Here is a 227,488-nt window from a genome sequence, read left to right as displayed (position 1 = left end):
GACCCCAACCACAACGGACGCCCCTCAGACCGACCCTGACCATACGTAGCCAACAACGCCTGCGCCTCAATCGGATCACCCAGCGCCGTACCCGTCCCATGCGCCTCCACCGCATCCACATCACCCGCCACCAACCCCGCACCCGCCAACGCCCGCCGAATCACCCGCTGCTGCGACGGACCATTCGGCGCCGTCAAACCATTCGACGCACCATCCTGATTCACCGCACTACCCCGCACCACCGCCAACACCCGATGACCGTTCCGCTCCGCATCCGACAACCGCTCCAAAACCACCACACCCACACCCTCGGCCCACCCCGTACCATCCGCCGACGCCGCGAACGACTTACACCGCCCGTCGGGGGCGAGCCCACGCTGACGGGAAAACTCCACGAAGGCATCCGGCCCGGCCATCACCGTCACCCCACCGGCCAGCGCCATCGAGCACTCCCCCGCCCGCAACGCCTGACCCGCAAGATGCAACGCCACCAACGACGACGAACACGCCGTATCCACCGTCACCGCAGGACCCTCGAACCCCAGCACATACGACACCCGACCCGACACCACGCTCGCCGAGGTGCCGGTCATCAGGTGGCCTTCCAGACCGGCAGGGGCATCTACTCCAGCGGTGGAGCCGACTCCGTAGTCCTGATGCATCATCCCAACGAAAACGCCCACGTCCTGGCCCCGTAGCGACACCGGATCGATCCCGGCCCGCTCCAACGCCTCCCATGACGTCTCCAGCAGCAACCGCTGCTGCGGATCCATCGCCAACGCCTCACGCGGCGAGATCCCGAAGAAACCGGCGTCGAACTCCCCCGCGTCATAGAGAAACCCACCCCGCCGCGCATAGCTCGTCCCCGCGTGATCCGGATCCGGATCGAAGAGGTGCTCCAGATCCCACCCCCGATCCGCGGGGAACTCCCCGATACCCTCACCACCTGCCAGAACCAGCTCCCACAACTCCTCCGGCGAGCCGACCCCACCCGGCAACCGGCACGCCATCCCCACGATCGCGATCGGGTCGTCGACCAGACCCGCCCCCGCCCCCGCGGCCACGGCCGAGGCCGGACCCCGGGCCGAATCCGGGGCCAAGACCGGTACGGTCGGCACTCCCGTACCGCCGAGCAGTTCCCGCCGCAGCAGGCTCCCCAACGCCAGCGGTGTGGGGTGGTCGAAGGCGGAGGTGGCGGGCAGGCGGAGCCCGGTGGCCTCGCTCAGCCGGTTGCGCAGCTCCACCACCGTGACCGAGGTCAGGCCCAGGTCGGTGAAGGCCCGCTCGGGCTCGACGGCCTGCTTGCCGGCCAGGCCCAGCAGGTCGGCCAGGTGTTCGCGGACGAGATCGGTGAGCAGCCGGTCCCGGTCGGCCTCGTACGTGTCCATCAGCCGCTCCCGCAGGGCGACCGTGACGGCCTCGTCCACGGTGGCGGTACGGGCCGGGACGTCGATCAGATCCTGGAGCAGCGGGGAGGTCGTCCCGGTCGGTACGGCGGTCGGGTCGAGCTTCGTGGCGACGAGTTGAGCCTCGTCCACGGCCAGGGCGGCGTCCAGCGCGGCGAGCGCCTCCCGAGAGCTCAGAGCACCGGCCGTCTCGTCGGTCTCCCCCTCCCACGGCCCCCACGCGATGGACTGAGCAGGTACCCCTCGTACACGCAGATGCTGGGCATAGGCATCGAGGAAGGCAGCGGAGGCGGCCTCGGTGGTTTCCCCTGCCGCGCCCAGCAACCCCTTGGTCGAGGAGGACAGCACGAACGCGGTGAGGTCGGCGTTCCGGATGAGCTCGTACAGCGTCCTGGCCTCGGCGGCCACGCGCCCGTCCGACGGCTCGTCCACGGCCTCCCAGGCGTGGACGACCACGCTCAAGGGGCTGGTGGCCTTCGCCAGCACCCGCCTGAGTTTGGTGCGGTTGTCCAGGTCGCATTCGACCAGTCGGACATCGGCTCCGGCATCGGTGAGCCGGGTACAGAGCTCGTTGGCCCGGCCGCCCTGCCCCGGTGGAGCGATCAGCAGCAGTTGGCGGACGCCGTAACCGGTCACCAGATGCCGGGCGATCGCGGCACCGCGCCGGGTGTCCACTCCGGTGACGACCGCGGTGCCATGGGGGTCGAAGGCCACGGACGCATCCCGCTCGGAATCCGGACCCGTGCCCAGACCCACATCGAGGGCCACGCGTTCAAGCCGTGGCAGCAGCACGACGCCCGAGCGCACCGCGCTCTGGGGCTCGCCCGACGCCACCGCCGCCAACAGCGCACCGACACACCCCTCGTCATCGGGCTCGTCGAGGTCGACGATGGCGATACGGCCGGGATGAGCGGCCTGCAGGGACCGCACCAGCCCCCACAGCGCGGCCTGTTCCGGGTTCGGCACATCCTCGCCCGCGGTCGTCGCCACGGCGCTTTGCGTGGCCAACACCAGTACCGCGTCGGACAGCTCCGCGGAGGCCAGCCACGTCTCGACGTCCCTCAGGACACCCTCGGTGGTGTCCGCTGGGACCGAAAGCAGAGCCACGGCGGGCGGGGGGCTTCCGGCGGCCACCGCCGCTCTCAGATCGGCCGTGTCAATGCGCTCGCCCAACTCGGTACCATCCGGGGCACGCAGTAGGTCGACGAACCCGGGGGCATGCCGTCCGAGCAGGACCCAGCGGTCGCGCCGAGGCCGTGAGGCAGACAGCTGAGGGTCAGACAGCAGAGAGGCCGACGGCTGCGGGGCGGCCGACGGCTGCGAGGCCGTCAGCTGTGGGGCAGATGGCTGTGGGACCCACCTCGTACGGAAGAGCGCGTCATGGTAGGCGTTGCCCACCGCACGCAGCCGTGCCGGGCCGTCCAGCAGCCGGTGCCGGGTGACCTTGCCGGTCGCGGTGCGCGGGATCCGCTCGATCTCGTACAGCTCCTCAGGCACCTTGAAGTACGAGAGCCGCTCCCGGCACAGGGCGAGTGCCTGGGCCGGGTCGAAGCCGCCGGGTGCGGGGACGACGAAGGCCACCGGGACTTCGCCGAAGACGTCGTGCGGTTTGCCGACCACGGCGGCGTCGGCCACGCCGGGCGCCATCCGCAGGACGTCCTCCACCTCGACGGGGTGGATGTTCTCCCCGGCGCGGATGATGAGTTCCTTGAGCCGCCCGGTGACCGTCAGATAGCCGTCCCGGTCGCGGCGGGCGAGGTCGCCGGTGTGGAACCAGCCGTCTCGCAGCGCCTCGGCGGTGGCTTCGGGCTGGTTGTGGTAGCCCGCCATGATGTTCGGGCCGCGGACCCACACCTCGCCCTCGGTCCCGTCGGGCACGTCCAGGCCGGTGCGATGGTCGACCACCCGCAGGGCGAGGCCGGGGACGGGGAGTCCGCAGGAGCCCTCGACCCTGGCCCCGGTCGGCCAGTTGATGGCGATCGAACCGGAGGTCTCGGTGCTGCCGTACGCGTCGATGAGCGGGGCCCCGAAGGCGTCCTCGACCGAGCGTCGCAGCGCCGCCGTGGTCACGGCGCCGCCGACCAGGCCCACCCGCAGGTCAGGCGCGGTGAACCCGGGGGCCTTGGAGGCGCGGACGAGGTAGTGGTACAGGGTCGGGACTCCGGCGATGACCGTGGAGCGCTCCTGGCCCCACTGCTCCAGCACGTCCTCGGCGGAGTGTCCGTCGGTGATCCGGGCGGTCGCTCCGACGGCGGTCACGGCCAGCACGCACACGATGTGGGAGAGGCTGTGGAACAGGGGCAGCGGCCAGAGCACGCGGTCCTCGGCGGTGAGGCCGAGCGCGGGTACGTACGACGCGGCGACCGACCAGAGGCAGTTGCGCTGGGTGGCGAGCACACCCTTGGGCTTACTGGTGGTGCCGGAGGTGAAGAGCATCCAGGCGATGTCGTCGAGCTCGTGTTCGTCGCGGGCCGGTGTGTCCGGCTCGGTGGTGGCGAACCGCTCGTAGGACAGGCAGCTCGTGGGGACCGGGTCCTCCCCCACCACCAGCACGGTCAGCGGACTCGCTCCGGGGTCGAGGCGGCGCAGCAGCGGCAGGTGGGCGGAGTCCGTGATGACGACCTGACTGCCGCTGGCGGTGAGCAGATGCTCCAGTTCGGCCTGGGAGACATGCGGATTGACCGGGACGCCGATCCCCCCGGCGCGGACGACGGCGAAGTAGCTCTCCACCATCTCCACGCGGTTACCGAGGTACATGGCCACGCGGTCGCCCGGCAGCAGGCTCAGCCCGGCCAGATGGCCGGCGAGCCGACGGGTGCGCGCCTCCAGCTCGGCGTAGCTGATGGCGCGCCGGGCGTCGGCGTAAGCGGTCTTGGCCCCAAAGCGGCGGCTCTGTTCGGTGAGGAGGTCCTGGATCGGGCGGATCAGTTCGGTGCGCAGCATGCCACCTCTACCCTCCCTGCGGTCAGGGTTTCCAGGTGATGCGTCAGCGGCTTCACCCACTCCAGCTTCACACCGGAAAACTAGGAGAATCCCCTGATTCACCCCCCTCATCCCCCCTTACTTCGTGATCGTCAAGCCCCCTTTGTCCCAGTCCGTTCGGCCTCCGCTGATAGCTTCGCGGCACCGGAGGAGGGAGGAGCGGATGTGCTCTGCGGGCTCTGGCAGGGGGCCGGAAACGCCGGAAGCGGATGTGCTCATCGTCGGCTACGGACCCATCGGTCAGGTGCTGTCCATCCTGCTGGCCACCCGGGGGTGGCGGGTGCTGGTCGTGGAGCGGTGGGAAGACCCGTACACACTGCCGCGGGCGACCAGCTTCGACGGTGAGACGGCCAGGACCCTGGCGTCGCTGGGGGTGGCCGGTTCGTATCCGGAGATCGGTCTGCCGGCCGACGCCTACGACTGGCGCAACGCCGAGGGCAGGTCCCTGCTACGGGTCGAGCTCGCCGAGCGCGGTGTGCACGGCTGGCCGGAGACGACCACGATGCACCAGCCCGCGCTGGAGGCGGTGCTGTGCGCCCGCGCCGAGCGGCTGCCCAATCTGCGGGTACTGCGCGGTTGTGCCGCGACGGACCTGGTGGACGACGGCACCGGGGTGGAGCTCACGGCGGTGGACACGGCGGGCGAGCGGCTGCGGTGCGGCGCCTCGTGGGTGGTCGGGTGCGACGGGGCGAACAGCTTCGTCCGCGACCACATCGGGGTGCGCCGGACGGATCTCGGCTTCTCCTTCGACTGGCTGCTGTGCGATGTGGTGCTCCACGAACCGCGGGTGTTCTCTCCGCTCAATGTGCAGCACTGCGATCCGGCCCGGCCGACGACGGCGGTGGGCAGCGGACCGGGGCGCAGGCGCTGGGAGTTCATGCGGCTGCCCGGGGAGAGCGTGGCCGAGCTGAACCGGGCGGAGACGGCCTGGCGGCTGCTGGAGCGCTTCGATGTCAGCCCGGAGAACGCCACCCTGCACCGGCACACCGTCTACAGCTTCCAGGCCGCCTGGGCGGATGAGTGGCGGCGGGGGCGGGTGCTGCTGGCCGGGGACGCGGCCCATCTGATGCCGCCGTTCACCGGTCAGGGCATGTGCGCGGGCATCCGGGATGTGCTCAATCTGTCCTGGAAGCTGGATCTGGTGCTGCGGGGTGCCGCCGGTGAGGGGCTGCTGGACACCTATCCGCTGGAGCGCGTCGGCCATGTGCGGGAGGCCATCGACACGGCGGTACGGCTGGGCAGAGTGCTGTGTGTGACCGACGCCGCCACCGCCGCGAGCCGGGACGCCTCGCTGCTCGCGGGCGGCGCCGACACCGGCCGGGGCGGGCAGCACGGCGCCGCGGGCCCGCCGCTGCGGACCGGCCTGCTGTACACCGGCATCGGCACGGCGCCGGTGCCACCGGCCGGGGAGGTGATGCCCCAGGGCCGGGTGCGACACGAGGGCGTGACCGGGCTGTTCGACGAGGTGGTGGGCACCGGTCCGGTGCTGCTGGGTTCGGCGGATCCGGCCGTGGCGTTGGAGGAGTCCCAGCTCACCTTCCTCACCGGGCTCGGTACGCGTGTGGTGCACATGGTGGCGGAGGGCGCCGAGACGGCGCCGGGCGCCGTCATCGACGTCGACGAGGTGTATCTGCCGTTTCTGCGAGCGGTACGGGCACGGTTCCTGCTGGTGCGCCCGGATCACCACGTCTACGGCGCGGCCCGCACCTCACGTGAACTCACCGAGCTGGCGAATCAGTTCAGGTCCGCGCTGTTGGAGTGACCGGAGTGAGAAGGAGGCTAGAGGAAGTGCGGCAGATCCTGCCGCCGCTTGACGTTGACTTTACGGAACACCCGGGTGAGGTGCTGCTCGACCGTGCTGGCGGTGATGTAGAGCTTGGCGGCGATCTCGCGGTTGGTGTAGCCCTTGGCCGCCAGTAGCGCGATCCTCCGCTCCTGTGTGGTGAGCGCGGACAGCCCGTCCTGGCGCTGATGCGCGGACATCGCGGCCTCGGGGTCGATGGGGTCGAGCGCGGCCTCCCGGCACAGGTGCTCGGCCCCGGTCTGCTTCGCCAGGTGCCAGGCGCGATGGGCCACCCGGCGGGCGTTGCGCTGGTCCCCGGTGTCCTTGAAGGCGGTGCTGAGGTCGATCAGCGCACGGGCCAGTTCGTAGTCGTCGCCGCTGTCCTTGAGCATGTCGACGGCTTCGGTGAGCAGTTGCGGGCGGCGGGTGACCCGGCTGACCGCCGCCAGGGTGCGCAGAGACAACCCGCGGGCCCGGGACGGGCCCGGGAGCAGCCGGGCCATCTGCTCCCGTACCAGACGTTTGGCCTGGTCCTGGTCGTCCTGTGCCAGCCATGCCTCGGCCGCGCTGGTGCGCCACGGGACCATGTCGGCGCCGGGCGTCTGCCAGGTCTCGGCGAATCTGCCGCAGGCCAGGAAGTCCGCGAGCGCGGCCTGCGGGTGGTGGGTGGCCAGCCGGTAGTGGCCCCGGGCATGCAGATAGTGCACGCCGTGGCGGCTGTACAGGGCCTGCTCGGGGATCGGCTGCGCCACATGCTTCTCCGCCTGCTCCAGCCTGCCGGAGCGGGTGGCGGCCAGGATGGCGCAGCCCAGCACCCCCGCCAGGCCGACACCCCAGCCCTGGGGCGGTACGAGGGCCATGGCGCGGGCCGCCAGGTCGTGGGCGGAGATCAGGTGCCCCTGCCGCAGATGGGCCTCGGCGCGGATGGCGAGGAACTTCCCCTGCCAGGCGACGGCCTGGTGGGCGGCGGCCTCGGCCTCGAGCTTTTCGCACCAGGCAACGACCTCGTCCAGGCGGCCCGCGTGGAGCAGCGCGCGCAGGGCGAGCGCTCCGGACTCGGCGTTCCACAGCGAGCCGTGGTCGAGGTGGAAGGTGCGCAGCAGCAGTTCGGCGCGGTGCGTCAGCTGGTCGTCGCGTCCGCGGACCAGATCGTCGGCCAGGGTGACCGCCGAGGGCAGCCATGGGTCATGGCAGGGGGTGGCCTCCGGGGTGGCGGCGGCCACCGAGTGGGCCAGTTTCCGCAGCCCGGTGTGGAGGGGGTACGCCATCGCCGCCCAGTTCGTCAGGGGGCGGATGTCCTCGGTTCCGGAGCCGGCGCCCCGGTGGACTCGGGTTCGCAGGGCGTCCAGCAGGGCGGTCAACTCATCGAGCGCACCGGCCTGGGCCAGGCCCAGCACCAGTTCGGAGACCTCCCGGCGGTCCAGGTGGCCGGCGGTGAAGTCACGTAGCTGGGGGCGGAGATGGCGGACGGCGACCTGGGGTTTCAGCTGCCACTCCAGCCTGCTGAGGCGGGCGCGGACGCGTGCCGCGGTGAGGTCGTCGGCCCGGGTGTGCTGGGCGAGGTCCAAGCAGCTGAGCGCGGTGCCCACATCGCCGGTCGCCAGCGCCTCGTCGGAGGCCGTGACCAGCACCTCGGGGGCGCAGTCGGCACCGGGGCCCCCGGCGCTCAGCAACTGCCCGGCCACCGTCAGCGCCGGTGCCCCGGCCTCGTGCAGCAGCTCGGCGGCCGCGCGGTGCAGTGCGGCCCGGCTGTCGGCGGGCATGTCGTCCAGCACGGCGGTGGCGGCCGCCGGGTGGCGGAACGCCTGGCCCTCGGTGAGCAGTCCGGCGCTGACCAGGGCGTGCAGTGCCCAGCCGGTCACCGTGGCATCCACCCCGGCCAGCCGGGCCACGTCCGCCACCGGTGCCACACCGCCGAGCACGGCGAGGGCGCGCACCACGGACAGCATCGACGGCCGGGAGTGCGCCACGAGCTCGAGCAGCGCCCGTCCGTAGCCCTCGGGATAGCAGGCGCCGCCCGTCTGCTGATCGATGATCAGGGCCTGCACGGCCAAGGGGTTGCCGCCGCCGATGCGGTGGAACTCCGCGGTGAGCCGCGGGGACGCGGTGTGCGGGCCGAGCAGCCGGACGGCCAGGGCGTCGACTCCGCCGCGGCTCAGGGGCCGCAGGGCGATCCGGTGGGCGTTGGGGCTCTGCGAGAGCAGCCCGGCCAGCAGGGGCGAACGCGGCCACCGCAGAGTGTGGTCATCGGTGAGGAGCACCAGAATGCGGGCGGAATGCAGCCAGGGGACGATGCCGGCGAGGAAGTGCAGCGAGGGCGGGTCCAGGTAGTGGGCATTGTCGACGCAGATCACCAAGGGAGTGGTCTCGGCCAGATGGGCCAGCTCCATGGTGAGCTTCTGGAAGACGTCGATGACCTGCGTCTCCCAGCCGCCCCCGGTTAACCGCCCATCGGTGACGGTGTGTTCGACCGCCGAGGCGAGCAGCGCGCGCACCCGGTCCCGGCTGGGCGGCGGAATCGTCATGCCGTGGAAGAGCTGGGTCACCACGCCGAACGGCAGAAGGTGCTCGCGGAGTGAGGCGGTGGCCCTCAGCACGCGGGCGCCGCCCGGTTCGAGGGATTCGAGGAACTCGTGCACCAGCCTGCTCTTGCCACTTCCCAGCGGCCCGTCCACGACGGCCAGCTGCCCCTTCCCTCTCGTGGCATCGGCGAGCAGCCGGCCCAGGCCGGCCAGGATGTCATCGCGCTCGACCAGATCGGGGAGCGCCCCGCCGGGCGCGCGGCCCCCCTCGTCTCCCCGGTCCTCCTGGTCCTTCCGGAAACCGATCGCCGACCGACCGGCGCCAACCGTGGAATGGTGGCATTCCAACAAGCTCACAGGCACCCCGCTTTCTGACATTCCTCCATCCGCGCGGCCACTCATGGGGCGTGCCCGCGCGAAAGCGCATGACGAGCAGGCAGAACTCCTCAGTGGCACAGGTGCGTTGTCCACCCTTGATGCCCGTGGCCTACCGCCAGGGGGAGAGAAATGGATGGGGGAAAGACACGAGCCGGCCGGAGTCTTGTGTTTCAACAGCATGCAAACAGCGTGTGGTGGCTGCGACATGCACCGAGTAGGGGCGACATGCACCGGGTAGGGGGCACTCTCGGGTCCTATGCGTAGGTCCCGGCGCGCCGCGATGTCAAGCGAATGAGTTATATATCACGAAACGATCACGCCGCGCTTTTCGGCCGATGCTACGTGGCCCTCGTCGCCGTGGGAAGGCACCGTACGGGCGGTGCGGACGAGGGGGTGGGGGTCTCCGATTGGGCCGAAAGTCGACGGTGCTTGATGGGTTCCGCGTACGAGGCCCGGCGTACCGCCGCTGGGCGCGACCGACACATGCGACGGGTTCCCCGCCCGGCGCGAAGGCCCCGGCGAAGGCCCGTCGCGAAGGGGGATCAGGCCACCGCGGGTGTAGTGGCCTGATCCCATGGAGGTGGGTGCCTCACATCACTCCGCTGAGGTCAGACCAGCTGTACCGCCTGCTCGTACGAGGGGCGCGGAAGCCGGTCCCGGAAGGCTTCGGGGCTCGGGTGGCCGATGTTGACCAGCAGGAGCGACCGCCACCGGCCATCGGGGAAGAACTCCTTGTCCACCGCCTCGGCGTTGAATCCCTTCATCGGCCCGGCGGCGAGCCCCGCCGCGCGGACGGCCAGCACGAAGTAGCCTGCCTGGAGTACCGCGTTGAAGTCCATGTGGGTCTCGCGCAGTTCCTGGTTGGCCTCCAGCATCTGCTGTAACTGCGGGTTGGACGGAGCGAGGAACGGCACATACTCCGGGTAACGGGTGTCCGCGGCCAGCACCGCGGTGACCGGGGCCGACGCGGTCTGCTCCTGATTGGGCTGCGCCACCCCGGGCAGCAGCCGCTGCTTTCCTTCCTCGGTGCGTACGAACAGAATGCGCAGCGGATTGATATTCGCCGACGTCGGGGCCCATTTGAACAGTTCGTAGATGGCCCGCAGACGGTCGTCGCCCACCGGCTTGTCGCTGAAGTCATAGGCCGTCTTGGCCTCGGTGAAGAGAAGTTTCCGACCCTCGGGGGATAGTGCGTACAGGGCCTGATCGATATCGGGGGCCAGGGTGCTGTCCGACATGGCCGTTCCAACTCCTAACTCAGGTAAGTCGATTGCGCCCACAGCGTACGCGTACGAGGTGTGCGGTGGCCGGGGACTCGGTCAGGTGGGCCGGTGGCGTGGGCGGGTGGTGCGGGACAGGTGGTGTGGTCTACCGCCGCGCGGATCATGTGTGGCACGCTCTTGGCATGATGCCGACGGCGCGTCCCATCGGAAAGCAGGCGTTCCCTTGAGGGCCGCCGTGCTGACCGAGCCCGGCGCGCTGTCCGTGGTGTCCGCCCCGGAGCCATCCTGCGGCCCGGGGGATGTGCTGATCCGTATGCGGGGCACGGGGCTGTGCGGCTCCGATCTCGCGGTGCACGCGGGACGCCGGCGGCCGCCGAGCCTGCCCTGGGTGCTGGGCCACGAGGGGACGGGGCGGATCGTCGAGCTGGGCCGTGAGGTCAGCGGTCTGCAGGTCGGCCAGGACGTGGTCATCGAACCGGACTACTGCTGTCTGACCTGCGAACCCTGCCGCGCCGGGCGCACGTCGGCCTGTGCGGGCCGGGCCGCCGTAGGACTGACCGTCCCCGGTCTGCTGAGTGACTACGTGGTCGCTCCGGCCACGTTCGTATGGCCGGTCGCCCCGCATCTGCCCCTCGAGGACCTGGTCTGTGTGGAACCCGCGACGGTGGCACGGGCGGCGATGCGGCGCTCGGGGATCGCACCGGGGCAGAGCTGCCTGGTGATCGGGGCCGGTTCCCAGGGTCTGCTGCTGTGCCAGGCGCTGGTCGACCATGGTGTGACGGTGTTCGTCCAGGAGCCCAACGAGGCCCGGCGCGACCGCGCGTGCTCCCTCGGCGCGACGCCCCTGCCGACGGACGTGGCCGGGCTCCCCTGTCTCTTCGAGACCTCAGGAGCCCCCGGCGTGGTCGAGCAGGGACTACGGCGGCTCGCCAAACACGGCACCGCCGTACTGATCGGGATGAACACCGCCCCGCTCGGGGTCTCGCCGCGCGATCTGGTGGCGGGGCAGATCACCCTCATCGGCAGCATGATCTACGACCATCCGGTGGACTTCGCACAGACCGTCAGTGCCCTGGAGTCCCGGACCCCACCCCGGCTCGGCGCGGTGGTCAGCGACGGTTACCCCCTCGACGACGTCCAGGAGGCATTCACCGCGGCGTACACCGCGTCGGGAAAGGTGTGGGTCGACCTGTCCTGAGGCGTCCGAGCGGCCGCCGACCTGGAGACAGGCGCGGCCGCCGAATTCAGGGGTGCTCCACCGGGGCTGCGGCCGGAGCCGTGGCCGGAGCCGGGACAGCGAGCTCGCGCGCATCGCCCAAGGCCGCTCTGGGAGCCTCCTCGCCCTGGGACAGACACTCGATCAGGTAGTCGCCGGTTTCCGGGTCGAGGGTCACGCCATGGGTCTCGCTCCGGAATCCGGGAAAGCGCCGGTCGAACGTCTCCAACGCGGTCAGATAGCGCAGCAGTGGACCGTCGGGCGTGCCGATGCCCTCACCGGGCATCAGCACCGGGATACCGGGTGGTGTGACGGTGACCATGGCCGCGGCCACCCGTCCCGCCGCCTCGGAAAGCCGCACCCGCTCGGTGCCGCCGCGGATGAGTCGCTGGTAGCAGAGCTGTGGTGGGACGACCGGCTCCGGCAGCTCCTGAAAGGCGGTGTCCAGCAGCTGGACCAGGCTCACCTCACGCAGCTGGTCGTGCATCTCCTGGCACAGCTCACGCAGGGTCCGGCGGGTGTAACGGCCGGGATACGCGGCGACCAGTCCGGGCAGGACGCGGTCCAGCGGTGCGTCCTCGTCGTAGAGGGCCTTGAAGTCCATCAGGGCGTCCAGCAGGGTCCCCCATTTGCCCTTGGTGATGCCCATGGAGAACAGGACCAGGGTGGTGTAGCTGTCCGTCTTCTCGACCACCACGTGCCGAGTCGCCAGATAGGAGGTGAGGACCCGGGCGGGGATGCCCCAATCGGCCATCCGTCCGCTCGCGTCGATCCCCGGGCAGGTCACGGTGACCTTGAGCGGATCGAGCATGCAGTAGCCCTGGCTGAGCCCCGGGAAACCGTGCCACTCGGCGTCCGGTTCCAGCTCCCAGCACGAGGGGTCCGTGCGTAGCAGCTCGGCCGGGGCCTCGTCGAAGGGCAGCCGCTCACCGCCGGCCGGATCGGTCACGGTCTCCGGCTGCCAGATCCCGAAGAACCAGCTGGGGCGGTCCCCGGCGGCCCTGATACGGCGCCCGATCCGCACCACCGACTGGCGGAAGCGGACCGCCTCGGCCACCGCCTCGTCGATCAGCCAGCGGCCCTGTGGCCCGTCCATCATCGCGGTGGCCACATCCAGGGAGGCGATCATCGGATACAGCGGCGAGGTGGTGCCGTGCATCATGAACGCCTCGTTGAACCGGTCGTGTTCCACCGGGGCCCGGGGCGCGGGCCTGATGTGCACCATGGCGCTCTGCGAGAGCGCGGCCAGCAGCTTATGGGTGGACTGGGTGGCGAAGACGGTGGGCCGGTCGGGCCCGGGGAAGGTGTCGGGCCCCACCGACATGCCGTAGCGCCCGGCGTAGAGGGGGTGGAAACGGGCGTAGGCGAACCATGCCTCGTCGAAGTGGACGCGTGGGGTGCTGGCCGCGAGCCCTCGGGCGGCCTGCATGGCGTCGTAACACAGCCCGTCGTAGGTGGAGTTGGTGAAGACCGCGTACTGGGCCTCGGCGGAGAGCGCGCCGCGCGTCAGCGGGTTTCCCGCGATCCGGGCGGCCACCGTGGCCGCCCGGATCTCATCCGGGGGCAGCGGCCCGGACAGTCCGTAGCCATTGCGGGTGGGGATCAGATAGACCGGCCGGGCGCCGGAGACGACCAGACCGTGCAGCACCGACTTGTGGCAGTTCCGGTCCACCAGCGCGATCTCGTCCCGGGTGACGCTGAAGTGGCCGACCAGGCGGTCACAGGTGGAGTCGCCGTGGAGGACGAAGTAGGTGAGGTCGGCGCCGAAGACCCGGGCGGCGTTCCGCTCCGCGTCGCCGATCGGGCCCGTGTGCTCGAACAGCGAACCGAGCGGCTCGACCGAGATCGACAAGTCGCTGCGGAAGAGCCGCTCTCCGAAGTAGTCGTGGAAGGCCCGGCCCACCGGTGACTTCAGAAAGGCGACCCCACCGGAGTGGGCCGGGGTGTGCCATGAGTACTCATGCGTATCGTCGAAGCGGCGCAGCGCCTTGAAGAACGGCGGCAGAACGGCCTCGCGGTAGGCGCGGGCGGCGCTGGAGATCCGCCCCGCGATGAAGCCGGCGGTGTCCTCCGTGGGCCAGACATAGCCGACCACGGTCTCCGACACCCACAGCGGCAGTTCTTCAAGGCTCTCGTCGGCCGCGATCAGGAAGACCGGCAGGTTCTGGAACCGCCGGCCGACCTGGCGCAGCACCGCGGCGCCGCCCAAGTCGCCATCCGGTTCGTCGCGCGGTGGGCCGCCCGGTTCACCGTCCGCGCCGCCGCACGAGTCGAGTCCCCAGTCCACCAGCGCGGCGGCCAGACCGGCCTCGGTGCGCAACACCGTCCGGGCGTCGGCGCCGGTGTCGGCCCATCGCACCGCGAACCCGCCGGCTTCCAACTCCTTGCGGATCCTGCGCAGCTGCTCGGCTCCGACCGTGTCGTCCCCGGGGTGCTCCCGCACCGCGAACAGAATCGTGTCGCCCGCCATATCCCCCTCCTCGGCGTGCCTCCCCTGTCCGTCCAGTGTTCAGGAACAGACCAGCACATGGGGGCATGTACCTGGAAGGTCACACGAAGGAGGGAAAACCATCTGGAATGGGATCCTGGAGCCGCGGCGGCTCATTCGGCAGGCGCTTCCAGACGCAGCACACTCCCCTCCCCGTTGGCCGATACGAGGAGGGCCCCGTCCGGTGCGACGGCGAGCCCGGCGAACTGGCGCGGGCGGCCGGGGACTCCGGGAATCGGCTCGGGTTCGGTGCGGGTGATCCCGGGCGGCAGGCCGACCGCCAGGTCCTCCGCGTCGGTCCTGCTCTCGCCCGTGGCCAGCGAGATCGCCCGCAGCCGCCGGTGCGCGACCTCCACCGTGAACAGCTCGTCGCCGCGCACGGCCAGGCCCTGCGGTTCGCCGAGCCCGTCCGCGACGACCACCGCCTCGCCGTCCTCCAGCCGGAGCACCGCGCCGCGCCGGTCGTCGCTGACATAGCAGCGCCCTCGGCCGTCGAAGGCGACGTCCAAAGGGTGGTCGAGTCCCTCGGCGAGCACGCTGACCGTGTCGGTGTCGTCGATGCGCAGGATGCGGCCGACGCCGGTCTCGGCGACCACGAGGGAGCCGTCCGGTGCGACGGCGATCCCGGTGGGCTGATCCAGCCCGGTCGCACGCACCCGCATGGTCCTGTCCACGGGGTCGTGGGTGCGCACATCGCCGAGTTGTGAGGTGAGGTGCAGCAGGCCGTCGTCGGCGGTGACGTTGTGCACGGCGTACATCAGCTCATGGGTGACGACACCGGGCTCCCGCCCGTCGTGGCCGGTGGCATCCGGGCCCGCCAGCCGGAAGTGGTCGGCCGCGTACACCGTGCCACCGAGGTCGACCGTGATGCCGAAGGGCCCGTCGAACCCCTGCGGGACCACCACCCGGGTCCGGCCGTCCGTGTGCACCTCCGCGATCCCGCCACTGGCGAAGCTGGACACGAACATCCGGTTCTCGTGGTCGAACGCGGCGTTGTCCAGCCCCACGACGCCGGTGGCGACGACCGACCGGGCCCCGGTGTTCAGATCGATACGGGTCACCACCCCGGCCCTGCCACGGGACAGGACAACGAGGACGCCGCCCCGGTCGAACCGCACCGCGACCGGGTCGTCCACCTCCCCGGCCACCAGCTCGGGCACCCCGCCGTCGGGCGGGATCCGCCAGACCTGGTTGCGCATCATCTGCGGGTAGTACAGACAGCCGTCCGGGCCGAGTTGCATCGCGTTGCCCAGGGCCAGTCCGTCGGTCAGCACCGTCGGGTCGCCACCGCCCGGAAACAGCTCCATCAGGCGGCCGTTCATCTTCATCTCGTTGACGAAGAGACGGTCGCCGACGCAGGTGATGCCGTTCGGCACCGACACCTGGTCGGAGACGAGCGTGTACTCGCCCCCGGAGTCGCGCCGCCACACCCGGCCGGGGGTCAGATCGGCGATGTACATCGAGCCGTCCGCCCCGAAGGCAAGGTCGTCCGGCGCCTCCACCGGGCCGTCGAGCGGCACCACCACCTCGATGTCACCCGAGGCCGGGTCCACGGCGCTGATCTGCCCGGCGAGGAACTGCGCCACGTACAGCCGCCCGTCGGGGCCGAAGGTGACACCATTGGAACCCCACAGCCGGTTCGCCCGGGTGAGTCGTCGCACCTCCATACGATCGCTCGTGACCTGCGTACGGCCGGTGTCGTCGAACCGGCTGGGGTGCATCGCCTCTCCTTCCGTATAAGTGGCAAACATCGGTGTCAGGGGACCAGGACGTCGTCCATGCCGCCGTCCGCGCGCCAGTGCCTGAGCAGTTCGTGGAAGGCGATCGGCCCGTCGCCGAAGGACTCGCTGCGCTCCCTCGGCATGCCCTCGTTGTTGTAGTAGCCGGGAGTGCACTCGGCATGGAAGGCGTACAGGTCCGCCGCCTTCTCACGGATCGTGGCGCGCCACGCCGCCTCGGCCTCGGCGGTCGGCTCGACATACCGGGCCCCGCGCTTACGCGCCTCGGCGAGCACCTCGGCGACATGAATGGCCTGCTCATCGAGGATGTGCACATAGTTGACCGAGCTGGCGTTCTGCAGCGGGCCGAGCTGGAAGAGGTTGGGGAAGCCGTGGCTGTAGAAGCCGTGCAGTGTCTTCGGGCCGCCGCTCCAGGCTTCGGTCAGGGTGATACCGCCCCGGCCGTGCACCGGGAGGAGTCCGGAGGTGATTCCGGAGACGCCGACCTCGAAGCCGGTGGCGAAGACGACGCAGTCGACCTCGTACTCGACCCCGCCGACCACGACGGCCTTCTCGGTGACGCGCTCGACGCCCCCGTGGTCGGCCGTGTCCACCAGCGTGACATTGGGCCGGTTGAAGGTGTCCAGATAGGTGTCGCTGAACGTGGGGCGCTTGCACATATAGCGGTACCAGGGCTTGAGGGCCTCGGCCGTCGCCGTGTTCTCGACGATGGAGTCCACTCGGTCGCGGATTCCGTTCATCTTCTGGAAGTCGGCGAGCTCGTAGCGGCGTTCGCGCTCCCTGGGCGGGAGATCCGCGTAGCTGTCGGTCGGGATGAGCTTCTGCTGCAGCCGGGCGGTGCTCGTCCAGCCGTCGTCCACCAGGTCCTCGTCCACCTGACCACCGGTGACGACGGCGAGGAAGTTGTCCCTGCGGCGCCACTGCCAGCCGGGCGTGAGCGACGCGGCCCAGCCCTCGTCGGTGGGGCGGTTGCCTCGCACATCGACCGAGGACGGCGTGCGCTGGAACACATACAGCCGCTCGGCGTCGCGCCCCAGATGTGGCACGGCCTGGATGGCGGTCGCGCCGGTGCCGATGAGGGCCACGCGCTTGTCGGCCAGTTTGCGCAGACCGCCGCTCGCGTCGCCGCCGGTGTAGTCGTAGTCCCAGCGGCTCGTGTGGAACGTATGCCCCTGGAAGGTCTCGATCCCGGGGATGCCGGGGAGTTTCGCCCGGCTGAGTGTTCCGCTGGAGATGACCACATAGCGCGCCCGGACGCGGTCGTCCCGGTCGGTGTGCACGGTCCACTCCAACTCGGCGTCGTCCCAGTGGAGTTCGGTCACCTGGGTCTGGAAGCAGACATCGCGGTAGAGGTCGAAGTGGCGCCCGATCGCCCGTGCGTGCTGTCTGATCTCCTCGCCGGGTGCGTAGCGCCACCGTGGTACGTAGCCGACCTCCTCGAGCAGGGGCATATAGACGTAGGACTCGATGTCGCACTGGACACCCGGATAGCGGTTCCAGTACCAGGTCCCGCCGAAGTCCCCGCCCTGCTCGATCACGCGGATCTCCCGCACACCGGCCTGCCGCAGCCGCGCACCGGCGAGCAGACCACCGAATCCGCCCCCGATGACCAGCACCTCGACCCGGTCGCGCAGCGGCTCCCGGGTGAACCCCGGCTCCACATACGGGTCCTGGGCGTACGAGCCGAACTCCCCGGCGATGCGCCGGTATTGCTTGTTGCCGTCGGGGCGGATCCGGCGGTCGCGCTCGGCCCGGTACTTCGTCCGCAGGGTGTCCGGGTCGAATCCCAGCTCCTGGGTGTCCATGGAGGTGGTGGCGGGCGGGCGTTGGGGGGTGGGCATAGGGAGTCCTCGGGCCTCTGCGTCGGAAGGTGTGCGGGGCTCGGATGCCGTCCGGGGTGGCGTTGACCGGTGGCTGTTCGGTCGGCGACCGACCAGCCACGGCTGACCGGCCGGCGGCTGATCGGCGGCGCGGGCTCAGCCTCACAGAAACATTCCCACTGTGCAAGATTGCCCAACGGGAAAGAATCGACCTTCTCCCGTATGCTCATCGGCGATGACTACCGGCCTGCGTGAGCGCAAGAAGGCGGCGACCCGCCAGTCACTGCACGACGCCGCCGTGCTCCTCGCCGCCGAGCACGGCGTCGAGAGCCTCACGGTGGAGGCCATCGCCGATGCCGCCACCGTCTCCCGGCGCACCTTCTCCAACTACTTCGCCAGCAAGGAGCAGGCGCTGCTGCACCACGACCGGGCGCGTACGATCCGGCTGGTCGAGCTCATCCGCGCCCGCCCGGCGCGGGAATCCCTGATGGCGGCGGTCATCGGCGCCGCCGAGCAGCACTCCACCGAGTTCGCGGCCGACCCGGAGCAGGAGGAGCGCTACCGGACCCTGCGCCTGCACCCGGCGCTGCTGCCCGAGCTGGTCGCCACCTACGCCGCCGCCGAACGCGATCTCGCCGTGGCCGCCGAGGAGCGCCTGCCCGCCGGACCGGACACGCCCCTGCGGGCCCAGGTCCTCGCCGCGACCCTCCTCGCCGCCTTCCGCGTCGTCGGGCAGACGGCTCTCGAACGCCGCGAGCGCGACGTCGTGGACCTCCTCCGCCAGGCGCTCGCCATCACGCGCGAGGGCTTCTGCTGACCGGTTTTCCCTGGCCGCGCGGACGACAAAGTCAAGCGTGGCCGGATCCGAGCGGCCCTCGATAGGCATTGCCTATCGAGATGATCAGAATCATATCTTGGCCCTTTTGACCCACCCGGTTCTAACGTCGTGTTCATGGCATTGACAACGCGGCCGGAGCAGCGTCCGACGCGGGCGGAGCGGCGGCCGTCCATGGCGCTCAATTTCTGGCAATCGACCCTCGGCAAGAAGATCGTCATGGGCGCGACCGGTCTGATCATGATCGGCTACCTCTGCGCCCACCTGCTCGGGAACATGAAGATCTTCTTCGGTCCCGGGGAATTCAACGCCTACGGACACTGGCTGCGTGTCATGGGAGCCCCCGTTCTGCACCATGAGTGGGGCCTGTGGATCGCCCGGATCGTCCTCCTGGCCGCGGTGGTCCTGCACGCCGTGTCCGCCTACCAGCTGAGCCGGCGCGACATCAAGGCTCGCCCGCAGAAGTACGTCCACACCAAGCCACGGATGAGCTATGCCACCCGGACCATGCGCTGGGGCGGGGTGATCCTGGGCCTGTTCATCGTCTGGCACGTTCTGGACCTCACCACCGGCACCACACACTCCGGCGGATTCCAGGAGGGCCATCCGTACCAGAACGTGGTGGACACCTTCTCCACCTGGTACGGGAACGTCATCTACATCGTGGCGATGCTGGCCATGGGCATGCACGTCCGGCACGGCTTCTGGAGCGCCGCGCAGACCCTCGGCGCGGGCAACCACACCCGTGACCGCGCCCTCAAGGCCATCGCCAACGCCCTGGCCATCGTTCTCACCGCCGGGTTCATCTCCATACCCGTCGGTGTCATGACCGGAGTGGTGAGCTGACCATGACCTCGTACAGCGAGTACAGCGAATACACCGAGTACACCGTCGGCGAGCCGATCCAGGACGAGCAGGCCCCCTCCGGGCCGGTCAACGAGCGCTGGGACACCCGCCGCTTCGAGGCCAAGCTGGTCAACCCCGCCAACCGCCGCAAGCACACCATCATCGTGGTCGGCACCGGGCTGGCCGGTGGCGCCGCCGGCGCCACCCTGGCCGAGCAGGGCTACCACGTGGTCCAGTTCTGCTACCAGGACTCACCGCGCCGGGCCCACTCCATCGCCGCCCAGGGCGGGATCAACGCGGCGAAGAACTACCGCAACGACGGCGACTCGATCCACCGGCTGTTCTACGACACCGTCAAAGGCGGTGACTTCCGCGCCCGCGAGTCCAATGTCCACCGCCTGGCGCAGATCTCGGTGGAGATCATCGACCAGTGCGTGGCCCAGGGCGTGCCCTTCGCCCGCGAGTACGGCGGTCTGCTGGACACCCGCTCCTTCGGCGGTGTGCAGGTCTCCCGCACCTTCTACGCCCGCGGCCAGACCGGCCAGCAGCTGCTGCTCGGCGCCTACCAGGCGCTGTCCCGCCAGATCGCGGCGGGCAATGTGGAGATGCACGCCCGCACCGAGATGCTGGACCTGATCGTGGTCGACGGGCGGGCGCGTGGCATCGTCGCCCGCGATCTGGTGACCGGCCGGATCTCCACGTACTTCGCCGACGCGGTGGTGCTGGCCAGCGGCGGCTACGGCAACGTCTTCTACCTGTCGACGAACGCCATGAACTCCAACGCGACCGCCGTCTGGCGGGCGCACCGGCGCGGCGCGTACTTCGCCAACCCCTGCTTCACCCAGATCCACCCGACCTGCATCCCGCGCTCCGGGGACCACCAGTCCAAGCTGACCCTGATGAGCGAGTCGCTGCGCAACGACGGCCGGATCTGGGTGCCCAAGGCGAAGGGCGACACCCGTCCGCCCGCCGAGATCCCCGAGGACGAGCGCGACTACTACCTGGAGCGGATCTATCCGTCGTTCGGCAATCTGGTGCCGCGCGACATCGCCTCCCGCGCCGCGAAGAACGTCTGCGACGAGGGCCGTGGCGTAGGCCCCGGTGGCCAGGGCGTCTATCTGGACTTCGCCGACGCCATCGCCCGGATGGGGCGCAAGGCGGTCGAGGAGAAGTACGGCAACCTCTTCGACATGTACGAGCGGATCACGGCGGAGAACCCGTACGAGGTCCCGATGCGCATCTACCCCGCGATCCACTACACGATGGGCGGGCTGTGGGTCGACTACGACCTGCAGACCACCGTGCCGGGGCTGTTCGCGATCGGCGAGGCCAACTTCTCCGACCACGGCGCCAACCGGCTCGGCGCCTCCGCGCTGATGCAGGGCCTGGCCGATGGCTACTTCGTCCTGCCGTCGACCATCAACGACTACCTGGCCCGCAATCCGCACAAGGACGAGGTCGACGCCTCGCACCCGGCGGCCGTCGAGGCCGTGCGGGAGACCGAGGACCGACTGGCCAGGCTGCTGACCGTGGACGGCGACCGCACCCCCGACTCCTTCCACCGTGAGATCGGCGAGCTGGTCTGGGAGTTCTGCGGTATGGCCCGCACCGACGAGGGGCTGCGCAAGGCGCTGGACCGCATCCCGCAGATCCGTGAGGAGTTCTGGCGGCGGCTCAAGGTGCCGGGCACCGGCGAGGAGTTCAACCAGTCGCTGGAGAAGGCCAACCGGGTCGTGGACTATCTGGAGCTGGCCGAGCTGATGTGCCTGGACGCCCTGCACCGGGCCGAGTCCTGCGGCGGCCACTTCCGCGAGGAGTCCCAGACCCCCGACGGTGAGGCGGCCCGCGGGGACGAGGAGTTCTCCTACGCCGCGGCCTGGGAGTTCACCGACACCGGCGCCGCTCCCGTGCTCCACAAGGAGCAGCTGACCTTCACTTACGTCCACCCCACTCAGCGGAGCTACGCATGAAGCTCACCCTGCGCGTCTGGCGCCAGAAGAACCCCGACGCCCCCGGCGCCATGGCCACCTACGAGCTGGACGGCGTCTCCCAGGACATGTCCTTCCTGGAGATGCTCGACGTCCTCAACGAGGAGCTCATCGTCAAGGGCGATGAGCCGGTGGCCTTCGACCACGACTGCCGTGAGGGCATCTGCGGTGCGTGCAGCCTGGTGATCAACGGTGACGCCCACGGTCCGGAGCGCACCACCACCTGCCAGCTCCACATGCGGTCCTTCCAGGACGGCGACACCATCGACATCGAGCCGTGGCGCGCCTCCGCCTTCCCGGTCATCAAGGACCTGGTGGTGGACCGCTCCGCGTTCGACCGGGTGATCCAGGCCGGTGGCTACATCACCGCCCCGACCGGGGCCGCGCCGGAGGCACACGCCACTCCGGTGCCCAAGGCGGACGCGGACTTCGCGTTCGAGCACGCCGAGTGCATCGGCTGCGGTGCCTGCGTGGCGGCCTGCCCCAACGGCGCGGCGATGCTGTTCACCTCGGCCAAGGTCAACCATCTCAATGTGCTGCCCCAGGGCTCTCCGGAGCGGGAGACCCGGGTGCTGGACATGGTGGCCCAGATGGACGCCGAGGGCTTCGGCGGCTGCACCCTCACCGGTGAGTGCGCCACGGCCTGCCCCAAGGGCATCCCGCTGTTCTCCATCACCGCGATGAACAAGGAGTGGCTGCGGGCGACCCGCAAGGTCAAGCGCTGACCCCACTCCCCCAGGACGGCACCCCTCGACAACGCTCCGTGGATGGGGTGTCCCGGCGGCGGAGGTCTTTCCGGACGCCAGACCTCCGCCGCCACCCGCACATCCGGGGCGGTGGCTCCGGTGCCATCGGATCACATACCCGCCACCGGGCCGCTAGGTTGAGCGCATGTACACCATGCGACTCACCCGGCGGGTGAACGCTCCGCGCTCCGCCGTCTACCGGGCGCTCCTCGACGCGAGCGCCGTCGCGGCCTGGCGGGTGCCCGAGGGCATGACCAGCCGGGTGCATGAGTTCGACCCCCGCGAAGGGGGCGTCTTCCGTATCTCCCTCGTCTACGACGACCCTGCGAGCACCGGCAAGTCGGGCGGCCATACGGACACCTACCAGGGCCGCTTCACCCGGCTGGTGCCGGATGAGCAGGTGGTCGAGGTGCTCGAGTTCGAGACCGCGGACCCTGCCCTGCGCTCCACGATGACGATGACGACCACGCTCACCGACGCGGAGGGCGGCGGCACCGACGTCCACCTCCTGCACGAGGGGATCCCCGACGCCGTACCGGCCGCCGACAACGAGCTGGGGCAGCGCATGGCCCTGGACAAGCTGGCCGAGCTCGTCGAGACGGGCGGGGCGCCTCGCTGAGCGGCCAGGCGGCTGCCACCGGACCCTGATCCCGGACGGCCGATCGGTGTCCGCTCAGCCGGCCCGGTCGTCGTCGAAGGAGTTCAGGTGGGCGGTGAGGTCGTCGACGAAGCGCGCGAGCAGGCGGCCGAAGACCTCGCGGTCGTGTGGGGTCCAGGCGGCGAGGGCGTCGCTGAACCATCCGAGGACGGTCCGCATATAACGCTCGGTGGCGGCCGCTCCCTCGGCGGTCGGCTCGATGAGCCGGGCGCGCTGATCGTCCGGATCGGTGACCCGGCGGACCAGCCCCCGCCGCGCCAACTCGTTGATCTGCCGGGTGACATGGGGCCCGACCACCTGCATCCGCGCGGCGATCTCCCCCACGCGCAGTGGGGTGCCCGCCACATGCAGGGCGACCAGCACCGACATCGCGGGGCGGTCCACGGATACGCCGGCGGCCTCCATGGCGCGCTCGGTCACCCGGCCCCGGTTCACGGCGCCGCTGAGCTGCGTCAGACGGGGCAGCATGGCCAGCAGGTCGTGCTCGCCGTCGCCGCCCTGCCCGGCCTCCGGTCCTTCGGCGGTCATGCCCGGCCTCCACATCTACCTAACTTAGGTATATAGTCTTCCTCGTCGACCCCGCACCTCCGGGGCTCTTCACGCCATAAAAAAGGATACCTGAGTTAGGTATGCGACCGGGCCCTCCCCGCGGGAGGGCCGGAGAGGAACGCCCATGGGCACCATGAACATCACGCCGCGGCGAACGGTCCTGGTCTCCGGCGCCAGCATCGCCGGTCCCGCGCTGGCCTACTGGCTCCGCCGTTACGGCTTCGCGGTCACCCTCGTCGAGAAGGCGGCCGCACTGCGCGGTGGCGGCTACCCCATCGACATCCGCGGCACCGCGATCGAGGTCGCCCGGCGGATGGGGGTGCTCCCCCGGCTCCGGGACGCCCACGTCGGCATGCACCGGATCACCTTCCTCGACGAGCAAGGCGATCCGGTAGGCGCCGTCCCGCCCGAGGCCATCTCCGGTGGCGAGGAAGGCCATGACCTCGAAATCCCGCGCGGAGAGCTGGCCGAGATCCTCTACGGCGCCATCCACGACGACGTCGAGATCCTCTTCAACGACTCCATCGCCACCCTCCACGACCACGACGGCGGGGTCGACGTGACCTTCCGCGGCGGCGCCCGGCGCACCTTCGACGTGGTCATCGGCGCCGATGGCATCCACTCGCACACCAGGAGCCTGGCCTTCGGCCCCGAGGAGGGCTACCACCGCTACCTCGACCACTGCTTCGCCGGATTCACCATGCCCAACCACCTGGGGCTCGCGCACGAGGGGCTCACCTGGAACGTCCCGGGCCGGACCGCCGTCCTCTACGCGCCCCGCGACGACGACCGGGTCCACGCCTTCCTCACCTTCCTGCACCCCGAACCGTCCTTCGACGCCTTCCACGACCCCGCCGCCCAGCGCGACCTTGTGGCCGAGGTGTTCTCCGGATACGGATGGGAGGTCCCACGCATGGTCGCCGCCATGCGCGACAGCGACGACCTCTTCTTCGACGTGGTCAGCCAGATCCACATGCCACGGTGGTCCACGGGCCGGGTCGCCCTGATCGGCGACGCCGCCTACGCGCCGTCGTTCTTCTCCGGTCAGGGCTCGAGTCTGGCGCTGGTCGGCGCGTACGTCCTCGCCGGTGAACTGGCCGCACACGCCCACCACGACGACGCCTTCGAGGGGTACGAGCGCACCCTGAGGTCGTTCGCCGAGCGGAACCAGGCCCTCGCAGGCGATGGAAACGCCGGCGTCTCCCCTCGCACCGCCGAGGAACTGGCCCAGCGCAACAAGGCGCTGCGTGAGCCGTCCGCCGTGCTCAGCAGCGGCGGCCGGGACGTGCATTCGGCGCTGGCCCTCCCCGGCTACGACGGCTCCGACGCCCCGTGAGGACGGCGCCGCGTCAGCCGGTGGCGCCGATGGCCGACGCGGGGCCCGAGCCGGTGCTCACGATGGACGGCACCCGGTCGGCGGGGTCGAGGGAGTAGGAGTAGTACGCCTTCGGGTCGAACGCGGTGCCACCGCTCTCGTTGCGGCCGGAGGTGTTGGCGAAGACGTTGCCGCGCTGGACCAGGGTGGCGGTGCCGTCCTTGATGACGGGGTTCTTGAAGCCCTGGAAGTAGCTGTTCTCCAGCACCATCCTGGTGTTCCCCCGGGCGTAGTTGCCGTAGGAGGAGTTGATGTCCGTGCCGGGGTCGTCCTGCAGGTAGTTGTTGTACAGATGTGCGTGGGCGATGTTGTCGGCGGACGGGTTGCGCTGCTCGCTCTCGCGGAACCAGTTGTGGTGGATCGTGATGTCGGCCGTGGTGTTCTCCGTCCAGCCGATCCCGAAGCTCTTGTTGTTCTGCTGCAGCCGGTTCCAGGACACCGTGAGGAAGGTGGTGTCCTTACGGCTGTCGATCAGCCCGTCGGCCATATGCCGCAGATCGTTGTGATCGATCCACACATGGTGGGCGCCGTCCATCTGGATGGCGTCCCAGTCGTGCTCCTTGTCGTTCCACGTGCCCTCGTAGGAATCACGGATCGTCAGATTCCTGAGGATGACGTTGTGCACGCCCTGGCCCAGGAAGAAGCCACCGCCCACGATCTGGCCCGACGTGCCCGAGCCCACGATCGTCTTGTCCGAGGCGACCTTGATCTCCTTGCCCTTGGGATCCATGGTGATCGCCGCGGCCACGACGATGACATAGGGCTCGGGCGCGGTCGCGTACTTCTCGAGGTCGGCGAGCGTACGCACGGTGACCGTACGGCCGTCCCGGCCCCCGTACGTACCGTTCTGCCCCAGCGCGTCGACCGACGCGAAACCGTCGGCGGCATCGGCTTTCCAGGACGCGGCGGCCGGTCCCCGCCCGCCCTCGGCGAACGCCCCCTGCCCCGGCAGGGCGACCGCACCGGCCAAGGCCAGAGCTCCGACGGCCACCCCGAGCACACGACGCCTGCCGCGCACCACCCCTCGACGTTCGGCTTCCATGGCCCCTCACTCCCACTGCTCGACGACTCCTGCCGTGCGACTGTCGCCACCGCGCACCAGGAGGTTGCCGGGTCGGGCCAGGAGGTTACCGGGGCGGGCCAATCGTCCGGTGGCGGATTCTCACCCCGTCTTGCCCAGGCCACGACGCGCTGACAGACTCCGGCAGCAAGCGCTTACCGACGGACGCACCACACCCATGAGTCGCCCCGGAGGGAACAGTGAGCGGACACGGTCGCAGGCAGGTGTTACGGACCGGCCTCGGCGCGGTCGCCGGATCGACGGTGCTCGGCGCCATCGGCGGCGCCGCCCCGGCTTCGGCAACACCACGGCCCGGCGGGCCACTTGAGGCAGGTGGCGCGGTGCCGCGAGGCGAGCCGGAGCCGGCCCGGACGGACCTGCCGTGGGTGGCCGACCTGGGCGACGGCCGCTATCAGAACCCGGTGCTCAACGCCGACTGGTCCGACCCCGACGCGATCCGGGTGGGCCCGTACTTCTATCTGGTGGCCTCCACCTTCAACCGCGTTCCCGGACTGCCCGTGCTGCGGTCGGTCGACCTGGTCAACTGGACCGTCATCGGACACGCCCTGACCGAGTTGTCGCCCAAGGACCACTTCGGCGAGCCCAGGCATGGCGAAGGGGTGTGGGCCCCGGCCCTGCGCCATCACGACGGCAAGTTCTGGATCTTCTACCCCGATCCCGACTTCGGGATCTTCATGGTGACCGCCACCGACCCGCGAGGACCGTGGAGCACACCGTGTCCGGTCAAACCGGGCAAGGGGCTGATCGACCCGTGTCCGCTGTGGGACGACGACGGGCAGGCGTATCTGGTCCACGCATGGGCGAAGAGCCGCAGCGGCGTCAACAACCGGCTCACCCTGCACCGCATGAGCCCGGACGGGACCGCTCTGCTCGACGAGGGCCGGATCGTGATCAACGGCGATGACCTCCCCGGCTACACCACGCTGGAGGGGCCGAAGCTCTACAAGCGGGACGGCTGGTACTGGATCTTCGCTCCGGCCGGAGGCGTCACCAATGGCTGGCAGTCGGCGTTCCGCTCCCGCTCCATCCGGGGCCCGTACGAGGACCGCATCGTGCTCGCCCAGGGCGACACCCCCGTCAACGGGCCGCACCAGGGCGCATGGGTGACCACCGAGAGCGGCGAGGACTGGTTCCTGCACTTCCAGGACCGCGGGGCCTACGGACGGGTGGTGCACCTCCAGCCGATGCGGTGGCGCGCGGACGGCTGGCCGGTGATGGGCACCGACGACGGCAGCGGCCGGGGCGCTCCGGTGCTGGTGCACACCAAGCCGGGGGTGAACGGGCGGACGGAGGTGACCGCGCCGGCCACCAGCGACGACTTCACCGGGGCGGAGCTGGGGAAGCAGTGGATGTGGCAGGCGAACGCCGATCCGGCGTGGTGGTCGCTGCGCCGCTTCCCGAGCCGGCTCGCGCTGGCCTGCCGTCCGAGCCCGGTCGCCCATGACCTCCGGTCGCTGCCCAATGTGCTGGGCCAGCGGCTGCCCGCCGAGTCGTTCACCGCGACGACTTCGCTGAAACTGTCCACCGCGACGGCGGGGTCCCGGGCCGGGCTGGTGGTCCTGGGCGAGACCTATGCCTGGGTGGGCCTGCGCCACGACGGTGACCGGATCGTCCTCGTATGCCGCACCGCGGCCCAGGACGCCGCCGAGGTGGACGCCATCACGCCGGTGCCGCTGCCGAGGGGGCGCTCGGGCGTACGGCTCCGGGTGAGTGTGCGGCCGGGTGCAGTGTGCCAGTTCGCGGCCGACGTGGCCGGGCGGGGGTTCACGCCGCTCTGGGCGCCGTTCCCGGCGACGGCGGGCAAGTGGATCGGGGCCACCCTGGGGCTCTTCGCCACCGGTCCGGCGACGGGCGGCACGGGTGATGTGACGACCGGGGGCACGGGCGATGTGGCGGAGTTCGACTGGTTCCGAGTGGGTCCGTTTTCCTCGTAGATGGCCGCTGACGGGCGCTTCGGGACCAGTCCCCGCGGATTGTGGTGCCCTGTCTGCCGGAAGGGGCGCCCAGGAGGGCGCCCCACGGAAGCCGGGAGGAACACCATGCACCAGCGCCTCGCCGCCACGGCGGCCATGTCCGCGGCCCTCGTCGCCGTACTGGCCAGTGCGCCCACCGCGTCGGCCGAGCCCAGTCCACCCAACTGCCCTTCAGGGAACGTCTGCGTGTTCGACAGCAACGTGGGCACCGACGGTCCGGCCGTGATCAAGACGACTGGCAACTGGCGGGGCTCCCACCAGACCGGCATCGTCGGCAGCACCATCTTCAACAACGGCACCCGTCAGCCGGGCCACGACCACATCCAGGCCACCTGGGTCTTCAACGGACGGACGTACGACAGGTGCCTCCACTTCAACCCCGGACCCGGCGACTACAAGTTGATCATCGGTGACCACGCCACCATCACCAGCCTCACCTGGCGCGGTGAATGCGATTTCTGAGCGGGCCGACTTCCCCTGCCCAGCCGGGCAGGGGAAGCGCTCAGAGGCCGTAGCGGCTCTTCAGGTGGCGCCAGAAGTCACGGAGCATCCACTTATCGAACTCCGTGATCTGCGTGGCGCTGCCCGCCTTCATGAGGAAGCAGCACTGGCCGGTCGGGGTCCAGTCGTAGAAGTCGTCGAGGCCGAAGGTGTGGCCGACTTCATGCAGGTAGATGTGGATGTTCTCCTGGTTCAGCGCACCGGTGAAGTACTCCTGTCCCACGCGCTGGCCCCAGTCCCCGCCGGCCCCGCCCTGGAAACCCTTCGTCAGCCACAGCGACTGGTCGTAGTGGTGCGCCGCACCGCCGGGGCAGCGCGAGTAGTTGCCGTCCTGGTGGAAGAAGCGGCCGCAGTCGGGGGAACACTGAGGGGCGCCGCCGCCGTCGAGGTTTCCGGCGTAGATGTCGACCGAGTTGTCGGTCCACTGGAGCGTCGAGCGGTTCTTCACCGCCCAGCCGACGATGTTGACCGGGACGTTGGTGTACGGCCAGGCGTTGTGGCCCTTGCCGTTCTCCACCATCGCCGCCATCCACTTGGCGAACTGCTTCTTCAGCGCGGCGTGGATCTGGTCGCGCAGCGCGGCGCTGACCGGGGCGTCGGACTCCCAGCGGACGCAGTAGTTGACACTTCCCCTGTTGGCCATGACCTGGTCCCAGCCGTAGTTGCGGAAACCGTAGAGGTCCGGATAGGTCGACTCGACGTGGTTCCACACCTCGCCCAGCGGCTGTACGAGGTTCGCGGGCGGGTTCCAGTCGTCGGCGACCCGCGACGGGGCGGCCGTCGCGACACCGGGCGCGGCGACCAGCGCGGCCAAGGCGGCCAGCACGGTGGCCAGGCGCGCGAGGAATGAGCGCACTGTGAACTCCCTTGCGTAGCTGACAGGTTGTCAGCCTCAGGTCGCCGCCACGGCCGCATCGGTTGCCGCCGTGTTCGGCCCCCGGGGAGTATCGGAACGGATCTGAGCGGTGAGCGCGGCGGCCACGAACGACGCGACCAGCGGCCGCCGGTCCTGCTCGTTCCAGGCGAGCACGAGGCGGCTGGGCGGCGCGTCGGTCACCGGGACGCAGACCAGGCCGTCCGGGACCGGTTCGACCAGCGAACGGGGCAGCACCCCGATCATCCGGCTCACCGTGATCATGTGGAGCATCTGGACCACGTCGGCGACCTCGGGACCGGTGCCGTCGCCTCCGGGGACCCCTTTCCAGCGCGGCAGCGTCTCGCCCTCCAGATCGGCCAGGCGTACCGCCGGGCGCCCGGCCAGCCGGTGCCCTGACGGGACGATGACCACGCGGTCCTCGGTGTACAGCGTCTCGTGGGCCAGGCCGTCGAGATCGTCGAACGGCGCGTAGAGCAGGCCGACGTCGGCCCGGCCGTCGCGCAGGAAGTCGGAGCGGTCGGCGGGGCCGCTGAACAGGATGTCCACCCGGCGCGCGTCGGGCTGGTGGGCGTACCCGGCCAGGATCCCGGACAGCAGACCGGCATCGCCACCGGGCTTGATCACGAGCCGCAGATGGGCCTGGGCGTCCCCGGCGCGCCGGGCGTTCCGGACGGCGGCGCCGACCGCGTTGAGGGCATGCCGCCCGTGCTCCCGCAACGCCTCCCCGGCCGGGGTGAGCTCGACGCGCCGGCTGGAGCGGAGGAACAGCGGGACACCGAGCCGGGTCTCGATCCGCCGGATCGCCTTCGACAGCGCCGGCTGGGCGATCGAGAGCCGGACGGCGGCCCGGCCGAAGTGCAGTTCGTCGGCGACCGCCAGGAAGTACTCGAGCTCTCGGGTCTCCAGTTCGATCATGCCTCCAGGTTATCGCCGGATTCCGAACCGGTCTTGGACACCATCGGCGTACACCCCCAAGAATCGAGGCATGATCTACCACACGATGATCGTCTCCTTCGATCAGCCGCCGCACGAAACCGAACTCGACCAATACCTCACGGACATCGAACGGGTCATGCTCGACTCCGGTCTCGTACGGTCGGTGGTGACCCGGCGCCACCTTCCCATCCCCGGCGAGGAGGCCATTCCGGCGCTGATCGCGACCGCGATCGTGCAAGTGGCCGTGGCCGACACCGAGGCGCTGGCGAAGGCGTTCACCGCGCCCGGTATGCACGAGGTCATCGAGCACTGGCAGTCGCGGCACCCCTACAAGGTCGCCTGGGCCAACCACGAGCCGCTGGTATGAGCGGCATGTCCCGGAAGGTGGGTCTGGTCACCGGCGCCGGAAGTGGGATCGGCCGCGCGACGGCGCTTGAGTTCGCCCGGTCCGGCGCCGCGGTCGCCGTGCTCGACATCGACGAGAGCACGGCGGCCGAGACCACCGAGATGATCAGGAAGGACGGCGGGGAAGCGCTGTCGGTCCGCGTCGACATCGCCGACGAACACTCCGTGCGGGCGGCCGTCGAGCGCACGCTCGCGGCCTACGGTGGACTCGATTTCGCCGTGAACAACGCCGGTCTGGCCTCACATCACCGGCAGCTCGACCGGATGCCCCTGGACGAGTTCGAGCGCGTGGTCCACGTCAACCTGGCCGGCACCTTCCTGTGCATGAAATACGAGCTGCCCCTGCTCGAAGGCGGCGGCGCGATCGTCAACATCGCCTCCAACGGCGGCCTGTACGCGATCCCGACCGCTCCCGCCTACGTGGCCGCCAAGCACGGCATCGTCGGGCTCACCAAGGTCGCCGCCGTCGACTACGCGCCGCGCGACATCCGGGTCAACGCGGTCTGCCCCGGCCCGACCCGCACTCCCGGGCTCGAGAGGGTGGCGGCCGGCACCGACATGCTCGCCGTGCAGGAGGCGATCACGCCGCTCGGCCGACTGGCCACCCCTCAGGAGGCCGCGGCCGCCGCGGTCTGGCTCTGCTCGGACGCCGCGTCCTACGTCACCGGGATCGCGCTGTCGGTCGACGGCGGGCGGCGGGCGTAGGAGTCGTCGCGGTCGAGGAGCACATGGCCACCGAGGCGTTCCCGCATATCGCGCACGGCCAGGACGTCCGGCCGGACGACGACACGGCCTGGACGTCGTGCCGCGCAACGGCTCACACACGGCCTGGACGTCGCGCCGGGCAACGGCCCCGTGGACGTGCGGCCCGCTCACACCGGCCGGGTGGCCACCACCAACCGGCAGCGCGGACTGCCGTCCACCCGGCGGCCGAGGTCCTCCAGTGCCCGCAGCTCGACCTCGAACCCGGCCCCGATCAGCTCCTTCCGCACATCCCCGAGCCGGAAGGTCCGGTAGTACATCACAAAGGACGGCCGCCACACCGCGTTGCGCACCCGCATCGCGGTGTCGAACGCCAGGAGCGACCAGTAGGGCCGGGACCCCGGGCGGGCCGGTGCCACGATCGGGAAGGCGAACCGGCCGCTCGGGCGGAGCACGGAGCGGACCTGGGCGAAGAGGCCGGGCCGCTCGCGCGGCAGGAAGTGGCCGAACGCCCCGAAGCTCACCGCCAGGTCGAAGACCGGCCCGAACGGGAGGGCGCGCGCGTCGGCGCGTACCCAGTCCGTGCGCGGGGCGTCCGGCACCGCCCGCGCACGAGCCCGGCCCACAGCCAGCATGCCCGCGCTGAAGTCGACGCCGGTGATCCGCTCCCGGCACACCTGGCGCAGCACGCCCATGCCCGCGCCGGTTCCGCAGCATACGTCGAGGCCGCTGCCGAAGGGCCCGAGCGGGCGCAGGGCGCCGGTCACCGAGTCCAGCACCGAGGCCGATGTCCGGTACGCGGTGTGGTCGAACTTCGGGGACAGCAGGTCGTAGCCGCGCTCGACGGAGGACAGTGCCTGGACGACGAGTTCACGGAAGGTGGGGCCCTGGCCCTGAGGTGCGGACATCGCGTTCAGCATAGAGCCCACCGGGGCAGGGCGGCCTGTCGAACTTATGGACAGCGAGCCGGTGGCGTGCTGTGATGCGCGACAACGATGTCAGGCACCACCCGTCTTCCTCGGCACTCCACCGACAGGAGCCGCACGATGCCCCTCGACCGACGTCGCTTCCTCCGCACCGGCGCCCTCACCCTCGGCGCCCCCGCGCTCGCCGGGCACCTGGCCACGGACGCCGTGGCATCCCCGGCCAAGCGGCCAAGGGCCCCGCTGCCCGACGCCTTCGACCGGCTCCCGTCCGGGAGCATCACCCCGCGTGGCTGGCTGGCCGAGCAGCTGCGCATCCAACTCCACGGCCTCTGCGGCCGCTACGAGGAGCGCTCGCACTACCTCGACGTCAACGCCACCGGGTGGACCCACCCGGACCGGGACGGCTGGGAGGAGGTGCCGTACTGGCTGCGTGGCTATGTCCCGCTGGCCGTGGCCACCCGTGACCGGACGGCGCTCGCGAACTCCCGTAAGTGGATCGACGCCATCCTCGCCACCCAGCAGAGCGACGGCTTCTTCGGACCGCGCTCCCTGCGGACAAAGCTGAACGGCGGCCCCGACTTCTGGCCGTTCCTCCCCCTCCTCATGGCCCTGCGCACCCATGAGGAATTCACCGGCGACCAGCGCATCGTCCCCTTCCTCACCCGCTTCCTGCGGTTCATGAACGCGCAGGGCGCGGGCGCCTTCGACTCCGCTTGGGTCTCCTACCGCTGGGGCGACGGAATCGACACCGCGATATGGCTCCACCGCCGCACCGGTGAGGCGTTCCTCCTCGACCTCGTCCAGAAGATGCATACGTACGGCGCCGATTGGGTCGACAACATCCCGACCCCGCACAACGTCAATATCGCCCAGGGCTTCCGCGAGCCCGCCCAGTACGCCCAGCTGACCGGCTCCGCCGAGCTCGGACAGGCGACCTACCGCGCCTATGCGTCGGTGCTCGGCGCGTACGGCCAGTTCCCGGGCGGTGGCTTCGCCGGGGACGAGAACTACCGCCCGGGTTTCGCCGACCCCCGGCAGGGCTTCGAGACCTGCGGCATCGTCGAGTTCATGGCCAGCCATGAGCTGCTGACCCGGATCACCGGCGACCCGGTATGGGCGGACCGCTGCGAAGACCTGGCGTTCAACATGCTGCCCGCCGCACTCGATCCCCAGGGCACCGGCACCCACTACATCACCAGCGCCAACAGCGTCGACCTGAACAACGCGGTGAAGTCCCAGGGACAGTTCCAGAACGGCTTCGCGATGCAGTCGTACCAGCCGGGCGTCGACCAGTACCGCTGCTGTCCGCACAACTACGGCATGGGCTGGCCGTACTTCAGCGAGGAGCTGTGGCTGGCCACGCCCGACAAGGGGCTCGCCGCCTCCATGTACGCCGCATGCGAGGTGACCGCAAAAGTGGCCGGTGGCACCACGGTCACCGTCACCGAGGACACCGACTATCCGTTCGACGAGACCATCACCCTCACGCTGTCCACCCGCGAGAAGGTGGCCTTCCCGCTCCATCTGCGGGTCCCCGGCTGGTGTGAGAACCCCCGGATCGAGGTCAACGGCCGGGCGGTGGCCGGGCGCGGCGGTCCGGCCTTCGTCAAGGTCGACCGGAGCTGGACGGACGGCGATGTGGTGACGATCCGCCTGCCGCAGCGCACCGCCCTGCGGACCTGGTCCGCGCAGCACGGCGCGGTCAGCGTCGACCACGGCCCGCTGACGTACTCCCTGCGCATCGGCGAGGACTTCGTGCGCTACGCCGGAACCGACACCTTCCCCGAGTACGAAGTGCACGCCACCACGCCATGGAACTACGGCCTCGCCCCCGGCGCCCTCCCCGTCCTCGCCCGCGACGACGGTCCGCTCGCCGCCAACCCCTTCACCCACGAGGGCACCCCGGTCCGCATGGCCGCCCAGGCGCGCCGTATCCCCGAGTGGGTCTCCGACGACGAGCAGGTGGTCACCCCGCTGCAGCAGAGCCCGGCCCGTACCGACGCACCGGCCGAGACGGTCACCCTCATTCCCATGGGCGCCGCCCGGCTGCGCGTCACCTGCTTTCCGACGGCCTCGCCGGACGGCCGGGCGTGGACCCCGGAGCCGCCCTTCCGCCGACTGCTCAACAAGCACAGCGGCAAGGTGCTGGCGGTCGACGGGATGTCCACGGCCAACAGCGCCCGCGTGGTGCAGTTCGACAACACACCGACGGGCGACCACGCCTGGCAGTGGATCGACCGGGGCGACGGCTGGTTCCTGATCCGCAACGGCCACAGCGGCAAGGTCCTGGGCGTGGACCGGATGTCCACCGCCAACAGCGCCATCGTCGTCCAGTACGAGGACAACGGCACGGCCGATCACCTCTGGCGGAAGGTGGACAACGGCGACGGCTGGTTCCGCGTCCGCAACAAGAACAGCCAGAAGGTGCTGGGGGTCGACGGCATGTCCACGGCCAACAGCGCCCAGGTGGTGCAGTACGAGGACAACGGAACCGATGACCATCTGTGGCGGCTGGTGTGATCCGGCCCTGAGCGTGGCCGGGCGGAGGCCCCCCCCCGGCGATGATCCGGCCCCGGCGATTATCCGTTGGAACGTGTCGGGAATGGCCCTGTGGAGCGGCCGGGGGCGGATCTAGCGTGGTGAACCGTCGCCGCGCCGGTTCCCGGTCGCGCCACCGGCCCGTCCGTGGAGGTGGCACGGACGGTGTGTTTCGCCGTACCAGGGCGGCCAACCTCCCGTCACCCGCAGGAAGTTCTTCCGCATGATCCAATACATCGCTCCGGTCTTCATCGGTGTCCTCTACGCGCTCCTGATGTCCCTGATCCGCGAACCCCACCGACGGCGCTTCAACGCGATCATGGTCGGCGGAGCGGGTGCCGCCTACCTCAGCGGCGGTGGCCTGGACGGCTGGGAGTTCGCCTTCACCGTGGTCGCCACCTATGTGGCCTACCGTGGCCTGGAGTCGTGGACCTTCATCGGCATCGGCTGGCTGCTGCACACCGCGTGGGACATCGTGCACCACATCAAGGGCAACCCCATCGTCCCCTTCGCCCATGGCTCGTCGCTGGGCTGTGCGATCTGCGATCCGGTCATCGCGCTGTGGTGTTTCCGGGGCGGCCCGTCGCCGCTCCGGATCCTCCGCAAGGGACGGCCGGAGGAACCACCCGCCACCGCCCTGCCCGGCTCCCAGTCCGCCAGGCAGGCGGCGGGGAACGGATGAGGGCATCGGCGCCGGGCCGCCCGCCCGGCGCCATCCCTCCATCCCCTGTTCAGCCCCGGCATCTCCCTGTTCAGCCCCCGGCGCGGACCGCTTCGGCGGCCGGGCCGGTCCAGGCCCGCCATGTGGTGTGCCAGCCGTCGGGACCGTCCGTACGGACCCCGGGTCCCGCCCAGGCGATATAGCCGTCGGGGCGGACCAGCAGGGCGGGGCCGGAGTCGGTGCGTCCGGCCTGGGGCACCGTGGTGTCGACACGCGACGCGCCCTTCTCGCGGATCAGCAGAAAGCCACCGGCCCGCTGCAGTTCGGGCAACCTGCCCTCGGCGAGGGGCACTTCGGTGGCGCGGGTGCCCACCAGCGCGTGCCGGCGCCGTCCGCGCGGATAGCGCAGGGTGACTGCGGTGAAGCTTCCGGCGATGGTGTCGCGCACCCGGCCGACGCCCAGCAGGGCCGGGGCCAGATGGTCGCGCAGCCACCGTGCCGGGCGCGGCCCGAGGGTGGCGGCGCGCATCATGGCCCCGCTCTGGAGCAGGACACGGCGGCCGACGGGGTGGCGCTCCCGGTGGTAGGTGTCCAGGATGGCCGGGTCGGCGCCGCCGAGGGCGAGGTCGAGTTTCCAGGCGAGGTTGGCCGCGTCCTGGATACCGGTGTTCATGCCCTGGCCGCCCATCGGGGAGTGTACGTGGGCGGCGTCCCCGGCGAGGAAGACCCGGCCGTGCCGGTACGAGCGGACCTGGCGTTCCTCGCAGTGGAACCGGGAGTGCCAGCCGATCTCACGCACTCCGACGTCGCGCCCCATGGCCTCGGCCAGTACCCGGGTGACCTCCCCCTCCTCCACCGCGGCCCGGTCGGGCAGTTGGTGGCGACGGTCCCAGGTCATCGACCGGTACCAGCCGGGGCGCGCCTTCCCGTACGGCACGAGGAAGCCGAAGACCTCGGGGGTGTTGCCCAGGGTGAGCCCGTTTCCCGCCGGGCCGTCGGTGAGGCGGACGTCGGCCAGTACCACGGAGTTCAGGACCGTCTTGCCGGGGAAGTCGGCGCCCAGGAGGTCGCGGACGGTGCTGTGTGCCCCGTCCGCCCCCACGACGTACCGGGCTCGCCACGTGGACGCGGGTCCGCCGCCGTTGGTGCGGGCGGTGACAGTGACCGCGTCGGCTTCCTGTGCGACGCCGGTGACCTCGGTGCCGCGCAGCACCTGGGCGCCCTGGTCGCGGGCGTAGCGTTCGAGCGCCTGGTCCACGTTGGTCTGCGGGGTGATCATCCCGTATCGGTGGCGGGAGGGCAGATGTGTCAGGTCGAGCGTGGCGCCCGCGAACAGGTGGACGGCTTCGGTGGTGTTCGCCTCGGCCAGGAGGCCGTCCGCCAGACCGCGGCTGTCGAGGACTTCCAGCGTGCGCGGCATGGTGACGAAGGCACGGCTGGACGGATGGATCGCCGGCCGGCGTTCCAGCACGGTGACCGCGCGTCCGGCTCGGGCCAGATCCCCGGCCAGGGTCATTCCGGTCGGCCCGCCGCCGACGACGAGCACATCCGTGGGGTGGAGGTCCGGATTCGCCTCCTCGTGGGGCCGGGACGGGGCGGTCACCGCGTCTCCCTCTGGCCGTGGGCGGCTTCGGGGCGGGCGGCGTTGCCGGGGTTCTTCTTCGCGGCCTCCTCGAGGTCACGGGGGATGTCGAGGGGAACGGTGGACGCCGGGCCGGGGTAGTGGCGGCGGATGTCGTCAGGGGTGGCCGCGGCGGAGTGGTTGAAGATGAACCGCGCGTGGGGCAGCGCGGTGTGGACGAGGTTGACGATGGATTCGAAGAGCAGCGTGTTGCCTGCGGTGAGCCGTACCCCGGCGCCGATGAGGACCGCGTCGTAGCGCTTGCGGCCGAGCATGGCGCGGATGGTGCCGAGGGCGGTCTCCCCGAAGTCGATCTGACATCCGTCCGCCTCGTATCCGGCGTCGCGCAACAGGGCGAGGTTGTCGTCGTTGGCGGCGCGCAACCTCTCCCGAGTCAGACCGGCGAAGGCGGCGAACTCCGGCGCCTCGTAGTCGATGGCATCGGGGTGGAGCCCGATCTGGATGGCCGAGACGCTCATGACGATGGACGCCTTTCGTGGTGAAGTGCGTTGGAGCACGGGGAAGTTGGGGGAATGCGGCGTCGAACCGGGCCGTCCGGCCGGGGCGTTCCGCTTCCCCTCCACGGTGGCGGGCCCATAGGTATCGTGTCCAACGATGATGTGTGCTGTGTGGCATCGCGAATGGAGATGACAGTGGAGCTCCGGCAGCTGGCGTACTTCGTCGCGGTGGCCGAGGAGCGCAGCTTCACCCGCGGCGCCCAGCGGGAACACGTCGTCCAGTCGGCGGCCTCCGCCGCCGTGGCCCGGCTGGAGCAGGAGTTCCAGACCGCGCTCTTCGACCGTTCGCACCGCACCCTGGAACTGACCACCGCGGGGCGCACGCTGCTGACCCGGGCCCGGATCCTGCTCGCGGAGGCGCAGCGGGCGCGCGATGACATGGGCCGTCTCACCGGGGGGCTCAGCGGCACGGTCACGCTCGGGACGGTCCTGTCCACCGGCTCGTTCGACCTGATCGGCGCTTTGAGCGCGTTTCAGGCCGAGCATCCCGATGTCGTGGTGCGGCTGCGCCACTCGACCGGTCCGCTGGCCGGACACGCCACCGCCCTGCGCGAGGGCAGGTTCGACCTCATGCTGCTGCCCGTGCCCCCGCACGGCCCCGCCGTCCTCGGCCCGGATCTGGTCATCGATGACGTGTCGCGGATACCCCTCGGGCTGGCCTGCCGCGCCGACGACCCCCTCGCCGAGGCCCGCGGCGTGACCTACGCCGACCTCGCCGAGCGCCGCTTCATCGACTTCCCCGCGGGGTGGGGCGACCGCACCATCGTCGACAGCCTCTTCGGCACCGCCGGAGTCCAGCGCACCGTGGCGCTGGAGGTCGTGGACACCACCACCGCCCTGACCATGGTCCGGCGGCGTCTCGGGCTCGCCTTCGTGGCCGAGGAGACCATCGCCTCGCAGCCCGGCCTCACCCAGGTCGATCTCGCCGATCCGCCGCCGCTCCACGGTCTCGGCCTCGCCGCCTCGCGCAACCATCCCCCGTCCGAGGCGGGCCGCGCCCTGCGCCGGACCCTGCTCGCCGCGCGCTGACCGACGACGTCGCAGCCGAAGGTCTCGCTGCGGCCCCCACCGCCACTCCCCTCGCGGCCGCGCGTCGCGCATTGACGGAGTGAGTACTCACTCCGTACCGTATCCGCATGGCAGAGAAGGCAGAGAACCCCTCCACCCCGCCCCGTCGCCGTGCTCCGGCCATGGATCCCGATCAGCGCCGCGCGATGATCGTCGCCGCGGCGCTCCCCCTCGTCGTCGAATACGGCGCCTCCGTGACGACCGCGAAGATCGCCCGCGCAGCGGGCATCGGTGAAGGCACGATCTTCCGGGTCTTCGAGGACAAGGACGCCCTGCTCGCGGCCTGTATGGCCGAAGCCGTACGGCCCGATGACACCGTGGCCCATCTGGAGTCGATCGCCCTGGACCAGCCCCTGGCGGACCGGCTCGCCGAGGCGGCCGATGTGGTGCGCGGGCACCTGGGCCGCATCGGCGCGGTCGCCGGAGCGCTCGCGGCGGCCGGGCGGCTGGAGCGCATGGCGCCCAAGCCCGGCAAGGACGGCCGCCTCCCGGACCGCGAGGCGAGCCTGGTCCGGCCGCGCGCGGCGCTGGCCGCGCTGTTCGAACCCGACCGGGACCACCTGCGGCTCGCCCCGGAACGGCTCGCCGACGCCTTCCAGCTGACGCTGATGTCGGCCGGGCGCCTCGGCGCCCCCGACCCGCTGACCACCGAGGAAGTCGTGGACCTCTTCCTGCACGGCGCGCTCGCGGCGCCCCGGGAGGCCCGGTGACCGGACCCGACGCGTACGAGGCGCTCCCGCCCCGCCGCCGGACCCTGGTCACGCTCGCCCTTCTGGGCTGCGCCTTCCTGGCCATGCTGGACGGCACCGTGGTCGGCACCGCGCTGCCCCGCATCGTCGAGCAGATCGGCGGAGGGGACTCCTGGTACGTCTGGCTCGTCACCGCCTACCTGCTGACCTCCTCGGTCAGCGTGCCGGTCTACGGCCGCTTCTCCGACCTCCACGGCCGCCGCCGGCTGCTGATCGGCGGGCTCGCCGTCTTCCTGCTCGGCTCGGTCGCCTGCGGCCTGTCCGCCTCGATGCCCGCCCTGATCCTCTCTCGCGCGCTCCAGGGCCTGGGCGCGGGATCCCTGCTGACCCTCGGCATGGCGCTGGTCCGCGACCTCCACCCACCGTCCCGCCCCCAGGGGCTGATCCGGATGCAGACGGCGATGGCCGCCATGATGATCCTGGGCATGGTGGGCGGCCCGCTCCTCGGCGGGTTACTCGCCGACCACATCGGCTGGCGCTGGGCGTTCTGGCTCAACCTCCCGCTCGGGCTGGCCGCGGGCGCCGTCATCGCCCTGGCCCTGCCCGACCGCCGTCCCGCCACCCGGCCGTCCGGCCGACTCGACGTGGCGGGGATCCTCCTGCTCGCCGCCGGGCTCTCCCTCGCGCTGACCGGCCTCAGCCTCAAGGGGAACGCGACAGCCGGACACGCGCCCTCCTGGACGGACCCGGCCGTGCTGAGCTGTCTGCTCGGCGGTCTGGTGCTGCTCGCCACGCTCATACCGGTCGAGCGGCGGGCCGCCGTCCCCGTCCTGCCCCTGCGGCTGTTCCGGCACCGCACCTACACCGCCCTGCTGACCGCCGGTTTCTTTTTCCAGGTCGCCGCGCTGCCGGTGGGGATCTTCCTGCCGCTGTACTTCCAGCACATCCGCGGCCACTCGGCCACCGCCTCCGGTCTGCTGCTGCTCCCCCTGCTCATCGGCATGACCCTCGGCAACCGGCTCACCGCCGCCACCGTGCTGCGCAGCGGGCACGTCAAGCCGGTCCTCCTGATCGGCGCGGGGCTGCTCACCGCCGGTACCGCCGCCTTCGTCGCCCTGCGGGCCACGACACCTCTCGCGCTGACGTCCGTTCTGCTGCTGCTCGTCGGGCTCGGCGCCGGACCGGCCATGGGCGGGCTCACCATCGCCACCCAGAGCGCCGTCCCGCGTGCGGACATGGGCACCGCCACCGCGGGCTCCGCGCTCACCAAGCAGATCGGTGGCGCGGTCGGCCTGGCCAGTGCCCAGTCCCTGATCGGCCACTCCGGCGCGGCCGCGCCCACCGCCACAGCCATCGGCTCCACCGTCGCCTGGAGCGGCGGCGCGGCCGGGCTCCTCGCCCTCGGGGCACTGCTCCTCATGCGGGACGTCCCCATCGCCACGGCCGGAAGGCGCCCCGGCGCGACCGCTCCCCCGTCCGCCGTCGCCGCGGCGGCGCGGAACGCCGACCGTCCCACTTGATCGCGAGCGCTCACTTGACCTCAAGCGCTTCAAGTGTCGGATGCTCGACATATGACGGCGACAGAGACAGAGACCGAGGTCCGGGGCTCCCCGATGACCATCCAGCAGGTATCGAGGCTGAGCGGCCTTTCCGAGCCGACACTGCGCTACTACGAGAAGATCGGCCTGATCCCCGCGGTGGACCGGGACCGGGACAGTGGCCACCGGCGCTACCACCCCCGCGTGGTGGAGACGATCAGGTCGCTGGGGTGTCTGAGATCCACCGGCATGAGCGTGCGGGACATGCGTGCCTACCTCAGCCTCCTCGACGAGGGCGCGCAGGGCGTGGTTCCGCTGCGCGACCTCTTCCAGCGCAACGCGGACCGCCTGGAGCAGGAGATCGCGCTCATGAAGGTGCGCCTGCGCTATCTACAACTCAAAGCGGACATGTGGGACGCACGGGAGCGCGCCGACGCCGACGCGGAGCGGCAGGCGATCGACGAGCTCATGGACGTCATGGACGCGCTGTGACAGAAACCGTTCGGGAAAGGAATACAGAGCAAACCATGGAAGGCAAGACGATCCCCATGCCCGCTGACGCCGGTGCCGACGCCGGTGGTGGCGAACTCGTCCTGGTGACAGGAGGCAGCGGCTATCTCGGCACCCATGTGATCAGCGGCCTGCTGCGGAGCGGCCATCGGGTCCGCACCACGGTCCGTTCGCACGGCCGGGAAAGCAGCGCCGCCGCGAGCGTCCGGTCGGCCGTCGCGGCCTCCGGTGTCGATCCCGGCGGGCGGCTCGACATCGTGAGCGCCGACCTGACCGCGGATGACGGCTGGGACGACGCGATGGCGGGGTGTACGCACGTCCACCACGTCGCGTCACCGTTCCCCTCCGTCCAGCCGGACAACGCCGACGAGCTGATCGTCCCCGCGCGGGACGGCACCCTCCGTGTGCTGAGGGCCGCACGGGACCACGGTGTGAAGCGGCTCGTGATGACGTCCTCGTTCGCCGCGGTGGGGTACAGCCACAAGGACGGTGACGAGTACGACGAGAGCGACTGGACCGACCCCGAGGACGACAACCCGCCCTACATCCGCTCGAAGGCCATCGCGGAGCGGGCCGCCTGGGACTTCGTGGCGAAGGAGGGGGACGGCCTCGAACTGACGGTGATCAACCCGACCGGCATCTTCGGTCCGGCACTCGGCCCCCGGCTGTCCGCCTCCACGGAACACGTCCGGGCGATGCTGGAGGGGGCGATGTCGGCCGTCCCCCGCGCACACTTCGGGATGGTGGACGTACGCGATGTCGCCGAGCTCCACCTCCGGGCCATGACACATCCCGCCGCGGCCGGCCAGCGCTTCCTCGCCAGCGGCGACCGGGCCGTCAGCTTCCTGTGGATCGCCCGGGTGCTGGCCGAGCACCTCGGCGAGCGCGCCGCCCGGGTGCCCACGCGGGAGTTCGACGACGACCGAGCGCGGAAGGCGGTCGGCGTGACGGAGCGGGTACCGATCCTGCGCACCGAGAAGGCGCGTTCCGTGTTCGGCTGGACCCCGCGCGACCCGGTGACGACGATCCTCGACACCGCGGAGAGCCTGTTCCGTCTGGGCCTGGTGAAGGGCTGATCCACCCCTGGTCCGTACCGCCCCGCCGTCCATCGGTGTTCCCCCGCCGTGGGTTCCCTGGCGGGGGCGGTAAGGTCGGCGTCATGGAGTGATGACCCGGCACACCGATCCGTATGAACGCCGCCGTCAGAGCCTGTGCTCCGGCGTGTGTTCGGTGTGCCCGCGGCACCCGTCATCCACTTCACACGATCGGAATCCGTATGACCGACGAGATGACCGACGACATGTTCCTCGACGATGTCGCCGAACGGCTCGCCGCCCTGCCCGCCGTACACGCCGTCACCCTCGGGGGCTCGCGTGCGCAGGGCACCCACACCCCGGAGAGCGACTGGGACCTGGCCCTGTACTACCGGGGCGGCTTCGACCCGGCCACGCTGCGGGCCGTCGGCTGGGAGGGCGAGGTCTCCGAGCTCGGCGAGTGGGGCGGTGGTGTCTTCAACGGGGGCGCCTGGCTGACCGTCGACGGACGGCGCGTGGACATCCACTACCGCGACCTCGAGGTGGTGGAACACGAACTCGCCGAGTCGCGGCAGGGCCGCTTCCACTGGGAGCCGCTGATGTTCCACCTCGCGGGCATCCCCAGCTATCTGGTGGTGGCCGAACTCGCCCTCAACCAGGTGCTGCGGGGCACTCTGCCCCGGCCCGAGTACCCGGGGGCGCTGCGTGAGGCGGCGCCCCCTGCGTGGCGCGGGCGCGCGGCCTTGACTCTGCGGTACGCCTCGGCCGCGTACGTGGCACGTGGCCAGGCCACCGAGGTCGCGGGGGCGGTGGCGACCGCCGCCCTGCAGACGGCGCACGCGGTGCTGGCGGCGCGCGGTGAGTGGGTGACCAACGAGAAGCGGCTCCTCCAGCGGGCGGACCTGCGTACCGTCGACACGATCGTGGCGGAGCTGCGGCCGGAGCCCACCGCCCTGGCCGAGGCGATCGCCGCGGCGGAGGCGCTGTTCGAGGCCACGGGCTGAGCGGTGGCCTGACGCGGGCTGAGCGGTGGCCTGACGCCGCCTGAGCGGTGGCCTGGGGGCGGAGCGCGCCTCCGCCCCCAGGTCCAGGCCATCCGATGCGCCGGGCCACCCCCGCTGGTCACCCGCGCCGGGTGAGGATGCTCAGCGCGTTGGCCGCGACGATGGCGCCCACACTGGTCCACTCCGTCCATCCCAGGCTCTGCCCCAGGCCGACCCAGCCGACCAGTGCGGCCAGGACGGGGTTGACGCTCATGAAGAGCCCGAACGCCTGGGCGGGCACGCGGCGCAGCGTGAACAGGTCCGCGAGGTACGGCACGGCAGAGGAGAGGACGCCCGCGATGATGGCGTACGCCGCGGCGCTCACGGTCGGCGGCTGGTGGACGGCGACGGCGATCCCGACCGGCAGGAACATCAGCGCGGAGATCCCCGCGGCCGCCGCCGGCCCCTGGGCGCCCGGGACTCGCCGCCCCACGGCGCGGTTGAGCAGGATGTACGACGCCCAGCACACGGCGGCCAGCAACCCCAGCCCCATGCCCAGATAGTCGGCCGAGGGCCGCGGGCGCATGAGGGCCACCACGGCGGCCGCCGCGACGAGCGCACAGCAGGCGTCCACGCGGCGCCGAGAGCCGGCGAGCGCGATGCACAGCGGGCCGAGGAACTCCAGGGTCACCGCCAGGCCGAGGCCGATGCGGTCGATGGCGCTGTACAGGGACAGATTCATGGTGCCGAACACCACGGCGAGCCCCACCACCGGCCGCCACTGCCACCAGGTGAAGCTCCGCAGCCGGGGCCTGCCGACGGCCAGCAGGACGATCGCGGCCACGTACTGGCGGACGGCGACGACCCCGACCGGGCCGATGGCGGGGAAGGCCTGGGATCCGATCGCGGCACCGGTCTGGTTGGACAGCCCGCTGCCGATCATCGTGGCCACCCCGGCGAACCGCCGTCCGGTCGGCCGCCGATCAAGGTCAGAGGCCGGGCCCTGCTCCAGGCCCGGGTCCAGGCCCGAGTCCAGGACCGGCCCCGGGTCGGAGCCGGCAGGGGTCGGCACGGTCCGGTGCGCGGTTTCCGTCGCTCGTGGGAACGGGGTGCGTGACGCGGGGGCGAGTCGCATGCGTCGATCGTGCGCCCGGCCCATGCATGCGCAAAATGCGTCCGGCGCCCTATCTATACGCTGGGCGTATGGATGTGGAGCTGCGGCAACTGCGCTGCCTCGTCACGATCGTCGACGAGGGCACCTTCACCGACGCCGCCATCGCGCTCGGCGTCTCCCAGGCGGCCGTGTCCCGGGCCGTGGCCGCGCTCGAACGCGCCCTGGGCACACGGCTGTTGCGGCGCACCTCCCGCGAGGTGACCCCGACGGGCACCGGGCTGCGCGTGGTGGCACACGCCCGGCGGGTGCTGGCCGAGGTGGACGGCCTGATCCGGGAGGCCGTATCGGGCCACGCCCATCTGCGGATCGGCTACGCCTGGTCCGCGCTCGGCCGCCACACCCCCGCCTTCCAGCGCCGCTGGGCCCAGGCGTATCCCGAGACGGAGCTGCACCTCGTCCGCGTCAATTCCGCCACCGCGGGGTTGACGGAGGGCGCCTGCGACCTCGCCGTGGTGCGCAGACCGCTCGACGAGCGCCGCTTCGACTCCGCCATCGTCGGGCTGGAGCGGCGGCTGTGCGCCGTGGCCGCCGACGACCCGCTGGCCAGGCGCCGCTCGGTCCGGCTTGCCGACCTCAGCGGGCGCACCCTGCTGGTCGACCGCAGGACCGGCACCACCACCGCGGAGCTGTGGCCGCCCGACTCCCGGCCGGCCACGGAGGAGACCCACGACGTGGAGGACTGGCTCACCGTGATCTCCGCGGGCCGCTGCGTCGGGATGACGGCGGAGTCCACCGCCAACCAGTATCCGAGGCCCGGAATCGCCTACCGGCCGGTCCGCGACGCCGAGCCGATCGCGGTACGCCTCGCCTGGTGGCGGGACGACCCGCACCCCGCCACTCAGACCGCGGTCGAGTTGCTCACCACTCTCTACCGCAACGGCTGACCCCCGCCCCGGTCCCCCAGCCTCCTGGCCCCCCGCCTGCCCGGATGGACTGTTCCGGATAATCCAGTACGGATCGAATTGTTACCCTGGGCCACATGACCGCCATGGCGCCCACCAAGACCGAACCCGACCTGTCGTTCCTCCTCGACCACACCAGCCACGTCCTCCGCACCCAGATGTCGGCCGCGCTCGCCGAGATCGGGCTGACGTCGCGGATGCACTGCGTACTGGTCCATGCCCTGGAGGAGGAGCGCACCCAGGCGCAGCTCGCCGAGATCGGCGACATGGACAAGACCACGATGGTGGTGACGGTGGACGCCCTGGAGAAGGCGGGCCTCGCGGAGCGGCGTGCCTCCGCCCAGGATCGCCGGGCCCGGATCATCGCGGTCACCGAGGAGGGTGCGCGGATCGCCGAGCGGAGCCAGGAGATCGTGGACCGCGTCCACCGCGAGGCCCTGACAGCGCTCCCCGAGACCCAACGCGCCGCACTGGTATGTGCGTTGACCCGGCTGTCCGAGGGGCATCTGGCCACGCCCACCGAGAGCCCCCGCCCGACCCGGAGGGCGCGGCAGCGCGAGAAGTAGAGCGGAGACACTCGCGCGGCCGTCACGCGGCCGCTCAGGTAGGGCCGAAACAAATAGTCTGCAACAAAACCATCTGCTACGGTCACTCCTGTCGCGCCTACTGACAGGAGTGCCCGCATGTCCGCCACCTCTTCCGAACCGGCGTCTCCCCGCGTTCCCCCTTCACGCCAACTGGCCCTCGGGGTCATCGCCACCGGCATGCTGATGGTGATCCTCGACGGCAGCATCGTGACCGTGGCCATGCCCGCCATCCAGAGCGATCTGGGATTCTCCCCAGCCGGGCTCAGCTGGGTCGTCAACGCCTACCTGATCGCGTTCGGCGGTCTGCTGCTGCTCGGCGGCCGCATCGGCGATCTCATCGGCCGCAAGCGCGTATTCCTGGCCGGCACCGCGGTGTTCACCGCGGCCTCGCTGCTCGCGGCCGTGGCCATCTCCCCCGCGACGCTGATCGCCGCACGTTTCCTCCAGGGGGTCGGCAGCGCGATGGCCTCGGCGGTCAGCCTGGGCATCCTCGTCACGCTCTTCAGCGAACCCGCCGAACGGTCAAAGGCGATCGCCGTGTTCAGCTTCACCGGCGCCGCCGGAGCGTCGATCGGCCAGGTGCTCGGCGGCCTCCTCACCGACGCGCTCGGCTGGCACTGGATCTTCCTGATCAATCTGCCGATCGGGCTGCTGACGCTCGCGGTCGCCATACCCGTCCTGCCCGCCGACCGCGGGCCGGGCCTCGCGGCCGGCGCCGATGTCCTCGGCGCCCTGCTCGTCACGGCCGGGCTGATGCTGGGCATCTACACCGTGGTCAAGGTGGCGGACTACGGCTGGACGGCGGCGCACACACTCGCCCTCGGCGCCGTCTCGATCGTCCTGATCGCCCTGTTCCTGGTCCGCCAGGCCACTGCCCGCACCCCGCTGATGCCCCTGCGGATCCTGCGGTCGCGCGGGGTGGCGGGGGCCAATCTGGTCCAGCTCCTGATGGTGGCCGCGCTCTTCTCGTTCCAGATCCTGGTCGCCCTCTATCTGCGCAATGTGCTGGGGTACGACGCCACCAGAACCGGCCTGGCCATGCTCCCGGCCGCCATCGCCATCGGCGCGGTGTCCCTCGGCGTCTCGGCGCGGCTCAGCGCCCGCTTCGGCGACCGCGCGGTACTGCTGACCGGGCTGGCCCTCCTGACCGGGGTGCTCGGCCTGCTCGTCCGCGTCCCCGTGCACGCCCGGTACGTTCCCGACCTCCTCCCGGTGATGCTGCTCGCCGCCGGTTTCGGGCTGGCGCTCCCGGCGCTGACCAGCCTTGGAATGTCCGGCGCGAAGGAGGACGACGCCGGGCTCGTCTCCGGGCTGTTCAACACCACCCAGCAGATCGGCATGGCACTGGGCGTCGCAGTGCTGTCCACCCTGGCCGCCTCCCGCACGGACGCCCTGCTCACCCGGGGCGAGAGTCAGGCCGAGGCGCTGACCGGCGGCTATCACCTGGCCTTCGCCGTTGGAACGGGGCTCATCGTGGCGGCCTTCGCGGTGGCGTTCACCGTACTGCGGGGACCTGCGCGGAAGCCCCGGCCCCCCGCCATGCCACGGAACGCCAATCCGCCCGCCGCACCGGTCACCACCGCCTGATCGCCGCCTCCGCACCACCACCACCAGCGAAAGGTTCACTCTCATGACGACGACCGAGAACAAGAGCCCGGCGAACGTCGCCGAGACGAAGCCCGGTGCCGGACCCGCGCCCCGGCCGCTCACCGAGGAGGAACTGTCCCGGACACTGCGCGACCGACGCTGAACGTCACGCCCGGACCGTACGTACCGGGGAATGTGAACGCACCTGGTGAGCGCGCCGGGTGACCGGTGAGGAGGTTCGGGTGTCCGCCCCTTGGACGAGGAGAGATACCGTGAAAGCACATCGTCCGCCGTCCCGTCCGCGGCCGCGGCGGATCGGCGCCCTGGCCGTCGCCGCCTCGGCGCTCGTCCTCGCCACGGCGGCCCCCGCCCTGGCCCACACCGAGGTGAGCGCCTCCGACTCCCGCGCCCTGGCGAATAACGTCACGCTGACGTTCGAGTCGGAGGCGGAGGACGAGGGGGCCGGTTTCACCGAGATCCGGACCGTGTTGCCCAAGGGCATCGACCCCGGCGATGTGAAGCTGAAGCAGGCGCCGAAGGGCTGGAAGCTGAAGCCCACCGATGATGGCTACTCCGTCGGCGGCCCGGCGCTCGCACCCGGCGAGAGCGCCGAACACAGCGTTGTCGTCCGGCAGTTGCCCGACGCCACATCGCTGGCCTTCAAAACCGTGGACACCTACGAGGGCGGCAAGGTGTCCCGGTGGATCGAGGTGGCCCGCGCCGGAGAGCCGGAGCCGGAGAATCCCGCCCCGCTGCTGAAGCTCGAGGACGGCAAGAAGCCTTCGAAGACCGCGGCCTCGGACGGCGGATCCGCGTGGCCCGCCGTGGGCATCATCATCGGCGTCTGTCTGTTCGCCCTGGCCGGAGGGTTTGTGCTGTTCCAGCAGCGGCGCGGGTCGGGCGGGTCGGACACCGAATGATCCGAGGGCCGTCGGGGTCCTCGCCACGCCGAGCAGTGCGCGGGTTTGCTGTCGGGTCGAGTGGTAACGCGGTGAACATGACCGAGAAGAAGAACGCACACACTACCCGGAGCACAAACGTGAACGCGAAGGCCACCGCCACCAAGACCAAGGAGACCGCGGAAAAGGCCAAGGACACCGCGGGCAAGGCGGAGACCACGGCGAAGACCGCCGCGGCCGGCGCGGCGACGGCCGCGGCGCACACCGCTCATGTCGCCGCCGACAAGGCTCAAGTGGCCGCTGGGAAGGCCGTGACCACCGGTCGTGCCGTGACCACCGAGGCGCCCAAGAAGGCGGCCGCGGCGGCGGGTTCGGCCTGGATGACGATCAAGACACGGAAGGTTCTGGCAGCTGTCGCCGGTGCCGGTGCCGCCGCGGCGGGCACCACCACCGCGGTCGTCCTGCGCAGGCGCGCGGCTCGTCGTCGCGGCCCGCTGGCACGGCTGACCGGCGGCCGGCTCGGCTCCTGATCCGGAGCCGCCGCCGGGTCTCGCACCTTCTACGCCCCCGCTACGCAAGCGACTTGCAATTCTTGCGCTACGCTTGCGTGCATGACGCGACGACTTGCTGAAGTGGCGAAGAAGGTCGGTGTCAGCGAGGCCACGGTCAGCCGGGTCCTCAACGGCAAGCCCGGGGTCTCCGAAGCCACCCGGCAGGCGGTGCTGTCCGCGCTGGACGTCCTCGGCTATGAGCGGCCCACGCAGCTGCGGGGCGACCGGGCCCGGCTGGTGGGGCTGGTGCTGCCCGAGCTGCAGAACCCCATCTTCCCGGCGTTCGCCGAGGTCATCGGCGGGGCGTTGGCCCAGCTGGGACTGACTCCGGTGCTCTGCACGCAGACCAAGGGCGGGGTCTCGGAGGCCGATTATGTAGCCCTGCTGCTGCAACAGCAGGTCTCCGGGGTGGTGTTCGCGGGCGGGCTGTACGCGCAGGCCGACGCGGAGCATGGCCACTACCGGCAGCTCGCCGAGCGCAACATCCCGGTGGTGCTGGTCAACGCGGCCATCGAGCACCTCGGTTTCCCGGCTGTCTCCTGCGACGACGCCGTGGCGGTGGAGCAGGCGTGGCGGCATCTGGCCTCCCTCGGCCACGAGCGGATCGGACTGGTGCTCGGGCCCGGTGACCACATGCCCTCGGCGCGCAAGCTGGCCGCCGCGCGGGCGATCGCCGGCCACCTTTCGGATGAGTTCGTGGCCCGTGCGATCTTCTCGATCGAGGGCGGCCACGCCGCGGCCTCCCGGCTGATCGACCGGGGCGTCACGGGCATCATCTGCGCCAGCGACCCGCTGGCCCTGGGCGCGATACGAGCCGCGCGCCGCAAGGGGTTCGGCGTGCCGTCGCGGGTGTCCGTGGTCGGCTACGACGACTCCGCGTTCATGAACTGCACCGAGCCGCCGCTGACCACCGTCCGCCAGCCCATCGAGGCCATGGGCAGGGCGGCGGTGGAGGTGCTGAACGCGCGGATCGGCGGGGTGGCCGTACCCGCCGAGGAGCTGTTGTTCGAGCCGGAGCTGGTGGTGCGCGGCTCCACCGCCCAGGCGCCACGGGAGTGAGAGAGCGGAGGGCCGTCGAGGGGTGATCAAAAAGGCGGCCGAGAGGCGGTCGGCAGGCTCAATCCACCCCATTCGCAATGCAGTTGAATAATTACAGAATCTACGCGACATCTTGCGGGCCGATGTCGTCGGTGCTTGAGTGTGCGGCGCACTCACGGTTGTGTGCGCCCCGCTCGCGGCCGTGGGGCTTCCCTGCTCCTGTACAGAGGGGTCCACCCATGAGAAGCACCGGGTTCCGTCGTACTCTCATCGCGCTCAGCACGTTCTCCCTCGCCCTCACCGCCTGCGGCGGGTCGGGCGACGGCTCGGCGGGCGGAAAGACGCGCATCACGGTCAACTGCATGCCGCCCAAGAGCGCCAAGGTCGACCGCAGGTTCTTCGAGGAGGACATCGCCTCCTTCGAGAAGCAGAACCCGGACATCGACGTCGTCGCGCATGACGCGTTCCCCTGCCAGGACCCGAAGACGTTCGACGCCAAGCTCGCCGGCGGCCAGATGGAGAACGTCTTCTACACGTACTTCACCGACGCCGGACACGTGGTCGACATCAACCAGGCGGCCGATCTCACTCCGTACGTCAAGGAGTTGAAGAGCTACTCCACCCTCAGCAAGCAGCTGCGCGACATCTACACGGTCGACGGCAAGATCTACGGCATCCCGCGCACCGGCTACTCAATGGGTCTGATCTACAACCGCAAGCTCTTCCAGAAGGCCGGACTCGACCCCGACAAACCCCCGATGACCTGGGAGGAGGTCCGCACCGACGCCAAGAGGATCGCCGAGCTGGGCGATGGCACGGTCGGCTACGCGGACTACAGCGCCCAGAACCAGGGAGGCTGGCACTTCACCGCCGAGCTGTACTCACAGGGCGGCGACGTCGTCAGCGCGGACGGCGAGAAGGCCACCATAGACACCCCCGAGGCGCGGGCCGTGCTGCGGAACCTCCACGACATGCGCTGGGTGGACGACTCGATGGGCAGCAAGCAGCTCCTGGTCATCAACGACGCCCAGCAGCTGATGGGCTCCGGCAAGCTGGGCATGTACCTGGCCGCGCCCGACAACCTCCCCATCCTGGTGAAGGAGAAGGGCGGCAACTACAAGGACCTCGCCATCGCCCCCATGCCCGGCGGCGAGGGCACGCTCATCGGCGGCGACGGCTACATGTTCCAGAAGAAGGACACGCCCGCCCAGATCCGGGCCGGCCTCAAGTGGCTCGACCACATGTTCCTCACCCCGGGCAAGGGCTTCCTCGGCGACTACGTCCGCGCCAAGAAACAGAACGCTCCGGTGGGCCTGCCCGAGCCACGGCTGTTCACCGGCGCCGCGGACGCCAGGGACCAGCAGATCAAGAAGGCCAACGCCAATGTCCCCGTGGGCAACTACCAGACCTTCCTCGACGGCAATCAGAAGCTGCGGATGAAGATCGAGCCGCCGCACGCCCAGCAGATCTACTCCGTACTCGACGGGGCCGTCTCCGCCGTCCTCACCAAGAAGGACGCCGATATCGACCAGCTGCTGAAGGAAGCCTCCGACAAGATCGACAACATTCTGGCCCGGGGCTGACCCGATGACCAGGACCGCTGCGCGGCCGCCCGCCGAGGCGATCGCCGTCCACCCCGTGCAGGCGCCGCCCCCGGCGGGGGGTCGGGGGCGGCGCCGTCTCGCCGATCAGGTCCGGGCCTATGGCTTCCTCCTCGGCGGCCTGATCTGCTTCGCGCTGTTCTCCTGGTACCCGGCGATCCGTGCGGTCGTGATCGCCTTCCAGAAGTACACGCCCGGCTCGTCCCCCGAATGGGTCGGCACCGCCAACTTCACCCGTGTCCTGCACGATCCGGAGTTCACCGCGGCCTGGCGGAACACCCTCACCTTCACCCTGCTGGCGCTGCTCATCGGCTTCGCGATCCCGTTCCTGCTCGCCCTCGTACTCAATGAACTCCGGCACGCCAAGGCGTTCTTCAGGGTCGTGGTCTATCTGCCGGTGATGATCCCGCCGGTGGTCAGCGCCCTGCTGTGGAAGTGGTTCTACGACCCGGGCGCCGGGCTGGCCAACGAGGCGCTGCGCTTCCTGCACCTGCCCACCTCGAACTGGTCCAACGGCGCCGACACCGCCCTGATCTCCCTCGTCGCCGTGGCCACCTGGGCCAATATGGGCGGCACCGTCCTGATCTACCTGGCGGCGCTGCAGTCCATCCCCGGTGAGCTGTACGAGGCGGCCGAACTCGACGGTGCGAGCCTGCTCCAGCGCATCCGCCACGTCACGATCCCCCAGACGCGGTTCGTGATCCTCATGCTGATGCTGCTGCAGATCATCGCGACAATGCAGGTCTTCACCGAGCCATTCGTGATCACCGGTGGTGGCCCGGAGAACGCCACGGTCACCGTCCTCTACCTGATCTACAAGTACGCCTTCCTCTACAACGACTTCGGTGGCGCCTGCGCGCTGAGCGTGATGCTGCTCGTGCTGCTCGGCGCCTTCTCCGCCCTCTATCTGCGGCTGACCCGCTCCGGGGAGGACGACGCATGAGCACCCGGACCCTCGTCTCCCCCGCCACCCTGGCCCGCCCCCGTGGCCGGGCCGTCTACTGGACGGTCTTCACCGCCGTGGTGGTGCTGTTCGCGATCGCCTTCCTCTTCCCCGTCTACTGGATGGTGACCGGTGCGATGAAGTCGCCGGACGAGGTGGCGAAGACCCCGCCCACCCTCGTCCCCGAGCAGTGGCACCTCAGCGGCTACGGCGACGCCTGGGACCTGATGCAGCTTCCGCAGCACCTGTGGAACACGGTGGTCCAGGCGGCCGGGGCCTGGCTGTTCCAGCTGGTCTTCTGCACGGCCGCCGCCTACGCCCTGTCCAGGCTGAAGCCCGCCTTCGGCAAGGTGATCCTCGGTGGCATCCTGGCCACGCTGATGGTCCCGGCCCAGGCGCTGGTCGTGCCGAAGTACCTGACCGTCGCCGACCTGCCGCTGATCCACACCAGCCTGCTCAACGACCCGCTCGCGATCTGGCTGCCGGCCGTCGCGAACGCCTTCAACCTCTATCTCCTCAAGCGGTTCTTCGACCAGCTCCCGCGCGATGTCCTGGAGGCCGCCGAGATCGACGGCGCCGGACGGCTTCGCACCCTGTGGTCGATCGTGCTGCCCATGTCGCGTCCGGTGCTCGGCGTTGTGTCGATCTTCGCGCTGGTGGCGGTGTGGCAGGACTTCCTGTGGCCGCTGATGGTCTTCTCCGACACCGGTAAGCAGCCGATCAGCGTGGCACTCGTCCAGCTGTCGCAGAACATCCAGCTGACCGTGCTCATCGCCGCGATGGTCATCGCCAGCATCCCGATGGTCGCGCTGTTCCTCGTCTTCCAGCGGCACATCATCGCCGGGATCAGCGCGGGCAGCACGAAGGGCTGACACCGCCCCCTCGACAGAAAGGCTCCCACCGTGGCCCAGCCCACCCCTGCCCGGACACCGAACGACTGGTGGCGCTCCGCCGTCATCTACCAGGTGTATGTGCGCAGCTTCGCCGACGGGGACGGCGATGGCACCGGCGACCTCGCGGGCGTCCGCGCCAGGCTGCCGTACCTCGCCGAACTCGGCGTCGACGCGCTGTGGTTCAGCCCCTGGTACCAGTCGCCCATGAAGGACGGCGGCTACGACGTCGCCGACTACCGCGCCATCGACCCGGCCTTCGGCACCCTGGCCGAGGCGGAGAAGCTCATCGCCGAGGCCCGCGAGCTGGGCATCCGCACCATCGTCGACATCGTGCCGAACCACGTCTCCGACCAGCACCCCTGGTGGCGGGCCGCCCTCGCGGGCGGCGCCGAGCGCGAGCTCTTCCACGTCCGTCCGGGCCGCGGCGACCATGGTGAACTGCCGCCCAACGACTGGACGTCGGAGTTCGGCGGCCCGGCGTGGACCCGGCTGCCGGACGGCCACTGGTATCTGCATCTGTTCGCCCCCGAGCAGCCGGACCTCAACTGGGCTCATCCGGCCGTACGCCAGGAGCACGAGGACATCCTGCGCTTCTGGTTCGAGCGGGGTGTCGCGGGGGTGCGCATCGACTCGGCCGCCCTGCTGGCCAAGGATCCCCGGCTGCCCGACTTCGTCGAGGGCCGCGATCCGCATCCGTACGTCGACCTCGACGAGCTCCATGACATCTACCGCTCCTGGCGCGGCGTGGCCGACGAGTACGGCGGTGTCTTCGTCGGCGAGGTGTGGCTGCCCGACAGCGAGCGCTTCGCCCGCTATCTGCGCCCCGACGAGCTGCACACCGCCTTCAACTTCTCCTTTCTGGCCTGCCCCTGGGACGCCCGGCGGCTGCGGACGTCGATCGACGAGACGCTCGCCGAACACGCTCCGGTGGGCGCTCCGGCCACCTGGGTGCTGTGCAACCACGACGTGACCCGCACGGTCACCCGCTACGGGCGCGAGGACACCGGTTTCGACTTCGCCACCAAGGTCTTCGGCACCCCCACCGACCTCGCCCTCGGCACCCGGCGGGCGCGGGCCGCCGCCCTGCTGTCGCTGGCCCTGCCCGGCGCGGTCTATGTCTACCAGGGCGAGGAACTGGGCCTGCCCGAGGCCGAGATCCCCCGCGACCGCATCCAGGACCCGATGCACTTCCGCTCCGGTGGCACCGACCCGGGCCGCGACGGCTGCCGGGTGCCGCTGCCGTGGGCAGCGGAGGGGCCGTACGCCGGTTTCGGCTCGCGCGAGGAGCCGTGGCTGCCGCAGCCCGCGCACTGGGCGGTGTACGCGGCGGATCTGCAGACGGCGGACCCGGGCTCGATGCTCGGCCTCTACCGCGCGGCGATCCGCATCCGCCGCGCCACCCCCGGCTTCGGCGACGGGCCGCTGACCTGGCTCCCCTCGGCCGACGGTGTCCTGGCCTTCGCCCGTGAGGACGGCCTGGTCTGCGTGGTCAACCTCGCGGACGCCCCCGCCGAGCTGGACGGCACCTCCCGGCTTCTGCTCAGCAGCGGCCCGCTGGACGACCGGGGCCGCCTTCCGCGGGACACGGCGGCCTGGCTGCTCCGCTGAGGCGCCACCCCGCACCGCGCTATCCCACCACCCCCACCATGAAGGGATCAGCACATGCACCGCAGCAGTACCGCATCGGCATCCACCAAACGCCTGTCGGCGATCGGCGCGGCCGTCGCCCTCGCGGCCGGCATGCTCGTCACCCTGACCCCGACGGCCGCGCACGCGGCCGCGGGTGCCTCCCTGCCGTTCACCTCGGCCGAGGCCGAGTCGGCCAGCACCACGGGGACGAAGATCGGCCCCGACTTCACCCAGGGCACGCTCGCCTCCGAGGCGTCCGGGCGGCAGGCCGTCCGCCTCGCCGCCGGGCAGCGCGTGGAGTTCACCGCACCGCGCGCGGCCAACGCGGTGAACGTGGCCTACAGCGTGCCCGACGGCCAGTCGGGCACGCTGAACGTCTATGTCAACGGCACCAAGCTGGCCAAGACCATCGCGGTCACGTCCAAGTACTCGTACGTGGACACCAGCTGGATCGCGGGGTCGAAGACCCACCACCTCTACGACAACGCCCGGGTGCTGCTCGGCCGAGAGGTCCAGGCCGGTGACAAGATCGCCTTCGAGGCGGCGAACACCCAGGTCACCGTGGACGTGGCCGACTTCGAGCAGGTCGCGGCGGCCGCCTCCCAGCCCGCCGGATCGGTGTCCGTCACCTCCAAGGGCGCCGACCCCAGCGGGCAGGGCGACTCCACCCAGGCGTTCCGGGACGCCATCGCCGCCGCCCAGGGCGGAGTGGTCTGGATCCCGCCGGGTGACTACAAGCTCACCTCCTCGCTGAACGGTGTCCGACACGTCACCCTCCAGGGCGCCGGCGGCTGGCACTCCGTGGTGCACACCTCGCGGTTCATCGACCAGTCCAGCTCCTCCGGCAACGTGCACATCAAGGACTTCGCGGTCATCGGCGAGGTCACCGAGCGCGTCGACTCCAACCCGGACAACTTCGTCAACGGCTCGCTCGGTCCGGGCTCCAGTGTGTCCGGCATGTGGCTGCAGCACCTGAAGGTCGGTCTGTGGCTGATGGGCAACAACGACAACCTCGTGGTCGAGAACAACCGCTTCCTGGACATGACGGCCGACGGCCTCAACCTCAACGGCACCGCGAAGAACGTACGCGTGCGGAACAACTTCCTGCGCAACCAGGGCGACGACGCACTCGCCATGTGGTCGCTGAACTCGCCGGACACCAACAGCAGCTTCGAGGGCAACACCATCTCGCAGCCGAACCTCGCCAACGGCATCGCGATCTACGGCGGTACGGACATCACCGTCAAGAACAACCTCATCTCCGACACCAACGCCCTCGGCAGTGGTATCGCCATCTCCAACCAGAAGTTCATGGACCCGTTCCACCCGCTGGCCGGCACGATCACGGTCGACGGCAACACACTGGTCCGCGCGGGCGCCATGAACCCCAACTGGAACCACCCGATGGGCGCCCTGCGCGTCGACTCCTACGACAGCGCGATCGAGGCCACGGTCAACATCACCAACACGACCGTCACCGACAGCCCGTACAGCGCCTTCGAGTTCGTCTCCGGCGGCGGCAGGGGCTACCCGGTCAAGAACGTCAATGTGTCCGGCGCGACCGTGACCAACCCCGGAACGGTCGTTGTCCAGGCCGAGGCGCAGGGGGCGGCGAAGTTCAGCGATGTCACGGCGTCCAGCGTCGGCGCGGCGGGCGTCTACAACTGCCCCTACCCGTCCGGCTCCGGCACCTTCGCCCTCACCGACGGCGGTGGCAACTCCGGCTGGAGCAGCACCTGGTCGGACTGTGCCAGCTGGCCGCAGCCCGGCCAGGGCAACCCGGATCCCGAGCCGGGCCGCAACCTCGCCAAGGGCCGCCCGGCCACCGCGACCGGCTCCCAAGACGTCTACACCCCCGGCAAGGCGGTCGACGGCGACGCGAACACCTACTGGGAGTCGGCCAACAACGCCTTTCCGCAGGCCCTGACCGTGGACCTCGGCGCCGGCCAGGCGGTCCGCCGGCTGGTGCTGAAGCTGCCGCCCTCGTCGGCGTGGGGCGCCCGCACCCAGACCCTGTCCGTGCTGGGCAGCGCCGACGGCTCCTCGTACTCGACGGTGGTGGGCTCGCAGGGCTACCGCTTCGACCCGGCGTCCGGCAACAAGGTCACCGTCGCCCTGCCCGACGGCACGAATGTGCGATATCTGAGGCTCAACGTCACCGGCAACACCGGCTGGCCGGCGGCCCAGGTCAGTGAGGTGGAGGCGTATCTGACCGCCTCGTGACCCCCGCCTTCGCGCCGGGGAGGGAGGTGTGGATCAAGGCCATCACCAGGGAGCCTTGCATGATCATGCGTAAGACTGCATACTCCTGCTGTGTCCAAAGTTCTCACCTCCCTCCCTGTCGGCGAACGCGTCGGGATCGCCTTCTCCGGCGGCCTCGACACCTCGGTAGCGGTCGCGTGGATGCGCGACAAGGGCGCGGTGCCCTGCACCTACACCGCCGACATCGGCCAGTACGACGAGCCCGACATCGCCTCGGTCCCCGGGCGCGCCACGACGTACGGCGCGGAGGTCGCCCGTCTGGTGGACTGCCGGGCGGCCCTGGTGGAGGAGGGGCTCGCGGCCCTCGCCTGCGGGGCGTTCCACATCCGCTCCGGCGGCCGCAGTTACTTCAACACCACCCCGCTCGGGCGGGCGGTCACCGGCACCCTGCTGGTGCGCGCCATGCTCGAGGACGATGTGCAGATCTGGGGCGACGGCTCCACCTTCAAGGGCAATGACATCGAGCGGTTCTACCGCTACGGCCTGCTGGCCAACCCCTCCCTGCGGATCTACAAGCCGTGGCTGGACGCCGACTTCGTCAGCGAGCTCGGCGGCCGCAAGGAGATGTCGGAGTGGCTGCTCGCCCATGACCTGCCCTACCGGGACAGCACGGAGAAGGCGTACTCCACCGACGCCAATATCTGGGGCGCCACCCACGAGGCCAAGTCGCTCGAGCACCTCGACACCGGTATCGAGATCGTCCAGCCGATCATGGGCGTCCGGTTCTGGGACCCGTCGGTCGAGATAGCGGCCGAGGACGTCACGATCGGCTTCGAGCAGGGCCGCCCGGTGACGATCAACGGCAAGGAGTTCGCCTCCGCCGTCGATCTGGTGCTGGAGGCCAACGCCATCGGCGGTCGGCACGGCATGGGCATGTCCGACCAGATCGAGAACCGCGTGATCGAGGCCAAGAGCCGGGGCATCTACGAGGCACCGGGCATGGCGCTGCTGCACGCGGCGTACGAGCGGCTGGTCAACGCGATCCACAACGAGGACACCGTCGCCACCTACCACACCGAGGGGCGCCGCCTCGGCCGCCTCATGTACGAGGGCCGCTGGCTGGACCCGCAGGCGCTGATGGTGCGCGAGTCGCTGCAGCGCTGGGTCGGCGCGGCGATCACCGGCGAGGTGACCCTGCGGCTGCGGCGCGGTGAGGACTACTCCATCCTGGACACCTCCGGACCGGCGTTCAGCTACCACCCGGAGAAGCTCTCCATGGAGCGGACCGAGGCCTCCGCCTTCGGTCCCGTGGACCGGATCGGCCAGCTGACCATGCGCAACCTCGACATCGCCGACTCGCGCGCCAAGCTGGAGCAGTACGCCGGTCTCGGCATGGTCGGCAGCTCGCACCCGGCGCTGATCGGCGCCGCGCAGGCGGCCTCCACCGGGCTGATCGGCGCGATGCCGCAGGGCGCCTCCGCGGCGATCGCCTCGGACGGTCAGGTGTCCGGGCAGGACAAGCTGCTCGACCGCGCCGCGATGGAGTTCGGCGCCGACTGACCTCCCCGCTTCCCTGGTCCGCCGCCCACCCGCGCCCGAGCGCGGGTGGGCGGCGGCGTGTTCCGGCCGGGCCGGGTCAGCGCGCGGGCTGCTCCGCCGCGCCGCCGCCCAGACCGTCGACGTACGAGGCGATCCAGGCCAGCGGGACGTTCCAGTTGATGGTGATCTCGTTGGTGGAGAACGCCATCAGGCTGTCGGTGTAGCACATCGCCGGGGCGCAGCCCTTCAGCTTCTTCCTGGCCACCGGGTCCTGGAGCCCGGAGTTCGGGCCGCCCGCCAGCGAGCCGGGCGCCGGATGCGGCAGCCGGTGGTCACGCTGATGGGCCCAGAAGCGGTGGTGCTGGTTGTGCGAGTCCCGTTCGCCGTGGCCGGTGACATAGGACTGGTTGAGCGGATTGCCGCCCAGCAGATAGTCCATGCCGCGGAGCACCGCGTCGAGGTAGCGGTCCTTGCCCGTCAGGTCGTGCGCGGTGGCGAGCACGATCATGTTGTTGAGCACCTGGCTGTTGGAGCCCCACTCGTACTTGCCGCCCTTCGGCGCGTACGGCACGCCGTAGGCCGACTTGGCGGAGTCCGCGGCGTAGCGGTCGGCGGCCTTCGTCACCATCGCGCGCACCTCGGCGCGCTGCCGCTCGGTGAGCTTGTTGGGGACGGTGGCCAGGTCCAGCGCTCCGAGGCCCGCGGTCGAGGCCCACGACATGCCGCCGCCGCGCGGGAAGAGCGCGCCCGCGTCGCGGTGCAGCGGCGAGTCGAGCGCCGCCTTCGCGTAGCCGTGGTCGCCGGTGGTGATGAACAGCTCGGCCGCGGCCCAGTAGAACTCGTCGCCGACGTACCGGTCCCCGTAGGCACCGCCGCCCGTGGAGTCCTTGTCGCTGGCGTAGATCTTCGGATGTGCCTTGGCCGCGTCCCACGCGGCACGGGCCGCGTGCAGACAGCGGGCGGCGAACTCCGGGTCGTAGGACTTGAACAGCCGGGCGCTCTGCGCGGCGGACGCCGCCAGGTTGAGCGTGGCCGCGGTGGACGGCTTGTGCAGCTCACGCTGTTGCCGGTCCTGGTCCGGCCGGGTCGGGAAGCCGGTCCACTGCTTGTCGTGCACCTTATGGAACGCCATACCGGCGAGCGGCTCGCCCTTCGGCACCTGCATGCGAAGGAGGAATTCCATCTCCCAGCGGGCCTCGTCCAGGATGTCCGGGACGCCGTTGCCACGCTCGGGCACCCGGAGCCTGCCGTCGCCCATCGACGCGGCGTCGACGCCCTTGGTGGTGCGGGTGCGCTCGTACGCGGACATCAGCTGGGCCACCGAGATACCGCCATTGACGACGTACTTGCCCTGGTCACCGGCGTCGTACCAGCCACCGGCGACATTCCGGCGGTAGTCGCACTCGCCCTTGACGCACGGGACGTCGGTGTCGCCCCGGTGCGGGGCCGCCTTGTCATGGCCCGCGGGACGGGCGTACTTGGAGCCCACGAGGTCCGCGTCGATCTTGATGCCGCTGCGGTTGTGGTAGAAGTACGCGAGCGCGTCGCTCCGCAGCGAGTCGTAGAGGTGGTCACCGATGGCGAACGGCTCGCTCTTCTTCCCGTCGATGGTGACGGTGTACCCCTCGCCCGCATCCGTGACCCTGCTGAAGTCGAAGGTCTGGACGTGTCGCCGGGAGCTGGGGTCCACGCCCGCGGGGGTGGTGGTGCCGCTCGCCCGCCCGGTGCCGTCGGCGGCCCGGAGCGTCCAGGTCAGCGGCTTGGTGGCGGGGGTGACCACGGTGCCCTTCTTGGGGCCGTGGGTCAGATAGCCGACCTGGTTCACCCGCACCGGCGAGCCGGTGTCGGCCTTGGGAGCGGCCGTCCCGGCGCCGTGCCGCGCGTGGTGGTCCACGGCGCCCGCCGCGGGTGCGGCCAGGGCGCCCAGGGTCAGTCCGGCCGCGACCGCCGCGCCCACCATGCGCCGGCGGCGGCGGTCGGTCCGGTCAGGGGTGATCCGTACGCGAGGAGCAGTAGCAGACAAGACTTAAGCACTTCCGGGGTTCGGCGTCTTTTCCGTCCCTCAGAGGCTATGAAGAGGCCCTGGCCTGCAGCTTCGTACGCTTAGCCGAAATCCGGGTACATCAGGTGACCGAGCCCGGCCTCCTTCAATCGAGGTATCGCGGGAGGTGAGCCGCGGTGGCGGCGGGCTACCAGCGGGCGAGGTCCGCCTGGAAGGACGGGTCGAAGCGCCGCATGTACCCGGTGTCATCGCGGTTGCGCAGTCCGCACCGTACGTATTGCTCATGCAGGCGCGCCAGGGCGTCGGGGTCCAGCTCCACGCCCAGGCCGGGGGCGCCCGGCACGGGCACCGCGCCGTCCACGAAGGTCAGCGCGCCGTCCACGATCACGTCCTCGGTCTTCCACGGCCAGTGGGTGTCACAGGCGTAGGTGAGGTTCGGGGTGGCCGCGGCCAGGTGGGTCATCGCGGCCAGGCTGATGCCCAGGTGCGAGTTCGAGTGCATGGACAGGCCCATGCCGAAGGTGTCGCAGATGCCGGAGAGCAGCTTGGAACGGCGCAGCCCGCCCCAGTAGTGGTGGTCGGAGAGGACGACCTGGACGGCGTCGGCGGCCACCGCGGGGGCCAGCTCGTCGAAGGCGACCACGCACATGTTGGTGGCCAGCGGCATGGGGACCTCGCGGGCGACCGCGGCCATCCCGTCGATCCCGGGGGTGGGGTCCTCCAGGTACTCCAGCACGCCCTCGAGCGCGCGTCCGACCTTCACCGAGGTCTCCGTCGTCCAGACGGCATTGGGGTCCAGGCGCAGCGGATGGCCGGGGAAGGCGCGGCGCAGCGCCCGGATCGCCTCGATCTCCTCCTCGGGGGGCCGGACGCCGCCCTTCAGCTTGATCGCGGTGAAGCCGTAGTCGTCCACCATCCGGCGGGCCTGCGCCACGATGGCGTCGGGGTCGAGGGCCTCGCCCCACTCGTCGGACTCCTGGCCGGGGTGGGCGGCCCACTTGTAGAAGAGGTAGGCGCTGAACGGGACGGCGGACCGCACGGCGCCGCCGAGCAGGTCGCTGACCGGGCGGCCGATGGCCTTGCCCTGGATGTCCAGGAGCGCCACCTCGAACGGGGAGACGACGCGGTCGACGGTGCTGCTGGTGGTGATCATGCCGGTGAGCCCGGAGCCGCCGGAGCCGCCCACGCGGTCGATGACCCGCTGGACGCGCTGGTGCAGCTCCTCGGTGGCGAAGGCGTCCAGGCCGACGATCTCCTGCCCGACGGCCGTGAGGCGCTCCAGGTGGAGCTCGTCCGCATAGGTCTCGCCGAGCCCGGTCAGGCCCGCGTCGGTGTGGATCTGCACGATCGAGCGGAGCGCGAAGGGCTCGTGGACGCCGACGGAGTTGAGCAGGGCCGGGTCGCGGAAGGCGACGGGGGTGATGGTGACATCCGTGATGCGCAGGGGTGCTCCGTCAGACATCGACGTCCATTCATATGGTTGAACAGATGGTAGGTGCGTGAACCCTATCAAGGGGGCTGCCCCACCGAGGAGCAGCCAAAACGCCCATCACAACTCATGTGATTCCGCGTGGAATTGCTGCTTCCGGAGTCATTGACCGAGGGAACGGCCGATCGTAAGGTCTGCACCCCACTGCCAGTGGGTTCATGTACATGAACGAAGCGAGGAGAGCCGCCATGGTGAATCCCCCCGCCCCCGACCGCGACGCGGCCGCCTCCTCGGAGCTCGTCCAACGGTCCGTGACCAAGTTTCTGCGACGTGTGATGCCCATCCTGGTCATCATGCTCGTGGTCAACCAGATGGACCGCACCAACGTCGGCTTCGTCCAGGACGACCTCAAGGCCGACATCGGCATCGGAAGCGCGGCCTACGGGCTCGGCGCCGGGCTGTTCTTCATCGGCTACGCCCTGCTCGAAGTCCCCAGCAACATGCTGATGGAGCGCTTCGGCGCCCGTGTCTGGCTCACCCGGATCATGATCAGCTGGGGCGCGGTGACCGTCCTCATGTGCTTCATGACGGGGGCCACCTCCTTCTACGTGCTGCGGTTCCTGCTGGGCATCGCGGAGGCGGGGTTCTTCCCCGGTGTGATGTACTACCTCACCACCTGGCTGCCGGACTCCGCGCGCGGCCGCGCCGGCGCCATCTTCCTCGGCGGCTCGGCCACCGCCTACATCGTCACCGGCCCCATCAGCGGCGCGCTGCTGGAAATGCACGGCCTGGGCGGATTCGCGGGCTGGCGGTGGATGTTCGCACTGGAAGGCACCCTCTCCATCACCGTGGGCCTCGTCGCCGCCTTCTTCCTCGTCTCGCGGATCAGGGACGCCCGCTGGCTGAGCAGCGACGAGAAGGCCGCCCCCAGCGCGGCGGTCGAGCGGGACCGCGAGGCGCGCAGCCGCGAACCTCAGGTGTCCAGGCTGCGGCTGGTGGTCCACCCCCAGGTGGCGCTGCTGACCGGCGTGTTCTTCGCCATGGCGCTCACCGGATACGCGATCACCTTCTGGCTGCCGAGCCTGGTGGACGACATCGGCGGGCTCTCGTCCTTCCAGATCGGGCTGCTCACGGCCATTCCGTGGATCTGCGCGGTCATCGCGATGTACACGATGAGCCGCTACACCGACCGCGTGCCGGACCGTCGGCCCTACCTCGCCATCGTGCTGGTGCTGTCCGCCATCGGCACCTTCCTCGCCACCCTGGGCTCCCCGTGGTTCGGGCTCGCGGCCGTCACCCTGGCCGCCGTCGGCAGCAAATGCGCCGCCAACCTCTTCTGGCCGCTGGCCCAGTCCACGCTCGACCTCAAGGTCACGGCCGCGGGGCTCGCCGTCGTCAACTCCCTCGGCAACCTCGGCGGCTTCGTCTCCCCCGCCCTCTTCGGCTATCTGGAGGAGACGACGGGCGGCACCAACGGCGGCCTCTATGCGCTCTCCGCGGCCTCGCTGCTCGCCACCGTCGGCGTCTACTTCCTCCGCCGGGGCAGCGGCCGTGGCGGGGCCGAGGCCGCCGCGCCCGCCCCCGTCCGGACCGTCTCCGGGTGACTCCGGCGCGGCCCGCCCGGAGCCGTGTGGTTCCGGGCGGGCCGTGTGATTTCGGGGGCCGTGGACGGCGTCACCGGCTTGACGCCGTCCCCCTGGTGGCGCCGTCGCGGGTCAGCGAAGCCCGGACGCGGGCGTGGGCACGGCCCGCGTGACCTGGATCTTCTCCCGGAACAGCAGTTCGTCGACCCGGGGGCCGATCTCCTGCTGCCACCGCTCGCTCTGGTAGACGGCCTCGTAGAGCCGCACCCGCTCCGCCTCGTCGGCGAAGCGCCGCAGCCACACATAGCCGTCGGGGTCCTCCTCGTCGACGAACGAGGCGATGACGTCCATCCCCCGCGACGTCTGGAAGGGGATCACCACCTCCTCCATGAAGCCGACCCATTCCTCCCGGCGGCCGGGCCTGGTCTGGTAGCGGCGGATCTCGTAGAACATGCGCGTCTCCTCAGGCTGGTGTGACGGGTGGTGCGAAGTGGCCTCGGCCGTCGGCCGTCGGCCGGGGAACGGTCAGGCGCCGGTGCGGAGCACCAGCTTGCCGCGGGTGTGGCCGTCCTCCCCCTGGCGGTGGGCGCGGGCGGCCTCCTCGAGCGGGAAGACCTCCTCGACCTCGACCTCCACCGCGCCCTGGTCGATCAGCCCGGCGATGGTGGTCAGGGCGGCGCCGTCCGGCTCGACGAGGAAGGGGCTGGTGCGCACGGTGCGGGCGTCCGCGGCCTCCCGCAGCTCGGGGCTGACGCCACCGGGGACGGCCACCAGCAGTCCCCCCTTCTCGAGCACCTCCAGGGAACGGGTGCTGGTGGCGTCGTACTCCTCTCCCAGCAGGTCGATCACCACATCGACGTTCCCGACCGTGTCCTCGAAGCGCTGCTTGGTGTAGTCGATCAGTTCCGCCGCTCCGAGCCGGCCGAGCCACTCATGGCGGCTCTCCCGGGCGGTCCCCACGACCGTCGCCCCCAGGTGCCGTGCGAACTGGACGGCGAAGTGCCCGACGCCACCGGCGGCGGCGTGCACCAGAACCCGCTGGCCGGCCTCCACCTTGGCCGTGTCCACCAGGATCTGCCAGGCCGTCAGCGCCGCCAGCGGCACGGCGGCCGCCGCCTCATGGCTCAACGTGGCGGGCCTACGGGCGAATTGCCGGGCGGGGCCCGTCACGAACTCCGCGTAGCCGCCCGCCTGACGGGGGAACCACGGCATCCCGTACACCTCGTCGCCGGGGGCCAGCGTGGTCACCCCGAACCCGACTTCCTCGACCACGCCGGAGACGTCCCAGCCCAGGGTGAACGGCGGCTCGCCCAGCACGCCCGCCATACCGCCGCCCTGACGGGTCTTCCAGTCGACCGGGTTGACGCCGGCGGCGTGCACCCGCACCAGCACCTCGGTGGGCAGCGGTTCCGGCCGCGCGACCTCCGCGACGCGCAGCACCTCCGGGCCGCCGGGCGCGTCCTGTACCACCGCACGCATCATGGACCTGGACACGTGTTGCCTCCTGAGCTCATCCGTATCTCTCACGCCCGATCTCCGAACGTGCTCGCACGCTAACCTCAGGGACCTGGTTACCCACAAGGGACACTGCTACCTTTTGGGTAGTACGAAGCAGCCCGGAAGGTCTCCTCCATGAGTACGCGATGCCACACGGGCCAGCACGCCCATCATGATGTGTACGAGGCCCAGTGCCCGTGCCGCGCCATGCTGGACCTGCTGGCGAACAAATGGTCGGCGCTGGCCATCGGCGCCCTGGAGGACGGCCCCCTCCGATTCGGCGCGCTGCAGCGCCGGCTTCAGGGGGTCAGCCCCAAGGTGCTCACCCAGACACTGCGGCGGCTCGAAGACGCCGGGCTGGTGGAGCGGACCGTCTACCCGGCCGTTCCGCTCCATGTGGAGTACGAGCTCTCCTCCCTGGGCCACAGCGCGTCCGTCCCGCTCAGGAATCTGCGTCTGTGGGTGGAGGACAATCTGGATCTCACCACCACGGCCGCGAAGCCGATGTGACGGCGCCGGTTCCCCTGCCGCCGCCGCCCAGCCCCCCCCTCAGCACCCTCCTCGCGGAACGAGAGGGCGCCCTGGTCCGGGCCCGGTCAGGCGGTGGGGGCGGTGCGGATGGCGGCGATGTCGAACTGGAGGCGGACCTTCTCACTCACCAGGGCGCCGCCCTCGGCCAGTTTGGCGTTGTAGGTGAGCCCCCATTCGGAGCGGTTGATGGTGGTCGTGCCGTCGAAGCCCGCCCGCTGGTAGCCGAAGGGGTCCGTGACATGTCCGATGTAGGTGAGCTCCAGGACGACGGGGCGGGTGACATCTCTGATCGTGAGGTCCCCGGCCATGCGGTAGACGTCCGGACCCGCGACCTGCACGGCGGTGCTGATGAACCGGATGTGCGGGAAGTTTCTGGCGTCCAGGAAGTCCCGGCCCATCAAGTGGTCGTCGCGCTGCTCGACACCGGTCTGGACACTGGCGGTGGACAGCAGGACCTCGGCCCGGGAACGGCGCGGGTCGCGGCCGTCGAAGTAGAGTCGGCTCTCGAACTCGGTGAAGGCGCCACGCACCGTGCTCACCATGGCGTGCCGGACGGAGAATCCGATCCGGCTGTGCGCCGGGTCGACGATCCACTCTCCGGTGAGAGCCGCGAGGCCGGGATCCGGCAGAGCGACGGCGCCGGACGTCGCCCGCGTAGTGGGGGCCGCTGGTGCGGCGCTGGCGATCGCGCGGCGGGCGGTACTGCGGCTGAACAGGTTCATGCCACCTGTTGTTATTTCAACTTAGGGGATGATGCAACCCTTGATCAAGAGCAGATACTCAAGGATCTTGAGTAAGTGTCTGCGATGTTCCCCCCGAGGAGAAGCCCCCGTTGACGACCGACAGTTACTACGAGCCGATCGACGAGCACCGCTACAAGCCCACCTCCCACGTCAGTGGTGCCTGGAGCACCGACGAACAGCACTTCAGCCCGCTCGGCGGGCTCATCGTCCACGCCATCGAGCGCCACCTCGCCACCCGTCCGCACACCGGGCTGCTGCTCGGCCGGATCAGCTTCGACATCCTCGGGCGCCTCGCCCTCGACGAGTGCGAGATCCGGGTGGAGACCATCCGGCCCGGCCGCACCATCGAACTCCTCGAGGCCGTGGTGCTCATCGCCGACCGTCCCGTGGTCCGGGCGCGCGCCTGGCTCCTCGCCGAAGTGGACACCGCGTCCGTGGCCGGTGGCGCCGGGGACCGGCTCATCTCTCCCGAGAAGCTCGACCCCTGGGCGATGGCCTCGCTGTGGCCCGGCGGGTACATCGCCTCCCTGGACTCCCGTCCGCTCGCGCCGCGCGAGCCGGGCCGCGCGACCCTCTGGGTCTCCACCCCGCTCGATCTGGTGGCCGGGCAGACCAGCACCCCGCTGGCCTCGTACATCGCGCTCGTGGACACCGCCAACGGCATCGCCGTACGGCAGTCGCCCACGGCCTGGATGTTCCCCAACGTCGACCTGACCATCCACCTCCACCGGCAGCCCGAGGGCCGCTGGACCGGGCTGGACACCACGGTCACCTTCGGCGGTACCGGCCAGGGCATCACCAGCACCGTGCTGCACGATCTGCGCGGTCCGGTCGGCCACGCCCAGCAGATCCTCACCGTCCGGCCCCTGCCCGGCACCTGACCGCGCACGGGACAGGCCGTCACCGGCGAGGTGGCGGCTCCCCCTGTACGATGAGCCCGCAAGCAACGAACCACTCTGCCTGACGCAGAGCTGGCGCGACCGCTCGGCGGCCGCGGTCCCTCAAGCCCCCTGATCGGCGCGGACCCGGTATCTACCCCGGTCCAGCGCGAGAGGACAGCTCTCGGCGCACTCCGCCATGCCGGCCCGGGTGCGCTACCAGGCGGCGGAAAGGCGTCGGCCGTGGCATCCGCGGTCTCCAGCGACACCCCTCCCCCCGTACAGCGCGTCGGCTACCGGCAACTGCTGCGCACCCCGGGCGCATGGACCTTCCTGCTGCCCGGGTTCGCCGCCCGGCAGCCGTTCGCGATGCTGACGATCAGCATCGTGCTCCTGCTGCGCCACACCACCGGGTCGTACGGTGTCGCCGGTGCGGTCGCGGCCGTCACCGGCGTCTCCATGGCGCTGTTCGCGCCCCAGAGCGGCAAACTGGCCGACCGCCACGGGCAGCGTGCGGTCCTGGTGCCGGGGGTGCTGCTCCACGCGGCGGCCGCGGCCCTGCTGACGGCGCTCGCACTGGCCCACGCGCCGCTGTGGGCGCTGATCGCCGCCGCGGTGCCCACGGGCGCCTCCGTCCCGCAGGTCGGGCCCATGGTGCGGGCCCGCTGGGCGGCCGCCCTCGGGGACGGCGGGCCGGGCGGATCCGGACCGCGCCCGGGACGCCATCCGCTGCTGGCGACCGCGGCCGCGTTCGAGTCCGTGACGGACGAGTTCACGTTCGTCATCGGTCCCGTCCTCGCCACCGCCTCGAGCACCGCCGTACACCCGGCCTCCGGCCTGATCGCGGAGGCCGCGCTGACGCTGGTGGGCGGGCTGCTCTTCGCGGCCCGGCGCCGTACCGCGCCACCGCCGGGCCCGGCGCGGGCGGACGCGCGGGGGCGGCACGCCTCCGCCCTTCCCGTACCGGGTGTACGGGTCCTGGCCGTGGCCTTCCTGGGCATCGGCTCGGTCTTCGGCGGGATGCAGGTCGCCCTGACCGCCTTCACCCAGGAACAGGGTCAACCGGGCCTGAACGGTGTGCTGTACGGCGTGTTCGCGGCGGGCAACATGCTCGCCGGCGTGGCCTGCGGCACCATCGCCTGGCGCACCTCCCCGCGACGGCGGCTGCTGACCGCCTACGCCGCGCTGACGCTGATCTGCTCGACGCTGTGGGCGGTGTCCGCGCCACTGCCGCTGGGCGGGCTGGGGCTGCTGGCGGGCCTGTGCATCGCACCGGCGCTGATCACCGGGTACACCCTGGTGGAGGCGCTGGTCCCGGCCGCTTCCCGGACGGAGGCGTTCACCTGGCTGACCGGCTCGGTCGCGCTGGGGCAGGCCGCCGCGGTGACGGCGGGCGGGCAGATGGCGGACGGCTTCGGCGCGAGCGCCGCCTTCACCGTGCCGCTCGTGGGCACGGCCCTGGCCCTGCTCACGGTGGTGTCCCTGCGCGCCCACATCGCACCGCGCGGCACCACCACGGAGATACGCCAGGACCAGCGCACCGCCGACCCCCACCCGCGAAGGCCTGTCAGTCGGTGAGGAACGACGACACGATCGCCCCCGCTTCCGGGCGGCACTCCTCGAAGTAGCCGTGCCTGGCACCCTCGAAAACGTGCGTCCGCGCCCGGGGGACGCGGGAGGCGAGCAGCGGTGCGTTGGCCGCCGGGGTGAGCCGGTCGTCCGCTCCGTGCAGGATCAGCGTGGGCGCGGCAATCAGCGGGAGGACGTCCCAGGCGTCGTGTTCATTGCTGGCCACCAGATGGCGCCGCCGGGCGTGTGGGGGCATGCCGGGGTCGCCGAGGGTCGTATACGGCCCGGGGTGCCCGGACCGCCAGTCCGGGGTGTACATGAGGTCGATCAGCGCCTCCCTCGCCGCCCGCGCGTCGGCCTGGGCCAGGGAGCGCCGTACCGCCATGTCGCGCTCCGTCGCCCGTGGCCCGCCGGGGGAGGTGCAGCCGAGGACGAGCCGCCGGATCCGGTCCGGGTGGCGGGCGGCGACCCACTGGGCGACCCGTCCTCCCATGGAGGTCCCGTACAGATCGGCGGACTCGACGCCCAGATGGTCGAGGACGGCGATCACATCGTCGGCGAAGTCCCGTGTCGCATAGGGCTGGTCGGGCTTTCCGCTCTCCCCCGTGCCGCGCCAGTCCATGGTGAGGGTGGAGTGCGTGGCGTGGAAGTCCGCCCGTATGCCGTCCCACCAGTGGTGGTTGTTGGCCTGGCCCGCCAGGAGCACCAGCGGCGCTCCCGTGCCCTGGCGCTGGTAGGCGAGGAGGGTGCCGTCCAGTGCGCGGGCGTGGCCGCTGGCCTGCTGGGGGACGTCGGTGTGTGGCATGGGTATCTCTTGTCTCTCGGGGTTTTCAGGTGTCGCCCGGTGTGCGTGGTCCGCGACGTCCCCCGCCATGTGCTCAGCCGCGGGCGATGACCTTGCCCGGGTTGAGGATGCCGTGCGGGTCGAGGGCCGCCTTGACCGCGCGGTGCATGTCCAGAACGGCCGGGGCCAGCTCCCGCTCCAGACCGTCCCGTTTCAGCAGGCCCACACCGTGTTCACCGGTGACCGTGCCACCGAGGTCGATGGCGTCCGCGATGATCTCGTGGAAGGCGGCCTGGGCCCGCTCCCGGGCCGCCGTGTCGCCGGGCTGGGTGATCAGCAGCGGATGGAGGTTGCCGTCACCGGCGTGGGCGATGTTGGCGATGAGCGTGTCATGGCGGGTGGCGGCGCGCTCGATGCGCGCCAGCATCTCCGGTACGGCCGCCTTGGGCACGCACACGTCCTCGGTGAGCACCGGGCCCAGCCGCTCCAGCGCCGGGTAGGCGAGCCGCCTGGCCGCGAACAGCGCGTCGGCCTCCTCCTGGTCCGTGGACTGCGCGGCCCAGGTCGCCCCCGCCTCCTCGAAACAGGCGAGCATGCGCTCTGCCTCCTGCGCGCCCGCCGGGCCCGGGGCGTCCGTACGCCCGAGGAGCACCACGTCCGCGTCGACGGACAGGCCCATGTTCTTCCACTTGTCGACGGCCGCCAGGCAGTGCCGGTCGATGAGCTCCAGCGCGGACGGGGTGAGCCCCGCGGCCCCGATCGCGGCGACCGCGTGTCCCGCCGCCACGACGGAGGAGAAGTATCCGGCGACCGTGCGCTCCGCCTCGCGCCGCGGCCGCAGCCGCACCGTGACCTCGGTGATCACTCCCAGGGTGCCCTCGGAGCCGACCATCAGACCCGCCAGGTCGTACCCGGCGACGCCCTTGGCGGTCCTGCGGCCGAGCCGCACCAGCTCACCGGTGCCGGTCACCACTTCCAGGCCGAGCACATAGTCGCGGGTGACGCCGTACTTCACACAGCACAGCCCGCCCGCGTTGGTCGCCACATTGCCACCGATGGTGGACCAGGGCGCGCTCGCCGGGTCCGGCGGGTACCACAGCCCCCGCTCGGCGCAGGCGGCCCGCAGATCGTCGTTGACCACCCCGGGTCCGACGACCGCGAGGCGCTCCACGGGGTCGATCTCGTGGATGGTGTCCATGGCCTCGGTGGAGAGCACCACACAGCCCTCGACGGCGTTGGCACCGCCGGAGAGACCGGTGCCGGCGCCCCGGGTGACCAGCGGAACGCCGTGCCGTACGCAGGCCCGCACCACGGAGCGCACCTCCGCCGCCGTACGTGGCCGCACCACCACGCGGGGTGTGCCGTACGGCGCCCACTCCGCCTCGTCGTGGACGAAACCGGCGGCGACACCGGGGTCCTCGACCATCCGGCCCTCCGGCAGCTCCTGCCGCAGATCATCGATCAACACGCCGGTCCCCTGCCTTGTCGTCGAGCACGGTACTTCCCGCTCGCACGGTACCCACCGCCATCGGAAAGCGTGATCACCACCCCCTGTCACCGGATCGGCGGCGGGTCGGCGGTGGGTCGGCACTTGCGTGAGAACCATCGTTCTCCTAGTGTCGTACCCGATGGAGAGAATGCTCGTTCTCTCCTTCCCCCTCCACGACTCGAGGAGTCGACATGACCGACGCCGCACGTCCTCCGTTCCCCCCGTTCACCCGCGAGACCGCCATCGAGAAGGTCCGGCTGGCGGAGGACGGCTGGAACTCCCGTGCCCCGGAGAAGGTCGCCCTGGCCTACACCGTCGACTCGCGCTGGCGGAACCGCGCGGAGTTCGTCACCGGGCGCGAGGAGATCGTCGCCTTCCTCACCCGAAAGTGGGCGAGGGAGCTGGACTACCGGCTCATCAAGGAGCTGTGGGCCTTCGACGGCAACCGCATCGCCGTACGCTTCGCCTACGAATCCCACGACGACTCCGGCAACTGGTTCCGCTCCTACGGCAACGAGAACTGGGAGTTCGACGACAACGGTCTGATGCGCCTGCGCTACGCCTGCATCAACGACCTCCCCATCGAGGAGTCGGAGCGCCTGTACCACTGGCCGCTCGGGCGCCGCCCCGACGACCACCCCGGGCTGAGCGACCTCGGCCTCTGAGACCTCGGCCGCTGACCGGCCGGACACCAGGAGAGCAATGACATGATCAGTCCCGAAACCGCGGAGCTCCGGATCCTCGACGCGGCCGAGACCCTGTTCTACGGACGGGGCATCCAGGCGGTGGGCATGGACGAGATCCGCTCCGCGTCAGGCGTCTCCCTCAAGCGGCTCTACCAGCTCTTCCCGTCCAAGGGAGAGCTCATACAGGCGTATCTGCGGCGGCGCGACGTCCGCTGGCGCCAGAAGCTGGCCGCGTACGCCGATTCTCAGGCCACCCCCGAGGAGAGCATCCTGGCGGTCTTCGACTGGCTCCACGAGTGGTTCGGCGAGCCGGACTTCCGCGGCTGCGCCTTCAGCAACTCCTTCGGGGAACTCGGCGCCACCTCCTCGGCCGTCGCCGAGACGGCACGCGCGCACAAGGAGGCGTTCTTCCGCTATCTCGCCGAGCTGACGGCGGCCGCGGGCAAACCGGCCTCGCTGGGCGACCACTTGGCCCTGCTGGCCGAGGGCGCCATCACCACCGCGGCGATCACCGGCAGCGCCGAACCCGCGCATCAGGCGAAAGCGGCCGCACGCGTCCTGCTCGAGGCGGCACCGCCGTCACCGTCAAGGGCACAGCCGTCACGATCAAGGGCGTAGCCGTTACCATCCAGTCTCATGCGGGGGTGGTGGGAGCGGGGGCGGGCGCTGGGAGCAGCCCACCCCCAGGCCGTGGACATCGGGATCGCGCTCCTGGTCCAGGCGGCCATGACGATGCCGTTCGTGGTGCCACGCCCACCCGATCTGGAGCCGGCGACCTGGCCCGCCTACGGGCTGACCACACTCACCGTCGTCCCCCTGATCTGGCGGCGGCGCGCTCCCCTCGCCGCGCTGACCGCGATCGTCGCGACCAGCGCGCTGTACAAGCTGGCGCTGGAGGGCCCCGGGCAGCCGCTGCCGTACACCGGGCTCGTCGTCATCTACACGATCGCCGCCGTTTCACCGCCGTGGCAGCGGCTGGTCGCCGGGGGTCTGCTGACGGTCGCCGTGCCGGTGTCCGTGTGGCTGAACACCCGGACGGCGCGTGAGCTGACCTTCTCCCTCTTCGTGTTCGCGGCGGCCTATGTCTTCGGGCGGCTGACCGATGCCCGGCAGCGGGAGCACCGGATCGAGGCGGAGCGGGCCGCCGCGCGCGAACGGGCGCGGATCGCACGGGAGATGCACGACATCCTCTCCCATGCGGTGAGCCTGATGATCGTGCAGGCGGAGGCCGGTCCGGTGGCGGTGCGGACGGCCCCGGAGCGGGCCGAGGCCGCATTCGACGCCATCTCCGCCACGGGCCGGGACGCCATGGCCCAGCTGCGCCGGATGCTCGGTGTGCTGCGCGAGGCCGATGAGCCGGACCGCGCCCCGCGTGAGCCGCAACCGGGCCTGGCCGGTCTGCCCGAGCTGCTCGACCGGATACGGGCGAGTGACCTCGAGGTGGCGTACGAGTCGGCGGGGGCCGTGCGGGCACTGCCGGAGGCCACCGGGGCGAGCGTCTTCCGGATCGTCCAGGAGGCCCTGACCAACGTGGTCAAGCACGCGGCGGCCCGCGGTGTCTCCGTCCAACTCAACTATGGCGAAGGCGCGGTGGACATCCGAGTGCTGGACGACGGGCGCGGACCGCAGCCCGGTTCCGGTGGCGGCCACGGTCTGATCGGGGTCCGTGAACGGGCGGCGGCGCACGGCGGTACGGCGGTCACCGGGCCGGGCCCGGACGGTCGGGGCTTCGAGGTACGGGTCCGTCTCCCCGTACCCTCCGCGGCGGAGGTGGCGCGTTGACGATCCGGGTGGTGGTGGCCGACGACCAGGAGCTGGTGCGCAGCGGCTTCGCCATGATCCTTGACGCCCAGCCGGACATCGAGGTGGTCGCGGAGGCGGGCGACGGGGCCGAGGCCGTCGAGGCGGTGCGGCGGCACACGCCCGATGTGGCGCTGCTGGACATCCGGATGCCACGTGTGGACGGTATCGAGGCATGCCGCGAGATCGCCGCGTCCGGCGCCTGCCGGACGGTGATGCTGACGACCTTCGACTCCGACGAGTATGTCTACGAGGCGCTGCACGCGGGCGCGAGCGGCTTCCTGCTCAAGGACGTACGCAGGGACGATCTGGTGCACGCGGTACGGGTGGTGGCGCGGGGCGACTCGCTGCTCGCGCCGTCGGTGGCCCGGCGTCTGGTGGAGCAGTACACCCGGGCCACCGCCCGGCCACGGCCGCCCGACCCCCGGCTGGACGCGCTGACCGGACGGGAGCGGGAGACGCTGCTGCTGCTCGCGCGGGGGCTGTCGAACGCCGAGATCGCCGCGGAGCTGGTCGTCAGCGATCACACGGTCAAGACCCATGTCGGCAATGTGCTCGCCAAGCTGGGGCTGCGGGACCGGATCCAGGCGGTGATCTGCGCCTATGAGACGGGCCTGATCACCGCCGGGGATCCCCCGCCCGGGGGAGCGGCCCGGCCCGGCTCCTCCCCCGCGTCGGCGAGGAACTGACCCCCGGAACACCGCTCGCGCGGGCGATCCGCACCGGACCGCCGGTCACCAGGATGGAGCCACCGAGAACAACAGCTCATTCCACTGGAGTTGACCATGAAGAGCACCAGCCGCACCCTGCTGGCCGCGGCGCTCGTCCTGGGCGTCGTGGCGGGCCCGGCGGTGCCGCCGGCCCTCGCGGCCACCTCGTCGCCCGCGGACACCTCGCCCGCCACGGCCTCCGCACGATCCGGGATTCCCGAGCTGGAGGCCGCCATCGCGGATCTGCCGACGAGCGACGCCACGGCCGCGCTGGTACGGGTCGGGGGCACCGAGGGCGTCTGGAGAGGCAGTTCGGGCGTGCACGACCTGACGACCAACCGGCCGGCCGATCCGGCGGGCCGCTTCCGCGCCGGATCGGTGACCAAGGTCTTCACGGCCGCGGTCGCCCTCCAGCTGGCCGCCGAGGGCACGCTCGACCTGGACCGCACCGCTCGCTCGTATCTGCCGGAGCTGATCCCGGCGTCGTACGGGAAGGTCACCGTACGGCAGTTGCTCAATCACACGCACGGCATCCCGGCCGCCGATGTCCCCGGGGGCACGGTCGAGGAGTGGTACGCCGACCGCTTCCGGATCCATGACCCCGAGGAGATGGTCCGCTCGGCGACCGCGAAGAAGCGCGAGTTCGCGCCCGGCGAGAAGCAGCACTATCTGAACATCGGCTACACCATCGCCGCTCTGATCATCGAGCGGATCACGGGCGACACATACGAGGACCAGGTGACCCACCGGATCCTGAAGCCCCTGGGCCTGCGCGACACCTACCTCCCGGGGACGGATCCGCACATCGCCGGGGAGCACAACCACGGCTACCAGACGATGCGGCTGGCCGACGGCACGACCGGGCTGCGCGATGTGTCGGTGTGGGGGCCGACGGACGGCTGGGCGGCCGGGGACATCATCTCGACCACGGCGGACCTGGAGCGGTTCACCAAGGCCCTGTTCCAGGGGCGGGTGGTGCGCGGCCCGCTGCTGCGGGAGATGTTCACGCTGCCGAAGGTGGCGGACTTCTCCACCGGCGACCCGGCCGCGTACTCGGTCGGCCTCTCGATGAAGAAGCTGGGCGGCCGTGAGGTGTGGGGGAAGTCGGGCAGCCGCTGGGGCTACAACACCGGCATCGTCTCCACCCGCGACGGCTCGCGCACCCTCGTCTACAGCGTCAACTCCACCAACGCCAAGGGCCAGGAGATGAGCACGGTGGTGCGGAACATCATGGTGGCGGCCTACGGCAGCCCCTGAGCCGCGCCTCGCGGCGGCGCGTCGCCCCGCGCCCGCGCCGCCGCGAGCAGCTCCGGCCGCGACGCGCCTCAGTCCGCCTTGAGGGCCGTGAGGATGTTCAGCCGGGCCGCCCGGCGGGCGGGCCAGAGTCCGGCGACCACTCCGACGAGCGCGGCGCCCGCGAGTGCCACGGCGATACGGCCCCAGGGGATGACCATCTCGTACCCCTGGATGCTGCCGGACGCGAGCTTGCCCGCGGCCCAGCCGAGGAAGATGCCCGCGCCGATGCCCAGAAGGGCCCCGAACAGCGAGATGAGCACGGACTCCAGACGGATCATCCGCTTCGTCTGCTCGGGCTGGAGCCCCACCGCGCGCAGCATCCCGATCTCACGGGTGCGCTCGAACACCGACATCGCGAGGGTGTTGACGACTCCCAGGACCGCGATCACCACCGCCATGGCCAGCAGCCCGTAGAGCACGTTGAGAAGCAGTGTGATGGCCTCGCCACCGGCCGCATCGGCCAGGTCGTCGGTGTTCCGCACCTGGATAACCGGGTTCTGGTCGAGCGTGCGCTGGAGGGAACGCCGTGCCGTGTCGCCGTCACCGGCCTTGGTGCGCACCAGGACCGAGGCGTCCTCGATCTCCTTCAGATGGGGCTGCAGCGTGGCCAGCGGCATCATGGTGGACGGGAGGTATTCGTCGTCGTGGTAGACGCCGCCGATCTCCAGTGAGCCCCGGCTGCCGTCGTCGTAAACCACCGGAACCCGCTGTCCCGTGCTCCATCCGTGGATGTCGGCGATGGAGGTGTCGATCAGCAGGCTCTTGCCTCCGCCCGAGCCCAGGGCCGCGAACGAGCCCGAGACGAAGCTCGGGCCGAGGAGGTCGCCGATGGTCCGGGGGTTCACACCGGTCAGGGTCACCTCGTCGCCGCCGATCCGTACGGCGCCCTGGCGCCGCGGGCTGGAGGAGGTCACGGCCGAGGACTTCGCCAGGGTGTCGTGGACCGACGCGGGCAGGTGGCCGCTGTTCTTCGACGAGATCTCGAAGTCGGCCGTGACGGAGTTCTCGGCCCGCTCGTGCAGCGATGTCGTGGCGGACACCGCGACCACCGTGAGCCCGGTGACCAGGGACAGCCCGATCATCAGCGCCGAGGCCGTGGAGGCGGTGCGCCGGGGGTTGCGCCGGGCGTTGCGCGGCGCCAGCGTGCCCGGGACGCCGAAGCGGCGCAGCAGGGGTCCGGCCAGGTCGACGGCCGGGCCGGAGAGCGCCGGTGTCACCACGATGATGCCGATGAGCAGCAGGGCGGCCGGGAGGAGCACGATGGTCCTGCCCTGCTCGCCGCTGGACGCCGTGTACACCACGCCGAGCACACCGATCGCGATCAGGGCGACGCCGATCGCGTTGCGCCTCCGGAGGCCACGGACGGGCGGGGGTGTGTGGATCGCGGACATGGCGGCCACGGGAGGCACGGCGGCGGCGCGGCGGGCGGGCACATAGGCGGCGAGCATGGTGACGACGACGCCCACCAGGAACGAGATCAGTACGGTGCTGGGCGAGACGACCAACGGCCCGTCCGGCAGACCGGATCCGGTGGACGCGAACAGCTGCCTGATGCCCATGGCCACGCCGATGCCGAGGAGGAATCCCGCGGCGCCCGCGCACAGCCCCAGCATTCCGGCCTCGATGAGGACGGAGCGGGTCACCTGGCGGCGCTCGGCGCCGACGGCCCGCATCAGGGCCATCTCCCGCGAACGCTGGGTGACGAGCATGGTGAAGGTGTTGCCGATGACGAAGATGCCGACGAACAGGGCGATGGCCGCGAAGACGAGCAGCACCTGGCTGAGCCCCTTCGTCCCCTCGGCGGCCGCGGTCCGCTGCCGCTCGCGCAGCTGCGCCCCGGTGCTGATGTCGGAGTCCCCGGGCAGCAGATGGCGCGCTTCGGCCGCGAGCTTCGCCTCGGAGGTGCCGCGGCCGGCCTCGAGGGTGATTCCGTCGTACCGGCCGGGCTTCAGGAACAGCTTCTGCGCGGTGGCGTCGTCGAAGAGCGCCAGAGTGCCGCCGGAGCCGTGGGTGTCGTCGGTGCGGACGATCCCGACGAGTTTCTTGTGCAGCACCGGTCCGTCGACGGCCAGCCGGACGGTGTCGCCGACCCGGTAGCCGCCCGCGTCGGCGGTGGCGGTGTCCAGCAGCACCTCCTCGGGCCCGGTGGGGGCGCGCCCGGCGGTCAGCGGGTGGCGGGTGTCCTTGCCGTCGTCCTGGGGGAAGTAGTTGCCCCCCGCGGTGACATGGTCCTCGCCGAGCGGGTGGCCGTCCTTCGCGGCCACGGCGGCGGACCCCTCGACGGAGCCGGTGACGGACGCCACGCCGGGCAGCCGTCGCAGGCGCCGCAGTGTGTCCTCCGCCACCGTTCCGCGCTCGCCGGCCTTCTCGTCGTAGGGCGGTGTGGCCTGGACCGAGACATCGCGCAGGGTGGTGAGGAAGCGCTCCTTGTAGGCGTTTCCGACGGTGTCGGTGAAGACGAGGGTGCCCACGACGAACGCGACGCCGAGCAGGACGGCGAGCATGGTCATCAGCAGGCGGGCTTTGTGCGCGAGGACGTTGCGCAGGGCGGTACGGAACACGGGGCGGCCTTCCGGGAGGGTGCCGGGTGTGAGGTGCTCGGGGAGCGGGGCGGGCGTCGGGCGTACGGGGCGCGGGCGTCAGGCGTGCGCCGGGGTCAGGCGGCCCATGCGCTCCAGGACGGCCTCGGCCGTCGGCGCGTGGAGTTCGTCGACGACGCGGCCGTCGGCGAGGAACACCACGCGGTCCGCGTAGGAGGCGGCGACGGGGTCATGAGTGACCATCACGACCGTCTGGCCCAGCGCGCTCGCGGAACCGCGCAGGAACTCGAGGATCTCGCCGCCGCTGCGGGAGTCGAGGTTGCCGGTGGGCTCGTCGGCGAAGACGATGTCGGGCCGCCCGGCCAGCGCGCGGGCGACGGCGACGCGCTGCTGCTGGCCGCCGGAGAGCTGGGCGGGCCGGTGGCCGAGCCGGTCGGCCAGGCCGACGGTCCGGATGATGCTCTCCAGCCAGGCCCGCTCCGGTTTGCGGCCCGCGATGTCCATGGGGAGGGTGATGTTCTCCAGGGCGCTCAGGGTGGGCAGCAGGTTGAACGCCTGGAAGACGAAGCCGACGCGGTCGCGGCGCAGCCGGGTGAGCTGACGGTTGTTCAGGGAAGCGATCTCCGTGTCACCGAGGCGGACCGAGCCGAAGGACGGCGAGTCGAGCCCGGCCATGCAGTGCATCAGGGTGGACTTCCCGGAACCGGACGGACCCATGATCGCGGTGAACCGCCCCTTGCCGAAGCCGACCGTGACCGCGTCGAGGGCCACCACACGGGTGTCCCCCGTGCCGTACACCTTCGTCAGATCGGTGGCGTGGGCCGCGTAGGACTCCGGGGCGGAAGGGGGCTGGTGTGCGTGCATGCCGATCCTCGGTGATCGCTCGGTGGATGGCCCTCGTGGCGGAGGGCGTCGCCGCGGATGGCGACGCCCATCAGCCTCCCGCCCGGCCGCCCCCGCGCGGATCCCCCGACCATCCGGAGCCGCATCCCCCGATCGGGGGAGATCGCCGCGGGACCGCTACTCCGCACGCCCCGTGCGGAAGGCCCAGGTCGCGATCTCGACCCTGTTGCGCAGGCCCAGCTTCGCCTGGACCGAGCCCAGATGCGTCTTGACCGTGCTGGGCGCGATGTACAGCTCGGCGGCGATCTCCGGGTTGGTCAGTCCGCGGGCGATGCCCTGGATGACCTCCTCCTCGCGGTCGGTCAGCGGCTCGGCCGGCTCATGTGCGGCGCGCCGCCGGCTCTTGGTGAAGTGCTGGAGCAGCCGGAGGGTGATCTGCGGGGCGACCATGGCGTCTCCGCGGACGGCCGCCCGCACGGCCTCGGTCAGCAGTGCCGGACCGGCGTCCTTCAGGAGAAAACCGGACGCTCCGTTCGACAGCGCCGTGTACACATACTCATCGAGATCGAAGGTGGTGACCACGACCACCTTCGGGGCTCCGGGCCGACCGCCGCCGGCCAGCCGGCGGGTGACCTCCAGACCGTCGGGCGGCGGCATCCGGATGTCCACGAGGCACACATCCGGCTGGGTCTCGCGGGCCAGGGACAGGGCCGAGGCCCCGTCGGCGGCCTCGGCCACCACCTCCATGTCGGGCTCGGCCGACAGCACCATGCGGAACCCGGCCCGCACCAGATGCTGATCGTCCGCGACCAGGATGCGTATGGTCATGCCGTCCTGCCCTCCCGTAGCCGCAACCCGGTTCGTATGGCATGCCGCCCACGTGTTCGCGGGTTGCGCGCGGCCTCGTCGGGGCGCAGCGGTACGGAGGCGCGGACCCGCCATCCGCCTTCGGCGCGGTGGCCCGCCTCGAAGGCGCCGCCGAGCAGCTCGATCCGCTCCCGCATGCCCATGATGCCGAAGCCGCCGCCGAGCCGGCCGAGGCTGCCGCGGTGTCCGGACGGGGAGCCGTGTCCGTCGTCCTCCACGACCAGTTCGGCATGGTGTGCCGCCACCCGGGCGGACACATCCACCGACCGCACTCCGCGCGCATAGCGCTGGGCGTTGGTCAGGGCCTCCTGAAGGACCCGGCTCAGCCCTCCGGTGACCTCCGCCGGTACGTCCTCCGGCAGATCCCGCCCGAGGTCCAGCCGGACCGGCAGCCCCGTCCCCCGTGCCTCGTCCACGATGCGGGTCAGGACCTCGCCCAGGTTCTCCGGATGCCGCGGGGTCTCGTCACCGCGCATCGAGCCCACCAGGCGCCGCATCGATGTCAGCGCCTCGCCGCCCGCGTGCTCGACGGCCTCGAGCATCTCGTTCAGCGCCTGCGGGTCGGGGGTGCCCCGCCCGGTGACATGGCGCACGGCCTGCAGTTGCACCACGATGGCGGTCACCTGGTGGGCCACGGTGTCATGCAGGTCCCGGGCCAGCGCCAGCCGTTCCTCCTGCCGCACCAGCTGTCCGGTGCGCTCCTGCTGGACGTCGTAGAGCCGCAGCACCAGCCCGCAGACGAAGGCCAGCGCCAGCAACAGCGCGGTGTTGTCGGAGAAGTCACCGGGATCGGTGTCCCGCAGGAGCGGGATGGAGAACACGCTGACGCTCATCGCCGCCACGGACGCCAGGGCCCACCAGGGCGTGCAGCGGCGCACCGCCACGGCGAGGAGGAACAGCAACCCCATGAGTTCGGTGCCGCTGGACTCGCTGGTCACCATGTTCACCGGCATCAGGTGGTAGGCCACCGTGGCCGCGAAGGTTCCGGCACAGGCCACCAGAGCGGCCCGCGGAACCCATCGGACATCGCGCACGACGGCCAGCACGGCCATCGCCCCGGCCAGGACTCCGGAACCGATCGGGACCCAGTCCCCGGCGAACGCCTCCGTGTCGAAGTCCGGGTCGAGGACGAGCCGTTCCCGCACGTCCTGGTAGACGGAGAAGAGGAACCACAGCGCCAGCGCGGCGATCACGATCCGCCCCGGCCAACGTCGATAACCGGCGCGCCGGCCGGAGGACACAGCTATTCGCACCCGCGCCACATTACGCACCTACGGCGGCGATTGCCGCCCGCCTCCCGCGCCGGGCCCAGCGTCCGGGCCCGCGCCCCGGCTCTGGCCCGGGTCGGTGGGCATCGGCGCGGGCCGTGCGTCGCGCACCCGCTCCGGTGTCCAGTACGAGGGGTCCGGCGGATCCGCGCGATGGGTCCGTGGGGTGTCCGGGGCGGGGGGATCGCCGGTGTCGTCGCCCCGGGCGGTGACGGCGAGGACCGCGACGATGCCGGTTCCCACGGCCGCCGCGGTGATGAGCACTGCGGTGAGCGGGCGCATGACGTTCTCTCCCGATGGTGGGGGCTGACGTTCTCTCCCGATGGTGGGGCTACGGATGCCGGAGGCCGGGGCCCCTGAGTGCGGGGCCCCGGCCGACCGCCGTGTGTGGTGCTCAGCCGTTGGCGGTGTTGTCGTAGATCGTCTGGATCTTGTTGTCGAAGTAGGGGCTGTCGATGTAGGCGGGCGGATCGGTCCGGGTGCTGGTGACGCCGATCTCGGTCCCCAGGCCCGTGGTCTCGTTGTAGTCCCGGAGCCAGGGGCCGCCGCTCGCGCCCTCGACCATGGTGCACCCGTTCTGCACCCGGGAGCCGTCCTGCCACGTGGGGATGTTCTGGCACACATAGGGCACTTCGCCGTCGTAGCCGAAGGCGGCCGGATAGCCCCAGACGGTCACGGTGTTGGAGTACCCGTAGTTGTAGCCGAGCCCCATGCCGCCGACGGTGTTGACCAGCTTGCCGGCGCCGTTGTCCCACACGTTGACCACGCCGATGTCGTAGTTCAGATCGCTGTTGTTGATCCAGCCGTTGAACGCGGTCAGCGTCTTGGCGGACCAGGTTCCGTACGGCCGCGAGCCGTTGTAGTACGCGGGCACGAACACCCAGTTGGTGGCCCAGGTGCCACCGGCGCCACCGTGGACGCAGTGCCCCGCGGTGAACACCATGTTCTTCGTGGGATTGTTGACCGCCGCGGCGGAGCAGGCGTAGTCGCCACCGTTGGTCGGGTTGTGGAAGAAGACCTTGCCCTGCACGATCGAGGTGGCGATCCGCACCCCGCGGGCCTTCTTCGATGTGGCCTTCTGCGGTTTCGCGAGCTGAGCGGGTTCGGCCGCCGCGTCGATGGCCGCCTTCCGCGACGCCTTGGCGTCGGTGGGCGTGTCGGCCTCGACGGCTCTGCGCATACGCTGCGGGGTCCAGTATTTCTCGGCGGACTCCGCGGATGAGCGGGGCGCGGCACTCTTGTGCGTGGACACCGCGGTGTCCGCGCTGCGTATGACGGTGCTGTGCGAATCGGCGGACGCGGCCGCCGGAATCGTCAGGGCGAACGCGAAAACCGCTCCGCCGGCCGCTAAAACGACCTTGCGTATCTGCACCAGTCCCCCCAATTTTTGATCGGGACAGGGAGCGGATGCCCCCGGTGAAATCCCGGGCGCACCGTATCGCGTGATGAAGTGCGCACGCCAAGATCCCGCAGGTGGTCAGAACGCTATCCGGCCAGACATGGCGCCCCCGGCGCGGTACGGAAAATCACCTCGCGGCTGCTGGGCTGCCCTTTTCGATAGAAGCGGAATGGGTGGTTTGCCGCATTGAACGAGGAATTCCGACACGTCAACGCGCGTCAACGGCCACCCTCTCCCGCGCGGCGACGGCCACCCGATCCCCGACAGTGTCCGGAACCCGTAATCGCATTTCTCTCGTCGAATTCACGGAAGTATTCACGCATTCACGGCAGCCCCGCATTACGCGATGGGCCCGCCTGCCGCAGCGGATGCTGTTAGCCTCCCGGCATCCCCGTAGGCCCGCCGCTCCGAGGAAGACCATTGGTGACGAACCTCCAGGACGACCAGGACAGCCAGGACACACCGGCCCCGCAGCACGCGCCGGACGCGGTTGACGCACCTGACGCGCCGCCCCCGGGCTGCCCCGCCCACGCCGCGCGGCTGTACGGGCCGGATTTCCAGCGCCGCCCGGACGAGACCTACCGGCGGATACGGCAGGACAGCGGACCGGTCGCGCCGGTTCTCCTCGAAGGCGACATCGACGCCTGGTTCGTCCTCGGCTACCGCGAGACCCGTCAGGTGCTGTCCGACACCGAGACGTTCGGCCGGGACCCGCGCCGCTGGAACGGCTGGGACAACGTGCCGCCGGACTGGCCGCTGATGCCGTGGGTGGCGTACAGCCCGATGATGACCTTCACGGAGGGCGAGGAGCACCAGCGGCGCGCGACGGCGGCCGGCGAGGCCCTCGCCACGATCGATCCCTTCCTGCTGCGCGGCCACTGCGAGCGGTTCGCCGATCAGCTGATCGACAAGTTCGCCGCGAGCGGCAGGGCGGATCTGGTGTACGACTACATCTACTCGGTGCCCACCCTCGCCACGGCCGAGCTGTTCGGCCTGTCCGCGGACGAGGCCGGGCTGGAGGCCCTGGCGGCGGGGCTGACCGTGTCGTTCCTCGCCAACGAGGAGGCCATCGCCGGTCAGCAGCGGGTCGCCGCGTATGTGACGGAGCTGGTGCGGGCCAAGCGCGAGGAACCGGGCCCCGACCTCACCTCGCAGTTCATCCTGAACACCCCGGACCTCACCGAGGAGCAGCACATCGCGGACGTCATGGTGCTGATGGCGGCGGCGCTGCCGCTGACCTCGTACTGGATCGGCAACACCCTCCGGCTGATGCTCACCGACGAGCGCTTCGCCATGACCCTCTCGGGCAACCGCCGCAGCATCGGCGAGGCCATGAACGAGGTGCTGTGGGCGGACTCCCCGCTGCAGAACCTCATCGGGCGGTACGCCACCCGCGACACCGACCTCGGCGGCCGGCGCATCCACGCCGGCGACCTCGTCGTCCTCGGCCTGGCCGCCGCCAACGCCGATCCGCTGCTGTGGCCCGACACCCCCGTCGGCCACGCCGGGAACCACTCCCATGTCGCGTTCAGCGGCGGCGACTACGGCTGCCCGGCGGGCGGTCCCGAGACGGCCAGGATCATCGCGGAGACGGCGATCGAGGTACTGCTGGACCGGGTTCCGGACCTGACGCTGGCGGTCGCGCCCGACGAGCTGAGATGGGTGGACTCGCTCTGGTACCGCTGCCTGGATTCGCTGCCCGTCACGTTCAGCGCCGCCCCGGTCACGGCGAGCTAGCGCGCGACGACGTCTTCGCGACCGGCGAGCACCACAACCCACCGTTCGTGCCGTCCTCCCCCCACCACCATGCTCGGGTACGTCGCGGCGCGCACCGAGCGGCTGACCCTCTCGACCTCCACCACGCTGATCACCACCAACGACCCGGTGAGGATCGCCGAGGCGTTCGCCATGCTCCAGCACCTGGCGGACGGCCGGGTCGATCTGATGATGGGGCCCCGGCCCATGCCTCGCTCGTCGCCCAGCGCGACGCCGAGGCCGCCCGGGTCGGCGCCGGTCTCCAGGAAGTCCGGCCCGAGTGGCCCGGCGTCCCCCGGGGGAAATCCGGCGTCCCCCGGGGGAGGAGGGGACGCCGGGGCCCTGGGGGTCCGGTGGTGTCAGTTGCCGGGTGGTTGCTGGAGCATGGCGAGGGTCAGGACATTGCCGCCGATGCCCCAGCCGCCGTCGGTGACCTCCTCGACCAGGACCAGGGTGGTGGCGCGGGCGCGCTCACCGTAGATCTCGACGTACAGCTCGGTGGCACGGGTGACGATCTCCTCCTTCTGCTTCTCGTCGAGCGATCCGGCAGGGACCTTGAAGTTCGCGAAGGGCATGGTCGTTCTCTTTCGTACGTGGGATTTCGGTGTGTTCGAGGGTGCGATGCGGGTGTGATTACAGTGAGCTGCCCGTGGTGAGCAGATCGTCCAGCCCGGCCCGGCGGAAGAACTCGGCGCGGACGCGGTCGGCGACCGCGGAGACGACTTCGCTGCCGTCGCGGCTGGGGTCTACGTGGGTGCGCAGCGGGCGGGCACCGGCCGGCAGGGACACCAGGCGTACGACGGCGTCGGCGACGTGCGCGGCGTCCGCGTCCGGCGGGATCAGCGCGGCCAGCCGCTGGTCCAGATCGGCCAGCAGGGTGCCGTAGCGCTTGTCGTAGGCGGCGGTGCGGTCGGTGTCGGTGGGCGCGCCGGCGTGGCGGAAGTGGTTGGTGCCCGAGGTGAAGGCGCCGGGGACGACGATCGCGGTGTCGATGCCGAAGCGGACCACCTCGGCGGCGTAGCTGACGGCGAGGGCGTCCATGGCGGCCTTCGCGGCGAAGTAGGGCCCGATGAAGGGCGGGCAGCCACCGCGGGTGCTGGAGCTGCCGATCCACACCAGCAACCCCTCGCCCCGGGCCCGCAGATGCGGTAGCGCGGCGCGGTTGACGCGCTGGGTGCCCAGGACGTTGACGTCGTACAGATGGGCCAGTTGCTCGGGGGTGAAGGCCTCCGCCGGGCCGGTGGCCATGTGTCCGGCGTTGTGGACGATCACATCCAGCCGGTTCCGGTCGGCCAGGACGCGGGCGATGGCGGCGTCGGCGGAGTCCTGCGAGGTGACGTCGAGCTCCACGGCGCGCAGGTCGACGTCGTGGTCGGTGGCGTAGCGGGTCAGCTCGGCCACCGCGGGGGCGTTGCGGGCATCCGGCTGCCGGATCCCGGCGTAGACCGTGTGGCCTGCGTGGGCCAGGGCGCGTGCGGTCAGCGCCCCGAAGCCGCTGGAGGCCCCGGTGACCAGGATGGTCGTGGGTGTTTCGGAGGGCATGGCGTCCTTACGGGCGAGAGAAGGAGGAAGCGGTTGTGCGGCGGTGGTCAGACGATGCCGCCGTTGGCGCGGACGCGCTGACCGTTGACCCAGTGGCCGGCCGGGGAGGCGAGGAAGGCCACGACCTCGGCGATGTCGGCGGGGGTGCCCAGGCGCTCCAGCGGGGGCTGGGCCGCCATCCGGGCGATGGTCTCCTCGTCCTTGCCGTCGAGGAACAGGTCGGTGGCGGTGGGGCCGGGGGCCACGGTGTTGACGGTGACGTCCCGGCCGCGCAGCTCGCGCGCCAGGATCAAGGTGAGCGCCTCGACCGCTCCCTTGCTGGCGCTGTAGGCGCCGTAGGCGGGGAGGGCCAGGCCCACGATGGACGTGGAGAAGGTGATGAGCGCCCCGCCGCCGCGGATCCTGCGGGCGGCCTGCTGGGCGACGACGAAGGTGCCGCGGATGTTGGTGCGGTGCAGCGTGTCCAGCTCGGCGAGGTCCAGCTCGGCGATGGGGGCCAGATACATCCGGCCGGCCGCGTGGACGACGACGTCGACACCGCCGTACTCGGACTCCGCGGTGTCGAACAGCGCGGCCACCTGCTGTTCGTCGGCGACGTCGGCCTGGACGGCGACGGCCCGGCCACCGGCGGCGGTGATGTCCTTGGCGGCGGCCTCGGCCGGTTCGCGGTGGCCCGCGTAGCCGATCACGACGGCGTGTCCGTCGGCGGCCAGCCGCTTCACCGCCTCGTGGCCGATACCGCGGGACCCTCCGGTGACGATGGCGACGCGGGGCCGGTCGGTGGGGTGCTGGGGTGCGGTTTCCTGGGGTGACATGGAGACTCCTGGGGCATGTGCCGGCGGTTGGATGCCACGGCGTACGGGCCGTGGCCCCCGGGGCACCGGCGTCGTTGGCCGCCGTGCCCCTTCGGTGTTTCCAGCTTGGGCCGGGATCGCCGGGCCAGCCACGGCTCTCTCCACCCAGGGGTTGTCAGCCCCTGGCTCGGCTCACCGGCACAAGCGACCATGGGAGGCGTGAACCACTCCGAATTCGCCGCGTTCCTGAAGTCCCGGCGCGACCGCATCCGCCCGGCCGACGTCGGTCTGCCCGCCGGTCCGCGGCGCCGGGTGCCCGGCCTGCGGCGCGAGGAGGTCTCCCAGCTGGCCGGGCTGTCCGCGGACTACTACACCGAGCTGGAGCGCGGTCGCGGCGCCCAGCCCTCCGCCCAGGTGCTGACCGCGCTCGCCAGGGCGCTGCGGCTGAACGGCGACGAGCGTGACCATCTGTTCCACCTCGCCGACCGTCCCGTTCCCCCGGCGACGCACGGCCCGGCCGCGCAGGTCCAGCCGGCCCTGCTCGGCCTGCTGGACCGGCTCACCACCACCCCCGCCCAGGTCATCACCGATCTGCACCAGACGCTCGTGCAGAACGAGCTGGCCGCGGCGCTGATCGGCCGTCCCCCGGCGGTGCGCGGCCCCGCGGCGAGCCTCGTCTACCGCTGGTTCACCGATCCGGACGCCCGTGGGATCTACCCGCCCGAGGACCACTCCCACCACTCCCGGGTCTTCGTGGCAGACCTCCAGGCCGTCGCCGCCCGGCGCGGCGGCGACTCCGAGGTACGGCGGCTGGTGGCGGCGCTCCGCCGCCGCAGCGAGGAGTTCACCGCCCTCTGGGACACCCATGATGTGGCCCTCCGGCGGACCGACCACAAGCGCATCGTCCACCCCTCGCTGGGCGTCATCGAGCTGGACTGCCACTCCCTGTTCAGCGAGGACGGCCACCAGCGGCTGCTGTGGTTCAGCGCCCCGCCCGGCACCGAGGGCGCCGCTCAGCTGGAGCTTCTCTCGGTGATCGGCACGCAGGACATGACGGTCGGTGAGAACAGCTCGCCACCGTGATCCACCGCCCTACGAGGGTGGAGTGGCGGCCTCGGAGGCCGGGCACGGCTCCCTGATCGCGGCAACGTGGTGACGTTCGGGGTGCGGAGGGAGCGAGCGGCCCGTCTTTGGGAACCCCTGTCGCAGTACGAGCGGGCTCTGCCCGGTGCCGGGGCCACGGCATCGGCGGTGGGCCCGCCGGTCTCCGACTCACCCAAGGATCCCGTATGAATGGACCAGCCCCGCTTCTGACCCTGAACAACGGCGTGCGGATGCCCGCCCTCGGCCTCGGTGTCTACCAGAGCCCGCCCGACGAGACCGTCCCCGCGGTGACGACCGCGATCGAGGACGGCTACCGCCTGATCGACACCGCGGCCGCCTATGGCAATGAGAAGGAGGTCGGTGCGGGCATCGCCCGCTCGGGCATCGGCCGCGAGGACATCTTCGTCATCACCAAGCTGTGGCTGACCGACTACGGCTACGACTCCACCCTCCGGGCCTTCGACACCAGCCTCACCAAGCTGGGCCTGGACCACCTCGACCTGTATCTGCTGCACTGGCCGGTCCCGTCCGCGTACGACACCACGGTGGCCTCGTACAAGGCGGCCGAGAAGCTGCTGGCCGACGGCCGGGTGCGGGCCATCGGCGTATGCAACCACACCCCCGGACACCTGACCGACCTCATGGCGCGCACCGAGGTCGTGCCCGCCGTGAACCAGGTCGAGCTGCACCCGAACTTCAGCCAGCCCGAGCTGCGCGCGTTCGACGTCCGCCATGGCATCCTCACCCAGTCCTGGTCGCCCATCGGCGGGGTGAGCCGCTACGGGGGCGAAGGCGCGGACAAGGCCAGGGATCCGCTCCAGGAGCCCACCATCACCGGCCTCGCCGAGAAGTACGGCAAGAGCCCGGCCCAGATCATCCTGCGCTGGCAGGTCGAGCACGACCTGTGCGCCATCCCGAAGTCGGTCAAACCCCACCGCATCGCGGAGAACATCGGGATCTTCGACTTCTCCCTGACCCCCCATGAGGTGGCCGCCATCGACGCGCTCGACACCGGGGCGCGCGGCGGGCCCGACCCCGACCGGGTCGAGCTCGGCACATTCTCCTGAGACACCGGTGCGGGGTGGCCACCGGCCGCCCCGCACACGGTCGTCCGGGCAGGAGACTATCGAGCCTCATCGTGGAATGATGACGCGTGCTTTTGTCGGTTCCAGACCTCTGCCGGTGGGAGAGAGGCATGCGGGGACTTCAGGGCAAGAGGATCGTCATCGCGGGTGGCGCCACCGGTATCGGCGCCGCCACGGCCGAGCGGCTCGCCGGGGAAGGTGCCTCGGTCGTCGTCGGCGACATCGACCTCACGGGCGCGCAGGCCACCGCCCGGCGCGTCGCCGAGGCCGGCGGCACCGCGGTCGCCGTCCCGTTCGACCTCGCCGACGAGGAGTCGATCGGCGCGCTGATCGACCGGGCCGCCGCCGAACTCGGCGGGGTCGACGGGCTCTACAACGTCGGCGCCGACCTCTCGGACGAGCACCTGGGCCGGGACACCGATCTGCTGGAGATGGACCCGGCCGTGTGGCGGCGCACCCATGAGGTGAATCTGCTGGGCTACGCCCTCACCTGCCGGGCGGTCATCCCGCGGCTGCTGGCCCAGGGCGGCGGCGTGATCGTGAACACCTCCTCCGGCGCGGCCTGGGGAGGGGAGCCCCGGCGTCCCGCGTATGCCGCCTCCAAGGCCGGGATCAACGCGCTGACCCGCCATATCGCCTCCCGCTGGGGCAAGGAGGGCATCCGCTGCAACGCCGTGGCACCCGGGCTGGTCATGGGCGACACCCAGAAGCAGCGGGACGACCAGCGGCTGCAGGCCATGGCGCTGAAGATCGCCCGCAGTCCGCGGCTGGGCGAGCCCGCGGACGTGGCGGGCACCGTGGCGTTTCTCCTCTCGGACGACGCCGAGTGGGTCAACGGCCAGGTGTGGTCGGTCTGTGGCGGCATGAGCCTGCGCGACTGAGGACTCCCCCGGGACCGTCCTACGGCGGGCCAGGTCGCCCTGCGGCCTCCTATGGCGTCCAGGGCGCGGACACCCGCCAACTCACGTCATCGGCCCACGACGTGGCGCTGTCGAAGGGGTTGGACCCTCCGTTGGAGGCGATGTAGACCTTGTTCTCGTAGTGGCGGATGAACCGGTCGGGGTAGTTGTAGGACGCGAACGAGGTGCCCTGGCCGTTCTTGCCGGTCTGGGGGCAGAAGGTGGCGTCGGCCCGGAAGACTGCGGTGCCGTCCATCGGCTGCCGGAGCAGCTGGTAGTCGTAGTGGCGCAGGAAGTCGCCGGGGTAGTTGCGCGACTCGAACGAAACGCAGGAGGCGTTGGCGAGGCCACGGCGCACGATCCAGGACGCGTCGCCCTTGTCGAGTGCGGAGCTCCCGGAGGACACCACGGAGGTGACGGCGCTGTTGGCCTGGTGGCGGACATAGCGGTCGGTGTAGCCGGGGGTGGTGGCGCGCAGGGAGGTCGTGGAGCCCGCGTTGAGGGTGCCGCCCGCCACGGGGCTGGGCGCGCCGTAGCCCACGGAGACGACGTTGGCCTGCACCGCGTCGTCGGCCGCGTCGGTCGGCAGACCGCTGGTCATCACGCCCTCGAAGAATGAGCCGATGGACCCGTTGCTGTTGTCGCCGCCGGTGCCGAGGACGATGGAGCCCTCCTGGTGCATCGGTGAGTAGCCCGGCCTGGACGGCTCAGGACCCGCGTACTGGGTGGTGAGCCTGCCGGACTGGGCGTTGCCGTCCTTGAGGGCGAAGTAGTTCTGTCCGTTGTTCTTCAGCAGGGCGGTGACGAAGGGCGCGGAGTTACCGGTGTTCGAGGGGTTCTCGCTGTAGCCGCTGTCCGACTGGAACAGGCCGTTCTCCAGGTCCGCCTGCACCCAGGGCCCGGATCCGCTGCACGGCGGGAACCAGCACTCCGTGCCGAAGTTGATGGCGTCCATGTGGCCGTTGCCGGTGTCGGCGATCCGCACCTCGGCGTTGCCGTAGTCGAAGCAGCACAGGCCATTGACATGGGTGCCGGAGGTGACCATGTACATCCCCTCGGGCCGGCCGTCGACGGCGACACCGGAGGCCGCGGTGTGGCGGTAGCCCATGCGCCCGGAGAAGGACGCGCCGTAGACCTGGTGGCCGCCCGCGGTCACGGGTAACGCGTCGGCGGGCACACCGGAGTTGGCGGGGCCCGCGGTACCGGCCGGTTCGATGGGCATGTGATTGTGGCGCGGCGACTGGTCGTAGATGACGTTGATGACGCATGTGGTTCCGGCGCAGAAGGAGTCCTGCCGGGCGGCGTCGGCGTAGCCGCCCGCCGTCAGCGTTCCCACGTCGGTCACGGCGCTGTCGGATGCGCGTTTCAGCTGGTAGAGCGGGCCGTTGAAGGAGGCGTAGAGGGCCCGGGTGGTGCTGTGCGCGGCCACGCAGGGCGTACCGGCCGCGGCGTAGATGTCGCACGGCAGGGAGGCCGCGGCCTGGGACGTGCCTGAGCCACCGGCCAGGAGCCCGAGGACGAGGGTCGCTGTCGCACCCACCGACAGCAGCGCTCTTCTCACCCTCGTGAGACCCGAAAGAACCTTCATGGTGATGCCCTTCCTCGTGTGTGAATGTCAGGGCCATGTCATTGCTGGTTCGATATTTCGTACGTTGACCGTGAAATCGAACCTGACGGTAGGACTGGCGACCGTCGGCGTCAATGGCCGTGCACGGAGGAGTAGCCTCCTGCGCAGCGACTCGTACGGTTCGTTCGCCCCCACCGCACATCGAGGAGAGACCGTTTGTCGATGTTTGTCGTGTTCGACCTTGAGTTCACCACATGGCCGGAAGCACTCGAGCAGGACTGGTCGGAACCGGGGCAGCTTCGCGAAATCGTCCAGATCGGCGCGCTGCGCATCAGCACCGACTCCTCCGCTGACGCCTACTCCGTTGTCGAGGAATACGAGGCGCTGGTCAGACCGGTGGTCAATCCTCGGCTGTCCCCGTTCTTCACCGGCCTCACGGGCATCGACCAGCAGACCGTGGACCGCGAGGGAGTCGCCCCCGCCGAGGCGATCGGCGACTTCCTGGCCTTCTGCCGGGGGCAGTCCGCCCTCTCCTACGGCAATGACATGGTCGTCCTCGGGGAGAACGTGGGGTGGGCCCGAGCCCGCGGCGAGGAGGTCAAGAACGGCTTTCTCACCACCCCCTTCCTGAATATCCGGCCATGGCTGAACACCATCGCGCCGATAACGGCCTCGACCAATTCCGGTCGGCTGTGGGAAGCACTCGGCCTGCCCAAACCCGCGGCCGGCAAGGAGCATTCGGCACTCTTCGACTGCTATTCGATCGCCGCGGCGATCGAACACGTCCGCGCCGGTGGGGCCGCCCTGCCCGAGGGGTACCTCTAGGGAGCGCCCGGCGGACCATGCGGCGAAGCCGCATGGCAGGGGCTCCGCCCAGGCCCCGGGGTCTGGGGCGGAGCCCCAGTTTCGGGAAGGGGCGGGGAGGGGAACAGCCCGCCGCAGGTGGAGCGAATCGGCCATCGGCGGGAGTGGCGTCCGACGCGCCGACAGCGAGTGGCACGATGGGCCGGAGAGCCCGGAGATCTTGCTCGGCGGTGCTCGCGCGCCGTCCGGTGTGCATGGAATGTGCATGGAAGAAAGGAACCCCCACATGGCCGCAGTGCGCGGAACAGCCGTGGACATCCCCACCCAGGACGGCATCGCCGATGCCTATCTGGCCCATCCCGACGACACCGACCGCCATCCGGCCGTTCTGCTCTACATGGACGCGTTCGGCCTCCGGCCCCGTCTGCGGGGGATGGCCGACCGTCTGGCCGCGGCCGGTTACACCGTGCTGGTGCCCAACGTGTTCTACCGCCACGGGCGCGCTCCCGTGGTGGAGCTGCCCGACTTCCTCGACCCGGCGGCGCGTTCGGCGGTCTTCGAGCACATCGCCCCGATGGCGGGCGAGCTCACTCCCGAGCGTGCCATGCGCGACGCCGGCACCTATCTCGACTGGCTGGCCTCCTGCGCGCAGGCCACCGACGGGCCCGTGGGCCTCACCGGCTACTGCCTGGGCGCCGGGCTGGCCCTGCGGACCGCCGGAACGCACCCCGGTCGTGTCGCCGCGGCGGCCGGTTTCCACGGTGCCTACCTGGCCACGGAGGCGCCGGACAGCCCGCACACGGTGGCCGGGCAGGTCACCGCCGAGCTGTATTTCGGACACGCGGACCAGGACCACGCCCTTCCCCCCGAGCAGATCGAGCGCCTGGACAAGGCCCTCAACGAGGCCGGGGTCCGCCACCGCACCGAGGTCTACACGGGCGCTCAGCACGGCTACACCCAGGCCGACACCTCCGCCTACGACGCCGAGGCCGCCGAACGTCACTGGGAGGCCCTGCTCGACCTCTTCGGCCGCACTCTCTGACCGTGGTGGGCCATGGCTGGTGACCGGCCGCCCCGGGCTGGTCACCACCTCCGGCCTAGAGCTGCCGGAGGTGGTCCCGCAGAGTGCGGGCCACCTGCGCCATCAGGGCCTCGGCGCCGGGCTGGACATTGGCGGGCACCAGCGACTCGGTGAGCACGGCGACGGCGAACACCTGGCCGTCGGAGTGCTCGACGATCCCGATCTCATGGCGGAGGTTGAGGAGGGTGCCGGTCTTGGAGGACCAGGTGGTGGCGTCGGAGCTGAAGTCCGGGGCCAGCCGGTGCCGCAGCACGTTGTGGGCCATGAGGTCGCGTACGCGCAGCGCCACTTCGGGGTGGATTTTCGACGGTGTCCACAGTGCTTGGAGCAGTTCCACCCAGGCGCGCGCGCTGCCGGTGTTGGCTCGGGTGGTGTCGAGTTGCGGCACCCGATGGCCGCGGCCGCTGGTGCCGGCGTCGATGGCGAGGGCGTGGGCGAGATGCACCTGCGCGGCGTCGAAGCGCTCCACGGGAGTTTCGCTCAGTTCGCGCATACCGTGCCGGACGGTGATGCCACGCAGCCCGAGCTCATGGAGGATCTCGGCCACCTGGGCGGGCGGGGTGAGGTCGAACAGCGCGTCGGCCGCCGTTCCGTCGCTCACACAGGTGCTCAGATAGAGCAGATCGTCGACCGCGATCCGGACGGGGTGGCGGAACCGGCTCAGCCCGGTGGGGCCGGGCGTGGTGATCCGCCCGGGTGGCACATCGAGCATCGTGGCTCCGTCGAGCTCGCCACGCCGGACGCGCTCCATGGTGGCCAGTGCGAGCGGGACCTTGACCAGGGAGGCGGAGGGCAGCTGGGTGTCCGGGTCGATCCCCACCTCATCCCCCGTGTGGAGGTCCCGTACGAGCAGACAGCCATGCAGGCCGCCGTCGCGCAACTGCCCGCGCAGATCGCTCAGCAGCGCCTCGGTGCTCATGCCTCGGCTCCTTCCGCGGTGTCCGCCTGTGTACGCGATTCCCCGGTGCCCGCGCCGAGGCAGCGGGCGATGGCGCCGCCCAGGCGCCCTTCGAGGTGCTGGGGATTGCCGTCCGCCGCGGCGGCGAGGGCGAACCCCCGGCTGAGCGCGATCTCACCGATGGGCCGCCACTTCAGGGCGAGTTCCCCGGCCTGCGCGGGAGAGCACAGCAACAGGTCGCGGGTGCAGAGGACTTCGGCGGCGGCGGTCGTCAGATCGGTGGCGGCCACGAGTTGCGCGGGCCGCAGACCGACCGCGTCGCGCAACCTGGTGAGCGGGTCGCGGATGTGCGGCACATCGTCCTCCGGCTGGATCCATATCCGGCGGGCCGGGCCCCGAGCGGACCGGCCGACCCGCAACGTCTCGAGATAGACCCGCCGCACACCGGGATCCCGCACTCCGGCGAGCCCGAGCGGCACGGACCACGTGGCCTCGTCCGCGGGCACCGCGAGCAGGGCGGCCCGTACCTGCTGTGCGTGGATGAGCTCCAGGCGCCGCGCGGGCGCCGCCACGCGGAGATCGAGGGTGACCCCGTGCCCCCGCGCCTCGGCGACGAGGTGGGCGAGACCGGCCGTGGAGCAGATGCCGGGCACCGCGAGCCGCCATGGCTTGCGCTTGGCCGCCTCCGCCTCGTGCAGCAGCACATCGGCCGCCTGTACGAGCTGTCTGGCCACCGGGAGCATCTCCCGCCCGAACGGGGTGAGGACGGCGCGCCGCGAGGTGCGCTCGAAGAGCTGCTCCCCGAAGCGCTCCTCCAGCGCGGCCACGCGACGGCTGGCCACCGACTGCGACATCCGGGCGACGGCGGCCCCGACGGTGAAACTTCCCCGCTCGCTCACGCTGACGAACGCCCGGCACACTCCCACCAGATCCACAGCCGCACTTTATGCCAGATCAGCATGAAGAAGCGCATGAACGTATTGGACCGCATAGCCGCCCGACGGCGAGGGTGATCCCAACGCCATGACCACGGCCCGGAAGGGGGGCCCGGTCATCCCATCCCGTGTGCGCTCCGCATGACGGGGACCCAACCGGAGGTTCGGACCATGCGATTCACCCGTGCCCGGCACACCGCTGTCAGCGCGCTCGCCACGCTCGCGCTGCTCGTCCCGCTGACGGCCTGTAGCGAAGGGGATTCCTCGGACACGTCGGGGCCGTCGAGCTCCTCGTCCACCTCCGCCGAGAGGGCCGGTACGGCGAGTACGGGCGCGGACGCGAAGGCGGCCACCGGCGAGTTCAAGAAGCTGGAGCGTTCCTACGACGCGCATCTGGGGGTCTACGCGATCGACACCGGCACCGGACACGAGGTGGCGTACCGCGATGGCGAACGGTTCGCCTTCGCCTCCACGTTCAAGGCGCTGGCCGCCGGTGCCGTGCTGCGGAAGTACAAGCTGAGCGGGCTGGACCGGGTGATCCGGTACTCCAAGGACGATCTGGTCGACTACTCCCCGGTGACCGAGAAGCACGTGGACACCGGGATGAGCCTGGGCGCGCTGTGCGACGCCGCCGTCCGCTACAGCGACAACGCGGCGGCGAACCTGCTCCTCGACGAGCTCGGCGGGCCCAAGGGGCTCGACGCCACCCTCGAGAAGCTCGGCGACGACGTCATCCAAATGGAGAACATCGAGCCGGAGTTGAGCCGATGGGTGCCGGGCGAGACGCATGACACCAGCACCCCGCGGGCGATGGCCAAGGACCTGCGCGCGTTCGTCCTCGGCGATGTCCTCGGCAAGGGAGAGCGCGCACAGCTCACGAAGTGGCTGCGGACCAACACCACCGGGGACGAGCTCATCAGGGCCGGAATGCCCAAGGGCTGGCAGGTCGGCGACAAGACCGGAAACGGCAGCTACTACGGCGCCCGCAACGACATCGCCGTGGTGTGGCGGCCCGACGCCGCTCCCCTCGTGGTGGCGATCATGTCGTACCGCGGTGACAAGGACACCCCGTTCGACAATAAGCTGATCGCGGACGCGGCGTCCGTGGTGGCCGACACGATGTCGTAACGGGCCGCGTCCTCAGCCCCGCAGGAAATACAGGACGGTCATGGTCACGGCGGTGGTCAGGATGACGCCCCGCAGCAGCCACGCGGGCAGACGGCGGGCGATCCGCGCCCCGGCCACACCACCGGCCACCGCCCCGACCAGCATGGCGGCGAGCAGACGCGGTGCGCCCAGCGCGTCCGAGGCGATCAGGAACAGTCCGGTCGCGCTGAGGTAGATGGCCGTGATCTGGGCCACCCGCATCGGATTGCCGGTCGAGGTGTCGAGGCCGAGGCCGATGCTCCACACGGCCAGCATCATGATGCCTACGGCACCGCCGAAGTATCCGCCGTACACGGCGAGGAGGAACTGGCCGACCAGGACGGCCCGGGGGCTCATGCCGACTGCATGGCCCCTCGCCTCGCTCACCGCCCGGGAGACGCGGCGCCCGAAGGCGAGGACCACCGTGGCGAAGGCGAGCAGCCAGGGCACCGCGGCGTCGAACGACACCGCGGGCAGCGCCAGCAGCAGACCGGCACCGAGCCCGCCACCGATCACACTGACCGCCGTCAGGGCCCGCGTGGACGTGTCCCCGACCGGGGCCAGATCGCGCCGGTACACCCACGCGCTGGCCACGCTCCCGGGGACGAGGGCCACGGTCGAGGACGCGTTCGCCGTCACGGGGGACAGACCGGCCGCCACCAGGGCGGGGAGCGCCACGAACGTGCCCCCGCCCCCGATGGCGTTCAACGCCCCGGCGGCCACACCCGCCAGCAGAACAAGCACTGTCTCGGACACCCGCCGAGCATCGCCCCATGGCCCGTGGGTCCACAATGCGTGATCCGCGTAGCCGCCCCAAGGCTCTGCCTTAGGCTCTTCAGGGTGCGGTATGACCTGGACGACCTGCGGCTCTTCCTTCACATCGTGGCGGAGGGCTCGATCACGGCGGGCGCTCGCCGGATGCATCTGAGCCTCCCGTCGGCCAGCGCGCGGGTGCGCTCGCTCGAGCACCACGCGGGCGTGGACCTGCTGATCCGCGGACGGCGGGGCGTGCGTCCCACCCCGGCGGGGACGGCACTGGCCCGCCACGCACGGGACGTGCTCGACCGGACGGCGCGGCTGGAAAGCGCCGTGGCGAGCTACGCCCGGCCGCCGACCGCCCCGCTGGCCTTGCTGGCCGGTGGCTCCGCGATGCACCGGCTGGTGCCACGGGCCCTGGTCTCGTTCCTCCGCGCACACCCGGACGTCGATGTCGAGGTGTCCGAAAGCCGCACCCCGCGCACCGTGCGGATGCTCGCCGACGGCGAGGCGGACCTGGGCGTCGTCCTCGACCGCGAAGCCCGCGACTGCGGTCTCACCACGGAGCCCCTCGGCGACGACTCACTGGTGGTGATCGGCCAGTGCGGCGGGATCCTCGCGGGGCGCACCGAGGTCACCTACAGCGAGGTGGCCGAGCATCCGCTCGTGGGGCTCGACGCCGGATCCTCGCTGCGACGCTCGATCGAGAAGAACCTGGGTCCGCACGCTCCGGCGGTGCGCTACCGCACCACCGTCGGCCACCTCAACACCCTGGTCGCCCTCGCGGCCGCCGGTGTCGGACTCGCCGTCGTGCCACGCCGGGCCATCGCCCCGTACCATCCACTCGACGTGTGCGACCTCCGCGATCCCTGGGCGCGCCGCCACCATCTGCTGGCCTGGGGAACGAAGGCCCGCGCCTCGTCCGCCGCCACCGCGGCACTCGCCGAACATCTGCGCCGCGCGGCCATGTCCGAGCCGGACGGGGGCGATGGCCTTCCGGCCCAGTAGGGTGCCGTCCCCGGGAGCGGCAGCCGATGAGGAGCCGGCACGGCCACGTCGGTCCGGATCGGATCAGCCCTGCCGGGCGTGGCCTGTGCAGAGGCTGCGCAGTTCATCCACGCCGTCCGCGAGCGTGCGGTCGCCCAGCGATTCGAGGACCGCTTCCTCGGCCTCGGCGGTGAGCGTGGCGAAGTACTCACCGGCGTGCGCGGTCACCGGGCACACGGGCTCCGCCCCCGGCGAGGGGGCGAACAGGGGCTTGTCGCCGACGGCACAGCGGTAGATCTCGGCCAGGGTGATCCGGTCGGTCGGCCGCCCCAGCCGCGCCCCACCGGTACGGCCCTTGGCGCAGACGACCAGCCCCTCGTCCGTCAGCGGGACGAGGAGTTTCCGGACCAGGCTCGGGTTGGCGTTGAGTTTGTGGGCCAGCTCGGCGGAGCTCAGCGGCCCGGACCCGTTCTCGGCGGCCACGGCGAGGAACAGCATCACCTGGAGCGCACGCGAGAACCGGATGTCCAGCACCTTCGCCACCTCCGCCAGCGGATCGGGGCACAGCCTACTCGACGGCGCCGTTCCGCCCTCGCCCAAAAAGCAATCGATACAGTTGCAGTTTACGCCATGAAAACTGTACCTTTCAGACTCACACTTTCGAGGCTCCGGGGGAAGCCTCCTCGTAGCGACACGTCTGGAGAGCGACACAGTGAACACCCGCCTGGCCACGGCACTATCCCGCCCGTTCACACTGGGTTCGGCCAAGCTGCCGAACCGGATAGCCATGGCGCCCATGACCCGTGGGCACTCCCCCGACGGCATCCCCGGTGCGGATGTCGCCGCGTACTACGCGCGACGGGCGGCGGCGGGGACCGGCCTGATCATCACCGAGGGCACCACCGTCGACCACCGGTCCGCCGGTTATATCGACGGCGTCCCCCGGTTCCACGGCGAGGAGCAACTGGCCGGATGGCAAAAGGTCGTTGACGCCGTGCACACCCACGGTGGCGCGATCATGCCCCAGCTCTGGCACGTGGGCATACAGCGCACCGCGGGAGCGCCGCCGTTCCCCGACGCCCCGTCCGTGGGCCCGTCCGGGATCGCGCTGGACGGCACACCCGGGGCGGGCGAGACGATGACCCTCACCGACATCGACGACGTCATCGACGCCTTCGCGAAGGCCGCGCGGGCGGCCGAGGAGATCGGCTTCGACGGCGTGGAGCTGCACGGCGCGCACGGCTATCTCATCGACCAGTTCCTGTGGGAGCGCACCAACCGGCGCACCGACACCTACGGCGGCGATCCGGCCTCCCGGACCACGTTCGCCGCCGACCTCGTGGCCGCCATCCGCGAGCGGGTCGCGCCCGACTTCCCCGTGGTCCTCCGGTTCTCCCAGTGGAAGTCCGACAACTACGACGTCCGGCTCGCCGAGAACCCCAAGGAGCTGGAAACCGTGCTCACGCCGCTGGCGGAGGCCGGGGTCGACGCGTTCCACGCCTCCGGGCGGCGCTACTGGCAGCCGGAGTTCCCCGACACGGGATCGGATCTGAACATCGCCGGATGGACGAAGAAGGTCACCGGCAAGCCGGTCATCACCGTCGGCTCGGTCGGCCTGGACAGCGCATTCCACCCCGGCTCCCTCTCCGGCGCCAACGCGGCCGTGGAGTCCATCGACCGGCTCCTGGAGCCTCTGGAGCGGGACGAATTCGACCTCGTCGCGATCGGCCGCGCACTGCTCGCCGACCCCGAGTGGGCCGACAAGGTCCTGAACGGCCGGGTGAGCGAGCTCACCCCGTTCAGCCGGGACGCGGTGAAGTCCCTGCACTGAGTGCTCGCGCTGATCCACGCGCTGATCCACGCGCCGATTCACGCACCGACGGGAACGGCGCCGGCCAGCACGGGGGGGATCTGGCCGACGCCGGGCACGGGGTTGCGCGTAATTAGTTTAACATTCCACGACTGCCTCACATTCCCGGTGCCCTCCCCGGCGCTAGCCGGTGGCGCAGGCGCCGCCGTTGAGGGTGAAGGCGGTCGGCGCGGCGTTGGTGGCGCCCTTACCGGCGGTGAAGCCGAGGGTGACCGACCCACGGGCGGGGATGGTGGCGGTGTACGAGGCGGGGGTGATGGTCACCGCGGCACCGCTCTGCCGCGGCGCGCCTCCCCACATGTTGGTGATGGTCTGACCGTTGGCGAAGCTGAATCCAAGGGTCCAGCCGGTGAGCGCGGCGGTGCCGGTGTTACGGATGGTGATCTCGCCCTGGAAGCCACCGCCCCATTCGCCCGCCACCCGGTAGCCGACCGAGCAGCCGGAGCCGGAGCCGCCGCCGTAGACGGTGGCCTCGCGGGAGGTCTCGGCGATGCCGTCGGGGCCGTCGAAGACGCGCTTGCCCCAGTCGGTGAGCCTGGCCGGGTCGAAGTCGGTGGCCAGGTCCAGGATGGGATCGGTGTTGCCGCTCCAGGACCAGGCCAGATAGCCCAGCTTCAGCCGCTGGGCGGTGGCCATCATGGTGTTCTCGTCCGGATCGCCCCACTGGTCGGCGGGGCCGCCGAACTCGCCGATGAGGATGGGCAGCCCGGCGTCCACGAAGGCGTTCAGATAGTCGGTGATCTCCTGCGCCGTGTCATAGACGCTGTACATATGGATCGAGAAGATCAGGTTGCCGGTGGAGTCGGCGTCGTAGACGGTCCGCGCGTTGGTGCGCATCACGTTCTGCAGGTCCTGCCCCCAGTTGGGGGCGTCCACCATGATGGTGTGCTGGAACCCCGCGTTGCGCAGCTTCTGGACGGCGGCGACGGTGGGTGCGGTCCAGCCGGCCGGGTCGGTGTTGCCCCACGGTTCGTTGCCGATGTTGACGATGACGTAGTCCTCCTGGCCGGTGAGCACGCCCTTGAGGCCGATCCAGTAGTCGGCCGCCTGGTCGAGCGTGGCCGCCGCGGCATCCTCGCCGTAGCCGGTGGTGTCGTGCACTTCCAGCACGCAGATGAGCCGGTTGGCCTTGCACTGGGCGATGATGGCGGCCACGTCCTCGGGGCTGTTCCTGGTCCAGCGGTGTCCGTTGGAGAGGACGACCCGGACGGTGTTGGCGCCCAGGGCCTTGATGTCGGCCAGCGACCGCGTCTCGCCCGGATACCAGGTGTGGGCGTGGTTGACACCGCGCATGACGAATTCGTTGCCGTTGCCCTCCAGCAGGCGGCCGTCGCCGATGTGCAGGCCCGCGGCCACGGGGGCCTGTCGGCGGGCCGGCTCGGCATGGGCGGTCCGGCCGAGACCCGCGATCCCGAAGAGGCTGACCAATAAGGCCAGTAAGGCGGCCAAGGATCTCTTCCGTCTCATCATGACTCCAAGGAGTGAGCGCGTGATGGCGCCCGTACGGTGGACGCACGGTCGATTTGGGAGCGCTCCCATCCATTGCATCGAGCCCGGGAGCCGTCAAGACCTCCGGGGAAGGCCGACAACCGGAATGCGGACCGGGCGCGCCGCGGTTATGCCGGGCATGAGCGATTCATCCGGTGATGGTGATGCCGCTTTCCCTCCGGCCGGGCGCGAAGCCATCCGCGAACGGCTGGCGGCCGAGCGTGCCGAGACCAGTGCGCGGATCGCTGCCCTGAACCGTGAATTCGACGCGATCGTCGCGTCGAACGCCCTGGTGGCAGTGGATGACGAGCACGACCCGGAGGGGTCGAGCACCGCCTTCGAGCGAGCCCATGTCGCCGCCTTGCTGGCCCAGGCCCGCGATCATCTGACCGCCCTGGACGAGGCGCTGGAACGGCTGGACCGAGGCGCCTACGGACGGTGCGAGCTGTGCGGCGAGCCGATCCCGGCGGAGCGCCTGGAGGCGCGTCCCTCGGCGACCACCTGCGTACGCTGCGCGACCGCGCACCCCCGCTGAGCGGCTGGGGGCCGGGCGGAGGGGCGCTCGGTGGGCGGCCGCCTGCGGCCAGGGAGGCCGCGCCCCGACCCAGGGAGACCGCACCCCAGCCCCGGCCGTTTCAGGCCGCGGACCAGCTGTCGGGTTGCGAGCCGTCGGTGTCGGTGAATCCGTACTCCCGGGCGAGCTCGGCCGAGCTCACCGATCGCTGGTTCCACCTCGCCCGGCCGGGGTCGGCAGCCAGCGCGGCGATGGCGCGGCCGACGTAGCGCGGCGACTCGGAGGACGCGAAGGCTTCGGGGGCGGTCGGGCGGCCCTCGCCACGGCCCGGGAGCAACGCGTCGCGCCAGTTGTCCTCGCCGACGCCGTACGCGTCCAGCATCATCTCCGAGCGCAGCCAGCCCGGTGTGATGGCGACCGCCGTCGCCCCGTGCGGCGCCAGCTCGTGGCCCTGGGAAAAGGCCAGCCGGTTCACCGCGGTCTTCACCAGGTCGTAGAAGACCGAGATGCGGTACCGGTCGGCGTTGTACGCGGCGGTGCCGTCGGTCATCTCCACGAGCAGGCCACCCGGCTTGCCGATCAGCAGGGGCAGCAGGTGGTGGGAGGTGATCAGGTGGGTGTCGAGCCCGAGCCGGAGGATGCGCAGTCCGTCCTCGAGGCTGTGCTCCCAGATCGGGGTGTTCCAGTCGGCGGGCCCGCCCTTGAGCCGCTCGGCGCCCCAGATGTCATTGACCAGCACATCGATGCCGCCGTGATCGTGGCGGATGCGCTCGGCGAGCCGCCCGACCTGCCCGGGGTCGAGGTGGTCGGTCCGTACGGCGACACCGGTGCCACCGAGCCGCGTGACGAGCTCGGCCGTCTCCTCGATCGTCTCGGGCCGGTCGTAGTCCGACCCGCCCCTGCCCGACACACTGCTGCGTCCGGTGCAGATGACGGTCGCGCCGGCCTCCCCCAGCGCTGCCGCGATACCGCGCCCGGCGCCACGGGTCGCCCCGGCCACCACGGCGACACGTCCGCGCAGCGCATCGTGATCGAGTGTCCGGTTCACACCATGAGTGTGGCAGATCGTGGATCGGCGGGCGCGCGTTCAGGGCCGCACTTGGCTGCCCCGAACCCGCCATCGAGTCAACAGCGGTGGTCCGGACACTAGTTGTTTCCCCAAAGACACCGCGTGTCCGCCACCCCGGAGCATGGCCGATTTTCGCCTGGTGAGACGATGCGCTCGCCCGAAACACACCTCAACAAGCGAAACGGAGGGCGAATGCATAAACGTCGTGGAACCGTGACCCGCCGCTGGAGAGTCGCGGCGGTCGCGTCCACGGTGGTCGTAGCGATCGCGGTCCCGGTGGCAATGGCCCAGGCTTCGGCCGAACCGCCACCGGAGGTCAGCGCCAAGGGCGCGTACCTGCTCGACACCGGTTCCAACAAGGAGCTGATGGCCAAGGACGCCGACACCAAGCGTCCGATGGCGAGCACCACGAAGATCATGACTGCCCTCGTGGTGCTCGACTCCCGAGGCCTGGACCTCAACAAGCAGGTCACCATCAAGCAGGAGTACCGCGACTATGTGACCAAGTCCGGTGCCAGCACGGCGGACCTGCAGACCGGCGACAAACTCACCGTCAACCAGCTGCTGTACGGGTTGATGCTGCCGTCGGGCTGCGACGCGGCGATGGCGCTGGCCGACACGTTCGGCACCGGCGACACCACCGCCGAGCGGACCAAGTCGTTCATCTCCAAGATGAACGCGAAGGCGCAGGACTTGGGGCTGACCAACACCAAGTACGACTCCTTCGACGGTGTCTCGGCCGACGCCGACAACTACTCGACGCCCCATGACCTGGCGCAGCTGACTCGGCGCGCCATGGAGAACGCGACGTTCGACACGGTTGTCAAGTCGGTGTCCACCAAGCAGGAGGCACCGGCGGCCAACGGCCACACCCGGTACTACTCCTGGGACAACACGAACACGTTGCTGGGTTCGTACCAGGGCGCGATCGGCGTCAAGACCGGGACCACCACCCCTGCCGGTCCCTGCCTGGTGTTCGCCGCCAAGCGCGGCGACAAGACGGTCGTGGGAGTCATCCTCAACGACGCGGACCGCTACCCGGACGCGAAGAAGATGCTCGACTGGACGTACGACACCACCACCGAGGTGAAGTGGCGCCAGCTTCCCAAGGACGCTCAGCGGGACTGATCCACAAGCCCCGTGAGGCGACAGCGCGGTGCCCCGGCCGGACTCGTTCCGGCCGGGGCACCGGTGCTCGGGGCCCGGCGGACCGGGCGGCGCTGAGGGGCTTCGTTCCTCAGCGCCTTCGTCCCGTTCGCCCGGCCTCTGTACCGGGCCTCAAGTGCAACTCGGCAGTCTGTGAGGAAAGTTGGGGCAGCGGCCCCGACGCCCTCGAACGGAGCCGACCATGGCCTTCACCCTCGACCCTGAGCTCGCCGCGGTTCTCCAGGCCCTCGCGGAACAGAGCGACCCCACTCCCCCGCCCGAGCGCGACGACTGGCGGACGCTGCGCGCCAGGGGCACGGCCTCGATGCGGTGGATGGCCTCACTGCTCCCGGCGTACCCGTCCGGCTATCCGCTGGTGAAGGCGTCCTCGCACAAGGTGCGGTCCGCGGACGGGGCGGAGATCCTCGTCCGCTGGTACGAGAAGGCCGAGTCCGCGCCGGGTTCCGCGGTCGTCTACGCCCATGGCGGCGGGATGATCGCCGGAAGTGTCGATCTCTATGACTCCGTGGTCGCCGGATATGTCCAGGCCACCGGGGTGCCGTTCCTGTCCGTGGACTACCGTCTGGCCCCCGACGCGGCCACCGGCACCGGCACCGTGGAGGATGTGTTCGCCGCGCTGATCTGGCTGGGCGAGCAGGCGCCCGAGCTGAGGGTCGATCCCCGCCGCATCGCCGTCATGGGCGACAGCGCCGGGGGCGGGCTCGCGGCGGGCGTGGCGATCCTCGCCCGTGACCGGGGCGTTCCGCTTGCCCGCCAGGCCCTGCTGTATCCCATGCTCGACGACCGCACTCTCACCCCGGATCCCCGGCTGACCCCCTATGTGGCCTGGACCTGGGACGACAACTGGACCGGCTGGCACGCCCTGCTGGGCGCGGAGTTCGGCACCGACGACGTCCCGCCGCAGGTGGCGCCCGCGCGCGTCGCCACCGTCGAGGGCCTGGCACCCGCCTATGTCGAGGTCGGAGAGCTCGACATCTTCCGCGCGGAGGCCGTCACCTACGCCCAGCGGCTCGCCGACGCCGACATCCCCACCGAACTGCATCTGCACAGCGGGGCCATCCATGAGTACGACCGCCTCGCCCCCGCCTCCCGGCTTGCCCGCCGGGCCTTGGAGGACCGCAGGCGGGTGATCTCCTCGCTGTGAGGGCCCGTCATGAGCCGGAGCGGGGATCGGGCACCACCGCTCGTCCGCCCGCGTCCGGCGCGTCGGTCCGCCGGGCCGCGGCGCTCTCCCGCAGCGAGCCGAGGAACGCCCCGGCGGTGGGGGTGAGGGCGTGGTCGGCCATGCGCACGAGCAGGATCCGGCGCACCGGCGCGGGCGGCCGCAGCGGCAGCACGCTGACGCCGGGGCGGATGCCCTCCAGGGCCAGGGTCGGGGCCAGCGCCACGCCCAGACCGGCGGCCACCAGGCCTTGCGCCTCCTGGTAGTCGTGTGCCTCGTAGGCGATCTGCGGTTCGAAACCGACCGCCCGGCAGCTGCGCACCAGGGCCTCGGCCACCGGATGGCGGTCGGCACGGGTGATCCACGAATCGTCGGCGAAATCGGCGAGGGTGGCGTCGGTACGGGTGGCCAGCGGGTGCCGGTCGCCGACGAGGAGGGCGGGCGGATCGTCGAGGAGCGGGGTGATGTCCACGTCCTCGCGGTCGATGCGGCACCAGTCGTAGTCCCACATCAGCGACATCTCGATCTCCCGGCTCTCCAGCATCGACCACAGGCCCGCGATACGGGCGCTGCGCACGGTCAGCCGTACGTCCGGGTGGGTGTCGCGGAAGGCGATGACGGCGGGCGGCAGCAGCGAGGCGCCGACGGTGGGGAAGGTGCCGATGCGCAGCGTGCCCGCGCGGAGCCCCGCGAAGTCGGCGAGCTCACTCTCAGCGGCCTTCAGCTCACGGGCGATCCGCTCCCCCCGGTCGGCCAGGGCGCGCCCGGCGTCGGTGAGGGTGACACCCCGTGCGTGGCGGTCCAGCAGCGGCTGGCCGGCCTCCGTCTCCAATCGGCTGACCTGCTGGGACACCGCTGATGGCGTGTAGTTCAGGGCGCGGGCGGTGGCCGTCACGGAGCCGCGCCGGGCCACCTCGGCGAAGAGCAGAATGCGCCGGACGTCCAGCACGACATCACCTCAAGCCTTCAGTTCTGCTTAATACCCCTACAGATTTCCGAGATTGTACTTCACGCTGCGGTAACACACCGTAGATGCCACCGCCCACGGAGGAGCCGTCGGCGGGGTGTCGATTCCACGGCCATGGGGAGTCCGTTGTGTTGCGTCTGCAGGGCGAGATGATCCGCGGGGGTACCAGCAAGTGCTGGATCTTCGACCACCACGATGTGGTGGCCACCGGAGTGGATGCCGACACCCTGCTGCTCGCCGCCTTCAACGCGGCCGACCCCCGCCAGATCGACGGGGTGGGCGGCGCCTCGTCCACCACCTCCAAGGCCGCGATCGTCCAGCTGTCGGACGTGGCGGGCGTCGATGTCTGCTACGCCTTCGCGCAGGTGGGCATCGGCGATGAGCGGGTGGAGTGGACCAGCAACTGCGGCAACTGCGCCACCGCGGTCGCGCTGTACGCCGTCCACCGCGGTCTGGTGCCGATCACCTCGGACACCACCACCGTCCGCATGCTCAATGTGAATACCGGGGCCCGCCTCACCGGCACCATCCCCACCCCCGGCCCGACCGCGCCCGACGAGGGCACCGCCGTGGTGCCCGGCACCGAGGCGCTCGGGGTGCCGGTCCTGCTGGGTTTCCAGGACCCGGCCGGGTCCACCACCGGCCGTGCCCTGCCCACCGGCCGCCCCCTGGACACCCTGACCGGGCCGGACGGCCCCGTCGAAGCCTCGCTCGTGGACGCGGGCGCGCCCGCCGCGCTCTTCGACGCCAAGGCGTTCGGCCTCGACGGCTCCGAATCCCCGGCCGCGTTCGCCACCGTGGTGCCCGCGCTCACCGTGCTGCGCCGCAAGGCGGCGCTCGCCATGGGGCTGGTCCGCGAGGACGCCCCGGTCAGCCACGCGGTGCCCAAGGTCGGTGTCGTCGGCGGCCCCGTAACATATCGCACCACCCACGGTCACCTGGTCACTCAGGACCAGTACGACGTGGCCGTGCGCATGGTCTCCATGCACGCCCCGCATCCGGCGATCGGCCTCACCTCCGCCGTCGCCCTGGCGACGGCCGCCGCGACCCCCGGCACCCTCGCCCACCGCGTCACGCGGCAGACCGCCGATGGCACGCTGCGACTGGGCACCCCCGCGGGCGTCATCACCGCCCGAGCCGTCCCCGCACCGGACGGCGCGTCCCCCACGGTGCTCCTGCACCGCGCCGCCCGGCGCATCGCCCGAGCCGAACTTCTCGTTCCCGTCCCGGAAGGACGCCCCGTATGAGCCGCAACGCCGCAGCGCCGGGCACCGTCGCCGCCCCCGACCGGCCCGGCCGCATCCGCCTGCTGCTGTCCCGCCTCTATGTCCAGTGCCTGCTCGCGGTCCTCGCCGGGGTCGTCGTCGGTTCGCTGTGGCCCTCCTTCGGGGCGGAGCTGAAACCGCTGGGAGACGGTTTCGTCGCGCTGGTGCGGATGATGATCGCGCCGATCATCTTCTGTACGGTCGTCCACGGCATCGCCGCCATGAGCGACCGCAGAACGGTCGGCCGGGTGAGCCTCAAGGCCCTGGTCTACTTCGAGATCCTGACCACCATCGCCCTGGTCATCGGCCTGGTCGTGGTCAACGTCGTACGGCCCGGCAGCGGACTGCACGTCGATGTCTCCACCCTCAGCACCGACAGCCTCCCGGCCGAGGCGACCCAGGCCCATGAGAGCTTCGCGGACTTCGTCCTCAGCACCATCCCGGACACCCTCGTCTCCGCGCTGACCGGCGAGGAGATCCTGCCGGTGCTGTTGGTGGCGGTCCTGTTCGGCTTCGGTCTGCAGGCCAGTGGCGAGGCCGGGGCGAGCATCGCCGCGGGCATCGAGAAGCTCTCCACGGTGCTGTTCCGGCTCATCCGCTGGATCATGCGGCTGGCCCCGATCGGCGCCTTCGGCTCGATGGCCTTCACCATCGGCAACTACGGCCTGGGCACCCTGCGCCATCTTGCCCTGCTGGTCGGCTCGTTCTGGCTGACCGCGCTCTTCTTCGTCCTGGTGGTCCTCGGCGGGGTGATGCGCCTGGGCGGCCTGCGCCTGCTGCCGTTCCTCCGCTACATCAAGGAGGAGTTGCTGATCGTGCTCGGCACCTCGTCCACCGAACCGGTGCTGCCGCGCATGATGGCCAAGCTGGAGCACGCGGGCGCCTCGAAGCCCGTCGTGGGCATCACCCTGCCCGCCGGGTACTCCTTCAACCTCGACGGAACCGCCATCTACCTCACGATGGGTTCGGTGTTCCTCGCCCAGGCGGTGGGGGTCGACCTCAGCCTCACCCAGCAGCTGACCATGCTCGCCGTCATGCTGCTCACCTCCAAGGGCGCGGCGGGGGTGACCGGTTCGGGCTTCGTCGCCCTGGCCGCCACGCTCAGCGCCGTCCCCCATGTCCCGGTGGCGGCCCTCGCGCTGATCTTCGGCATCGACCGGTTCATGTCCGAGGCGCGGGCCCTGACCAGCCTGGTGGGCAATGGTGTCGCCACCTTGGCCGTGGCCCGCTGGGAGGGGCAGCTGGACGAGGCCCGGACCCGGGCGGTGCTCCGGGGCGACCTGCCCTTCAACCCCGATGACACGGCCACCGACGACCTCGTTCCCGAGGAACCGGCGGGATCGCCCCGCGAACCCGTCCCCGCCATCGGCTGACCACGCCGCCACCTGGCCAACCACCCGGGCCGAAGCGAACGCTTCGGCCCGGGTGTCGCTTGTCGGCCCGCGTCTTCCGTTGCACGCGGGTAAACCCAGCAGTGCCATATGTGCAATTGCCGTCATCGGCGAGGGTGCCTACGGTCGAGACACCGACGGCGAAGCGCGCGCCAAGCCTCCCCCTCTCTCACCATCGCGGGAGCACTCATGTCCACGTCCACCGGCACCACGACCTCCGGAACCGGCCTCGACGCCACTTTGCTCACCCGGGTCACCGAGACCGTCCGCACCGCCGGTGACCTGCTGCGGGAGCGCCACACCCCACACGCCCGCGGGGTGGAGCTCGACGAGATCGTCGCGGAGATCCACGCCAACGACGACGCGGTGCTGAACATCCTGAAGGAGCCGCTGATGGCCGCCAGGCCCGGTGCGCGCTGGGCCGAGGACGAGCTGGCGGGCGGTGCGCTGCCGCCGGGCGAGTGGTGGATCGTCGACCCGGCCGAGGGCAACATCAACCATGTGCACGGCATGTCCGACTGGGCCGTGACCGCCACCCTCGTCCGCGACAACCACCCGGTGCTCACCGCCGTCCACCTTCCGCTGACCGGCGACTGGTACACCGCGGTGGCCGGTCACGGCGCCCGGCTGAACGGCACGCCCCTGCGGGTGTCGGCCAAGACGGACCTGGGCGCGGCCCTGGTCGGCACGGGCCAGGCCCGGCCGGGCGAGGACGAGCACACCTTCCACCGGATCGGCGCGTCGGTCACCGGGATGCTGATCCGCGGTCTCGTCGTCCGGGTCTCCGTGCCCGCCACCCTCCAGCTGATCCATGTGGCCGCCGGGCGCATGGACGCGTTCTGGCAGTTCTCCGATGTGCGCTCGGGTCTGGTGGCCGGCGCGCTGCTGGTCGCCGAGGCCGGTGGCACCGTCACCGACACCCGGGGCAACCCCTGGGACCTGGCCGGCGATGACTTCCTGGCCACCGCCCCCGGCATCCACGCCGAGGCCGTCTCCGTCCTGTCGCCCATCGCCTGACCACCCGCCCCGGCAAGGAGTTCACTCGCATGACCAGCATCGGCATCCTCGGCACCGGACGCGTCGGCAGCGGGCTCGCCCGCGCACTCGCCGCCGCCGGCCACCAGATCACCCTCGGCCACCGGCAGCCGCCCCAGGAGACCCCGGCCGACGAGACCGGCGCCGTTCCACAGCCGCGCCACGCCGACCAGCGCACCACCGCCGCCACCACCGGCATCGTCATCAACGCCACCCCGGGCGACACGGCTCTGGAACGCCTCTCCGCCCTGCGCACCGAGTTGGCGGGCAAGATCCTCATCGACGTCTCCAACGCCACCCGTCACACGCCCGACGGGCTCCCCTCGGACCTGTGCTATCCCGGCAGCAGTCTGGCCGAGCGGCTCCAGCGGGCCCTGCCCGCGACCCGGGTGGTCAAGACCCTCAACACCATGCTCTTCCCGGTCATGACCGCCCCCGCCGAGCTGTCCACCCCGCCCACCGGCTATCTCTCCGGCGACGACGCGGACGCCAAGACCATCACCGCGGGCCTTCTCGGCGACCTCGGCTGGAAGCCGGAGTGGATCGAGGATCTGGGTGACATCACCACCGCCCGTGCCACCGAAGCCCTCGTGCTGCTGGTTCCCCATGTGCTGCGCCGCCATGGATTCCGGCCGTTCGCCGTCTCCCTGGCCCGCTGATCGCCCCGCACCTCCGGCACCGCGGGGACGTGTCGTACCACACGCTGTAAAACATGCCCTCGCGCATCGATAGAACCTGAGACCGGCATCGATCGTCTTCTCTTCCGAACAGCCGCCGGACGAAGGACGCGCATGACAGGCAGAGACGGGGAGACGACGGGGAGCGCCACCGCGGAACGGACGGACGCGGGGCGGCAGCGCAAGGGGCGCCGCCCGCTGCGGATCGCTCTGGTGATCGTGGTGTCGTTCCTCGTGCTGCTCGGCGGCGGAGTGGGCTGGCTCTACTTCAAGCTGAACGGGAACATCACCACCTTCGGGTCGGACGGCCTCTCCGACAACCGGCCGGAGGGAAACGCCGCCGGTCAGAACGTGCTGGTCATTGGCTCGGACACCCGCTCGGGCGATAACAGCAAGCTGGGCGGCGGCACCGGAGACGTGGGCCGTTCGGACACCGCCTTGCTGCTGCACGTCTACGCCGATGGCAAGCACGCGGTCGGGGTGTCGATACCCCGCGACACCCTGGTCGACATCCCGCCGTGCCGGCTGCCGGACGGCTCATGGACCAGAACGCAACGGAACGCGATGTTCAACTCGGCGTTCTCCGTGGGCGAGACCGCCCAGGGCAATCCGGCCTGCACCCAGAACACCGTCGAGAAGCTGACCGGGCTGCGCATGGACCACACCGTCGTCATCGACTTCGAGGGCTTCTCCCGGATGACCTCCGCGGTCGGCGGGGTCCAGGTATGCGTGCCGCAGGACGTCTACGAACGCGATCTGAGCCCCAGCCGGTCCACCCGCGGCAAGCGCATCTTCAGCAAGGGGGTCCAGACGGTCTCCGGGCAGAAGGCGCTGGACTACGTGCGCATCCGCCACGGGATCGGCGACGGCTCCGACATCGGGCGCATACAGCGGCAGCAGGCGTTCATCTCCGCCCTGCTCAAGAAGGTGAAGAGCCGGGGAATCGACCCGACCACGCTGTATCCGCTGGCGGACGCGGCCACCAAGTCCATGACCGTGGACCCGGGGCTCGGCTCCGCGAAGAAGCTGATGACCTTCGCCATGTCGATGAAGGACATCGATCTGCACAACACCAAGTTCGTCACCATCCCCTGGCGCTACCAGGGCGAACGGGTCGCCATCGTCCAGCCCGACGCCGATGGCCTCTGGGCGGACATCAGGGCCGACCGCACCATCGACGGGAAGGCGGCCGGTGGGAAGAAGGACGAGCCCCGGGACTCCGCCACGCCAAGTGCCACGTCCACCGTGTCGGGCGCGGGCATCAGCGTCACCGTCTACAACGGCACCACCGCCCCGGGCCTCGCCGCACGCGCCGCGGACACGCTCAGGACGCATGGCTTCACCGTGACCGGCGCCACGAACGCCGACACCCAGGACCATGCCACCACCGTGGTCGGCTACGGCCCCGGTGAGCGGGACCGGGCGCAGACCGTGGCCCGGCTCTTCCCCGGCGCCGGACTGCGCCCCGCCACCACCCCGGGCATCAGCCTCACCCTGGGACGCACATACCTCACCGCGCCCTCCCCCGACGCCACCGCGCCATCCGCGCCCTCCACACCGTCCTCCCATGTGGCCGACGACGCCCGCTCCGCCGACGACGACCCCTGCTCCAACCTGTCCTACGGCTGACCGGATCCCCGCACGCCCCGCACATCCGGTCCAGGCATGGCGCACCGCTCCCCGGGCATGCGGAAGATCAAGCCGCTCGCAACCACCGCCGAGCGGGCCGCGTCTTCGTTGACGCCCGTACACCCGCGCAACCGACTGAACACGTCATCGACCGGGCTCACTCACCCCGGCACACGGCACGACAGCACAACAGCACGACGAAGGGGACGAACAACGTGGGTATCGTGAGCTGGATCATCCTCGGCCTGCTGGCCGGAGTCATCGCCAAGATCCTCCTCCCCGGGCGTGACCCGGGCGGGCTGGTCGGCACCACGGCCATCGGCATCGCGGGGGCGTTCGTGGGCGGCTGGATCTCCGCGAAGTTCTTCGACCGCCCGGTGCAGAAGGAGTTCTTCGACCCCGCCACCTGGGGCGCGGCGATCGGTGGCGCCTTCGTTCTCCTGGTTGTGTACCGCCTGTTGTTCGGCAATTCACGGAAGTGACGGCACGTACGGCACGAAGCGCCACGCCATCACGGTGCCACCGCGCCCGCGAGCCCGCGGATCATTCGGGCGGAGGGGGATCCGGGGTCGGCCGTGATCAGGACCACCTCCTGGTCGTCCTCGGGGACGAGCAGGACGTCGCAGTTCAGCCGGAGCGGCCCGGCCGTGGGGTGGTCGACGGTCTTGGTCCGGTGTCCGGGGGCGTGGACCGGGCGCTCCTCCCAGATCCGCCGGAACTCCTCGCTGCCGGTGCGCAGCTCGCCCAGCAGCGCGGTGAGCGCCGCGTCCCGGGGGTAGCGGTCGGCGGCCCGGCGCAGCCGGGCGACCACGATGTGCCCGAACTCCTCGGCGCTGGAGCTCTCGTACGCGTGGCCCCGGCCGAGGAAGCGACGGCGGGCGAGGTTGCCGTCCCGGCCGAGGTCGTCGCCGAGCAGGGCCTGCGCCAGCAGGTTCCAGGCGACCACGTCGTAGGCGGCGTCGGTGACGATCGCCGCGGTGTCGGGCAGCCGCCGCAGCATCTGGGCCACATGCGGGCGGACCCGCCGCACCGCCCGCGCGCCCGGGGGCGCGCTCGTCCCCGCGAGCCGGAAGAGATGGCTGCGCTCGGCGGGCGCGAGCCGCAGCGCCCCCGCCAGCCCGTCCAGGATGCGCGGCGAGGGCCGGGGGCCACGGGCCTGCTCGAGGCGGGTGTAGTAGTCGACCGACATATGGGCCAGCTCCGCCACCTCCTCCCGCCGCAGCCCCGGCGTACGGCGGTGGGGGTCGGCGGGCAGGCCGATGTCCTGGGGACGCAGCCCCTCGCGGCGGTCCCGCAGGAAGCGGGCCAGCTCGTGCCTCGCCATGCTGCCTCCTTCGGCTGACGGGTACTGCCTGGGACAGGTTGTCCCTGGCAGGGTGGACGTGGCCGGGGAACCCTTGATGCCATGAACAATCGCACAGCACTGGTGACCGGTGCCAACAAGGGCATCGGCAAGGAAATCGCACGCCAGCTCGCCGCCGGGGGACTCACCGTGTACGTGGGCTCGCGCGACGCCGAGCGGGGGCGGCGGGCCGTCGAGGAGATCGGCGGCGACGCCCGGCTGATGGTGCTCGACGTGACCGACGCCGACAGCGTCGCCACGGCCGCGGCCCAGCTGGAACGGCTGGACATCCTGGTCAACAACGCGGGGATCATGGCGGGCGGCAGCACGGCGCCCGAGGCCGACCTGGAGGACTTCCGCCGGACCTATGAGACCAACGTCTTCGGCGTCCTCGCCGTCACCAACGCCTTCCTCCCGGCACTGCGCCGCTCGGACGCGCCCCGGATCGTCAATGTCTCCAGCGGCACCGGCTCGCTGACCTGGAGCGCGGACCCGGAGCACCAGTTCGCCGTGTCCGCCGGGTCGGGCGCGGCCTATCGCTCCTCCAAGACGGCCCTGAACGCCCTGACCCTCTACACCGCACAGGCCCTGGCCTCCGAAGGTTTCAAGGTCAACGCGCTGGCCCCCGGGCTGCGCAGGACCGATCTGAACGCCCGCGCCGCCGGGAGCGACGGGGATCCGGCCGAGGGCGCGGCGGGCGCGGTCCGGCTCGCCCTCCTCCCGGACACCGGGCCCACCGGCGGGTTCTTCTCCTGGGACGGCACTCCGGCGCCCTGGTAGTCCCCGGCTTCACCCGGCCGTGCGGTGGTCCGCCCGCCGTCGCCTCGGTGTCCCCGCCCGCTCCCGCCGACCGCGTCAGTCGGCGGAGAGCTGGGTGTTCGGCACCCGCCAGGCGGCGATCACGAAGGCGATCAGGCCCACCGCGGCCCCGGTGAGGAAGACCACGCGCAGGGCGCTGACATAGCCCTCCAGGAACGGCTGCGCCACGGCCGGATCGAGGTGGTGGAGGAAGGCCGAGTCCTCCAGGTTCACCCCGCCGTCGGGCCGTACGACGCCCTTCAGCGCCTCCGCGTTCGCCGGTTCCCCGGCCAGCCTGCGGAACGAGGCGTCCTGGGAGGCCGCCGCCAGGCGGTCGCTGATCCGCGTACCGGCCAGGGAGAAGAGGATGGACAGGAAGGCCGCGGCGCCCACCGTGCCGCCGTTGGACCGGAAGAAGTTCACCGACGCGGTGGCCGCCCCCATGTCCCGACCGGGCACCTCGGACTGGGCGAGCGTGGTGATCGTCTGCATCGCCGCGCCGAGGCCCGCCCCCATGAACACCATGCCGATGGCCACGTACCACAGCGGGCTGTCGTCCCTCAGCGTGGCGAACACCAGCATGGCGACGGTGAGGGAGCCGACGCCCGCCGCCAGATGGACCTTGAACCGCCCCGTCCGTGACATCAGCCGGCCGACCACCAGGGTCACCGTGACATTCGCCGCCATGGTGGGCAGCGTGGCCAGGCCCGCCCCCATCGGGCTCATGCCCTTGGCCAGCTGGAGATAGAGCGGAAGTGTCGTCATGGCGCCGAACATGGTGATGCCCACGGTGAAGTGCAGCACGGTGCCCAGCCGGAACGCGCGGATGCGGAACAGCCTGACCGGCAGCAGCGCGGCATCCGCCATCCGCCGCTCCAGCAGTACGAAGCAGATCAGCCCGACCACGCCCACCGCGTACATCACCAGCGCCCGGGGCGAGGCCCAGCCCCAGCTCCGCCCCTGTTCGGCCACGACGAGCAGCGGCACGATCCCGACCGCCAGCGTCAGCGCCCCGCCGTAGTCCAGCCGATGCCGTACGGGCTGGTGGGGTATGTGCAGCACACGCAGGATCACCACGACGGCGAGGGCCGCCAGCGGCACGTTGACCAGGAAGATCCAGCGCCATCCGTCGATCCCCAGCAGCGTGGCGCGCCCGGCGAACACCCCGCCCACCAGGGGGCCGATGACACTCGACCCGGCGAACACCGCCGTGATGTAGCCCTGGTAGCGGCCGCGCTCCCGTGGCGAGGTGATGTCGGCGATGATCGTCATGGCGAGGGACATCAGCCCGCCACCGCCGAGGCCCTGCACCGCCCGGAAGGCCGCGAGCTGGTGGATGGACGTGGCGAATCCGCACAGCAGCGATCCGAAGGTGAACAGCACGATCGCGGACAGATAGACCGGGCGGCGGCCGTAGATGTCGGAGAGCTTTCCGTACAGCGGGGTGACGATGGTGCCGGTGACGAGATAGGCGGTGGTCACCCACGCCTGGGCGGTGAGTCCGTGCAGATTGTCGGCGATGGTGCGCAGCGCCGAGGAGACCACGGTCTGGTCCAGCGCGGCGAGGAACATGCCGAGCACCAGCCCGGACAGCACGGTGACGACCTGGCGGTGGGTCAGCCGGGCGGGGGTCCGGGGCTCGGTGGGCTCGGTGGGCTCGGTGGTGGCGGGTGAGGACGACATTCGTACCTGCGAACCTTCTCTGCCGCGCGTGGGGGACGTGGCGGGGGCTGGAAACCCGCGGGGAAGAGCGGGCCCGGAGCCCAGGCGCCGGGGCCCGGACTCCGGCGTCGGGGCGTTATCCGGCGAGCTTCTCCAGGTCGGGGACGGCGCTGTCGATCTCCGGGAGCGCCAGCATCTCCAGCCGCGCCCGGCGGGCTCGGGCCCGGCAGCCGTCGTCGGCCAGCACCGCACGGCAGACGGCGGTGATGCCGTCCGGCGTGGTGTCGGTGATACGCCGGCCGAGGCCGAGTTCCTCGACCCGCTGTGCGTTGCCCGGCTGGTCGCCGAACTGGGGCAGCACCGCCATCGGTGTCGCCGTGCGCAGCGACTCGCGGATGCTGTTGAAGCCGCCGTGGGTGAGGAAGAGGTCCACGGATTCCAGCAGCAGTGGCTGGGGCAGCCGCTCGGTGATGTGCACGTGCGGCGGCACCCCGTCGGTGTCCACGGGAATGCCCCCGGTGGCGAGGATGACGGTGCACTCCTCCAGCCGGGACACCCCCTGGACCATGGCGTGCAGCGTGTCCACCGGGTCAGGCATCGGCATCGGCGGCGGCGCGGAGGCGTCCGCCTCGCGTGAGCTGTCGTGGAACATGGGGATCGCGGTGCCGATGGCGGCGAACATCAGGGGCCGGTCGGTGGGCAGTTCGGCGACCCAGCGCGGCAGCACCGCACCGCGGTCCACGTCCACCGTCTGCCGGTAGGCCCAGGACGTCGGCAGGTGCTGGGCGAAGGAGAAGGCCGGTGGTACGTAGTCGATCCGCCCGTGCGGGACCACCGACAGCGGGTCTTCGGAGGTGGACAGCCCGTGCTGCTGCCGCAGGGCGTTGAGGTGCGGCAGCACCTTGTCCGGGTTGAAGGTGTTGCTGCTCCCGGAAGGGGTGGGCAGCTGCGGTATGCCGAGGGTTTCGGCGATGAGGCAGGAGCCGAGGTCCATGCCGTCGCGCAGGATGAGGTCGGGCCGGAAGTCGCGTGCCACGGGGAGCAGGGCGTCCAAGAGCGTTGTGGCCATCGGGCCGGACAGGACCTTGGTGACGACGCGCAGCAGGAAAGCCTGCCGCTCCGCATCATCCATCCGGGCCATGTCCGGCGGACCGGCCGGGCCGGCCTCCTCGGCCATCGCGGGGCCGAGGAAGGTCGCCGGGGAGAGGTCGTCGAGGCACGTGGCCACCCGCACGTCGTCCAATGCGAAGACGGGGGCGAGGACCGGGGTGGTGGCCACCAGCACCTCATGGCCGGCCGCCGCGAGGGCCCGAGCCAGAGGAAGCTGGGCGCGGCCGTGGGAGGGGCTGCCGAGCGTAGTGAACAGTACCCGCAACGCAGGGGCCTTTCTGTGGGGAGGGTCTCGTACGGCGAGGAAGGGGCGGGCGGGGCGTCAGCGCGCCATCGCGGGGGTGCGGCCGATGCCCTCGCAGGTGAGTCCGGCGCGGCGCAGCCGGTCCGGGTCCAGGAGGTTGCGGAAGTCGTAGACCACCGGGGAGCCGAGCAGTCCGGCGACGCGCTCCCAGTCGAGCGCGCGGAACTCCGGCCACTCGGTCAGGACGAGACAGGCGCGCGCTCCCCGGAGGGCCTCCTCGGGGGTGTCCGCGAGGGTGAGCAGATCGCTGAGGTCGGGGCGGGTCTCGCTGAGCGCGGGGTCGTAGGCGTGGAGTTCGGCGCCCCGCTCCTTGAGCAGCCGGGCGATGGCCAGGGCCGGTGAGTCGCGCAGATCGGAGGTGCCCGCCTTGAAGGCGAGGCCCAGCACGCCCAGCCGTACGCCGTGCAGCGAGCCGTCGCCCGGAGTGCAGCCGGCCACCACACGCTCGACGAGCCGCCGCTGGTGTTCGACGTTGGTCTCGATGGTGGCGCCCAGCAGCGGGAAGTCCACGCCCGACTCCTGGCAGACCGTCAGCAGGGCGTGGGTGTCCTTGGGCAGGCACGAGCCGCCCCAGCCGGGGCCCGGCTTGAGAAAGGCCGAGCCGATACGGGGGTCGTGGCCGATGCCGGTGAGCACATCGTCCACATCGGCGCCGAAGTGTTCGCAGAGCGTGGCGAGGTTGTTGGCGAAGGAGAGCTTCATGGCCAGGAAGAAGTTGGCCGCGTACTTGGCGAGTTCGGCGCCCGCCGCGTCGGTGAGCACCAGCGGGGCGTCAAGACCGGCGTACAGGTCCGCCACCCGCCGTGCCGCGTCCCGGTCGGCGGCGCCGACCACGATGCGGTCGGGGTGGAGGAAGTCGCGCACCGCGTAACCCTCGCGGAGGAACTCCGGATTGCTCACCACGGCCACGTCGGGGCGGTCCAGCAGCGCGGCGACGCGCTCGGCCGTGCCCACGGGCACGGTGGACTTGTTGACCACCACGCTGCCGCGCGGCAGCGCGTCGCGGATCTGGTCCGCCACGGCCTCGACGGCGGCCAGGTCGGCGGCGCCACCGACGCCCATCGGGGTCGGCAGGCACAGGAACACCACCTCGGCGCCGGCGACCGCGGCCCGGGTGTCGCGGACGAACGCGAGCCGCCCGGAGTCCAGTCCCTCCCGGACGAGTTCGGGCAGCCGGGGCTCGAGGATGTCGACCTGTCCGCGCCGGAGCCGTTCGACCTTCTGGTGGTCGGTGTCCGCGCACACCACTCGATGGCCGAGGGTGGCCAGACAGGCGCCGGTGGTCAGTCCGACATAGCCGGTGCCCACCACCGCGACGCGTCGTATCTGCACAGGGGATCACCACTTCTGCTGGGGGTCAGATGCGGGTGCGTGGCGAGGGCGGCGCAGGGCCGCCCGGTCGGGAAACGAGCAGGCCTGACACCGTCGTCCGGCCTTGACCGCGCGATGCGGCGACCAAAGTCACCACGCGTTGACAAAACATAACGCGCCGACCCACAGCTTGGTCAACAACTGATGACAACAGTGGATGACTTCTGGACATGCGAGGCTGAACCGGCAGCATGTACGGCACGGTCCAGGCGGAGGTACGACAGGTGAACCGGGCAAGCGACTCACGGGGGTGCGACGACCACCCCCGCCGTGCCCGCAGATACGACGCGGCCGGCACGCGCAGCGCCCTGCTGGGGGCCGCCGCGCTGCGGTTCGCCAGATACGGCTACGACGGCTGCAGCGTGCGCGACATCGCCAAGGACGCGGGGGTGGACGCCGCCCTGGTCTACCGCTATTTCGGCTCAAAGGAGGCGCTGTTCGACGCGGTGTCGACCAGCACCGGCCTGTTCGAGCCGCTGCGCCATCTGCCGCTGGACGAGGTCTCGGCGTGGATCTGCGATGTGGTCTCCACGGGGCCCACCGAGGAAGAGGCCCCGCATCCGCTGCTGACCAAGCTCCGCTCCTCCAGCCGGGAGGAGACCGTCGGGCGGCTCCGCGAGGAGGTCACCGAGGTCTTCTCGGAGGGGTTCGCGCGGCGTCTGGAGGGCGAGGACGCCGCGCTGCGGGCCGAGTTGATGGCGGCGTGGCTGATGGGCATCACCCTGCTGCGCCTGGCCATCCGCTCACCCGCGCTGGCCGCCACGCCGGACGACACCCTGCTGCGCTTCCTCCGGGCGGGTATCGACCCACTGCTGGACGCGGGCTGCCCCGAGGGCGGGAGCGACACGGCCTGCCCCGGGGGCGGGAGCGAGGACGGCTGACCTCTGCTCCCTGATGAACTGTGGGAGCTGGTCGCCCCGTTGCTGCCGTCGTTCGCCGCTCGTCCGCAGGGCGGTGGGACTGCTCCGTGTGATGCGCGTGCCGTGTTCACTGCGGTGGTGTACGTACTGACCAGCAGTTGTGCCTGGAGGCACCTGCGCCGACGTTCGGTACGTCCCCCGCTACGGCACATCGCCGGTTCGCAGTGTGGACCGAGGCGGGCCTGTGGCGCCGAGTACACCGGGTGGTGTCGGACGAACGCGGCGCCAGGAGCGAGGTGGACTCGACCTCGGCGATCGTCGACGCGGCGTCCGTCCGGGGGAACCGCGCTTCTCGCGGTTGCGGACCTGGTCGGCTCTCTCCGGGATCGTGCAGCCAGTGCCGCGTCTCCTCAGGTCCGACGGGCTCTCCAGAGCACTGGATGACCGGACAGAGTCCGCGGTTGCCTCGCGGCCGACGGGGCCGGGCGGCCCAAGAGGCGATGCCTGGGCTGGGCAGTGAGGCTTGCCCCCGGGGAACGTCGTCTCAGGACTCGTCGGCGAGGAAGTACTCGGCGAGGGGGGTGCCGGCGAATTTCTTGTTCATCTCGCGGGAGAAGAGCAGCAGGGTGTTGCGCGGCCGATGGAGCACCGCGAGTTCCTGGGCCTGTCCGGCGGCGTTGCGGGTGACCGTGACGACGACCTTCATGGGCTCGCCGAGGACCGAGGCGTCGTAGATCTCGAGGAAGCCGTTGTCACCGAAGTCTCCGGTGAAGCTGAAGTCCTGGAACTCGTACAGTTCGCGGGCCTTGACCACGATGGCGCGGACCGCCTCCGCGCCACGCGCGGTGCCTGTCATGGCGGCGCCTTCCAGGGTGACGTCGTCGGCCAGGTCGTCCAGCCACCATGGGTAGTAGCTGAGTCCCTGGCGGTCGTTGTCGCTGTTTTCCGCGTTCGCCATGTCATGTCTCCTTCGAAGATCCGGCCGTAGCGGCTTGCGTGTTGATCGGCTGCCGGTCATTCCAGCACCCAGATAAGAGCATATGCTCCTATTCTCCGGAGAGCAATGTCCTCCGGCCTACGCGGCACTGCGTCGGGGGCCGACCGACCTCGACCCAGTCAGGCGCCACCGCGCTCGGATCCAGGAGCGCTGGTTCGGAAGATTGCGAAGCGGTGCCCGTTCCTGCTGGCCCGCCTGAGCTGGTCCCGGAGGCGGTGCCGGTGGAGGACGGCGGGCTGGTGGAGTTCGAGCGGGTGGTGCCTGCGAGTGGGAGTCTGCAGGTCGCTCCAAAACTGACGATCACCGGTGCTCTCATTCCGCACCGCAGGCAGCGTGGACAGAAGCGCCTGAGCCGCAGCAGGAGGTGGAGAACACGGTGCACCGCAAAGCCCGTGCGAGGATTGAGCACGCGCTGCCCCGACTGAAGAACTGGAGGATTCCGCGGGACTGTCGCCCCAAGGGCGACGGTGTCCACCAGGTGATGCTCGACATCGCCCGGCTGCACAACATCGCCCCCGCCGGACAGCTCAGCCCTCGACGGGACAGCCCTCAGACGGAATGCACACTTGCCTTGTACACAGCGTCGATCAGGGCCATCTTCCGGGGGTCATCCGCAATGTGCGCGCCCATCCGGTTCATGACGTAGCCAATACTAATGCCCGCTTCGGGATCGGCCAGCCCGAAAGAGCCGCCGAAGCCGTCATGGCCGACGGCCCTCGAGTTGGGGCCGTAGGAGCCGTTCCGGCCGCTCAGCCTGAGACCGAGACCGATCTCGGTGTCGTGTTCGAAACCGGCGCCCAGAACCAGGTCCCGGCAGCTGCCCTGGCCTTCGCGTACGCGTTCCGCGGCCTGCGCCGACAGCACTTGCCGGGTGTCTGTGCGTCCCCGGCCGGTGAAGAAGTCGTACAGCGCGGCAACTCCCCGGGCCGTCCCGTGGCCACCCGCGGCGGGAATCTCGGCAGCGCGCCACTCAGGAGTGTTCGCGTCGGCGGCTCCAACGAGCGGGTTGGCCAGGGCGGCGAGAGCGACCGGCTGCAACTGGCTGAAGGCGGCATCCTGTTCACTGCCGACCGCAGCCGACGGGTGGACCAGCTGGGCAACGCGATGGGCTTCCTTCTCCGGGAGGCGAATGGAGAAGTCGATGCCGAGCGGTCCGGTGACTTCCTGGTGCAGGAACGCGGAGGGGAGCTGCCCGGTGATGCGCCGTACGACCTCACCGACCAGGAAGCCGTAGGTCAGTGCGTGGTAGCCGGAGCGGGTGCCCGGCTCCCACCAGGGTTCGGTGACCGCGAGGCGTGCGGTGGTCAACTCCCAGTCGTAGAGCTCGGCCAACGTATGCGGTTCGCGCAGGCCGGCCAGGCCCGCGCGGTGTGAGAGCAGATGACGTACGAGGATGTTCTCCTTGCCTGCTGCGGCGAATTCGGGCCAGTAGACGGCGACCGGAGCGTCCAGGTCGAGCAGGCCACGGTCGGCCAGCAGATGCGCGCACAGCGCCGTGGCCCCCTTGGTCGTCGACCACACGTTGACGAGGGTCTCCCGCTCCCATGGGCGGCTGCGCGCGGCGTCGGCCCAGCCGCCCCACAGGTCGACGACTGGCTCACCGTCGAGCAGGACGGTCACGGCGGCTCCCATTTCACCGCGCGCGCGGAAGTTCTCCTCAAAAGCGGCGCGGACGCCTTCGAAACGTACCTCGCAGTGCCCGTCGATCTGCGGTGTTGCCTGCTCAGCCATTGAGACCTCCGGCTTCTCGGACCGGGTGCCCGACGTTCGCGTACCCGGCTCTGCTATACATACCGACTGGTCGGGATTGCAGGAACGGAACATACCGCCAGATCAAGCCGACGGGAAGGGGCATGCCCGTTTCCGCCGGATGAGGTAGAGGCCGGTAACCCTCACCAGGGAACCGCCGGTGCGAGGGGCGGCAGGAGTCCATGGATCAACGGAACAGCACCGATCCGAAGCGCCAACCCCAAGGATTGACCGGTGAATGATCCAAGATCATCTCATTCATGGCCAGAAGTTACGGGACCGCCTTTACTGTAAAGCGTGTTGCAGAAGGCTGTGATTTTGCAGGTCAGGGCCCGGCCACGGCTGTGTGGGACGACCAGGCCGGTTTTGATGTAGGTGCCGTCGCCGAGCACGGTGACGCCGCGGCACTGGTCCGGCAGGCCGGAGTTGCGCCACACATGGGCGTCGGCCTTGTTGCCCGGGGCCGGGCGAGCGGTGGCCACGACCATGCGTGTGTCGGCATCGATGATGTGATCGCGCGGCAGCCGCTGGGTGGTCCGCCACCAGCCCAGCGGGCCGACCAGTGGCAGCGGCAGCATCCATGCCTCGTCTGTCTCAATCGGGTCGGCCGGGTGGGCTTCCGGCGTGCGGTGCATACGCCGGTTGGCCTTGGCCAGCCAGTCGACGAGCTGGACTTGAAGCCGGTTGGCGAGGCGAAGTCCCGCCGGGCGGAAAGCTGGTCTCGAGGTAGCCGTTGCACCGCTCGGCCGGACTCTGGCTTTCGGATCGCCCGAGTCTTCGTCTGCGCCATCCTGGCCGCGATCCACTGTGAGTAGCCGACCACCACCACCAGCACCGGCGGGCTGCTGGTCTGCCCGAACTCAAGTGAGCCCTCGACTGACGGGAAACCACAGGTCACGCTGCGCCAGCTCACCCGGCTCATATCCGGTCCGGGAGACCGGGCCTGAAGGCCTACCGCAGTTCACGCATCCATTGCCGGACCACTGTGCCGCACCGTGTTCCGAGGGTTGCTCAGATGCCTCGCGTCGACCAGATCGGCGTCTTTTCGGCCCGGTGCAACCAGCGAAGCGCGGAACGTCGTGACCCTAGTGCACGTCATGGCCAGGGCCCGTCCTGCCGGGTTGAGGTAGGACAGCCCTGGCCATGAGAGGCCGCTTGCGGAGACTGCCCCGCGGTTGCCAAGGTGGAGGGCGTTCCATTGGACAGCGCCGCCTGACCAATCGCACGAGCCGTCCCGACACACAGACACACAGACATGTCGACACGTCTCTCGCGGTAGCGGGCTGGTCAGCGCTGCAGGTAGACAGTGAAGTGTCGCTCGGTCTCCCCCGCGGGGACGGTGCGGATGAAGCCGTGAGCGGTACGGTACTCGCCCGATCCGCCCGTGATGCTGACGTCGACGGAGGATGGAGCGGGCAGGTGCAACAGTGACTGCGCGGTGAACTGTCCTTCGGGGAGCGCAAAGGTTCCCAAGCATTGGAGGGCGGACGGCCCGACCTGGGTGAAGGCGCAGACCGTGCTGTGATCGCCCACCTTCTCGCCATCACGGTAGAGGTCTTCGTGGACCACCCGCTGGTCACCAACGCTGACTCCCGGCTTTCCCAGATCGACTTCTTCGGCAGAAATCTGCTTGCCGACCAGTTCGAAGGTCTTCACACGGTGCCTCGCGTCGGGCGAGTCGGCCGACGTCGACGGCGCAAGCGCCGCACCGCTGACGAGGGCGACGACTACTCCCGCGGCCATGCCAAGGTATCGCCGCTTGCTTACCCTGGTGATGTTCGGCATCTTACTGCTCCAGTCATTTGGTTTACATTGCATGGAATGTGCGAATCTGGCTCTGAGTGTGCTGGGCCGACCAGTTGGACAGCGACCAGGTGGAGGCGAGGCGTGGCGGCCGGGCAGAGAAGCATCAGCCGTTCAAGCACTTGCTCAATTGCGGCGCACCTCGCAGCTCTGCGGTCCCGTAGTAACCGACGCCGCTGGTCAGAATCGGTCGACGTCGAGGACGGCTTGGGCGAACGCCCCGGGCGCTTCCTGCGGCAGCGCCGGGAAGGACCCACCGCCGGTGTGCGACGCCGGCGCCGTTGCCGCCCTGTCGGTGCCCGGCCCGGATGACGACGAGGCCGCCGCCGACGAGGGGCCGCTCAGACCGGTGAGTGATGCGGCAGCCGTTCCCGCCGCCCCCACGCCGATGGCCTTGCCGAAGGTACGCCTGTCGATCATCTGTGAACCTGAACCGTTTCTGTCCGTGTCGGCAGAGCGGGCGCATCTTCGCCCGACCGAGTTCCCCGAGCAGCCATAGTGGTGCTCCGGCGGCTTCGGGGCCTCGGTGTCCGTCCGCAGGCATCCTGCGGGTTTCCCACAACCACCGACGGCGCTGGGCACGTGGCTGCACGATAAGATGGTTCAAGAACTGGCCGCTGTTCAGATTGTTTTGTCCACCGCCGTCGGCAGTGGCGAGTCGGCCGCCATGAAGGAGGCCATCGACCAGGCGCGTGGCCTGATCGCGAACCAGATCACCTCGCTGCGGCACCTGATCGTGGAAATGCGGCCCTTCGGCCTCGCGCCCGCCCTCGAGACACTGTGCCGGCGCACCGGGGAAACCTTCGGACTGGAGACGGAACTGCACATCGGAGCGGAGTGGAGCCGGCTCGGCGACGAACTGTCGCCAGAGGCCCAGGCCCATATCTACCGCATCGTGCAGGAAGCGGTGAACAACGCGGTCGAGCACGCCCAGGCGAGCCCCCCGTGAGGGAACCCGTGTCTCCCTCCTGTACCCGACACGGCAAGCGAGCGCTCCAGAGTCAAGTGGCGATTGCCTTTCCGGCCTTAAGAGATACACGTCGAGCAGGGGTTTCGAGCGGGTGGTCAATGCGCACTTGGTGAGGCTCCGTTCAGCGGGTGGAACAACGCCGGATCGAGTGATGTCTGTCATGCCATGTAGCGTGAACCATTTGCCGTTGACCGGCGCTTCCCCGTTCGGACGGCTGTCGAGTCGTGCGCGTGGCTCAGGGGAAGCCGGCGTGTCAAGTGGTTGCGGACGCGCGCCGCCGCACCAGTCGGGCGCGCAGGGCGAGCAACAGTGCGGCGACACTGGCCCACAGGGCCAGTGTGACGACAGGTCCTGCTGTGTGTGCGCCGTTGAAGTAGCTCAGGTCGGCGATGGCACGGACGGCGGCGCCGGGTGGCAATAGGGCGGAGACGGCTCGGGCTATGGCGGGCAGCAGGTCGACGCCGATGGTGGCGCCGCTGGTGGCGTTGCCGGCAGTGAGGAGCAGGAGGGTGGCGGCCGGAAGCCCGACGGGGCCGAGGTAGGTGCCGAGCAGCTTGGTGGTGAAGGCGGCTGCGGCTGCCAGCAGGGTCAGGATGAGGAGCAGCGGAACGACCGGCGCCGGAACTGCTCCCAGAACCGGACCGGCGATGATCGCGGCGACCGTGCCGATGGCCGCGGAGGCGCCGCTCAGCAGCATGAACCGGTGGCGCAGTCGCAGGAGACCGGTCAGGCCGAGAGCGTTCGAGCCGAGGACGAAACCGGCCAGGGTCACCCCGAAAGCCATGTAGAAGCCAGCCAGTCCCCGAGCGTCGAAGCGGACCAGGGGCAGGACGTCCTTGATGGTGACGTGCTTGCCCGCACCGTTGGCGTAAGCGCCGATGAGGGCCTTTACGGCCGATGTGGTGGATATGCCATTGGCTCCTGCGACCTCCAGGCGCAGCTCGCCCGTGCCGTCGGTGCTCAGCGCTGCGGCGACGTCGTGGTGCTCCAGGGCCCTGCGTGCCGCGTCAGTGTCCGCGACTGGGCGCACCTCAATGCTGTCGCCGAGGGCTTGGCGTATCTCGCTCTGCAGGCCGCCGGGAGCGGTGACGGCGATGGGAACGTGGTGCGGCTGGGGGTCGCGCTGCAGCCCGATATAGCAGCTGATGAAGGCGGCCACGACGATCAGGGCGATGAGGGTCGGCTGCAGCCAGGCCTTCATCGGTGGCCGACGGCGGACGGTGGGGTGGGGACCCGGGGCGGGCTCGGCCGCCGTGGAGGGCATCGGCTGATGTTCGGGCGCGGGTCCGAAGGGGGTTTCCATGGCAGGGCCTTCTGGCGGTGAGTCGGGGGAGGCACGGGGCTCCGGCGGGGACAGGGCGCGTCGCAGATACATTAACGAGCATATGCTCCTATGTGGTGGGAAGGTAAGGAGGAGATGCGGGCAGCCGTTGGTGCCGGAGCCAGTCTGGCCTTTATGAGCAGCTGCTCCTATCATGAGTCCGGAAGTATGGAGGAAACATGACCCCTGCTCCGCAGAACCTCGCCGAGCAGTGCAACAACTTGGCACTGCGCAAGGCGGCCCGGTACCTCGGCGCGACCTATGACAAGGCTCTGGCCCCGGTCGGGCTTCGTGCGACGCAATTCAGCATTCTGCAGAGGCTCAGCGCGCTCGGAGAGATGACGATCACCAGCCTGGCCGACATGATCGCCATGGACCGCACGACAATGGCCTCGAACCTCAAGCCGCTGGCGCGGGAAGGTCTCGTGACCGTCGAGCCGTCGCCGACCGACTCCCGGGCGCGCATCGCCGCGATCACGCCGGAAGGCCTGGCCCGGATAGACGAGGCGCTTCCACTGTGGAAGGACGTTCAGGCTCGGTTCGAGGACTCTTTCGGCGCAGAGGACGCTGCCCGCCTGCGCACCCTCCTCGCCGCGGTGCTGGACACGGGCTTTACGCCCTGGGCCGAGTAGAACGCATCAACGCGCCCGAATCCGGTTCTTCGCAGGCCGCGTGACCGGATCGACGGACATCACTCAGCCACCCCATGAGCCGCACGGAATGGACAGGCCCGGCAGGATTGCCCTGCCCCGGCCATTGAGGAGCCGTTCGCGTCGGTCAGGGCCTCCATGCCTAGTCCCGGAGGCCAGGACTGGACCCTGGGCATGGAACGGGGGCATCGCGCAGTACCGGGGTCGCTCTGAGGATGTGCTCCATGGTCCTGGCCCGGTTCGGCGGGCCGGCAGGACGCCGCGGCGGACGCGTCATGCTGGTGCCCGCCGAACCGGGCACGCCCCAGTCCTGAGTGCCGACGCTCGTGTCGAACGCAGGGACCGGCGCCGACGCCAGGCCGACCGTGATCAGAGTGCCGTCCGGGGGAGAGGTCAGACAGTGGCGGCGAATATACGGGTGCATCTCGGCGGCGTGTTGGGGAGATGTACCCAGCCGCCCTCCGGCGCAGGCTGGAATGGCTTATTGGGTCTCGACGGCGCGAATTTCGTCCACCGCCTGGAGTGCTTGGACCTGCGCATGGGTGCCAGGCTCGTGGAGGTTGGCCGCCGGCGTGCGATCAATGTGCAGGTTGAGCAGTTCCGGGCGGCTGTAGTGACCGCGTGCGTCCATCAGGCGTTTGCGCAGGTCGATCAATGCGAAGTCCAGGTCTGCGATCACCTCGCCCTCGCCGGACGTCAGCGGCTCACCGATGACGCGGCCTTCGGGATCGATGATGGCGGTGAAAAAGCCGCCGGAAGTCGCACCGGCGGGGCCGCCGGTGTCCTTGGCGATCTGTGCGCGCTGGTCGTCATCGAGCCAGGCGGTGGCGTTGACCACGAAGCAGGCCGATTCCAGTGCGTGTTGGCGAATGTTGATCTCGATCTGCTCCGCGAACAGGGGCCCACCGAAGGCGCCGGGATACATCGAGGCATGGATCTGCTCACGGTCGGCGATCATGGCGTAGCGCGCTAGTGGCAGGTAGTGCTCCCAGCACGCGAGCTGGCCGATGCGGCCGACGGTGCTGTCCACCGCGCGCAGGCCCGAACCGTCACCCTGGCCCCAGATCATCCTCTCGTGATAGGTCGGCGTGATTTTGCGCCGGCGCTGGATCAGCGTGCCGTCGGCATCGAACAGCAACTGCGTGTTGTAGATGCTGCCGCCATCACGCTCGTTGACGCCGATCGAGACGACCATCCGTGCCTCCCGGGCGGCTTCGGCGATGGCGTTGGTCTCGGCGGACGGTACGGTCACCGACTCTTCGAGCAGACGCAGGTGCTCCTTGGACATGGTGTAGGGCGGCTGCACGAAGGAGAAATAGGGGTAGTAAGGGACGACGGTCTCGGGGAAGACGGCCAACTGGACGTTCCGCTTTCCCAGCTCGCGAATCTTCTTCACGACCTTCTCGACGGTGCCCTCACGGCTGTAAAGCACGGGACTGATCTGGACTGCGGCAGCCTTTACGGCGGTCATGGTTCGGCTCCTGGTGTGGAATGCGCAGCCAACGCAAGCTTGCGCTGCTGAGCGCTGTCCAGCGGACAGTCGCAAAAACGAATAGAGAGGCCGGGTTGTCTGGAGCATCGACCCGGCGAGACGTTCGACTAATAGGAGCATATGCTCGTATCTATCGAAGGGCAAGTGCGATCCCCGGGCAGATCCGTCGCCGTGTCGAGTCTTCTCAGGTCAGTGGGCAGCCATCATCACCGTGGCATGCTGTTGAGAGGCCAGCGAAGTCGATCTTGTTCTCGGCAGGGTCGGACCGTCTCGGCGTTGAGGGTGACGGGGATGTTGTCGCCGGTACCTTATGTTCTGCTGCTTCAGCCCCCTTTGACGCCGGAAACCGGCGGCGGGTCAGTGCGAGCTCCGGCCGCGTGCTGATGTGCACGCACGACCGTAGAGTCCACCGCGATGTCCCAGTCGATCTCACCGGCTGCGTCGGCGGCGCCCCGCACCTGCTGAAGCAGGCGTTCCCAGGTGCCGTCACCGACCACAGCCGATGACGCTCATACACCGTCTTCCACGGGCCGAACCGCTCAGGCAGATCCCGCCACTGCACACCGGTCCGCACCCGGTGCAGGATGCCGCCGATCACCTGCCGGTGAAGGTCCTAGACGTTCGGGACGCGCAGCTTGTCCCAGCTGGTCTTGCCGGGGACGCCGTCCGCGTCATCGCCGGAGTAGCCCAGCTTGCGCTGCCACGCCGCGTAGGACTTGCGGTCCGCCTCGGTCCACTCCGGGCTGGGGCCCTCCTCGTAGCGTCCGCAGCCCTCGGCCACCAGCCGCTTGCCCATCGCCGTGATGATCTTGCTTTCGCGGCCGTTCCGGAAGAAGTCGGCGCCCGGGAACGGCTCGTAGGACGCCGGTGGCTTGGGAGCCGGGCCGTCCGGCTTGGCGCCGAGCCGCTTGGCGACGCGGCTACGCATGCTGTCCATGGTGAAGCCGCGCGGGTCGACCTTGCCCGGCTGCCACTCCAGATGGCCGATCACCGAGCGCTGGGTCCAGCCGTGGGCTCGGCAGATGGCCGCGGACACCTTCTCGATCGCCAGCTTCTGCGCCTCCGGCCAGGGGTCCTCGCCGTCGCCGAGGTTGACGCACTCGAAGCCGTAGAAGTGGCGGTTGCCGTCGGTGTCGGCCTCGTTGTCGGAGGGCAGCGCGGATTCGTTGACGACGGCTCTGAGCACATCGCCGTCGCCCAGGCCCGCGTGGTTGGCGCGGCCGTTGCCGACCAGGTGGACCGCGCCTGACTTGTCGATGACGCCGTGGCACAGCGGCCCCGGCAGTGAGGAGTGTCCCTCGTAGCACAGCTCCACGGAGGAGTCCGTGCCCTTGGTGACGGTGTGATGGATCATCACCCCGTTGACCGGCCCCCAGGGGCCCTTGCTGTTGCGGTTGTGAGTCCGCCAGTCGCGGTACTCATGGACTTCCAGTCCCTCGTCGCGAAGCGCCTTGAGCAGACGGTCGGCGGTGAGCGGCGTGGCCATGGTGATGTGCTCCTTAGGGATGAGGCATGGTGATGTACGGATGCCACGGGCACGGAACTCAATCGGCTCCGGACCGGGCCTACGCTTCCGGTTCGGCGTCCTCCCTGGACCTGGTCTCGGCCGCTGCTTCGGCCTCCGCCGCGAGCGCCGGCGCGTCCGCGGCCGGGGCGGGCCCGGCCAGTGGCCCGAACACCATCCGCAGATCGAGCTCCGCCTGCTCGGCGGTCACCCACGCCAGGGGCGCGTAGTGCGTCTGGATTCCGGCCGGGGGCTGGAGGAGCGGTTTGCGGGCCGCGTTCACCGGCCACTCCACGCTGCCCGTGGCGGTGCGGGCCGGGATCAGCCAGTGGTCCCCGGAGCGGTAGGCGCCGTCGGGGGCGAAGTACACCTCGACTCCGTCCTCCAGGGGCAGCCAGCGGCCCTCCTCGACCTTGAGCGCACCGCGTTTCAGCCGAGCCGCCGCGCCCTTGCGGGGGCGCCGGGTGGTCTCCCGGTGGTCCCAGCGGCGCAGGAACGGCCGCAGCTCGGGGCGGCGTCCGACACCCGGCTCGGGCTCACCGGACAGCCGCACCCGCCGCCCCGGCAGGTCGGCCTCCTCCACCCGCAGCAGCGGCAGCGGTTCGCCCCGGCTGGTGTAGGCGGTGTCCACGAACTCCACCAGGTCCCCGACGCCCAGATCCAGCTTGTCGTCGCTGCCCAACGAGGCCAGCTCGACCCAGCTGCCGTCGAGTTCGTCGACCGGGAAGACCACCGAGCCGTTCTCCCGGGACCATTTGAAGGTGGCCTCCTTCGCCGTGCCGCCCTCGTGGATCTCCACCCGGTACAGCTGGTTCTCCGGCCCTCGGTAGCGGGCGTCCGGGCGGACCAGGCAGGGGTCCTGGTCCGCGTGTTCCGGCCGCTCGGCGCGCGCCGCCAGCCGGGATCCGGGCGCCGTGGCCTTCCGCGCCCACGCCCCGAACGCCTTGCCGACCTGCTCCTTGCTCGCCCCTCCCGGGTTCTCCAGCTCCAGGGCCGCGCTCTCCACCGGCAGCACCTGCCAGACCACCTTGACCCGCGCCGCCGTGTCCGGCATCGCCGAGCCGAGGGCCACTTCGCGCAGCGCCGGGTCCTCGGCGGCGGTCACCGACCGCTCCCACACCTTCAGGGCGACCAGGAACGGGCGCTGCTCCGGCAGCCGGTCGCCCGGCCGCTCCGGGTCCCGGTAGGCGTCCGGCTGATCCCAGTAGGTCCAGGTGGCGGGCGGCTCGTCCGGTTCGGGCGGGTCGGCCTCGCCCTCCGTGCCGGAGGTGCCGGAGGTGGCGGAGGTGCCGGAGGCCCCGTCCGCCGCCTCGTCGTCGACCGCCGCACCGGGCAGCGGCCGGGTCGCGTCGCACAGGATGCCGTCCACGTAGTAGCGGCCGCCCTCGATGATCAGATCGTCCAGATCGCGGCTGCCGCCCTTGAACCGGATGTGGAACCCGGCGTCCCCGGACGGGCCGCCGTGCTGCCCGATCAGGTCGGCGGCGAGCGTACGGGCCTGGTGGAGCTGGATCGCGGTCTGCTCGTTGGCGTCGGCGTCGAGCTGTACGCGGCCCTGCTGGGCGACGACGGCGGAGTAGCGCCGGCCGGGCCGGAAGGTGAGTCGGGAGAGATCGGCGTGCATGGAAGGGTCCCCCTCGGAAGGTTCGGAAGTCTGGTGGGCGCGGCTCGAGCTCGGGCCGGGGCTCGGACGAGCGGGCTTCGGCGTGGATGCCGGCATGGGCATCGGCTCACGTCACGGCGATGACTCCCGCGTCCGTGCCCGCCGGCGCGTACTCCGCGAGCCGCGCCCGCAGGCTATCCTCGCGCTGCGGCTGGTACAGGTCGTGGAAGGCGCCCATCTCGGCGCCGTCCTCGGCGCCCCGGCGGATCTCCTCCGCGCATCCGGCCGCCAGCTGCCCGTACACCGGGGTGCCGTAGCGCTCGCCGCCGAACAGCGGCCGCACCCGCCACGCCTCCTCGGCCCCCACCAGATCCGGCTGGCAGCGGTGGCGGCGCGGGGTGCGTGAGCCCGGCGGCACATAGCTGAACCGCAGACATCCGACACCGCGCCGGGCCACGTGCATCCGCCCGGTGAAGAGGCTGTTCTCGCCGATCCGCACGGCGTGGGTGTGCACTTCGCCGATGACGGTGGTGCGGTGGGCGTGCAGTACGGCGTGGGCGTGGCGGCAGTCCGGGGCGGACAGCGCCGGGCGGTCGTGTCCGGTGGCGTCCAGGATGGAGTCGCGGATATGGAGGGCGAGCGGGTCGGTGTGCACCTCCTCGCCGATCACCTCGATGGTGCCGAGGACGCTGCGCTCGATCTGGACGCACGCGGTGGTGCGCTCCAGGACCAGGCTGGGCTCGTCGGGCGAGCGCGGCTCGCACTCCGGCTCCAGGGACCAGCCGGGGACGAGGGTGCAGTGACGCAGCACCACGGCGCCGACCGGCCCGGTGACGTTGAGGCCGCGCCCCGCGATCAGCAGCCCGTCCAGCACGATGCGCGGCGCCTCGCCACCGGTGTTCCCGTGCTCCTCCCGCGCCCGGATGTTGAGCGCGTCGGGGCGGTTGCTGTACCAGTCCAGCAGCCGGATCACCGGCCGGGTGCCCTCGGCGGCGCGCAGTTCCAGCCGGTCGCCCGGGTCCAGGTCGAAGTCCAGCTGCTCCTGGTAGGCGCCGCTGTGGGTGATCTCGATGATGCCCTCGGGGCCGCATCGCCCGCCCCGCCGGTCGTGCTGCCACTGCCGGTACGCGTCCATGATCCGCTGGTACGCGCACCCCGGCCCGACCCGGTAGACCTCCGCGGCCGGGGAGGTCTCGCGGTCGTCCCGGTCGTACTCCCCGCCGCCCATGTCGTCCGCGCACGCGTAGTGGTAGGTGACCCAGACGCCGTGACGCGGCGCCGTGCGCGAGCCGAAGGCGATCCGGCCGCGTTCGGGGTCGATGACCACCTGGCCGCGCCTGGCGCGATAGCGCCAGTCCGTCAGATCCGCCACCACGATGTCCGACGGCGGCACCGGCTCGTCGTGGCCGTCCCGCCAGACGGTGAAGCTCTTGCCCGGCCCGTAGTAGTCGAGGAGATGGTCCGCGAGCTGACGGCGGCGGATGTACGCGGGCACGTTGTCGATGGCCGCGATGTGCCGGGCCGACGGCTCGGGTTCGGGGCGGGTCACCAGCGGGGTGTCATTGCCGAGGATCGAGAAGGTGTACAGGTTGCGGGCCCGGTCGACGCAGTACGCAGGTGCCCTGGTCACGGGGTACGGCTTCAGCCGCCATACGAACAGCCCGACCCCGGCCGGGGTGTGGCCGCCCTGTCTGCGGCGGGAGTCCGCGCGCCGTACGTCCACCGAGCGCGCCACATTTCCGAACGGCCCGCCCGCCAGGTCCAGCGCCGCCCCGTCCCGCAGATCGGCGAGCCGGCCCCGGGAGAGCCTGCGCAGGTCCGCCGCCGCGCCGCCGGTCCCGCCGTAGAGCCTGACCGGCTGGTGGTGCGCGGTGAGCCGGGAGAGCTCGATGGCGCGGGCGGGCCATCCGGCCACCGACGCGGAGAGCTCCTCGAGCAGTGCGAGCGTGCCCTTGCGCCGCCGGTACGCCACGGTGGCGGCCACGTCCCGGCGCGGCGCCAGCGCCTCGGCCAGCCGCGCCAGGGACGCGTCCGGCGGCCCGCCGTCGCGCAGTCCGGTGGCCGGCACCCGCTCGTAGCCGGGCAGTGGACGGTAGCCCACCAGATCGCCGAGGTACGGCAGCACCCATGCGGCGGCGGTCTCCACGAACCAGTCGTCGTACTGCTGCTCCACCCCGTCGCGCACGCGGTCGACCTGCTCGGCGATCACGGCGAGCAGGGCGCGCAGGGGCTCGCCCGCCTCGGCGTCCCTGAGGCGATGCCACTGCGGAAGCAGCTCGGCGAGCCCGTCCGGCTCCCTGCTCATGAGGTGACCTCCGTAAGGATCAGCGTGTCCGGGACATCGGGTGTGAACATCGCGAGCCGCGCCGGGCGGATGCCGCGGAAGACGGACACCGAACGGCCCCTGATGAGGCGGCGGGTGTCGGTGATGTCGGGGTTGAGGCGCAGCAGTTCGGCGAGCGGGATGCCGTGGCGTCCGGCGATGTCGGTGAGCGTCTCGCCGTCCGTCGCGGTGACCCGGTAGGTGTCCTCGGCGTACTCGGCGGACCGGGCGGGGACCACGGCGCCGGGCTCGGTGAGCCGGGCGGCCAGGTCGGCCAGTTCCCGCGGGGTGCTGGAGGCCGGGACGCCGGTGAAGGCGTCGACGTCCACATAGTCCACACCGGGCACCGACTGGGCGGTGGCCAGCACCTCGGAGAGCGCGGCCGGTTGCCCCAACTCGCGCCCCGGATAGCCCAGTTCGCGCAGCAGGGCCTGGCGCAGCCGGGGTTCGACCAGCTCCCAGGAGTGGTCCGGCGCCACCTTCACCCGTGCCACCAGCACCAGCAGCACCAGCTCCCGCACATCCACCCGGACCGGCAGCCGGGTGTCCCCGTAGGCGGCCAGCGAGGTGCGCAGGGCGCGCAGCACCTCCGCGTCCTCGCCGATCGGCGCGTCGTCCACCCCGGCCACGGTCACATGGAGCACCCTGCGCCGCCCGTCGAAGAGTTCGCGCGCGGCGGCCCGGCCGATGCCCGCGCGGGACCGGGCGAAGTCCTCGTAGTCCTGAAGGGAGACCAGCCGGTCGAGCGCGGAGACCGCGAGCGGGACGGTACGGCGGGTCAGGCCCGGACCGTCGCCGTCCGCACCCCCGGTGGCGGGCTGCGGATTGGTGACGGCGGTGACCCCGAGGGGCCGGGTCAGGGCCTGGGTGATCCGGTCCGCGGGCACGTTGGCGGCCTCGCCGGTGCCGAAGCGGTAGCGGGCCCGTACGTTCTCGTGGCCACCGGGCAGCCGGGCGCCGTGCACCCCGTCCCCGAAGGTCACCGTGGTCCGCCCGTCGCCGGTGGTCCCGGTGACATGGACGCGCTCGCGCGGCCCGCGTCCGGCGAGGCTGTCCACCCGGTGCCACAGCAGCCCGTCGACGCGGATCTCGAGGGCGGGGATGGCGCCCAGGGGGTTGTCCGCGGGGAGCCAGGTCAGCGGCGACTGCCACAGCGTGAAGGTCTGGTTGGCCACGGCCGGGTCGCCGCTGCCGATGGGCTCGTCCCGGCTCTCGCCGTGCGTGGCGGGCACCACATTGCCCTGGACCCGGACCGTCTCACGGCGGTAGCGGTAGGCCAGATCGGCGGTGAGGGTGAGCGTGGTGTGCACATGGTCGCCGGGCAGGTCGGGGTCGACGCGCTGGTCCACGGCGGCGATCACCGCAAGCTCCGTGCCCCGGACCCCGGTCGGGCCGCCCGGCCCGGCCGGACCCGGGATGTCGGTGCGCTCGCCTGAGACGACGATCCGGCGGCCGGGCCGCAGTCCGTCGTACAGCTCGGCGAGCTCGATCTCGTTGCCGTGCACATCCTCGCCCAGCGGCTCGTCCGCCGGGCGCAGCGGCTCACCGCCCGCGTGCACGGTGGTGTCGCGGATCGCGGAGAGCAGCACATCGTGTTCGTCGAGCCATGGGTCGGCGAGGGTCAGCTGGGTGCCGCGGCCGGTGATGCCGTAGGTGGTGTACGCGGCGGTGCGCACGGCGACGACGCGGGTGGTGACGGAGGCGAGCTCCTTGTCGCCCGGGATGCCGTCCGGCTCGCCGGACCCCTTGCGGGGGCGCTCGATGGCCACCCAGCTGCCGACCGTGATGGAGTTCTGCACCGAATCCAGCGGCAGCACATAGCGGTTGGTGGGCTCGGGCACGGTGGCGATGCCGATCTCGACGGCCGGGGGCTCGCTGCCGGGGGTGAACCGCAGCGTGAATTCATAGGCCCCGTAGCTGATCTGTTTCGGGGGTTCGCCGCGGCTGAGCATCCACTGCTTGGTCTCTCCGTTGTCCACGACCACATGCACCCGCCCGTCCTCGGCGGGCCGGGACACGAACAGGGTGAGCGCGGGCAGGCCGGGCAGCAGGGTGGCGGTGACACCGGGCTCCTGCGAGTCGGTGGGACGGCCCCGGAGCCAGCCCAGGTCGTGGTCCTGGCCGACCCGGGTGGACAGCCGCACCCGTCCCGGACCGAGCTCGAACTCGGCGGTCTGCGGCAGGTTCTCGCTGCGCTGCCATGACGTCCCGGTCTCGATGTGCTGGAACTCCGCCTTCACCGGCGCCTTGACCGCCGTGTCGTACACGATCCGTACGGCGGTCAGCTCACCGCCGGTCAGCGGCCAGTCGGTCTGCCGGATGACCCGGCCCCGGTCGTCCTGTACCGGCTTGAGCGGCGCCATCGCCCCGAAGGGCGCGGCCGTCACCCGCATCGCCAGCAGCTCGCGCAGCAGCGGGACGGTCCCCGGCGGGGCGGTGGCGGCCGGGGCGGCGCGGCGCCACGCCGCGTACATCCCGCTCGCCACCCTCGGGTCGAGGGCCGACAGCAGCCCGGCGGCCAGATCGGACCCCGGCCCGAAGAGCCGCCGCGGATCGTGCGCCGCCGTGGCGCGGGCGCCGGACGGCGGCCGTACGACGCGGGTGCGCAGGGCGGGCAGGACGGCGCCGAGCGCGCGCACGGCGGCGGTGCCGTGGGCGGGGCCGGTGGCGAGGCCGTGGGTCCCGGTGGCGAGGGCCCCGGTGGCGGGGTCGTCGGTTTCGGTGGCGCTGTCGGCCGCGGGTGGCCGGTCCTCGGCGAGCTGGGACCGCAGCCGCACCTCGCCGGATCCGGCCGCGTCCAACTCCCCCGCCCGCTCGCGCAGTTCGCCGATCACCGCCTCCAGCCGCTCCAACCAGGCGGCGACCTCCTCGTACGGGGCGGCCAGCACCTGCGCCTCCGCCAGCCGGTCATGCGGTTCGGCGAGCCGCCGGGCGAGCTGACCGGGCGTGGTGATCCCGTCCAGGTCGCCCCGCAGCGGCGCCAGGACCTGGGCGTCGAACTCCTCGATCAGACGGCTGACGGGACGCGGATCGGGGTGGTCCGGCGTGGGCTCGGCGTCCCCCCGGTCGTCCGGGTCCTCGTCCGCCTCCGGGTCGGTGATCCACCGCCGTACCTCGTCCACCAGCTCCTTGAGGGACGGCGGGGCGGACCGCTGCAGCCCGATCGCCGTCACGTCCTCGTCACGGTCGACGGTCACCCGCGCCACCGGCAGCAGCGGCCTCCCCCGGCTACCGCTGGGAGGTGCCCCCTGGCCGCCACCCCCGGACTCCGCCGTCCCGCCGAAGACGAAGAGCAGCTTGTCGCCGACGGTCAGTCCGAGCGAGGTTCCGGACACCAGCAGCTCGGAGCGGCGCCGCAGGTCGTCGGGGCCGATCAGGGCGGGCCGGCGGCGGCGCACCGCCAGTTCGTTCCACGCCCAGCGGGCCGCCAGGTCCTCGCTCGTCTCAAAGGTCTGCGACTCCTCGTCGGAGGCCGCCGGGACGCTGTGGCTGATGGCCCCGCGCGGAATCGTCACCACGACGTCCTCGGCGCGCGGATCCCGGTCCAGGGTGTACGCGAGGTGGGTGTCGGCGGCCACGCCCGGCCGTGGCACATGTCCCACCAGCCGCCCCAGGAGGGCGAGCGAGCGGGGGTCGTGGGCGGTGCGCAGATAACCCTCGTCGGCGATCCGCTCGGAGTGGAAGGTCAGCAGGTCGCTCAAGGCCGCCCAGGCGTCCAGCAGTCCGATGGCAGGGTCGTCCGGGGTGCGTACGGTCAGGCCGCGCAGCGCGGGGTAGGCGGGCGAGGCGAGCCGGTCGAGCATGGCGGCCAGGAACGAGCCGTAGTCGCCGACGCGATAGTCCAGGGCGGTGCGGCCGGGCGGGTTGTGCGGAGTGCCGGGGGCGGCCCGGCGCTCGTCGTGACCGCCGCAACCGCAGCCGCGGCCACCGGAGTCGACGTGATCGGGGTGGTCGCTCATCGGGCCCCCTTCAGCTCGATGACCAGGCGGCCGTTCTCGGGCCGGTCGGGGTCGTTGTCGCATTGGGCGATCTCCAGGGGGCCGATGCGCAGGATGCCCTCCTCCAGCGCCTCGCCGTGTGACGTCTCGTACGAGGTGCCGTCATCGGGCTCCTTCGGCCCCTCCAGCCCCTCGTGCCACAGCCGTCGCAGCCGGGTGACCTCGACGCGTCGCACCCCCGGCACCGCCGCCGCTACGGCCACCAGGCGGCTGAGCCGCACCGGTTCGCCGAAGGTCAGCGCGTCGGGGTGGAAGAAGCCGAGCCGCCCGCCGGAGAACCGGCGGCCGCCCAGCGCCCGGTACAGCTCGGCGAGGATCTGCCCGTGCTGGTGTCCCGGCGCGGCGCACACCTCGATCGCGATGTCCAGCGGCACCGCGCGGGCCGGACCGACCACCAGGTCGTGTCCGATCCGCCGGTAGCCCTCCAGGGCGTGCGCGACCGCGTCGAGGAGGGCGGGGGGCGGTGCCCCGGTCCCGTACGCGTCGATGGCGATATGCGCCTCCCGCACACTGCCGGTCCAGCGGATCTCCGCCGCCGCGCGCCGCACCCCGGGCAGTTCGGAGGCGAGCGCCGCGTAGTCCTCGGCGGTGATGGCCCGGTGCCGGGCGCGCTTCAGATCGAGCGGGGCGAGCCGGCGGACCTGTTCGACCGGCTCGGGATCGGTGCCGCCGACGGCGGGCAGCGGATTGCGCACCCCGGCCACGGGCCGGGGCGCTCCGGTGTCCGCCGCTTCCGGATCCCGGCACAGCACCAGGTGGTTGATGGCCTCGGGGCCGACGTTGCCCGCCGTGCCACCTCCGGTCCGGTAGTGGACCGCGAGACGCGCGCCGGGCCTCGGCACGGCGCCGTACCGGCCGTCGCCGAAGCGCAGCGCGATACGGCCGTCGTCCTCCAGTTCGCCGACGAAGTGGCGGTCCCGCGGGCGGGAGGTGAGCAGATCGCGGCGCGGTGTCCAGGTCTCGTCGCCGTCCTCGACGCTGACGGCGGGGAGCGCGGCCCGCGGGTCCTGGGCGAGGGCGGCCGCTGGACCGTGCAGCACCGGGTCCTCGGGGCGCAGCCCGGCGGCGTACGCCCGGCCCCAGCTGTGCGCGATCTCCCAGGCGACGCGCCCGTCCAGGACGGTGCCCGCCCGTGCTCTGGCGGTCAGTGCGGCCAGGCGCCCCAGCTTGGCGTCGAGCAGCCGGTCGCAGCGGTGCAGCAGCTCGCGCAGCGCGCGGACGGGGTGGCGGGCGAGTTCGAGGCGCTCCAGGACGCGCAGCCCGAACAGGACGGTGAGTTCGGCGATCTCCTCGTCCGAGAGCCCGTCGCGGTCGCGGGCGCTGCGCCACAGCTCCGTCAGCCGCTGCCGCACCCGCCCCGGGACGGCGGCCAGATGCCCGGCCTGCCCGGCCGCGATGTGGCGCGGATCGGGGAAGGGCACGGCCTGGGTGACGGGCGCCTGGTGCAGTACGGGCCTGAAGCGCGGCACGATCCCGGGGTAGACGGACTGGGCGAGAAGCGTCCGCAACGCCTCCGCCTGGGCGTACGCGGTGCCCGGCACGACCTTCTCGCGCCGCTGCCCGGCCGACTCCAGGCCGATCCCGGCCCGGCCGGTGGCCTCCGGGCCGACGGTGGTGAACAGCTCGCGTACCTCGTCGGGGGTCAGTTGCCGCCCGTGGCGGGCCTGGTCCAGCAGGGAGTCGATGAGCCGCGCGGGCGCGTTCCCGGCGTCCTTGTCGAAGCAGCCGAAGGCGGGTGGGTCACAGGACCCGGCGACGGCGGGGACGGGCGGCACGGTGAGGGTCTCCGGTGTGCCGCGGCAGAAGGTGAGCGAACGGCCGTGGTCGACCAGCACCACATTGCCGCGCGCCACGCTGACGTCCTCGACGGGCGCGCAGTCCGGACCGCCCCGGGTGGCCAGGCACAGCGGGAAGGCCAGCGCGTCCTCCCGCGCCCAGGTCACCTCCAGCACCGGCTGTTCGGCGAGCCGGTCGACGGCGGGGGTGACGGAGCTGAGGCGCACGGCCTGCCGGTGCGACGGGTCGGCGTCACCGGGCGTCCCGGAGCGGGGGCCCCGCACCTCCTCGAAGAGCAGCAGATCACCGGGGCGCAGATCGATCACGCGGGCCCGGCACTCCTCGTCGGCCCACGCGTCGCGCAGCGTCGCGGAGGTGGCGCCCACGGGCAGCGAGCACACCTCGCCGCCCCAGGTCCACAGGCGGATGCGGTGGTGTTCCGGCCGCAGCTGGAGGGGTTGGTCGGTGACGACGGGCTCGAACACCTCCACCGATCCGCGCTCATCGAGCACGGCCAGCTCCCGGTCGTCCAGCACGGTCCCGACGTCCGGCCGGTCCAGCGGGCCGAGCGTACGGATGTCCACGGCGGCGAAGCGGTACTCCCCCGGCTCCAGCGTCAGCGGCTGAACCGTCTCCACGGTGACGAGGGCGCGGGCGTTGCAGCCGTCGTGCATCGGATAGTCGATCAACCGCACGTGGCGGCGTACGGACACCCGGCGGCGGGCGGTATCGAGATACGCCTCGGTGGCCACCGCGTCCTGCTGGTAGCTGATCTGGTCGGCGGTGTGGGCGAGCAGCTCGACCAGGGTGATGCCGAGGTCGGCGGCGCCGCGCTCGACCCAGTCGGGGGCGGTGAGGCGGAGCCGGTCCAGGACGACCTGACGGAGCGTTTCGTAGTCCCGGGCGGTGTAGTCGATGACGGGGGCGGGGGCGAAGGTGGCGGGAAGGTCGCGCTCTTCCTGGTCCTCGCAGTCGAAGGGGGTGGGGCAGTCGGGCCGGAAGTGGAATGCGCAGTGGAAGTACCGCTGGTCGAAGCCGGGGAAGGGTTCGGTGCCCGGCCGCCCGTAGGGATCGGTGTCGACGATGGAGAGCCGGTAGGCGGAGGTGTCCCCGGCCCGGTCCACGGTGACGTACAGCTTGTCGTCGAGCTCGGGGTCCTCCTCGCGCTCGACGGAGATCTCCATGACCTCGATGCGGGTGATCCGGCGGCCGCCGTCGACGCGTACGTTCTCCGGGCACAGGCCGTGCGGGGCCTTGCCGAGGAAGGTGACGGTGAGGGTGGTGCCTTGTTGAGTACTGTCGCCGGCCTCGACGGCGTCCACCCCGTTGAGGTGGGCGGCCCTGATGCGCTCGCGCCGTGACGCGGTGGAGGGGTGGCTCATGCGGACCCCCTCCCCTCGAACACCTCATCGCGCAGGCCGGCGGTGGCACGCACCACATACCGCAGATGGACGCGTACGACGTTCTCCTCGCTGACCACGTCCAGGGACTCCACCTCGATCAGCTCGCCGAGCCAACGCTGGAGCGATGCCTGGACGGACAGCTCGACGGCGGAGGCCAGCTCGGGGCTGTTGGGCGTGAAGACGAGGTCGAGCAGCCCGCAGCCGAAGTCCGGCCGCATGACGCGTTCGCCGGGGCTGGTGAAGAGCAACTGCTCGATGAGATCGCGTATGTGGTCGTCGTGGTCGGCGTGCGCGGTGCGCCCGCGCCGGTCGATCCGGAACGGGAAGGCGATATCGGTCCGTACGGTGTGTGGCCTGCCGGTCCGTGTCCTCATCCGCACATGACTCCTTGCCGCGCGGCGGAGACGACGGGTGGCCCCTGCGGCACGAGCCCCGCGCTGAAGCACTGTGCCGAGGAGGTGTCGAGCAGGACGGGCACGCCGTCGATCAGCACCGTGTCGCGGTCCGGAGCCCACCGGACGGTGGTGCACGGCAGCGGGACGCGGTCGACGGTGTACGGGCAGCCGACGACCGTGAAGACGTCGTCGGCGGTCGGCACGGGCTGCCCGTCGAGCCGTACACCGGACGACGGAACGGATGCCGCCCCTACGCGTCCGCCGTGCGGGCAACTGATCACGGCGGTATGGCTGACGAGGTTCCCGGAATTCCCGGACACGTGGCTTGTCCCTCCCCGTTGCTGCTGGCTATCGCTTCTTGGGCACGGTCAACCGGCCCTGATTCAGGTCGACTTGGTCACCGGCCAGGGAAACGGAAGCCCCCTGGCCGTTGTCGATGTGCACTCCGGTCGCGTCGATCCGTATGAACGCGCCGCCGGGCGCCTGCAGCAGAATTCCCTCGGCCGGAACGTCGGACATCACGATCTTGTGCTTCCCGGGCGTCTGGATCACCACGGGGTGCGCGGTCGCCGGATCGGTCCGCGCGTCCTCCGGGAGCTGCTCCCTGGCCCCGAACCAGCACCCCGTCCAGATGGGGAAGCTGGGGTCCCCCTGCTCGAACTCCACCCACACCCCGGCCCCGACGGACGGCACGACGTATTGCCCGGCGGGCCGCTGCTGATCCCCGGTGAAGGGGAAGCAGGGCATGGCCCAGGTCGACGGCTCGTCGCCGAGGACATCGGGCACCTCGACGGTGATCCGGCCGATGCCGAGCGGGTCCTGGTTGTCCCGCACCCGGCCCCGGAATTTGCCGAGGAAGCGGTTGTTGGGTGTGGCCGCCATAGGGGCTCCTGATCCTTTCCTCTTGTTCCATGGCTCAGGGCCGAACGGTGTCGCTCCGGGCGATGAGCCCTTCGCGGGTGAGGGTGAAGTTCTGCTGGAAAGAGCCGGGCCGGAGATTGTGGGTGACGGACTTGACGTAGTACTCCCCGTCATAGGTGCGCCCGGCACCCCGGACCCCCACCAGCTGGCGCGGCTGGAGGATGTACCCGTGCCGGTTGACGTCGAGCGAACCGGAACCGGAGATGGCGTCGGCGGTGGTGGCGGCCCTCGCCAGGGCTTCGGCCTCGGCCTGCGCCCGGTCCTTCTTGGCGGTGCCGGAGAGTGTCTTGCGCTTGAGGGCCGGGGTGGCCCGTTTGCCGAGGGGCGGCCGGAGGGGGCTGATGTCCGGCTGGGCGAGGAGGGTGGAGGTGCGGGTGGCGGGGTCCTGCACACGGGCCTGGGGCTCCTCGCGGGCGGTCCCGTCGTAGGCGAACGTCAGCTGGTCGACGGTAGAGTTGACGTCCATGTTGACGGTGAGGGCGTGCTGGGCCGTGCCGATGCGCTTTTCGGGCCCCCAGTAGGCGGTGGAGACCCCGGCGACGGGCCCGGGGATGAGGTAGAAGACATAGCCGTTGGCCTGGGCGAGATCGGTGACGTACTGGAGGTCGGTGCCGGTCTGGTAGTCCACGCGGCGCTGTGCGTTGGGCGGTTGGAGGATCTTCTCCTCGATGACGTCGGCCTCGATCCCGTAGTCGGTGTACTTCGAGAGGATGCGGCCGACGCGCTTGAAGGGCGGGAGGTTGGGATAGCGGTCGGTCCGCTCCTCGAGGTCCATGAGGAGGGTGAGGTCTTCGCCGGTGACGGTGAGGGTCGTCTGTCCGGGCTGATTGCTGGCCCCCACCTCGTGCCGCACGATGAGCCCGTCGAGGAGGACGATCGGCGTGCCCTTGACGGCGGCCGTGACGATGACGCGGGTGCGGGGGTCGAAGAACCCCTCGGGGAGCAGCCGATCGATGATCGCGCCCTTCTTGGTGAGGTCGAACGCCATCTGGAAGCCGCCGCGTTCACCCGCGGTCGTGGTGATCTGCGCGGACAACAGCGCCTCGGTGACCTCGGGGGGCACCGGCCGGGTGAGCTTGGGCCCCATCCGCAATTCGAGGTGGATGGGCCCCTGCCCGACGGGCTCATCAGCCATGGCGCCCACCGCCTCCGCCCGGGAACCCGTTCGGGATCTCTATCTCCTCGCCCGGCTCGGCGGTCAGCTCGCGTGGGTCGAGGACGGGGTTGGCGTCGGCGATCCGCCACCAGGCGGCGGGGTCGCCGAAGTAGCGCTGACCGAGGTGGTCGGGGCGCTCGCCACTGCTGACGGTGTGGCGGCCCGCGATGTGGGTGGCGGTGTCCTCGTCCGCCGCGCCGAGGGGCGGCAGCAGCCGCCGCTTGACGTAGCGGACGGGGGTGCCGTCGGGTTGGGTGTGGATCCCGATCTCGGCGTCGTGGTAGCGGCTGGAGCGGGGGTAGGGGTGCGACCCCGGAATCGCGTCGAGCGCACTCTCGTAAGGCTGCGGCTGTGGCTGTGACCCGGCCATCTGCTTCTACACCCTCCCCAGCCCGATGTCCCCGCTGTTCAACCCCAACGCGCTGAGCGCGCCTCCGCGGGCCGCCGCCGCGAGCCGCTCCTTCTGCGCGAGATGCGCGAGATAGAGCTCGGCGCCACGGTGGCCGGCGGGCAGATCGCTCACGGTGAGCACCTTCAGTCCGATGCTGAGGGAGGCGCGGATGGGGTTGAGGTTGACGTCGAACGCCGATTCATTGATGGACAACTCGGTGATACGAACCGGCATGACCCGCTTGCTTCCCCAGGTGAAGAGGGTCAGCGGCATCTCGATGGGACTGATCTCGATGGTCCCCTTCTTGGAGAGCCGCATGGCCTCCCGCAACTTGGCGGTGGTCGGCTGTACGAGCATCTCGAGCGTCGCGAGCTGCGGGTGTATCCCGTCGGGCGCGGCCACCTCGAACTGATCGGTCGCGTCGATCTCCGCGGTGAACTTCCACGTCTCCTGCGCCGGACCCTTGAGGCGGAGCGCCTCGTTCTTGTCCCCACTTCCGCTGCCGCCTCCGCCGCTGTCGGCTTGGTCTCCGGCGGATTGGGGAGCCAATGACCGCTCCAGCGCGTCCGGATTGAACTGGAGGATGATGATGCGCTGCGGTGTCCCCCGCTCGGGGTCGACGAGGACGATTCCGGAGCGGATGGGTTTGGGGATGTCGGGGTAGCGGGTCACAGGCGGGCCTCCAGCCTCTGCCGCAGGGGCTCGTAGTCGTATTCCGGGAATTGCTCTGGAAACTTCTCCAGCATGACGTTGAGGTCAGCGGCGGTGGTGTGCAGTTCTGTCGTGTTGAGGTCGACATCCGCGAAGAGGTACTGCCAACCACAGGTGCCCTTGGTCACGAGTACAGCGTCGAGGTATGCGAGGTAATCCAGGTCCAGCCGCTCCAGTCGGTGAAGCCCTGCGTCGTAGAACCAAATCTCATGTTGAGCACTTTCTGTCATATACATTCCGGTCACACTGCCTGATCCGCTGTGCGGTTCACTGTCGATGACTTTGAGCGCCCCCAGCTTTGAATAGTCGGACGCGGGAAGAGTCGGGTCATCGGGAGGGAATTCATCACCAGTAAAGCTCTTGTGGAGATGCACAAGGCAGAACTCCCCCACGATGAGCGGTCCCTCCACCGAACGCCAAATGGCATGGATCTCGTCAGCGCCGAGAAACAACCGATCGACCCCATCCAGAGGGAACCCCGACATACGTGACATCTCACGAGCCGCGCTCCCTGTATCCGTCCGGACCCCGGAAAGAGGTGAGATGCTGTGATCCCCCAAGCGGAAAAATGCACTGTCGGACAAGGCTTGCATGGAGGCGGCGACGCGAACCTCGTAAGACGAAGGAGTGTCAGACATTTCAAGAGCCCCTCAGTTTCGAGAATTTTCAAACGGAGCATCCCACAGGATGTCTCGCTTCCGCGCACGAATCTTTTTCATGATGCGCACAATGTTCGCCAGCTTGAAGGATTCCTTCAGATTCTTGTTCTTTTGCAGATCAAACATGAACCTCTCTATATCTTTCGGGTTATGGAAGACCTGGCGAGGAATGGGCACCTTGTTGTTCTCGGAGTCGCGGGTGTAGCGCGCACCATCACCCGTGAGCCCTGCCAGATACCTGGCTGCTCTTTCCGTCAGCGTCTCTTGACCGAGGAAGTTCCTTATCGTCTCCGCGCCCGCGCTATTAATCGGCAGTTTTCCGTGTTCGGCAGGATCCGGCTTGGGTATATTCGGCTGGGAATACGTGTCTTTCGCGTCTTCATCTTTATCCCAGTCACGAGGGGCCCGACCCGTCCCTCTCTTATGCGTATACGTTCCGTAGGACGACTTGATATAACTCGGGAACCCCGGGAAGTCGGCATAACCGAACTGCGCCTCCGACTCGTACCAAATCATTCTCTCCGTATCCGGGATGCACTCGTAGGCGTCTCCTTCGATCTCCCGGTAAAAGGTGAGGTTGGTCTGCTGACTTCTAGCGGGCACCAGATTGTTTCCGCCCGCCAACCCTCCGAGAGCTTCTGGCAGAAGATGCATACGCACCCAGGCGGTTCCCTTTGTCATGTGCTTGTGCAGGACGTACTGCCAACCGAGCGGTTGACCATCTTCTGCCAAGTTCGGCTTCTCGCCCGTACCCTTGACCACCTTGCTGAGAAACTCCCCCTCAGTCTTCTTTCGAGAGATGTTCGGGACACCTTTCATATAATCAGCGACCGTGGCGGGAAGTGGGTCTTCCGCACGCTTGGTTATTTTGGGATCCGGGAGCTTCTGTTCCTCCAGGTAGTCCGTCCTCGCTTTCGAGTCAGGGACTCCGTCGATCACCTTGTCCGGAGGATTCAGCCTCGCGTGGTCCTCAAAATGGCCGCGACCACCACGCCGTTCCAGAGAGGCAAGCCGATACCACCGTCGGAGGACTAAAAGGGTGACGCGGTGAAGCGCCTGTGCAAGCCCAGGTCGTAGCAGCTTCTTGAGAATCGCCCGGATTCGCTCCACTGCGTTGTTCAGTCTCTTCTGCTTGGCGCCCCCAGAGTTCTCGTCCTTCTTCTGCTTGTCCTTGTCCGGCTTGGACTTGGGCCTACCCGGGCCGCTCTTGTTGGGATGGGGCTTGCGCTTGTTGGGGCCCTTCTTGTTCGGCCGCCTGCCGGGGCCGTCCTTGTCGGGCTTGGGCTTTCGGGGACCTGGCTTGTCGCCGTCCTTGTCGGGCTTGGGCTTGGGCTTGGTCGGATCGTCCTTGTCGGGCTTGGGCTTGGTGGGGTCCTTGGGGTCCTTGGGGTCCTTGGGGTCCTTGGGGTCCTTGGTCGAGGGCTTGTCGTCGTTCTTCGGCCTGTCCTCGGGGCCCTTGTCGTCCTTGGGGGTGTCCGGGGTTTTGTCGTCCTTATCCCGCTTGGGCTGTGTCTGCGGCTCGGGCTTCGGCTTCGCCGGGGGTTCCGGCTTGGGCTTGGGTTTCGGGGATGGGGTCGGGCGGGTGTCCGGGCGGTCTTCCTCGGGCTTGGGCTTGCCGTTGTTGTCCTTCGTCGTGGGGGCCGGGGTCTTGGTGTCGGGTGTTGTCTTGGGCCTGCCGGGGGTGTCGGCCTTCGTTGGTTTGGTCTGCGGCTGCGTTGTGGGCTTCTTGGGTGCTGGTTCGGCACCCGGTTTCGGCTTCGTGGCCGTTGGCGTCGGGTGCGTCGTTGTTTTCGGTGAGGTCGGTGGTCCGGGCTTCTCGTCGGGCTTCGGCTTGCTGCCCCGACCGTCCGCGCCCTCCCCGTCAGCGCCGCCCTTCCCGCCCGCCCCGCCCTTGCCACCCTTCCCCTGGCCCAGCTTCGCCGCGATGTTCTTGAAGCGCCGGCCCACCTTCGCCACGTACTTGCCAATACCGGACAGCAGCGCCTCGTAGGCCAATTCGAGGAGCGCCACGATGCCCGCCGCGACCGCCTTCGCGAAGAGGATGCCCGCGCCGCCCATGCGGACGGCCTTCAGCCAGTCGAGGACCGCGCCCATCGCGCGCAGGATCTCGCTGAGCGCGCCGATGGCCGTGCGGATGGCGTCGATGACGGCCATCACCCAGCCCGCTCCCGGGATCAGCTTGGCGATGACCTTCGTGATGACGATCTCGCCGATGATCAGAGGGAGTTGGGGGACGATCGCGTCCCACGTCTCCTTGACGATCTGCTCCAGCGTGAAGCCGCCCTTGAACAGCTTGTCCAGGATGGCCTTGGGGACGCCGATAATCTCCTGGATCTTGGACTGGAACCAGTCCTTGACGGCCGACTTCACCTCGCGGAAGAGGTGGTTCTTCGCACCGTCCACCGCCGAGTTCTTCGCCCCGCTCAGCCAGCCGCCGGGGTCGGAGAGGAAGTCGACCGCGACGAGCATGAACTCCCCGAGCGCGCCCAGCAGTTTGGACGCGAAGTCCAGGACCGCCTTGACCGCGTCCACGACGGCCTTGACCACGTCCAGCAGCATCTTCTTCAGGACGTCAAGGATGCTGCTCAGCAGCTTGCCGAGGGCGTTCAGCAGGTCGGTGATGGCCTGCTTGAGCATGGTGGCGAGCTTGTTGACCAGCGCGATCGCGGCGTTGATCAGGCCGGTGACGAAGTTCCGGATGCGCTTGGCCAGGTCGATGACGGCCCGCACCATCGCCTTGGCGAATTCGATCAGGTCATTGATGAAGTTCTTGATCGCATCGACGATCGCCTTACGGGCGTCGTTGATCCAGCGCTCGACGGTCTCCTTGAAGTTCTTGATGAACCCGATGACCGCGTCCCGCGCCTCCCTGATGACGCGGACGATCGCGTTCTTGATCTCGATGACCTTGTCCTTGATCCAGTCAAAGGCCTTGCTGACCCAGTTGCCCGATTCCTCGACGCTGTCGTCGCGCTTCTTCTCGGCATCGTGTTCGGCCTGGTCGCCCTTGTCCTGGATCTTCTTGTCGCTGTCGTCCTTCTCCTTGTCGACGTCCTTGTCGGTCTGCTCTTCCTTGTCCTTGACGTCCTTGCGGATCTTCTCGTGGCGGTCGGTCTTCTTGTCGCCGAGTGACTGAAGCTCCTTGTCCTGCTCCGTGCGCCAGTCCTGACGCTTGGCGGTGACCTCGGTCATCGCCTTCTCGCGCTCGCTCGCCTGGCTCTTCGTATTGGCCGCGACCTCGGCGTCGACCTGCCGTTTGTGGTTCTGCTGACCGTCCCGGAAGTCGCGGTCCTTGGTCTGCCGCCCCTCGGACATGCTCTTGTGGCCGTCGGTGAACGCCGCCTGGAACTGCGGTCCGCGTTCGTGCTCGGCCACTTCCGACGCGGCCTCGGGAGGCACGGCCCCCGTCGTCGCGCCGCCCCCGGGCGCACCGCCGCCCCCGCCACCCTGCTGCCCGGGGACCTTGGCCGACATCTGCTCCTTGGGAGCGTTGGGGTAGACCTGGTCCTCGCCCATCCCCCGGCCCGCGTCGTCGCGGCCCGTCGCCACGGTCTCCTGGCCCTTGGTGTCGACGGCCGAGCCCTGCTCACCGGCCGTCTGGTCGGCGGCACCCCGCAGCTGCACGCCCGGCGCGTTGCCCGCCTGGGCCTGCTTGAGCGCTTCGTCCTTGGTCGGCAGCCCGGCGAACTTCGCGGCCAGCGCCTGCGGGTCCACCACGGGCTTGTCGGCGCCGAAGAGGCTCGCGACCCCGTTCACGATCTTGCCGCCGATGAAGCCCAGGGCCATCTTGAAGGTGTCCCAGCCGTCGGGCTCCTCGGCCTTCTCCGCCTCGATCTGGCCCTCGGGCTCCTTGGCGCCCGCGACCTTGGCGTCTTCCTTCTCCGGCGCCTCGGACTTCTGGGCCGGATCCTGCGAGTACTGGGCCGGGGCATCGGTTTTCGGCTTGCCATGGAGGGTCTGCGGGGCACCCGCCGGGCGCTGCATCGAGGGCGGGGCGGCGGCGAGGGCCTGGTGTTCGTCGCCGACGGTGCGGTCGACCGAGCCGCTCACACCGGTCATGGCCTGCAGCGCCACATGGGGCTTGAGCTTCGAGGCGGTGGACAGGCCCGCTTCCGGGGACACTTGGGAGAGGTTCGGGGCCGGTCCGGAGTCCTTCTTCTTGCCCTTGGCGGGGGCGGACGCCTTGCCGCCGCCACCGCCTCCCCCACCACCGGCTCGGGATCCACCGCCACCGCCACCGCGTGATGCCTTGGCTGTCGGTGCCGACTTGGGCGCCGCGGGCTGAGCGGTCTGCTCGGGCTCGGCGGTCTTCTTGGGCTCGGCGGTCTTCTTGGGTTCCGGGGTCTTCTTGGGTTCCGGGGTGGACGGCGCCGACTCCGCCGCCGAAGACTCCGTACGCTCCACCGGCGCGCCCTGCTCGCTCTGCGCCCCGCTGCTCGCCTCGCCGGGCGTATCCGCGTTGGACCCGCCCGTGACCTGGGTGTCCCGCGCGGGTGAGGGGGACTTGGCGTCCGCCGTGGGTTCGCTCCTGGCCGCAGGCGCCGCGTCCGCCTTCTTCTGCTCCGCCTTGGCCGCGGGCTCCTGCGCCGCCTGACCGCCCACCGCCTGCTGGGTCGCCTTCTCCTGCGCACCGCCGGACCCGTCACCCCCGGCGGAGGTGCCCTTCTCCTCCTTCGCGGCCTGTTCCGTGGCTTCGCTGCCGTCCCCGGACCTGCCCTCGGCCTCCTGCACCGTCGTCTGGGCGACGACGGGCCCGTCCTTGGGGTCGGCGCCGCTCTTCGGGTCGCGTGTCACGGCCGGTCCCGGTCGGCTCTCGGCGGCCTGCTCCACGGCGAGACCGTCAAGCCCGTCGCCTGCGGCCGCCGCGCCGTCGTCCGCCGCCGCCGAGGTCTCGGGGTCGGCGGCCGAGTCGGCGGCGTCCTCCTCGGGTTCGGCGTCCTCCGACTCGTCCTCGGCGTCCTCCGCGTCCCGTTCGGCCTGCACCTTGTCGGCCTTGGTCACGGGTGGGGCGGGAAACGACGGGGCGGGAGGGGTGGCGGACGAGGCGGCGTCGAGCGTGTCCGCGGTCGGTATGCCGGACACGTCGAGGTCCTGCTCCGGCAGGAAGTCCTCCGGCTGGAGCTTGATGTCCCAGGCGCTCTTCTCCTCGCCCCCGACCTCGACCTCCGAGTCGCTGCCGGAGCCGAACGGATCCTCCTCGGCTCGCTCCTCCGGAACGTCCAGATCCTGGGCACGCACGCCGTCGAGCGTGGAGAACGCGCCGGACGACAGGGTGTCCTTGCCGGACACCGTCGGCGAACCGGTGGGCTTGTCCGCGCCCCGCTTGTCCTGCTGCTTCAGCTGCTGACCCGCCACGAGCGAATCGACCGCGCCCGGACGGTTCTTGGCCGCCGACTCCTCCTCGCTCGGCGTCGCGACGCCCTGCCGCTCCTGCCCTTCCTTCCCTTCCCCCTCGCCCTCCTTGTCTTCCTTTCCTTCCTTGCCCTTCTCGGAGCTCTCGGCCTTCGTCTCGCCGTCCTGCTGCCCGCCCCCGGACTTCCCATCCGGCGAAGGGCTTCCGCCCTCGCGTTCCGCGTCGGCGCCCGGCCGCTGCTCCTGGCTCCCGCCCCGGCCCGCCTTCTCGGGCGCGCCCCCGCCGTTCCGCGGCGTGCTGCCCGGCGCGCCCTCCCCCGCTGGCTCGTCCTTCTCCGGACCCGGCGCGGGCGCCGGGCGCTGCTCCTCCTCGCGGCGCTCCGCCGCCCTCCGCCGCCGCGTCTCGCGCTCGAACAGCAGTTCCTCGACCGGGTCCGGCTCGACGCCCGGGGCGGCCGGCGACTCCTGCTCCAGGTTGTCGTCCGCCTCGATCTCGTCGACGAAGTCGAGCACCCGCTCGTGCTCCGAGCTGAGGAGCCTGCTCTCCAGCCGGTCGAGGACGGCGTCCTGCACCTCGTCCGGCATCCGCGCCAGCTGCGTACGGGTGCGCTTGGAGCGGTCCTCCGGATCGCCGCGCAGGGAGCGGACGACGCTGTTGGCGAGGCGGTCGACCAGGGTCGCCGGGTCGAGCTTCTCCATGCGGTCGCGGTCGGCGTCGACCGTGGCGTAGCGGAGCCAGCCCGGGGTCGCGGACGTCCGCGGCTCCGTCTCGGTGTCCGGCTGCCCGCCGCGTGCCAGCTCCCGCGCCGTACCCTCCGCCTCGCGCTCCATCGCGTCCTGGGGCAGGCTCACCGCGCCCAGGTCGCGGCCCGCGCGCAGGGTGCCGAGGCCGTGGGGGTTCTGGACGGTGTGGAGCAGTTCGTGGGCGAGGAGGCGGCGGCCCTCCGTCGTGCCGGGGCGGTAGGTGTTCTCGCGGAAGAAGACGTCCTGGCCGACCGCCACCGCGTCTGCGCCCAGCAGTTCGGTGAGGTGGCCCGCGTCGCGGTCGGTGTGCAGACGGACCTGGCCGAGGTCGTGGCCGAGCTGCTCTTCGAGGTCGCGCCGGACGCTCGGGTCGAGGGGCTGTCCGGCGCCGCTGACGATGTCCTTGGGTTCGGGCGTACGGGCCTTGCCGGTCCGCTCCTTGCGCTTGCGGCGCTTGGCGGACTGGGACGCGCGGTCGTCCTGGGTGGTGGACGGTGCGTTGCTCATGTCTCCTCCCGCCCCCTTCCGGACAGGCCCGCGTGCACGGCCCGAGCCAGGGCCTCGCCCAGCCGGGCCGGGGAGGTGGTGGCGGGGAGCGGGGGCAGGCCGGACAGGGCCTCGATCGCCGTGCCCTCGCCGGTCGCCGCCAGCGGTACGCCGCGCTCCCGCACCAGCCGGGCCAGCTCGGTCTGGAACGCCGCCGAGACCCGGTCCGGGTCGAGCCCGGCGCCGAAGCCGGTCAGCGTCAGCTCGCCGATGTCCACCTGGACCGCGCTTGGCCGCTCGTTCGGGCCCATCCGTTCGTTCAGACCCATCCGGTGACCTCCGAGGGTGTGAGCGAACGGTCCAGCTTCTGGTACTCGGTGCGCGCCGCCGCCAGCATGTGGCGCATCTGGAGGCGGTCGCCCTCCTCGGCGGCGAGGAAGGCGCCGGAGAGCGCGATGTTGCGGATCGAGCCGCCCGCCACGGTGAGTTGGGCGAGGCGTTCGGGGTCGATGTCCTTCGTCGGCGCCCGCGCGGGGAGCACCCGGCGCCAGATCTCGGCGCGCTCGCTCTCGCCGGGGAAGGGGAAGTCCACGACGAAGCGGATCCGGCGCATGAAGGCCGGGTCGAGGGCCTTCTTCATGTTGGTGGTGAGGATGGCCAGGCCCCGGTACGCCTCCATGCGCATCAGCAGATAGCTGACCTCCAGGTTGGCGTACCGGTCGTGGCTGTCCTTGACCTCGCTGCGCTTGCCGAACAGCGCGTCCGCCTCGTCGAAGAGCAGCAGTGCGCCACCGCGCTCGGCTGCGTCGAAGACCTTGCGCAGGTTCTTCTCGGTCTCGCCGATGTATTTGCTGACCACCTGGGAGAGGTCGATGATGAAGAGGTCCAGGCCCAGTTCGTTGGCCATCACCTCGGCGGCGAGGGTCTTGCCGGTGCCGGAGCCGCCCGCGAAGAGGGCCGTGACGCCCAGGCCGCGGCGGAGTGTCGCGGCGAAGCCCCACTCCTGGTGGACGGTGGCGCGCTGCCGTACGTGGGCGACGACCTCGCGCAGGATCCGCGCCTGGTGGTCGGCGAGCACCAGATCGTCCCAGGCGGCCTCGGGTTCGATCCGCCGGCCCAGCTCGTCCAGGCCGATGCGGGCCTCGATGAGCCCGGCGCGCCAGGCGAGTTCGGTGGGGTCGAGTGCGTCCATGCCCGAGTCCGCGCCCGCGCCCGCGCCCGAGTCCGAGTCCGTGCCCGAGTCCGTGCCCGTGTCGGGGAGGTCACGGCGTACGGCGGCGGCCGCGGAGCGGATGATGTGCGGCGGCAGCTGGAACTGGGCGACCAGCGACCGCAGATGGGCCTCCTCGATCCGCGGGATATCGGCGAAGGCGTCCGCCCAGAGAGCGAGTTGTTCACTGTCGTCCAGCCCCGGCACGGCGACGCGCTCGCCACGCGGGCGGCCGGTCCGGCGCGGGTCCTCGCTGGAGACGACGAGGGGCACGGCGGCGTCGTCGATGAACGCGTCCGTGGCGGCGGTCTGCTCCCGGTCCATCTCACCGGCCTCCAGCAGGAGCGCCGCGGGCAGCAGCACGGCCTCGCGCTGCCAGAGCCGGGCGAGGCGGTCGCGTTCGGCCGCGGCGGTGGGAACGTCGTCCGAGGCCATGACGTACAGCGCGAGCCCCGTGCGGCGGGCGGCCGCGGCGGCGATGTCCGTACGGGTGGTCAGGTCGCCGCCGACGAGCTCCACCCGCAGCGGGGCCTCCGGACGGGACTCGTTCCAGCCCGCGGCCACCCGGTCCGCCGCCCGTTCGTACGAGGGGGGCAGGGTCCGCGGGGGCTGCGCACGGCGCAGCAGTCCGTGCAGCCGGGCGTCGAGGTAGGGCGATCCGGCCAGGAAGTGCAGGATGCGCTCGTCGATCCGGAGGCGGGAGGTGGTGAGCCGGGTCTCGTCGTCGAGGTCCATGAGCCGCCAGCGGCGGAGCGGGGACACGGGGGTGAGGGCGCTCCAGTGCGGCTCGTCGAGCGCGGCGAGTGCGAGCGAGAAGGTGGGGTACGCACGGGCCGGATCACCGCTGGCGGCGGCACACCGCGCGGCGGCGGTGGGGTCCAGCTCGGCGGCCGCCGCCAGCAGAACCAGCTGGCGCTCGAAGGCGCTGAGGCCGAAACAGGCCACGAGCGCGTCGAGCGTGGCGGGGCCGGGGATCGCCTTCGGGGCGGGGTGAGCGTGAGCGGTGGTGTGGGTGTGGTGTTGCTCGTGAGCTTCGGTGTGGGGCGGCTGGGCGGCGGTGTCGGGGGTGTCGGGCGCGTCCACGGTGGCGGTATCGCGGGGTGCGGAGGCGCCGGGCCGGGAGCCGTTGGCGGTGGCGCGGCGCGCATGGGCGTCGACGCGGGCCAGTACGGCCTGGACGGCGGCGGCCAGGGCCTGCCCGTCCTCGGCCACGATGGCGTCCGCGCTGGCGTCCGCGCTGGCACTGGCCTCGCTGGCCGCCGATGCGCGGCCGTCTCTCGTGCCCATGGTGTCGTCCGCCCCCTTCCGCCCCACCGTGTGCCTCAGCTCTCCGTGTCCTCGGAGCGGCCGCCGCGGCGCCGGGGCGTGGACTTGCGGGTACGGGCGGGCGAGACGGCGGACTTGGCGGCTTTGGCGGTCTTTGCAGCGGCCGTCTTCGCGGCGGCGGGGCGCTTCTTGGCGGGCCGGACGGGCGACGGGGTCTCGGCCTCCGTCGACACCTCCGTAGACGCCTCAGTAGACGCCTCCGTCTCGGCGGGTTCCTCGGGTCGTTCCGCCCCCGGCAGGGTGGGTGGCTCCGGCGCTCCCGGGGCGCCGAAGGGCAGTACCCGTACCGTGGACCGCTCCACCGGCTTCGCCGGGACGGGGCGCTCGCGCCCCTCGATCAGCACCAACGAGCCCTGGTAGCAGACCGACAGCACATACGGGGTCTGGTAGAGCATCCCCCAGAGCTTGGAGGTCTCGTCCACGTCCATCTGCGTCGGAGTGAAGCGCACCCGCTGCACCGCGTCGGCCAGATCGCTGCCCGTCAGGTACGGACGCCGGGCGGCCTCCTCGATCACGTCCTTCGGCAGCATCGGGATCTCGTGCAGGATGCGTACCACGGTGCCGATCAGGCGTTGCCCGACCAGTTCGGACTCCTCGCCGTACGCGCTGATCAGGTAGTGCAGATCCATGGCCGCGGCCGGTCGCTTGAGCAGGGTGCCGTCCGAGGCACGGGTGGGCAGGTCGGTGGTGCGCAGCGAGGCGTTCGGGGTGACCTGGTAGAGGAAGATGTTGATGGTGGGTTCGGTGGGCGGCTCCGCCGGGGGCCTCCGGGTGTCCACCGTGACCGCGATGTCGATCTCGGGCCGCAGATTGTTCGCGATCAGCAGTGCGAGGGCCTGGGTGACGGTCGCGAAGGCGAGTCCGTTGCTCATGGTGTCAGTCCCTCCTCTCGCCGCGTGCCAGGTAGTCCTCCAGGCTCAGCGCGGGCGCGCGCCGTCCGGTCGTTCCGGCGCGGGCGCCCGTGGTGCGGTCGGCGCCGGGCGGGGCGGCGGCGGTGACCTCCAGCCGCCCGATCTGGACGTGCACCGTGCGCTGGGCGGGCCGGGCGCGGCGCCGCCCGGCGGGGAGGCGCGCGGCCTCGCGGCCCAGGGCGGGGTCGGCCACGCGGGGCGCCGGCGGCGCGGCGGCCACCGCGGACCACCCGTCCGGGGACGGCAAGCCGGTCGAGGGCCTGACGGCAGCTGGTGTGGCGTCGGGTGCCGGGGACGCCGTGGCGCCCCACCGGGCGGCGGGGGCGTCGGGGGCGGCCAGGCTCGGTCCGGCGGTGATCTGTGTGCTGGGAAGCAACAGCGGTGCCGGGGACGGGGGTTCGGCGTGCCGCTCCACGTCCTCGTACGGTGTGGGCTCGGCACGTACGACGGTGTGCCGGTCGGTCCTGAGCTCGCGGTCGTGCCGGACCACCTCCTGGTGGCGGTCGGTCGCCGGGGGCGGGGACACCCGGGCGGGCGCGGGCTCCTCCGGCAGCGGCGACTCCCCCCGCAGCGCCTCGATCCGCTCGTACGGGCCGGGCAGCCGCGGCCGTACCCGGACCGGGCGGTCGCCGACGCCGCCGCCCGCCGCCGACCCGGGTACGGGGACGGGGACGGGGGCGTGCCGCGCGAGCAGCCGGTCGAAGTAGTCAGCCATCTGCGCAGAGCTCCAGGTAGTAGCGGCGCCGCAGCGGGCTGAGCGCCAGGATCTGAGGCTCGCTCCAGCCGTATGCGGTGGCGAGCAGGTGGACGTCGAGGAGCAGGTCCCGTGCCCAGTGGTCGAGTTCGGCCCACAGGTAGGAGGCGATATCCAGCTCGGCCCGGGTCGCCTCGCCGCATTCGGGGCAGGCGACGTTGAGCGTCACATCGACCGCCGGGTCGGCGCGTTCGGCGGCCTCGGCGAGGCGCCGCTGCACCGGCTCCGGCAGTTCGGCCGCGGGGAGGCGGTCGGCGGGGACGGGCCGCCCCGAACGGTGCACGGAGACGATGCAGCGGACGAGCAGGGCCCGGCGGGCGCGGGCGGCGGCGGTGGGCTCTCGCTCGGCCTCGCCGCCGGGCGAGCCCGAGGCCGAGTCCAGGTTCCCGTCCGCGCCCGAGTCCACGTTCCCGTCCGCGCCCTCGACCTCGCCCGAGGCCACGTTCCCGTCCGCGCCCTCGCCCTGGCCCTCGCCGACGCCCTCGCCCACGTTCCCGTCCGCGCCCAAGGGCCCGTCCGCTTCGGCCGCCGCCTGCGCGGCGGCCTCCACGTCGGCGACGGTGGGCAGCCGGAACTCGACCGTCCACTCGCCCTCCTCCACCCGGAGCGGGCCGTCCTGCTCCCCCGAGCGCACGCCCAGGTCGCGTGCGTCGAGGTCGAACTCCATGGCCTCGCCGCACGCACCGCACTCGGCCCGGATCTGCATCCGCTCGCCGAAGAGCGCGCGCCGCAGGGCGTACAGATCCGCCTCGCGCTCGCCCACCGGCAGCGACAGCAGTTCGTCCGCCGCGGTCTCCGGGCGGGCCGCCCGGTGCAGCAGCAGGGCGCGGCCGGGGCCGTGGTGCGCCAGCCCCGCCTCCCAGATGGCCAGCAGTTCCGCGGGCCCCGTGTTCCCCATCTCTCAGGCCGTCCACTCCCCGTACCGTGCCGTTCCCCGTACCCGTGACCGTCGCCGTCCCCCGGTCCCCCGCCTACGCGGGGTGCGTGAACGAGGGCTCTTCCGGCTCCGCCACCTCGTAGTCCCGCTCCCAGCCCTCGCACTCCAGCTTCAGGCTCTGGATCGCTACCGCGTTGGCGTTGGCGTCCAGCTCGCCGAGCACCTGGTACTCGCTCGGCCAGGTCCGGTAGAGCTTGTGCGAGACGGCCACCTGGCCCGCCTCGTTGAGGACCTGGATGACGATGTCCTTGCGGAAGTCGGCGAGCGAGACCTCGGCGCCGAGCCCCGCGCCGACCTGCCAGACCTTGTTGGCCCAGCGGTCGAACTCGGGGTCGTGGGTGACGCCGCGCTCCAGGGTGATCCCCTCGAACTCGGACCGGCCCGGGGACTTGCGGGGCGAGCTGGGGTCACCGCCGTTGCGGTGTTTGACGACCTCGGTGGTGCGCTTGAGCGGACTGATCTTGCTGATGCCCGCGACCGTACGGCCGTCCCAGAGGACCAGAAACTTGAAGTTCTTGTACGGGTCGAAGCGATGGGCGTTGACCTGGAACTCAGCCATCACATTCCTAAATCTCGAACTGTCCGGCCATCTGCTGGATCTTGACGATCACGAACTCCGCGGGCTTGACCGGCGCAATACCGACCACGACATTCACGATGCCGCCTGCGATGTCCTCGTCCGTCGTGGTGTCCTTGTCGCACTTGACGAAGTACGCCTGACGCGGAGTGCCACCCTTGAACGCGCCCTTCTCGAACAGCGTGTGGAGATAGCCGGAAGCGTTCAGCCGGATCTGCTGCCACAACTGCTCCGTATTGGGTTCGAAAACGACCCATTGCAGTCCGCGGCGCAGGCTCTCCTCGATATGCAGCGCCAGCCGCCGCACCGGTACGTACTTCCATTCGCTGCTCTGCGCGTCGGCGCCGCGCAGCGTGCGGGCGCCCCAGATCAGCGGGCCCACCACCGGGAACGTGCGCAGGCAGTTGATGCCCAGCGGGTTGAGCAGTCCGTTCTCGCGGTCGGTCAGCTGGACGGCGAGTGAGTACACCCCGGCCAGCCGGGCCTCGGTCCCGGCCGGTGCCTTCCACACGCCGCGCTCGCCGTCCGTACGGGCCATGACGCCCGCGAGCGCCCCGGAGGGCGGGAAGGCGCGCAGCCGCCCGGTGAGCGGGTCGGTGAGCCGCAGTTGCGGGAAGTACAGCGCGGCGTGGTCGCTGCGGACCGGCTCGAAGGCGCCGATCCCGGCGCGGGCCGCGTCCACGCTGCCCCAGGCGGAGGGCGCGTCGACCAGCAGGAAGATCCGCCGCTCCCGGCACAGCCGGTCGGCCGCCGACAGCACGGTGACCATGTCGCCAACGGACTCGTATCCGGCGAGCTCGGGCAGCGACAGCAGGTTGACGTCCTCGATGTCGCGCAGCGCCTGCAGGCCGGTCTTGTCCGCCTCGCTGCCGATGAGGTCGCGGGGGCCGGGCGGGGCGCCGTCCGCACCGCCGGACAGCGGGAAGACGGGCGGGTTGACCGATGCCTCCAGACCGAGGTTATTGGCGCATTCGCCCAGGAAGCGCACCACGTCGTCGGGGTCGATGGAACCGGCGACGACCTGGAGGCGGCGGCCGAACGCGGTGACCTCGGTGCCCGCGAAGGCGTGCTTGCCGGGGGCGTCGGGCAGCGCGCGCAGCTTGCGCTCCAGGAGCAGGGCCAGCTCGGTGACGTCGCACGGGGCCTCGCCGTCGCAGTCCGGGTCGTAGAGGGTGAACGCGCGCTCCACCTCGCCGATCTTGACCGTCAGTTCGACCTCGAGGTCGGGGAGTCCCTCCGCGAACGGCTTGGAGACCGTGCCGGAGGGGTCCGGCCGGCCCTCGCCGACCGCCTTGACCCGGATCAGGGCCGACCCGGCGTTGATCACGGTCTCGGCGTGGCGGCCGTGGGCGGGGTCCATGGACAGGTTGGTGAAGGACTCGCGGGAGGCGCCCCGGGCGTCGAGCACATGGAGGTTGAAGGTCTCCTCCGGGCACGGGGTGTCGTGGTCGACGGCCAGCCGCAGGCCCGAGCCCCAGTGGCCGGGCTCCTTGGCGTGCACCTCCAGTACCGGGCATTCGCTGTGGCCCTCGGTGGATTCGAGGGTGACGCAAGCGGCCTTGCCGGTCCCGGCCTTGGTCACGCGGACGACGACCGCCACGGTGCCGCCGTTGCCGAAGAACTGGTGCACCGCGTAGCCGACCGCGCTCTGCGAGGTGAGGCCCCCGAAACGGCGCTCGAAGTCGGCGAAGCTGGTGATGCGGACCGGAGTGTTCAGCGGGCCCCGCCGGGTGTGGCCCACGAAGGCGGTCACCGAAGTGGTGACCGAGGCGATGGTACGGACGCTGCTGGGAAGCTCTTCGATGTAGACACCGGGATAGCCCGCGGGCGTCGGCATTCCCCCTCCATTCTCTTCAGCGCATCAAGAGATGAGGAGGGGAAGTGAAGATCACTGGCGCGGATTTCCCGCCGCGCACACATTTTCTCCTTGCACTTCCCCCGGTCGCACGCCCCCGCGAAACCGGTATCGCAGAGTTCGGAACGTCGCTTGCGGCTCCTGATGCGTGAGTGCGATTTGAGTTTCCGCGCTCGGCGTGATTCCGGTCAAGACATCGATCCGGTCATCTCCTTCACGGGGAATTCCTAGATCGTTTCGTTCTCTCCACGGAGTTGACCAAGCCATTACCGTGCGCAAACGCTTCCGGCAATTCGTGATCACAAAATCCCGCCCGGTGCGCGCCGACGACGAGAACGAGCCGAAAAGGTGAACGGTTCGGCGCGCCGTTTGCGGTCCCGCGCTCCCGGCGATATCACACCCGCGCCCGCGGGCCGCACCCGCCGAGCAGGCACTTCAGTCGCGGGGCACTTCAGCCGCAGGGCACTTCACTCGCGGGGCACTTCAGTCGCGCGCGAGCGGGGACGACGCGAGAATCGCATGGCCGTCCAGCCAGGCCGGGCGGCTGAGCAGCGGGCGGAAGCGGGTGAACAGGGCGAGGAGTTCGGGGCCGCGCCGCTCCCGCAGGGCGGGGTCGAGGCGGGCGAGGTCGAGCTCATTGGCGGCCGACAGCTCGGCGAAGTCCCGGAGCAGCCGGGGTTCGGGGGTGTGCGCACGGCCGGTGAAGCGGTCGTGGAATACCGCGTCGGTGTCGCCGAGCGCCGGACAGGTGGCCTTCCGGTCGCAGCTCGCGTAGAGGTACACGATGGCTTCGGCCTCCGCGCCGATCACCGCCACGAGTTCGCCGCGGCGGCCGAGGGGCAGCAGGGTGACGGGGAAGCCGTCGGTTCCGTAGAACGCGTGGCACAGCCCGGCGAGTTGGAGCTCCGGGCGGGCTCCCCAGGCGGCGAGCCGGGCGCGTACGCGCTGGAGGTGGGCGAGGAGGGTGCTGCCGCCTGGGTGGGCGATGCGCGCGGCGCCGAGGCGGCGCAGAAGGGTGACGGCCCGGTCGGCGGCGGCAGGAGGGGGAGCGGCAGGCACAGGTCGTGTCCTTTCGGTGCTTGGCAGGTCGGCACCCGCACCGCGCCCCCACCCGGTCCGGATCCTTGTGCCGACGCCGTACGGGTTGCCGCCTGAGCCCTGCGACGATCGTCGCGACCACCGGCCACCCCAGTCAATCCTGGGGATTGCTCGCCAACTCCAAGCTCTACCTTGGAGGTTATGACTCTGGACGATCTGCGGGTGTTCGTGGCCGTGTGCCGGGCCGGCAGCCTCAGCGCCGTGGCCCGGGAGCTGACCTGCACACAGTCGGCGGTGAGCCAGCGGGTGAAGCGGCTGGAACGCGAGACCGGCGTCAGCCTGCTGGAGCGCCAGGCGCGCGGGGTCGTGCCGACCCCGGCGGGACGGATTCTGTGCGAGGCCGCCGCCGACGGGATCGCCGGGCTCGATCTGGCGCTGCGGCGGCTGGGGGACCTGGTGCACGGGGAGAGCGGTTCGGTGCGGATCACCACCGGCAGCACCACCGTACGGCACTTCATGGCCGAGGCGATCGTCTCGTTCCGCCGCCGCTATCCGAAGGTGAACCTGGAGTTCCAGACCGAGAGCTCCAGCCGTGGCTGTCTCGGCGCCCTCATCGCGGGCAATCCGGACCTGGCCTGGATCACGCTCGGCGGGCCGGTGCGCGGTGTCGAGCAGCGGCCGGTGGCCGAGCTGCCGTGGGTGCTCGCCCTGCGGGCCGGGGATCCGCTCGCGGCCCGGTCGCGGGTGGAGGTGTCCGACCTCGCCGAGATCCCCCTCGTACGGCTGCCGCCGAACTCCACCTCCGGCGGGCAACTCCACGCGGCCCTGGCCGAGCTGGGCGTACGGGCCGGTTCCGACACCAGCGTCGCCGACTGGGACACGGCCCTGCTGCTGGCCGAACTCGGCCTGGGGCGCGCCGTGGTGCCCGCCCTGCCGGGGCTGCCGGTGCCCGGGGACGAGGGGCCGCTGCGGCTCGTCCCGATCCCCGCGCTGCCGCCGCTGCCGGTCGGCTGGGCCGCACGCCGCTGGGACGCACTCCCGCCGCTGGCCCGCGCCTTCGCGGACACGGTGGCCGGCACCTTGCGCGTCGATGCCCCGCCCGAAGGGCACTCGGCACGGCCTCACAGGACACGGCCCCGCCAGGCACGGCCTCACGAGGCACGGCCCCGCGAGTGATCATTTTCGGACTTCCGCCGCCAACGCGCCGGGGTGGACCGTCTCGGCGCGGCACACACCCCTATGCTTCTACATGCATGTAGAAGCACGGAGGGAGGACGCACGGTGAACGTGCCACCGGCCGCGAACGTTCCACGGCGCACGGCCCGCTGTCGCCCGACCGCCGTCCTCCGCCGTCCTCCGCCGCACGCGCCCGTAACCCCCACGTGCCCGTAACCCCCACGCACACGCGACAGTACGCACATTGAAGGAGTGGACGCCCCCATGGTGTTCAAACGACTGCTCGGCTCGCTCGGTGTCGGCGGGCCCACCGTGGACACGGTGCTGGACCCCGGCCCGGTACACCCCGGCGGGCCGCTGACCGGTCAGGTCCATCTCCGGGGCGGCACGGCGGACTTCGAGATCGAGCAGATCACGCTGGAGCTCGTGGCCCGGGTGGAGGACGAGCACGGCGACGAGGAGCGGGAAGGGGCCGTCCTCTTCGACCGCTTCACCGTCGGCGGCGGTTTCCGGCTCGCCGAGGGCGAGCACCGCAGCCTCCCGTTCACCGCCCACCTGCCCTGGGAGACGCCGATCACCGAGCTGTACGGGCAGCCGCTGGGCATCATCCTCGGCGTCCGCACCGGGCTGGAGGTCGCGGGCGCGAAGGACAAGGGCGACCTCGACCAGCTGACCGTGAGCCCGCTGCCGGTCCAGGAGGCCGTTCTGGAAGCGCTGGGGCAGCTCGGCTTCGGCTTCAAGTCCGCCGATCTGGAGCTGGGCCATGTGGGCGGCACCGGGCAGCGGCTGCCGTTCTACCAGGAGATCGAGCTCACCCCGGCTCCCCAGTACGCCCACGCCGTCAACGAGCTGGAAGTGACGTTCCTGGCGAACCCGGGCGGCATGGACGTGGTCCTCGAGGCCGACAAGCGCGGCGGGCTCTTCTCCTCGGGGGAGGACGCCCTCACGCTCTTCACCGTCGGCCATGAGGGCGTCGAGCACCGCGACTGGAACGCCGAGGTCGACGCCTGGATCCGCCGACTCGTCGAGCGGCGCACCGCCTATGGCTCCTACGGCTCGCACGGCTCGTACGGCGCCCACGGCGCACACGACTCTTACGGCGCACACGACTCTTACGGCCATGGTGAGCACGATGGGCACCACGGCGGCGGGCGGCGCTCCGGCCCGAGCACCGCGGCGATCGTCGGAGGCGTCGCGGCGGGTGTCGCGGTCGGCGTCGTCGGCGGGATGGTCGCAGCGGAGGTCGTCGACGAGATCGGCGACGCCTTCGAGGACGAGGAGGACGAGGGCTGACCACCTCCGTGCCCCGGGGCGGCTCCAGGCCGGGGCGGCTCCCGGCCACCGGGGCGGCTCCGGCCCGGGGCCGCCCCAAGGCCGGGGGCCCTTCTCGGCGTTTCGGCCATGCCCCCGGTGCGGCCGGGTCCCGACAGCCGTGGTCCTATGAGGCCGAACAGCGCCACCCAGGGACTCGCCCAGCCGTCGAGGAGGACGAACGACCATGACCGCCGACAGCCGCCCGGAACCACCCCACTTCGGCGACGAGCGCGAAACTCTGCGGGCCTTCCTCGACTACCAGCGGGCGACGCTGGCCATGAAGTGCGAGGGGCTGACGGACGAGGAGTTGCGGCAGCGGTCGATGGCTCCCTCGACGCTGACGCTGCTGGGCCTGGTGCGGCACATGGCCGAAGTGGAACGGGCCTGGTTCCGGCGGGTGTTCGAGGACAACGACGCGCCGATGGTCTGGTCCCCGGTGATCGACTTCCAGGCGGCGTACGACGTGAGCGAGGCGACCGGAGCCGAGGCGTTCGCGGCCTGGGAGGCGGAGGTCGAGACCTCCCGCCGGATCGAGCGGGAGGCGGACTCGCTCGACCTGGCGGGCCATCAGCCCCGATGGGGCGAGGAGGTGTCACTGCGGATGGTGCTGGTGCATGTGCTGCTGGAGTACGGCCGCCACAACGGTCACGCGGACTTCCTGCGCGAGGGCGTGGACGGGGTCGTGGGGGCCTGAGCGATCGGCTTCCGGCCGACTGGCCCGCCGGGCCGTTCGAGCCCTCGCATGGCTCAAACCGGTCTATGACCGATGGCTCGGTGTCGAGGACTTCGCGACCAGGTCGACGTTCCTGTCACACGGGCTGGAAAATCGCAGTGGCCAATTCGACCGCGGAACCCGCGAGTTCGCCGAACGAACACTTGACGGTGTTATCCCGGCCATGGGGTACGCGTAGCGGCCCGTACAGAACGAACGTTCTGTGAATGCGACGGGCGCGGGGGCAGCGGGGGGCCGGGGCTGGTTGAGGCGGCCGGAGCTGGGCACTCGGTGGGGCGCGTGGCCCGATACGACCGTGCCGAACCCCAAAGGACGATCATGAGCGAGCCCAGGACATCGGCCTCCCCCCGCATGCTCGGCATCTACCTCAACGACCACCTGGCCGGAGCGACGGCCGGAATGCAGCTGGCCCGCCGGACCGCCCGCGAGCACCGGGAGTCGGCCTTCGGCGGCGACCTGGAGGACGTCGCCGCGCAGATCATGGAGGACCGCGAGGCGCTCCTGACCGTCATGGCCGACCTCGAGGTACCCGTCCGCCGCTACAAGGTCTACGGGGGCTGGCTGGGCGAGAAGGCCGGGCGGCTGAAGCCCAACGGCCGGCTGCGGCGCCGCTCCGGGCTCAGCACGGTCCTCGAGCTGGAGTCGCTGCGGATCGGCGTGGAGGGCAAGGCGCTGCTGTGGCACGCGCTGCTGGCCGCGGTCGGCGAGGATCCCCGGCTGGACCCCGATCGGCTCACCGAGCTGCTGAACCGGGCGCGGCGGCAGCGCGCGACGCTGAAGTCGCTGCACGAGGCCGCGGCCGCCACGATGTTCGGCCCCGGCCGGACCGAGCCGCGGGAGGCGGTGGTCGGAACATGACTGGGTTCAGCCGGGCGACCGGGCTGCCCACCTGGCACGATCATGTCCTGGTGAACGACCGCGGCCAGGTCCGGATCGGCGCTACCCGGATGTGCGTCTGGCGGTGGTCCACCTGGGTGGCGCCCGGCTTCCGGGCGGGCTGATCGCCTGCCGGTGCACTACGACGACTGCTCCGGCGCCGTCAGGCCGCGCTGGTGGGCGTCTGGTCGTCGCTGCGCAGCAGCCGAAGGCGTTCCAGCAGCTGGGGACGGTGCAACTCCACGACGCACGCCATCAGGTCCGGATGGCGCATCAGCGGCGCGGCCTGCCAGTCGTGGGCGTCGGGCTCGGTGAGCCGCCGGAACTCCCTGGGCGACCCGGCGGCGTGCTCACAGTCGGCGAGCGCCGCCACGGCCTCGGTCGCGAGGGTCGAGCAGGTGAGCAGGGCCGCCGCCCAGCTCGCCACGGTCTCGTCCACCCAGGTGCGCCAGACGCCGTCGGGGCCACGGATCTCGTACGGCTCCGCGTCCACGAGCCAGTCCAGCCGGTAGGAGCCGCCCGGTCCGGCCATGGTCACCAGGGCGGCGTCGGTGGTGGGGTAGCGCAGCCACGCGGCGACGGTCACGGCCTGTCGCGCCTGCGCCTCTGCGAGCGCGGCGTTCATCGCGCCGTCGGCCGCCGGATAGGCCCTGATCAGCCAATGCGTGGTCGCCGCTATGACGGATGACAGGTCCAGGGACAAACGAGCCGCTCCTCTTGCGCGATAGCTGTCAGCACCGTACCCGCGGGACGGCGGTGTCGAACATGACATAGATCACTCTCAACGGCGGCGCGCCAGCGTGGACGCCCGAGCGAGCGTCACATAGAGGCCCGGCGGGCCGCGTGCCGCATAGCGGCCGGGGCTACGGGTACCTGGTGACCGTGAACGCGCCAGGCCCCTCCGTCGGGGTGGTCCTCGCCACCCGCGACCGCGCCGAAGGACTCGCCACCGCCCTGGAACACCTCACCGCCCTGCCGGAGCGGCCACCGGTCATGGTCGTGGACAACGGCTCGACGGACCACACCCGGGCCATGGTCGCCGAGCGCTTTCCCCAGGTACGGGTCCTGGCACAAGGGGCCAACCGCGGCGTGCTCGCCCGCAACGACGGCGTACGCGCCATCGGCACACCGTACGTGGCCTTCAGCGACGACGACTCCTGGTGGCGGCCCGGCGCTCTGGCACGGGCCGCCACCCTGCTGAACGGCCATCCGCGGCTGGGACTGCTCGCGGCCCAGGTACGGGTCGGCCCGGCGGAGCGGCCCGACCCGCTCAACGCCACGTCGGCCGCCTCCCCCGTCGGCCGGGCCGAGGATCTTCCCGGCCGCGAGGTGTTCGGCTTCCTCGCCCGTGGGGCCGTGGTGCGCCGCGGCGCCTTCCTGGAGGTGGGCGGCTTCCATCCGCTGATCTTCTTCGGCGGCGAGGAGACGCTGCTCGCGTATGACCTCGCCGCGATGGGCTGGGGCGTCTCGTACTGCCCCGAGGTGGTCGCCCACCACCATCCGGGCCCCTCTTCGCGCAACGACGAGCGCACCGCCGTGATGCGGCGCAACGAACTGATCGGCTGCTGGCTGCGCCGCCCGCTGCCGCTCGCCGCCCGGCGCACCGCCGGGCTGCTCACCGAGGCCGGGCGGGACCCGGTGGCGCGGGCCGCGCTGGGCGGTCTGCTCGCCGGGCTGCCGGCCGCGCTGTGGCAGCGTCGGCCGCTGCCGCCGTGGGTCGAGGAAGCCGCCCGGCGCGTGGACGAGCAGCGGACGGACGGCGCACCCCGATGAGGTGCCGTCAACGAGCGGCGATCCAGGTGACAGGCGGCAGCCTGCCACCGGACTGCCCACCACCAGCCCGGAACATGAAACAGCCCGCCGACCCGTCGGCGGACCGCCATGCGAGATCGAGGCTAGCGGACGGCCGCCTTCAGCGCCGCCTCGGTGGCGGTGGTCAGTGTTTCCAGGTAGTCGTCGTCGCTGCGGTCTTGCATGAGCAGCATGCGGAAAACGAGAGGCGCGATGAGTAGGTCGGTGCCGAGTTCCAGATCCAGCGTGGGTGGGAGTTCGCCGTGGTCGATCGCGCCTTGCAGTATCGCGCGTGCTGCCAGCCGCCGCGGGGCGGTCACTTCCGTGTAGAGCATCTCCGCGAGGGCACCGTCATGGCTGGACTCGGCGAGCAGTTCGGTCCCGATCCGGGCAAGGAGCGGATTGGCCAGTTGACCGCGGAAGGTCGCGAGCAGCTCACGCAGGTCGGTGTGCAGGGCGCCGGTGGCCGGCGTGTGTGGGAGCGTGTCGGTGACCTTGCCGCGGATCAACTCGGTGATCATCGCCTGCTTCGAGGGCCATCGCCGGTAGAGCGCGGCCTTGCCCACACCGGCACGCCGGGCCACCGCCTCCATCGACAACCGCGCATACCCGGCTTCGGCGAGTTCGGTGAAGGCTGCCTCGGTGATCGCGTCGGTCACCCGCTGCCGCAGGACCGCCCCGCCGGTCGCCGTCCTGGTCTCCTTTTGCTCTGCTGCCACGATCCGAGCATAACGAACGGAACGGTCGCGTTCCATGTGTTAGCCTGAAAAGACAATGGAACGCTACCGTTCCGTTCCGTTCAGTTCTGTGATGGGAGTGAGAATGAAATTCCTCTATGACGACGAGTCCTTCTCCTTCGAAGCGCTGCGGGCCGCGGGCTATGCCGCCTATGGCGGCGCCGACCTGGGCGAGGTCCTGGTCACCTGCCGGCAGATCCCGGAGGGGGACGAGGACGCCTGGTCGGCCCAGTGGGCCGCGACGGCGGCGCGCATCGAGCGCATCGGCCGGGACGCGCTGGCCGCCGGTCACCGGGTCAGCGCCCGGGAGGCGCTGCTGCGCGCGTCCAACTACTACCGGACCGCCGACTTCTATCGCCGCGAGAATCCCGCCGCCGACACCGAGTCGGCGCGGCTGGCCAAGGCCTCCCAGCAGACGTTCGCCGACGCGGCCGCCCTGCTCGACACACCGGCCCGTGCCGTGCGTATCCCGTACGAGGACACCACGCTTCCCGGCTACCTGTTCCTCGCCGACGATTCGGGCACCCCGCGCCCGACCGTGCTCTTCCACGGCGGGTACGACTCCACCCTCGAGGAGGGCTATCTGGCGCTGGCCGCGGGCGCGCTGCGGCGCGGCTACAACGTCATCGCGTTCGACGGCCCCGGCCAGGGCAGCGCCCTCCGCGAACAGGGCCTGCGCTTCCGGCCGGACTGGGAGGCCGTGGTCACCCCGGTCGTCGACTTCGCACTCACTTTGCCCGAGGTGGACCCCGAGCGACTGGCGCTGATCGGCATGAGTCTCGGCGGCTACCTCGCGGCGAGGGCGGCCGCATTCGAACACCGCATCGCCGCCGGCGTGCTGTACGACGGCGTCTACGACGTGCACGAAGTCATGGCCGCAACCGCCGGCCGAGCCGCTGCGATGCCCGGCGGTGTGGAGGCGTTGATGGCGCAGAACACCATGGCTCGGTGGCTGGTGCGCAACGGCCGGTGGACCTTCGGTGTGTCCGGCCTCGACGAGCTGGTCAAGGCAACCGAGGCATACACCATGGCAGGTGTCGCCGACCGCGTCACCTGCCCGACACTCGTGCTCGAAGCCGAGAACGACCAGTTCTTCAAGGGGCAGCCGCAACGTCTGTTCGACGAGCTGACCTGCCAGAAGGAGCTGATCTCCTTCCGTGAGGACGAAGGCGCAGGCGAGCACTGCCACGAGGGTGCGATGTCCCTGTTCCACCAGCGCACCTTCGACTGGCTCGACACCGTACTCGCCGGCTGACCGCTGCCCCGACAGTGGATCGAGTCTGGTGCCCTCGGCCGCGGGCGGGCGACCCTTCCTCGGCCGTCTGGGCGGTGCGCGTACACCAGTGGCGGGGATCGCCTACGCGGCCGTCGCGCGCCGCACCCAGTAAGCCGCGGCCCCCAGTGCCAGCACCGCCGCGCCGGAGACCACCGAGGAGACCGGCAGGGCGAAGGCCAGCAGCAGACAGCCGGCCAGGCCGAGCCCCGGCACGATCCGCGGTGGACGCCCCTCGGCCGGGGTGAGGGTCCAGGCGGAGGCGTTGGCGACGGCGTAGTAGGCCAGCACCCCGAACGAGGAGAACCCGATCGCACCGCGCAGATCCGCCGTCGCCGCCAGGACCGCCACCACCGCGCCCACGGCCAGCTCGGCGCGGTGCGGCACCGCGAACCGGGGGTGCACGGCGGCCAGCGCGGGCGGAAGGTGCCGGTCGCGGGCCATGGCCAGGGTGGTCCGGGAGACGCCCAGGACCAGCGCGAGCAGCGACCCCAGCGCGGCCACCGCGGCGCCCGCACGCACCACCGGCGCCAGCCCCGGGAGCCCGGCGGCGCGCACGGCGTCGGCCAGCGGGGCGCCCGCCGCGCCCAGCCCGCCGCTGCCCAGCACGGTCAGCGTGGCGATCGCGACCGCCGCGTAGACGGCCAGGGTGATGCCGAGCGCGAGGGGGATGGCGCGGGGGATGGTGCGCGCCGGGTCGCGGACCTCCTCGCCGAGGGTGGCGATCCGGGCGTATCCGGCGAAGGCGAAGAACAGCAGGCCGCCCGCGCGCAGCACCCCGCCGAGGGTGGCGTCGCCGCCGATCTCCAGCCGTGCGGCGTCCGCCTCCCCGGAGGTGAGGAGGACGACGACCACGGCGCCCAGGACCGCGAGCACGGCGGCCACGATCGCCCGGGTCAGCCAGGCGGCCTTGTGCACGCCCACGTAGTTGACGGCCGTCAGCGCCACCACGGCCGCCACCGCCACCGCGTGCGCCTGGGCGGGCCAGACATAGGAGCCGACGGTCAGGGCCATCGCCGCGCAGGAGGCGGTCTTGCCGACCACGAACCCCCAGCCGGCCAGATAGCCCCAGAAGTCGCCCAGCCGCTCACGGCCGTAGACATAGGTACCGCCCGACCGCGGATAGCGGGCGGCCAGCCGCGCGGAGGAGGTGGCGTTGCAGTACGCCACCACTCCCGCGGCCACCAGGCCGGGCAGCAGCCCCGTCCCCGCCTCCCGCGCCGCGGGCCCCAGCGCCCCGAAGATGCCCGCGCCGATCATCGACCCCAGGCCGACCACGACCGCATCGAAGACCCCCAGGCGCCGCCTCAACTCCCCCGGTCCGGCAGGGGTGTTCACCGTGTCCCCCATCGCTCAGCCCCGGTCCGTGCCGAGGCCGTACCCGGTCCGGCGGCGCGGGTGTGAGCCGGTGACCGTCCCGAGGGCGCGCGGCAGTGGGAGTTGGCGGGAGACGGCGTAGTGCACGTGCTCCAGTATGGTGCCGGGCCTCGGCCACCGGCCACGATTCCGCCGGTCTTCCGCTCGACACCGTGCGGGCCGGGCGGGGTCCGCCCCGCGCTCGCCGCTCTACGATGGGGACATGCCGGTCAGCGAACCCTCCTCAACTGCGACCCGGTCGCATACGCATCCCAGCGGCGCGGCGCAGTTCGCCACGGCCGCCAATGTCTTCTCGCTGCTGTCCGACCCGACCCGGCTGCATCTGGTGTGGTCCCTCGCCCGGGGCGAGGCCGACGTCAACACCCTCACCGAGGCCAGCGGGGCGGCCCGCCCGGCGGTGAGCCAGCATCTGGCCAAGCTCCGGCTGGCCGGGCTGGTCCGGGTGCGCAAGGAGGGCCGCCGCTCGGTGTACTCCCTTCACGACGGCCATCTGCGCCGGCTGGTCACCGAGGCCGTCAACCACGCGGACCACATGGTCACCGGGGCCCCGTCGCACGACTGAGCCCCGGCGGAGTGGACACCCATTACGCGGTGGCACTCACACGGTGTGGTGGGCCAGCAGGCGATGCGGGTCCTCCGCGCCCGGCCCGGGGGCCGGATCGGTGTGCACCAGGGCGGCGGTCAGCCGGGGCACCGCGTGGAGGAGGGCGTGTTCCGCCCCGACCGCCACATCGTGCGCCGCGCGCAGATCCAGGCCGCCGTCCACCTCGACCGTGACCTCCGCGCGCAGCCGGTGGCCGATCCAGCGCATCCGGAGCTCGGTCACGCCGAGCACTCCGGGGACCTCGCGCAGGGCGGCCTCGCCCGCGTCGATCACCGCCGGGTCGACGGAGTCCATCAGCCGCCGGAACACCTCGCGGGCCGCGTCCTTGAGGACGAGCAGGATGGCGGCGGTGATGGCCAGGCCGACGATCGGGTCCGCGGGCTGCCAGCCGAGCGCCGCGCCGCCCGCGCCCAGCAGCACGGCAAGGGAGGTGAAACCGTCGGTGCGGGCGTGCAGTCCGTCGGCGACCAGGGCCGCCGAGCCGATCCGCCGCCCGACCCGGATCCGGTGCCGGGCCACCCATTCGTTGCCGATGAAGCCGAGGACCGCCGCGACCGCGACGACGCCCAGGTGGGACATGGCGCGCGGGTGCAGCAGCCGCTCCACGGACTCGTACGCGGCCAGGGCCGCCGACGCGGCGATGGTCAGGACGATGACGATCCCGGCCAGGTCTTCCGCCCGGCCGTAGCCGTAGGTGAACCGCCGGTTCGCCGCGCGGCGGCCCAGGACGAACGCCACGCCCAGCGGCAGCGCGGTCAGCGCGTCGGCGGCGTTGTGGACGGTGTCGCCCAGCAGCGCCACCGAGCCGGACAGCACGACCACCGCGGCCTGGAGGACCGCGGTGGCGCCCAGGACGGCGAGGGAGAGCCACAGGGCGCGCATGCCCTCGGCGGAGGACTCCAGCGCGGAGTCGACCTTCTGTGCCGACTCGTGGGAGTGCGGTTTCAGCAGATGCGCGAGCTGGTGCCGACGGTGGTGGTGCCGGTGTCCGTGGTGATGCGACTCCATGCCGCCATTATGTGCATACACGCGCACGCGTGCACCCGTTGAGCCGGGGAAGGCTTCGCCGGACCACGGAAGGCTCGGCTCCGGCCGGGCTTGCCAATGTTTTGGCAAGCATTGACAAGGTTGCGCAACGGTGAAGACCATGCCACATGCCGTTCATCCACCCCACCTCGTCACACCGGTAACGGGCTGCCATGGCCCCCACCCTGACCGATGTCGCCAAGGGCGCCAATGTGGCGCTGTCCACGGCGTCCCGGGCGTTCAGCGACCCCGGCCGGCTCGGCCCCCGGACCCTGCGCAAGGTGCTGACCGTCGCGCAGGAGCTGGGATACGAACCACCCGTGGCGCGCACCGCCGAGAGCGCCACCGCCACCCGCGCCGAGACCGCCACCGTCGCGCTCGTCGTCCCCGATATCGCCAACCCCGTCTTCGGGGCCTTCGTCAAGGCCGCACAGGGCGAGTGCCGGCACCGCAGGCAGACCGTCGTCCTCGCCGACACCGACCTCGACCCGGACCGTGAGCGCGAGGTCCTCACACACCTGAAGGAGCGCGCGGACGGCCTGGTCGTGTGCTCTCCCCGGCTCGACGCGGACGATGTGCTCGACATCTGCGGCCGCACCCCCGCCGTGCTGGTCAACCGCGAAACGTCCGGCACCGACTGTGTGCTCGCCGACGCCGCCCACGGGATGCGCCAGGCCGTGGAGTACCTCGCCGCCCTCGGACACCGGCGGATCGCCTACGTCCAGGGCATGCGGCGCTCCTGGTCCAACGCCCACCGCGTGGACCTCATCCGGGCGGAGACCGAACGCGCCGGGCTGGAGCTGGAGTTGCTGGGCTGGCAGTCCGAGACGGTGGCGGGCGGCACCGCCGCCGCCGCGAGCGTCATGGCCTCGGGCGCCTCCGCCGTCATCGCCCACAACGACCTGATGGCGTTCGGCGTGCTGACCGGCGCGCGGGCGCTGGGGCTGAGCGTGCCCGGGGACCTCAGCGTCATCGGGTTCGACGACATCCCCTTCGCCGAGGTCTCCCAGCCGTCCCTGACCAGCGTCGCCGTGCCGATGGCCCGCGCCGGGGCGCTCAGCCTGCAGCTGCTGGGGCAGGTCCTCGCGGGCGAGCGGCAGACTCCGCGTACGCACCGGCTGCCCACGCAGCTCATCGTGCGCGACTCCACCGGCCCCGCCACCACCCGCACACCACGGCATCGGTCCGCCACGGCCACGGCGGCGCCCGCCACGGCCGCCACGGCCGCCACGCCCGCCACGCCCGCCACGCCCGCCACGCCCGCCACGGAAATCGCGCCCGCCACGACCACCGCGCCCGCCACCCCCGCCACCAAGGACGCCTCATGACCGCCGACCCCCTGACCGTGGTGGTCGCCGACCCCAATCTCGCCCCGCTGCGCACCGAGTTCGAGGCCGCCCTCCCCCACCGCACGGTCGTCCACTGGCCCGACCCCCGGCACACCGAGGCGGTCGAAGCCGCCATGGCGGACGCGGACGTCCTGGTGTCGGGCCGGTGCACCGCCGCCATGGCCGCGGCCGCCACCCGGCTACGGCTGGTCCACGCCGCCGGAGCCGGGACGGACAACATCGACATCGCCGCGCTGGCGCCGGGCACCCAGGTGGCGAACACCTTCCACCACGAGAACGCCATCGCCGAATACATCATGTCCGCCACGATCCTGATGCGCCGTGGCTTTCTGCGCCAGCACACCGCGCTGCGCCGGGAAGCACACTGGGACTCCCCCGCCCATGACCCACGGGCCCCCTGGGCGGCGGACCTGACCGCCGCCACCGTCGGGTTCGTCGGCTTCGGGCACATCGGGGCCCGCTGCTGGCGGCTGTTCCAGGCGTTCGGCGCGCGGGGCGTCACCGTCACCCGGAGCGGGGAGGTGGACGCGGCCGCCCAAGGGCTGCTGTGGGCCGGGACCGTCAAGAACCTCGACGCCCTGCTGGAGAGCTGCGACGCCGTGGTGGTGTCCGTGCCGCTCACCGAGGACACCACCGGGCTGATCGGCGCGGCCGAGCTGTCCCGGATGCGCCCGGACGCGATCCTGGTCAACGTCGGCCGTGGCCCCGTCGTGGACGAGGACGCGCTGTACGGGGCGCTGAGCGACCGCACCATCGGCGGCGCCGCGATCGACGTCTGGTACCGCTACCCGGCCGACGGGCACACCGCCGCCCCCGGCAAGCACCCCTTCGACACGCTGGACAACGTGCTGATGACCCCACACTCCTCGGGCCTCACCCGCCAGACCTTCGTCCACCGCACCACCGACATCACCGCCAACATCCGCCGGCTCGCCGCGGGCGAACCGCTCCACAACGTGGTGGCGGTGGCCCCGTGACGACGGCCGACACCATCACCGCCGTCGACGTCCTCGTCACCAGCCCGGGGCGCAACTTCGTCCTCCTCAAGATCACCACTGCGGACGGCGTCACCGGCTGGGGCGACGCCACCCTCAACGGCCGCGAACTCGCCGTCGCCTCCTATCTCCGCGACCACCTCGCACCCCTCCTCATCGGCCGCGACCCGGCCCGCGTCGAGGACACCTGGCAGTACCTCTACCGCGGGTCCTACTGGCGGCGCGGACCGGTGACCATGACCGCCATCGGCGCGGTGGACATCGCGCTGTGGGACATCAAGGGCAAGACCACCGGACAGCCCGTCTACCAACTGCTGGGCGGCGCGGTCCGCGACCGGATCCTCGCCTACACCCACGCCACCGGCTGGGACCTCCCCCAACTGCTGGAGTCCATCGAGGTACGGCGGGAGCACGGCTTCCGCGCCGTACGGGCCCAAAGCGGCGTCCCCGGCCTGGAGATGGTCTACGGCGTCAGCAGGAGCGGCACCGGATACGAACCGGCCGGCCGGGGCGCCGCCCCCGTCGAGGAGCCCTGGGACACCGACGCCTACCTCCGCCACATCCCCCGCGTCCTCACCCGGATACGCGAACACGTGGGCCCCGAGCTGAAACTGCTCCACGACGCCCACCACCGGCTCACCCCCGGCGAGGCCGCCCGGCTCGGCCGCGCCCTGGAACCGGCGGACCTCTTCTGGCTGGAGGACGTCACCCCCGCCGAGAACCAGGAGGTGCTGCGGCACATCCGCCACCACACCACCGTCCCGCTGGCCATCGGCGAGGTGTTCAACACCGTCTGGGAGTGCCAGACACTGATCACCGAGCAGCTGATCGACTTCATCCGCACCTGTGTGAGCCACGCGGGCGGCATCAGCCATCTGCGGCGCATCGCCACCCTCGCCGACCTCTGGCAGGTGCGGCTCGGACCCCACGGCCCCTCGGACATCTCACCCGTCGCCCTCGGCGCCTCACTCCACCTCGGCCTGGCCACCCCCAACTTCGCCATCCAGGAGTACATGGGCTACGAACCCCTGGTCCACGAGGTGTTCCGGCACGCCTGGTCCTACGCCGACGGCCACCTCCACCCCGGCGACGCACCCGGCATCGGCGTCGAGATCGACGAGGAGCTCGCCGCCCGCCACCCCTACGAACCCGCCTATCTGCCGGTCGCGCGACGACTCGACGGCTCGATGACGGACTGGTGACACCGATGCCCCGCCCCCTCCCCCGCCTCCGCCGCGCCACCACCCCCGCGGCCGCCCTCACACTCCCGCACCCGCCCGCCGAAACCGGCATCGTCCACCTGGGCCTCGGCAACTTCCACCGCGCCCACCAGGCCATCCACACCGCCGCCGCCCTCCGCCACACCGACGGCCCCTGGGGCATCCTCGGCGTCGCCAGCCACTCCGCCACCGTGGCGCGGGCGATGCGCGACCAGGAGATGGCCTACGCCGTCGTGGAGATCTCCCCCGACGACACCCGCGTCACCGTCCCCGCCGTACACACCGGCACCCTGGTGGCCACCGAACAGCCCGACGACCTCCTCGACGCCCTCGCGGCCCCCGCCACGGCCGTCATCACCCTGACCGTCACCGAACACGGCTACACCTTCTCCCCGCGCACCGGCGGCCTCGACCTCGACGCCCCCGCCGTCCAGGCCGACCTGCGCGGCCATACGCCACCACGGACCACCATCGGCCAGATCGTCCGCGGCCTGCAGCGCCGCATGCGCACCCACGCCCGGCCCGTCACCGTGCTCAGCTGCGACAACCTCGTCGGCAACGGCACCCAGACCAGGCGGCTCCTCCACGAGTTCATCCAGGCCCTCCCGGCGGCCGAACGCGACGACCTCGCGCCCTGGCTGGAATCCGCCGTGACCTTCCCCAACTCCATGGTCGACCGGATCGTCCCCGCCACCACCGACACCTACCGCGAAGCCGTCGCCACCCACCTCGGCGTACGCGACACCGTCCCGGTGCCGGCCGAACCCTTCAGCATGTGGGTCATGGAGGACCGCTTCGCCGCCGGACGCCCGCGCTGGGAAACCGGCGGGGCGCTCTTCACCGACGACGTCGAACCCTACGAACTGCTGAAGCTGCGCCTGCTCAACGGCACCCACTCGCTCATCGCCTACCTCGGCGCGCTGGACGGACGGGAGACCGTCCCGGACGCCACCGCCCGGCCGTTCATCGCCGAAGCCGCCCGCGCGGTGCTCCACGACGACTATCTGCCGACCCTCACCGTGCCCACCGACATCGACCTCGGCCACTACACCGGACAGCTCTTCGACCGCTGGGCCAACACCGCCCTGGGCCACCGCACCCGGCAGGTCGGCTCCGACGGCTCGGTCAAACTGCGCCAACGGGTCCCCGAACCCGCCCTGTTCCACCTGCGGGCAGGTCGCATGCCCCACCATCTGGCGCTCACCGTCGCCGCCTATCTGTGCTGCGTGGCACCGCGCCCCGGCTTCTCCCCCGGACCCCACGCCACCGCGATGGCGGACCCCGCCCGGGAGACGCTCGCCACCATCGCCGCGCGGAGCGCCACCGGCTCCGGACCGTCCTTCGTCGAGGCCGTCCTGGACAGCGGGCTGCTCGGCGACGGGCTGGGAGACCACCCGGACTTCGCCGCCCGGGTCTCCGAACTGATCGACCTCATCGTCCGCCACGGCCCCGCCACCGCGGCAGCCGACGCCGCCGGGGCCCTCCGGACCCCCGCCCACCGCTGACCCCGTCCCCCATCTCCCCACTTCCCCCGTCCCCCCGTCCCCTTTCGCCTGCCCTCCCCGCCACCGCTCCGCTGCGTCGATCCGTTCAAGGAGGCATGGATCATGGACAGCAATCCCACCCCCGCCACGGCGCGTCCCCCGTCGCCGGCCACCTCCCCCTCCGACCCCTCCACCCCCGCCGAACCACCCGCCGACCCCCGCGCGGTGCGCCGCGCCGCCCTGGCCGGTCTCATCGGCACCGCGCTCGAGCAGTACGACTTCGTCATCTACGGCACCGCCTCGGCACTGATCTTCAGCGACCTGTTCTTCCCCAACGCCTCACCGTCCGTGGGCATCCTGGCCAGCTTCAGCACCTACGCCGTGGGCTTCGCCGCCCGCCCGCTCGGCGGGCTCTTCTTCTCCCGCTACGGCGACCGCCTCGGCCGCAAGTGGGTGCTGGTGGCGACCCTGCTCCTGATGGGCGGCTCCACCCTCGCCATCGGACTGCTGCCCACCTACAACGAGGTGGGGCTGTTCGCCCCGATCCTGCTGCTCATCTGCCGTATGGGGCAGGGGTTCGGAGCCGGGGCCGAACAGTCCGGCGGCGCCACCCTGCTCACCGAGACCGCCGCCCCCGGACGCCGCGGCAGACTGTCCTCCCTCGTCATGACCGGCGCCGCGCTGGGCACCGCCCTGGGCGCGGTGGCCTGGATCCTCGCCCAACGCCTGCCCGATGACGCCCTGATGAGCTGGGGCTGGCGGCTGATCTTCGGCAGCAGCCTCCTCGTGACCGTGATCGCCCTGGTGCTGCGCCGCAAGCTCAACGAGAGCCCGGTCTTCACCGAGCTCAAGGAGCAGCGGGAGCGGCCCGCCTCACCGGTGAAGGAGGTCTTCAGGTACGGCCGGAAGCCCATGCTGCTGGCGCTGTTCATGAACTTCGGCGTCAGCACCCAGTCCTACACCTACCAGGTGTTCATGGCCTCCTACCTGGTGTCCAGCGTCGGCGTCGACAAGGACTTCGTCCCCCAGGTGCTGCTGATCGGGGCCCTGTGCGGTGGTCTCGCGGCCATCTGCTTCGGCACGCTCTCCGACCGCCTCGGGCGGCGCCCGGTGTACTCCACCATCGCCGCCGCCCTGGTACTGCTGCCGGCCCCGACCTTCATCGCGCTGAACACCGGCTCACATGTGGCGATCACCGTGGCCATCGTCATCGGCTTCATCCTGGCCTGCCACGGCTCGGTCGGCGTCCAGATGAGCTACTTCCCCGAGCTGTTCGGCAAGCGCTACCGCTACGCGGGCGTCACGCTGGGCCGGGAGTTCTCCTCGCTGATCGGCGGCGGGGTCGCACCGCTGATCTGCAGCGCGCTCCTCACCGCGTTCTCCGGCTCCTGGATACCGGTCGCCATCTATATGTCGCTGGTCACGGCGATCAGCCTCGTCGCCACCCGGATGTCCCCGGAGACCCTCGACCGCGATCTGAACACCGCGGCCGACAGCACCGAGCCGGTGCAGCGCTAGCGCGATCCGTAGGGCGGCAGCGCCATCTCCCGCGCGTTCTCGATCGCACGGGCCAGTTGGCGCTGCTGCTGCTCATGAGCGGTTGGTGATGGCCCGCCGGGTTGGGCCACCCTGTCGAAGCGTGCCGCTTGGCACACTATTTCAACTGTCGACGCCGAGGTGAAGATCACCGTCGACGGGAGACACGAAGAAACCGGCCACCTCCGCATCCGTGACCTCGGCGAGAGCCGCCGGGGTCCACCGGGGGCGGCGGTCCTTGTCGATCACCTGGGCGCGGATGCCCTCGACGAGGTCCGGGCGGGACAGGGCCGCGCAGGAGACGCGGTACTCCTGCTCCATGACGCGCTCCAGCGAGCCGAGCGCCCGAGCCCCGCGGACGGCGGCCAGCGTGACCTTCAGCGCGGTGGGGGACTTGGCGAGGAGGGTCTCGGCGGTCTCCTTGGCGGCCGGTTCCCCGACCGCCATCAGCCGGTCCACGATCTCCTCGACGGTGTCCGCCGCATAGCACTGGTCGATCCACTCCCGGTGGCCGTCCAGGGTCCCGGCCGGGGCCTCGACCGCGTACCGGGGCAGGACGTCCCCCACCGGCTCCGCGGCCAGGTCCCGGGCCAGCGCGGGCAGCTGCCCGGAGGGGACGACATGGTCGGCCAGTCCGCAGCGCAGGGCGTCGGCGGCGCCCACCGAGGCTCCCGTGAGCGCCAGATGCGTGCCCAGTTCGCCCGGTGCGCGGGCCAGCAGATGGGTGCCGCCGACATCCGGTACGAAGCCGATCGTGGTCTCGGGCATGGCCACCCGGGAGCGCTCTGTCACGATCCGCACACCGCCGTGGGCCGAGACCCCGACGCCACCGCCCATCACGATGCCGTCCATCAGGGCCACGTAGGGCTTGGGGTAGCGGGCGACGCGGACGTTGAGCGTGTACTCGTCGCGCCAGAACGCCCGCGAGGCCGCGCCGCCGCCCGAGGTCACGTCCTGGTGGATCAGGCGGATGTCGCCGCCCGCGCACAGCCCGCGCTCCCCCGCCCCGTCGATCACCACGGTCTCGACGGCCGGATCCCGCTGCCAGGCGGTGAGGGCCTCGGCGATCCGGGTCACCATCGGATGGGTGAGGGCGTTGAGGGCGCGGGGCCGATTGAGGGTGAGATGTCCGGCGCGGCCCTCGACGCGCGTCAGCACGGCGTCGTCATCGGTCACGCGGTCGGTCACGGAGTCGGTCACGAGGTGTTCGTTCCTTCCGGCGTCTGGTGCGTTCGCGGATCACCGGCGATCCGTCACCACCGATCCTCTCAACGAGCCCCCGGCCCGCCGCAGCCGCGCCCTCCGCTCGGCCAAGCGGCACAAAACCCTCTGGACACCCGCCGCCCCGCCGGGGAGGGTTGGCGCAGCCCACCCCTGACCCCACGAGGACCCGTCTGATGAGTGCCCATCCGCTGCCCGCCGGCACCCCCGCCGCCGAGGGCGTGGACGCGCGGGGCGTCCACGCCTTCCTCGACGCCGTCGAGGGCGCGCCGGACATCGAGCCGCACAGTCTGATGATTCTGCGCCACGGCCGGCTGATCGCCTCCGGCTGGTGGGCGCCGTACACCGCCGAGCGGCCGCATCTGCTCTACTCCCTCAGCAAGAGCTTCACCTCCACGGCGGCGGGGCTGGCCGCCGCCGAGGGGCTGCTGGACCTCGACGCTCCCGTGATCTCGTACTTCCCCGAGTTCGAGGCGGAGATCACCGACCCGGGCAGCCGCGCCATGCTCGTACGTCATATCGCGTCGATGGCCAGCGGACACCTCGAGGAGACGATGGAGCGGGCGTTCGGGCTGGACCCGGAGGAGCCCGTGCGCGGCTTCCTGCGGCTGCCGCCGGACCGCGCGCCGGGCACCGTCTTCGCGTACAACCAGCCCGCCACGTACACGCTCGCCGCGATCGTCCAGCGGGTGACCGGGCAGTCGCTGACGGAGTATCTGCGGCCACGCCTGTTCGATCCGCTGGGCATCGGCGAGGCGGCCTGGCTGCAGGTGCCGGCCGGGCGCGACCTCGGCTTCAGCGGGCTGTTCGCGGCCACCGACGCGATCGCCCGGCTGGGGCTGCTGTATCTGCGGGGCGGTGAGTGGGAGGGCGAGCGGCTGCTTCCGGCCGCCTGGGTCGAGGACGCGACCCGGCTGTGGATCCCGACCGAGGAGCCCATGGCAGGCGGCTCGGGGCCGGACTGGCGGCGGGGGTACGGGCTCCAGTTCTGGATGTCCCGGCACGGGTACCGGGGCGACGGGGCGTACGGGCAGTTCTGCCTGGTGCTGCCCGAACACGATGTGGTGATCGCCACAACGGCGGACACCGAGCGGATGCAGGCCGTCCTGGACGCGGTCTGGGAGCATCTGCTGCCCGCGTTCGGCGACGCGCCGCTCACCGGCCGCGAGGACGAGGACGCCGCGCTGGAGCGGCGGCTGTCCCGGCTCGCCCTGCCGCCGTCGGCGGCGAAGCCCGCGCCGCTCGCGGACCCCGGCGCCTGGTCGGGTGCGGAGTTCGCCCCCGAAGGCGGCGTCTGCGCGGACCAGCCGACCCTGACCGGGGTCACGGTGGCCGAGGACGGCTCCGGTGGCTGGGCCGTCGCGCTGGCCGAGCGGGCGTCCCGGCTGGACCTGGGGTTCGACGGCGCGGGGTGGCGGGTGCACACCGGGCCGGAGGCGCCCGTTCCCACGGCGGTGAGCGGGGGCTGGACGGACCCGGACACGCTGACCGTGGACATCGCGTTCCTGGAAACCCCGCACCACCTGGTGGTCACCTGCTCCCTCGCGGACCGCGTCTTCACCGCGCGGTGGCGCACCACGCCGCTGCACCGCGGACCGCTGCACGCCATGCGCGCGCCGGGGCCGCGTTGACTCATTCCGCCCGTCTGACCAAGGTATGGCTCGGTCCGGGGTACCCCCGGAGCCGAACCCTTTGCGGACGGACCGCGGAACGAGGCGGAGATGCGCGAGACCGACGTGACGTGCGGGAACGAGGACCGGGGCGCGGGGCAGGGCGCGCCGAGCGAGCGGCCGCCCCGGGTGCCGGGTGCGGCATCCGGGGGTGCGGCATGGCTGCTGCGCCCCGAAGGGGGCCTCGACCGGCCGGACCACCCCGTGTTCATGGGCGCGCGGCAGGTCGGCCGGGAGAGACCCGGCGCCGCCGTGATCGTGGATCTCTCACGGGTCCGGGAGATCACGGCGGAGGGGGTGCGGGGTCTGCTGCGCTGTGCGCGGACCCTGTCCGAGGCCGGTGCCCCGCTGCTCCTGGCCGGGGCCGCGGACGACGTGGCGCGGCTGCTGCGGACGGTGCTGGTGGACGGCACGATCCGGATGTACGCCACCGTGGAGGCGGCCGTCGCCGCCTGCGGTGGGACGGCGGCGGGGGCGGACGCCTCCGCACGGGACACCTCCGCACGGGACACCTCCGCACGGGACACCTCCGCGCTGGACACCTCCGCACGGGACACCTCCGCGCGGGACACCTCCGCGCTGGACACCTGCACGGCGGGCGGCGACCGGACGGCGGTGCCGGAGGTGATACGGCTGCGCCGGGAGACCGTCGATCTGCGCGCCAAACTGCGTTCGCACCCGCTGATCGCCCAGGCGCAGGGCGTTCTGCGGGAGCGCTACCGGCTGCCCGCGGGGCAGACCGCGTTCACGCTGCTCAAACGCAGCTCACAGACGCACAACGTGAAACTGCGGACCCTGGCGGCCGCGCTGCTGCGCGTGGAACGGCCCGCCCCCGGCAGCCGGCTGTGGTTTCCGGAGCGCATCCGCGGGGAGGCCCCCGCGCTGCCGTTCCTGCCGGATGTGCGGCCCGGTGAGGTCCACCGCTCCACGGTGGTGAAGCGGGTGCTGGACCGGGCCATGGAGGTGGTGGGCTCCGATATGGGGGATCTCCAGCTGGCGGACCCGGCCGGGCTGCGGATGGCGCGGCACCATGGCTTCAGCAGCGAGTTCATCGACTTCTTCTCCCATGTCGGCGAGGGCGAGACGGCGTGTGCGATGGCGGCGGCCCGCGCCCGGCCGGTGGTGTCGGACATCGCCACCGACCGCGTCTTCTCCGACACCGCCCGCGAGGTCATCCTGGCCACCGGCTCCCGCACCGCGCACAGCATCCCCATGACCGGCGCCTCCCGCGAGGTCGTCGGGGTGTTCTCGGTCCATGTGCCCAAGGTCAGGCACAGTCCGACCGACGCGGAGACCGCGATCCTGCTCGACCTGGCCACCCGGGCAGGGCTGTGGCTGGAGTGGCACGAGCGCACGGTCGTGCTGGACGCGCTCGAAGACCTGCACCAGCGCGCCCTGGCCGCGGCCCGCGGAGCGGCTCCGCGGCGGCCGTCTCTTGGGAGTCCTCCCGGCGGGTACCCGTCGGAGTCCTGACAGCGCTGCTCGGGGCCCGGCGTCGGGAGGACGACCATGGCTGTACCGGCCGCGACCCGCTCCGGCGGCATCCACGCGCCGCCGTGGCTCGGGATCTACCTCAACGACCATCTGGTGGCCGCCACGGCAGCGGTCGGGCTGGCCCGCCGGATGAATCGCAGACACCGGCGCTCGGTCTACGGCGGCGAGCTGGCGAGGCTCACCGCGGAGCTCGTCCAGGACCGCAGATCGCTGCTGTGGTGCATGGCCTCGCTCGACGTCCCCGTCCGCCGCGGCAAGCTCCGCGCGTCGCGGGCGGCCGAGCGCACGGCGCGGCTGACGCCGGGCAGCCGGCCGCGGCGGCGCACCGGGGTGAACACGCTGGTGGGGCTGGAGGCGCTCCGGATGGGGGTGGAGGGCAAGGCGCTGCTGTGGCGCTCGCTGCTCGCGGTGGCCGTCCATGACACCCGGCTGCAGACGGGCCGCCTCGCGGAGCTGCTGGAGCGGGCCGGGCAACAGCTCACCACCCTGGACTCGCTGCACTCCCGGGCCGCCTCGGCGCTGATCGCGGCCGAGGGCCCGGTGTAGGCGGCGGCCGGTTGGCCCGCCGGCACCCCCACCCGCTTCAGGCGGTCGCCGGCGGGCACTCGGGAACGATGACGAAACTTCCCGGTGTGCCCGAGTCGTACTGGATGGACACCGCCCCGCCCGGCACCCCCCACCCGGCCCTCACCGAGGACCTGGAGGTCGATGTCGCCGTGATCGGCGCCGGGATCGCGGGGCTGAGCACCGCGTGGGAGCTGACCCGCGCCGGGCACCGGGTGGCGGTGCTGGAGGCGGACCGGATCGCGGCGGGTGTCACCGGCCACACCACGGCCAAGCTCACGGCGCTGCATTCGCTCATCTACGACCGGCTGCGGCGCACCCGCGGGCCGGAGGGCGCGCGGATGTACGCGCGGTCGCAGTCCGAGGCCGTCGAGCGGGCGGTGGCGATCGCGGCCGAGCTCGGTGTCGACTGCGATCTGGAGCGCGTCCCGGCCTTCACCTACACCGAGGATCCGGCGCGCGCGGACACCATGCGCGCCGAGGCGGACGCCGCGGGCGAGGCGGGGCTGCCCGCCTCGTATGTGACGGAGACCGGGCTGCCCTTCCCGGTCGCGGGCGCGGTCCGGGTCGAGGGAGGGGCGCAGTTCCATCCGCGCGGCTACCTCCTCGGGCTCGCCGAGGATCTGCGCACCCGCGGCGGGCGGATCCATGAGCACACCCGCGCCACCGGCCTGGAGGAGGGCACCCCCTGCCGGGTCACCACGAAGGGCGGGGCGGTGGTGACGGCGGGGGACGTGGTGATCGCCACCCACTACCCGGTGTTCGACCGGGCGCTGCTGTTCGCCCGGCTCTCGCCGCACCGCGAACTCGTCGTGGCCGGTCCCCTTCCCGCCGGCCGGGATCCGCGGGGCGCGTACATCACCCCGGACCAGCACACCCGGTCGGTGCGCACCGCGCCCCACGGCGACGGGCAGCGGCTGCTGATCGTGACCGGGGAGAGCTTCACCCCCGGCACCGGGGACACCGCCGAGCGCTTCGGGCGGCTGGCGGACTGGACCCGGGAGCGCTTCCCGGGCGTGGAGATCACCCACCGCTGGGCCGCCCAGGACAACGACCCGACCGACACCGTGCCGCTGGTGGGCCCCTTCCACCCCGGCGCGCGCCACACCTATGTCGCGACGGGCTTCGCGGGCTGGGGCCTGAGCGGCGGCATCATGGCGGCCCGGCTGCTCACCGCGCTCATCGGCGGTGAGCAGCCGGAGTGGGCCGGGCTGTACGACCCCCGACGGCTGGGGACCGCGCTGCGCGAGGCCCCGGCGCTGCTCGGCCACCAGTTCCACGTCGGGAAGCATTTCGTCGGCGACCGGCTGAGCACCCCGGGCACCGACTCGGTCGACCGGATCGCCCCGGGCACCGGGGCCGTGGTCCGCCTGGACGGGCGGCGCTGCGCCGTCTACCGGGACGAGGACGGCACAGCTCACGCGGTCTCGGCCCGGTGCACCCATCTGGGCTGTCTCGTGGCGTTCAGCGCCGCCGAGCGGGCCTGGGAGTGCCCCTGCCACGGCTCCCGCTTCGGCACCGACGGCCGGGTGCTGCAGGGCCCGGCCAACCAGCCCCTGGAGCGGCGCGACATCTGACCCGCGGCGTCTGCCCCCGCGGGCTCTGTCAGATGAAACACGTACATGGCCCTCGGCCACGGGGGTACACGCCTGGCGTCAACCCGTCGGCTGAGAAAGGATCACTTGCCGTGCTCATGGCCCACCCGGTCGTACTTCAGAACCTCATCGAGCAGTACGAGACCCTGCGGACGCTGCACGCCGAATCGGGCGGCACCGAGGTACGACAGCGGATGGACGATCTCGCCTACACCCTGTGCGTCTCCACCGGGACGCGGGATGTGGACGCCGCCCTCATCGCCGCCCGGCACCAGCTGCCCGGCGCACGGGTGGAGGACGACTCGGCCCTCACGGCCGGGGCGGGCACACCGGGCGTCTGAGCCCGCCGCGGCCGCCCACAGGTGAAGCCGCCCCCGCCGGATCAGCCCTCGGCGCCCCGCGCCAGCTCGGAGAGGTCCATGGTCCGGCTCGCCGGTGGCGCCTTCACCGTGACCGGCTCATTGAGGGCCGAGAAGGTGATGGTCATGTCGAGCGGGCCCTTGTCCCCCTCGCCGCGGACGCGGAACCGCTTGGTGTGGCCGTCCCGGTCGATCCACATGTCCATGGACAGCCGGTCGACCCCCATTCCCTCGTACGCCTTGAGGTTCTTCTCGCGGCGCTCGCGGGTCGCCGCGTCCTCGTCCTTCAGGCTCGCGCGCATCTGGCGGAGGCTGACGGTGCCCCGGTAGTGCGTGGTGCGCACCCCGTCGATGGTCTCCTCGCCGAGCCGCTTCACATCGTCGGCCCCGGAGAGGAAGGCCGACTCCTCGGCCGGGTTCTTGTCGGCCTGGCGGGACAGCGAACCGCCGGCCGGCGCGCCGGCCGCCTTCTCGCCCAGCGCCCCGAGGTCCAGCTTGAGCCAGGTCTTGCCGTCCAGCCCGGCGGCGGCCTCCTTGCCCCCGTTGAGGTACATCGCCCCGTCGAGCATCCGGATCTCCACCGCCGCGTCGGCGCCCCGGCCGGCCGCGCGCATCTCCATGCTGACGGCGAGCGGCTTGGTGCTCATCGCCGCCTCGCCCTCGATCCGCCCGTCCTCGGGGGTGCGGCCGCTCATCCGGTAGCGGAACGAGGTGAGCTTCTCGCTCTTCTCGGCGGCCGCGCGCACGGCCGCCGCCGGGGCCATCCGCATCTGCTCCGAGGACTTCTCCCCCGCCTTGCCCCCGGGCTTCCCGTCCGCCCCGGACGATCCGCAGCCGACCGCGCCGCCGCAGAGCAGCACGGCGGTGAGCACGGCACCGGCCGCACGGGCACCCCTGCCATGTCCCCCATGTACGACCATGGCCATAAACCCCACCCCTTGCAGAACTTGTGTTCGTTTCGCTGTGATCCGGGACAGTACCAGCGCAGAGTGACAGCCGGCTCCCGACCATCATGCGCAGGCCGCGCACCGTGTGCCGACCCCTCGGACCATGGGCATACTTGAAGACGCGACCATTGGTTCACTCTCCGCCAAGGGCGCCACGGTGGAGCCGGCCCCTCGCCCACGGCGGAAGACCGGGGCAAGGGTGAGATGACAGCATGACGCGACCGGACACCCCGCGGGACGAGTGGTCCGTCCGGTCGGACGATCTCTTCGGCGAGGGAGCCACCGCCAAGGCCACGGTCGACGAGCACGGCATCGTCACCCAGTGGAACGAGGCGGCCCGCGGGCTGCTCGGCTACCGCCCGGCCGAGATCGTGGGCAGGCCCGCGGCCGAGCTGCTCCACGACTCCTCTCCCGCCCGCGCCGAGGTACCGGCCGTGCTGCGCTCCCCCTCTCCGCCCGGCCGGCTGAACGGGCGGGTCACCCTGCTGCGCCGCGATGGCTCCACCGTGGAGCTGGGGCTGCTGGCGCACCGCCGCACCTCGTCCGCCGGGGCCCCCGAGTGGCTGATCGTCTCCGCCGTGCCGCGCGCCGGGGACGCCGCCCTGGACGAGGAGTTGATGCGGCGCTCCTTCCTCGAGGGCCCCTGCACGATGGCGGTCTACGACACCGGGCTTCGGCTGCGCTGGGCCAACCACGACCTGGAGCGGGTGATGGGCCTGGAGCAGGAGGAGATGCGGGGGCTGCGGATTCCGGAGATCCTGCCCGGCCCCGAATCCGAGTCGGCCGAGCGGACGATGCGGCGGGCGCTGGAGACGGGCAAGGGGCAGCGGCTGGAGCTGGCCACGCCCATGCCCGGCCACCCCCGCCCGCTCGCCTGGTCCGCCGTCGTCGCCCCGCTGCTGGACGACGAGGGCCGGGCGGCGGCCGTGATGCTGTCCGCTCACGACACGACCGCCCAGCTGACCGCCCGGCAGCGGCTGACACTGCTCAACGAGGCCAGTGTGCGGATCGGCAGCACGCTGGACATCGACCGGTCCGCGCAGGAGCTGGCCGATGTGGCCGTCCCGGCACTCGCCGACTTCGTGACGGTCGATCTGCTGCCCGCGGTGCACGACGGCGGCGAACCGCGCCCCGGCCCGCCGGGCGGCCATGTGCTGCTGCGCCGGGTCGCCTGCCGGTCGGTCTTCCCGGGCTGTCCGGAGGCCGTGCTGGAGCCGGGGCAGGTGGCCGCCTACCCCGAGTTCTCCCCCGCGGCCGAGTGTCTGAAGGCCGAGCGGGCGATGCTGAACCGGGTCACCGACCCCGCCGTCGCCCGGTGGGCCGACGAGGCACCGGAGCGGGCCGCCATGATCCGCCGGTTCGGGCTCCATTCGACCATGGCCGTTCCGATGCGGGCCCGCGGCACCACCCTCGGTGTGGCCACGTTCTCCCGGCATCGCCGCCCCGAGCCGTTCGAGCAGGACGATCTGCTGCTCGCCGAGGAGATGACGGCCAGGGCCGCCGTCTGCGTCGACAACGCCCGGCGGTACACCCACGAGCGGCACACCGCGCTGGCCCTGCAGCGCAGTCTGCTGCCGCGCACCCTGCCCCCGAGCACCGCCGTGGAGGTCGCCTCCAGCTACCGGCCGGCCGACTCCCGGTCCGGGGTGGGCGGCGACTGGTTCGACGTCATCCGGCTGTCGGGCGCGCGAGTCGCCCTGGTCGTCGGCGACGTGGTGGGCCATGGCGTACGGGCGTCGGCGGCCATGGGGCGGCTGCGGACGGCGGTACGCACCCTCGCCGACGTCGATCTCGCCCCCGATGAGCTGCTCACCCATCTGGACGATCTGATCAACCATCTGTCGGACGAGACGGAGAACGACAACGACGGTGCGGACTCGGGGGAGGCCGTGGGGGTGACCAACGCGCAGGTCGGCGCCACCTGTCTGTACGCGGTCTACGACCCGGTCTCCCGCCGCTGCTCGCTGGCGCGGGCCGGGCATCCGCCGCCCGTGCTGGTGACGCCCGACGGCACCGCCACCCTTCTCGACCTGCCCAGCGGGCCGCCGCTGGGGCTGGGGAGCCTGCCGTTCGAGACGGTCGAGCTCGAACTGCCCGAAGGCAGCCTGCTGGCCCTCTACACCGACGGTCTGATCGAGTCCCGCGAAAGGGACGTCGACAAGGCGATCGACACCCTGCGCCGCACCCTCGCCCGGCCCGCCGCCTCCCTGGACGGCCTCTGCCAGGCGGTGCTGACCAAGCTGCTGCCGGGCCACCCCACCGACGACATCGCCCTGCTCCTGGCCCGCACCCGGGGGCTGGACACGGACAGCGTGGCCACCTGGGAGCTGCCGGACGACCCGGCCGTGGTGTCCCGGGCCCGCCGGGAGGCCGCCGAGCGGCTGACCGCGTGGGGGTTCGAGGACGCCGCCTTCACCATGGAGGTCGTGGTCAGCGAGCTGGTCACCAACGCCATCCGGCACGCCACCCCGCCCATCCGGCTGCGTCTGATCCATGACCGGGCCCTGATCTGCGAGGTCTCCGACGGCAGCGCCACCGCACCGCATCTGCGCCGCGCCCGCGCCTTCGACGAGGGCGGCCGCGGACTGCTGCTGGTGGCCCAGCTCACCGGGAGCTGGGGCACCCGGCAGACCGCCACGGGCAAGACCATCTGGGCCGAACTGACCGTGCCCGCCCTGTAGGAGCGATGGCCCGGAGGGCTTCGCATATCGTCGCTGCCGCCGCTCCACGGCTTCACGACCGCAGCCCTCGCCGCGCCTCTTCACTACAATCGCGGAGCAACGAAGCCCCGCTCAGCAGAGGCTGAAGGCTGCCATCCATGCGTATCCAGCACCCACGCGACGCCAGTCCCCTGGCCGCGCTGAGCCCCGCCGAATCGGCCCGTCTCATGGCGGTGATCCGCGAGGCGGCGCTGAGCCGGGGACGGCTTCCGCTGCCCGCCCGCCCGGTGATCGGCGCCTCCTGGGACCGGATGCTGCGCCTGGGCCTCGACCCCGATCACGGCCGCGCGCCACGGCCGCTGGGCCTGGACGAACTGGAGCGCCGGAGGCGGCAGACCCGGCTGGCCGAGGTGCTGCCCACCCTGCAGAACGGGCTGCTGGAGGCGGCGGAGGCGGCCGCGCACATCATGATCATCGCCGATGCGGAGGGCCGGATCCTGTGGATCGACGGCCATCGGGGGGTGCGTCGGCAGGCCGACGGCATCGCGCTCGTGGAGGGTTCGCACTGGGCCGAGGACGTCGCCGGGACCAGTGGAATCGGCACCGCGCTCGCCGTGAAGTCCCCCGTACGGGTGCATTCGGCGGAGCACTTCGTGAGCGCCTTCCACACCTGGAGCTGCGCCGCCGCCCCGGTCCACGACCCGCGCGACGGACGGCTGCTGGGCGTCATCGACGTCAGCGGCCCCGCCGGGACCGCCCATCCGACGGTGCTCTCCCTGGTCACCGCGACCGCCCGGTGGGCCGAGGGCGAACTGCGCCTCGCCCACAGCCGGGAGCTGGAGGGCCTGCGCGCGGTCGCCGCGCCGCTGCTGGCGCGGATCCACGGCAAGGCCGTGGTGGTCGACCAGCACGGCTGGATCGCCGGGGTCACCGGCGTGACCCCGCGCGAGCGCCGGCTGTTGCTGCCGAAGGCGCCGTGCGACGGGCCGGTGTGGCTCCCGGCGCTCGGCGCGTGCGCGGTGGAGCCGCTGCCCGGCGGCCATCTGCTGCGGGTGCTGGACGGCGACACCTCCGAGGGGGGCGGTCCGGCCGGCTGGGGCGATCTGCTGCTGGACGTACGCCATCCACACCGCTGGTCCCTGACGTTCTCGGGCCCCTCGGGCACCTGGACGCATGAACTCAGCGCCCGCCAGGCCGAGGTGCTGCTGGTGCTCGCCGCGCACCCCGAGGGGCGCACGGCGGCCCAGCTGGCCCAGGACCTGTTCGGGGACCCGACGCGGACGGTGACCGTACGGGCCGCGATGTCCCGGCTGCGCGGACGCGTCGGAGCGGTGCTGGCGCACCGCCCCTACCGCATCGCCGACCGCGTCCGCATCGACGTGGCAACCCCGGACCGCCCCACCGAGCTCCTCCCCCACAGCTCGGCCCCGGCGGTCGCGCGGCTACGGACGGAGCCCTGAGGGCTGTCCGGCCACCTCCTCCGGCCGGAGCACCTCGGCCAGGCGGTCGGCGGGCAGCAAGCCCTTCTCCAGGACGAGTTCGGCCACGCCGCGGCCCGTGGCGAGGGCCTCCTTGGCGATGCTGGTGGCCGCGCTGTAGCCGATGTACGGGTTGAGCGCGGTGACCAGGCCGATGGAGTTCTCCACGGAGGTGCGCAGCCGTTCGGTGTTGGCGGTGATGCCCGCGACGCACCGCTCGGCCAGCACCAGGCAGGCGGCGCGCAGATGGGTGACGCTCTCGGAGAGGGAGTGCAGGATAATCGGCTCGAAGGCGTTGAGCTGGAGCTGTCCGGCCTCTGCGGCCATCGTGATGGCGACGTCGTTGCCGATCACCTCGAAGGCGACCTGGTTGACGACCTCGGGGATCACCGGGTTGACCTTGCCGGGCATGATGCTGGAACCGGCCTGCACCGGGGGCAGATTGATCTCGTTGAGCCCGGCCCGCGGGCCCGAGGAGAGCAGCCGCAGGTCGTTGCAGCTCTTGGAGAGCTTGACCGCGATGCGCTTGAGGACGCCCGACAGATGGACGAACGCGCCGCAGTCCTGTGTGGCCTCCACCAGGTTGGCGGCGGTGACCAGCGGCAGTCCGGTGATGGCCTCGAGGTGGCGGCGGGCGGCCTCGGCGTAGCCCTTGGGGGCGTTGAGGCCGGTGCCGATGGCGGTCGCGCCGAGGTTGATCTCGTGCACCAGGGTGGCGGCCTCCAGCAGCCGGCTCTGGTCCTCCTCCAGCATCACGGCGTACGCCGAGAACTCCTGGCCCAGCGTCATGGGCACCGCGTCCTGGAGCTGGGTGCGCCCCATCTTCAGGACGTCGCGGAACTCCTCGGCCTTGGCGGCGAACGCCTGGCGCAGCGTCTCCATGGCCGTGTGGAGCTCACGGACGGCGATGATCGTGGAGACGTTGACGGCGGTCGGGTAGACGTCGTTGGTGGACTGGCTGAGGTTGACGTCCTCGTTGGGGTGGAGGTGGGCGTAGTCGCCCTTCTCGTGGCCGATGAGCTCCAGCGCCCGGTTGGCGATCACCTCGTTGGCGTTCATGTTGGTCGAGGTCCCGGCGCCGCCCTGGATCACATCGACGATGAACTGGTCGTGCAGGGCGCCCCGGCGTATCTCCTGGCAGGCGGCCGCGATGGCGTCGGCCTTCTCCGTGGTGAGCAGCCCGAGGTCCTCGTTGGCGCGGGCGGCGGCCTCCTTGACGGCGGCCAGGGCGCTGATCAGGTGCGGATAGGCGGAGATGGAGGTGCCGGTGATGGGGAAGTTCTCGCCGGCGCGCAGGGTGTGGATGCCCCAGTAGGCGTCGGCGGGGACGTCGCGGTCGCCGAGCAGGTCGTGTTCGCGGCGATGGCCGGTGGCGCTCATGGTGTGCGGTCTTCCTTGGTTCCTGGAAAGAGTGGGTCAGGGGTGGGCTGGGCCAGGACGTCGGTGGGGTGCACACCGCCGACGGCGGCCCCGCCGCCGTACACCGGCGTGGTGGCGAACTCGGCGAGGGCACCGGGGTCGATCCCGCAGTGGGCCAGCGCCGCGGCGGTCACCGGCATCCGGGCGCGGTCCGCACCGTCGGCGATCTTCACGGCGACGGCCCGGCCGTCCGGCAGCGCCGCGATCTGCACGCCCTCGAAGCCGTCCTTGGCGATCAGGCCCGGTACGGCGCGCATCAGCCGGGCCACGTCCCGGTCGGTGCCGGACGCCATGTCCGGGTGAGCGCGCAGGGCGGCCGCCACCCGCCCCTCGGGGGTGTCCATGGCGCCGGAGGCGATCCGGGCGGCGGCCGTCGCGAGCCCGCGCAGGGAGACGGAGAACAGCGGCGCGCCGCAGCCGTCGACCGAGACCCGGGCGATGCCCTGCCCGGTGAGGTCCGCCACGGTCTCGGCGATCACCCGCTGCAGCGGGTGGGCCGGGTCGAGGTAGTCCCTCAGCGGCCAGCCGCGCAGCTGGGCGGTGAGCAGCATCGCGGCGTGCTTGCCGGAGCAGTTCTGGGCGAGCCGGGTGGGCTCGCCGCCGTCGCGCAGCCAGGCGTCGCGCTCGGCGGCGCCGTACGGCAGGTCCGGGGTGTTGCGGAGGTCGTCCTCGGTGAGCCCGGCCCGGTCGAGGATGCGGCGGGCGCCGTCCAGATGGCGCGGCTGGCCGGAGTGGCTGGCGGCGGTGAGCGACAGCAGCTCCCCGTCCAGCGGCAGCCCGGCCCGCAGCAGGGCGACGGCCTGGACGGGTTTGAGCGCGGAGCGCGGGTAGAAGGCCACGTCGATGTCGCCGGTCTGGAAGGCGACCCGGCCGTCGGCGGCCAGGACGACGACCGAGCCGTGGTGGACGCCCTCGATGGCCCCGCCGCGTACCACATGGGCGAGCGGCACATGGCGGGGTTCACGGATGGCGGGGGGCTCGGCCGGGGTGCGGCGGGTCGCGTCGTCGGTCCGTCCGAGGGCGGTGCTCATGGTGGTGCTCTCGTGGTCGGGGGTGTTCACGGGGTGGGATTCCTCCGGATGGTGGTGGAGGGAGAGGGCGTCCGGGGGTGGTACGGCCACGCGGAGAAACGATTCCTCAGTATGAGTTCACGAGGGGTCCTTCATCCGGCTGCGGGCCGCGTACCAGCCGATGACCAGCGCCACCAGGATCGCCGGAAGCGCCATGACGGTCAGTCGGCTGGGGCCGCCGTCCGCCCACATCAGGACGAGGACGGAGGCGAGGAAGCCCAGGGTGACGATCTCGGTGTACGGGGAGCCGGGGAGTTGGTAGCCGGGACGGCTGACCTGGCCGGCCTGGGCGCGCCGCCAGAACAGCAGATGACAGAGCATGATCACGGCCCAGGTCGAGAGGATGCCGATCGCGGCGAAGTTGAGCACGATCTCGAACGCCTCGCTCGGCACCACATAGTTCAGGCCCACGCCCAGCACACAGAAGAAGGAGGTGAGGAGGATGCCTCCGTAGGGCACATGGGTGCGGCTCATGGCGCCGGTGAACCTGGGCGCGGAGCCGGACATCGCCATCGAGCGCAGGATCCGGCCGGTGGAGTACAGCCCGGAGTTGAGGCTGGACATCGCGGCGGTGAGCACGACGAGGTTCATCACCCCGCCTGCCGCCGGGACGCCGATCTTGGACAGCACGGTGACGAAGGGGCTCTGGTCGCCCGAGTAGGAGTCGGAGGGCAGCAGCATCGAGAGCAGCACCACGGAGCCGACGTAGAACAGGGCCACGCGCCACATGATGGAGTTGATCGCCTTGGGCATGATCTTCTCGGGGTTCTGGGTCTCGCCCGCGGCCACGCCGACCAGCTCCACCGAGGCGTAGGCGAAGACGACGCCCTGGACGACCAGCAGCATCGGCAGCGCGCCGTGCGGGAAGACGCCGCCGTGGTCGGTGATCAGGCTGGGCCCGGTGCTTGTGCCGGCCACCTGCTCGCGGGTGACCAGCAGGAAGATGCCGATCGCCATGAAGACGACGAGCGCGCCGACCTTGATGATCGCGAACCAGAACTCCAGCTCGCCGAAGATCTTCACCGAGATCAGATTGACCGTGAGCACCACGGCGAGCGCGATCAGGGCGATCACCCACTGCGGGATCTCGGTGAACATCCCCCAGTAGTGGGTGTACGTCGCCACGGCCGTGATGTCGGCGATCCCGGTGGTGGCCCAGTTCAGGAAGTACATCCAGCCCGCGACGAAGGCGCCCTTCTCGCCGAGGAACTCACGGGCGTAGGAGACGAACGCGCCGGAGGAGGGCCGGTGCAGCACCAGCTCGCCCAGGGCGCGTACGACCAGGAAGGCGAAGACACCGCAGACCGCGTACGCCAGGGCCAGCGACGGCCCGGCATCCTTGAGCCGCCCACCGGCGCCGAGGAAGAGGCCGGTGCCGATGGCGCCGCCGATGGCGATCATGTTGACGTGCCGGGCCTTGAGGGACTTGCTGTAACCGGCGTCGCCCGCGTCCACCTGCGCGGGGCTCCCGGCCTGGTGCTGTTGGCGGTCTTCTTGCCGGAGGGACTGCTCGCTCACGCCTGCTGTCCGCCTTCCGTCGGTGCTGTCGTCCGGCTGTCCGCCGCAGCGGGCCGCACGATGGAGGTCAGGGTGGTCTCCACGCGTTCGAGGTGGTGGGACATGGCCTCCACCGCGTCGTGTTCGGACCCGTCGGCGAGCGCCTCGACGATCGCCCGGTGTTCCCGGTTCGACTGCTCGCGGCGGCCGCCGAGTTCGTTGAGAAATGCCGACTGCCGGGCCAGGGCATCGCGGATCTCCTCGATGACCCGCCGGAAGACCGGGTTCCGGGCCGCCTGGGCGACAGCGAGATGGAACAGCGTGTCCATCGCCACCCATGCGGTGGTGTCGGTCTCCCGCTCCATCCGCTCCAGCAGATGGGACAGGTGGTCGAGATCCTCGGCGGAGCGGCGCTGGGCCGCGTAGCCCGCCACCGGGATCTCGATGTGCCGGCGCACCTCCAGCAGGTCGCTCGCGGCGTAGTCGCCGAAGGTGGGGTCCGCCACCGGACCGCTGGAGATGACGAAGGTGCCCTTGCCGGTGCGCGAGGCGGTCAGCCCCATGGTCTGCAGGGCCCTGAGGGCCTCGCGGAGCACCGGCCGGCTCACCTCCAGGCGACGGCAGAGCTCGGCCTCGGAGGGGAGTTTGTCCCCCACCGCGTAATCGCCGCGCTCGATCGCTTCCCTGAGGTGGGTGAGAACCGCTTCCATCGCGCTGACGCGACGAGGGGCGGCGAATCCGGACCCACCTGTCTGGCTGTCTGACAAGTTCACGCGGCGATCCTCAGGCGTACACCGGAGGATTGTCAAGGGTCGGCTTTCCGCTCCTTACTGCCCGTTCTGTGCTGATATGGGGTATTCGTCCTGAGCGCCGGAGACCCCATGCCCCACCGCCTCACCACCGCCGCCGCGGCCCTGCTCCTGCTGTGCGGCCCGGCCGTCGCGGGCTGCGGCGGGGGTGCGGACGCGGGCCGGGTCGGCGTGGTGCTGCCGCTGCTGACCTCGCCCTTCTGGGAGGCGTACAACGACGAGCTCCCGGAGCAGGCCAGGAAGGCGGGCGTACGGGTGCTGCCGACGGTCAACTCCGACAACGACCCGGGCAAACAGATCACCGATATCGACAATCTGCTGGCCCAGGACGTGGGCGGCCTGGTCGTCTCCCCGATCGACTCCGCCGCCATCGGCCCCGGGCTGAGCGCCGCCCGGCGCGCCCATGTGCCGGTCGTCGCCGTCGATGTGGCCCCCGACCGGGGCAGGGTGGCCATCGTGGTCCGGGCCGACAACCGCGCGTACGGCGTCAAGGCGTGCCACAGCCTCGGCCGCGCCGTGCGGCGGGGCACGGTGGTGCAGATCGAGGGCGATCTGGCCTCGGTCAACGGCCGGGACCGCACGGCCGCCTTCGACCGCTGCATGGCGCGGCAGCACCCGGACATCAAGATCCTGGACATCCCGGCCGACTGGCAGGCGGAGAAGGCCGCGGCCGGTCTGGAGGCCCTCTACAGCGCCCACCCCGGCATCAAGGGCATCTACCTCCAGGCCGGCGGCGTCTATCTGGCGCCCACTCTGCGCACCCTCCAGCGCCACCGCGCCCTGGTCCCGGTGGGCCGGCCCGGACACATCGCCATCGTCTCCAACGACGGGATCCCGCAGGAGCTGGACGCGATCCGTAAGGGCCTCATCGACGCCACCGTCTCCCAGCCCGCGGACCTCTACGCCGTCTACGCCATGCGCTACATCAGGCAGGCCATGGCCGGGAAGCCCTTCAGGGCCGGGCCGACCGGCCACGGCAGCACCATCGTCCGGCTGCCCGGCGGCAATCTGGAGGACCAGCTGCCCGCCCCGCTGGTGACCCGGGCCAATGTCGACGACCGCTCCCTGTGGGGCAACAGGGCATGACCAGGGAGCCGCCCCCGCTGGTCGAGGCGCGCGGGATCACCAAGCGGTACGGGCCCACGGTGGCCCTGCGGGACGCGGGGATCGCCGTACGGACGGGCGCCTCGCACGGCCTCGTCGGCCGCAACGGCGCGGGCAAGTCCACGCTGGTCGCGATCCTCACCGGTCTTGAACGGCCGGACGCGGGGACGGTGGCGTACGACGGCGAGCCCGCGCCCGCCCCCGCCGACCGGGCGGCGTGGGACCGCCGGGTGGCCTGTGTGCACCAACGCTCGATGGTCATCGGCGAACTGACGGTCGCGGAGAACCTGTTCCTCGGCCGCCGTCCGGTCACCTCCCGGGGGCTGCCGGTCAGTTGGCGGCGGCTGCGCCGGGAGGCCCGCGCCCTGCTGGACACCTGGGGCGTGCCGGTGCCCGAGAACGCCCTGGCGCGGGTCTTGAGCGTCGAGGACGCCAAGATGGTGGAGATCGCCCGCGCGCTGTCCCGCGGCACCCGCTTCATCATCCTCGACGAGCCCACGGCCCAGCTCGACGGCCGGGCCGCCGCACGGCTGTTCGGCCATATGCGGCGGCTCCAGGACGCCGGGGTCAGAGCCTGTGTCATATCCCCGGTCGGATCAGCGTGCGGCGTCAGGGGGCACCTCCCAGCGGTAGCTGGGGGAGCGTGCGATCGCAAGGCGCCGGAGCGCCCTCGTGGCGGAGCCACATGGGCACTTCGGCAACGCGGCGAGCGTGCGTGCCAGGCGTCGCACGCCCGGCCGGGGATATGACACAGGCTCTCACCTTCCTCTACATCTCCCACCGGCTGGGCGAGATCCACGAGGTCTGCCGGACCGTCACCGTCCTGCGGGACGCCCGCCGGATCGTCACCGCCCCGGTCGGCGAACTCCCCACCCGGGCGCTGATCGAGGCGATGACGGGCGGGCCCGCCGGGCCGCACCGCGCCCCGGCCCCCGCCGCCCCGCCGCGGCCGGGCGCCGCGGGGCCGGTGGCGGTGCGGGTCGACCGGCTCAGCGGTTCGTACTTCCACGACGTCAGCCTCACTCTCGCGGCCGGGGAGGCGGTGGGCCTCGCCGGACTGGCCGGCTCCGGCAGTCATCAGCTCGGCGCCGCCCTGGCCGGTCTGCACCGGCCCACCGGCGGGCGGATCGAGATCCTCGGCCGGCCGCTGCGGACCGGCAGCGTCCCGGCGGCGCTGGCCGCCGGGGTGGGCTGTCTGCCCCGCGACCGGCACACCGAGGGGCTGGTCCCCCAGCTGTCGGTGGCCGAGAACATCACCATGCCGGTCAGCGGACGGCTCGGGCCCGGCGGGCTGATCCGGCCCTCGGCCCGGGACGCCCTCGCCCGCCGCGCCATCGACGAGCTGGAGATCACCACCGAGGGCCCGGCGCAGCCGGTGACCGCGCTCTCCGGCGGCAATCAGCAGAAGGTGGCCATGGCCCGCGCGCTGGCCACGGATCCGCGGGTGCTGGTGCTGATCGACCCGACGGCCGGGGTGGACGTGCGGTCCCGGCGCGCTCTGCTGGACGTCGCGCTGCGGGCACGGGCCGAGGGGCGGGCGGTGCTGCTGGTCTCCGACCAGCCGGAGGATCTGCGGGCCTGTGACCGGGTGCTGGTGATGGCGGGTGGCTTCGTGACCGCCGCGTACGAGGCGGGCTAAGCGGAGCGGGAGCTGATCGCCGCGATCGAGGGGGTTCCCCCCGGCCATGGCTGATCTCCGCACGCCCCACGCGCCGGGCCGCGTCCGCCGCCTCGTCCCGCTCGGCATCCGCGATCTGGCGCTGCTGCCCGCGGTGGTCCTGCTGCTGGTCATCGGCGCGTTCGGCAACCCCGGCTTCCTCACCCGGGACAACCTGGTCAACATCCTGGGGGCGTCCTCGGGCTTGGGGCTGCTGGTGCTGGCCGAGGCGATGATCCTGATCAGCGGCAGGATGGATCTCTCCCTGGAGTCCATCGCGGGCCTGGCCCCCGCGCTCGGCTTCCTGGTCGTCATCCCGGCCGCCGACGCGGGCTTCGGCACCCGGTGGCCCACCTGGGCGGGGCTGCTGCTGATCCCGCTGGTGGGCGCGGGCGTGGGCGCCGTCAACGGGGCGCTGATCGTGGGGCCGGGCTGAACGGATTCATCGTGACCCTGGCGATGAACATCGTGCTGCGGGGTGTGCTGATCGGCCTGGTCTCGGGCAGGACGCTGTTCAGCGCGCCGGACGCGTTCTTCGCCCTGGGCTCCCGGGACTGGCTGGGGCTGCCGATCTCGGTGTGGCTGACGGCGCTGTGCTTCGCGCTCGCCGGGTTCATGCTGCGCTACCACCGGCACGGCCGCGCGGTGTACGCGATCGGCGGCAGCGCCCCCGCCGCCCGCGCGGCGGGCATCCGCACCGGCCGGGTGGGGTGGGCGGTCCTGGTGATCGGCGGGGCGCTGTCGGGGGTGGCCGGGCTGGTGCTGGCCGGGCGGGTCGGGGCGCTGGGCGCCAATCAGGGCAGCGGCCTGATCTTCACCGTCTTCGCGGCCGCGGTGATCGGCGGGATCAGCCTCCGGGGCGGCCGGGGCTCCCTGCTGGGAGCGCTGCTGGGCACCCTGCTGCTGGGGATGCTGGAGAACCTGCTGGCCCTCGCCCAGGTGTCGTCGTTCTGGATCCAGGCGATCTACGGCGGGATCATCCTCATCGCGCTCGTGGTCGCACGGCTCACCACCGGGGAGGCACAGGAGTCATAGTATTAAGGGAAATGTATCCGCAGATGGGACGGGTACGATGGCCATCCCCCAGGGAATCGCGCCGACCGAGACGCATGTCCCGTTCGACATGGCGGATGCGGCCTCGGCGCTGATCGACGCCACAGGGACCATCATCGGCTGGACCCCGGCGGCGGAGAGACTTCTCGGCTATCCGGCGGCGGATGCGATGAAGCAGTCGGCCAGGATGCTGCTGGCGGCGCCGGAGGACGCGGCGAAGGCCGAGGCGATCGGCTCATGGTGCCAGGAGCACGACGGCTGGGGCGGTCTGGGCCGGCTCCGGCACCGGGACGGGCGCCGGGTCGAGCTGGGGCTGCGGATCTCCGCCGTGCGCGACCCGGACGGCGATGTCTCCTGGCTGGTCTCCGGGATCGATGTGGGCTCCATCCCGACCTGGGCGCTCAGCGGCTCACTGCTCCAGGCGTTCCTCACCCGGTCGCCGGTCGGGATCGCCGTGCTCAGCCCGGATCTGCGGTATGTGTGGCTCAACGACACGCTGGAGCGCTACGGCGGGCTGCCCCGTGAGCAGCGGATGGGGCGCCGGATGGCGGAGTGCCTGCCGGGGCTGGACACCGAGGCGCTCGAGGCGCAGATGCGGCAGGTGCTGAAGACCGGCAAGCCGGTGATCGACTACGAGTACCGGGGCTGGACGATGGCCGCGCCCCACCGCGAGCACGCGTACTCGACCTCCTTCTTCCGCCTGGACAACGCCGAGGGCCGTCCGGTGGCCGTGTGCTACATGGGCATCGACGTCACCGACCGCTGGCGGGCCCGGGAGCGGCTGGCGCTGCTCAACGAGGCCAGCGCGCACATCGGCAGCACTCTGGACGTCATGCGCACCGCCCAGGAGCTGGCCGACTTCGCGGTACCGCGGCTCGCCGACTTCGTCACCGTCGACCTGCTGGACTCCATCCTGCGCGGCGAGGAGCCCTTGGAGACCCCCGGCGAGACCGTGCCCGCCTTCCGCCGGGCCGGTCAGGCCTCGATCCGGGAGGGGTGCCCGGAGTCGATCGCGGGGCTGGGGGACGCGATCGCCATCTCCCCCACGTCCCCCTTCGCCTGCTGCTTCTTCTCCGGGGAGGCGCTGCTCGACCCCGTGATGGGCAACTCCATCAGCGCCTGGTCCGGGGACGATCCGGCGCGGACGGCGAAGGTGCGCGAGTTCGGGATGCGGTCGCTGATGGTGGCGCCGATCGGGGCGCGCGGCGCCCTGCTGGGCGTGGCCTCGTTCGTCCGCTCCCGGCATCCGGACCCGTTCGAGGAGGACGATCTGCTGCTCGCCGAGGAGCTGGTCGCGCGGGCCGCGCTGAACATCGACAACGCCCGCCGCTACAGCCGTGAGCACGCCACCGCGCTGGCCCTCCAGCGCAGTCTGCTGCCGCACGCCCTGAGCGGCGGCCAGGCCGTCGAGGTGGCCTCGCGCTATCTGCCCACGGACGCGCGCAACGGGGTCGGCGGCGACTGGTTCGACGTGATCCCGCTGTCCGGCGCCCGGGTGGCGCTGGTGGTCGGCGATGTGGTCGGGCACGGCATCAACGCCGCGGCCACCATGGGGCGGCTGCGGACGGCCGTGCACACGCTCGCCGACATGGACCTGCCGCCCGAGGAGCTGCTGGCCCACCTCGACGACCTGGTCATCCGGCTCACCGAGGAGGAGGCCGGGCAGGAGGGCGTGGCGGCCGCGGTGATGGGCGCCACCTGTCTGTACGCGATCTACGACCCGGTCACCCGGCGGTGCACGATGGCGCGGGCGGGCCACCCGACCCCCGCGATCGTGGACCCCTCGGGCGAGGTCACCTTCCCCGCGCTGCCCGCCGGTCCCCCGCTGGGCCTGGGGTCGCTGCCGTTCGAGTCGGCGGAGCTGGAGCTGCCCGCCGGAAGCCTGATCGCCCTCTACACCGACGGGCTCATCGAGACCTGCGACCAGGACGTCGACGTCGCCCTCAGCCGGCTGAGCAACGCCCTCGGCCAGGCCGTGCTGCCGCTGGAGGAGCTCTGCCGCACGGTCGTCGACACCCTGCTGACCTCCCCGCAGACCGACGATGTGGCCCTGCTGCTGGCCCGTACCCACGGTCTTGGCACCGGCCACGTCGTCTCCTGGGACCTGCCCTCCGATCCGGCCATCGTGGCCAGCGCCCGCTCCCTGGCGATGCGCCAGCTCGCCGAGTGGGGGCTGGACGAGCTGATGACCACCACGGAACTGATCGTCAGCGAGCTGGTCACCAACGCCATCCGCCACGGCACCGGCCCCATCCGGCTGCGGCTGATCCGGCACGACGTACTGATCTGCGAGGTCACCGACACCAGCAACACCTCACCGCGGCTGCGCCACGCCCGCACCACCGACGAGGGCGGCCGGGGGCTGTTCCTCGTCGCCCAGCTGACCCGCCGCTGGGGCACCCGTTACACCGAGGGCGGCAAGCTCATCTGGGCCGAACAAGACCTCCCGGAACGAGAGCTCCCGGAACACGACCTCCCGGAACCGGCATGAAGCACGCTCCGGCACGCCTCCGCCCTGTTCATGATCGGCTGACTCCCGCACACTGGCCCTGTGCCAACAGGAGGGGGGCATCCGAGGTGCGGAGGCCGGTCGGCGGCGAGGGCCTGTGGGGGCGGCGGCTGGCCTCCCCGTGGTGGCGGGGCGCGATGGCGCTGCCGGCGGGCGCGCTGCCCGCACTGGCCTTCCCCGCGCCCTCGCTGTGGTGGTGGGCGTATGTGGCCCTGGTGCCCTGGTTGCTGCTGATGCGCTCGGCGCCCACCGGCCGCCGGGCGATGCGGGACGGCTGGCTGGGCGGCGCCGGGTTCCTGCTCGCGGTGCACCACTGGCTGATGCCGAGCCTGCATGTGTTCATCGTGCTCCTGGCGCTGCTGCTGGGGCTGTTGTGGGTGCCCTGGGGGTGGCTGACGCACCGGCTGCTGCACGGCCGCCCGGGGTCCGGGCGGGTGGCGGCGGCGCTGGTGCTGCTGCCGTCCGTCTGGCTGATGGCCGAGCTGGCCCGGTCCTGGGAGTATCTCGGCGGGCCCTGGGGGCTGCTGGGCGCGAGCCAGTGGCAGGTGGCGCCCGCGTTGCGGCTGGCCTCGGTGGGCGGGGTCTGGCTGCTCGGCTTCCTGCTGGTGCTGGTGAATGTCGCGGTGACCGTACTGATCGCGGTGGCCCGTGCCCGTACGGTGGCGCTGGCCGGGCTCGCCGCGTGCGGCGCCGCGGCGGCCGGGGCATGGGCCTGGGTGCCCCAGGCCAAGGAGCCCGGGACGGCGCGGATCGCGGTGGTGCAGCCGGGGGTCATCCAGGGGCCGGGGCCGCGCTTCGAGCGCAGCGCGGAGCTGACCCGGCAGCTGGCCGGCCGCGATGTCGACCTGGTGGTGTGGGGCGAGAGCAGCGTCGCCCAGGATCTGACCACCCATCCGGAGGTGAGCCGGCGGCTGGCCGCGCTGTCCCGGACGGTCGGCGCGGATCTGCTGGTCAACGTGGACGCGCGGCGCGGCGACATGCCCGGCATCTACAAGAGCTCGGTGCTGATCGGGCCGAACGGCCCGACGGGACAGCGCTACGACAAGATGCGGCTGGTCCCCTTCGGGGAGTACATCCCGGCCCGGCCGCTGCTGGGCTGGGCCACCTCGGTGGGCAAGGCGGCCGGTGAGGACCGCCACCGGGGCACCGAACCGGTGGTGATGAACCTCCCCGGTTCGCTGCGGATCGGGCCGCTGGTGTGCTTCGAGTCGGCGTTCCCGGACATGAGCCGGACCCTGGCGCGGGACGGGGCGCGGATGCTCGTCGTCCAGTCCTCGACCTCGACCTTCCAGGGGAGCTGGGCGCCCGAGCAGCACGCCTCGCTGGCCGCGCTGCGGGCCGCCGAGACCTGGCGGCCGATGGTGCACGCCACGCTGACCGGGGAGAGCGCGGTGTTCGGGCCGCGCGGCGAGCCGGTGGGCCCCCGGATGTCCACCGGCACCAGCGCGGCCACCGTCTACCCGGTGCCGCTGGGGCAGGGCACCAGCCCTTATGTGCGGATCGGGCCCTGGCCGGTGTACGGGGCGATGGCGGCGCTCGCCGTCTTCTGCGCGGCCGAGGGGGGCCGGGCGCTCAGACGGCGGACGGACCGGCAGCCGGTCCAGCCGTCGGACCGGCGGACAGACCAGCCGACTCCAGGGCGTCCCTGACGACCCGTTCGCACAGCTCATGGGTGCGCAGCGCGTCCTCGGCGCCGATCCGCCGCCCGGAGCGCACCGCGTCCAGGAAGGCGTCGGTGATCTGCTCGATCCCGCGCTGCCGCGCCACCGGCACCCAGTCGCCCCGGCGGCGCACGCTCGGCTGGCCTTTGTGGTCGACCACCTCGGCGAGGTTGAGCACCTGCCGCTTGGTGTCCTGTCCCGAGACCTCCAGGACCTCCTCGGTGGAGCCGCTCATCCGGTTCATCACGCCGAGCGCGGTGAACCCGTCCCCGGACAGCTGCAGCAGCACATGGTGTATCAGCCCGCCGCGGACCCTGGCGCGCACATCGATGTGGTCCACCTCGCCGGGCGCGAGGAAGCGCAGCGTGTCGACCACGTGGATGAAGTCGTCCAGGACCAGGGTGCGCGGGTCCTCGGGGAGGCCGACGCGGTTCTTCTGGAGCAGGATCAGATCGCGCGGGTGGTCCAGGCACTGGGCGTAGCCGGGTGCGTAGCGCCGGTTGAAGCCGACCATCAGGCTCACCCCGCGTTCCTCGGCGAGCCGCACGAGCCGCTCGCTGTCGGCGAGGTGGTACGCGAGCGGCTTGTCCACGTACGTGGGCACCCCGGCCTCGAGCAGCCGGGTGACGAGGTCGGCGTGGGTGTCGGTCGGGGCGTGCACGAAGGCCGCGTCGAGCCCGGCCGCGAGCAGCGAGTCCAGGTCGGCGTGGCGCTGGGCCCCGGGGACGCGATAGGTGTCGGCGACCCGCTGGAGGGTGGCGGGGGTGCGGGTGTGGAGATGCGGCTCCAGACCGGGGCGGGCCATCAGCACGGGCAGATACGCCTTCTGCGCGATGTCGCCGAGCCCGACGCAGCCGACCCTCATATGTTCTCCCCGGTCTCTTCCGATCATGCCTTCCGCCGTGCCCCCGCAGGATACGTGGGGGTGGGCGGACGCCAGTCGGCGATGCCGTCGAAGGAGCGGAGGGCCAGCCCGGGGGCGATGCGGCCGACGGCGGCGATCGCGGCGTCGCGGAGGGCGACGGCGGGGGCGCTGGTGAGGGTGATCATGCGGGCGGTGCGCGCCGAGCGGCGTACCACGTCCATGGTGCGGGGCAGCCGGTCGTGGGTGTAGGCGGCCAGGGCGGCGGAGGGGTCGGTGATCTCGGGGGCCAGATGGTGGGCGAGGACGACGGCGTCCTCGATGGCCTGGTTGCCGCCCTGCCCCATGGTGGGGGCCATCGCGTGGGCGGCGTCGCCGAGGAGGGCGACCCGGCCCCGGTGGTAGGCGGGCAGGGGCTCGGCCATGGACCGGATGTCATGGCGCAGCACGTCCTGGGGCGCGACGGCGGCGAGGATGTCGGGAATGGGGCTGTGCCAGTCGCCGTATTGCCGCAGCAGTTCGGACCGCTCGTCGTCCGGGGCCCGGCCGCCGGGCGGGGCGACGGCCGCCGCGTAGGCGTAGACCCGGCCGTCCTTGAGCGGCTGGGTGCCCCAGATCCGGCCTCTCCCCCAGGTCTCGTGCGGCTCGAACGGCCGGTCGGGGGCGGGGATGACGACGCGCCAGGTGGTGAATCCGGCGTAGCGGGGCCCGGGATGGTCCGGGAAGAGCGTACGGCGGACGGCCGAGTCGATGCCGTCGGCGGCGATGACGAGGTCCGCCTCGTGGTCGCCGTCCCCGGTGGTCACCCGGGCCGGGCGGCCGGCGGCGCCGGGGTCGGCCAGCCGGGCGGCGGCCCCGGTGCGGACCACGCCCTGGGGCAGCCGGGAGACGAGCAGGTCGACGAGGGTGGCCCGGTGGAGGAGGACCAGCGGGCCGCCGAAGCGCTCGGCCGTCGTGGCGCTGTCCATCCGGGAGAGCCAGCGGCCGCCGGGGGTGCGCAGTCCGCCGCCGCCCTGCCAGGCGGCGAGCGCGCGCACGTCGTCGCCGAGGTCGATGGCGTCCAGGGCGCGCTGGGAGTTGGCGGCGAGCGAGATTCCGGCGCCGACCGGCTCGAGACGGGCGGCCCGCTCCAGGACGGTGACGGACCAGCCACGACGGTGCAGGGCCGCGGCGGCGGTGAGCCCGCCGACTCCGGCACCGATGACGACGGCACGGGGCTGCTGCATGACTCCTCCAAGTGCACTACAGGTGTAGTACTCACTTACGTTACTACATCCGTAGTGCGAGTGGCGGATGGGCTTAGGTTGACCCCATGACCGCTGATCGAACCGCCGCCTCCGCTTCCGGCGCCGCCCCGTCCGCCGCCTCCGCGTCCGGAGCGTCCCGCGCCGAGCTGATCGCCGACACCGCGCTGGCGCTGCTGGCCGAGCGCGGGATGCGGGGGCTGACGCACCGCGCGGTGGACGAGGCGGCCGGGCTGCCGCTCGGCTCGACCTCCAACCACGCCCGGACCCGCGCCGCCCTGCTCAAGGCGGCGGTCCGGCGGCTGGCCCAGCGGGAGGCGGAGGTGCTGGCGCCCGACGAGATGCCGGGCCCCGCCGGCGCGGCACCGGAGGGAACCGATCCGGTCGCGGCGCTGGCCGACGCGCTCGCGCTCGCCCTGCACCGCTCGCTCACCACCCAGCGCGATCTGCTGATCGCCCGCTACGAGCTCGCGCTGGAGGCGACCCGCCGCCCCGAGCTGCGGGAGTTCTACGACGCCACGGGGCGCGGCTTCCGGGAGCCGCTCGAGGCGATGATGGCGGCGCTCGGCTCCACCGAGCCCCGGCGGCATGCGCGGGCCCTGGTGGCCTGGTGCGAGGGACTGATGTTCAGCTGCGCCGCGGGCGCCGACCACGACGCCGTACCCGACCGCGCGGCACTGCGCACCGGGTTCGGGGAGCTGCTGCGCGGGATGCTGGGCGAATAACGCGTGGCGGTCATGGCGGCGGCGCCACCATCATGACCGCCATGACAACCACAGAACGTCCCGACCCGCCCCGGACCGCCGATGAACGCACCAGCCTGGAGGGGTGGCTGGACTTCCACCGCGCGACCCTCGCCCTCAAGTGCGAGGGCCTGGACGACAAGCAGCTGCGCGAGGCGTCGGCACCGCCGTCCGGGCTGACCCTGCTCGGCCTCGTACGGCATATGGCCGAGGTCGAGCGGAGCTGGTTCCGCCGGGTGCTCGCCCAGCAGGACATAGCGCCGATCTGGTACAGCGAGGAGGACCCGGACGGGGAGTTCCACCTCACCGACGAGGACACCCCGGAGGCCGCCTTCGCCATCTGGCGGGAGGAGATCGCCAAGGCCAAGGAGGCCGCCGCGGGCCGCTCCCTGGACGACGTGGTCAGCCGTCCCGTCCGCGGGGACTACAACCTGCGCTGGATCTATCTGCACATGATCGAGGAGTACGCCCGCCACAACGGCCACGCCGACCTCATCCGCGAGCGGATCGACGGCGTCACCGGCGAATAGGCGCTCCGCCGGAAGCGCCCCGACCTGCCGTCGACCCACTGCGGCGCCGTCGTGGCCGATCGCGCCCCGCGGCGGAGCCGCGTATCGATACAGCCCCGCGCCCCTTCGGGGCGCCTCCGGCCGGCTTCCGCCGATCTGCTGAGCGGCGTTGCGCCAGACAGGGCCATGCGCACCGCGACGGCGGTGCGCCGAGGGGCGCGGGGAATGACCATCGGAACCCTCCTTGGCAGCGGCGCGCCGCCCAGAACCAGCCATCGCGAGGCAGCTCAGGGCACGCAGTCCGGATGTGAACAGAAACCATCCGAGCACGTACGAACTCTCGGCGCAAGGCTTCACGCCAGCCGCAATCATCTTTCGTTCATCTTCGTAAAGTCGGGAAAGACGGCCGACATCCGGGGAAAATACAAGGTCAGCAGGGTCGCCCTGCCCTCCGCGGCCACCCCGGGAGGCGGACTGATCACAAAAAAGTTCGGCCGAACCCCTTGCCAGACCCAGATCGTACGCGTTCGGATTAATTGCGTCGGCGGCGCCAGTGAGACCCGCGTCTCCCCATGAAGCCACCTGGCCGCATGGCTGGATCCATACCCCTACGCCTGCCCAAATCGCGCGATCGCCGTCTGCCACCTTCCCCCTCCCCAGGAGCGAGACATGCTCGACCTCACCTCCGTTGACCTGCTCGACGCGTTCACCCAGGAGCTGAAGCTGTGCAAGCTCAAGCCCGATGAGCACGTCGTCGTCCTGTCCGAGCCCACCAGCCGCGGCGACTACGTGGCGGCCGCCTTCGGCGCGGCCAAAGCCTGCGGCGCGCATGTCATCGCCGCCACGGTCCCCGGCGGCAACCCGTCGCCTTCGGACAGCACCCGCACCGGCGCCGGACCCGGCCTGAGCGCGGTGCTCGGCGACACCGCGGCGCAGGACCTGCTCAAGGCCGCCGACCTCGTCGTGGACCTCACCCGGGAGGGCTTCATCCACGCCCCGCTCCAGCAGGAGATCATGCGGACGGGCACCCGCATCCTCTTCGTGTGCGACGCCCCCGACGTACTCGTCCGCAATCTGCCCAAGCCGGAGGACAAGGCGGAGGTGCTCAAGGGCGTCAACCTGCTGAAGAGCGCGTCCGTCATGCGGGTGACCTCCGAGGCCGGCACCGACCTGACCATCGAACTGCCGGGCGCCAAGCCGGAGTTCCAGGTGGGCTTCGCCGACGACCCGGGCCGCTGGGACCACTGGCCGAGCACCATGGTCCTGTGCTGGCCGCGGTTCTCCGAGGGCCGGATCGTGCTCTCCGAGGGCGACATCCTGCTGCCGTTCAAGGAGTACGTACGTCAGCCGGTCACTCTGGAGATCGCGGGCGGGAACATCGAGAAGGTGTCCGGTGGCGCCGAGGCCCACCTGCTCAACACCTTCTTCGACGACGCGAACGACGAATGGGGACGCAGCCTGTCCCATATGGGCTGGGGCCTGATGCGCACCGCCGACTGGTTCGCCACCGCCCTGTACGGCAAGGAAGAGCTGATGGGCATGGACGCGCGGGCGTTCGCCGGGAACTTCCTGTGGTCCACCGGACCCCACCCCGTACTCGAGCGCGAATCGTATGCGCACGTCGACATCGCCATGCGCGGCTGCACCGTCTCCGTCGACGGCCAGGACGTCGTCACCGCGGGCCGACTCGTCGACTACTGATCCCGCCGCCGCACCTGCATCTGGAGAGAAGATGGCATCCACCCAATCCCTCGACGTCGTCATCGTCGGCGGCGGGCTCGGCGGAATGACCGCCGCGCTGTCGCTGCGGCAGCGCGGCCATCACGTGACCGTGCTGGAGCAGGCACCGCGGTTCGGCGAGATCGGCGCGGGTATCCAAACAGCGCCCAACGCGAGCCGGGTCCTGCTCGGGCTGGGGCTGCGCAAGCAACTGGAGGCCATCCACACCGAGCCCCAGGACCAGGTGCGGCGCCGGTGGAAGGACGGCAGCATCATCGGGCTGACCCAGCTCGGTGACTACGTCAAGCAGCACTACAACGCGCCGTACTGGCACTACCACCGGGCCGATCTGCACGGTGTCCTCACCGAGGCCTGCGTCGACCCGACCGGCCCCGGCCCGGTGGTCGCACTGCACACCTCGAGCCGGGTCGGCGAACTGGACCGGAGCGACCCCCGCCGCCCCGCGGCCGTGACCGACGACGGCCGGCGCTTCGAGGCCGACGTGCTGATCGGCGCCGACGGCATCCGTTCCCGGGTCCGCGACCTCATGGGCCTCCCGGACACCCTGCTGTTCTCCGGCGAGATGGCTTTCCGGGCCCTCATCCCCGGCGACCTCATCGCCGCCGACCCGGCCACCCGCTTCTTGATGGACCGCTTCCAGAGCACCATCTGGTACGGCCCCGACCGGCACCTGGTCCACTACATGATCCGCGGCGGCGAGTACCTCAACGTCGTCGGCTGCGTCCCGTGCACGGACGAGGTCGCCGAGAAGTGGACCGGCTCGGCCACCGCGGAAGACCTGGTGAACGCGTACGAGGGCTGGGACGACCGGGCGGCGGCCATGCTGTCCAAGGCCAAGGAGGACGTGCTCTCCTTCGCCCTCTACCACCGCCGGCGCGACCCGGTCTGGATGGACGGCCGCATGGCCCTCATGGGCGACGCCTGCCACGCCATGCTGCCCTACCAGGCCCAGGGGGCCTCCCAGGCCATGGAGGACGCCGCCGTACTGGCCGAGGAGCTGGGCCGGATCAACGCCGACGGCGTCGAGGGCGCGCTGCGACGCTATGTGGACCGGCGAGCCAAGCACGCCGGCATGGTCCAGGACGCCTCACTGCAGAACAAGACCTTCTACCACTATCCCGACGGTCCACAGCAGGAGGCCAGGGACGCCCTGCTGCGGCGCGGCTTCGACGGCGAATCCGACGTCTCCTACCACTGGTTGTGGAGCGGCAGCCCGCTCGACGACCCGGACCTGGGCGCCTTCGACTACCGCTTCGCCCGCTGACCGGACCCTCCCCTCCCCCTCCCGCTCATCACCCGCCCCCTCCGGGGCCGCTTCCCGCTCATCCACCTCGGTGTCGCCCCGCGCGGGCACATCCCCGAACACCCCCGTGGAGCGACAGTGAAAACAGGCGACCAAATCGTCCAGGACCTCCCATGGAGATGGGGGGTCCAGGGCAGGATCTTCATCATCGGCGGCCTCGGCTACCTCTTCGACGCCTATGACATCGCCCTCAACGGCTTCCTGATGCCGCTGTTGGGCGACCACTTCCACCTCTCCCTATCCCAGCGAGGTCTGGTGGCCACCGCCAATCTGGTGGGCATGGCCGTGGGCGCGGTGACCTGGGGCGCGATCGCCGACCGCATCGGACGCAAGAAGTCCTTCAGCGTCACCTTGCTGATCTTCGCGGTGTTCTCGGTGGCCGGTGCCCTGGCCCCGAACTACGGGATCTTCCTCGCCCTGCGCTTCATCGCGGGTGTCGGCCTCGGCGGTTGTGTTCCCGTCGACTACGCCCTGGTGGCGGAGTTCTCCCCGACGAAGTACCGCGGACGCGTACTGACCGCGCTGGACGCCTGGTGGCCGATCGGCGTGACCCTGTGCGGTCTGGTCTCGACGGCCATGCTGTCCCTCGAAGGCAACTGGCGGTGGATGCTCAGCGTGATGAGCGTTCCGGCGCTGCTGCTGTTCTGGGTGCGCAGGGGTGTGCCGGAGTCGCCCGTCTACCTCAGCAAGAAGGGCAGGGAAGCCGAGGCGCGGGTCGTCATCGACGATCTGGTGGCCCGCACGGGTGCGCCCGCCGAGCCGTACGTCATCCCCGCCCCGGTGCCCGAGGCAGGGGGGAACGGCCCCCGCGCCGCGCTCGAACAGCTGCGCGCGGTCTGGAAGTTCAGCCCGCGCATCACCTCCGCCGCCTGGCTGCTCTTCGCCACCGTCATGCTGGTGTACTACGCGGCCCTGAGCTGGCTGCCGTCCATCCTCAAGGAGGAGGGCCTCGGCGACACGGCCGCCTTCATGAGCACCACGCTGATGAGCGCGGTCGGCATCGTCGGCGTCCTGACCTCCACGGTGCTGGTGGACGCGGTCGGCCGGAAGTGGCTCATAGGGGTCTCGGCCCCGATCGCCTCGCTCGCACTGGTGGTGTTCGCGCTGGTGATGCGCATGCCGACGGGTTCCATCGTGGCCATCGGCGTCTTCGGCTTCCTGATGCAGCTGACCATCCCCGCCATGTACGCCTACGCCTCCGAGCTGTACCCGACAACGCTGCGGGCCAGCGGTTTCGGCTGGGCGTCCTCGTTCAGCCGGGCGCTCACCGGCTTCGCCCCGATGCTGTTCGGCTCGGTGATGTGGCCGCTGCTGGGGTTGCCGCTGACCTTCGGGGTACTGGCCGCGGCCGTCCTGGGGGCCGTCATCTGGACGGCGTTCGCGGCGCCCGAGACAAAGGGACGCGACCTCGACGAGGACGACCCGACCGCGGTGCCCGCCCCCGCGTCCCCGGAGCCGGCCGTCGGTCAGCCGGTGCGCTGAAGGGCGGCCCGCTCCGACCGGACTGCCCGGACCGCCCTTCGAAACGACAGGAGAAACATGAAGCCCGCTCCCTTCCAGTACCACCGAGCGCGCGACGTCGAGGGCGCCACGGCACTCCTGGCCGAACTGTCCGACGAGGCCAAGGTCATCGCCGGCGGCCAGAGCCTGGTCGCGATGATGAACTTCCGGCTGGCCCGCCCGGGGCATCTGGTCGACATCGGCGGCCTGCGCGAACTCGACCACCTCGGGGTCGAGGCCGACGGCGGGCTGCACATCGGGGCGCTCACCACCCATCACACGGTGGAGACCGCGCCCGCGGACCGGCTCGGGGCGGGTTTCCAGGTCATTCGCGATGCCATGCGATGGATCGGACATCTGCCGATCCGGACCCGGGGCACCGTGGGCGGCAGTATCGCGCACGCCGACTCGACCGCCGAGTGGTGTCTGCTGGCCGTGCTGCTCGACGCCGAGTTCGTGGCCCACAGCCCGCGCGGGCGGCGGCGCATCCCGGCCGGTGAGTTCTTCTTCGGCTACTACACCACCGCCCTGGACCCCGACGAGATCCTCGTGGAGATCGTCTTCCCCCGCCCCGCGCCGCACGCGGCGCTCACCGAGTTCGCCGAGCGCCGCGGAGACTTCGCCATCGTCTCCGCCGCGGTCGATCTGGCGACCGACGGCGGGGACGTCCGCGGCGGCCGGGTGGCTCTGGGCGGTGTCGCCGCGATGCCGGTACGCGTGCCCGAGGCGGAGGCCGTGCTGGCGGCCGGCGGCTCGTTCCGGGACTGCGCGGAGGCGGCGGCCTCCGCCGTGGATCCGCCGAGCGACGGAGGCGGCAGCGGCGACTACCGCAAGCACCTCATCCGCAATCTGATCGAGCGAGCCTGTGAGGAGGCGATGTCACGATGACGTCCGCCAAGGACGACCGGCTGGTCGGCACGTCGGTGGCGCGCCGGGAGGATCCCCGGCTGCTGTCCGGACGTGGCCGTTTCGTCGACGACATCGAGCTGCCCGGCATGCTGCACGCGCAGTTCGTCCGCAGCACGGTGGCCCATGGGACGATCACCGAGATCGATCTGACGCGGGTGCGTCAGGTCCCTGGTGTCGTCGCCGCGTTCACCGCCGCCGACCTGGAGTTGGGTGACATCACCGCCCAGCTCGGCCGCCCGCTCTCGGAGTTCGTGCCGACCGCCATGCCCGTCCTCGCCCGCGACCGGGTCCGCTATGTCGGCGAGCCCGTCGCCGTGGTCGTCGCCCGGGACCCCTATCTCGCCGAGGACGGCCTGGAAGCCGCCAGGGTGACGTACGCACCCCTCCCGCCCATCACCTGCGAGGAACAGGCCCTCGCCCCCGACGCTCCGCGGGTGCATGCGGAGGCCGCCGGGAACACCCTGGTCGACGTCGGTCTGTTCGCCACCGAGGGCATCGACGAGATCTTCGACCAGGCTCCCTGCGTGGTCCACGTCGATCTGCGAACCGGCCGGCAGAACGCCCTGCCGCTGGAGACGCGTGGCGCGGTGGCGCAGTGGGACGCCCGGGAGGAACAGCTCGTCCTGCACACCTGCACCCAGACCCCGCATCAGGTACGGACCGTGGCCTCCCGCTGCCTGCGACTGGACGAGCGCGCGGTGCGAGTGATCGTCCCGGACATGGGCGGCGGTTTCGGCCTCAAGTGCGTGGTCGGCCGCGAGGAGATCGCCACCGCGGCGGCCGCGCTGCGGCTCGGCCGGCCCGTCAAGTGGATCGAGGACCGCAAGGACGCCCTGTCGGCCTCGTTCCTCGCCCGGGAACAGCACTACACCGTACGCGCCGCCTTCGACGCCGACGGCCGGATCCTCGGCCTGGACGCGGACGTGGTGTGCGACATGGGCGCCTACTCCTGCTATCCGTTCACCGCCGGCATCGAGCCGCTGATGGCCTCCGCCGAGATGCCCGGCGTCTACAAGGTCCCCGCCTACCGGGTGCGCGGCCGGGCCATCACCACCAACAAGGCGCCCACCGCCCCCTACCGGGGCGTGAGCCGCCCGAGTTACGTCATGGCCATGGAGCGGCTCATGGAGCGCGCCGCCCGCGAACTGCGCCTGGACCCGGTGGAGATCCGGCGCCGCAACGTCATCACCGACTTCCCGTACACCGGCGTCAACAACATCACCTACGACCCCGGCTCGTATCTGGAATCCCTCGACCTGTGCGAGCGGGCAGTGCGCGAGGCGGGCTGGTACGACCGGCAGGCCGCGGCCACGGCCGAGGGCCGGCACATCGGGATCGGCTACAGCTGCTTCAGCGAGCGCACCGGCTACGGCTCCGCCGCCTTCGCCCAGCGCAAGATGGAGGTCGTGCCCGGGTTCGACCTCGCCGAGGTCCGCATGGACACCAGCGGCGCCGTCACCGCCACCACCGGCACCATCAGCCACGGCCAGAGCCATGAGACGACCATGGCGCAGATCGTGGCCGATGCGCTCGGCCTCGACATCGCCAAGGTCAAACTCCACCAGGGCGACACCGACCGCATCACCTACGGCTGGGGCACCTTCGCCAGCCGCTCGATCGCGGTCGGCGGCAGTGCCGTACGTCTGGCGGCGGGCAAGCTCGGCGACAAGCTCCGCGCCATCGCCGCCGACGAGTGGGGCATCCCCCCGGAGGAGACCGAACTGGACCGGGGCCGGGTCCGCCGGCGCGACGACCCGGATGTCGCGCTCACCTACGAGCACCTGGCCGACACCGCCTACCTCAAGTCGCATCTGCTGCCCAAGGACATCGACCCGGGCCTCACCGCCACCGCCGTCTTCGACGTCCACAACGACGGCACCTTCTCCAATGCCACCCACGGGGTGGTGGTGGAACTGCACGAGGGCACCGGGCAGGTGGAAATCCTCGCCTACTTCTGCGTCGAGGACTGTGGTGTCGCCGTCAATCCGCAGGTGGTGGAGGGGCAGTGCCGGGGCGGCATCGCGCAGGGCATCTCGGGGGCGCTCTTCGAACAGATCACCTACGACGCCCAGGGCGAGCCGTCGGCCACCAGCTTCATGGACTACAAGGTGCCCACCGCCCATGAGATCCCGGAGGTGGTGATCCACCATCTGGAGACCCCTTGCGCCTTCACCGCGACGGGAGCCAAAGGCGCCGGCGAGGGCGGCACCATCGGGGCGCCCGCCGCCGTGCTCAACGCCGTCAACGACGCGCTGCGGCCCACCGGCGTCGAGCTGGACGACACGCCCATCACACCGGAGACGGTCCACCGTGCCCTGACCCCCCGCACACCGGAGCAGACACCATGAACGACACCACCGGCCTGGGCGACGACGTCCAGCTCATCACGCTCGACGTCAACGGCACGTCATACGAGGTGATCACGGCGCCGCGCCGCACCCTGGTGGACGTGCTCCGCCACGATCTGCGGCTGACCGGCACCCACGTCGGCTGCGAGCACGGGATCTGCGGCGCCTGCACCGTGCTCGTCGACGGGCTCCCGGTCCGGGCCTGTCTGATGTTCGCCGCCCAGGCGGAGGGAGCGCGGATCACCACCGTCGAATCCCTCGCCGACTCCGGCACCGGCGAGCTCAGCGATCTCCAGCGGGCCTTCACCGCCCACCACGGCCTGCAGTGCGGCTTCTGCACCCCCGGCTTTCTGATGCTGGCCCAGGGCTTCCTCGCGGAGCGGCCGGAGGCGACCAAGGAGGACATCAGGGAGGTCGTCGCCGCGAACCTGTGCCGGTGCACCGGCTACCAGACCATCGTCGAGGCGATCGACGCCTGCGCGACCGCACGGCGCTCTCAGCGGGCCGTGGGCACCGAGGAGGACTCATGCAACTGATCAATACCGTTTCCGTCCAAGCCCGGCCCGACGCGGTGTTCGCCCTGCTCAGCGACGTCCAAAGAGTGGCGTCCTGTATGCCCGGCGCCGCTCTCGAAGGCCGTGACGGCGATGCCTGGCGTGGCGCGGTCAAGATCAAGGTGGGCCCGATCTCGGCCGCCTATGCCGGCACCGTGCGCTTCCTGGAGGTCGACGCCGAAAAACGGAGGCTGCGGGTCCATGCCAGCGGCGCCGACACCCACGGCAGCGGCGACGCCGAGGCCGAGGTCTCCCTCGAGGTCGTCCCCACTGAGGACGGCGCCCAGCTGAACCTCTCCACCGACCTGGTGATCCGGGGCAAGATCGCCCAGTTCGGCAAGGGCGCCATCGGGGCCGTGTCCGACAAGATTCTCCAGCAGTTCGCCCAGAACCTCGGCAACCTTCTCCTCCGGCAGGACGGCGCGGAGGCGCCCCCCGTCTCCGGTGCGGCACCCGCGGCGTCCGCTCCCGCGGCCGGCGCACCCGCCGAGGCGCCCGGTGAGCTCAACGGAATGGTGCTGATCGCGGGCCCGCTGCTGAAGAAGTACGGCCCGGTCGCGGCCGCGTTCGTGCTCGGCTTCGTTCCGGGCTGGCTGCTGGGGAGGCGCCGATGAGCGGCGGACTGTACGGCCTGACCACCAACCGCACCTACCAGCGGGCCGGCTTCGGTGCCGCGGTGCGGCGCGGCAGCCGTCCGGCGATCGTCGTGGTGGACCTGACCCGGGGTTTCACCGAGGACTCGTATCCCTCGGGTGCCGACCTCTCGGAGGCCGTGGCCGCCACCACGCGCCTGATCGAGGCGGCCCGGCCCGCGGATGTGCCGGTGATCTTCACCGCGATCGCCTACACCGAGGCCGAGGCGTCCGGTGACGCGATCGCCTGGCTGCGCAAGGCTCCCGGCATGCGCACCCTGGTCGAGGGCAGTGATGCGGTGGCCATCGACCCGCGGCTGCCCATGCGGCCGGGACACGATCAGCTGGTGGTGAAGAAGGGCGCCTCGGCCTTCTTCGGCACGAGTCTCGCCGCCACCCTCACCGGACTGGGCCGCGACACCGTCGTGGTGTGCGGCGCCACCACGAGCGGCTGTGTACGGGCCACCGTGGTCGACGCCGTCCAGTCGGGCTTCCCGGTGCTGGTGCCCCGTGCCTGCGTGGGCGACCGGGCCGAGGGGCCGGCGGACGCGGCGCTCTTCGACATCCAGGCCAAGTACGGCGACGTCGTCACCCTCGAGGACGCCGTCGGCTACATCGGCTCCGTTCCCGCCCCGGCGGCTCCTGACGCGGCCCGGCGTTCCCATCGACGAGGAGACAGCACATGACACGGCGTTCGGTCCAGCAGAGCGCGCTTGCCGATCTGGCCGATGTGCCGGCCACGAGCCGGTGGGCGCGCTCCGGAGAGGTACGGCTGCACGCCCTCGACTACGGCGGCGACCTGCCGCCGCTGGTCGTCCTGCCCGGTATCACCAGTCCCGCGGTCACCATGGACTTCGTGGCACGCGAACTGACCGACCTGGTCAGGCCGGTGGTGCTGGACGTACGCGGCCGGGGTCTTTCGGACGAGGGCGACGGCTACGGACTGGAGGAGTACGCCGAGGACACCGAGGCTCTCATCAGCCGGCTCGGCCTCGACCGTCCGCTGCTCCTCGGCCACTCCATGGGCGCGCGGATCGCGGCGGCCGTCGCGGTGCGTGCCAAGGTGCCCCTGCGCGGCACCGTGCTGGCCGATCCGCCGATGAGCGGCCCGGACCGCGGGCCCTACCCCACCCCCCGGGAGGTGTTCCTGCGGCAACTCTCCGAAGCCCGGCGCGGAACGGACGCCGACGAGGTGGCCGCCTCCTGGCCCACCTGGCCGCGACGCGAACAGGAACTGCGGGCCCGCTGGCTGTCCAGTTGCGCCGAGGAGGCCATCGTGGCCACGCACCACGGCTTCGAACACGAGGACTTCTTCGACTGGTGGCCCCGGGTGCCCGGACCGGCCCACATGCTCTACGGAGCCGACAGTCCCGTCGTGACGGCGGAAGGGGCGGGGGAGGCCGCCGGGAGCAATCCGCCGGCGCCGCTGCACAAGATCCCCGGCGCCGGCCACATGATCTTCTGGGACGCCCCGGCGATCGCCACCGCGACGCTCCGCGACGCGCTGCGGACCATCCTCTCCCCGGCCGCCTGACCGGTGCCCGCTGCCCCGTTTCGGAGGACCAACCCCATGGCAGACCATCACATCGGGCTGATCGTGCCCAGCTCCAACCTGACGATGGAGACCGAGCTTCCCCGGATGTTCAAAGCGCGGGAGTCCATCGCGGCCGACGACCGCTTCGTCTTCCACAGCAGCCGGATGCGGATGAAGCACGTCACCCCGGACGAGCTGCGCAATATGAACGCGCAGACCGAGCGGGCCGCCCTCGAACTGGCCGACGCGCGGCCCGACGTCGTCGCCACCGCCTGCCTGGTCGCCATCATGGCGCAGGGGCCCGGACACCACTGTGTGGCGGAGGCCGACATCACCTCCGCGCTGCGGGCCGAGGGATCCCGGGCGCCCGTGGTCTCCAGCGCCGGCGCCCTGCTCAGCGGCGCCGAGGCACTCGGCGCCCGCCGGGTCGCGATCATCACGCCGTATATGAAGGAGCTCACCGCCAAGGTGGTCGACTACATCGAGAACGCCGGGATCGAGGTGGTCGACGCGCTCAGCCTCGAAGTCCCGGACAACCTGGCGGTGGCCCGTCTGGACCCCGCCGATCTACGCGACCACTGGCGCCGCCTGAACCTGAGCGGGGCCGACGCGCTGGTGCTGTCGGCCTGCGTGCAGATGCCGTCGCTGGCGTCGATCCAGCCCGTCGAGGACGAGGCTGGGCTGCCCGTGCTGTCGGCGGCCACCTCCACCGCGTTCCGCATCCTGACGGAGCTCGGGCTGCCGCCCGTCGTGCCCGGCGCCGGGAGCCTGCTCGGCGGCCAGGTCTCCCGCCCCGCCGGGAGCGGCGCCGCGACGACGGCCGGTCGCAGCGCCGGCGGTACGGGACCGGTCCACCTCGGTACCGGTCGGTGAGGCCGCGGCCGGGGCCGAAGGGTCCGCCGGCCTCCGCCCCGCTGTCCCTCGGCGTCAACCGTGCGTGCTTAAGTAGGTTCTATGACTGATCCCACCCCGCCCGCCCAAACCGGGCCGGAGGCCCCCACTGCCCTGACAGCCGCGCCCGGCTATCAGGTCCGCCGTCTCTACCAGGCGTATCTCGCCGTGTGGGCACGGGAAGTGGACCCAGTCCTCACCGGCCCTCAGTTCGCGGTGCTGCAGACCGTGGAAGCCCATCCCGGCCAGGACCAGCGTTCCATGGCCGCCGCCGTCGCCCTGGACACCTCCACCATGGCCGATGTGGCCCGCCGGCTGGAGAACCGTGGTCTGCTCGCCCGGAAGACCGCGGCCGCCGACGGCCGTCGCAAGCTGCTCTACCTGACCGACGCGGGCAAAGAGGCCCTTCAGGAGGCGAACCACCGGGCGCGCAGGCTCGACAAGATCCTCCTGGAGTCCTTCGACGAGGCGGAGCGCGAACGGTTCGTCGTCAAGCTGAAGGCGCTCGCCGACCGCTGGGAGGAGCTGGCGGAGGCGGCGTAGCCGGACCTTCAGTCCTCGACGGCGCCCTCCAGGACCAGCGTCAGCCGCAGGATGGCCGCCCGCACCCCGTCGCCGTACGGATCCTCGCCGAGCGCGCCGGCGGCCTCGCGTGCCAGCGCCAGCTGTCCCCGGGCCGCCTCCTCCTGGCCCAGCTTCAGATGGCCCGCGGCCACGTTGAGGTGCAGGGAGGGCAGGAACGCCCGCGGCGCCAGGGCCCCGGTGAGCCCTTCGGCGGCGGCGAGCGCCCGCAGGTCCCAGATCAGCTCGTCGAGCGGGTCGTCCTGGGTGTCGGCCAGATAGTGGGCGAGGGCGCAGCGGTGAAAGGGGGCGCCGTCCCGTTCGATCTCCCGCCACAGCGCGGCGAGGCGATTGCGCGCCTCCTCCCGGTCGCCGCCCCGGTGCAGCATGACCGCCTGCCCGATCCGGGTCAGTACGGCATCGCCCTCCGGTGCCTGCTGCCGCGCTTCCGCCATCGCCGCCTCCCGTCTTTCGGACGACCCTAGCCGCTCGCGCCCGCGCCGCTCGGCGTGTCGTGGCGCGGCGGGGCCTCAAGGGGTGTCGTCCGGCGCGGCGTAACGGCGGGCCAGTTCGGCTACGGCGCGGGCGACGGCCGACCGCAGCTCGGGCGGGCCCAGCACCTCGGCGTCGGTGCCCAGCCGCAGCATGTCGTGGACCGCGACCGGCAGTGACTCCACGGGGAGGACGACACGCCGTCGTCCCTGGTCGTCGGGCGGGCCCGCCGCGGCCACCGCCTCCGCGCCCACCGCCCCGAACTGCATCGGGAGCAGCTTCACCCCGCGCTCGGAGAGCAGAAGTTCGGCCTCGCCCTGGAAGCGCATGGACTCCAGCCGGCGGGACGACTCCGCCCAGGAGGCGGCGAGGTCGAATCCGGCGGGCCGCTCGAAGACCTCCTCCAGCACCTCGGCGTCGAGGATCCGCGACACCCGGTAGCTGCGTACGGAATCCTCGACCCTCGCCACCAGGTACCAGATGCCGCCCTTGAGGACGAGGCCCAGCGGGCACAGCTCGCGCCGCACCTCGCCGCGCCAGCGGCGGTAGTGCACCCGCAGGACGCGCCGCTCCCATACGGCCTCGGCGGCCGCCGCCAGATGGGGCACCGGCTCGGCGTCCCGGAACCAGCCCGGCGCGTCGAGGTGGAAGCGCTCCTGGATCCGCCGGGACCGCTCCCCCAGCCCGGCCGGGAGCGCGGCCCGCAGCTTGAGCTGGGCGGTGGTGAGGTCGGCGCCCAGCCCCAGCTCGGCGGCCGGGCCCGGCATCCCGGCGAGGAAGAGCGAGTCGGCCTCGTCGCCGGTGAGCCCGGTCAGCCGGGTGCGGTAGCCGTCGAGCAGCCGAAAGCCCCCGGCCGGGCCCCGGTCGGCGTAGACCGGCACCCCGGAGGCGCTCAACGCCTCCACATCGCGGTAGACGGTGCGCACCGAGACCTCCAGCTCGGCGGCGAGCTCGGGCGCGGTCATCCGGCCCCGGTTCTGCAGCAGCAGAAGCAGTGAGAGAAGGCGGTCGGCGCGCATGCGGTCCATTGTCGCCGCCGTACCTGACAGAAGGTGTCAGGTACGGCGGCCAGAGTGGCGTTCGCAGCCGATCCCGGCCCTGGAAAGGACCAACCATGACCACGCACACCACCGGCCACTTCACCTACGCCGACTGGCAGGAGACCGTCCTCGATGAGACCGAGGGCGGCGGGGGCGGCGAGGGCGGCGCCAAGCTGGCCCGTGCCGTGGTCACGAACGCCTTCTCGGGCGGCATCGAGGCACCGCGGACCAGCTGTCAGTACGCCATCACCTATCTGTCCGACAAGACCGGCGTCTGCTGCGGCTACGAGCTGCTGACCGGCACCCTCGACGGGCGCGCGGGCAGCTTCGTCGTGGTGCAGCACGGCAGCTGGGGCGAGGACGCCACCGTCCGCTGCGCCTTCGAGGTGGTGCCCGGATCCGGCACCGGCGAGCTGACCGGGCTCACCGGATCGGGCACCTTCTCCGCCGTCCAGGGGGAGTCCGAGATCCCCTACAGCTTCGACTACACGCTCTAGCCCCGGTCAGGCGCCGAGGTCCGGGATCCGCCAGTCGATCGGGGTGTGGCCCTGGGCCTTGACCGCCTCGTCGATCTGGGTGAAGGGGCGCGACCCGAAGAACTTCTTCGCGGACAGCGGGGACGGGTGCGCCCCCTTCACCACCGCGTGCCGCGACGCGTCGATGAGCGGCAGCTTCTTCTGGGCGTAGTTCCCCCAGAGCACGAAGACGGCCGGATCGGGGCGCGAGGCCACCGCGCTGATCACCGCGTCGGTGAACTTCTCCCATCCCTTGCTCTTGTGGGAGTTGGCCTCGCCGCCCCGGACCGTCAGCACCGCGTTGAGCAGCAGCACACCCTGCTCGGCCCAGGGCATCAGATAGCCGTTGTCGGGCACCGGGTGGCCGAGCTCCTCCTTCATCTCCTTGAAGATGTTCCGCAGCGACGGCGGGGTTTTGACGCCCGGCCGCACCGAGAAGCACAGACCGTGGCCCTGGCCCTCGCCGTGGTACGGGTCCTGCCCGAGGACCAGCACCTTCACCTGGTCGAACGGCGTGGCCTCCAGGGCGGCGAACACCTCCTCGCGCGGCGGGTACACCGGCCCCTCGGCCCGCTCCTCCTCGACGAACTCGGTGAGCTCCTTGAAATAGGGCTTCTCCAGCTCCTCGCCGAGGACCCCGCGCCAGGACTCGGGCAGCACATAGGGCACGTCTTCAACCTCCGGTCGGTGTTCCGTCTTACCGGCACAGAACCTACCGTCGGCCACTGACAACGCCTCACACGCACCCGGACCGCCTCAGCGGCGCGGGGCCGGGCCGGGCGCCGGTCAGCCGAGCCCGGCGCCCAGGAGGATGCCGCCGTCCACCACGAGCGTCTGGCCGGTGACCCACGCCGACTGGTCGGAGGTGAGGAACGCGGCCGCGCCCCCGATGTCCTCCGGCACGCCGAGCCGCTTCAGCGGATAGGCCGCCGCGGCCTCGTCCTCCCGCCCCTCGTACAGGGCGGTGGCGAACTTGGTCTTCACCACCGCCGGGGAGATGGCGTTGACCCGCACCCGCGGGGCGAACTCCTGGGCGAGCTGCACCGTGAGGTTGATCATGGCGGCCTTGCTGACGCCGTACGCCGCGATGAACGGCGAGGACGACATCCCGGCGAGCGAGGCGATGTTGACGATCGTGCCGCCGTTCTCCTGCTGCCAGGCCTTCCAGGTCCGCTGGGCGAAGCCCAGCGCCGAGACGACATTGGTCTCGAAGACCTTACGGATCACATCGAGGTCGAGATCGGCGATGGGCGAGTAGACCGGGTTGGTGCCGGCGTTGTTCACCAGGTGGTCGACCCGGCCGAACGCCTCCATCGTCCGCTCGACGGCGGCCGCCTGGTGCGCCTGGTCATGGGCCTTCCCGGCGGCGTAGATCGCGCGGTCGGTCCCGAGCCGTTCCACGGCCTCCTTCAGCGCGTCCTCGTTGCGTCCGGTGATGCACACCTTGTCGCCACGGGCCACCATCGCCTCGGCGATGGCGTAGCCGATCCCCCGGCTCGCCCCGGTGATGAGCGCGGCCCTGCCGCTGTCCTGTATCTGCGCGGTCATGTGCTGCGTGACTCCTGATCAGTTGAGCGGGCCGCCGGCCACGTACATGACCTGGCCGGAGACGAAACCGGCCGCCTCGCCGGTGAAGAAGGCGATCGCGTTGGCGATGTCGGCGGGCTCCCCTACGCGCTGCACCGGGATCTGGCTCGCGGCCGCCTTCTGGAAGTCCTCGAAGCCCATGCCGACGCGCTCGGCGGTCGCGGCGGTCATGTCGGTGGCGATGAAACCGGGCGCCACGGCGTTGGCGGTGACGCCGAACTTGCCGAGTTCGATGGCGAGGGTCTTGGTGAAGCCCTGCATGCCCGCCTTGGCCGCGGCGTAGTTGACCTGGCCGCGGTTGCCCAGCGCCGAGCTGCTGGAGAGGTTGACGATCCGGCCGAAGCCCGCGTCCACCATGTGCTTCTGGCAGGCGCGCGACATCAGGAAGGCGCCCCGCAGATGCACGTTCAGCACCGTGTCCCAGTCGGACTCGCTCATCTTGAACAGCAGATTGTCGCGGAGCACACCCGCGTTGTTGACGAGGATCGTCGGCGCGCCGAGCTCCTCGGCGACACGCGCGACGGCGGCCTCGACCTGCTCGGCGTCCGACACATCGCAGCCCACGGCGATGGCCTTGCCGCCCGCCTCGGTGATCTTCTCCACGGTGGCCGCACAGGCCCCCTCGTCGAGGTCGAGCACGGCGACGACGCGGCCCTCCTCGGCCAGACGCACGGCGGTCGCCGCGCCGATGCCACGGGCCGCTCCCGTCACGATGGCAACGCGCTGCTCGGTGGTGGACATGCGGGTTCTCCCTCGCATCGATGGCGGCTCACCGTCCCGGTCCCGGGAGTGAGCAACCGCTTAGTCTCTCCTGCGCACGAGACGCTATGAGGCCCGCCACCGCCTGTCAACGACCGCCCGTATGTGCTCGCTCACCTCCGCGTGCTTTGAGCCGATGCGTCACCGCACCAGCAGGTCGAGCAACCGCTCGACCTCCGCCTCCGCGTCCGCCGTCAGACCCGTGTGCACCGGCCCCGGCTGGACGACCGTGGAGCGCGGCGCCACAAGCCAGCGGAAGCGCCGTCCCGCGTCCTCCCCGGCCGCCTGACCGGCCCGCTCTCCCCCGCCGCAGACACACTCGACCGCACGCAGCGCGGCCCGTACCGCGGGCACGTCCGCCGAGGGGTCCAGGGCGCGCAGCCGGTCCTCGTCCAGATGGATCCGGGCCGCCACGAAGGAGGTGGCGCGGCAGTAGACGACCACGCCCGCGTTGATCTGCTCACCCCGCTCGACCCGGGGGACGACCCGCAGTACGGCGTATTCGAAGACATCCCGGCCATTGTGGAACCCGCTCACCGCGACGCCTTTCCGTCGACCCACACCCGCAGCCACTCGGGGGCCTTGGACGGCCCCTCACCAGCGCGCTCCGCGAGCGTGATCCTCGTCCCCACCGTGGCCGCCCGCTCCAGCAGCACCTCGACATAGGCGCGGCGCACCGCGTCCGGGCCGTCGAAGCCCGGCTCGTCGGTCAGCCATTCGTCGGGGACGTCCGCCACCACCTCGGTGAGCAGCTCCTCGGTGATCCGCGGCGCGAGGGCCCGGCCCGCCGCGGCGATGTCCGGTGCGAACGGCGCGAGGACGTGGTCGGAGGCGTCGTACGGCTTGGTGGCGGCCTTGTCCAGCCCGCGCCAGCCGTGGTGCCAGATCATCGTGGCGCCGTGGTCGATGAGCCACAGCCGCCCGTGCCAGACCAGCATGTTGGGGTTGCGCCAGGAGCGGTCCACATTGCCGATGAGCGCGTCGAACCACACGACCCGCCCGGCCTCCTCCGCGCCCACCTCGAAGGCGAGCGGATCGAAGCCGAGCGACCCGGGGAGGTAGTCCATGCCGAGGTTGAGCCCGCCACTGGCCTTGAGCAGCTCCTGCACCTCCTGGTCCGGTTCGCTCAGACCGATTACCGGGTCCAGCTGGATCCGCACCAGATCCGGCACCCGAAGCCCCAGCCGGCGGCCCAGCTGACCGCAGACGACCTCGGCGACGAGGGTCTTGCGGCCCTGCCCGGCGCCGGTGAACTTCATGACGTAGGTGCCCAGATCGTCGGCCTCGACGATGCCCGGCAGCGATCCGCCCTCACGCAAGGGCGTGACATACCGGATCGCGGTGACTTCGGTCAACATTTTCCCAGGCTATCCGACTTACTGACCTTGCAATCCACGATCGATTCCGGACCCCCACAAGCCGGGGAATCCGCCGCGACAACCCCGGGGAGAATCTGGGGCAGGCGGGGCACTTTGGCGCCGCGCCACCGCGTCTCCCGACCGGGGTCGGCAGGAGGGTCGCGGGCGGCGCGGAGGGGCTATCGGGAGCCGTAGGGCAGCAGGGCCACTTCGCGGGCGTTCTTGATGGCGCGGGCGATCCGGCGCTGCTGCTGTCGCGTCACATGGGTGACCCGGCGGCTGCGGATCTTTCCCCGGTCGGAGATGAACTTCCGCAGCATGTCGGTGTCCTTGTAGTCGACGTAGGTGATGCCGGCGGCATCGAGGGGGTTGACGCGGCGGCGCTTGACGTCCTGGCGCTTGGTGCCGATACGTCGAGACATGGTGTGTCCTGTTCTGTACGGGGCTCGACCCGCGCTTCACGCCGCGGGATCGAGCAGTTCGTCGAAGGCATGGGAGAGGTGCTTCCAGCCGCCCGGCCCGGCCGCGTACTCGGCGTCGGTGAGCAGGCAGGAGTCGAGCAGGGCGAGCACGTTGTCGCGGTCGAGGCGGGGTGAGGTGAAGGTGAGGTGCTGACAGCGGTCGCCGTGGCCGGGGTGCCAGTCGAGCGCGGCGGCGACCCGCCGCTCGGCCGGGACCAGCTCCCAGGCGGCGTCCGGCAGCGCGGCCAGCCACGGCCCGGCCGACTCCACGCACAGCGCCCCGCCCGCCGCGTCCCACGACAGCAGGGTGTCGGGCCGGTCCGCCAGCCAGAAGCGGCCCCGGCTACGGGCCGCGGCGCAGGTCAGATCCTCCAGCGCGGTATGAAGCCGGCCCGGGTGAAAGGGGCGTTCGCGGCGCCAGACAAGGGTGCTCACCCCGTGATCGTCACTGTCCTGGGGCAGCAGCGCACACGCCGGATGCTGACGGACGGCCGCCGCCTCTACATCGAAGCCCTGGAGCAGGGCGGGCCCCAGGGCCCCCTCGCCGAGCCGCACCCGACCTGCGCCCGGGGTGAGTTGGGTGAGCAACGCCTGATCGCCGTCGTCAGCGGGCTCCTCACATGTGGTGTCCTCGGCGACGGCGAGCACGGTGGGGTACTCCAGCTGCCGGGCGAAGGTGTCGGCAACCGTGCGCCGATCGGCCGGGGCCGCGGCGAGACCGACGTCGGCCAGGTCGTCGCCGTTGGACAGGTAGGGCACCATCAGGGCGGGATCGACCGCGGTGGCCACCCCGGTCAGCTCCAGCGGCGCGCCCTCGGCCGCGATGACGGCGGCCATGGCCTGGGGCTCGACCGAGTCCCACAGCTCGACGACGGCGAGCCGGTGCCCACCGCCCATGGCCAGGCGCAGCAGTTCCGGGACCATGTCCTCGCGCAGCGCACAGCACGCGCAGTCGTTCACCAGCGGCGCCTCGCCCTCGCCGAGCGGCCCGGAGGCATCGCGCACGGTGCGGCGCACGGCGCGGTCGGTGGCGGCGGACAGATCGTGGTGCAGCGCCACGGAGCCGGGCACCGTGCGCAGGATCTCCTCGACGGCGGCGCGGCGGGCGTCGGCGTGCAGTCCGCCCACGACCGCCACGGCCAGCCGGTTCCCGCCCGCGGTCACCGGCCCCTCCGGCGGTCTCCGTAGCGCCGCTCGAACCGCTCGACGCGGCCGGCGGTGTCCACGACGCGCTGGTTGCCGGTGTAGAAGGGATGGCTCGCCGAGGAGATCTCGACGTCGATGACCGGGTAGGTGTTGCCGTCCCGCCACTCGACGGTGTGGTCGCTGGTGGCGGTGGAGCGGGTGAGGAAGGCGAAGTCGGCGGCCCGGTCGCGGAAGACGACGGGCCGGTACGCGGGGTGGATACCGGGCTTCATGGCGGTCAGCGCTCCTCCGAGAAGTCGACATGGCGGCCGGCGACCGGATCGTACTTGCGCAGGGTCAGCCGGTCGGGATCGTTCCGCCGGTTCTTACGGGTCACATACGTGTAGCCGGTGCCCGCCGTGGACCTCAGCTTGATGATTGGGCGTAGTTCGTTCCGGGTCATGCCCCACAGCATACATGGAGTTGGTTTTCATTTTCATCTAGCTGCTACAGTGCTGCCTCCTCAGAGAAACGAGAACCAGGAGGAACCATGTCCGCCCACTGCCAGCTCACCGGCCGGCGGCCCGGCTTCGGGCACCACATCTCGCATTCGCACCGCCGCACCAGGCGCCGGTTCGACCCCAACGTCCAGCGCAAGCGCTACTGGCTGCCGAGCGAGGGCCGTCACATCCGCCTCACCCTCAGCGCCAAGGCCATCAAGACCGTCGACGCCATTGGCATCGAGGCCGCCGTGACCCGCATCCGCGCCCGGGGAGGAAAGGTCTGATGGCCAAGAAGAGCAAGATCGCCAAGAACGGGAAACGCCGGGTGATCGTGGCCCGCCACGCCAAGCGCCGCGCCGAGCTGAAGGCGGTCATCGCCGGCCCCGGGACCCCGGCGCGGGAACGGCTCGACGCCCAGCGGGAGCTGCGCCGCCAGCCCCGCGACGCCAGCGCCACCCGCGTGCGCAACCGCGACTCCGTCGACGGCCGCCCCCGCGGCCATCTACGCGCCTTCGGGCTGTCCCGCATCCGGCTGCGCGAGATGGCACACGCCGGTGAACTCCCCGGGGTGACCAAGAGCAGTTGGTAACCCCTCACCAGCCTGCGGGAGCGGGAGCCACGTCCGCCGCGGCCACGGTTCCGGCCGATTCCGCAGCCAGGCAGGGCAGCACCTGAGCCAGGTCCACGGAAGGTCACCGGGACCGGCAGCACTCCTGCGCCACCGATACGAAGGCCAGCTTCGCACGCTTGAGTTCGTCCGGCCTCTCATGGCGCCGCAGACAGTCGACGAGGTGCTGTGCCGCGGCAGCGGCGTCGGGTGGGCCTTCCAGGAGTACCCCGCTCAAGGCTCGTTGCAGCAGAACGTCGTCGTCGGCTTGGCCCCGGCCGTTCCGCTCGGTGAGGATCCTCGCCTCTGCGGCTCCGAGGAACTCCGCGTAGATCTGACGGCGAAGGGCGAACTCGCGGTTGGCGGACTCCGCGCGAAGCGTCATGCGAACCGATTCGAGTAGCGCGTCCGCCTGGCGATCCCCCGCGTGCCGTGCCGCGGCGGCCTGCCGGAGCCCGGCGCCGCGGGTGTACCAGCCGGTTACAACGCTGCCCGCGATCGCCGAGCCCGCGGCAATCAGGGCGATTCCCCAGTCACTCATGCCGCCATCCTCGCGATCGGCCATGGCATGCCACACCACCCTTGCCAAATGTGCGGCGTGGATCACTCTCCGCGACCCTCGAACAGCGCGCGATAGGATCGGATCATGTCGCCCGACGACGTGAACGAACCTACCTCGACCTGCGGAAACAGCGGTGTCCGGCCGCCGGATTCCGTTAGGCTGGACGCTTACGGGCGACGGGCGACGGGCGACGGGCGACGGGCGACGGGCGACGGGCGACGGGCGACGGGCGACGGGCGACGGGCGACGGGCGACGGGCGACGGGCGACGG

197 protein-coding genes and 7 pseudogenes (1 of these 204 cut by a window edge) are annotated in these 227,488 nt (G+C 71.3%); 108 read left to right on the top strand and 96 right to left on the bottom strand.

Annotated features, from left to right (window positions below):
* Window positions 1-4,349 carry the 5' portion of a type I polyketide synthase gene (locus J2Z30_RS50800; RefSeq protein WP_209468592.1) on the bottom strand. 7,306 nt of this gene lie to the left of the window's left edge, so only the first 4,349 of its 11,655 coding nucleotides appear in the window; it begins with the start codon at window positions 4,347-4,349; the stop codon falls past the left edge of the window.
* Window positions 4,350-4,551: 202 nt separating this feature from the next.
* On the opposite strand from J2Z30_RS50800, the gene mhpA reads away from it, so the two are divergent.
* Entirely contained in the window at window positions 4,552-6,150 is a 1,599-nt protein-coding gene (gene mhpA, locus J2Z30_RS06990) for a bifunctional 3-(3-hydroxy-phenyl)propionate/3-hydroxycinnamic acid hydroxylase MhpA (protein WP_044579699.1), read from the top strand.
* Window positions 6,151-6,167: 17 nt separating this feature from the next.
* Here the strand turns inward: mhpA and J2Z30_RS06985 are convergent, their stop codons facing one another.
* Both J2Z30_RS06985 and J2Z30_RS06980 read right to left on the bottom strand, forming a co-directional pair.
* Window positions 6,168-9,050 (bottom strand): helix-turn-helix transcriptional regulator, encoded by a 2,883-nt coding sequence (locus tag J2Z30_RS06985; protein WP_209468591.1) that lies wholly within the window; start codon window positions 9,048-9,050, stop codon window positions 6,168-6,170.
* A 629-nt stretch (window positions 9,051-9,679) separates the two neighbouring features.
* Window positions 9,680-10,309, bottom strand: a complete 630-nt coding sequence (locus tag J2Z30_RS06980; protein WP_044579697.1) for a malonic semialdehyde reductase — start codon at window positions 10,307-10,309, stop codon at window positions 9,680-9,682.
* A gap of 208 nt (window positions 10,310-10,517) precedes the next feature.
* On the opposite strand from J2Z30_RS06980, the gene J2Z30_RS06975 reads away from it, so the two are divergent.
* Complete coding sequence (locus J2Z30_RS06975; protein ID WP_044579695.1) at window positions 10,518-11,492, top strand: zinc-dependent alcohol dehydrogenase; 975 nt, start codon at window positions 10,518-10,520, stop codon at window positions 11,490-11,492.
* A 46-nt stretch (window positions 11,493-11,538) separates the two neighbouring features.
* Here J2Z30_RS06975 and J2Z30_RS06970 read toward each other — a convergent pair whose 3' ends face one another.
* The 3 genes from J2Z30_RS06970 to J2Z30_RS06960 form a co-directional block, all read right to left on the bottom strand.
* On the bottom strand, window positions 11,539-13,980 hold the full coding sequence (locus J2Z30_RS06970) for an Orn/Lys/Arg family decarboxylase (protein ID WP_044579693.1): 2,442 nt from the start codon (window positions 13,978-13,980) through the stop codon (window positions 11,539-11,541).
* 131 nt (window positions 13,981-14,111) lie between these two features.
* A complete protein-coding gene (locus tag J2Z30_RS06965) occupies window positions 14,112-15,719 on the bottom strand; it encodes an NHL repeat protein (protein ID WP_044579691.1) in 1,608 nt (535 codons plus the stop codon).
* A 35-nt stretch (window positions 15,720-15,754) separates the two neighbouring features.
* Window positions 15,755-17,578, bottom strand: a complete 1,824-nt coding sequence (locus J2Z30_RS06960; protein ID WP_044579689.1) for a flavin-containing monooxygenase — start codon at window positions 17,576-17,578, stop codon at window positions 15,755-15,757.
* 214 nt (window positions 17,579-17,792) lie between these two features.
* On the opposite strand from J2Z30_RS06960, the gene J2Z30_RS06955 reads away from it, so the two are divergent.
* From J2Z30_RS06955 to J2Z30_RS06935, 5 genes are all read left to right on the top strand, one after another.
* Complete coding sequence (locus J2Z30_RS06955) at window positions 17,793-18,374, top strand: TetR/AcrR family transcriptional regulator (protein ID WP_044579687.1); 582 nt, start codon at window positions 17,793-17,795, stop codon at window positions 18,372-18,374.
* Window positions 18,375-18,509: 135 nt separating this feature from the next.
* On the top strand, window positions 18,510-19,238 hold the full coding sequence (locus J2Z30_RS06950) for a succinate dehydrogenase (RefSeq protein WP_078957427.1): 729 nt from the start codon (window positions 18,510-18,512) through the stop codon (window positions 19,236-19,238).
* Between the two features lie 2 nt (window positions 19,239-19,240).
* The gene (locus J2Z30_RS06945; protein WP_044579685.1) at window positions 19,241-21,208 is read left to right on the top strand and encodes a fumarate reductase/succinate dehydrogenase flavoprotein subunit; all 1,968 of its coding nucleotides are present in this window, start codon (window positions 19,241-19,243) and stop codon (window positions 21,206-21,208) included.
* Window positions 21,205-21,951 (top strand): succinate dehydrogenase/fumarate reductase iron-sulfur subunit, encoded by a 747-nt coding sequence (locus tag J2Z30_RS06940; RefSeq protein ID WP_044579683.1) that lies wholly within the window; start codon window positions 21,205-21,207, stop codon window positions 21,949-21,951. Before J2Z30_RS06945 ends, J2Z30_RS06940 begins: the two co-directional genes overlap by 4 nt.
* A gap of 166 nt (window positions 21,952-22,117) precedes the next feature.
* Window positions 22,118-22,591 carry an SRPBCC domain-containing protein gene (locus J2Z30_RS06935; RefSeq protein ID WP_044579682.1) on the top strand — a complete coding sequence of 158 codons (474 nt, stop codon included), beginning with the start codon at window positions 22,118-22,120 and terminating at the stop codon, window positions 22,589-22,591.
* A gap of 54 nt (window positions 22,592-22,645) precedes the next feature.
* Here the strand turns inward: J2Z30_RS06935 and J2Z30_RS06930 are convergent, their stop codons facing one another.
* Window positions 22,646-23,158, bottom strand: a complete 513-nt coding sequence (locus J2Z30_RS06930; protein ID WP_044579681.1) for a MarR family winged helix-turn-helix transcriptional regulator — start codon at window positions 23,156-23,158, stop codon at window positions 22,646-22,648.
* Window positions 23,159-23,303: 145 nt separating this feature from the next.
* Here J2Z30_RS06930 and J2Z30_RS06925 point away from each other — a divergent pair, with 145 nt between their 5' ends.
* Entirely contained in the window at window positions 23,304-24,515 is a 1,212-nt protein-coding gene (locus J2Z30_RS06925; RefSeq protein ID WP_044579678.1) for an FAD-dependent monooxygenase, read from the top strand.
* 19 nt (window positions 24,516-24,534) lie between these two features.
* On the opposite strand, the pseudogene J2Z30_RS06920 reads toward J2Z30_RS06925, so the two are convergent.
* A pseudogene (locus tag J2Z30_RS06920) lies at window positions 24,535-25,596 on the bottom strand (pectate lyase family protein); the annotation flags it as partial.
* A 413-nt stretch (window positions 25,597-26,009) separates the two neighbouring features.
* Here J2Z30_RS06920 and J2Z30_RS06915 point away from each other — a divergent pair.
* Together J2Z30_RS06915 and J2Z30_RS06910 are read left to right on the top strand one after the other, a co-directional pair.
* Window positions 26,010-27,569 carry a glycoside hydrolase family 43 protein gene (locus tag J2Z30_RS06915; RefSeq protein WP_063791148.1) on the top strand — a complete coding sequence of 520 codons (1,560 nt, stop codon included), beginning with the start codon at window positions 26,010-26,012 and terminating at the stop codon, window positions 27,567-27,569.
* Between the two features lie 105 nt (window positions 27,570-27,674).
* Window positions 27,675-28,070 (top strand): hypothetical protein, encoded by a 396-nt coding sequence (locus J2Z30_RS06910; RefSeq protein WP_044579673.1) that lies wholly within the window; start codon window positions 27,675-27,677, stop codon window positions 28,068-28,070.
* Between the two features lie 40 nt (window positions 28,071-28,110).
* Here the strand turns inward: J2Z30_RS06910 and J2Z30_RS06905 are convergent, their stop codons facing one another.
* Complete coding sequence (locus J2Z30_RS06905) at window positions 28,111-28,965, bottom strand: hypothetical protein (protein WP_107073425.1); 855 nt, start codon at window positions 28,963-28,965, stop codon at window positions 28,111-28,113.
* Window positions 28,966-29,001: 36 nt separating this feature from the next.
* Window positions 29,002-29,901, bottom strand: coding sequence for a LysR family transcriptional regulator (locus J2Z30_RS06900; RefSeq protein ID WP_044579671.1), 900 nt, complete (start codon window positions 29,899-29,901; stop codon window positions 29,002-29,004).
* Window positions 29,902-29,971: 70 nt separating this feature from the next.
* Between J2Z30_RS06900 and J2Z30_RS06895 the strand changes: the two genes are divergently transcribed.
* Together J2Z30_RS06895 and J2Z30_RS06890 are read left to right on the top strand one after the other, a co-directional pair.
* The gene (locus tag J2Z30_RS06895) at window positions 29,972-30,289 is read left to right on the top strand and encodes a hypothetical protein (RefSeq protein WP_044579669.1); all 318 of its coding nucleotides are present in this window, start codon (window positions 29,972-29,974) and stop codon (window positions 30,287-30,289) included.
* Entirely contained in the window at window positions 30,286-31,032 is a 747-nt protein-coding gene (locus tag J2Z30_RS06890) for an SDR family NAD(P)-dependent oxidoreductase (RefSeq protein ID WP_044579668.1), read from the top strand. Before J2Z30_RS06895 ends, J2Z30_RS06890 begins: the two co-directional genes overlap by 4 nt.
* A 167-nt stretch (window positions 31,033-31,199) precedes the next feature.
* Here the strand turns inward: J2Z30_RS06890 and J2Z30_RS06885 are convergent, their stop codons facing one another.
* A complete protein-coding gene (locus tag J2Z30_RS06885; protein ID WP_044582384.1) occupies window positions 31,200-31,937 on the bottom strand; it encodes a class I SAM-dependent methyltransferase in 738 nt (245 codons plus the stop codon).
* A gap of 138 nt (window positions 31,938-32,075) precedes the next feature.
* Here J2Z30_RS06885 and J2Z30_RS06880 point away from each other — a divergent pair, with 138 nt between their 5' ends.
* Window positions 32,076-34,475, top strand: coding sequence for a beta-L-arabinofuranosidase domain-containing protein (locus J2Z30_RS06880; RefSeq protein ID WP_044579667.1), 2,400 nt, complete (start codon window positions 32,076-32,078; stop codon window positions 34,473-34,475).
* A gap of 244 nt (window positions 34,476-34,719) precedes the next feature.
* The gene (locus J2Z30_RS06875) at window positions 34,720-35,175 is read left to right on the top strand and encodes a DUF6010 family protein (RefSeq protein WP_044582383.1); all 456 of its coding nucleotides are present in this window, start codon (window positions 34,720-34,722) and stop codon (window positions 35,173-35,175) included.
* A gap of 70 nt (window positions 35,176-35,245) precedes the next feature.
* Here J2Z30_RS06875 and J2Z30_RS06870 read toward each other — a convergent pair whose 3' ends face one another.
* Together J2Z30_RS06870 and J2Z30_RS06865 are read right to left on the bottom strand one after the other, a co-directional pair.
* On the bottom strand, window positions 35,246-36,757 hold the full coding sequence (locus J2Z30_RS06870; protein WP_107073424.1) for an FAD-dependent oxidoreductase: 1,512 nt from the start codon (window positions 36,755-36,757) through the stop codon (window positions 35,246-35,248).
* A complete protein-coding gene (locus tag J2Z30_RS06865) occupies window positions 36,754-37,254 on the bottom strand; it encodes a hypothetical protein (RefSeq protein ID WP_063791018.1) in 501 nt (166 codons plus the stop codon). The genes J2Z30_RS06870 and J2Z30_RS06865 overlap by 4 nt, the downstream gene beginning before the upstream one ends.
* 168 nt (window positions 37,255-37,422) lie before the next feature.
* Here J2Z30_RS06865 and J2Z30_RS06860 point away from each other — a divergent pair, with 168 nt between their 5' ends.
* The 6 genes from J2Z30_RS06860 to J2Z30_RS06835 all read left to right on the top strand — a co-directional run bounded on the left by J2Z30_RS06860 (window position 37,423) and on the right by J2Z30_RS06835 (window position 43,136).
* On the top strand, window positions 37,423-38,322 hold the full coding sequence (locus J2Z30_RS06860) for a LysR family transcriptional regulator (RefSeq protein WP_209468590.1): 900 nt from the start codon (window positions 37,423-37,425) through the stop codon (window positions 38,320-38,322).
* Window positions 38,323-38,429: 107 nt separating this feature from the next.
* Window positions 38,430-39,071, top strand: coding sequence for a TetR/AcrR family transcriptional regulator (locus J2Z30_RS06855; protein WP_044579665.1), 642 nt, complete (start codon window positions 38,430-38,432; stop codon window positions 39,069-39,071).
* Window positions 39,068-40,570 carry an MFS transporter gene (locus tag J2Z30_RS06850; RefSeq protein WP_044579664.1) on the top strand — a complete coding sequence of 501 codons (1,503 nt, stop codon included), beginning with the start codon at window positions 39,068-39,070 and terminating at the stop codon, window positions 40,568-40,570. The genes J2Z30_RS06855 and J2Z30_RS06850 overlap by 4 nt, the downstream gene beginning before the upstream one ends.
* A gap of 51 nt (window positions 40,571-40,621) precedes the next feature.
* Window positions 40,622-41,080 carry a MerR family transcriptional regulator gene (locus tag J2Z30_RS06845; protein ID WP_044579663.1) on the top strand — a complete coding sequence of 153 codons (459 nt, stop codon included), beginning with the start codon at window positions 40,622-40,624 and terminating at the stop codon, window positions 41,078-41,080.
* A gap of 35 nt (window positions 41,081-41,115) precedes the next feature.
* Window positions 41,116-42,174: an SDR family oxidoreductase gene (locus tag J2Z30_RS06840; protein WP_245387695.1), complete on the top strand. Its 1,059-nt coding sequence runs from the start codon at window positions 41,116-41,118 to the stop codon at window positions 42,172-42,174.
* Between the two features lie 200 nt (window positions 42,175-42,374).
* Entirely contained in the window at window positions 42,375-43,136 is a 762-nt protein-coding gene (locus tag J2Z30_RS06835; protein ID WP_209468589.1) for a nucleotidyltransferase domain-containing protein, read from the top strand.
* A gap of 118 nt (window positions 43,137-43,254) precedes the next feature.
* On the opposite strand, the gene J2Z30_RS06830 is transcribed toward J2Z30_RS06835, so the two are convergent.
* A complete protein-coding gene (locus tag J2Z30_RS06830; protein WP_078957107.1) occupies window positions 43,255-44,250 on the bottom strand; it encodes an EamA family transporter in 996 nt (331 codons plus the stop codon).
* A gap of 68 nt (window positions 44,251-44,318) precedes the next feature.
* On the opposite strand from J2Z30_RS06830, the gene J2Z30_RS06825 reads away from it, so the two are divergent.
* The 12 genes from J2Z30_RS06825 (at window position 44,319) to argG (ending at window position 58,681) form a co-directional block, all read left to right on the top strand.
* Window positions 44,319-45,173, top strand: coding sequence for a LysR family transcriptional regulator (locus tag J2Z30_RS06825; protein ID WP_020873904.1), 855 nt, complete (start codon window positions 44,319-44,321; stop codon window positions 45,171-45,173).
* 95 nt (window positions 45,174-45,268) lie between these two features.
* On the top strand, window positions 45,269-45,757 hold the full coding sequence (locus J2Z30_RS06820) for a MarR family winged helix-turn-helix transcriptional regulator (RefSeq protein ID WP_044579661.1): 489 nt from the start codon (window positions 45,269-45,271) through the stop codon (window positions 45,755-45,757).
* Between the two features lie 117 nt (window positions 45,758-45,874).
* On the top strand, window positions 45,875-47,365 hold the full coding sequence (locus J2Z30_RS06815; protein WP_044579660.1) for an MFS transporter: 1,491 nt from the start codon (window positions 45,875-45,877) through the stop codon (window positions 47,363-47,365).
* Between the two features lie 272 nt (window positions 47,366-47,637).
* Window positions 47,638-48,285, top strand: a complete 648-nt coding sequence (locus J2Z30_RS06810) for a DUF1775 domain-containing protein (RefSeq protein WP_044579658.1) — start codon at window positions 47,638-47,640, stop codon at window positions 48,283-48,285.
* A gap of 77 nt (window positions 48,286-48,362) precedes the next feature.
* Window positions 48,363-48,794, top strand: coding sequence for a hypothetical protein (locus J2Z30_RS06805; protein ID WP_209468588.1), 432 nt, complete (start codon window positions 48,363-48,365; stop codon window positions 48,792-48,794).
* Between the two features lie 81 nt (window positions 48,795-48,875).
* Window positions 48,876-49,874 carry a LacI family DNA-binding transcriptional regulator gene (locus J2Z30_RS06800; RefSeq protein WP_209468587.1) on the top strand — a complete coding sequence of 333 codons (999 nt, stop codon included), beginning with the start codon at window positions 48,876-48,878 and terminating at the stop codon, window positions 49,872-49,874.
* 218 nt (window positions 49,875-50,092) lie between these two features.
* Complete coding sequence (locus tag J2Z30_RS06795) at window positions 50,093-51,436, top strand: ABC transporter substrate-binding protein (RefSeq protein WP_044579653.1); 1,344 nt, start codon at window positions 50,093-50,095, stop codon at window positions 51,434-51,436.
* 4 nt (window positions 51,437-51,440) lie between these two features.
* Window positions 51,441-52,397, top strand: a complete 957-nt coding sequence (locus J2Z30_RS06790) for a carbohydrate ABC transporter permease (protein ID WP_044579651.1) — start codon at window positions 51,441-51,443, stop codon at window positions 52,395-52,397.
* A complete protein-coding gene (locus J2Z30_RS06785) occupies window positions 52,394-53,269 on the top strand; it encodes a carbohydrate ABC transporter permease (RefSeq protein WP_044579649.1) in 876 nt (291 codons plus the stop codon). Before J2Z30_RS06790 ends, J2Z30_RS06785 begins: the two co-directional genes overlap by 4 nt.
* 30 nt (window positions 53,270-53,299) lie before the next feature.
* Window positions 53,300-54,898 (top strand): glycoside hydrolase family 13 protein, encoded by a 1,599-nt coding sequence (locus J2Z30_RS06780; RefSeq protein WP_044579647.1) that lies wholly within the window; start codon window positions 53,300-53,302, stop codon window positions 54,896-54,898.
* Between the two features lie 54 nt (window positions 54,899-54,952).
* Window positions 54,953-57,142 (top strand): discoidin domain-containing protein, encoded by a 2,190-nt coding sequence (locus tag J2Z30_RS06775; protein WP_044579646.1) that lies wholly within the window; start codon window positions 54,953-54,955, stop codon window positions 57,140-57,142.
* A gap of 90 nt (window positions 57,143-57,232) precedes the next feature.
* Window positions 57,233-58,681: an argininosuccinate synthase gene (gene argG / locus J2Z30_RS06770; protein WP_044579644.1), complete on the top strand. Its 1,449-nt coding sequence runs from the start codon at window positions 57,233-57,235 to the stop codon at window positions 58,679-58,681.
* 76 nt (window positions 58,682-58,757) lie between these two features.
* On the opposite strand, the gene J2Z30_RS06765 is transcribed toward argG, so the two are convergent.
* Window positions 58,758-60,620, bottom strand: coding sequence for a glycoside hydrolase family 9 protein (locus J2Z30_RS06765; RefSeq protein WP_044579643.1), 1,863 nt, complete (start codon window positions 60,618-60,620; stop codon window positions 58,758-58,760).
* A 229-nt stretch (window positions 60,621-60,849) separates the two neighbouring features.
* Window positions 60,850-62,124 (bottom strand): glucarate dehydratase family protein, encoded by a 1,275-nt coding sequence (locus J2Z30_RS06760; RefSeq protein ID WP_044579641.1) that lies wholly within the window; start codon window positions 62,122-62,124, stop codon window positions 60,850-60,852.
* Window positions 62,125-62,339: 215 nt separating this feature from the next.
* On the opposite strand from J2Z30_RS06760, the gene J2Z30_RS06755 reads away from it, so the two are divergent.
* Complete coding sequence (locus J2Z30_RS06755; protein WP_044579639.1) at window positions 62,340-63,695, top strand: MFS transporter; 1,356 nt, start codon at window positions 62,340-62,342, stop codon at window positions 63,693-63,695.
* A gap of 111 nt (window positions 63,696-63,806) precedes the next feature.
* Here the strand turns inward: J2Z30_RS06755 and J2Z30_RS06750 are convergent, their stop codons facing one another.
* Both J2Z30_RS06750 and J2Z30_RS06745 read right to left on the bottom strand, forming a co-directional pair.
* Window positions 63,807-64,127 carry an NIPSNAP family protein gene (locus tag J2Z30_RS06750; protein ID WP_044579636.1) on the bottom strand — a complete coding sequence of 107 codons (321 nt, stop codon included), beginning with the start codon at window positions 64,125-64,127 and terminating at the stop codon, window positions 63,807-63,809.
* Window positions 64,128-64,199: 72 nt separating this feature from the next.
* Window positions 64,200-65,168, bottom strand: coding sequence for an NADP-dependent oxidoreductase (locus tag J2Z30_RS06745; RefSeq protein WP_372453239.1), 969 nt, complete (start codon window positions 65,166-65,168; stop codon window positions 64,200-64,202).
* A 138-nt stretch (window positions 65,169-65,306) separates the two neighbouring features.
* Here J2Z30_RS06745 and J2Z30_RS06740 point away from each other — a divergent pair, with 138 nt between their 5' ends.
* On the top strand, window positions 65,307-65,681 hold the full coding sequence (locus J2Z30_RS06740) for a winged helix-turn-helix transcriptional regulator (RefSeq protein ID WP_044579634.1): 375 nt from the start codon (window positions 65,307-65,309) through the stop codon (window positions 65,679-65,681).
* A gap of 86 nt (window positions 65,682-65,767) precedes the next feature.
* Here J2Z30_RS06740 and J2Z30_RS06735 read toward each other — a convergent pair whose 3' ends face one another.
* Window positions 65,768-66,424 (bottom strand): YceI family protein, encoded by a 657-nt coding sequence (locus tag J2Z30_RS06735; RefSeq protein WP_044579631.1) that lies wholly within the window; start codon window positions 66,422-66,424, stop codon window positions 65,768-65,770.
* A 110-nt stretch (window positions 66,425-66,534) separates the two neighbouring features.
* Here J2Z30_RS06735 and J2Z30_RS06730 point away from each other — a divergent pair, with 110 nt between their 5' ends.
* The gene (locus J2Z30_RS06730) at window positions 66,535-67,326 is read left to right on the top strand and encodes a thioesterase family protein (protein WP_044579628.1); all 792 of its coding nucleotides are present in this window, start codon (window positions 66,535-66,537) and stop codon (window positions 67,324-67,326) included.
* Between the two features lie 240 nt (window positions 67,327-67,566).
* A complete protein-coding gene (locus J2Z30_RS06725; protein WP_044579625.1) occupies window positions 67,567-68,901 on the top strand; it encodes an MFS transporter in 1,335 nt (444 codons plus the stop codon).
* On the opposite strand, the gene J2Z30_RS06720 is transcribed toward J2Z30_RS06725, so the two are convergent.
* Together J2Z30_RS06720 and J2Z30_RS06715 are read right to left on the bottom strand one after the other, a co-directional pair.
* The gene (locus J2Z30_RS06720; RefSeq protein WP_044579623.1) at window positions 68,891-69,697 is read right to left on the bottom strand and encodes an alpha/beta fold hydrolase; all 807 of its coding nucleotides are present in this window, start codon (window positions 69,695-69,697) and stop codon (window positions 68,891-68,893) included. The two genes, J2Z30_RS06725 and J2Z30_RS06720, sit on opposite strands and share 11 nt — an antisense overlap.
* Window positions 69,698-69,770: 73 nt before the next feature.
* Window positions 69,771-71,102 (bottom strand): FAD-binding oxidoreductase, encoded by a 1,332-nt coding sequence (locus tag J2Z30_RS06715; protein WP_245387725.1) that lies wholly within the window; start codon window positions 71,100-71,102, stop codon window positions 69,771-69,773.
* A 254-nt stretch (window positions 71,103-71,356) separates the two neighbouring features.
* On the opposite strand from J2Z30_RS06715, the gene J2Z30_RS06710 reads away from it, so the two are divergent.
* The 5 genes from J2Z30_RS06710 (at window position 71,357) to J2Z30_RS06690 (ending at window position 75,618) form a co-directional block, all read left to right on the top strand.
* Window positions 71,357-71,830: a nuclear transport factor 2 family protein gene (locus tag J2Z30_RS06710; protein WP_044579619.1), complete on the top strand. Its 474-nt coding sequence runs from the start codon at window positions 71,357-71,359 to the stop codon at window positions 71,828-71,830.
* A 42-nt stretch (window positions 71,831-71,872) separates the two neighbouring features.
* Window positions 71,873-72,469: a TetR/AcrR family transcriptional regulator gene (locus J2Z30_RS06705; protein WP_044579616.1), complete on the top strand. Its 597-nt coding sequence runs from the start codon at window positions 71,873-71,875 to the stop codon at window positions 72,467-72,469.
* Window positions 72,470-72,487: 18 nt separating this feature from the next.
* Window positions 72,488-73,633 (top strand): sensor histidine kinase, encoded by a 1,146-nt coding sequence (locus J2Z30_RS06700; RefSeq protein ID WP_044579614.1) that lies wholly within the window; start codon window positions 72,488-72,490, stop codon window positions 73,631-73,633.
* Entirely contained in the window at window positions 73,630-74,340 is a 711-nt protein-coding gene (locus J2Z30_RS06695; RefSeq protein WP_044579612.1) for a response regulator, read from the top strand. Before J2Z30_RS06700 ends, J2Z30_RS06695 begins: the two co-directional genes overlap by 4 nt.
* Before the next feature lie 96 nt (window positions 74,341-74,436).
* Window positions 74,437-75,618 carry a serine hydrolase domain-containing protein gene (locus J2Z30_RS06690; protein WP_044579610.1) on the top strand — a complete coding sequence of 394 codons (1,182 nt, stop codon included), beginning with the start codon at window positions 74,437-74,439 and terminating at the stop codon, window positions 75,616-75,618.
* A 68-nt stretch (window positions 75,619-75,686) separates the two neighbouring features.
* Here the strand turns inward: J2Z30_RS06690 and J2Z30_RS06685 are convergent, their stop codons facing one another.
* The 6 genes from J2Z30_RS06685 to J2Z30_RS06660 form a co-directional block, all read right to left on the bottom strand.
* Complete coding sequence (locus tag J2Z30_RS06685) at window positions 75,687-78,218, bottom strand: ABC transporter permease (RefSeq protein WP_044579608.1); 2,532 nt, start codon at window positions 78,216-78,218, stop codon at window positions 75,687-75,689.
* Between the two features lie 78 nt (window positions 78,219-78,296).
* Window positions 78,297-79,061: an ABC transporter ATP-binding protein gene (locus J2Z30_RS06680; RefSeq protein WP_044579606.1), complete on the bottom strand. Its 765-nt coding sequence runs from the start codon at window positions 79,059-79,061 to the stop codon at window positions 78,297-78,299.
* Between the two features lie 156 nt (window positions 79,062-79,217).
* Window positions 79,218-79,868, bottom strand: a complete 651-nt coding sequence (locus J2Z30_RS06675) for a response regulator (RefSeq protein ID WP_044579604.1) — start codon at window positions 79,866-79,868, stop codon at window positions 79,218-79,220.
* Window positions 79,865-81,160: a sensor histidine kinase gene (locus J2Z30_RS50795; RefSeq protein WP_209468586.1), complete on the bottom strand. Its 1,296-nt coding sequence runs from the start codon at window positions 81,158-81,160 to the stop codon at window positions 79,865-79,867. Before J2Z30_RS50795 ends, J2Z30_RS06675 begins: the two co-directional genes overlap by 4 nt.
* Window positions 81,161-81,178: 18 nt before the next feature.
* Window positions 81,179-81,457 (bottom strand): hypothetical protein, encoded by a 279-nt coding sequence (locus J2Z30_RS06665; RefSeq protein WP_044579602.1) that lies wholly within the window; start codon window positions 81,455-81,457, stop codon window positions 81,179-81,181.
* Window positions 81,458-81,569: 112 nt separating this feature from the next.
* On the bottom strand, window positions 81,570-82,355 hold the full coding sequence (locus J2Z30_RS06660) for a trypsin-like serine peptidase (protein WP_209468585.1): 786 nt from the start codon (window positions 82,353-82,355) through the stop codon (window positions 81,570-81,572).
* Window positions 82,356-82,997: 642 nt separating this feature from the next.
* Here J2Z30_RS06660 and J2Z30_RS06655 point away from each other — a divergent pair.
* Together J2Z30_RS06655 and J2Z30_RS06650 are read left to right on the top strand one after the other, a co-directional pair.
* Window positions 82,998-84,311, top strand: coding sequence for a cytochrome P450 (locus tag J2Z30_RS06655; RefSeq protein WP_078957106.1), 1,314 nt, complete (start codon window positions 82,998-83,000; stop codon window positions 84,309-84,311).
* Window positions 84,312-84,319: 8 nt separating this feature from the next.
* Window positions 84,320-84,527, top strand: a pseudogene (locus J2Z30_RS06650) (LLM class flavin-dependent oxidoreductase); the annotation flags it as partial.
* Window positions 84,528-84,688: 161 nt separating this feature from the next.
* On the opposite strand, the gene J2Z30_RS06645 reads toward J2Z30_RS06650, so the two are convergent.
* From J2Z30_RS06645 to J2Z30_RS06635, 3 genes are read right to left on the bottom strand one after another with little or no spacing between them, the layout of a single operon-like run.
* Window positions 84,689-84,904 carry a tautomerase family protein gene (locus J2Z30_RS06645; RefSeq protein WP_020873857.1) on the bottom strand — a complete coding sequence of 72 codons (216 nt, stop codon included), beginning with the start codon at window positions 84,902-84,904 and terminating at the stop codon, window positions 84,689-84,691.
* A 58-nt stretch (window positions 84,905-84,962) separates the two neighbouring features.
* Window positions 84,963-85,871: an SDR family NAD(P)-dependent oxidoreductase gene (locus tag J2Z30_RS06640; protein WP_044579597.1), complete on the bottom strand. Its 909-nt coding sequence runs from the start codon at window positions 85,869-85,871 to the stop codon at window positions 84,963-84,965.
* Window positions 85,872-85,918: 47 nt separating this feature from the next.
* Window positions 85,919-86,686, bottom strand: coding sequence for an SDR family oxidoreductase (locus J2Z30_RS06635; protein ID WP_044579596.1), 768 nt, complete (start codon window positions 86,684-86,686; stop codon window positions 85,919-85,921).
* A 198-nt stretch (window positions 86,687-86,884) separates the two neighbouring features.
* On the opposite strand from J2Z30_RS06635, the gene J2Z30_RS06630 reads away from it, so the two are divergent.
* The 3 genes from J2Z30_RS06630 to J2Z30_RS06620 all read left to right on the top strand — a co-directional run bounded on the left by J2Z30_RS06630 (window position 86,885) and on the right by J2Z30_RS06620 (window position 89,735).
* A complete protein-coding gene (locus J2Z30_RS06630; protein ID WP_044579594.1) occupies window positions 86,885-87,748 on the top strand; it encodes a helix-turn-helix transcriptional regulator in 864 nt (287 codons plus the stop codon).
* A 206-nt stretch (window positions 87,749-87,954) separates the two neighbouring features.
* Window positions 87,955-88,836, top strand: a complete 882-nt coding sequence (locus tag J2Z30_RS06625) for an aldo/keto reductase (protein WP_044579592.1) — start codon at window positions 87,955-87,957, stop codon at window positions 88,834-88,836.
* Between the two features lie 128 nt (window positions 88,837-88,964).
* Complete coding sequence (locus J2Z30_RS06620) at window positions 88,965-89,735, top strand: SDR family NAD(P)-dependent oxidoreductase (RefSeq protein WP_044579591.1); 771 nt, start codon at window positions 88,965-88,967, stop codon at window positions 89,733-89,735.
* A gap of 49 nt (window positions 89,736-89,784) precedes the next feature.
* On the opposite strand, the gene J2Z30_RS06615 is transcribed toward J2Z30_RS06620, so the two are convergent.
* Window positions 89,785-91,341, bottom strand: coding sequence for an alpha-L-arabinofuranosidase B (locus J2Z30_RS06615; RefSeq protein ID WP_044579589.1), 1,557 nt, complete (start codon window positions 91,339-91,341; stop codon window positions 89,785-89,787).
* A 195-nt stretch (window positions 91,342-91,536) separates the two neighbouring features.
* Between J2Z30_RS06615 and J2Z30_RS06610 the strand changes: the two genes are divergently transcribed.
* Window positions 91,537-92,145 (top strand): 3'-5' exonuclease, encoded by a 609-nt coding sequence (locus tag J2Z30_RS06610; RefSeq protein ID WP_044579587.1) that lies wholly within the window; start codon window positions 91,537-91,539, stop codon window positions 92,143-92,145.
* 265 nt (window positions 92,146-92,410) lie between these two features.
* Window positions 92,411-93,166, top strand: coding sequence for a dienelactone hydrolase family protein (locus J2Z30_RS06605; RefSeq protein ID WP_044579585.1), 756 nt, complete (start codon window positions 92,411-92,413; stop codon window positions 93,164-93,166).
* Between the two features lie 55 nt (window positions 93,167-93,221).
* Here J2Z30_RS06605 and J2Z30_RS06600 read toward each other — a convergent pair whose 3' ends face one another.
* Window positions 93,222-94,124, bottom strand: coding sequence for a serine hydrolase (locus J2Z30_RS06600; RefSeq protein WP_044579583.1), 903 nt, complete (start codon window positions 94,122-94,124; stop codon window positions 93,222-93,224).
* Window positions 94,121-95,038 carry a LysR family transcriptional regulator gene (locus J2Z30_RS06595; RefSeq protein WP_044579581.1) on the bottom strand — a complete coding sequence of 306 codons (918 nt, stop codon included), beginning with the start codon at window positions 95,036-95,038 and terminating at the stop codon, window positions 94,121-94,123. The genes J2Z30_RS06600 and J2Z30_RS06595 overlap by 4 nt, the downstream gene beginning before the upstream one ends.
* 171 nt (window positions 95,039-95,209) lie before the next feature.
* Here J2Z30_RS06595 and bla point away from each other — a divergent pair, with 171 nt between their 5' ends.
* Window positions 95,210-96,166, top strand: a complete 957-nt coding sequence (bla, locus tag J2Z30_RS06590; protein ID WP_044579579.1) for a class A beta-lactamase — start codon at window positions 95,210-95,212, stop codon at window positions 96,164-96,166.
* Window positions 96,167-96,178: 12 nt separating this feature from the next.
* Here the strand turns inward: bla and J2Z30_RS06585 are convergent, their stop codons facing one another.
* A complete protein-coding gene (locus J2Z30_RS06585; protein ID WP_044579577.1) occupies window positions 96,179-96,940 on the bottom strand; it encodes a sulfite exporter TauE/SafE family protein in 762 nt (253 codons plus the stop codon).
* An 84-nt stretch (window positions 96,941-97,024) separates the two neighbouring features.
* Here J2Z30_RS06585 and J2Z30_RS06580 point away from each other — a divergent pair, with 84 nt between their 5' ends.
* Entirely contained in the window at window positions 97,025-97,948 is a 924-nt protein-coding gene (locus J2Z30_RS06580; protein WP_044579575.1) for a LysR family transcriptional regulator, read from the top strand.
* Window positions 97,949-98,011: 63 nt separating this feature from the next.
* Here J2Z30_RS06580 and J2Z30_RS06575 read toward each other — a convergent pair whose 3' ends face one another.
* Window positions 98,012-98,470, bottom strand: coding sequence for an RrF2 family transcriptional regulator (locus J2Z30_RS06575; RefSeq protein WP_308279803.1), 459 nt, complete (start codon window positions 98,468-98,470; stop codon window positions 98,012-98,014).
* A gap of 169 nt (window positions 98,471-98,639) precedes the next feature.
* On the opposite strand from J2Z30_RS06575, the gene J2Z30_RS06570 reads away from it, so the two are divergent.
* Complete coding sequence (locus J2Z30_RS06570) at window positions 98,640-99,758, top strand: NADH:flavin oxidoreductase (protein WP_044579571.1); 1,119 nt, start codon at window positions 98,640-98,642, stop codon at window positions 99,756-99,758.
* A 162-nt stretch (window positions 99,759-99,920) separates the two neighbouring features.
* Here J2Z30_RS06570 and J2Z30_RS06565 read toward each other — a convergent pair whose 3' ends face one another.
* Window positions 99,921-101,264: a cellulase family glycosylhydrolase gene (locus tag J2Z30_RS06565; protein WP_044582373.1), complete on the bottom strand. Its 1,344-nt coding sequence runs from the start codon at window positions 101,262-101,264 to the stop codon at window positions 99,921-99,923.
* A gap of 160 nt (window positions 101,265-101,424) precedes the next feature.
* Between J2Z30_RS06565 and J2Z30_RS06560 the strand changes: the two genes are divergently transcribed.
* Window positions 101,425-101,820: a TraR/DksA family transcriptional regulator gene (locus J2Z30_RS06560; RefSeq protein WP_044582372.1), complete on the top strand. Its 396-nt coding sequence runs from the start codon at window positions 101,425-101,427 to the stop codon at window positions 101,818-101,820.
* A 100-nt stretch (window positions 101,821-101,920) separates the two neighbouring features.
* On the opposite strand, the gene J2Z30_RS06555 is transcribed toward J2Z30_RS06560, so the two are convergent.
* Entirely contained in the window at window positions 101,921-102,847 is a 927-nt protein-coding gene (locus J2Z30_RS06555) for an SDR family oxidoreductase (RefSeq protein ID WP_044579567.1), read from the bottom strand.
* Between the two features lie 213 nt (window positions 102,848-103,060).
* Between J2Z30_RS06555 and J2Z30_RS06550 the strand changes: the two genes are divergently transcribed.
* Window positions 103,061-103,996, top strand: coding sequence for a D-alanyl-D-alanine carboxypeptidase family protein (locus J2Z30_RS06550; protein WP_044579564.1), 936 nt, complete (start codon window positions 103,061-103,063; stop codon window positions 103,994-103,996).
* Between the two features lie 220 nt (window positions 103,997-104,216).
* The gene (locus tag J2Z30_RS06545) at window positions 104,217-105,179 is read left to right on the top strand and encodes an alpha/beta hydrolase fold domain-containing protein (RefSeq protein WP_044579562.1); all 963 of its coding nucleotides are present in this window, start codon (window positions 104,217-104,219) and stop codon (window positions 105,177-105,179) included.
* Window positions 105,180-105,186: 7 nt separating this feature from the next.
* Here J2Z30_RS06545 and J2Z30_RS06540 read toward each other — a convergent pair whose 3' ends face one another.
* Window positions 105,187-106,146, bottom strand: coding sequence for a LysR family transcriptional regulator (locus J2Z30_RS06540; protein ID WP_078957105.1), 960 nt, complete (start codon window positions 106,144-106,146; stop codon window positions 105,187-105,189).
* Window positions 106,147-106,292: 146 nt separating this feature from the next.
* Here J2Z30_RS06540 and J2Z30_RS06535 point away from each other — a divergent pair, with 146 nt between their 5' ends.
* The 6 genes from J2Z30_RS06535 (at window position 106,293) to J2Z30_RS06510 (ending at window position 112,643) form a co-directional block, all read left to right on the top strand.
* Window positions 106,293-107,411: a PrpF domain-containing protein gene (locus J2Z30_RS06535; protein WP_044579560.1), complete on the top strand. Its 1,119-nt coding sequence runs from the start codon at window positions 106,293-106,295 to the stop codon at window positions 107,409-107,411.
* Window positions 107,408-108,802 (top strand): C4-dicarboxylate transporter DctA, encoded by a 1,395-nt coding sequence (gene dctA, locus J2Z30_RS06530; protein WP_044579558.1) that lies wholly within the window; start codon window positions 107,408-107,410, stop codon window positions 108,800-108,802. Before J2Z30_RS06535 ends, dctA begins: the two co-directional genes overlap by 4 nt.
* 207 nt (window positions 108,803-109,009) lie before the next feature.
* Window positions 109,010-109,837 carry an inositol monophosphatase family protein gene (locus J2Z30_RS06525; RefSeq protein ID WP_044579555.1) on the top strand — a complete coding sequence of 276 codons (828 nt, stop codon included), beginning with the start codon at window positions 109,010-109,012 and terminating at the stop codon, window positions 109,835-109,837.
* Window positions 109,838-109,866: 29 nt separating this feature from the next.
* The gene (locus J2Z30_RS06520) at window positions 109,867-110,514 is read left to right on the top strand and encodes an NADPH-dependent F420 reductase (protein ID WP_044579554.1); all 648 of its coding nucleotides are present in this window, start codon (window positions 109,867-109,869) and stop codon (window positions 110,512-110,514) included.
* Window positions 110,515-110,646: 132 nt separating this feature from the next.
* On the top strand, window positions 110,647-112,161 hold the full coding sequence (locus tag J2Z30_RS06515; protein WP_078957104.1) for an LCP family protein: 1,515 nt from the start codon (window positions 110,647-110,649) through the stop codon (window positions 112,159-112,161).
* Window positions 112,162-112,376: 215 nt separating this feature from the next.
* Complete coding sequence (locus J2Z30_RS06510) at window positions 112,377-112,643, top strand: GlsB/YeaQ/YmgE family stress response membrane protein (RefSeq protein ID WP_044579552.1); 267 nt, start codon at window positions 112,377-112,379, stop codon at window positions 112,641-112,643.
* Between the two features lie 29 nt (window positions 112,644-112,672).
* On the opposite strand, the gene J2Z30_RS06505 is transcribed toward J2Z30_RS06510, so the two are convergent.
* Window positions 112,673-113,485 (bottom strand): helix-turn-helix transcriptional regulator, encoded by an 813-nt coding sequence (locus tag J2Z30_RS06505; RefSeq protein WP_044579550.1) that lies wholly within the window; start codon window positions 113,483-113,485, stop codon window positions 112,673-112,675.
* Window positions 113,486-113,566: 81 nt separating this feature from the next.
* On the opposite strand from J2Z30_RS06505, the gene J2Z30_RS06500 reads away from it, so the two are divergent.
* A complete protein-coding gene (locus J2Z30_RS06500) occupies window positions 113,567-114,283 on the top strand; it encodes an SDR family oxidoreductase (RefSeq protein WP_044579548.1) in 717 nt (238 codons plus the stop codon).
* A gap of 75 nt (window positions 114,284-114,358) precedes the next feature.
* Here the strand turns inward: J2Z30_RS06500 and J2Z30_RS06495 are convergent, their stop codons facing one another.
* The 3 genes from J2Z30_RS06495 to J2Z30_RS06485 form a co-directional block, all read right to left on the bottom strand.
* A complete protein-coding gene (locus J2Z30_RS06495) occupies window positions 114,359-115,984 on the bottom strand; it encodes an MDR family MFS transporter (protein WP_044579546.1) in 1,626 nt (541 codons plus the stop codon).
* Window positions 115,985-116,099: 115 nt separating this feature from the next.
* Window positions 116,100-117,338, bottom strand: coding sequence for a glycosyltransferase (locus J2Z30_RS06490; protein ID WP_044579544.1), 1,239 nt, complete (start codon window positions 117,336-117,338; stop codon window positions 116,100-116,102).
* A gap of 57 nt (window positions 117,339-117,395) precedes the next feature.
* On the bottom strand, window positions 117,396-118,709 hold the full coding sequence (locus J2Z30_RS06485) for a UDP-glucose dehydrogenase family protein (protein WP_078957103.1): 1,314 nt from the start codon (window positions 118,707-118,709) through the stop codon (window positions 117,396-117,398).
* A gap of 263 nt (window positions 118,710-118,972) precedes the next feature.
* Here J2Z30_RS06485 and J2Z30_RS06480 point away from each other — a divergent pair, with 263 nt between their 5' ends.
* Both J2Z30_RS06480 and J2Z30_RS51650 read left to right on the top strand, forming a co-directional pair.
* Entirely contained in the window at window positions 118,973-119,629 is a 657-nt protein-coding gene (locus J2Z30_RS06480; protein ID WP_308279800.1) for a TetR/AcrR family transcriptional regulator, read from the top strand.
* Between the two features lie 3 nt (window positions 119,630-119,632).
* Window positions 119,633-120,052 carry a transposase gene (locus tag J2Z30_RS51650; protein ID WP_107073423.1) on the top strand — a complete coding sequence of 140 codons (420 nt, stop codon included), beginning with the start codon at window positions 119,633-119,635 and terminating at the stop codon, window positions 120,050-120,052.
* 100 nt (window positions 120,053-120,152) lie between these two features.
* Here J2Z30_RS51650 and J2Z30_RS06470 read toward each other — a convergent pair whose 3' ends face one another.
* Complete coding sequence (locus J2Z30_RS06470; protein WP_052701776.1) at window positions 120,153-120,566, bottom strand: hypothetical protein; 414 nt, start codon at window positions 120,564-120,566, stop codon at window positions 120,153-120,155.
* A 341-nt stretch (window positions 120,567-120,907) separates the two neighbouring features.
* On the opposite strand from J2Z30_RS06470, the pseudogene J2Z30_RS06465 reads away from it, so the two are divergent.
* Window positions 120,908-121,128 (top strand): annotated as a pseudogene (locus tag J2Z30_RS06465) (IS5/IS1182 family transposase); the annotation flags it as partial.
* Window positions 121,129-121,154: 26 nt separating this feature from the next.
* On the opposite strand, the gene J2Z30_RS06460 reads toward J2Z30_RS06465, so the two are convergent.
* The 4 genes and pseudogenes from J2Z30_RS06460 to J2Z30_RS06445 form a co-directional block, all read right to left on the bottom strand.
* Window positions 121,155-122,336 carry an EstA family serine hydrolase gene (locus J2Z30_RS06460; RefSeq protein ID WP_044579542.1) on the bottom strand — a complete coding sequence of 394 codons (1,182 nt, stop codon included), beginning with the start codon at window positions 122,334-122,336 and terminating at the stop codon, window positions 121,155-121,157.
* Window positions 122,337-122,680: 344 nt separating this feature from the next.
* Window positions 122,681-122,863, bottom strand: a pseudogene (locus J2Z30_RS06455) (IS5/IS1182 family transposase); the annotation flags it as partial.
* Window positions 122,864-123,641: 778 nt separating this feature from the next.
* A complete protein-coding gene (locus tag J2Z30_RS06450) occupies window positions 123,642-124,139 on the bottom strand; it encodes an allene oxide cyclase barrel-like domain-containing protein (RefSeq protein ID WP_052701774.1) in 498 nt (165 codons plus the stop codon).
* 198 nt (window positions 124,140-124,337) lie between these two features.
* Window positions 124,338-124,577 (bottom strand): hypothetical protein, encoded by a 240-nt coding sequence (locus J2Z30_RS06445; protein WP_044579538.1) that lies wholly within the window; start codon window positions 124,575-124,577, stop codon window positions 124,338-124,340.
* A gap of 178 nt (window positions 124,578-124,755) precedes the next feature.
* On the opposite strand from J2Z30_RS06445, the gene J2Z30_RS06440 reads away from it, so the two are divergent.
* Complete coding sequence (locus J2Z30_RS06440) at window positions 124,756-125,106, top strand: sensor histidine kinase (protein ID WP_078957102.1); 351 nt, start codon at window positions 124,756-124,758, stop codon at window positions 125,104-125,106.
* Window positions 125,107-125,380: 274 nt separating this feature from the next.
* On the opposite strand, the gene J2Z30_RS06435 is transcribed toward J2Z30_RS06440, so the two are convergent.
* Window positions 125,381-126,391, bottom strand: a complete 1,011-nt coding sequence (locus J2Z30_RS06435) for a hypothetical protein (protein WP_209468583.1) — start codon at window positions 126,389-126,391, stop codon at window positions 125,381-125,383.
* A 236-nt stretch (window positions 126,392-126,627) separates the two neighbouring features.
* Here J2Z30_RS06435 and J2Z30_RS06430 point away from each other — a divergent pair, with 236 nt between their 5' ends.
* The gene (locus J2Z30_RS06430) at window positions 126,628-127,080 is read left to right on the top strand and encodes a MarR family winged helix-turn-helix transcriptional regulator (protein WP_044579532.1); all 453 of its coding nucleotides are present in this window, start codon (window positions 126,628-126,630) and stop codon (window positions 127,078-127,080) included.
* A 499-nt stretch (window positions 127,081-127,579) separates the two neighbouring features.
* Here J2Z30_RS06430 and J2Z30_RS06425 read toward each other — a convergent pair whose 3' ends face one another.
* From J2Z30_RS06425 to J2Z30_RS06315, 23 genes and pseudogenes are all read right to left on the bottom strand, one after another.
* The gene (locus J2Z30_RS06425) at window positions 127,580-128,569 is read right to left on the bottom strand and encodes a nitrilase-related carbon-nitrogen hydrolase (RefSeq protein WP_044579530.1); all 990 of its coding nucleotides are present in this window, start codon (window positions 128,567-128,569) and stop codon (window positions 127,580-127,582) included.
* Window positions 128,570-128,952: 383 nt separating this feature from the next.
* A pseudogene (locus tag J2Z30_RS06420) lies at window positions 128,953-129,197 on the bottom strand (transposase); the annotation flags it as partial.
* Between the two features lie 6 nt (window positions 129,198-129,203).
* A complete protein-coding gene (locus J2Z30_RS06415) occupies window positions 129,204-130,076 on the bottom strand; it encodes a peptidoglycan-binding protein (RefSeq protein ID WP_044579527.1) in 873 nt (290 codons plus the stop codon).
* A gap of 79 nt (window positions 130,077-130,155) precedes the next feature.
* Complete coding sequence (locus tag J2Z30_RS06410; RefSeq protein WP_044579525.1) at window positions 130,156-131,718, bottom strand: DUF6519 domain-containing protein; 1,563 nt, start codon at window positions 131,716-131,718, stop codon at window positions 130,156-130,158.
* A gap of 106 nt (window positions 131,719-131,824) precedes the next feature.
* Window positions 131,825-134,002, bottom strand: coding sequence for a hypothetical protein (locus J2Z30_RS06405; protein WP_044579523.1), 2,178 nt, complete (start codon window positions 134,000-134,002; stop codon window positions 131,825-131,827).
* Window positions 133,999-137,979, bottom strand: coding sequence for a putative baseplate assembly protein (locus J2Z30_RS06400; protein WP_044579521.1), 3,981 nt, complete (start codon window positions 137,977-137,979; stop codon window positions 133,999-134,001). Before J2Z30_RS06400 ends, J2Z30_RS06405 begins: the two co-directional genes overlap by 4 nt.
* Window positions 137,976-141,176, bottom strand: a complete 3,201-nt coding sequence (locus J2Z30_RS06395) for a putative baseplate assembly protein (RefSeq protein WP_044579519.1) — start codon at window positions 141,174-141,176, stop codon at window positions 137,976-137,978. Before J2Z30_RS06395 ends, J2Z30_RS06400 begins: the two co-directional genes overlap by 4 nt.
* Complete coding sequence (locus J2Z30_RS06390) at window positions 141,173-141,571, bottom strand: GPW/gp25 family protein (RefSeq protein WP_044579517.1); 399 nt, start codon at window positions 141,569-141,571, stop codon at window positions 141,173-141,175. Before J2Z30_RS06390 ends, J2Z30_RS06395 begins: the two co-directional genes overlap by 4 nt.
* On the bottom strand, window positions 141,568-141,912 hold the full coding sequence (locus J2Z30_RS06385) for a hypothetical protein (protein WP_044579515.1): 345 nt from the start codon (window positions 141,910-141,912) through the stop codon (window positions 141,568-141,570). The genes J2Z30_RS06390 and J2Z30_RS06385 overlap by 4 nt, the downstream gene beginning before the upstream one ends.
* A gap of 28 nt (window positions 141,913-141,940) precedes the next feature.
* Window positions 141,941-142,474, bottom strand: a complete 534-nt coding sequence (locus tag J2Z30_RS06380; protein WP_044579514.1) for a phage baseplate assembly protein V — start codon at window positions 142,472-142,474, stop codon at window positions 141,941-141,943.
* Between the two features lie 34 nt (window positions 142,475-142,508).
* Window positions 142,509-143,648, bottom strand: coding sequence for a hypothetical protein (locus J2Z30_RS06375; protein ID WP_044582365.1), 1,140 nt, complete (start codon window positions 143,646-143,648; stop codon window positions 142,509-142,511).
* Window positions 143,641-144,039, bottom strand: a complete 399-nt coding sequence (locus J2Z30_RS06370; RefSeq protein ID WP_044579511.1) for a LysM peptidoglycan-binding domain-containing protein — start codon at window positions 144,037-144,039, stop codon at window positions 143,641-143,643. Before J2Z30_RS06370 ends, J2Z30_RS06375 begins: the two co-directional genes overlap by 8 nt.
* A 6-nt stretch (window positions 144,040-144,045) precedes the next feature.
* Window positions 144,046-144,732 (bottom strand): hypothetical protein, encoded by a 687-nt coding sequence (locus tag J2Z30_RS06365; protein WP_044579509.1) that lies wholly within the window; start codon window positions 144,730-144,732, stop codon window positions 144,046-144,048.
* Complete coding sequence (locus tag J2Z30_RS06360) at window positions 144,729-145,409, bottom strand: hypothetical protein (RefSeq protein WP_209468582.1); 681 nt, start codon at window positions 145,407-145,409, stop codon at window positions 144,729-144,731. The genes J2Z30_RS06365 and J2Z30_RS06360 overlap by 4 nt, the downstream gene beginning before the upstream one ends.
* Window positions 145,410-145,421: 12 nt before the next feature.
* Window positions 145,422-152,033: an eCIS core domain-containing protein gene (locus J2Z30_RS06355; RefSeq protein WP_245387692.1), complete on the bottom strand. Its 6,612-nt coding sequence runs from the start codon at window positions 152,031-152,033 to the stop codon at window positions 145,422-145,424.
* Window positions 152,030-152,341, bottom strand: coding sequence for a hypothetical protein (locus tag J2Z30_RS06350; RefSeq protein ID WP_107073422.1), 312 nt, complete (start codon window positions 152,339-152,341; stop codon window positions 152,030-152,032). The genes J2Z30_RS06355 and J2Z30_RS06350 overlap by 4 nt, the downstream gene beginning before the upstream one ends.
* The gene (locus J2Z30_RS06345) at window positions 152,332-154,509 is read right to left on the bottom strand and encodes an ATP-binding protein (RefSeq protein WP_044582361.1); all 2,178 of its coding nucleotides are present in this window, start codon (window positions 154,507-154,509) and stop codon (window positions 152,332-152,334) included. Before J2Z30_RS06345 ends, J2Z30_RS06350 begins: the two co-directional genes overlap by 10 nt.
* Window positions 154,510-154,544: 35 nt before the next feature.
* Entirely contained in the window at window positions 154,545-155,420 is an 876-nt protein-coding gene (locus J2Z30_RS06340) for a Pvc16 family protein (protein WP_044579508.1), read from the bottom strand.
* A gap of 4 nt (window positions 155,421-155,424) precedes the next feature.
* Window positions 155,425-156,174 carry a hypothetical protein gene (locus tag J2Z30_RS06335; RefSeq protein ID WP_052701770.1) on the bottom strand — a complete coding sequence of 250 codons (750 nt, stop codon included), beginning with the start codon at window positions 156,172-156,174 and terminating at the stop codon, window positions 155,425-155,427.
* Window positions 156,167-157,111: a T4 family baseplate hub assembly chaperone gene (locus J2Z30_RS06330; protein ID WP_044579506.1), complete on the bottom strand. Its 945-nt coding sequence runs from the start codon at window positions 157,109-157,111 to the stop codon at window positions 156,167-156,169. Before J2Z30_RS06330 ends, J2Z30_RS06335 begins: the two co-directional genes overlap by 8 nt.
* Window positions 157,112-157,184: 73 nt before the next feature.
* Window positions 157,185-157,709, bottom strand: coding sequence for a phage tail protein (locus tag J2Z30_RS06325; RefSeq protein ID WP_044579504.1), 525 nt, complete (start codon window positions 157,707-157,709; stop codon window positions 157,185-157,187).
* 7 nt (window positions 157,710-157,716) lie between these two features.
* On the bottom strand, window positions 157,717-159,564 hold the full coding sequence (locus tag J2Z30_RS06320) for a phage tail sheath C-terminal domain-containing protein (protein ID WP_044579502.1): 1,848 nt from the start codon (window positions 159,562-159,564) through the stop codon (window positions 157,717-157,719).
* 501 nt (window positions 159,565-160,065) lie between these two features.
* Complete coding sequence (locus tag J2Z30_RS06315) at window positions 160,066-160,641, bottom strand: DUF6817 domain-containing protein (RefSeq protein WP_044579501.1); 576 nt, start codon at window positions 160,639-160,641, stop codon at window positions 160,066-160,068.
* A 180-nt stretch (window positions 160,642-160,821) separates the two neighbouring features.
* Here J2Z30_RS06315 and J2Z30_RS06310 point away from each other — a divergent pair, with 180 nt between their 5' ends.
* The 5 genes from J2Z30_RS06310 (at window position 160,822) to J2Z30_RS06290 (ending at window position 164,844) form a co-directional block, all read left to right on the top strand.
* Window positions 160,822-161,796: a LysR family transcriptional regulator gene (locus tag J2Z30_RS06310; protein WP_078957101.1), complete on the top strand. Its 975-nt coding sequence runs from the start codon at window positions 160,822-160,824 to the stop codon at window positions 161,794-161,796.
* A 264-nt stretch (window positions 161,797-162,060) separates the two neighbouring features.
* Window positions 162,061-163,089 carry a sporulation protein gene (locus J2Z30_RS06305; protein WP_044579499.1) on the top strand — a complete coding sequence of 343 codons (1,029 nt, stop codon included), beginning with the start codon at window positions 162,061-162,063 and terminating at the stop codon, window positions 163,087-163,089.
* Window positions 163,090-163,294: 205 nt separating this feature from the next.
* Complete coding sequence (locus J2Z30_RS06300) at window positions 163,295-163,804, top strand: DinB family protein (RefSeq protein ID WP_044579497.1); 510 nt, start codon at window positions 163,295-163,297, stop codon at window positions 163,802-163,804.
* Window positions 163,805-164,161: 357 nt separating this feature from the next.
* Window positions 164,162-164,701 carry a hypothetical protein gene (locus J2Z30_RS06295; RefSeq protein WP_044579495.1) on the top strand — a complete coding sequence of 180 codons (540 nt, stop codon included), beginning with the start codon at window positions 164,162-164,164 and terminating at the stop codon, window positions 164,699-164,701.
* The gene (locus J2Z30_RS06290) at window positions 164,698-164,844 is read left to right on the top strand and encodes a hypothetical protein (protein ID WP_209468581.1); all 147 of its coding nucleotides are present in this window, start codon (window positions 164,698-164,700) and stop codon (window positions 164,842-164,844) included. The genes J2Z30_RS06295 and J2Z30_RS06290 overlap by 4 nt, the downstream gene beginning before the upstream one ends.
* A gap of 38 nt (window positions 164,845-164,882) precedes the next feature.
* Here the strand turns inward: J2Z30_RS06290 and J2Z30_RS06285 are convergent, their stop codons facing one another.
* A complete protein-coding gene (locus J2Z30_RS06285) occupies window positions 164,883-165,422 on the bottom strand; it encodes a hypothetical protein (RefSeq protein WP_044579494.1) in 540 nt (179 codons plus the stop codon).
* A 173-nt stretch (window positions 165,423-165,595) separates the two neighbouring features.
* On the opposite strand from J2Z30_RS06285, the gene J2Z30_RS06280 reads away from it, so the two are divergent.
* On the top strand, window positions 165,596-166,492 hold the full coding sequence (locus J2Z30_RS06280) for a glycosyltransferase family 2 protein (protein ID WP_308279794.1): 897 nt from the start codon (window positions 165,596-165,598) through the stop codon (window positions 166,490-166,492).
* A 122-nt stretch (window positions 166,493-166,614) separates the two neighbouring features.
* On the opposite strand, the gene J2Z30_RS06275 is transcribed toward J2Z30_RS06280, so the two are convergent.
* Complete coding sequence (locus tag J2Z30_RS06275) at window positions 166,615-167,229, bottom strand: TetR/AcrR family transcriptional regulator (protein ID WP_052702158.1); 615 nt, start codon at window positions 167,227-167,229, stop codon at window positions 166,615-166,617.
* Window positions 167,230-167,332: 103 nt separating this feature from the next.
* Between J2Z30_RS06275 and J2Z30_RS06270 the strand changes: the two genes are divergently transcribed.
* Entirely contained in the window at window positions 167,333-168,502 is a 1,170-nt protein-coding gene (locus J2Z30_RS06270) for an alpha/beta hydrolase family protein (protein ID WP_044579491.1), read from the top strand.
* Window positions 168,503-168,604: 102 nt separating this feature from the next.
* Here the strand turns inward: J2Z30_RS06270 and J2Z30_RS06265 are convergent, their stop codons facing one another.
* A complete protein-coding gene (locus J2Z30_RS06265) occupies window positions 168,605-169,870 on the bottom strand; it encodes an APC family permease (protein WP_044579490.1) in 1,266 nt (421 codons plus the stop codon).
* Between the two features lie 229 nt (window positions 169,871-170,099).
* On the opposite strand from J2Z30_RS06265, the gene J2Z30_RS06260 reads away from it, so the two are divergent.
* Window positions 170,100-170,459, top strand: coding sequence for an ArsR/SmtB family transcription factor (locus J2Z30_RS06260; protein WP_044579487.1), 360 nt, complete (start codon window positions 170,100-170,102; stop codon window positions 170,457-170,459).
* Window positions 170,460-170,495: 36 nt separating this feature from the next.
* On the opposite strand, the gene J2Z30_RS06255 is transcribed toward J2Z30_RS06260, so the two are convergent.
* Complete coding sequence (locus J2Z30_RS06255) at window positions 170,496-171,509, bottom strand: cation diffusion facilitator family transporter (RefSeq protein ID WP_044579485.1); 1,014 nt, start codon at window positions 171,507-171,509, stop codon at window positions 170,496-170,498.
* Between the two features lie 191 nt (window positions 171,510-171,700).
* Here J2Z30_RS06255 and J2Z30_RS06250 point away from each other — a divergent pair, with 191 nt between their 5' ends.
* From J2Z30_RS06250 to J2Z30_RS06230, 5 genes are all read left to right on the top strand, one after another.
* Window positions 171,701-172,855: a LacI family DNA-binding transcriptional regulator gene (locus J2Z30_RS06250; RefSeq protein WP_078957100.1), complete on the top strand. Its 1,155-nt coding sequence runs from the start codon at window positions 171,701-171,703 to the stop codon at window positions 172,853-172,855.
* Entirely contained in the window at window positions 172,852-173,853 is a 1,002-nt protein-coding gene (locus tag J2Z30_RS06245; protein WP_078957099.1) for a 2-hydroxyacid dehydrogenase, read from the top strand. Before J2Z30_RS06250 ends, J2Z30_RS06245 begins: the two co-directional genes overlap by 4 nt.
* Window positions 173,854-173,867: 14 nt before the next feature.
* Entirely contained in the window at window positions 173,868-175,073 is a 1,206-nt protein-coding gene (gene manD / locus J2Z30_RS06240; RefSeq protein ID WP_107073600.1) for a D-mannonate dehydratase ManD, read from the top strand.
* Window positions 175,074-175,078: 5 nt separating this feature from the next.
* Complete coding sequence (locus J2Z30_RS06235; RefSeq protein WP_044579480.1) at window positions 175,079-176,596, top strand: mannitol dehydrogenase family protein; 1,518 nt, start codon at window positions 175,079-175,081, stop codon at window positions 176,594-176,596.
* 102 nt (window positions 176,597-176,698) lie between these two features.
* The gene (locus J2Z30_RS06230; RefSeq protein ID WP_044579478.1) at window positions 176,699-178,093 is read left to right on the top strand and encodes an MFS transporter; all 1,395 of its coding nucleotides are present in this window, start codon (window positions 176,699-176,701) and stop codon (window positions 178,091-178,093) included.
* Here the strand turns inward: J2Z30_RS06230 and J2Z30_RS50790 are convergent.
* Together J2Z30_RS50790 and J2Z30_RS06220 are read right to left on the bottom strand one after the other, a co-directional pair.
* Window positions 178,090-178,302, bottom strand: a complete 213-nt coding sequence (locus tag J2Z30_RS50790; protein ID WP_281062661.1) for a hypothetical protein — start codon at window positions 178,300-178,302, stop codon at window positions 178,090-178,092. The two genes, J2Z30_RS06230 and J2Z30_RS50790, sit on opposite strands and share 4 nt — an antisense overlap.
* Entirely contained in the window at window positions 178,235-179,311 is a 1,077-nt protein-coding gene (locus tag J2Z30_RS06220; protein ID WP_107073419.1) for an enoyl-CoA hydratase/isomerase family protein, read from the bottom strand. The genes J2Z30_RS50790 and J2Z30_RS06220 overlap by 68 nt, the downstream gene beginning before the upstream one ends.
* Window positions 179,312-179,508: 197 nt before the next feature.
* On the opposite strand from J2Z30_RS06220, the gene J2Z30_RS06215 reads away from it, so the two are divergent.
* From J2Z30_RS06215 to J2Z30_RS06195, 5 genes are all read left to right on the top strand, one after another.
* On the top strand, window positions 179,509-180,963 hold the full coding sequence (locus J2Z30_RS06215; protein WP_044579476.1) for a serine hydrolase domain-containing protein: 1,455 nt from the start codon (window positions 179,509-179,511) through the stop codon (window positions 180,961-180,963).
* Between the two features lie 90 nt (window positions 180,964-181,053).
* Window positions 181,054-182,475 (top strand): ANTAR domain-containing protein, encoded by a 1,422-nt coding sequence (locus tag J2Z30_RS06210; protein ID WP_063791016.1) that lies wholly within the window; start codon window positions 181,054-181,056, stop codon window positions 182,473-182,475.
* 36 nt (window positions 182,476-182,511) lie between these two features.
* Window positions 182,512-183,042: a hypothetical protein gene (locus tag J2Z30_RS06205; protein WP_044579474.1), complete on the top strand. Its 531-nt coding sequence runs from the start codon at window positions 182,512-182,514 to the stop codon at window positions 183,040-183,042.
* Window positions 183,043-183,110: 68 nt separating this feature from the next.
* Window positions 183,111-184,637: an FAD-dependent oxidoreductase gene (locus tag J2Z30_RS06200; protein WP_044579472.1), complete on the top strand. Its 1,527-nt coding sequence runs from the start codon at window positions 183,111-183,113 to the stop codon at window positions 184,635-184,637.
* Between the two features lie 110 nt (window positions 184,638-184,747).
* The gene (locus J2Z30_RS06195; RefSeq protein WP_044579470.1) at window positions 184,748-184,996 is read left to right on the top strand and encodes a DUF5133 domain-containing protein; all 249 of its coding nucleotides are present in this window, start codon (window positions 184,748-184,750) and stop codon (window positions 184,994-184,996) included.
* Between the two features lie 41 nt (window positions 184,997-185,037).
* Here the strand turns inward: J2Z30_RS06195 and J2Z30_RS06190 are convergent, their stop codons facing one another.
* Window positions 185,038-185,940 carry an SCO4651 family lipoprotein gene (locus tag J2Z30_RS06190; RefSeq protein WP_044579468.1) on the bottom strand — a complete coding sequence of 301 codons (903 nt, stop codon included), beginning with the start codon at window positions 185,938-185,940 and terminating at the stop codon, window positions 185,038-185,040.
* Window positions 185,941-186,173: 233 nt separating this feature from the next.
* Here J2Z30_RS06190 and J2Z30_RS06185 point away from each other — a divergent pair, with 233 nt between their 5' ends.
* Both J2Z30_RS06185 and J2Z30_RS06180 read left to right on the top strand, forming a co-directional pair.
* On the top strand, window positions 186,174-188,642 hold the full coding sequence (locus tag J2Z30_RS06185) for a SpoIIE family protein phosphatase (RefSeq protein ID WP_044579465.1): 2,469 nt from the start codon (window positions 186,174-186,176) through the stop codon (window positions 188,640-188,642).
* A gap of 137 nt (window positions 188,643-188,779) precedes the next feature.
* A complete protein-coding gene (locus J2Z30_RS06180; RefSeq protein WP_044579463.1) occupies window positions 188,780-190,081 on the top strand; it encodes a GAF domain-containing protein in 1,302 nt (433 codons plus the stop codon).
* Here J2Z30_RS06180 and aspA read toward each other — a convergent pair.
* From aspA to J2Z30_RS06160, 4 genes are all read right to left on the bottom strand, one after another.
* A complete protein-coding gene (gene aspA, locus J2Z30_RS06175; RefSeq protein WP_044579461.1) occupies window positions 190,064-191,479 on the bottom strand; it encodes an aspartate ammonia-lyase in 1,416 nt (471 codons plus the stop codon). The two genes, J2Z30_RS06180 and aspA, sit on opposite strands and share 18 nt — an antisense overlap.
* Window positions 191,476-192,549: an asparaginase gene (locus tag J2Z30_RS06170; protein ID WP_044582353.1), complete on the bottom strand. Its 1,074-nt coding sequence runs from the start codon at window positions 192,547-192,549 to the stop codon at window positions 191,476-191,478. The genes aspA and J2Z30_RS06170 overlap by 4 nt, the downstream gene beginning before the upstream one ends.
* 117 nt (window positions 192,550-192,666) lie before the next feature.
* Window positions 192,667-194,106 (bottom strand): amino acid permease, encoded by a 1,440-nt coding sequence (locus tag J2Z30_RS06165; RefSeq protein ID WP_044579459.1) that lies wholly within the window; start codon window positions 194,104-194,106, stop codon window positions 192,667-192,669.
* Window positions 194,103-194,858 (bottom strand): FadR/GntR family transcriptional regulator, encoded by a 756-nt coding sequence (locus J2Z30_RS06160; protein ID WP_078957098.1) that lies wholly within the window; start codon window positions 194,856-194,858, stop codon window positions 194,103-194,105. Before J2Z30_RS06160 ends, J2Z30_RS06165 begins: the two co-directional genes overlap by 4 nt.
* Window positions 194,859-194,966: 108 nt before the next feature.
* Between J2Z30_RS06160 and J2Z30_RS06155 the strand changes: the two genes are divergently transcribed.
* From J2Z30_RS06155 to lnt, 6 genes and pseudogenes are all read left to right on the top strand, one after another.
* Complete coding sequence (locus J2Z30_RS06155) at window positions 194,967-195,980, top strand: sugar ABC transporter substrate-binding protein (protein ID WP_044579455.1); 1,014 nt, start codon at window positions 194,967-194,969, stop codon at window positions 195,978-195,980.
* Window positions 195,977-196,567, top strand: a pseudogene (locus J2Z30_RS06150) (ATP-binding cassette domain-containing protein); the annotation flags it as partial. The gene J2Z30_RS06155 and the pseudogene J2Z30_RS06150, both read left to right, overlap by 4 nt.
* 176 nt (window positions 196,568-196,743) lie before the next feature.
* A complete protein-coding gene (locus J2Z30_RS06145; protein ID WP_245387691.1) occupies window positions 196,744-197,637 on the top strand; it encodes an ATP-binding cassette domain-containing protein in 894 nt (297 codons plus the stop codon).
* A 46-nt stretch (window positions 197,638-197,683) separates the two neighbouring features.
* Window positions 197,684-198,690, top strand: a pseudogene (locus J2Z30_RS06140) (ABC transporter permease).
* Window positions 198,691-198,727: 37 nt separating this feature from the next.
* Window positions 198,728-201,199 (top strand): SpoIIE family protein phosphatase, encoded by a 2,472-nt coding sequence (locus tag J2Z30_RS06135; protein WP_044579453.1) that lies wholly within the window; start codon window positions 198,728-198,730, stop codon window positions 201,197-201,199.
* Between the two features lie 155 nt (window positions 201,200-201,354).
* The gene (gene lnt / locus J2Z30_RS06130; RefSeq protein ID WP_052702156.1) at window positions 201,355-202,866 is read left to right on the top strand and encodes an apolipoprotein N-acyltransferase; all 1,512 of its coding nucleotides are present in this window, start codon (window positions 201,355-201,357) and stop codon (window positions 202,864-202,866) included.
* On the opposite strand, the gene J2Z30_RS06125 is transcribed toward lnt, so the two are convergent.
* Window positions 202,790-203,743 (bottom strand): Gfo/Idh/MocA family protein, encoded by a 954-nt coding sequence (locus J2Z30_RS06125; protein ID WP_044579449.1) that lies wholly within the window; start codon window positions 203,741-203,743, stop codon window positions 202,790-202,792. The genes lnt and J2Z30_RS06125 overlap by 77 nt on opposite strands.
* A 23-nt stretch (window positions 203,744-203,766) precedes the next feature.
* Entirely contained in the window at window positions 203,767-204,966 is a 1,200-nt protein-coding gene (locus J2Z30_RS06120) for an FAD-dependent monooxygenase (RefSeq protein WP_044579447.1), read from the bottom strand.
* Between the two features lie 86 nt (window positions 204,967-205,052).
* Between J2Z30_RS06120 and J2Z30_RS06115 the strand changes: the two genes are divergently transcribed.
* The 13 genes from J2Z30_RS06115 (at window position 205,053) to J2Z30_RS06055 (ending at window position 218,190) form a co-directional block, all read left to right on the top strand.
* On the top strand, window positions 205,053-205,709 hold the full coding sequence (locus tag J2Z30_RS06115; RefSeq protein WP_044579446.1) for a TetR/AcrR family transcriptional regulator: 657 nt from the start codon (window positions 205,053-205,055) through the stop codon (window positions 205,707-205,709).
* Window positions 205,710-205,750: 41 nt separating this feature from the next.
* Window positions 205,751-206,257, top strand: coding sequence for a DinB family protein (locus tag J2Z30_RS06110; RefSeq protein WP_044582350.1), 507 nt, complete (start codon window positions 205,751-205,753; stop codon window positions 206,255-206,257).
* 648 nt (window positions 206,258-206,905) lie between these two features.
* Complete coding sequence (locus J2Z30_RS06105; protein ID WP_044579444.1) at window positions 206,906-207,937, top strand: 2,5-dihydroxypyridine 5,6-dioxygenase NicX family protein; 1,032 nt, start codon at window positions 206,906-206,908, stop codon at window positions 207,935-207,937.
* Between the two features lie 31 nt (window positions 207,938-207,968).
* Complete coding sequence (locus J2Z30_RS06100) at window positions 207,969-209,240, top strand: FAD-dependent oxidoreductase (RefSeq protein WP_044579442.1); 1,272 nt, start codon at window positions 207,969-207,971, stop codon at window positions 209,238-209,240.
* Window positions 209,241-209,357: 117 nt separating this feature from the next.
* Complete coding sequence (locus J2Z30_RS06095; protein ID WP_044579439.1) at window positions 209,358-210,761, top strand: MFS transporter; 1,404 nt, start codon at window positions 209,358-209,360, stop codon at window positions 210,759-210,761.
* A gap of 57 nt (window positions 210,762-210,818) precedes the next feature.
* Window positions 210,819-211,667, top strand: coding sequence for an FAD binding domain-containing protein (locus J2Z30_RS06090; protein WP_044579437.1), 849 nt, complete (start codon window positions 210,819-210,821; stop codon window positions 211,665-211,667).
* Window positions 211,664-214,036, top strand: coding sequence for a xanthine dehydrogenase family protein molybdopterin-binding subunit (locus J2Z30_RS06085; RefSeq protein WP_044579435.1), 2,373 nt, complete (start codon window positions 211,664-211,666; stop codon window positions 214,034-214,036). The genes J2Z30_RS06090 and J2Z30_RS06085 overlap by 4 nt, the downstream gene beginning before the upstream one ends.
* A complete protein-coding gene (locus J2Z30_RS06080; protein WP_044579434.1) occupies window positions 214,033-214,572 on the top strand; it encodes a (2Fe-2S)-binding protein in 540 nt (179 codons plus the stop codon). The genes J2Z30_RS06085 and J2Z30_RS06080 overlap by 4 nt, the downstream gene beginning before the upstream one ends.
* Window positions 214,563-215,204 (top strand): SRPBCC family protein, encoded by a 642-nt coding sequence (locus tag J2Z30_RS06075; RefSeq protein ID WP_044579432.1) that lies wholly within the window; start codon window positions 214,563-214,565, stop codon window positions 215,202-215,204. Before J2Z30_RS06080 ends, J2Z30_RS06075 begins: the two co-directional genes overlap by 10 nt.
* A complete protein-coding gene (locus J2Z30_RS06070; protein ID WP_044579430.1) occupies window positions 215,201-215,908 on the top strand; it encodes an isochorismatase family protein in 708 nt (235 codons plus the stop codon). The genes J2Z30_RS06075 and J2Z30_RS06070 overlap by 4 nt, the downstream gene beginning before the upstream one ends.
* The gene (locus J2Z30_RS06065; protein ID WP_044579425.1) at window positions 215,905-216,756 is read left to right on the top strand and encodes an alpha/beta fold hydrolase; all 852 of its coding nucleotides are present in this window, start codon (window positions 215,905-215,907) and stop codon (window positions 216,754-216,756) included. Before J2Z30_RS06070 ends, J2Z30_RS06065 begins: the two co-directional genes overlap by 4 nt.
* Window positions 216,757-216,792: 36 nt before the next feature.
* Entirely contained in the window at window positions 216,793-217,629 is an 837-nt protein-coding gene (locus J2Z30_RS06060; RefSeq protein ID WP_078957095.1) for a maleate cis-trans isomerase family protein, read from the top strand.
* 81 nt (window positions 217,630-217,710) lie between these two features.
* Window positions 217,711-218,190, top strand: coding sequence for a MarR family winged helix-turn-helix transcriptional regulator (locus J2Z30_RS06055; RefSeq protein ID WP_020873756.1), 480 nt, complete (start codon window positions 217,711-217,713; stop codon window positions 218,188-218,190).
* A gap of 8 nt (window positions 218,191-218,198) precedes the next feature.
* Here J2Z30_RS06055 and J2Z30_RS06050 read toward each other — a convergent pair whose 3' ends face one another.
* Together J2Z30_RS06050 and J2Z30_RS06045 are read right to left on the bottom strand one after the other, a co-directional pair.
* A complete protein-coding gene (locus tag J2Z30_RS06050; RefSeq protein ID WP_044579420.1) occupies window positions 218,199-218,663 on the bottom strand; it encodes a hypothetical protein in 465 nt (154 codons plus the stop codon).
* A gap of 75 nt (window positions 218,664-218,738) precedes the next feature.
* Window positions 218,739-219,719 carry a helix-turn-helix transcriptional regulator gene (locus J2Z30_RS06045; protein ID WP_209468580.1) on the bottom strand — a complete coding sequence of 327 codons (981 nt, stop codon included), beginning with the start codon at window positions 219,717-219,719 and terminating at the stop codon, window positions 218,739-218,741.
* A 95-nt stretch (window positions 219,720-219,814) separates the two neighbouring features.
* Between J2Z30_RS06045 and J2Z30_RS06040 the strand changes: the two genes are divergently transcribed.
* Window positions 219,815-220,237, top strand: a complete 423-nt coding sequence (locus J2Z30_RS06040; RefSeq protein ID WP_044579417.1) for a DUF3224 domain-containing protein — start codon at window positions 219,815-219,817, stop codon at window positions 220,235-220,237.
* Window positions 220,238-220,243: 6 nt separating this feature from the next.
* Here the strand turns inward: J2Z30_RS06040 and ung are convergent, their stop codons facing one another.
* The 9 genes from ung to rpmG all read right to left on the bottom strand — a co-directional run bounded on the left by ung (window position 220,244) and on the right by rpmG (window position 226,008).
* Window positions 220,244-220,924 (bottom strand): uracil-DNA glycosylase, encoded by a 681-nt coding sequence (gene ung / locus J2Z30_RS06035; protein WP_044579416.1) that lies wholly within the window; start codon window positions 220,922-220,924, stop codon window positions 220,244-220,246.
* A gap of 117 nt (window positions 220,925-221,041) precedes the next feature.
* Window positions 221,042-221,803 (bottom strand): SDR family oxidoreductase, encoded by a 762-nt coding sequence (locus tag J2Z30_RS06030; protein ID WP_044579415.1) that lies wholly within the window; start codon window positions 221,801-221,803, stop codon window positions 221,042-221,044.
* Between the two features lie 18 nt (window positions 221,804-221,821).
* On the bottom strand, window positions 221,822-222,583 hold the full coding sequence (fabG, locus tag J2Z30_RS06025) for a 3-oxoacyl-ACP reductase FabG (RefSeq protein WP_044579414.1): 762 nt from the start codon (window positions 222,581-222,583) through the stop codon (window positions 221,822-221,824).
* Window positions 222,584-222,742: 159 nt separating this feature from the next.
* Complete coding sequence (locus J2Z30_RS06020) at window positions 222,743-223,138, bottom strand: DUF3037 domain-containing protein (protein ID WP_044579410.1); 396 nt, start codon at window positions 223,136-223,138, stop codon at window positions 222,743-222,745.
* Window positions 223,135-223,959 carry a HipA family kinase gene (locus J2Z30_RS06015; RefSeq protein ID WP_044579408.1) on the bottom strand — a complete coding sequence of 275 codons (825 nt, stop codon included), beginning with the start codon at window positions 223,957-223,959 and terminating at the stop codon, window positions 223,135-223,137. The genes J2Z30_RS06020 and J2Z30_RS06015 overlap by 4 nt, the downstream gene beginning before the upstream one ends.
* Before the next feature lie 179 nt (window positions 223,960-224,138).
* Window positions 224,139-224,381 carry a 30S ribosomal protein S18 gene (gene rpsR / locus J2Z30_RS06010; RefSeq protein WP_044579406.1) on the bottom strand — a complete coding sequence of 81 codons (243 nt, stop codon included), beginning with the start codon at window positions 224,379-224,381 and terminating at the stop codon, window positions 224,139-224,141.
* Between the two features lie 36 nt (window positions 224,382-224,417).
* A complete protein-coding gene (locus tag J2Z30_RS06005; protein WP_044579403.1) occupies window positions 224,418-225,584 on the bottom strand; it encodes a CobW family GTP-binding protein in 1,167 nt (388 codons plus the stop codon).
* Window positions 225,581-225,838 (bottom strand): type B 50S ribosomal protein L31, encoded by a 258-nt coding sequence (locus J2Z30_RS06000; RefSeq protein WP_044579401.1) that lies wholly within the window; start codon window positions 225,836-225,838, stop codon window positions 225,581-225,583. The genes J2Z30_RS06005 and J2Z30_RS06000 overlap by 4 nt, the downstream gene beginning before the upstream one ends.
* A gap of 5 nt (window positions 225,839-225,843) precedes the next feature.
* On the bottom strand, window positions 225,844-226,008 hold the full coding sequence (gene rpmG, locus J2Z30_RS05995) for a 50S ribosomal protein L33 (protein WP_044582348.1): 165 nt from the start codon (window positions 226,006-226,008) through the stop codon (window positions 225,844-225,846).
* Window positions 226,009-226,095: 87 nt separating this feature from the next.
* Between rpmG and rpmB the strand changes: the two genes are divergently transcribed.
* Together rpmB and rpsN are read left to right on the top strand one after the other, a co-directional pair.
* Complete coding sequence (rpmB, locus tag J2Z30_RS05990; RefSeq protein ID WP_044579400.1) at window positions 226,096-226,332, top strand: 50S ribosomal protein L28; 237 nt, start codon at window positions 226,096-226,098, stop codon at window positions 226,330-226,332.
* Window positions 226,332-226,637 carry a 30S ribosomal protein S14 gene (gene rpsN, locus J2Z30_RS05985; RefSeq protein WP_044579398.1) on the top strand — a complete coding sequence of 102 codons (306 nt, stop codon included), beginning with the start codon at window positions 226,332-226,334 and terminating at the stop codon, window positions 226,635-226,637. The genes rpmB and rpsN overlap by 1 nt, the downstream gene beginning before the upstream one ends.
* Before the next feature lie 103 nt (window positions 226,638-226,740).
* Here the strand turns inward: rpsN and J2Z30_RS05980 are convergent, their stop codons facing one another.
* Complete coding sequence (locus J2Z30_RS05980) at window positions 226,741-227,196, bottom strand: hypothetical protein (protein ID WP_044582347.1); 456 nt, start codon at window positions 227,194-227,196, stop codon at window positions 226,741-226,743.
* Window positions 227,197-227,488: the final 292 nt, after the last annotated feature.

Origin of the sequence: Streptomyces iranensis, assembly GCF_017874715.1 — a bacterium.
Lineage (GTDB): Bacteria > Actinomycetota > Actinomycetes > Streptomycetales > Streptomycetaceae > Streptomyces > Streptomyces iranensis.
This window is presented reverse-complemented; position numbering and strand designations above follow the sequence as displayed.

Excerpts from the sequence above, each read along its gene's own strand:
- J2Z30_RS06360 (WP_209468582.1), bottom strand. The coding sequence starts at position 145,409 with ATGTCTGACACTCCTTCGTCTTACGAGGTTCGCGTCGCCGCCTCCATG.
- J2Z30_RS06865 (WP_063791018.1), bottom strand. The coding sequence starts at position 37,254 with ATGAGCGTCTCGGCCATCCAGATCGGGCTCCACCCCGATGCCATCGAC.
- J2Z30_RS06450 (WP_052701774.1), bottom strand. The coding sequence starts at position 124,139 with ATGCCGAACATCACCAGGGTAAGCAAGCGGCGATACCTTGGCATGGCC.
- J2Z30_RS06640 (WP_044579597.1), bottom strand. The coding sequence starts at position 85,871 with ATGCCCTCCGAAACACCCACGACCATCCTGGTCACCGGGGCCTCCAGC.
- J2Z30_RS06855 (WP_044579665.1), top strand. The coding sequence starts at position 38,430 with ATGGCAGAGAAGGCAGAGAACCCCTCCACCCCGCCCCGTCGCCGTGCT.
- J2Z30_RS06805 (WP_209468588.1), top strand. The coding sequence starts at position 48,363 with ATGACCGAGAAGAAGAACGCACACACTACCCGGAGCACAAACGTGAAC.
- J2Z30_RS06380 (WP_044579514.1), bottom strand. The coding sequence starts at position 142,474 with ATGGCGGCCACACCCAACAACCGCTTCCTCGGCAAATTCCGGGGCCGG.
- J2Z30_RS06825 (WP_020873904.1), top strand. The coding sequence starts at position 44,319 with ATGGATGTGGAGCTGCGGCAACTGCGCTGCCTCGTCACGATCGTCGAC.
- J2Z30_RS06620 (WP_044579591.1), top strand. The coding sequence starts at position 88,965 with ATGCGGGGACTTCAGGGCAAGAGGATCGTCATCGCGGGTGGCGCCACC.
- J2Z30_RS06795 (WP_044579653.1), top strand. The coding sequence starts at position 50,093 with ATGAGAAGCACCGGGTTCCGTCGTACTCTCATCGCGCTCAGCACGTTC.
- J2Z30_RS06615 (WP_044579589.1), bottom strand. The coding sequence starts at position 91,341 with ATGAAGGTTCTTTCGGGTCTCACGAGGGTGAGAAGAGCGCTGCTGTCG.
- J2Z30_RS06425 (WP_044579530.1), bottom strand. The coding sequence starts at position 128,569 with ATGACCGCCGTAAAGGCTGCCGCAGTCCAGATCAGTCCCGTGCTTTAC.
- J2Z30_RS06565 (WP_044582373.1), bottom strand. The coding sequence starts at position 101,264 with ATGAGACGGAAGAGATCCTTGGCCGCCTTACTGGCCTTATTGGTCAGC.
- J2Z30_RS06910 (WP_044579673.1), top strand. The coding sequence starts at position 27,675 with ATGCACCAGCGCCTCGCCGCCACGGCGGCCATGTCCGCGGCCCTCGTC.
- J2Z30_RS06345 (WP_044582361.1), bottom strand. The coding sequence starts at position 154,509 with ATGGGCACGAGAGACGGCCGCGCATCGGCGGCCAGCGAGGCCAGTGCC.
- J2Z30_RS06080 (WP_044579434.1), top strand. The coding sequence starts at position 214,033 with ATGAACGACACCACCGGCCTGGGCGACGACGTCCAGCTCATCACGCTC.
- J2Z30_RS06740 (WP_044579634.1), top strand. The coding sequence starts at position 65,307 with ATGAGTACGCGATGCCACACGGGCCAGCACGCCCATCATGATGTGTAC.
- J2Z30_RS06210 (WP_063791016.1), top strand. The coding sequence starts at position 181,054 with ATGCGCGAGACCGACGTGACGTGCGGGAACGAGGACCGGGGCGCGGGG.
- J2Z30_RS06710 (WP_044579619.1), top strand. The coding sequence starts at position 71,357 with ATGACCGACGCCGCACGTCCTCCGTTCCCCCCGTTCACCCGCGAGACC.
- J2Z30_RS06115 (WP_044579446.1), top strand. The coding sequence starts at position 205,053 with ATGACCGCTGATCGAACCGCCGCCTCCGCTTCCGGCGCCGCCCCGTCC.
- J2Z30_RS06065 (WP_044579425.1), top strand. The coding sequence starts at position 215,905 with ATGACACGGCGTTCGGTCCAGCAGAGCGCGCTTGCCGATCTGGCCGAT.
- J2Z30_RS06270 (WP_044579491.1), top strand. The coding sequence starts at position 167,333 with ATGAAATTCCTCTATGACGACGAGTCCTTCTCCTTCGAAGCGCTGCGG.
- J2Z30_RS06635 (WP_044579596.1), bottom strand. The coding sequence starts at position 86,686 with ATGTCACCCCAGGAAACCGCACCCCAGCACCCCACCGACCGGCCCCGC.
- J2Z30_RS06250 (WP_078957100.1), top strand. The coding sequence starts at position 171,701 with ATGGCCCCCACCCTGACCGATGTCGCCAAGGGCGCCAATGTGGCGCTG.
- J2Z30_RS06230 (WP_044579478.1), top strand. The coding sequence starts at position 176,699 with ATGGACAGCAATCCCACCCCCGCCACGGCGCGTCCCCCGTCGCCGGCC.
- J2Z30_RS06390 (WP_044579517.1), bottom strand. The coding sequence starts at position 141,571 with ATGAGGACACGGACCGGCAGGCCACACACCGTACGGACCGATATCGCC.
- J2Z30_RS06415 (WP_044579527.1), bottom strand. The coding sequence starts at position 130,076 with ATGGCCACGCCGCTCACCGCCGACCGTCTGCTCAAGGCGCTTCGCGAC.
- J2Z30_RS06310 (WP_078957101.1), top strand. The coding sequence starts at position 160,822 with ATGACTCTGGACGATCTGCGGGTGTTCGTGGCCGTGTGCCGGGCCGGC.
- mhpA (WP_044579699.1), top strand. The coding sequence starts at position 4,552 with ATGTGCTCTGCGGGCTCTGGCAGGGGGCCGGAAACGCCGGAAGCGGAT.
- J2Z30_RS06180 (WP_044579463.1), top strand. The coding sequence starts at position 188,780 with ATGCGTATCCAGCACCCACGCGACGCCAGTCCCCTGGCCGCGCTGAGC.
- J2Z30_RS50790 (WP_281062661.1), bottom strand. The coding sequence starts at position 178,302 with ATGCGGAGGTGGCCGGTTTCTTCGTGTCTCCCGTCGACGGTGATCTTC.
- J2Z30_RS06255 (WP_044579485.1), bottom strand. The coding sequence starts at position 171,509 with ATGGAGTCGCATCACCACGGACACCGGCACCACCACCGTCGGCACCAG.
- J2Z30_RS06325 (WP_044579504.1), bottom strand. The coding sequence starts at position 157,709 with ATGGCTGAGTTCCAGGTCAACGCCCATCGCTTCGACCCGTACAAGAAC.
- J2Z30_RS06890 (WP_044579668.1), top strand. The coding sequence starts at position 30,286 with ATGAGCGGCATGTCCCGGAAGGTGGGTCTGGTCACCGGCGCCGGAAGT.
- J2Z30_RS06290 (WP_209468581.1), top strand. The coding sequence starts at position 164,698 with ATGACTGGGTTCAGCCGGGCGACCGGGCTGCCCACCTGGCACGATCAT.
- J2Z30_RS06320 (WP_044579502.1), bottom strand. The coding sequence starts at position 159,564 with ATGCCGACGCCCGCGGGCTATCCCGGTGTCTACATCGAAGAGCTTCCC.
- J2Z30_RS06400 (WP_044579521.1), bottom strand. The coding sequence starts at position 137,979 with ATGAGCGACCACCCCGATCACGTCGACTCCGGTGGCCGCGGCTGCGGT.
- J2Z30_RS06060 (WP_078957095.1), top strand. The coding sequence starts at position 216,793 with ATGGCAGACCATCACATCGGGCTGATCGTGCCCAGCTCCAACCTGACG.
- J2Z30_RS06185 (WP_044579465.1), top strand. The coding sequence starts at position 186,174 with ATGACGCGACCGGACACCCCGCGGGACGAGTGGTCCGTCCGGTCGGAC.
- rpsR (WP_044579406.1), bottom strand. The coding sequence starts at position 224,381 with ATGTCTCGACGTATCGGCACCAAGCGCCAGGACGTCAAGCGCCGCCGC.
- J2Z30_RS06750 (WP_044579636.1), bottom strand. The coding sequence starts at position 64,127 with ATGTTCTACGAGATCCGCCGCTACCAGACCAGGCCCGGCCGCCGGGAG.
- J2Z30_RS06350 (WP_107073422.1), bottom strand. The coding sequence starts at position 152,341 with ATGGGTCTGAACGAACGGATGGGCCCGAACGAGCGGCCAAGCGCGGTC.
- J2Z30_RS06460 (WP_044579542.1), bottom strand. The coding sequence starts at position 122,336 with ATGGCTGAGCAGGCAACACCGCAGATCGACGGGCACTGCGAGGTACGT.
- J2Z30_RS06015 (WP_044579408.1), bottom strand. The coding sequence starts at position 223,959 with ATGTTGACCGAAGTCACCGCGATCCGGTATGTCACGCCCTTGCGTGAG.
- rpmB (WP_044579400.1), top strand. The coding sequence starts at position 226,096 with ATGTCCGCCCACTGCCAGCTCACCGGCCGGCGGCCCGGCTTCGGGCAC.
- J2Z30_RS06560 (WP_044582372.1), top strand. The coding sequence starts at position 101,425 with ATGAGCGATTCATCCGGTGATGGTGATGCCGCTTTCCCTCCGGCCGGG.
- J2Z30_RS06330 (WP_044579506.1), bottom strand. The coding sequence starts at position 157,111 with ATGGGGAACACGGGGCCCGCGGAACTGCTGGCCATCTGGGAGGCGGGG.
- J2Z30_RS06625 (WP_044579592.1), top strand. The coding sequence starts at position 87,955 with ATGAATGGACCAGCCCCGCTTCTGACCCTGAACAACGGCGTGCGGATG.
- J2Z30_RS06050 (WP_044579420.1), bottom strand. The coding sequence starts at position 218,663 with ATGGCGGAAGCGCGGCAGCAGGCACCGGAGGGCGATGCCGTACTGACC.
- J2Z30_RS06840 (WP_245387695.1), top strand. The coding sequence starts at position 41,116 with ATGGAAGGCAAGACGATCCCCATGCCCGCTGACGCCGGTGCCGACGCC.
- J2Z30_RS06295 (WP_044579495.1), top strand. The coding sequence starts at position 164,162 with ATGAGCGAGCCCAGGACATCGGCCTCCCCCCGCATGCTCGGCATCTAC.
- J2Z30_RS06430 (WP_044579532.1), top strand. The coding sequence starts at position 126,628 with ATGACCCCTGCTCCGCAGAACCTCGCCGAGCAGTGCAACAACTTGGCA.
- J2Z30_RS06950 (WP_078957427.1), top strand. The coding sequence starts at position 18,510 with ATGGCATTGACAACGCGGCCGGAGCAGCGTCCGACGCGGGCGGAGCGG.
- J2Z30_RS06785 (WP_044579649.1), top strand. The coding sequence starts at position 52,394 with ATGAGCACCCGGACCCTCGTCTCCCCCGCCACCCTGGCCCGCCCCCGT.
- J2Z30_RS06705 (WP_044579616.1), top strand. The coding sequence starts at position 71,873 with ATGATCAGTCCCGAAACCGCGGAGCTCCGGATCCTCGACGCGGCCGAG.
- J2Z30_RS06085 (WP_044579435.1), top strand. The coding sequence starts at position 211,664 with ATGACGTCCGCCAAGGACGACCGGCTGGTCGGCACGTCGGTGGCGCGC.
- J2Z30_RS06835 (WP_209468589.1), top strand. The coding sequence starts at position 42,375 with ATGACCGACGAGATGACCGACGACATGTTCCTCGACGATGTCGCCGAA.
- J2Z30_RS06885 (WP_044582384.1), bottom strand. The coding sequence starts at position 31,937 with ATGTCCGCACCTCAGGGCCAGGGCCCCACCTTCCGTGAACTCGTCGTC.
- J2Z30_RS06170 (WP_044582353.1), bottom strand. The coding sequence starts at position 192,549 with ATGAGCACCGCCCTCGGACGGACCGACGACGCGACCCGCCGCACCCCG.
- J2Z30_RS06125 (WP_044579449.1), bottom strand. The coding sequence starts at position 203,743 with ATGAGGGTCGGCTGCGTCGGGCTCGGCGACATCGCGCAGAAGGCGTAT.
- J2Z30_RS06930 (WP_044579681.1), bottom strand. The coding sequence starts at position 23,158 with ATGACCGCCGAAGGACCGGAGGCCGGGCAGGGCGGCGACGGCGAGCAC.
- J2Z30_RS06410 (WP_044579525.1), bottom strand. The coding sequence starts at position 131,718 with ATGCACGCCGATCTCTCCCGACTCACCTTCCGGCCCGGCCGGCGCTAC.
- J2Z30_RS06110 (WP_044582350.1), top strand. The coding sequence starts at position 205,751 with ATGACAACCACAGAACGTCCCGACCCGCCCCGGACCGCCGATGAACGC.
- J2Z30_RS06245 (WP_078957099.1), top strand. The coding sequence starts at position 172,852 with ATGACCGCCGACCCCCTGACCGTGGTGGTCGCCGACCCCAATCTCGCC.
- J2Z30_RS06440 (WP_078957102.1), top strand. The coding sequence starts at position 124,756 with ATGGTTCAAGAACTGGCCGCTGTTCAGATTGTTTTGTCCACCGCCGTC.
- J2Z30_RS06470 (WP_052701776.1), bottom strand. The coding sequence starts at position 120,566 with ATGGCGAACGCGGAAAACAGCGACAACGACCGCCAGGGACTCAGCTAC.
- rpmG (WP_044582348.1), bottom strand. The coding sequence starts at position 226,008 with ATGACCCGGAACGAACTACGCCCAATCATCAAGCTGAGGTCCACGGCG.
- J2Z30_RS06030 (WP_044579415.1), bottom strand. The coding sequence starts at position 221,803 with ATGACCGCGCAGATACAGGACAGCGGCAGGGCCGCGCTCATCACCGGG.
- J2Z30_RS06550 (WP_044579564.1), top strand. The coding sequence starts at position 103,061 with ATGCATAAACGTCGTGGAACCGTGACCCGCCGCTGGAGAGTCGCGGCG.
- J2Z30_RS06880 (WP_044579667.1), top strand. The coding sequence starts at position 32,076 with ATGCCCCTCGACCGACGTCGCTTCCTCCGCACCGGCGCCCTCACCCTC.
- J2Z30_RS06515 (WP_078957104.1), top strand. The coding sequence starts at position 110,647 with ATGACAGGCAGAGACGGGGAGACGACGGGGAGCGCCACCGCGGAACGG.
- J2Z30_RS06815 (WP_044579660.1), top strand. The coding sequence starts at position 45,875 with ATGTCCGCCACCTCTTCCGAACCGGCGTCTCCCCGCGTTCCCCCTTCA.
- J2Z30_RS06925 (WP_044579678.1), top strand. The coding sequence starts at position 23,304 with ATGGGCACCATGAACATCACGCCGCGGCGAACGGTCCTGGTCTCCGGC.
- J2Z30_RS06090 (WP_044579437.1), top strand. The coding sequence starts at position 210,819 with ATGAAGCCCGCTCCCTTCCAGTACCACCGAGCGCGCGACGTCGAGGGC.
- J2Z30_RS06405 (WP_044579523.1), bottom strand. The coding sequence starts at position 134,002 with ATGAGCAGGGAGCCGGACGGGCTCGCCGAGCTGCTTCCGCAGTGGCAT.
- J2Z30_RS06545 (WP_044579562.1), top strand. The coding sequence starts at position 104,217 with ATGGCCTTCACCCTCGACCCTGAGCTCGCCGCGGTTCTCCAGGCCCTC.
- J2Z30_RS06395 (WP_044579519.1), bottom strand. The coding sequence starts at position 141,176 with ATGAGCCACCCCTCCACCGCGTCACGGCGCGAGCGCATCAGGGCCGCC.
- J2Z30_RS06800 (WP_209468587.1), top strand. The coding sequence starts at position 48,876 with ATGACGCGACGACTTGCTGAAGTGGCGAAGAAGGTCGGTGTCAGCGAG.
- J2Z30_RS06300 (WP_044579497.1), top strand. The coding sequence starts at position 163,295 with ATGACCGCCGACAGCCGCCCGGAACCACCCCACTTCGGCGACGAGCGC.
- J2Z30_RS06830 (WP_078957107.1), bottom strand. The coding sequence starts at position 44,250 with ATGCGACTCGCCCCCGCGTCACGCACCCCGTTCCCACGAGCGACGGAA.
- J2Z30_RS06970 (WP_044579693.1), bottom strand. The coding sequence starts at position 13,980 with ATGGCGGGCGACACGATTCTGTTCGCGGTGCGGGAGCACCCCGGGGAC.
- J2Z30_RS06000 (WP_044579401.1), bottom strand. The coding sequence starts at position 225,838 with ATGAAGCCCGGTATCCACCCCGCGTACCGGCCCGTCGTCTTCCGCGAC.
- J2Z30_RS06940 (WP_044579683.1), top strand. The coding sequence starts at position 21,205 with ATGAAGCTCACCCTGCGCGTCTGGCGCCAGAAGAACCCCGACGCCCCC.
- J2Z30_RS06205 (WP_044579474.1), top strand. The coding sequence starts at position 182,512 with ATGGCTGTACCGGCCGCGACCCGCTCCGGCGGCATCCACGCGCCGCCG.
- J2Z30_RS06335 (WP_052701770.1), bottom strand. The coding sequence starts at position 156,174 with ATGGCTGACTACTTCGACCGGCTGCTCGCGCGGCACGCCCCCGTCCCC.
- J2Z30_RS06760 (WP_044579641.1), bottom strand. The coding sequence starts at position 62,124 with ATGTCTGACGGAGCACCCCTGCGCATCACGGATGTCACCATCACCCCC.
- J2Z30_RS06215 (WP_044579476.1), top strand. The coding sequence starts at position 179,509 with ATGAGTGCCCATCCGCTGCCCGCCGGCACCCCCGCCGCCGAGGGCGTG.
- J2Z30_RS06045 (WP_209468580.1), bottom strand. The coding sequence starts at position 219,719 with ATGCGCGCCGACCGCCTTCTCTCACTGCTTCTGCTGCTGCAGAACCGG.
- J2Z30_RS06495 (WP_044579546.1), bottom strand. The coding sequence starts at position 115,984 with ATGTCGTCCTCACCCGCCACCACCGAGCCCACCGAGCCCACCGAGCCC.
- J2Z30_RS06105 (WP_044579444.1), top strand. The coding sequence starts at position 206,906 with ATGCTCGACCTCACCTCCGTTGACCTGCTCGACGCGTTCACCCAGGAG.
- J2Z30_RS06370 (WP_044579511.1), bottom strand. The coding sequence starts at position 144,039 with ATGGCCGGGTCACAGCCACAGCCGCAGCCTTACGAGAGTGCGCTCGAC.
- J2Z30_RS06070 (WP_044579430.1), top strand. The coding sequence starts at position 215,201 with ATGAGCGGCGGACTGTACGGCCTGACCACCAACCGCACCTACCAGCGG.
- aspA (WP_044579461.1), bottom strand. The coding sequence starts at position 191,479 with ATGAGCGCCACCGGCCATCGCCGCGAACACGACCTGCTCGGCGACCGC.
- J2Z30_RS06690 (WP_044579610.1), top strand. The coding sequence starts at position 74,437 with ATGAAGAGCACCAGCCGCACCCTGCTGGCCGCGGCGCTCGTCCTGGGC.
- J2Z30_RS06135 (WP_044579453.1), top strand. The coding sequence starts at position 198,728 with ATGGCCATCCCCCAGGGAATCGCGCCGACCGAGACGCATGTCCCGTTC.
- J2Z30_RS06235 (WP_044579480.1), top strand. The coding sequence starts at position 175,079 with ATGCCCCGCCCCCTCCCCCGCCTCCGCCGCGCCACCACCCCCGCGGCC.
- J2Z30_RS06435 (WP_209468583.1), bottom strand. The coding sequence starts at position 126,391 with ATGCCCTCCACGGCGGCCGAGCCCGCCCCGGGTCCCCACCCCACCGTC.
- J2Z30_RS06505 (WP_044579550.1), bottom strand. The coding sequence starts at position 113,485 with ATGGCGAGGCACGAGCTGGCCCGCTTCCTGCGGGACCGCCGCGAGGGG.
- J2Z30_RS06820 (WP_044579661.1), top strand. The coding sequence starts at position 45,269 with ATGACCGCCATGGCGCCCACCAAGACCGAACCCGACCTGTCGTTCCTC.
- J2Z30_RS06200 (WP_044579472.1), top strand. The coding sequence starts at position 183,111 with ATGACGAAACTTCCCGGTGTGCCCGAGTCGTACTGGATGGACACCGCC.
- J2Z30_RS06860 (WP_209468590.1), top strand. The coding sequence starts at position 37,423 with ATGACAGTGGAGCTCCGGCAGCTGGCGTACTTCGTCGCGGTGGCCGAG.
- J2Z30_RS06775 (WP_044579646.1), top strand. The coding sequence starts at position 54,953 with ATGCACCGCAGCAGTACCGCATCGGCATCCACCAAACGCCTGTCGGCG.
- J2Z30_RS06645 (WP_020873857.1), bottom strand. The coding sequence starts at position 84,904 with ATGCCCTTCGCGAACTTCAAGGTCCCTGCCGGATCGCTCGACGAGAAG.
- J2Z30_RS06965 (WP_044579691.1), bottom strand. The coding sequence starts at position 15,719 with ATGCACCCCAGCCGGTTCGACGACACCGGCCGTACGCAGGTCACGAGC.
- J2Z30_RS06190 (WP_044579468.1), bottom strand. The coding sequence starts at position 185,940 with ATGGCCATGGTCGTACATGGGGGACATGGCAGGGGTGCCCGTGCGGCC.
- J2Z30_RS06675 (WP_044579604.1), bottom strand. The coding sequence starts at position 79,868 with ATGACCATACGCATCCTGGTCGCGGACGATCAGCATCTGGTGCGGGCC.
- J2Z30_RS06375 (WP_044582365.1), bottom strand. The coding sequence starts at position 143,648 with ATGGCTGATGAGCCCGTCGGGCAGGGGCCCATCCACCTCGAATTGCGG.
- J2Z30_RS06955 (WP_044579687.1), top strand. The coding sequence starts at position 17,793 with ATGACTACCGGCCTGCGTGAGCGCAAGAAGGCGGCGACCCGCCAGTCA.
- J2Z30_RS06525 (WP_044579555.1), top strand. The coding sequence starts at position 109,010 with ATGTCCACGTCCACCGGCACCACGACCTCCGGAACCGGCCTCGACGCC.
- J2Z30_RS06155 (WP_044579455.1), top strand. The coding sequence starts at position 194,967 with ATGCCCCACCGCCTCACCACCGCCGCCGCGGCCCTGCTCCTGCTGTGC.
- J2Z30_RS06500 (WP_044579548.1), top strand. The coding sequence starts at position 113,567 with ATGAACAATCGCACAGCACTGGTGACCGGTGCCAACAAGGGCATCGGC.
- bla (WP_044579579.1), top strand. The coding sequence starts at position 95,210 with ATGCGATTCACCCGTGCCCGGCACACCGCTGTCAGCGCGCTCGCCACG.
- J2Z30_RS06960 (WP_044579689.1), bottom strand. The coding sequence starts at position 17,578 with ATGCCCACCCCCCAACGCCCGCCCGCCACCACCTCCATGGACACCCAG.
- J2Z30_RS06845 (WP_044579663.1), top strand. The coding sequence starts at position 40,622 with ATGACGGCGACAGAGACAGAGACCGAGGTCCGGGGCTCCCCGATGACC.
- J2Z30_RS06900 (WP_044579671.1), bottom strand. The coding sequence starts at position 29,901 with ATGATCGAACTGGAGACCCGAGAGCTCGAGTACTTCCTGGCGGTCGCC.
- dctA (WP_044579558.1), top strand. The coding sequence starts at position 107,408 with ATGAGCCGCAACGCCGCAGCGCCGGGCACCGTCGCCGCCCCCGACCGG.
- J2Z30_RS06445 (WP_044579538.1), bottom strand. The coding sequence starts at position 124,577 with ATGATCGACAGGCGTACCTTCGGCAAGGCCATCGGCGTGGGGGCGGCG.
- J2Z30_RS06260 (WP_044579487.1), top strand. The coding sequence starts at position 170,100 with ATGCCGGTCAGCGAACCCTCCTCAACTGCGACCCGGTCGCATACGCAT.
- fabG (WP_044579414.1), bottom strand. The coding sequence starts at position 222,583 with ATGTCCACCACCGAGCAGCGCGTTGCCATCGTGACGGGAGCGGCCCGT.
- J2Z30_RS06055 (WP_020873756.1), top strand. The coding sequence starts at position 217,711 with ATGACTGATCCCACCCCGCCCGCCCAAACCGGGCCGGAGGCCCCCACT.
- J2Z30_RS06265 (WP_044579490.1), bottom strand. The coding sequence starts at position 169,870 with ATGGGGGACACGGTGAACACCCCTGCCGGACCGGGGGAGTTGAGGCGG.
- J2Z30_RS06945 (WP_044579685.1), top strand. The coding sequence starts at position 19,241 with ATGACCTCGTACAGCGAGTACAGCGAATACACCGAGTACACCGTCGGC.
- J2Z30_RS06765 (WP_044579643.1), bottom strand. The coding sequence starts at position 60,620 with ATGGTGGGCGCGGCGGTCGCGGCCGGACTGACCCTGGGCGCCCTGGCC.
- lnt (WP_052702156.1), top strand. The coding sequence starts at position 201,355 with ATGGCGCTGCCGGCGGGCGCGCTGCCCGCACTGGCCTTCCCCGCGCCC.
- J2Z30_RS06700 (WP_044579614.1), top strand. The coding sequence starts at position 72,488 with ATGCGGGGGTGGTGGGAGCGGGGGCGGGCGCTGGGAGCAGCCCACCCC.
- J2Z30_RS06600 (WP_044579583.1), bottom strand. The coding sequence starts at position 94,124 with ATGAGCACCGAGGCGCTGCTGAGCGATCTGCGCGGGCAGTTGCGCGAC.
- J2Z30_RS06120 (WP_044579447.1), bottom strand. The coding sequence starts at position 204,966 with ATGCAGCAGCCCCGTGCCGTCGTCATCGGTGCCGGAGTCGGCGGGCTC.
- J2Z30_RS06665 (WP_044579602.1), bottom strand. The coding sequence starts at position 81,457 with ATGCGCCCGCTCACCGCAGTGCTCATCACCGCGGCGGCCGTGGGAACC.
- J2Z30_RS06605 (WP_044579585.1), top strand. The coding sequence starts at position 92,411 with ATGGCCGCAGTGCGCGGAACAGCCGTGGACATCCCCACCCAGGACGGC.
- J2Z30_RS06355 (WP_245387692.1), bottom strand. The coding sequence starts at position 152,033 with ATGAGCAACGCACCGTCCACCACCCAGGACGACCGCGCGTCCCAGTCC.
- J2Z30_RS06520 (WP_044579554.1), top strand. The coding sequence starts at position 109,867 with ATGACCAGCATCGGCATCCTCGGCACCGGACGCGTCGGCAGCGGGCTC.
- J2Z30_RS06735 (WP_044579631.1), bottom strand. The coding sequence starts at position 66,424 with ATGAACCTGTTCAGCCGCAGTACCGCCCGCCGCGCGATCGCCAGCGCC.
- J2Z30_RS06895 (WP_044579669.1), top strand. The coding sequence starts at position 29,972 with ATGATCTACCACACGATGATCGTCTCCTTCGATCAGCCGCCGCACGAA.
- J2Z30_RS06935 (WP_044579682.1), top strand. The coding sequence starts at position 22,118 with ATGTACACCATGCGACTCACCCGGCGGGTGAACGCTCCGCGCTCCGCC.
- J2Z30_RS05980 (WP_044582347.1), bottom strand. The coding sequence starts at position 227,196 with ATGAGTGACTGGGGAATCGCCCTGATTGCCGCGGGCTCGGCGATCGCG.
- J2Z30_RS06980 (WP_044579697.1), bottom strand. The coding sequence starts at position 10,309 with ATGTCGGACAGCACCCTGGCCCCCGATATCGATCAGGCCCTGTACGCA.
- J2Z30_RS06305 (WP_044579499.1), top strand. The coding sequence starts at position 162,061 with ATGGTGTTCAAACGACTGCTCGGCTCGCTCGGTGTCGGCGGGCCCACC.
- J2Z30_RS06340 (WP_044579508.1), bottom strand. The coding sequence starts at position 155,420 with ATGAGCAACGGACTCGCCTTCGCGACCGTCACCCAGGCCCTCGCACTG.
- J2Z30_RS06660 (WP_209468585.1), bottom strand. The coding sequence starts at position 82,355 with ATGCGCAGAGCCGTCGAGGCCGACACGCCCACCGACGCCAAGGCGTCG.
- J2Z30_RS06720 (WP_044579623.1), bottom strand. The coding sequence starts at position 69,697 with ATGCCACACACCGACGTCCCCCAGCAGGCCAGCGGCCACGCCCGCGCA.
- J2Z30_RS06680 (WP_044579606.1), bottom strand. The coding sequence starts at position 79,061 with ATGCACGCACACCAGCCCCCTTCCGCCCCGGAGTCCTACGCGGCCCAC.
- J2Z30_RS06100 (WP_044579442.1), top strand. The coding sequence starts at position 207,969 with ATGGCATCCACCCAATCCCTCGACGTCGTCATCGTCGGCGGCGGGCTC.
- rpsN (WP_044579398.1), top strand. The coding sequence starts at position 226,332 with ATGGCCAAGAAGAGCAAGATCGCCAAGAACGGGAAACGCCGGGTGATC.
- J2Z30_RS06755 (WP_044579639.1), top strand. The coding sequence starts at position 62,340 with ATGGTGAATCCCCCCGCCCCCGACCGCGACGCGGCCGCCTCCTCGGAG.
- J2Z30_RS06040 (WP_044579417.1), top strand. The coding sequence starts at position 219,815 with ATGACCACGCACACCACCGGCCACTTCACCTACGCCGACTGGCAGGAG.
- J2Z30_RS06075 (WP_044579432.1), top strand. The coding sequence starts at position 214,563 with ATGCAACTGATCAATACCGTTTCCGTCCAAGCCCGGCCCGACGCGGTG.
- J2Z30_RS06145 (WP_245387691.1), top strand. The coding sequence starts at position 196,744 with ATGACACAGGCTCTCACCTTCCTCTACATCTCCCACCGGCTGGGCGAG.
- J2Z30_RS06790 (WP_044579651.1), top strand. The coding sequence starts at position 51,441 with ATGACCAGGACCGCTGCGCGGCCGCCCGCCGAGGCGATCGCCGTCCAC.
- J2Z30_RS06715 (WP_245387725.1), bottom strand. The coding sequence starts at position 71,102 with ATGGTCGAGGACCCCGGTGTCGCCGCCGGTTTCGTCCACGACGAGGCG.